Raw genomic sequence first — 204143 nt, 5'->3', positions numbered from 1 at the left:
GCCGAAAGGCGTAGTCGAAGGACAACAGGTTGATATTCCTGTACCACCGTAAGCCGTTACGAGCAATGGGGTGACGCAGAAGGATAGTGACGCGGGCTGATGGATGCCCGTCCAAGCAGTGAGGCTGGTGCGTAGGCAAATCCGCGCATCGTAAGGCTGGGCTGTGATGGGGAGCGAAAATTGCAGTAGCGAAGGTCATGCGTTCAGGCTGCCAAGAAAAGCCTCTAGCCAGGCGAAGGTGCCCGTACCGCAAACCGACACAGGTAGGCGAGCAGAGTATGCTAAGGCGCTCGGAAGAACTCTCGTTAAGGAACTCGGCAAAATGACCCCGTAACTTCGGGAGAAGGGGTGCCTCGGTAGGGTGAATAGCCCGAGGGGGCCGCAGTGAAAAGGCCCAAGCGACTGTTTAGCAAAAACACAGGTCTGTGCGAAGCCGTAAGGCGAAGTATACGGGCTGACGCCTGCCCGGTGCTGGAAGGTTAAGGGGAGTGGTTAGGGGCAACCCGAAGCTATGAACCGAAGCCCCAGTAAACGGCGGCCGTAACTATAACGGTCCTAAGGTAGCGAAATTCCTTGTCAGGTAAATTCTGACCCGCACGAATGGCGTAACGACTTGGGCGCTGTCTCAACGAGAGATCCGGTGAAATTTTAATACCTGTGAAGATGCAGGTTACCCGCGACAAGACGGAAAGACCCCATGGAGCTTTACTGCAGCTTGATATTGGACTTTGGTACGATCTGTACAGGATAGGTGGGAGCCTAGGAAGCCGGAGCGCCAGCTTCGGTGGAGGCATCGTTGGGATACCACCCTGATCGTATCGGAGTTCTAACCTGGTACCGTGATCCGGTACAGGGACCGTGTCAGGTGGGCAGTTTGACTGGGGCGGTCGCCTCCTAAAATGTAACGGAGGCGCCCAAAGGTTCCCTCAGAATGGTTGGAAATCATTCGTAGCGTGCAAAGGCATAAGGGAGCTTGACTGCGAGACCTACAAGTCGAGCAGGGACGAAAGTCGGGCTTAGTGATCCGGTGGTACCGCATGGAAGGGCCATCGCTCAACGGATAAAAGCTACCCTGGGGATAACAGGCTTATCTCCCCCAAGAGTCCACATCGACGGGGAGGTTTGGCACCTCGATGTCGGCTCATCGCATCCTGGGGCTGAAGTAGGTCCCAAGGGTTGGGCTGTTCGCCCATTAAAGCGGTACGCGAGCTGGGTTCAGAACGTCGTGAGACAGTTCGGTCCCTATCTGTCGTGGGCGTAGGAAATTTGAGAGGAGCTGTCCTTAGTACGAGAGGACCGGGATGGACGCACCGCTGGTGTACCAGTTGTTCCGCCAGGAGCACCGCTGGGTAGCCAAGTGCGGACGGGATAAGCGCTGAAAGCATCTAAGCGTGAAGCCCCCCTCAAGATGAGATTTCCCAGTACGTAAGACCCCTTGAAGACGACGAGGTTGATAGGTTCGAGGTGGAAGCGCAGCAATGCGTGGAGCTGACGAATACTAATCGGTCGAGGGCTTATCCAACATGCATGCTCTTTAGCTAATGAATACCTTTCGCAAAGGTTCGTATCCAGTTTTCAGGGTGTAAATTGCCTGAATTGAATATTGTTCCCTGATAGCTCAGTTGGTAGAGCACTCGACTGTTAATCGAGTTGTCACAGGTTCGAGTCCTGTTCGGGGAGCCATTTATGGAGAGCTGTCCGAGTGGTCGAAGGAGCACGATTGGAAATCGTGTATACGTTAACCGCGTATCGAGGGTTCGAATCCCTCGCTCTCCGCCATTTTCACCCCAAAAAGTGAAGTGGCGAGTTGGAGGTTATTCCGATTACTTTTCGGGGGCCCCATACGAATAAGGCCCGTTGGTCAAGTGGTTAAGACACCTCCCTTTCACGGAGGTAACAGGGGTTCGAGTCCCCTACGGGTCACCATTTTCTTCAAAAGTCTTCAAAAAAAGACTTGCATTGAGCAGCATGAATGAGTTATAGTATTACTTGTCGCTCAAATATGGAGGCTTAGCTCAGCTGGGAGAGCATCTGCCTTACAAGCAGAGGGTCGGGGGTTCGATCCCCTCAGCCTCCACCATGAATCATTTCATACTATCGCGGGGTGGAGCAGCTCGGTAGCTCGTCGGGCTCATAACCCGAAGGCCGCAGGTTCAAATCCTGCCCCCGCAACCAATTACCTTCGGTGTCATACCGAGAACTATAATGTGGAGCCGTGGTGTAGAGGCCTAACATGCCTGCCTGTCACGCAGGAGACCGCGGGTTCGAATCCCGTCGGCTCCGCCATTATAACCATGCTTGGCTCGGTAGCTCAGTCGGTAGAGCAGAGGACTGAAAATCCTCGTGTCGGCGGTTCGATTCCGTCCCGAGCCACCATTTCAGACAAGCAATGAATCATATGCCGGTGTAGCTCAGTTGGTAGAGCAACTGACTTGTAATCAGTAGGTCGTGGGTTCGACTCCTATCGCCGGCACCAGTTTTTTATGGAGGATTAGCGAAGTGGCCAAACGCGGGAGACTGTAAATCTCTTCCTTCGGGTTCGGTGGTTCAAATCCATCATCCTCCACCATTTACATCTTAGGGGCATAGTTTAAAGGTAGAACAGCGGTCTCCAAAACCGTTAGTGTGGGTTCAATTCCTGCTGCCCCTGCCAAATGAATTCAATCGTTGCATGGCGATCGTGGCGAAGTGGTTAACGCACCGGTTTGTGGATCCGGCATTCGTGGGTTCAATTCCCATCGGTCGCCCCATTCAACTCGAGAATTCAAACGTCATACAGTGTTGGGGATTAGCCAAGCGGTAAGGCAACGGACTTTGACTCCGTCATTCCCTAGGTTCGAATCCTAGATCCCCAGCCATTGTGCGGAAGTGGCTCAGCGGTAGAGCATCGCCTTGCCAAGGCGAGGGTCGCGGGTTCGATTCCCGTCTTCCGCTCCATTTTTAATCTGGCGCCATAGCCAAGTGGTAAGGCAGAGCTCTGCAAAAGCTTTACCCCCAGTTCGAGTCTGGGTGGCGCCTCCACAATTTTTTACAACATGTGCCCTTAGCTCAGCTGGATAGAGCGTTTGACTACGAATCAAAAGGTCAGGAGTTCGAATCTCTTAGGGCACGCCATAAAGTAAGCCGGTGTGGCGGAATGGCAGACGCGCGCGACTCAAAATCGTGAGGGAAACCGTGGAGGTTCGAGTCCTCTCACCGGCACCAACTTTACTTTAAATTGTGAGAACTATAGACGCTGATTGGATCTAGTCCAATCGGCGTTTTTTCATTTTACTTGATAACCGCGGCGGCTGGCGTTGAATGAACGTATTCAGATCATCGTGATTCGGATGAATCGCGTCCAACTGGCTTTCAAGCTGTAAGCGGTTTCGGAGCAGGGAGTTGTCAGGCCTCTGAGACATTTGATCTTTGCAGGCCTTCTACTGTGATGAGGAGTGTCCGAAGGGCGGCAGCGGCGGGCGTTGGTGGGTTGTTCCGTCTAAGGGTCTGCAGGCTCCCCGCCTGAGGTCTAGGGTGAAATACCGTCGCGGGTCCGTTTTGAAGCGCGGCAAAACAACCTACAATAAGGACATAAGCAAGAAACGAATCAAAAGCAAGGCAGGGCTCGTAAGAGTTACTAACGTTGAACGAATGGAAAGGCGGTGAAATGACATGAACGGAAGAAATGCACTTGGCGCAATATTGGTTGTATTCGGCGGATTGATGGTCATGAAGTTTCTAGGTATTCATCTGGGTTGGATCGTTGGACTTCTGATGCCCTTCATCCTGATTGGTCTGGGCGTAGTCGGGATTCGCAACGAAAGCAAAATTATCGGCTCGATTCTGATCGTCGTAGGCGGTCTGATGCTTCTCCCGAAACTGTTCGGCCTGCTCTCGCTTCTGATCGCGGTCGTGTTGATCGTAGGCGGCATAACGTTGTTCAAGAATCAAGGGAAGCGCATCTAATCGAAACCGTCCTGACACGGTGCTAACGATCGTAAGAAAACGACCGGCTTGGCTGCAATAATCGTTAACGTTCGGAACGAAGGAGGATCAAGCAATGAGCATTATGCGAAGAGTGAGGGATATGACGGTCGCGACGCTGAATGAGCGGCTGGAGAAGGCCGAGGATCCCGTCAAGCTGATCGATCAGTTTCTATGGTCGACGCGGGAAGAAATCATTCAAGCCGAGAAGCTGTATCAGCAGTGCGCCGGACACGGCAATCATCTGAAGGCGCAGTGGCAGCAAGCGGAACAGTTGAAAGAAAAACGCGAGCAGCAAGCGATTATCGCCTTGAAAGCAGGCGAGGATCACGTCGCCAGAATCGCCTTGATGGAGAAAGCGTCCAGCGAGGAGCGCGCCGAACAATACCGCGGGCTGTACGAGCAAGCCGCGCACAGCATCAGAGAGCTTGAAGAGCAGCTTCGTGAGCTGCGCAGCGAGTATCAGAGCGTTTACGATAAACGGGAATATTTCGCGGCACGGATGGAATCGCTTCGGCTGCAGCAGCGCTTGAACGAGCGCTATGCGCAGAACGGCGTGTTCAACTCCGCGCCGGGTCAACAGTCATCCGGCATATTTCGCCGGCTTGATGAGAAAATCAGCGATATGGAGCTTGAAGCCCGCAGTCTCCGCGACTTGCGCAAGGCCGGCCAGGAATGGATCACGAACACCGGCCAGACCGTACAAAATACGATTGAGCGCGAGATGGAGCAATTGAAGCGCAAGCTGCAGCAGGAAGGATGGAAATCGCAATGAAGAAGCTGTATCGATCGCGACGCGATAAGAAGTTGTTCGGCCTTTGCGGCGGACTTGCCGAGATGCTGAATGTCGATGCGACGCTGGTGCGGATTCTGCTGATCGTCGTCACGGTCTTTACGAGCGGCGCATTGATCCTGGTATATATTTTGGCCGGCTTGGTCGTTCCGAAGAATCCGTATGAATTCGACGGCGGCTACGGACACGGTCCAAGCGGATACGGCGGCGGTTGGAACAGCCATAACCATGGACCGTACAACGGCGGCAGCAATTACGGCAACGGCCAAGGTCAAGGCAATGGATTCGGCGGAAGCTCCTACGGAAGCTCTTACGGATCACCGTCCCAACCCGGGCCGACATGGCAGAAGCCGCCCGCGCAAACGCAGGCGCATGCTTCTACGAACATCGATGCGATGATGGAAGATTTGGAGAAACGCGCGCTGAAGAAGGAAATTGAAGAGCTTCGCTCAAAACTGGCCAAACACGAGAAGGGAGATGTGTAACAATGAGTATTTTCAAACGTATGAAAGATATGACGAAAGCTTCGATTCACGAGCTGTTGGATAAAATGGAAGATCCGGTTGTCATGCTGAACCAATATTTGCGCGACATGGAGGCCGAGATTCATGCGGCGGAACTGACGGTCGCGAAGCAAATGGCGAACGAACGCCGGATGCTGCAGCGTCTGGAGGAGGCGGTAAGAAGCGGCGCCGACCGCGAGTCGAAAGCCGAGACGGCGCTTCGCGCCGGTCAGGAAGAGCTGGCACGCAAGCTGCTGGAAGAGAAGATTTTCTTCGACCAGAAGACGGCCGAATTCACGGAGCTGCACGTAAGCGCCAAGGCGCAAGCCGAAGAGCTGATGAACCAGCTGCATGGCATGAAGGACGAATACTACCAGCTTCGCAACAAGCGCAATGAGCTTGCGGCCCGCGCTCAAATGGCGAAGGCGAAGAAGCAAATGGCGCAAGTAACCGCGGTGCACACGATCGAAAGCGGCAATGCGTCGCGCGGCTTCGGCCGGATGGAAGAGAAGATCATGCAATTGGAAGCGGAAGCAGACGTCATGCGCGTACCGTTCGGCTCCTACAACGGACCTTCGGCGGCGGCACGTCCGGTCGATCCTTCCAAGCAGCTGCAAGTCGAAGAACAGCTGCAAGCGCTCAAGAATCGCCTGAACCCGCCCACAGCCGAATAACGTAGGATGGAATAAAGGAACACGATGCCTCGAAATATAAGAACTAACCGTACGCACGATGCTTCAAAGCTTATATTTCATCGGAATGGAACCCGCTGCGCCGTCTAAGGACGGCGACAGCCGTTTCACTCGCGTTGGTCGATGCGCTTCGCCGGCATCGGCCTACGGCATGTTTTGGCGCGTTCATACATAGGAAGGAGGAGGGCCTTGAGCGATTCATCATCTTACCGCCGCGAAGAACCGAAGGTTCCGGCCGAAAGCCCGGAGATGCTTCCCGATCAGGCCGGTCCGCCGGTTACTTATCCCGGCAATCCGCCGGCGGCGCTCGTCCAGGCTGCCGATAAACGGCGCAATGTAGCGGAGACCGTGCTGTGGCTGTTCGTGATTCTGGGACTGAGCGTGCTCGTGCTGCAGGGGACCGGTTACTTGAAGCTGTTTGCCCTGCAAAGCAAGGCGGCGTTGATCGGATTGACGGTCATCGCGACGGCGCTCGTTTTTGCCGCGGTGTATAGTTATTTGCAAGGCGTGAAGCTGCGCGAAGCGCTCAAGCGGCTCTCGGATCAACAGCGGCGCAAACGGCAGCGCGTTACCATTCCGGGAGATGCCGGCGCCAGCGATGGGCAGGATGAACTGTCCGAAGAGGATGAGGCATGGACGGAGCAGGTGCGGTTCACGGCGGTCATCGAGGAACGCCAACGTCTGGCGCGCGAGCTGCATGACGCGGTCAGCCAGCAGCTGTTCGCCATCTCCATGACGGCTACGGCGGTCAGCCGGACGCTGGAGAAGGATTGGGAGCGCGCGAAACGTCAGGTGCAGCTTATCGAGGAGATGGCATCCGTGGCGCAATCGGAAATGCGCGCGCTGCTGCTGCATCTTCGGCCGGTGCATCTGGACGGGAAGCATCTGAGCCAGGCGCTTCACAGTCTCGTCGACGAGCTGAAGCAGAAGGTGCCGATGACGATTACGCTGGAAGCTGACGTCGCCGTGAAGCTTGGCGGAGAAGCGGAGGATCATCTGTTCCGGATCGCCCAGGAGGCGCTATCCAATTCGCTGCGGCATTCCAAGGCGGACCAGCTGAACATTTATTTGCAGCAGGCAGGCAATTTCGTGCGATTGACGGTTCAAGACAACGGCGTCGGCTTCCATGCGGAGGAGAAGAAGCAAACGTCGTACGGCTTGCTGACCATGGAAGAGCGCGTGAATGAATTGGGCGGCTCCATGAAGCTGATTACATCGCCGGGCAATGGCGTTATCATCGATATACGGGTGCCGTCGGCATCCCATGACGGAGGAGGACTATCACCGAATGGAAGCGATCGAACAAATGGACAGCATCGAACAGCCTATTAAAGTACTGCTGGTCGACGATCATGAAATGGTGCGTATCGGTCTGGCGGCCGTGCTGAACACCGAGGATGGCATTGAAGTCGTAGGCGAGGCAAGCAACGGCCAGGAAGGCATCCGTCTGGCGCAGGCATACCTGCCCGACGTCGTTCTGATGGATCTCGTGATGGACGGCATGGACGGCGTGGAGACGACCCGGCGATTGATGGAGCTGTATCCGGATTGCAAGGTCATCGTGCTGACGAGTTACCTGGACGACAGCAAAATGTATCCGGTCATCGAGGCGGGCGCGTTCAGCTATCTGCTGAAAACGTCGCGCGCGAACGAAATCGCCGAAGCGATCCGCGCCGCGGCGCGCGGTCAATCCGTGCTGGAATCGCAAGTCGCCGCCAAAATGATGAACCGTTTCCGCCAGCCGAAGACGGAAGCGGCAAAGCCGCTGCACGAACAGCTGACGGATCGGGAAATGGACGTGCTCAAATGCGTCGGCAAAGGCCTGTCGAATCAGGAAATCGCGGAAGAGCTGTTCATCGGCATCAAGACGGTTAAATTCCATGTGACGAATATTTTTGCGAAGCTGGGCGTGGAAGACCGGACGCAGGCGGCGATTTATGCGCATAAACAAGGACTTGTCGATTAATTATTGCATGTGAATGACGTGAATGACCGGCGTCATGGGTTCGCGCGAGACGTTTGGAATTGGCGACGAAGCCGGGATTTCGGCCGTGCTTCATCGACAGAGGCAGAGAGAAGACGCTTATTGGGAGCGTCTTTTTTTGTGTTGGGCATGCAATCGACGGGGATCGGTAAGAGCCGGTTATCGCGGTCGCGGTGTCAGCCGCTTGCGAATTTCCGATGCGATATGCGCGTCGTCGTCGATCGTGAAGGCAGGGCAAGTCAGCTCCGCGCGAAGCGGCTCCGCTTCTGGCCACAGCATGGCTATCCATGGTTCGCTAAGACCGAGCAGCTCGCGATCGTTCGTCTCGCGCAGCAGGATGATTTTGGGATGATGCTCTTGCTTGAAGCCTTCGACAAGCACGACATCCGCATGCCGCATATGCGCAAGCAAGCCCGAGAGCGGTTCTGGCCGATTGCTGATGATCGCGCTGCGGGAGGCGGAGCTGATCGCGGTCATGTCCGCGCCGGCTTCCTGGTGCTTCCACGTATCCGTGCCGGGCTTGTCCATGTCGAACTCGTGGGCGTCGTGCTTGACGGTGCCGACGATCAAGCCCGCTTGCTTCAGGCGCCGGACGAGCTTGGCGATCAGCGTGGTTTTGCCGCTGTTCTTGTAGCCGACGATTTGGATCACGAACGGCACGCGTTCCGGCTGCGCCGGGTTGTTCGCGGTTTGCGAGAAGTCCAAGGAGTTCAAGGCCTCATTGCTCCTTTCGAATCGGTCAGTCGATAGGGTCGATTATACCATATGGCGTATCCACGCCTTCGCCGTATTCTGATACAATGGAAAGAAAATACCGAAGCATCGTTAGCGGAGGAAGCATGAGCGAAGGGCATCTGCAAGGAGAGGCGCGGTTTCGCAGGCGCGCCATTAAAGTCGACGAGGCGATGCGCCTCGTCATCGAGGCGGCCGAGCCGGGGCGGCGGGAATCCGTGGCGCTGTGGGAGGCCGGCGGCCGGCGGCTGTCGGAGGCGGTCTGCGCGACGACGGACTGGCCGCCTTTCGCGCGGGCCGGACTGGACGGATTCGCCGTCCGCAGCGCGGATACGGCGCAGGCGTCGCCGGGCTCGCCGGCGACGCTGCGCGTAGCGGCCACGGTCGCCGCCGGCGGGCTCGCCCCGGCGGACGTGGCACCGGGCACCGCCGTTCGCATTATGACGGGCGGCGCCGTGCCCCCGGGGGCGGACGCCGTCGTCATGCTGGAGCAGACGGCGGACGCCCGGGTTGGCGGGCAGCCGGCGGTGCAGGTGCGGAGCGCCGCCGTGCCCGGGCAGAACATCGCGCCGCGGGGCGAGGAGTTCCGCTGCGGCAGCGCGTTCGCGCGGCCCGGCGAGCTGCTGCGGCCGGGCCATCTGGCTCTGCTCGGCACATTCGGCTATGCCCATGTGCCGGTGTTCGTGCGGCCGCGCGTCGCGGTGCTCGCGACCGGCGCCGAGCTGCTGCCGGTCGAGGCGCCGCTTGCGCCCGGCCGCATCCGCGACAGCAACAGCGCGATGGTGGCCGCGCTCGTTGCGCAGCACGGCGGCGTGCCGGTCCAGCTCGGCCGCGTGCCGGACGAGCCCGGCGCGGCGGCCGAAGCGATCGCGGGCGCGCTGCTGCATTGCGACCTGATCGTTACGACCGGCGGCGTGTCGGTCGGCGATTATGATGTGATGGCGAGCCTGCTCCGGTCCATCGAGCGCTCGTCTGCGGCGGCGGAAGGCGGAGCTGCCTCGGAGGAAGCGGGGTGGCAAGCAACCGCGCCGCCCCAGGCGGACCTGCTCCCGCAGGACAGCCGGCTGCTGTTCAACAAGGCAGCGATGCGGCCGGGGGCGCCGACGTCCGCGGCGATCGTGTCCGGCAAGCTGCTGCTCGCGCTGTCGGGCAACCCCGGGGCTTGCTTCGTCGGCTTCGAGCTGTTCGCGCGGGCCGCGCTGCTGCGCTTGCAGGGCGTAACCGAAGCGGCGGCAAGGCCGAAGCAGGCGACGGCCAGGCTGGCCGGCAGCATCGACAAAGGAAGCCCGCATGAACGATTCGTCCGGGCGCGACTTTATACCGGGAACGGCACGCTCTATGCGGAGCCGCTCGCTTGGGGCAAATCGAGCATGATGGCGTCCATTCCCGCCGCGGACGGTTTGATTCGCCTTCAAGCGGGCCCGCAAGGCGCCGCCGCCGGCGAGATTGTGGAGGTTATTGTACTCTAGGGAGGAACGGGTTCCCGGGCTTGTACCGCAGTCAGTTTCTGGAGCTTGAATCGGTCCGTAGCCCCATTCTGTATCCGAGCTTCTACTGCGGTTAGTGGATTCGCCTCGTAATCCGATCTTGTAACCTGATCATAGATCAAGACCAGCGGCCCGGTTCCGCATTTCGATCTCTTAACCAGAACTTCTATCATGGACAGTGGCTCCGTACTGAATTCGTTCCAGTAATCCGGTCTTGTATCGCGGTCTGCAGCTCGGTTCCATAGCCTGTCCAGCATCCGGCCCAATATCTCGGTTCCGCATCTCGTTCCGTAATCCAGAGACTCGACGATACCATCCCGCAGCCTACAAAACGCCATTCACATGAAACCCGCTCAGCCGCACCTGCAAGTAAAGCTCGGAGGATGCGCCGTAACGCGCAAACGGTCGAAACGCGCTCGCCTTGACGTTGATCAGCGCCTCAGTCGGCAGGCTTGTCATGCGCCGCAGCTCCTCTGCAAATGCGGCGGCGAATCCGCTGCGTCCCGTGAGCTGCAGCTGCAGCTCCTCGAATTGCGTGCTTGCCGCAGCCAGCAGCTGTCCTTCATCCAGCTGCCAGGAGCCGTCCGCGATCCGCCGCAGCCCGGCTGTCAGTGCGCCGCCATGCGCTATCGCCGCTTCGATGCTGCGCATGAACGACGGCTCAAGGCCGCCCCGGGCCTGGCCATGGACGGCACGCAGCGTATTGACGCCCTCGACTAAGGCGCGCAGCTGTTCCGAAGCGAAGGAGAGATCGGGCACCACGCGGACGGCGATGGCGGCGGCGCGGTCCGCAAAGGTCAAATCAAGCATGATCTGATTGTTAAGGAGCGTTATTTCATTCGTGGAAGCGCTCTCGAAGGCTTCTTGGTCCACGGCATATACGGCATTGGAAGCGGCGGACGCCACGCGTCCGATGCCGCTGCTGCCGACAAGGCTGCTCCCGCCGGCATCCTCGAGATTGAACGCATGCTCCGTTCCGGGATGCTCCGCGCGCAGCTCCAGACGCACGATGCCTGACTGCGGCTCCGTCTCCAGCCCGGCGATAACTCCGAGCTCGCCGGCATTCACTGCATCGCGCAGCTTTCGCAGGACGGCGATATTGGAGGCCCCGTGCTGTACGGGAATGGTCAGCAGCCGTTCGCCGAAGCTGCCCGAGAAGTTCACGCGATGTATGCCCGGCGGAATAACGGACGGTGCGAAGGGCATGACGTCAAAGCCGATATTGCGCTGGGGGCGCGCGACCGACGCGACATGAAGAGTGAATGGTCCGATCGGAGCCTCGTTCCCGGCGCGGCCGATAACTTCCCCGTCCGCGATTACGCTGCGCTTCGCAAAGACGGAGGAACGGCGCAGCAAGAGCGCGGACAACGTTTCTTCGATCGCGTGGCATTGCGCAAGCCAGGCGTCCGCGGCTTCCAATGCGGCCAGCAGCGATGCGCGCGCTGCTGCGGGCATGGAAGCGGGAAGGTCGGCGTATGCCGGTCTGGACATCCGCGCCTTCTTCGCCTTGCCGGCGCCATTGTTCAGGTAACCGTAAAGATCGTCATAGACATACGGATACATCGCGTATCTCTCAACAGGGATAACGGGCTCGTTCGAGCGCCGAACGGTTCCGAAGACAGCCGGTACCGAGTACGGCATTACCATAGCAATCGCCTCCGACAACGGATTGTGTTATTCTAAACATACCAGATAAATGCGGCGTTGTACCAAACAGGCAGGAATAATGTTGCAGAACGTGATCCGATTCGTTTCAAGCAGGCCGTTTTCCAATCCTCCCTCGACCTTGTTTACAGCCGAACCGTTCGTGCCGCACGGCCTGAGGTTGACTGCCGTCGATGCGCCGTCGCACTTCGTGCAGAAAAGCTGCAAGAAATCATGACGCTCGGCATTCGAAGGCTTTCGAAGCCATTCGAAGGCAATCGAAGGCATTCGATGGCAATCGAGCGGACAAGCCCCGGCACAACCAGAGCCCGAGTCCCGCTCAGGGAGCGTAAGGCCCGGGCGTTCGAGAAGCGCTTAAATGAGCAGGAACAGGAAAGCGATCGAGGCCAGCTCGAAAGCAGCCGCCTCGCCGAACCAGCCGCCGTATCCATAATAGTCGCTATAATACGGATCGTAGGGATAATAGGCTTGCGTTTGCGCGGTTTCCTTCGGCTTGCTTTCTGCCGTCGATTTGCCTTTCTTCTGCTTCTTGCTCTTCTGATTCGTTAATTTGCCTTGTTGTTGAACGCCGACGGTCGCATTGGCAGCCGCTTCCGCGCGTTCGTTCAGCATGATCCGTCCTTCATGACAGCGGCTCAAGACGCCGAAATGTCGTTTACCCTCCGTCGTGACAACGCAAACCGCCATGCCGCAAAACTGCTTGATATGATCTTCTTGCAACGGATAAATTTGTTCCATCTAGGCTGTTGACACCTCCTCTGGCTGTTTATGAAATCCAGGGCTCTGCATGGACTTCTCCGGAATGAAACGCGCGCCCCCAGAGGGAAGACCCTGAGTCGTTTCACCTTGTGACAGTGTATTCACCCAGCGGCGGATGCGTATGGATAGATACCCAATTCGCCCTGCAATAGAAGCTGAGCGAGGAGTGGATGTGCATGGATGAAAAGTCTCCGAAATTGATTCCGATTCGGTCGATGAAACGCAAGCGGTTTCCGCAAGCCGGCGTTTTCGCGGCGCTGCTCATACTTGCCGGAGCGATCGTCTGGGCCGTTGCGAACGGCAGGGGCGGACAAGGCGCGGAACCGTACCATCCGCTGCGCGCCGACCTCGAAGCCGTCTGGACGTGGAGCGATCCGGAGTTCGCCGGCGGCGCGCAGCTCGCGCAATGGACGTTCCGCTGGGACGGGTCCGCCCGCTTGGAGGAGGCGAAACGTCTCGCGTCCGGTCTCGGCATTCCGCTAAGCGGTCCATTGTCCGAAGGGAGCGGCTCGATCGACGTGGTCGCCTCGGATTCGACCTATAAACTGACGCTGTGGATCCATTCGCAGCAAGCTGCGGAGCAAGCGGCCGATACGGATGCCGACGGCAAAACCGGCGAGGTTGCTGGCAAGGACACGAACAAGGTAGCGGACAAGGACACGAACCTGTCTTCCGCGCAAGCCGAGAATGCGCTTTACGACGTCGTCCTGCTGCTGGACGCGCCGGATCATGCGGACAAGCAGGCGATTCTGAGCGAGGTCGGCAGCGTGGAGAAGGCGATCGAGCACGAGGAGATCGAGCTTCGGGGCGGCTTCACCGTCAAAGGAACCGCGGCCGGGGACGGAGCGGGCGCACAGATCGCGAAGATTGCTTCCGCCAAGGAAGCGGAAGCTTACAAGGACGGCAGCACGAGCAGCTTGACGTATTTCAGCGACAAGCTGGGAAGCAAGGTGCAGAGCGGGGAGCAGCCGGTGAATTTGCAGATCGCCGAGTCGGTTCCGAAGGCTGGCGAAGCGCCGGAATTGGTTATCGGGGTGCCGCTTATAACCGGCGATTATGCACGGCAGCAGGAGTGAAAGTTTTGGTTTGGCACCGCGTTTTTTTATGTTCCGATGAATAGCATCTAACCGCTTGTTATGCTAAACTACATTAAAAGCTTCTTGTCAACCGATGCATAAAAATACATATGAGAGAATGAGGGAATGACCGAAGTGAACAAACACGAAACCATAGCCGCAGAAGGTGCGGTTTACTATTTGTTTGGGGCGACCGGCGATTTGGCTCGCCGCAAACTTTTCCCTGCGCTTTTCAGCTTATATAAGGAAGGCAAGCTGGCCGAGGATTTCGCCGTTGTCGGCCTTGCGCGCAGACCGCGCACGAACGAACAATTCCGCGCCGACGTTCACGAATCGATCGCCGAATTTTGCCGGTATAAGGTGGAGGACGCCGAGAAGTGGGAACGCTTCGCATCCCATTTCGTCTATATGTCGCTCGACATCAACAACGTTGACGGATTCCGCGAGCTGGACCGCCTGTCGAAGGAACTGGACGCGCAGTTCGGCATTCCGGGCAATCGGCTGTTCTATCTGGCGCTTGCGCCCGAGCTGTTCGGACCGGTATCGTTCAATCTGCGCGACGGCGGCATGCTGGACTCGCATGGCTGGAACCGCCTCGTCATCGAGAAGCCGTTCGGCTACGACCTGGAATCGGCCCGCAAGCTGAACGCGCAGCTGAGCCAAGTGTTCAAGGAAGAGGAGATCTATCGGATCGACCACTACTTGGGCAAGGAAATGGTGCAAAATATCGAAGTGCTCCGGTTCTCCAATGCATTTTTCGAGCCGCTGTGGAACAATAAGCATATCGCCAACGTGCAAATCACGCTGTCGGAGACGGTCGGCGTCGAAGAGCGCGGCGGTTATTACGATAAGTCCGGCGCGCTGCGGGACATGGTTCAGAACCATATGATGCAGATGCTGTCGATGATCGCCATGGAACCGCCAAGCCGTCTGCATCCCGAAGACATTCGCGACGAGAAGGTGAAGGCGCTTCGCTCGCTGCGTCCGTTCGAATCGGGCGAAGCGGTGGCGGCGAACGTGATCCGCGGCCAATACAGCGAAGGCGAGAGCAAAGGCAAGCCGCTGACGGGCTATCGCCAGGAGGATTCCGTCAATCCGCAGTCGGCGACGGAAACGTATTTCGCGGCGCGCGTATTCGTGGACAATTTCCGCTGGGCGGGCGTTCCGTTCTATATCCGCACGGGCAAGCGGCTGCCGGTGAAGACGACGGAAGTCGTCATTGAATTCAAGAACGTGCCGGACAACATCCTGTTCGCGAACCGCCACGATTTGGCGCCGAACCTGCTCGTCATCCGGGTGAACCCGATGGAAGGCATCTATATTAAAATCAATGCGAAGAAGCCTGGCGTCGACAACGTCGTGCAGCCGGTATCGATGGAATTCTGCCAAAGCTGCCAGGTCGGCATCAATACGCCGGAAGCGTACGAGCGTTTGATCTACGACGCGGCCCGCGGCGAGTCGACCTACTTCACCCGCTGGGACGAAGTCGCGCAGGCGTGGTCGTTCGTGGACCGCATCGCCGACGCTTGGCGCGAAGACGGCGGCGCGAGCTTGCAGCTCTATCCCGCGGGATCGTGGGGGCCGGAGCGCACCGACAAGCTGCTCGCCCAGGACGGTTTCCATTGGTGGCCGGTCAACGGGCAGGCGGAAGACAATGTGATCTGGATTTCGGGCGGTCCGAAATAGCGAAACGATTGGCGAAGCGCAGGGGCTGAGCGGGCCGGTTATGTATCTGCATCATCGATTGACGATAGCGGTGCGCAGCGATGATAGCGAAGAGGCTTGGCCGCTTGGGCCGTATACAACCAAGCCCCGGCTTGCCGCATCGGCTGCGGCACGCACGCAGGCGCACCGCTGCATATGCTGAAGGATCGCGGAACAATCGAGACCATCGTTCGGGGACAATTGGCGGCTGCGGCCGCCGCGCTCATTTAATCGCAACAACGTCATTATCTTGGAAGGGCTGCGATCGATGGATATCGCGCCAGGCAGTTATTGCAGGGTCATTGCGCCGCTTAAGCTTGCGGGAATCGATGCGGCTTTCAGCCTGCACGCTCCCGACCGGCGGCATGTAAAAGGGACGAAGGGAACTATCATGAGCAAAACAATTGCGGATGAAATCAAGCAAGAAGTCGAGAAGCGGCGCACGTTCGCCATTATTTCTCACCCCGATGCGGGGAAAACGACGCTGACGGAGAAGCTGCTCCTGTTCGGAGGCGCGATCCGCGAAGCGGGATCGGTCAAGGCGCGCAAAGCGAGCCGTCATGCGACGAGCGACTGGATGGAAATCGAGAAGCAGCGGGGGATTTCGGTTACGTCTTCCGTCATGCAGTTCGATTACAGCGGCCACCGCGTCAATATTTTGGATACGCCCGGTCACCAGGACTTCAGCGAAGACACGTACCGGACGCTGACGGCCGCGGACAGCGCGGTCATGCTGATCGACGTCGCGAAAGGCGTCGAGGCGCAGACGATCAAGCTGTTCCAGGTCTGCAGCCGGCGCGGCATTCCGATCTTCACGTTCATTAACAAGCTGGACCGCGAAGGCCAAAACCCGTTCGATCTGATGGAAGAGCTTGAGCGCGTGCTCGGCATCCGGGCCGTTCCGATGAACTGGCCGATCGGCATGGGCCGCGAGCTGTGCGGCGTCTACGACCGCATGAAGAACCAGGTAGAGCTCTTCCGGGGCAACGACCATTCGACGATCGAAGTGCAGAAGGTCGCGGATTACAACGATCCGCATATCCGCGAGATGGCCGGCGACTATCTGACCGATCAGCTGATCGCGGATTTGGAGCTGCTGGACGTCGCGGGCGATCAGTTCGATTATGACAAGGTCCGCGCGGGCGAGCTGACGCCGCTCTTCTTCGGGAGCGCCGTGAACAACTTCGGCGTGCAGACGTTCCTTGAGAATTTCCTGCAGCTTGCGCCGGCGCCGACGTCGCGCCAAAGCACAAGCGGTCCGGTGGAACCGACGAACGAGAAGTTCTCGGGCTACGTGTTCAAAATCCAGGCGAATATGAATCCGGCCCACCGCGACCGGATCGCGTTCCTGCGCATCTGCTCCGGCCGGTTCGAGCGCGGCATGACGGTTCGCCACGTACGCAACGGCAAGGACATCAAGCTGTCGCAGCCGCAGCAATTCCTGGCGCAGGACCGCGATATCGTCGAGAACGCGTATCCGGGCGACATTATCGGCTTGTTCGATCCCGGCATCTTCCGGATCGGCGATTCGTTATCCCAGGGCAGCGAGATCGTCTTCGACGAGCTGCCGACGTTCTCGCCGGAGCTGTTCGCGAAGGTGACCGTCAAGAATGCCTTGAAGCATAAGCAGTACCAGAAGGGCATCGACCAGCTGACGGAGGAAGGCACCATTCAGGTGTTCCATTCCACGGGCAGCTTCGACGAGACGATTCTCGGCGTTGTCGGCCAGCTGCAATTCGAGGTGTTCGAGCATCGGATGCGCGCTGAGTACGGCGTAGACATTATGCTGCACCGGATGCCGTTCCAATTCGCGCGCTGGATCGTCGACGACAAGATCGATCCGTCCAAATACCGGATCAACTCGACGCTCGTGAAGGATAAGAAGGACAACTACGTGGCGCTGTTCGAGAACGAATACGCCATGCGCACGGCCATGGATAAGAATCCGACCTCCAGGTTTCTGGAGATGGCGCCTTAAGACGACGAAGAAGACCTCGCTTCCGTAGATGTACGGGCGCGAGGTCTTTTTTTGGGCTTAGTATCGTGTATCGTCGTATCGTGTATCGTCCTGCCGGATCCATCGCCGCGCCTCGTCGGGCTAACCGCTGCGATGGAGCGCGACAACCGCGCGGCATTGATCGGCATGGAATAGCGGCTCATCGCATTTACAAAGGTTTACAAAAATAATTGGAACCATCGCCTATATAGTTACATCAATAGACAAGATTCTTCGTTGACAAGACTTGACGGTCATGAGAAAATGTACGCGTGTACATGACAATCTTTAGGAAGAACGGGAGGAAGGACTTATCCGTAAAAAGGTCGCTGAGCTTGCCGGCGTGTCGGAGGCGACGGTTTCGCGCGTGCTTAGCGGCGGAGGGGCTGTAAAGGAAGAAACGGCGAGACGCGTTCTCGAGGCGGCGCAGCAGTTGAATTACGTGCCGAGCGCGCTTGCGCAGCGGTTCGCGCTGCGAAAGAGCGGCAATCTGGGCGTTATCCTGCCGATGCTGCCGAAAGTGAATTTGTTCTCGACGTATTATTTTTCCGAAGTGCTGAGCGGAATCGGCATGACGGCCAAACAGCGCGGATATGACCTGTTGCTGCTTTTTCGCGAACCTCACGAGCCTAGAGACTACGCCAATTTATTTCGCACCCAGAAAATCGACGGCTGCATCATCGTCGGTGCGCAGGATACGCCGTCCGAACGTGAAGCCTTAGCTGAATTGAAACAAGGCCATTACCCGTTCTGTCTCGTCAACCAGCGTTTTGAAGGCGAAGCCTACAACTCGGTGGATGCCGATCAACGGACGGGCAGCATCGATGCGGTTCGGCATTTGGTATCGCAAGGCTGTACCCGGATCTGCTTCTTGAACGGACCATCGGAATACTCCAACAGCGAGGATCGGCTGCTCGGTTACCGTCAAGCGCTGGAGGAGGCCGGGCTGTCGTTCCTGCCGGAGCGCGTGCTGCTGGGCAACTACAGCCGCAAGAGCGGCTACTTGCAAGCGAAAGCGGTTGCAGCGCTCGTGCGCGAAGGACGCATCGACGCCGTCATTGCCGCGAACGACCGGATGGCGATCGGATTGCTGCAAGGCTTGAAGGAGCTGGGCATCCGCGTCGGCGAAGAAATCGCGCTTATCGGCTGCGACGATTCCGACATCGTGCGCATGACGGATCCGCCGCTGACGTCGATTCGCGTGCCGTTCTTCGAGATTGGCTGCGAAGCCGCTTCGAAGCTGCTGGACATCGTGACGAATACCGAGGACGCGGAAGCCTTCGCGGTGAAACTGCCGGTCAAACTGATTGAACGCGCTTCTTCTTCGGCGGAAGACGCGAAGAAAGCCTGACGCGCATTCGGACTTGCTTGCCAACAAATCTGATGAGAGGTGGAATTGTACGATGAGCAATATTCGCATAGGGATGATCGGTTATAAATTTATGGGGAAAGCGCACAGCAACGCCTACCGCGCCATGCCGATGTTCTTCCCGAACGTCACGCGCCCGCAGATGACGGCGATTTGCGGCCGCGACGCCGCAGGCCTGGAGCAGGCACGCTCGCAATTCGGCTGGGAGAGCGCCGAGACCGACTGGCGCAAGCTTGTCGAACGCGACGATATCGATGTCGTGGACATTAATGCGCCGAGCGACGCGCACAAGGAAATCGCCATTGCCGCCGCGAAGGCAGGCAAACATATTTTCTGCGAGAAGCCGCTTGCGCTGAATCTGGCGGACTCGATCGAAATGCTGAATGCGGCCGAGAAAGCGGGCGTCAAGCATATGGTCGGCTTCAACTACCGTTTCGCTCCGGCTGTCCAGCTGGCGAAGAAGTTGATCCAAGAAGGCCGCCTCGGCAAAATCTATCATTTCCGCGGCTTCTTCCTGCAGGATTGGATCGTCGATCCGGAATTCCCGCTCGTCTGGCGTCTGCAGAAGGACATTGCCGGCTCCGGCGCCCATGGCGACCTTGGCGCGCATGTCATCGACATGGCCCGTTTCCTCGTCGGCGAATTCAACGAAGTGATCGGCATGAGCGAAACGTTCGTCAAGGAGCGTCCGCTGCTGACGGCGACGACCGGCGGACTCACCGCGAAAGCCGATAAGGAAGCGCCGAAGGGCGAAGTGACCGTCGACGACGCGACGCTGTTCCTCGCTCGCTTCGCGAACGGCGCTCTCGGCAGCATAGAAGCGACGCGCTTCGCGCAGGGCCATCGCTGCACGAACTCGTTCGAGATCAACGGCAGCAAAGGCAGCATCAAATTCGACTTCGAGCGGGTGAACGAGCTGCAGGTATTCTTCGCCGACGACGAGGGCGACGTGCAGGGCTTCCGCCGCGTGCTGGCGACGGATGCCGCGCACGCGTACAGCCAGAACTGGTGGCCGCCGGGTCATACAATCGGTTACGAGCATACGTTCACGCATGAAATGGTCGAGTTCATGAATGCGATCGCGGAAGACCGCCAGCCGGTTCCGAACTTCGCGGACGGCGTGGAATGCCAAGCGGTGCTCGAAGCGGTCGACAAGTCCATCGAGGAGCGCCGTTGGGTCGCGATCTCGGAGCTGCGTTAATCGAACTTATTTCAACTAATCATAGAGGATGGTTTTGACATGAGAAAAGCATTGATCGTATGGGGCGGATGGGACGGCCATCAGCCGAAGGAAGTCGGGGAGATCTTCACGGGCTTGCTGCGCGAGGAAGGCTTCGACGTAACGGTATCGGATACGCTGGAGTCGTTCGAGAATGCGGAGCTGATGGCGAGCCTTGACCTGATCGTGCCGGTATGGACGATGGGCCAAATCAAGCAAGAACAGCTTCGTCCTTTGCTGGATACGGTCAACGCGGGCTGCGGCATCGCGGGCTGCCATGGCGGCATGGGCGACGCCTTCCGCAACGAGACGGACTTCCAATTCATGGTCGGCGGCCAATGGGTCGCGCATCCGGGTAATGACGGCGTTCGCTACGACGTCAACCTGGTTGACGAGAACGAGCCGTTGACGAGCGGCATCGGCGATTTCGAAGTGATCTCCGAGCAGTACTACATGCATGTCGATCCGGCGGTTAAGGTTCACGCGACGACGAACTTCGGCGACGTGAAAATGCCGGTCGTCTGGACGAAAACATGGGGCCAAGGCCGCGTGTACTACAACTCGCTGGGACACCAGGCGAATATCGTCGCCATGCCGCAGACGCTCGAACTGATGCGCCGCGGCTTCCTCTGGGCCGCCCGTTAATCCGGTCCTCATCCATTCGAACCATTCTAGGAGGATTCCATCATGAAGCCAGTTAAAGCAGGCATTATCGGCTGCGGCAATATCAGCCATATCTATTTTACGAACTTGAAAACCTATCCCGAGATCGAGCTTGTCGCTGCGGCCGATATCGATATCGAGCGCGCGAAAGCCCGCGCTGCCGAGTTTAACTTGGAAAAAGCGTACACCGTCGAGCAGCTGCTGGCGGATCCCGAGATCGAAATCGTCGTCAACTTGACGATTCCGAAAGCGCACGCGTCGGTATGCTTGCAGGCGCTTGAAGCGGGCAAGCATGTCTACGTCGAGAAGCCGATCGTCGTTACGCGCGAGGAAGGCAAGCAGGTGCTGGAGCTGGCCGCAGCCAAAGGGCTGCGCGTGGCAAGCGCGCCGGAGACGTTCCTCGGCGCCGGCATCCAAACCTGCCGCAAGCTGATCGACGACGGCGCGATCGGCACGCCGGTATCGGCGACGGGCTTCATGATCGGCGGCGGCCACGAGAGCTGGCATCCGGATCCGGAGTTCTACTATCAGATCGGCGGCGGCCCGATGTTCGATATGGGGCCGTACTACTTGACGGCGTTCGTTACGTTGTTCGGCCCGATCAACCGCGTAACGGGCTCCGCGCGCATCTCGTATCCGGAGCGGACGATCACGAGCGAGAAGAAGCGCGGCCAGACAATCGTCGTCGAAACGCCGACGAACATTACCGGCGTGCTCGATTTCGAGAACGGCCTGATCGCCACGCTGATTACGAGCTTCGACGCGAAAGCGGGCACTACCCTTCCGAACATCGAAGTGCACGGCAGCGCGGGCACGCTGCTCGTACCGGATCCGAACGGCTTCGGCGGCACCGTCAAGCTGCGCCGCGCCGGCGGCGACTGGGAAGAAATCGCGCTCACGCACGGTTACGAGAACAACAACCGCGGCATCGGCGTGGCTGACATGGCGCGGGCGATCCGCGAGGGCGGCCAGCACCGCGCGAACGGCGAAATGGCGTATCACGTGCTGGAAGCGATGCACGGCATTCACGATGCATCCCGCGACGGCAAGCACTACAAGATGGAGAGCACATGCTCGCGTCCCGAGCCGATGCCGGAGCTGGAGACGCAGTCGAGCTAATTCTCGCGTGCGAGCGAAAAAATTTCGTACATTGACGTACGATAGCGTATACTGCAGGTAGGGCTGCAGCCTGCCCGTCATGGGCAGGCTGCTTGCATTTTATTATCGGAGCAGAGGAGATTACAGCATATGCAACCTGTAAAAGTCGGCGTTGTCGGATGCGGCAACATCAGCCAAATTTATTTCACGAACTTGAAGAAATATCCGGAGATCGACCTGGTGGCCGCGGCCGACATCGATCTGGAGCGCGCGAAGATGCGCGCCGAGGAATTCGGCCTGTCCAAAGCTTATACCGTGGAGCAGCTGATGGCGGATCCCGAAATCGAAATCGTCGTCAATCTGACGTTCCCGAAAGCGCATGCGAGCGTATGCCTGCAGGCGCTCGAAGCCGGCAAGCATGTCTATGTCGAGAAGCCGCTTGCCGTTACCCGCGAGGAAGGCCGTAAAGTGCTGGAGCTGGCAGCCGCGAAAGGGCTTCGCGTCGCAAGCGCGCCGGAGACGTTCCTCGGCGGCGGCATCCAAACCTGCCGCAAGCTGATCGACGACGGCGCGATCGGCCAACCGATTTCCGTGTCCGGCTTCATGATGGGCGGCGGTCCCGAAGGCTGGCATCCGGATCCGGAATTCTTCTACGAAGTCGGCGGCGGCCCGATGTTCGATATGGGGCCGTACTATCTGACGGCGTTCATTACGCTGCTCGGTCCGATTCGCCGAGTGACGGGCTCGGCGGTCATCTCCTATCCGGAGCGGACGATCACGAGCGAGAAGAAGAACGGCAAGGTGATGAAGGTCGAGACGCCGACGCATATCGCGGGCGTCCTCGATTTCGAGAGCGGCGCCGTCGGCACGCTCATCACGAGCTTCGATACGAAGGCCGGCACGTCGCTGCCGAACATCGAGGTTCATGGGAGCGCCGGCTCCTTGCTCGTGCCGGATCCGAACACGTTCGGCGGAACGGTGAAGCTTCGCCGTCTGGGCGGCGAATGGGAAGAGGTACCGCTGACGCATGCCAACACCGACAATAACCGCGGCATCGGCGTAGCCGACATGGCGCGCGCGATCCGCGAGGGCGGCCAGCACCGCGCGAACGGGGCGATGGCCTATCACGTGCTGGAAGCGATGCATGGCTTCCATGACGCGTCGCAGGGCGGCAAGCACTACATCATGGAGAGCACGTGCGAGCGCCCTGAGCCGATGCCGGCGCTGTAAGGCTAGAGTACGGTTTCTTAATCGAAGAGCTGCATCACGCATACAGAACGAACGGCAGCCTGTCCATTACCGATGGACAGGCTGTTTGCGCTGCATGAAGCGATTGGCGTTGCAACGAAGCGCGTGGTCGGTTTACATGAGAAAGCGAAGCGCGAGGAAGAATAAGCCTAGCTGTATTCGTACCTGAATCGCGGGCGTCGGATTGAAGAATCGGGCGTCGTTGTCGGACTGTACGGAACGCGAGGAGCGAGTTGTTGCCGGAGACAGCGGGAAACGCAGGCATGCGCAGAAGCGCCGAACGGGATGTTGGCGCTTGCTGCTGCGTATTAAGCGCATGCCGCGAGCGCGGCTGCATGCGGGAAATGCTGCTTATCGGGAATCGCTATAAGTTTAGCTGGGACTTGGAGGCGCGGACGCGGCATCTTGATGCAGATGGTTGTATAAGAGCTCGACCATCCGGTTTCGCTCGGGCGTCTTGCTGTCCTGCCAGATCATTTCGAACAGGACGCCAAGACCGGGCAGTGCCCGTTCATCGGCGCCGATGGAGCCGTCGATGACGTCGGTCAATTCCTCGCCGGATTTATTTTGGACTCGACGGACGATTGCTTGCCGCAAATCAAGATTGTTCAAACCTATCCCTCCATCACCTGATTTCCCGATTAATATCTCCCATCGGAGGGGATTTCATAAGCGGCGCGATTCGGTTATCCCCGGAAGTTATGCTATAATAAGCTAACTTGATTATCGTTGCGGGAGGGTCATGGGTTGGCGAAAACGAAGAAGCAGTACGCCGTGATCGGCATGGGGCGGTTCGGATCCAGCGTAGCGCAAGAGCTGTCCAAGCTGGGTTTCGATGTCCTGGCCATCGATGCGAGCGAGCAGAGGATACAAGAGGTATCCAACTGGGTCACCCATGCGGTGGCGGCGGATTCCACCGACGAGGAAGCGATGCGCTCGCTTGGCTTGCGTAATTTCGACGTCGTGATCGTGGCGATCGGCGAAGACATTCAAGCCAGCATTCTGACGTCGCTTATTCTGAAGGAGCTGGGCGTGCCGGAGCTGATCGTGAAGGCGCAGAATGCGCTGCACGGCAAAGTGCTGGACAAGATCGGCGCGAACAAGGTCGTGTTCCCCGAGCGGGACATGGGGCTGCGGGTCGCGCATCATCTGATCTCGCCGAACATTCTGGAATACATCGAGCTCTCCGACGATTACGGCATCGTCGAGATGAAGGCGCCGCGCTTTACGATCGGACGGAACCTCATGCAGCTCGAAATCCGGCCCAAGTTCAGATGCAATGTGCTTGCGATCAAACACGGTACGGACAATGTCACGATCTCGCCGAACGCCGAGGACGTCATCCGGGACGGCGACGTGCTCGTCATCGTCGGCAAGACCGAAGATTTATCCGAATTAGAACTTTCGTATGCGGAAGGCTGAATAGAGACGTGAGGAACCAGAATAATCGAACGGCAAGCATTACTTCGCTGCAAAATGAAAAAGTGAAAGCGATGGCGGCGCTCCTGGAGAAGAAGCACCGGGACCGTGGAGGACGCTTCCTGATCGAAGGCGTACACCTGGTTCAGGAGGCGCTGCTTGCGGGCGCGGACGTCGAGACGATCGTCATCGATGCCGAGCGCGGCGTACCGGCCGAGCTGAGAACGCTGCTTGGACAAACCGACTGCGAGCTGATCGAAGCGACGCCCGCCATTATGGCGAAATGCACGGGCACGGATTCGCCGCCGCCCGTATTCGGCGTCGTCGCCAAACCGAAGGCGGGCGATGCGTCCCTGTATAAGCCCGATTCGCTCGTCGTCGTGCTGGACGGGGTGCGCGATCCGGGCAACGTTGGCACCATTATCCGAAGCGCGGATGCCGTCGGCGCGGATGCCGTCATTCTCGGCCGCGGCTGCGTCGATCTGTACAATCCGAAGACGGTGCGCTCGACGATGGGCTCGCTGTTCCATCTGCCCGTGATCGAGGGCGACCTGGCAGAGCTGCTGCCGGAAGCGAAGAAGCGCGGCATTCATCTCGTCGGGACGAGCCTGCAGGCGACGGCGACATGCTACAGCTACGACTGGAGCGGGCCGACCTGGCTGCTGCTCGGCAGCGAATCCCACGGCCTGTCGGAAGCGGCGCTCGCACAGGTCGATACGCGGATGATCATCCCGATGCACGGCCGCTCGGAATCGCTCAACGTGGCGATGGCTTCGACGGTGCTGTTGTATGAGGCGATGCGGCAGCGGCGATATTCAACGTAAATAAACTCATCACAGAGCAAGCAATGCATTCGTATTATCAGGTTAACCAGTCTTTTCTGGTTGGCCTTTTTTTTATGGTCGTTTTACGATAACGATAGCCGGGAGAAAGAGGTGGCTGTAGGGGGGCGGACCCCGTAATAACACGGTTCTCCCACTATCCTAGTGACCATGTTTGAGCTGGTTGAGGCTATGACCTCGCATCACAAGCGAAGCTATGGGTTTGGAACGATCGCGGGCGTGCCCGGCCTGGTTAACGAATTCGCTGATGTAAGAATATATTACGTAAAGTGCGATCGAATTTCCTCCTTTTTATCGAGAAACCTGACATGGGGGCCGCAATTAGAGACGTGAGTTGCTCGTATGCCGAATGCTATTCCTACAACACGACAAGAATGGAAAGAGTTCAAACAACGGCGCCTTGTTGCTTTTTCCGTGTAAAAACGAACGATAATAGTCCGCGTAGAATAAATGTTCGCCAACGGGATGATTACAGGGGCTGGAAACTATTTTCCGAAATAATCATTGTCAAAATAAACGTTCTGCGTTAAAGTATGAATATGGAATGTGAGGTAATATGACATATAAAACTGATTCTAACGTTGCGATTAAGTTATTTTCATAAACCTTACATTAATATGTTAGATAATAGATTGGAGTGGGTGTCATGAAGAAGAAACTTGTTTTGGTGGGAAACGGAATGGCCGGTGTGAATTGCATCGAGCAGCTGCTGAAGCTGGCCCCGAACCTTTATGACATTACGATCATCGGCAGTGAGCCGCACCCCAACTATAACCGGATCCTGCTGTCCTCCGTTCTGGCAGGGGACGCCGATATGAAGGACATCGTCATTAACGAATGGTCCTGGTATGAAGAGAACCGCCTTACGCTGCACGCGGGGCGGACGGTGACGTCGATCGATTCCGATCGTAAACAGATCGGTATAGATAACGGTCTTAAGCTTCCATACGACGAGCTGATCATTGCGACAGGCTCCAACGCGTTCATCCTTCCCGTTCCGGGCGCTGACAAACCGGGCGTTATCGCATTCCGGGATATCAAAGATTGCGAGACGATGATGGAGACGGCGAAGAAATTCCGCAAAGCAGTCGTTATCGGCGGGGGCTTGCTCGGACTGGAAGCGGCGCGCGGGCTGCTTAACCTGAACATGGAAGTAACGGTCGTGCACAAGCACTCTTACATCATGGAGCGCCAGCTGGATCTAACGGCATCGACGATGCTGCGCAGCGAGTTGGAGCAGCAGGGCATGAAGTTCTTGCTTAACAAAAATACGGAACGCATTTACGGGAAGAAGCGCGTATCGGGCCTGAGATTCACGGACGGCACGGAAGAAGAGGCGGATCTGATCGTCATGGCCGTCGGTATTCGGCCTAACGTTGCTTTGGCGCATCAAGCAGGCATTGCAATCAACCAAGGGATCGTCGTAAACGACTTCCTGGAGACGAATCTCCCGAACGTATATGCCGTCGGCGAATGTGTCGAACACCGAGGAGTCGGTTACGGCCTTGTCGCGCCGCTGTACGAGCAAGGTGCGGTTATCGCGAAGCGGCTGGCGGGACTCGAGACGGATGGCTATCACGGCTCGGTCGTCTCGACGAAGCTGAAAGTATCGGGCGTTGACGTATTCTCCGCCGGCGTGTACAACGATCGTCCGGGAACTCGTTCGGTACGCGTGCAGGATGATTTTGGCGGGGTATACAAGAAGGTCGTCATTAATGGCGGCAAAGTGATCGGTGCCGTCTTGTTCGGCGATATCTCGGACAGCTCGAGTCTGTTCAAAATGATCCGCACCGGTGAAGACGTTGCGGGACGCGAGAAAGAAGTGCTGCTCGGCTCATCCGGAGGCGGCGCTCGGAAATCCGGGGCGGCTCTGGCGGCAGAGATGCCGGACGACGAGATCGTCTGCGGCTGTAACGGGGTGTCCAAAGGCGCGATCGTGAATGCCGTCAACGAGAAAGGCTGCAGCAGCGTTAACGAAATTAAAGCATGCACCAAAGCGGGCGGCTCCTGCGGCGGCTGTAAACCTCTCGTGGGGGATGTTCTGACGTACGTGCTTGGCGCGGACGGCGTGAAGACGGTAAAGGAAGGGATTTGCGGTTGTACGACGCTTGGCCGCGACGAAGTGGTCGAAGCGATCAAGAATATGCATCTGACGACGTCGAAGGAAGTTATGAATGTCCTTGGCTGGTCGAATACGGAAGGCTGCTCGAAGTGCCGCCCGGCGCTCAATTATTACTTGGGCATGCTGTGGCCGGATGAGCATGAAGATGAGCGCGAATCTCGTTTCGTTAACGAACGCAACCACGCCAATATTCAAAAAGACGGCACGTATTCAGTCGTGCCTCGAATGTATGGCGGCGTGACGACGCCAGCGGATCTGCAGAAGATCGCTAACGTCGCGCTTAAATATGAAGTGCCGCTCGTGAAGATGACAGGCGGACAGCGGATAGACTTGCTTGGCGTGAAGAAGGAAGACTTGCCGAAGATGTGGGCCGATCTCGATATGCCTTCGGGTTATGCATACGGCAAGACGCTGCGCACGGTGAAGACTTGCGTCGGCGAAACCTTCTGCCGTTTCGGCACGCAGGATGCGATGGGCATGGGCATCAAGATGGAGAAGAAGTTCGAGCGTCTGGCAACGCCGGCTAAGTTCAAAATGGCCGTTTCGGGCTGCCCGCGCAACTGTGCGGAAGCAACGATCAAAGACTTCGGCGTCGTGGCGATCGACGGCGGCTGGGAACTGCATATTTCCGGTAACGGCGGAACGAAGCTGCGCGGCAGCGATCTGTTGACCAAAGTGAAGACGGAGGACGAGGTCATGGAATGGTGCGGCGCTTTCATCCAATATTACCGCGAGACGGGCAAATACAATGAACGGACCAGCGAATGGCTGGAACGCATCGGCCTTGATACAGTGAAGGACGCGCTCAAGAAGCAGGAAGATCGTCTGGCATTCGTATCGCGCGTCGAACACTCGCTCAGCTTGACGAAGGATCCATGGAAAGAAATTATCGAGCAGGATGAACTGAAGAAGACATTTTCGCCAATGAGCGAAGACATATCGGTGTCCGCGCGATAAGTCCATAGAGAAGGAGCCTGGGGAGATGAAGAGAATCCACATTGGCAAGGAAACCGATATTGCCGAGAAACGCGCGCGGGTCGTACGGATCGGCGAGCTGGAGATCGCCGTGTTCAAACTGACCAGCGGCGAGCTGAAAGCAATCGAGAACCGCTGCCCTCACAAAGGCGGCAAGCTCTCGGAAGGCATTGTTTGCGATCATCACGTATTTTGTCCGCTGCACGATTGGAAGATCAGTCTTCAGAACGGGCTCGTTCAGGCGCCGGATGAAGGTTGCGTAACGGCCTATCAGCTCGAGATCGACGGGCAGAGCGGCGATGTTTGGCTTCACCTCCCGAAAGGGCAGACGATCGCATCCTAGTTTGGATGGGGGCAGCAAGAAGGGGGGAGCCATGAGCATGCCTAAGAACAGACCTAAGAACAGACCGATTCAGGCATTACTGTTATCGACGATCGCCATGGCGGCGTCCTTCGTCATATGGAATCTGTTTTCTCCGCTCGCCATCACGTTCAAGGAACTGTACCGCCTGAACGGTTTCCAGGCGAGCTTACTGGTCGCAGCTCCGGTGCTCCTCGGTTCCGTCATGCGCATCCCGATGGGCATCTACGCCGACCGCTACGGCGGCAGGCGCGTATTCTCCGCAACGATGCTGTTCTTGATCGTGCCGCTCTTGGCAGCCAGCTTCGCTTCATCTTATTCGGTCCTGCTGCTCTGCGCCCTGTTCATAGGCATGGGCGGCTCGACCTTTGCGATCTCGCTGACCTACGTCTCCCGGTGGTTTCCTCCCCGGAAACAAGGTCTTGTGCTTGGCCTTGCCGGGCTTGGGAATCTCGGCTCGGCAGCGGCAAGCTATGGCGTTCCGGTCCTGCATGCGCAGATGGGATTGAGCGCTACGTTCCGCATGCTGGCGATTATGATCGGCGCGGCGGCAATCGGCTTTTGGCTGCTGGGGAAAGATCTGCCTAACCCGGCATCGGTCAAAAACTTCAAGCAGTCCATGGCGGTGCTCCGCAAGAAATCGACTTGGCTGCTCTCTTTATTCTACTTTCTGACGTTCGGCGGATTCGTTGCATTCAGCGTGTACCTGCCGACGCTTCTGAAAGAGCAATTCGCGCTTTCGGCGACGGAGGCGGGCTTTCGGACGGCGGTGTTCGTCCTGCTAGCGACCCTCATTCGTCCTCTCGGCGGCTTATGGGCGGACCGTATTGGCTCGCGCCGCGTGCTGGCCGTCGTATTCAGCGGTTTCGCAATCGCCGCATTCCTCATGACATTGTCGCTTGAACGGCTCTCGCTGTTCACGACGGGCTGTCTGATCGGCGCAATGTTCCTCGGCATCGGTAATGGTGCCGTGTTCAAAATGGTACCGGAGGTTTCGCCGCAAGATACGGGTGCCGTAACTGGCATCGTTGGCGCCGCGGGCGGCCTTGGCGGCTTCTTCCCGCCGATGCTGCTCGGATTCATTCACGACGCAAGCGGGTCGTACGTGAATGGCTTCGTCTTGCTGTCGGTTTTTACGGCCGTATGCTTTGGTTTCAATGCATGGACCATACGCCCTGCCATAGAGAAAGGGGCGACTCGCGCGGCATAGCGCCCTGCGTTTCCGAAAGCGAGAGAGCGAGAGGGGAATGCCGCGATAGGGTGAATGTTTTGGTGTGGACCGTGGAGGGGATCGATAATGAGGAAAACGAAACTCGTTGTCATAGGTAATGGTATGGCTGGTGTACGATGTGTCGAGGAAATCCTGAAGTTGGCACCGGACGAATTCTCGGTGACGATCTTCGGCAGCGAGCCGCATCCGAACTACAACCGGATTATGTTGTCGAAGGTACTGCAGGGAGATACGAAGCTGGCTGACATTACGATCAACGATTGGCAGTGGTATAAAGACAACGGCATTACGCTGCGTGCCGGCGATCCCGTTGTCCGGGTCGATACCGAGCGCAAGCAGGTGGTCAGCAGCAGCGGGGTTATCGCCCCGTACGATAAACTTCTTGTCGCCACGGGTTCCTTGCCGTTCATGCTTCCGCTGCCTGGCGCCAACTTGCCTGGCGTTACCGCATTCCGGGATATTAAAGACTGCAACACCATGCTGGAGGCTTCCAAAACGTATCGCCGCGCTGCCGTAATCGGCGGCGGCTTGCTTGGATTGGAGGCGGCGCGAGGCCTGCTCAATCTTGGCATGCAGGTCGACGTCATCCACATTAACGAGTATTTGATGGAGCGTCAGCTGGACCGCGAAGCGTCGAGCATGCTGCGCAGGGAGCTGGAGAAGCAGGGGATGAATTTCCTGTTGACCAAGCATACGGAGAAGATTCTCGGCAAGAAGCGGGTCGAAGGGCTGCTGTTCAAGGACGGCACGACGATAAGCGTGGATCTGGTCGTTATCGCGGTCGGCGTTCGCCCGAACGTCAGACTGGCCGCTGAAGCCGGACTTGAGATTGATAGAGCGATTCTCGTCAACGATTATATGCAGACGAACATCAAGGACGTGTATGCGGTTGGGGAGTGCGCAGAGCATCGCGGCATGGTTTACGGGATGGTATCTCCGCTATATGAGCAGGGGAAAGTGCTTGCCAGGCACATCTGCGGCAGGGAGACGGAAGGGTACGGGGGCTCTATCCTCGCTTCCCATCTGAAAGTATCGGGCGTAGATGTATTCTCGGCCGGCGAGATCCGCGACAGCGCGACAGATGCATCTTATAAATTGTCCAATGGAATCAAAGGAACGTATAAGCGGGTTTTCGTCAAAGACAGCAAAGTCGTCGGCGCGGTCCTGTTCGGGGACAGCGCAGAAGGCGGGAAGCTGCTCGGTTATATTAAGCAGCAAGCGGATGCGGTCCTATTAGAGCAGGATGCCGCGCAAGGTTCGGGTGGCGGAGCGGATATGGCGGCGATCGCCGCCATGTCCGACAAAGATACCGTTTGTTCCTGCAATGGCGTAAGCAAAGGCGAAATCGTATCGGCAATCCGCGAGAACGGTCTGGAGACGTTCGAGCAAGTGCGCGGCTGCACGAAAGCTTCCAGTTCATGCGGCGGCTGCAAACCGCGCGTGTGCTCGATTCTGGATTATGCGCTTGCGAACGAAGAACAGCCGGAGCCGCCGAAGGTAACGGTCTGCGGCTGTTCCAATCTAAGCCACAGCGAGCTTCGCGAGGCGATTGTCCGCAGCAGCGAGAAGGATGCGGCTGCGGTAAGACGTTCGCTCGGCTGGCAGACGGAGAACGGCTGCGGCGTATGTCAAGCAGCTGTATCTTATTATATGGGGGTTACGGCTTTCTTACGGAAGGCTGAGAATTCGTCCGGTACTGATTCGGAGCATAGCGGCGCAAGCCTTGCGTTCTCGCAGCTAGCTGACGGCACATACTCGATCATGCCGCGCATGTACGGCGGACTTACGACTGCAGATCAGCTGCGACGCATTGCCGAAGTCGTGGATCGTTTCAGCATCCCGCATGTGAAGCTGACGAGCGCGGGCGGCCTGGATTTGCAGGGAATTGCCGCCGGGCAGGTTGCCGCCGTCGGTGCGGCGCTGGCAATGCCGCTGGCGGTATCGCGTTACGGCAAGCCGCTTGGAACAGTCATTACCGGTGCAGTTCCGAAGTATGATTCGGGGGCATGGCGCGATTCGGTGGAGATGGGCGCACGGCTGGAATGGATGCTCGAAGGTTTTGCCTTCCCGGCTGAATTTACAGCGGCGGTGTCCGGCAGTCCGATGCATCGCGCAGGAACGCTGACAGCCGACCTCGGAATTGTTGGTACGCCGGCAGGCTGGGAGATTTACGCCGGCGGCAGCCGGGTCAAGGAGCTGCGGGCGCCGCAGCTGATCGGCGTATGCTGCGGCGACGAAGAGGCGATCGACATCGCGGCCGCTTTCGCGCTCTGGTACCGCGAAGAGGCGGAGTATGGCGAATATGCATGGCAGTGGATGGATCGGATAGGCCTTATTCCGCTCCGTGAAGGACTATTCAATGGCGATTTTCGAAATCGGCTGCTGGCGAATGTGCCTGTCGCGGAACATATGAGCCCTATAGCTGAAGCGTTAAGCGGATCAATCTAATGTTAATAACCGGCAGCTGCCTATTGAACGGGAGGAAATGGCAATGAACATGATGCAGCGGCAGAATCAGCTGAGTGGCGAGGCTCCTGTCTTGAAAGTAATGGATACACAGTGCCCGTTCTGCAGCGTTCAGTGCAAGGCGGTGGTAACGGAGCGCTGGGAGCCGGGAGCCGTAAGACCGGTCTATACCGTCGAGCCGAAGCCGAACAAGGCTTCCGAAGGGCGGCTCTGCATTAAAGGGATGAATGCTTATCAGCATTCCCTTCACCGGGAACGGCTGACAGTGCCGATGCGCAGAGAAGGAGAGCGCTTCGTTCCGATCTCCTGGGGGCATGCACTCGAGCTCATCGGCCGGCAGTTCACCATGCTGCAGGAGCAATTCGGCCGCGATACGGTCGGGGTGTACGGCGGCGGCTCGCTGACGAACGAATCGGCTTATTTGCTCGGCAAGTTCGCACGCGTTGCGCTGCGGAGCAAATATATCGATTATAACGGGCGGTTCTGCATGTCTGCCGCTGCTTCGGCCGGCAACAAGACGTTCGGCATCGATCGGGGGCTGACCAATCCGCTGTCCGATATTCCTTTGGCCAAATGCATCATTCTCGCCGGAACGAACATCGCGGAGTGTCAGCCGACGCTCATGCCTTATTTTACAAGAGCGAAAGAGAACGGCGCCTTCATTATCGCGATCGATCCGCGCGAGACGGGAACGACTCGGATCTCCGATTTGCATCTGAAGGTGAAGCCGGGCATGGATGCCGCGCTCGCGAATGGGTTACAGAAGGTGCTGCTTGAGGAAGGGCTGCTTGATGAAGCGTTCGTGCATGGGCGGACGAAAGGCTTCGCGGAACTGAAGGAGCACCTTGATGCGCTTGATCTGGAAGAGATTGCTCAGCTGACGGGGGTATCGGTTGCAAACATCCGCGCAGCCGCTATCGCGTACGGAAAGTCGAGTACGGCAATGGTATTCACCGCACGCGGCGTTGAACAGCAGACGGATGGTTACATGGCAGTGCGCAGCTTCCTCAATATGGTGCTCATGACCGGCCAGATCGGCAAACCTGGCTCCGGGTATGGCGCTGTGACCGGTCAGGGCAACGGGCAAGGCGGACGCGAACACGGGCAGAAAGCCGACCAGCTGCCGGGCTACCGATTGATCGAGAACCCGGCCGACCGCGCGCATATCGCGAAAGTATGGAATCTTGAGCCGGAGGAGCTGCCTGGGAAAGGCGTATCCGCGTATGAGATGATGGAGAAGGTGCATGCGCAGGAGATTCGGGGCATGCTCGTGATGGGTTCAAACCCGGTCGTATCGAATCCGAACGCCAACTTTGTCGAAGAAGGGCTGCGCAAGCTCGATTTCCTCGTTGTTGCAGATATGTTCATGTCAGAGACGGCTCGTCTGGCCGACCTCGTCATCCCCGTCACTTCCTATATGGAGAATACCGGGACCCTGACGAATCTGGAGGGACGTGTGCTGCTGCGCGAAGCGAGCCGTCCGGCGCTCGGCGAGTCGCGTGACGACTGGCGAATTCTGTGTGATATTGCAAACCGGCTGGGTCGCGGGCAGTATTTTGAATTTGACGATGCGGAAGCTGTTTTTGAAGAGCTGCGCGTCGCAAGCCAGGGCGGCATCGCCGATTACTACGGGATTACATATGAGCGGCTTCGCTTGGAAGAAGGGGTCTACTGGCCTTGTCCGTCCCCGGGCGAAGCGAATACTGGCCGGATGTTCGAACGGCAATTCGCCCATGCGGATGGCAAAGCGGAGCTTGTTCCGGTCGACAATCATATGCCGGCCGAGTTGACGGATGAGACGTACCCGCTGTATCTGACGACAGGCCGCGTGCTGTCGCAGTACTTGACCGGTGTACAGACGCGCCGCAGTCACTCCTTGGCGGCCCGTGATGTGGAATCGTTCGTGGAGATGCATCCGAAGACGGCTAGATCCTTCCGAATCTCGGATGGCGAGCTGGTGCGGATAACTTCGCGCCGCGGCAGCATTGTCGTTCGCGGCAAGGTGACGACAGATATCCGGCAGGATACCGTATTCGTACCGATGCATTGGGGCGATTCCCAATGCGTGAATAAAATTACGAATCAGGCGCTCGATCCGACCTGCCGGATGCCTGGCTTCAAGGTATGCGCAGTAAATATCGAGCCGCTTACGAGCGGCTGAATTACAACTTGCACTCGTGTTGGAGCGAAGAAAGGCGGAGAACATGCAGGAGCGGCAAGGGACGGCGGAGAATAGAAGGAGAAGACAGCGACGGATTGGAGCGCGGCTTGGTTTCAGGCGTGTATGATCACGGAAGTGATTCGCGATTCGGTTGAAATGAGGAAGGCGGCGAATATAATGGATGAGTCCGTTCTGAATTTTTATGATGATCTGGCTAAGGATTACCATCATATTTTCGTTGATTGGCATCATGCCGTATCTTGGCAAGGCGAGGCTTTGAGCAAGTTCATCCATTCGAAGCTCGCAAGCGTCGGCAAAGCGGATGTCTCGCTTCTAGACTGTTCCTGCGGTATCGGCACGCAAGCAATAGGGTTGGCTCAACACGGATTCATAGTAACGGGTACCGACCTGAGTCCGGAATCAATCAAGAGAGCAGCGAAAGAGGCCGAGTCTTTCGGGGTTCGAATAAACTTTGGGGTTGCTGATTTTCGTTCATTGGAAAAAGCTGTTCCCGGAACGTACGATGTCGTTCTTTCCGCGGACAATGCAGTCCCCCACCTGCTGACAGACGAAGATTTAAGTGCGGCTGTAAGCAGCATGTATGCAAAAGTTAACAATGATGGCATGCTTCTCGTTACGATCAGGGATTATGATGAGTTGTTGAAAGAAAAGCCTAGAGCTACGGAGCCTCGCGTTTTCGAGAAGGGCAAACGAATCGTATTTCAGGTGTGGGATTGGGCAGATGACGCGAAAACGTATCAGACAAACCATTTTATAGTACAAGAAGTGAATGGGCAATGGATAACAAAGCATAACAAAACGAGCTACCGGGCTTTAGTAAGGGATGAATTCAATCATATGTTGAGTACGGCGGGGTTTGTGGATATCGAATGGGCGATGCCATCGGAATCAGGCTATTACCAGCCCATTGTCACGGCTCGGAAAAAAGCGTAGTGTAGTCTCCCTCGGTGAATATGCGTTCAATCAACAGCGATCGTCTTCGAGGCTTGATCAAGTATAGCCGTGACCCGTACGATGGACACTTCGGAAAAAGTGACCCTCTTGCGGGTCATTTGCGTTATAATCGAACCTTGCAGAAAATTAAATAATGATATTTATAAAAATCATTTGTTTATAAATGATTTCTGTGGTACCATCCTTTTAGCAGGAAAATACATCCAAAGGCTGGTGGCGGGGAAGATGGATAAACTGGATTATATTTTGCGGCAGATTCGAAAAACAAACGGAAAAGCCTATGAGAATTATGTAGTTACGCGGATCTGGCACAGACTGAATAATGCGGGCGTGAAGTTTATCACGCAGCAATATGTTTCCAAGGGCGATGGCGGATATGCCCTGACGGATATGTATTTTCCCCAAATCGGTCTACATATTGAAGTCGATGAACCTCATCATCAGAAACAAGTCGAAGCCGATGAACTGCGAGAGCAGGACATCATCCATATTACCAATCATCAAATTGAGCGAGTAGATATCTCAAGCGGAATGGAAGGGATTAATGCAAGGGTAGAAGAGATTGTCGAGATTATTAAGAGCAAGATTACGCAGCTGGGCGATGATTTTGAATGCTGGGATTTGGCCAGGGAGTATGATCCTGCGACTTATATTGCGAAAGGCTATATACATCTCAAAGACAATGTTGCTTTTCAAAAAAGCGTGGATGCATGCAATTGTTTCGGGTATGAGTACAAGGCGCATTACAGGGGAGGAGCCCGGCATCCGATTGAAGCCAATACGTTGATCTGGTTCCCTAAACTCTATCCGAATGGGGAGTGGAATAATCAAATCTCGGCGGATGAATCGGTAATTACGGAGCAGCACGTGGATCCGGCTCGAGCAATCGAGCATATGGACGAGCATATCGAGAGCGGCGTGCATAGGAGAATTATTTTTGCTCGGGTGAAGGGGCCGCTCGGCGATGTTCTATATCGGTTTAAAGGCGCGTTTGAACTCGATGTGATGGAATCGCGACATAGACATTGCTTGGTTTGGCGAAAACAGTCGGACACGATCAACACGTACAAGCCCGTTCAGCACGCATTGTAGTTCGTATATTTTGGTAAAGCGGGAGGTGGCAGTATGCATTCTGAGTTTGAAATGAAAGTCTTATCATTGATCGGCTCGCTGAAAAACGAGATCGACCTCTTAAAAGAGGAGGTCGCAAATTTGAAAAACCGCATACAGCCTGTTCAACCTCCTGGCGATGTTGAACCTGACAAAATATCCATTAACGATGTACGCGATTATATCAAGCGCCAGCTGGTCAAACGGAATCCGCAGTTGCAATTTACCAACGGCAGCCGCTCGCTAGGGAAGCTAACGATTTCCGATGGAGCGAATACCATTGATCGGATATTGATTCGCACATCCAAATCCTTTCGGGAAAAAGAAGGCTACGCTTCAGGATGGTTCACCATCAATAGAAGTTTATTGGACAAATACGAGCTATACTTTTTTGTCGTAAAGGACTTTCACCATGAGCTGCATGTTCTGGTATTGAATAAAATCGATATTCAGGATTGGATCGGCCATAAAGCCCCCGATTCCAATGATAATTATCATTTCTACGTCAATCATATTCATGGGAAGTACATGGATGACCGGGAAGGCCTTTATGATTGCAGTCAATTTCATAACCATTGGGATGTCGTGGAACGGCTGCTGGAGTCGAAAGGGAGGGATTCGCACTAAATGATGACTGAAGAACAAGCAAGCAGGCTTAACCATTCCAACCGTCTAGGAGAAGAGGCAGCGTTCCGTATAAGCGATGTTCGTATACAAGCACAGACTGGGAGCGAATTGCGTTTAAGATTCAGGGTTGAACAGGTTGTTGAATCCTTGCGTCGTCAACAAGCGTTGGCAGAAGAGGAATTGAAGCAATTAACGCAAGGCGAAGCTGCGTATTTGAGCCGCAAAAACGAGTCCATGACGCTGCACGTGGCGATAACGGCGCTCCTAATTGCGTTAGAGGACAATACCCTTCAGGAAGAAAATGCGTGCCTATCATGAGCATATATTAATTGCTGCTGCTAGACGAAGGTTGTCCTGGTTCAGTACCCGGGGCAGCCTTATGATATGATCGGCTGCGGTTCAACGGGCAGGTTTGTGCAACATTCTTGCTTCGGCTCCGTAAACAATGAGGAGCCGGGTCGTTCTTCCTCTAAACACCGGGTTGCTTCACGCCTTAAAGTGACGAAAGGAGCTTCGCCATGGAACGCGATAAAGAGATCCAAGAGCTTAAGGAACGTTTGGCCAGCATCGAAAATCAACTCCATCGGAGACCTCATTCTTCTAGGATAATCAATTTCACAATCAGGTTTATTGTTGTTGTCGTACTTACGCTGATTGCGGTTGGAGTCGTTCAATTCATTGTTTCATCGAATGGTTAATCGCGGGTCGAGTGAATTTGCCGTATAATAAGGAATCATGTGAAGCCGCGGGGCGGCATCGTTGAACGGAGGATGAGGATGGGACTGTTTTCATTTATTAAAGGCCAGTTTATTGAAGTCATTGAATGGGTGGAGAATACGGATTCGCTGGTGTACCATTTCCCGGCATACGATCATGCGATTAAGATGGGCGCACAGCTGACGGTTCGTGAAGGGCAGGCGGCGGTCTTCTTGAACGAGGGCACGGTCGCGGATGTATTCGGGCCCGGCCGATATGAGCTTCACACGCAGAATATGCCGGTGCTGACGGCGCTGAAGTCATGGAAATTCGATTTCAATTCCCCGTTCAAAGCGGATGTCTACTTCATGAATACGACGATTCAGACGGATCAGAAATGGGGCACGAGCAATCCCGTCATGATGCGGGATCAAGAATTCGGCATCGTGCGCGCGCGGGGGTTCGGCAATTACTCCTTCAAGATTAAGGATCCGGCTTTGTTTATGCGGGAGATTCTGGGCTCTCAGGAGTCGTATAGTCCGGCGCAGCTGAACGGCTTCTTCAAGACGATGATCGTATCCGGCCTCAGCGATCTGCTCGCCGAATCGTCAATTCCCGTCATCGATCTCGCCATGCATTACGATGAACTGAGCGAGCAGGCCGCTGCCAAGCTTGAACCGAAGTTTGGCGCGATGGGGCTTGCGCTGGCCGGATTCGTCATTGAGAATATTTCCTTGCCGGAGGAAGTCGAGCGGGTCATCGACCGCAAATCTTCGATGAATATTACCGGCAATCTCGATCAATACCTGAAGTTTCAGACGGCCGAATCGATTCGCGAAGCGGCGAACAACCCCGGGGGCGGTCTGGCGGGCGCCGGAGCGGGGCTTGGAGCCGGTATGGCGATGGGGCAAATGGTGAATCAGATGATGTCTGCGCCTGGCGCCAAACCGCCGGAGCCTCCGGCGAAGGAAACGGAGCCGGCGAAAGCCGAAGCCGTATTATGCCAGCAATGCGGCCACGGCCTGAAGGCGGAGGATAAATTTTGCGTAGAGTGCGGGACAGCGCGCCCTGAGCGCCGTTTCTGTTCGGAATGCGGAAATCCGCTTGCTGCGGGAGCCAAGTTTTGCTCCAGCTGCGGCACGAAGGCGTAGGGGATGATTCGCAATGGGAGATAAGGAGCATCCGGAGCGGGAAGAACAAGCGGCCGTGTTCCCGTGCCAGGCCTGCGGCGGGCAAATGGAGTTCGATATCGCCAGCCAAATGCTGAAATGCCGCTATTGCGGCAACGAGAAGCCGATTGCGGAGGGGCCGGGGGAAACCCCGGTCGAGCATGAGCTGAATTGGGCCGATGAGAGCGACGCCGCTATGATGGATTGGGGCATGGAGCAGCAGGTCATCAAATGCGACAATTGCGGCGGCGAGATGCTGCTGCCTGCCCGTCAGACGGCGACGGTGTGCGGCTTCTGCGGTTCGCCCAAGGTGCTGTCGCAAGGCAGCCTGAACAGCATCCGGCCGGAATTCGTTATTCCGTTCCGCGTATCAAAGGAACAAGCCGGGCAGGCCTTCCAGACATGGCGTCGTAAAAAGTGGTTTATTCCAAACGAATTCAAAAAACAGTCGGTGGCGTCCAATCTGAACGGGATCTATGTGCCGTTCTGGACCTATGATGCCCAGACCGCCTCTTCGTACCGGGCTGAGGTTGGCGTGTATCATTACCGGCAGGAGATACGAACCCGCACCGTTAACGGTAAGACCGAGACGTACACGGAAAATGTCCGATATACGGTATGGCATTGGACCAGCGGCAACTACGAGCATTTCTTTGACGATCTGCTTATTCCGGCTTCCGGGCAATATGACAGCGAGCTGCTCCACAAGCTCCATGATTATCAGCTGGATCAGCTGACCGCCTATAAACCGGAATATTTGAGCGGATTCATGGCGGAACGTTATTCGGTCTCGTTGAAGGATGGATGGGAGCAGGCGGCGGCCCGTATAACCGCCCGGCTGCGAGGCGATATCAGGAGCCTGATCGGCGGAGATGAAATTCGCAACCTGGACATCGACACCAGCTATTCCGATCGGACATACAAGCATATTCTGCTGCCGGTGTGGAATGCGAGCTACAGGTACAAGGACAAAACGTACCGCTACATGGTGAACGGCGAAACCAAGCTTGTCACCGGCTATGTGCCAAGGAGCCCGTGGAAAATCGCAGGTTTTGTTCTATGCTGCTTAATCGTGGTCAGCGTGGTTGTTGTGTTATGTACGCAGCGGTCGTAATCAGCCGCAAATCAAATAAGGAAATGAAGGTTATGAGGCTATGCAAACATTCGTAGTGCTGGGCAGCATCTTGATGGTGCTGGCGGTGGCGATCGGCGCCTTCGGCGCGCATATCATGAAGAGCAAGCTGGCGCCCGACAAGCTGAAGATTTATGAGGTTGGCGTACAGTATCATATCACGCATGCATTAGGCATCATTCTGGTCGGCCTGCTTGCTGCCCATAATCCGGATGTCGGAATGATCAAGGCGGCGGGCTGGCTTCTGTTCGCGGGAATCGTGCTGTTCTCGGGCAGTCTGTATGTCCTGAGCGTGAAGAGAGCCAGATTTCTCGGCCCCGTAACTCCGCTCGGCGGGCTTTGTTTCATGGCCGGCTGGGTGCTCCTTGCGCTGGGCGTCATGCAGGCATAAGAGAATGATATACAGTGAGCAGGCTGCAGGACTATGACTATAAGCCGCCTGCTCCAAGATAGGCGAAACGGGGATATAAGGAGAGATGCGGCCCATGCGGCGTAACGCAGACAAACCGACATGCATGGACGAATTAAGGATTCAAAGCGTAAATGAACATACGCAAACACAAGCAAGAGAAGTGATTCTTCAAGGATTAAAGGAACATTTCGGTTTCCTGGATACCTCGCTTAATCCTGACCTGAACGATATCATGCAAAGCTACGTCAAGCAGGAAAATATTTTTCTGGTTGGTTTATTACGAGACGAGGTCGTATGTTGCGGGGCATTGAGAACCGTTAATGATAACACAGGTAGAATCGTACGTATGTCTGTCAAGCAAGCATACAGAAGAAATGGCTATGCAAGTCGAATGATCGATGCGTTGGAGGAGATTGCAAGCGCTCGAGGCTATACGAAAATCATGCTTAAAACGATGCACCACTGGTCTGATGCAGTTGGATTCTATATCTCTCGAGGGTATACAGAAGACGAACTGGAAGGACATAGTATCAGAATGATAAAAAGCTTATCATGAATGAACTTCTGCTTATTCGTAACTACCGTATTCCTTATCTTCTGCATGAAAGTATGCTATAATCCCGCTATGCGGAAGGGAGGTGTTACGATGAGAAAATGGATCTCTATCGCGCTCGCAGTCGCGGTCCTGCTCATGGCTTGCTTATGTCCGCTGCTGCATGCCGATTCCGCCTCCGATTACAAGTATGCGTCCGGGCCGGCGTTTACCGCGGGCGGCGACGATTATAGTTTGGGTGCGATCGAATTTGGCGCAGCCAAGAACGGCCAGCATGCGTCGCAGGTTTTATTATCGTTTATATTTCTTCTTCTGCTCTCGTCCTCCTATCCCCCCAAAGTCAGGCTGAAGTTCTACTTCCGTTCTCCCGTGCAAATCCTCAAAGTGCTCTATGTCCTCAACCCCGTTCGTTTTCAATCCCGCTATATGAGCTTGCTCCCTGTTCCTCTATGATTCTATAGAATGAAAGGGAGAATTCGAATTGTCCAAAACCATAAAAAGCGTGCTGCCGTTCATAGTGATGGTTCTTTTCGTGCTGGCGCTGATGACATCGACGCTGCCGCATATCGTCGGCAATTTGAAGCTGGGCCTCGATCTTAAGGGCGGCTTCGACATCCTCTATCAAGTGAAGCCGATCGATTCCGAACAGCAAGCGACGAAGCCTCTGCTGCTCGCGACCGAACGAATGATCGAGAAACGCGTCAACATGACGAAGGTGTCCGAGCCGGAGCTGACGATCGAAGGCGCCGACCGGATTCGCGTCCGGATTGCCGGCAACGCCGATCAGACGAAGCTGCGGAAGCTGATCAGCCAGTCGGCCTATCTCAGCATTATAGACGATCAGCATCACGTCGTGCTGGATGGCGGCGATCTGCTGCCGAACGGCGCGGATTCGGGGCTCGATGCACTGAATCGCCCCGAGGTCATTGTCAAATTCAAAGATCCGGCGAAGCTAAAGCGGGTCACGCAGGACAATCTGGGCAGGACGCTTACGTTCCTGCTGGATGACAACGTTGTATCGGAAGCCGTCGTGCAAGCTGTCGTCAGCGATGGCGTCTCCGCCATATCAAGCGGCGATCGGGATTCCGCGACCGAGCTCAAGGACCTGTTGAACGCCGGCTCGCTTCCCGCCCAACTCATCGAGCTGCAGGTCGATACGATTTCGCCCAGCCTCGGAGAGGAGGCGCTGCATCGCACGCTGCTTGCGGGCGGCATGGCGGCCGCGGCGATTCTCGTTTTTATGGCTGCGGTCTATCGGCTCGCGGGGCTGGTAGCGAATCTGACCATTGCCTGCTTCGCCTACATCGGCCTGCTCGCGCTGGATTGGATGGACGCGTCGCTGACGTTGTCCGGCATCGCCGGTTTCGTGCTCGCCATCGGCATGGCTGTCGATGCGAATATTATTACGTACGAGAAGATTAGAGAGGAGCTGCGGGAAGGGAAAAGCCTTCGCTCCGCCTGCCGCATCGGTGCGCGCGCCTCCATGGCCACGATTATCGACGCGCATGTGACGACGCTCATTGCCGCCCTTCTATTAACGATTTTCGGCGACGGCTCCGTCAAAGGCTTTGCGATCGTGCTGACCATGACAATCGTCGTCAGTCTGCTCACCAATGTATACGGTTCGAGGCTATTCCTATGGCTGCTGCTTCGCAGAAATGCGCTCCGCAGCGTCGGCTGGTTCGGCGTGCGCAATGGAGGCAAGTCCAGTAAACCTGTCCGGCATCCGAATCTCGTCAAGCACAGAAAGCGATTCTTGAGCCTCTCCGCGCTAATACTCGTCTTGGGATTGGCGGCGATACTATTCAGAGGACTGGAGCTCGGGGTGGATTTCAAGTCGGGGACAAGGCTGGAGCTGACCATTGGAGCGCGGTTCGAAGCCGCGGACATCGCGGCGGCAATTCAAGAAGTCGTACCGTCCGTTGACATGAAGCCCATCGTTAAGGCGGGTTCCGGCAGCGGTTCCTCCGCCGTTACGACGTTCGGCAGCGCGTTGTCTTCCTCACAGATCGACTCGATCGAGGACAAGCTGCGGCAGCTGTACGGGGAGCAGGTGACCGGGCAGGAATCGACGGTCAATCCCGTCATCGCCGACGAAACCGTGAAGAAGGCCGGTTACGCCGTTCTGATGGCCGCCGGTGCGATCGTGCTGTACACGGCACTTCGATTTCATTATTTGTTCGGCATTGCATGCATCATCGCGCTCGCTCATGATATTTTGATCCCGATCGCGCTATTCTCCCTATTCGGGCTTGAGGTCGATCTGACCTTCATCGCCGCGATCTTGACGATTATCGGGTATTCGCTTAACGATACGATCGTGATTTTCGACCGGATCCGCAGTCATATGCGGAAGGAACGGCCCGCAACCGCGGAGCAGCTGGAACGGCTCGTCAATACAAGTTTATGGCAGACGATGCGGCGTTCCGTGTTCACGGTGCTTACCGTCTTCTTCGCCGCCTTGGCTTTGTTCGTTATGGGCGGGGAGAGCATAAGGCTGTTCTCGCTTGCGCTGCTGTTCGGTCTTACGTGCGGCACGTATTCCTCGATCTTTATCGCCGCGCAGCTATGGATGATGCTGTACAAGCGTACCCGATTAGGGCCGCGTACGAAGAAGTGAATCTGGATCGTTCAAGCGCTCGCTTAATCTAATCCAGCTTGTTAGAGAACTATAGCTTGAGGGCTGCGGAACTCTTGTTTCAGCAGCCTTCTTTACACTACAAGGTCCGCACAAAGCGATGCTCCGTCATCCAATATGAAATCCCGAAAGAAGGATGAACAGGATGATTGTGGAACTCTCTCTAATACGGTTTTTTTAGGAGGCTAACATATGCGTTTCAACGAGTCGTTTCAAGAATTCCCTATGATGGAGACAGAACGATTAGTATTGCGAGAGCTTCAACCAGATGATGCGGAAGATTACTATACTTACTTTTCTGACCAGGAGGTAACAAGGTTTTGGGGGTATGATTGTCCCAAAGATATAAAAACGGTCGCAAGCACCTTTGTGCGCTTTCGGAATGCTTTTAAAAGAAAAGAAATGATTGTGTGGGGCATAGCCTTCAAGGAAACCAATCAGATTTGCGGCACGTGCATACTAGGGAGCTTTGTTAGAGGATCGATGGCAAATGTCAGTTATAACCTGTCTGCAGAACAATGGAACAAGGGGATCATGATTGAGGCTTTAGGAGCTATACTCCCTTTCGGGTTTCATCAATTAGGATTGCATCGGATTCAAGCTATGGCGATGCCTGAAAATAAAGCGTCGATAAGACTATTGGAAAAATTGGATTTTAAGAAAGAGGGCCTGTTAAGGGCATACGCTTTTGGCAGCTTATTTACCGATACCCTCATCTATGCTCTCCTGGCTGAAGAGTGTAATTAAATTGATTTTCATATTTGCGCACATTTCAAGCGAATGGAGTGACGTAGCATGAAATCGCCAGGCGGCTCGATTTTTCCATATTACTACAAAGGCGGGGAAATCCATTGTCTTAAATATGGCAATCATTACTCTGACGAAGCGAAACTATTTGAATTAATGAAACTTGAGGAAGCATTCATTATGGAAACGAACAAGAAATTAAAAATATGGATTGATATGTACAAAACTTCAATTACGGATCGAGTACTTCATGAGATTATCAATAATCTTACGAATATAAATGATTATATCGAGAAATTATCGTTCGTGGGCTTATCCAGGTGGGATGAATGGAGAATCAAAAGGAGAATAAGGAAAGCGGGATTCAAGCATCTCATATCCTTTTATTCCGATCCTGAAGAGGCCAAGACTTGGTTGGTTAGCGAGAGGAATCGATCGTGATTCAAGAAGGCCCGGCAACAGGTAACATCCTACTCCACGCGGCGGGTCGACGTCCTTGGTCTGCAGGGGCGCAAAGGCATTTTATATCCGTATACACCCGCCTCTTTTAGTGATATATTTCCCTATATATGGAATCGCTTGAATCGTATAGGGGGGCTAATATGGAAGAAGATCCGCAACAGACCAATTATAGCTTCAGAATTGTTTATGCCTGGTGTTTATCCTATATGAAGCCGTATAGGGGGCTGTTCATCGGGTACTTGATGCTAGGCATCCTCGGCAGTTTGATCTTAGTCGCCGTTCCCAAATGCATTCAGGTATTCATTGATACGGTGCTGCCGGAACGAAATCTCGCTTTATTTTATTCCGTGCTTGCCGTCCTGCTTGTCCTGCTTGCCGCGATGATCATCGCGAATAACCGAAAAAACACGCTCGGGCTAATCATCCAGGAGAAAACCTCAAGAGACCTTCAGCAGGCGGTATTTGCACAGCTACGCCAGCTTGGCTTTCCTTACTACGAACGACACTCGGTCGGAGAGACGTTAACGTTCTTCAACACGGAAATCCCCGCTATTCATGAAATCTACAGACGCTATTTCCCTTCTATTGTACAGAACGTGATGATGCTGGTCATTACCGTGGGCTACTTGATGACCATTAGCCCGCGGTTATCCCTGCTCTTCGTGCCTTGTATTCTGCTTTATTATTTCTCCGCGCCCTATTTCGAGAAGAAGGCCGTTCTCTACATACGATCCAGTATGGATGAATTTAAGGAGCTCGGCAAAAAACAATATGACAGTTTGTCGGCATCGCTTGAGCTTCGTGTCCATGCGGCGGAGAACTGGGATATCCGTCGAAGCCTGGAAACGAACGAAAGAGCTTCCCATCATCTGTTCATGCATTTTATTTACATTAATATCAGAGCCATCTTAAGACGTATCTCCGTCTACGGAGGCGCAATTCTGTTGTTTGTGTACGGCTTCCAGCTCATTCAAGGAAACATGGTCAGCGTAGGCGAGTTCATCGCCTTCCTGCTCCTGTATTTCCGCTCGATGTTCACCATGACGACGGTCGTCACGCTGCTGTCCGAGCAGAAAGTGCTCGTTCATAAGGCGGAGGCGCTATACCGTTTCATGAAACTGAAGCCGGAAGTTATCGAATTACTTAAGCCCGCAGCATTGTCTGCGATCCAAGGCGGACTCGAGTTCCGAAACGTACATTTTGGATATGGCAGAGAGGAAAACATCCTTCGCGGTTTCGATCTGGCTCTGTCGCCTGGGCAACGCGTGGCCATCGTAGGGACAAGCGGTAACGGAAAGTCTACCTTGACCAAACTGGTGAGTCGATTCTACGATCCTCGAGCGGGTGAAATCTTATTGGATGATACGCCGATTCAGCGTTTATCGATAGGCCAACTGAGAGAGGCAGTCGGTTTCGTTTTTCAAGAAACGTACTTGTTCGGAGCATCCATTAGCGACAATATCCGGTTTGGAAACCCGGAAGCAACGGATGACGAGGTCGAGGCGGCAGCGCGGGCAGCCAGCGCCCATGATTTCATTATGGAGCTGCCTAACGGCTACGATACGTTAGTAGGAGAGCGAGGAAACAAGCTTTCCGGCGGTCAGAAGCAGCGAATCGCGATTGCAAGAATGTTAATTAAGAACCCTGCAATTGTCGTGCTCGACGAAGCGACCTCCGCGCTTGATAGTCAGACCGAATCCGATGTCATGCAAGCCTTGGACAGACTTCTGCTCGGTAGAACAACGTTAACGGTCGCTCATCGCATCTCGACGATCCGTCACTACGACCTCATTGTCGTGATGGACCAAGGAAGGATTGCCGAGATGGGGACATACGATGAGCTTATGCGGGCGAATGGATTGTTCGGTCTGCTGGTGCTTGGAGAGGAGGAGCGGGAGCATGAAAGGCGTGAAATGGATCAGAACGTTTCTTAAACCGTTTCGGAACATGTACATGCTTGCCCTTCTTCTACTACTAATCTCGATTGTCACGAACTTACTGATGACCGGCATTCAAAAGTTTCTCGTGGATAATGTGTTCGTCAAAGGGGAGTATGATCAATTCGGTCGCTTTCTGCTGCTATTCGGCATCATTGCAGCTGCGTATCTCGCTTCATGGGTCGCGAAGGACATGTTGTTCGAGCGAGTGGACTCGAAGTTGAAGATCTCGCTCCGCAAGCATGCCATGGAGCATATTCACCGCATACCCGCCAAGGTGTACCATAAAGAGCGGGTCGGCAAGCTCTCGTCCGACTTGGACGCATTCGTTAACTCTTCGCAGATTCTTACCTATAAACTGCCGGACGGTATTGAGAACTCGCTCAATCTCGTCCTTCTGGCAGCGTTGGTCGGTTACGCCAATTGGATAATATTAGCGGCAGTTTCGGTTTTTGGCGTGGCCTATGTATGGCTTGGCAAGCGCTTCTTGCCCCGGACCAAGCAGGCGGCACATGCCCTCCAAGAACAGCGTTCGGAAATGAACGTCGATCTGGAAGAAGGCATTTCTTCCACGAGGGAGGTCATTGCATTCCATCGAGAAGCATGGGAGCGGCGGAAGATGGAGACGGCATTTAGCAAGTTCTTTGAGAAAGCGCTATATGAGAACAAGATCAAGAACCTGCAGCTCCTCTGGACGGATCCGTTAAAGTGGGGCGCGACGCTGATCGTTCTAGGTCTTGGCGGATACGGGGTTATGCATGGGGACTTGTCCCTCGGCATGTTTGTCATCGTGTATCAATTCACTGCCCAGCTGCTTGATTCTTTCAATGGGGTTTACCAAACGATACAGGGACTAGGCGAATCCGTCGTGTCCGTCGAGAGAGCGGGGCGATGGTTGAACGAGGGCTCCTACGTGGCGTCGGGAAGTCGTAAAATGGACGGTCCGGTCGAGAGCCTGTTCTTCCAAGACGTTCACTTCGGCTATTCCGAAGATCGGGAACAAGTGTTGAATGGCTTGGATGCGAATATGCCGATCGGCGGTAAAATAGCTTTTGTCGGGGAGAGCGGAGGGGGGAAGTCGACAATTGCTCAATTATTGATTCGCTTCTACGACCCCGACCGCGGCCGGCTCTTCGTTAATGGTATGCCGCTTGATGAAATTCACAGACAGGATTGGATGGCACGCATCTCGATCGTATTCCAAGAGCCTTACTTATTTCCGGATTCCATTCGTACCAATTTACTGCTCGGGAGAAGCTTTACGGATGCTGAAATGCTTGCGGCATGCAAGACAGCACAGATCCACGAGACGATCATGGCCATGCCTCGCGGTTATGATACCGTACTTGGCGAACGAGGGATAACCTTGTCCGGGGGCCAGCGCCAGAGGCTCGCGATCGCCAGATCCATTCTGGGAGATCCGGAAATCTTGATCCTGGATGAAGCGACGTCCGCTTTGGATCTGGAAACAGAGCGGAAATTGATGGCCGACCTTGATGCCGCCCGGGCAGGCCGCACCACGATCGTGATCGCGCACAGGCTGTCGACCGTAGAGAATGCCGACATGATCTTCGTCATGGACAACGGACGCGTCGCAGAATATGGCTCTCATGATCGTTTAATACAGAAGGATGGAACCTACCGCAGGTTGGTCATGGGAGCGAATCCGGTGTTCAGTTGAAATATACATTGAAAATAGAATTGAGCTTCGGGAATTACATTTGCGATATATAAAGACGAGAAGATGGTCGGGTTTATAATGATGTACTACGACGATGGAAACGGGAAATTCGAATACAGCAGCTATGGGATTTTCAAAATCATGATCGATAGGCGCTACCAAGGCAATGGGTATGGCAAGGAAGCGACGATTAAAGCGATAGCATACTCCAAAGCATCAACGCATGGAAAAGCCAGGGTCGTTGAACTTACCTATAATCCGGACAACGCGATCGCGAGAAAGCTGTATCTATCCCTAGGCTTTGTTGAGACAGGGAAGATCCACCCTTCCGGTGAGGTATACGCGGAGTATGTCTTGTAGTCCTTTGCGCAGGCAAGGAGCGGGAGTATGAATGCCGGGTTGCTTATAATCATTCATTACCAGACGAAGGATTAATAAGATGTTAAAATAATTCTGTTGCGCTTTTGGAATAATTTATAAAAAACGGTGGTGTTTGTGATTTGAGCGAAATTGAAATCCGTAGATTTACAAAGGACGATTTTCAGCAAACGGGTGAGTTGTACCACGCCGTTACCGCTAAGGGCAGCGCCGTTTTCTGGTGGGTTGGAGAAGAAGAAAACTGGGAGAATGTGTTCATTGCGACGGAGGGAGATCAAATTATAGCCAAGGGGCAAGTTAGTGTTATTTCCATAATACCGCTAGGCAGCCCCATAGAACGCAAGCATCATATTTACTTTAATTTAAAGACCCTTCCGGACAGAGAAGACGACTACCACATCTATGATCTCCTCTACGAGCAATTGTTAATTAGGGCATATCAGTTGAAGGAAAGATTACCTAATGAATATCGAACGATGATCTGCATTGGGAATCAGTCGACTGAAGAACATAACAACAACTATTTTAAATCGAAGGGGTTCGAATACGGGAAGAGCTTATATACGATGCGTAGAAACTTATCCGAGCCGAGCGAACACTCCGTTCTAACTGCACCCTACCGTTGCATGCAATGGGACTTGGCTTCGGAGGAAAGCATAAATGAATATTTGAAAATCGATATGGAAATTTGGCCGGATGCACCAATTGGGATCAAGCGGTTAAAAGAGAATCAGAAACATTCGGCGTGGACCGCTTTTGTTGCAAGAGAGAATGCTGCCCTAGTAGGAAGCGTAATGACGTGGATAGATGAAGATGGAGATGGAATCATTGAAGATGTACTTGTCAGAGCGCCTTGGCGAAAACAAGGGATTGCAAAGCATCTACTTACTCAGGCGCTCATCTATCTCCAAGATCATGGGTGCATGTTCGCAGAACTGCAAGTTGAGACGGCTAACAAATCCGCGTTATCCTTATATCACTCCGTTGGCTTCAAAGAGGTATCAGAAGAAGTGCGTTATCTTCGAGAGCTATAAGTCGTTGAATTAACGGGGGAAACGATAGCTGAGTAGAGCAGATCACTAACAATGGTCTGCTTTTTCATTGAAGTAACGGGCAGGGTATTAGAATTGCATGTGGAATTATTTAACTTACGCCATTATTGAGGGACCAGCGGTGGAAGGAACGGTTGTTAATCTAGATGGAAATCGGAGAATGTACTATATCCTAACACAAGGTGAATTTCGGAGGTGTGTTCATCTTTTAAAAAAGGGATTCAGTGAAGTGGCATACACATCGCGTAAAAAGGTGGTACCTTCCTCAGTAACATTGACATCCCTCTGGTTATTGAACCAGTTAATGAGCACAATCGCCGAATGTATCTTGAAGGACTTATAAATTCTTATGGATCTGAAGATGCCATCCCGGAGATTTATTGGTCCACGGCCTTTCTTCAGTTAGACTCAAACGCGAAGCCTGTAGTTATGTCCCCGCAAGATGTGAAAAAACGCCATGCATATAGTTTAATAAAGACATGACAGCAGCCAGTATGAAATCGGCTGCTATTTTTCATTGAATTATCAGGCAGATTAGTACAGTAATGATCTTTTTAATCAGGAGGAAAACTGAAATAACTACAGAAATAAAGAAATTTCGAAAAGGGTGAGAAAATGTCTAATTGCTACTTCCCTGCTTCGGAGACAAAAGGTGGATGGAGAGCTCTTAAGCATAAAGATGACATTGCAAGTCTAGGCATAGATTTGGAAGCAACACGGGAGTTCGTCGAATGGAATATGGGGATCCAATCAATGCCGCCTGCAAGCCAATCGTCCATATCGGTATTAGTAATCAAAGATGGTTGGATCGTTAGCGAAGGATATGATCGTCCCGAAACAAAATATTCATCAACCTGGACAGCCTCTATAGGTAAGACTATGACGGCGTGTATGTTTGGTAAATGGATTGAGGATTCAAGCAGCGGGCGTATACCGATCAAGATAGATCTTGAAAGTCCCGTTTATGATAATAGATATTTACCCGAGGGCTTCCCTTTGTCTGATTCCCGGAAAAGCCTTATTACATTTACTCAGATATTAAATCACACTTCGGGTTTGAAGCCATCACCTGAGGTATACCAGGGCGAAAATTTTTTATTCGTACCGTATACGGTAGGACAATGCGAGATCTACCCCGATTCAATGCAGCTTTATTCTGAACCAGGAACAAGATTTGGGTATAGCAATATAGGATATAACCATTTCGCAGTTATTTCTCCACATCTTACAGGTGTTCAACTTCATACAAGTATGGAGAAACAGTTATTTTCCCCTATTGGAATAGAGAAAACTTCTTGGTACTCAGGTGGAGATAGTTATGTATGGGGCGAAAAAGTTTATCAGCCTTCATGCGCAGGCCCCGATATGACGTCTCGAGATCTTGCAAGGTTTGCCTATTTACTGCTTAGGAACGGCAATTGGGGAGAGCAACAGATTGTTCCTTCGTGGTATCTAGATGAAATGAAAAAGGTCAGTTGGGTTCAACCTGATTATGGACTTGGTTTACGTTCAAACGCGAACGGAAGTTTCTCGGACTCATTGCCTAAAGACGCTTTTGTTCTTTCAGGAGCTGGATTAAATGTAGCATTGGTAGTTCCTACTTGGGATTTAATAGTGATACGAACGAGTCAGGTGGACAGCTTCAATAGCAAGAAGTTTCTGGGGGAGTTTCTTGAGAAAAGTAAATTAATATTAAGAGGGCGCAACTAACGGGAAACATTGGTTCAGCATCATTGAGGAGCAGCTTGCCAATGTGAGTCGCTCCTTCAGTCATTAAGCTATAGAGAATTTGTGTTAATCCATTCTCTCCCTTGAGGCCCGGAACACCGATTCCTTATACTGGAGACAGCCGAATTCAGGATTGGAGTGAGCATGATGAACGTGCAAAGCACAATTTCGAATATTGTTGACCGCTTAAAACCAATCAGCGGAATACGGGCTCTCGTTCTCGGCGGCTCAAGAGCAAGGGGGACGGCCAGCCCGAACTCCGATATTGATTTCGGCATCTATTACGATCCCTCTATCGGGCTGGACATTACCGAGCTTCGCCGGGTTGCGTCTGCCATCGATGACGAGCATCGCGACAACCTCGTAACGGAAATAGGCGGCTGGGGACCGTGGATTAACGGCGGCGGCTGGTTGAAGATCGATGACATGCCGGTCGACTTCTTATATCGGGATCTCGATAAAGTGTCCCAAGTCATAGAAGACTGCGTCAATGGAACGATCACGATCGATTATCAGCCGGGCCATCCTCATGGCTTCGTCAACTCGATCTATATGGCGGAAATCGCGTTGTGCAGCGTGTTATGGGATCCGTCGGGCGTAATCGGAGAGTTGAAAAGCAGAACCAGCCCATACCCGCCTGCGCTTCAAGAAGCAACGATTCGCAAGTTTTTCTGGGAAGCAGCCTTTGCGATCGAGAACGGCTATAAAGCGATCTACAAAAATGATTTAGCCTACGTCGCCGGATCCTGTTTCAGAGCGGTTGCCTCCTTGAATCAGGCTTTGTTTGCCATGAACGAATCCTTCTTGATGAATGAAAAGGGTGCTTCGGCCATTGCCGATTCCTTCCGCATCGCGCCTGACCGATACTTCCCAAGAATCAATGCGATCTTCGCAAGCATCACGGAGGATCAGGAAAATGTAAAGACTGCGATTCATAAGCTGCGCGAGCTGATTCAAGAAACAGAGGATCTCATGCAATCCAAATCGTTATTGAACTAACCGGGGAATGCTAGATTAGCCGAATGAAGATACGACGGCAGCCGATCGTGATCGGCTGCCGTTGTCCATTGAAATAACGGGAGATTGGTTCAATATCAGAGCGAGGCAGGTAAACAGAGCTTCCAGCGAATGGAACGTAAACGGGCTCAGCCCACTAGAACAGCTTGCCGGGCTTTGATTCCGTGCTTAGGGTTGACTGGCTCCTTCCTTCGTTCGGTACGCTACGTTCGCTCGACAATCGTTCCCTCCCGCGTGAATTCCTGGATGAAGGTGCCGAAATTATAACGCGGTTCATACCCGAGTTCCGCGCGTTCCCGCGACAAGTCCATCGTCTCGAGCCGGACAGGCAGCTCCAGGCGATAGGCTTCAATGAGCCGCTTCGCGCCGGGGTACAGCCGTTCCCACGCGTCGGCGGGAGAGGCCGCGTAGGCAAGCTTGTCCGCTTCGGTGAACGCGTCATCCCGTACGATATGATACGTGCCGTACGTCTGCGGGCATACGACGGCTGACGCTACGGCTTGAATCACGTCCCGGCGGTCGACGCCGCCGTGAAGCAGCCTTTCGCCATAGTGGCGTGCGTCTGTATAAGGCGTAAAATCCGCAGGACGCAGCAGGATAACCTCGATGCCGTGCTGCTCGTGGTAGTAGCGGCACAGCTGCTCGCCGATTTTCTTCGTGTACGCATAGAAATCCGAACCGTAGAACGACATGCTCGACAGCCACACCACGCGGCGCACCCGATTGTTGACCGCGGATTGGAACATGTTGAAGGTCCCCGTAATATTAAGTTCGTAAAAATCGCGCTCGGAGCGCTGTCCCATGTGGATGCCGTGCCACGCCGGCGTATGGACGATGACATCCGCGCCTTCGGCCGCTTGATCCAAAGCGCGGGGCTCGCGGACATCCGCCGGGTAGAACGGCAGCGTCGTATCCATCGCGGCGATATCCGACAAACGGACCTCGTGCTGCGCGCGCAGCGCTTCGGCCGCGCCGGAGCCCACGCTACCGGTCGCGCCGGTAATCAATAGCTTCATCTGCTTGTCCCCTCCATGACGGTCTCGTCTTCATTATAGCAGCGCGCGCCGGAGCCTGATAAGAACTGAAAAAATGATTACTCAGTAACCTTGAAGTAAGTAAGGCGTCCGCCATCGGTCTGGCTATTCGTTGGTCCGCCATCGAAATCGGGTCAAGAAGTGGCAGGCTTCTCGTTCTAAAGTGAAGCGATTACGCGTTTGATGATCGCTTTTACGAATTGGCCGTCGATCGGCTCTCGCGAGAACCAACGGCGGTAGAAGAGAGGCCCCAGCAACGCTGCAACGGCCGTGGACACGTCGGCGTGTGCCGACAGCTCGCCCCTATCTATGGCGCGCTGCAGGACCTCTCGCAGGGGGGCGGCGTGTCCGCGCTGAATCCGACTATGGATTTCCGCGAACTCCGGATTGCGCTCGGCGGCGTCGACGATTGACGGTAAGACAAAGGACCAATTCGCCGTCGGCAGCAGTTTCGCGATTTCCGCCAGGATAGCCGTGATATCATCTTCGAGTGAGCCGGTGTCGGGCGTTTCTTGCTCAGCAATCATCCGAGAACAGGCGTCGATCACCAGTGCTTCCCGCGTTGGCCAGTGCCGATAGATGGTCGTCTTCGCGACCCCGGAACGACGCGCCACCTCGTCGACGGTGAAGCTCGTCACACCGCCTTCGCTAAGCAGTTCAAACGCGGTGGTCAGGATTGTTTGTCTCGAACGCTCGGCGCGTCTATTCAAATGGGCCGACGGCACACTTTCGGATTTCTTAGAAGTCACCATCATTCCTCCAAAATAAGCGTATTTAAACGGGGGCTCATTGCCTATAATAAGTCCTTCACATTATACCATGGAAGCATCCTTGGCGCCGGGGCAGCCACCTCGCTTGTGTTAACAAGGCTAATATGATACGTTACGGTATCGTATCGTTTAATTCATTATTGAAAGGCGGAGGTTTCATGAATTTGGCTTCTGTACGCATTATTACTGACGACTTGGATAGACTCGTTGTGTTCTATGAGAAAGTCACGGGTGTTTCGGCGAAGCGTCCCGCGCCTGTGTTCGCAGAATTCGTTTTGCCGTCGTGTACCTTGGCGATCGGCCATTCCCAAACGGTGCATCTGTTCGGCGCTGGTTCCGCGCGTGCGGCCGACAACCACACCGTCATCATCGAATTTCGCGTTCATGACGTCGATGCTGAATACGCGCGCTTGAAGCCGCTTGTAGACGAGTGGGTGCAAGAACCGGCCACGATGCCATGGGGGAACCGCTCTATACTGTTCCGCGACCCCGACGGCAACCTCGTCAACCTCTTCGCGCCAGTTACCGAAGAAGCGCTCGAGCGGTTCAGCGGGAGGCTGTGAGCCGTACAATCTCCTCTAGGAATTTTACGGCGATAGTCGGATGCATAAGCATCCGGCTATGCGCTGCTCTTGAATACCAATTGACCTAGCGACAAGACCTTCCATTGTCCCTGTTTATTACGCTCCCTCAGTAACGATAGCATTGTATCTCCAAATAAATCGAAGGCAAACGCTCTGTCCGCAGTCTTTGAGGTGCTTCCTTTCCTTTCCGTACATTCGACATAGGGGGCGTCGAACTTTCTCGACAGCCTGAAGCGCAGCCGAGTAGGCTGCGCTTTTATCTGCTGGACTGCATATTAATTCAGCGGGAACGGATAACGCAACTTCCATCTACTGGAAACGTATAAAAAATATGCGATTAAAAGGAGAGAACGTTGAACCCGATTGTAGCTTGTCGAGGAGTACGAAAATCTCTATCAAGGGAGGAACGATTATGAATATTTCCAGTAGCGGTGTTTCTTTATTTTCAGTTTATGCCCAAATCATGTTCGTCGTTTATGGCTTATTTATCTTGCTTGGTCTATATTGCCTTTACCTGCTAATTAAATGTCTAATTCGCGGAATTAAAGCCTTAGATATTTATATCGAAAAGAACACCAGAGGCCCGCTTTGATTGGATGATGCGATGAGGTGTGGACTCTCCTGGTAATGAAAGGGAAAGGGAATTGAAAAAAAATAGTTTAATCGTACTCCTTGGCGTTCTTTTCATAATCGCCATTATTGTTTATTTTAAAACCAGCCGAATCCATGACGAAATGTCCCGAAAAGTAACGTTTTCCTTGGAATCGGAAGAGAATGTAACGGATTGGAAAGTCGACTTAGATCCTTATCTGAATAAGACTACGAATAAGTGGAATTATGATTTGTTCATACAGTATGTCGGCACCAAGCCTATTACCAATATTACATATAATTACGGTAGCGTTAAGGGGACGGCCACGCTAACAGAACCAGGAAGCTCGTCATTTGGTTCAACTGCAAATCTCGTACCCAAGCATGAGAAGGAGATTGTGGTGAATATCGAGTGGGATGAACCACAAGAGAAAAATAATCGCGGGACGGTTGCTTACAGCATTGTAAGAAAGTAAATCTGAGGAAGGCAAGGCACCAGGGTTCCTACCGGATGAGAACTAATTATCGCTAATGAATTAACTCTAAAGGAGAAGGTATTCATGAACGATTCCGCATCGGCAGTCCGGTTAATCCCGAGAGAGGTCCTTTTCGGCAATCCGGACAAAACGCAAACCGAGCTATCTCCGGACGGCGTGTACATTTCGTATCTGGCTCCGGATGAAGGCGTTCAAAACATCTGGATCGGGCATATCGGGGGGCATACGCGAGAGCCCGTTACCCACGACCGTGACCGAGGCATTCGTTGGTATTTCTGGGGTTATGACAGCAAGCATATCCTCTACCTGCAAGATGCCGGAGGCAATGAGAATTGGCGGCTCTATTCCGTCAATCTGGCCAGCAGAGAAATAGTGGATCTGACGCCGTTCGAGAACGTGCAGGCGCATGTCCTTCATACCAGCAAGAAGCATCCCGACGAGCTCATCGTCGCGCTAAATAAGGAAAACGAAGCCGCGCACGACGTCTATCGTCTTACGATCTCAACTGGAGAATTATCGCTTGTCGCCAAGAACCCCGGCAACATCCTCGGCTGGGTGGTAGACGCCGATCTGAACGTGCGGGGGGCAGGTGCCGCCACGCCCGAAGGCGGAATGGATCTGTTGGTCCGTGATGACGAGAGCTCCGAGTGGAGAACAATCGTGACTTGGGACAGCGAGGACGTGCTGTCAAGCGGACCCATTGGCTTCGCCAAAGACGGCACAGAGCTGTTCGTCATCGACTCGAGAAATACGAACTCGGGCCGTTTGGTACGCATGAACACGCAAGATGGTTCATATCGCGTACTAGCGGAGGACTCGCACTATGACGTTGGAGAAGTAATGCTCGATCTCGATACATACGAAGTTCTGGCGGTTGCGTTTTTCAGGGAGCGCAAACAATGGACCGTGCTGGATGCGGAGGTTGAAGCGGATTTTGCAGCGATTCGCAGCCTGCATGATGGAGATTTCCAGATCAGCAGCCGGGATCTTGAAGACCGGAAATGGCTCATCACATTTCAGTCCGACAAGGAGTCGTCCATCTGCTACATCTACGACAGGCAGTCCCGTACAGGATCGTTCCTGTTTCATACCGATCCGGTCCTGGCGGAATTCGAACTGGCGCCAATGGAGCCGCTATCCTTTACATCGCGCGACGGACTAACGATTCACGGCTACATCACGTTCCCGCCGAGACAGCGCGAGGGCGTGCCGATGGTCCTGAACGTGCACGGCGGACCGTGGGGGAGGGATCGCTGGGGTTTCCATTCGGAGCATCAGTGGCTGGCCAACCGAGGCTACGCTTGCCTTTCGGTCAATTTCAGGGGCTCGACGGGATACGGTAAAGACTTTCTCAACGCAGGTAATTAGGAATGGGCAGGCGCCATGCATAATGATCTCGTCGATGCCGTCGAATGGGCCGTACAGATGGGATATGCGAATCCAGATCGCGTGGCCATCTACGGGGCTTCTTATGGCGGATACGCGGCGCTGGTTGGCGCGACCTTCACGCCGGAACTTTTCTGCTGCGCAGTGGACGTGGTCGGTCCAAGCAACTTGGTCACGTTTATCCGCTCCATTCCGCCGTACTGGGCGCCGATGCTTGCTATTCTTCACAAAAGGGTGGGAAACCCCGATCTAGAGGAAGCGTTTCTCCAATCCCGGTCTCCGTTGTATCTAATCGATAAGATCCAAATTCCGCTGCTGATCGCCCAAGGCGCCAATGACCCGCGAGTGAAGCAAAGCGAATCCGAGCAGATCGTCGACGCGCTCAGAACGAGGGGATTGGAGCATGAGTATTTGCTCTTCCCGGACGAAGGCCACGGTTTCGCCAAACCCGAGAACCGACTGAGGTTCTATGAAGCGGCCGAGCGATTTCTCGCAAGGCACTTGGGCGGAGCTAGCGCATAATTTAGTTGTAGAGCGAAGAGTTTCAATAGACGGGAACGATAGTTCCTAAAATGTAACACGAATGAAATCCGATCTTTATCTCAACTTAATGTAGCGCGTTTATAATTAAACATGACCCCCTTTATTAAATATATCTTAGACCTACAGCGAGCTGCTGTAGGTCTCTTTTTATTAGAAACGGGGTAAGTACGGGAGGGATTAAATGACCGCTTCCATCGAAATCGTGAGGAAATCTCAATGGGTGAATCGGATCCGGGAGTATAGGATTCTATTGAACGATGCTAGGGCAGGGGCAATCAAAGACGGAGAGAGGGTGCGGATCGAACTAGAACCAGGCGAATACGAGCTGGAGCTGAACATCGACTGGTGCGGGAGCAACCGGTTATCTTTTACGATCGCCGATGGGGAGAAGCTTCTGTTTCAATCCGGCTGCCGGCTCGGAGGGCTCGATTACTTTCATCCATTCACGATGCTTTACTACGTTTTCTTCAAGAAGAATCGATACTTGTATGTGAAGCAGGAACCGATCCGGCCGGCTGGGGCTATTGATATTTACGTTGGGGGGCAGCCTTATGAGCCTTGAGAGGCGCAGCATAAACTTTCCTGATGGCGATTGTAAGAAGAGCAATAGTCGCCTAAAAAATGGTTGACGCCTAGCGACTCGTATGTTAGTATCAATCTCATATTAACCAAGTAAATAAATCGGAATAATAAACTATCTACCGGACAACCGGAGACCAGTGCCCCCAGCGGTGCTGCGTCTCCTTTTTTGTATAGGTAACCGCCTGGTCTACCAGAGGTTCTAGCTAAGGCTGCGGGGGAAGCCCGGCGAGTATGAGATGAACTGAATATATCGTCGACTGGTAATCCGGAGACACAACATGACCCCCTTATGTTGTGTCTTTTTATTTTATAGGAAGGGAGTCTGCTAGATGTCATACGTTGAAAGCGAGACCGCGCGAATCGAGGCTGGCCTTCGGACTCGGAAGCGCCTGCGCAGCAAATCAAATCTTCTCCGGTACATCTGGTTCAATCGCTATCTCTATCTCATGCTGACGCCGGCGCTGGTTTACTATCTGATTTTCCACTACATTCCGATGTACGGTGCGATCGTGGCCTTCAAGGATTTCAGCATTACGAAAGGCATTCTGGGCAGCGATTGGGCAGGCTTTAAGCAGTTTGATTACTTGTTCTCGCAGGATAAATTTTGGCAGGTCATCAAGAATACCGTCATTATCTCGTTGTACCGGCTTACGTTCGGGTTTCCGGCCCCGATCATTGCTGCCCTGCTCCTAAATGAAGTGAGATCCAGGGCGTTTAAGAAGTCGGTCCAAACGGTGATATACCTGCCGCATTTTATCTCCTGGGTCATTCTGGGAGGCATTCTGATCAATTTACTCTCGACCGACAGCGGTGTAGTGAACAATATCATCAAGCTGTTTGGAGGCACGCCGATCGGATTTCTGAGCAATGAAACGTATTTCCGCAGCACGCTCGTCTTCTCGATGATCTGGAAGGAGTTTGGCTGGAACACCATCATCTACATGGCGGCTTTGGCCGGAATAAGCCCGCATCTCTACGAAGCGGCTGTCCTTGATGGAGCCAACCGTTTTCAACGGCTGCTGTATTTAACGCTCCCGCTCATTCGGAGCACGATCATGCTCGTACTTATTCTTCGGCTGGGCGGGATCATGGAAGCGGGCTTCGAGCAAATCTTCGTGCTCTATAATCCGGCCGTATACCGGGTATCGGATATTATCGACACGTATGTGTATCGGATCGGCTTGACGGATGGGAGGTTCAGCCTCGCGGCGGCGGTGGGATTATTTAAATCCCTGATCAATTTCGGGCTGCTTGTCATCGCGAATTGGCTTTCCCGGAAGATGGGAGAGAACGGCGTCTACTGAAGCAGGTAAAACTTAAGCATATGCTTCCGAAGTAGTTTTACTATACTTGCCGGTACAAACGGCTGCGGGCTTCGCTCGTAAAACTTAAGCATATGCTTCCGAAGTAGTTTTACTATACTTGCCGGTACAATCCGGCTGCGGGTTTCGCTCGTAAAACTTAAGCATATGCTTCCGAAGTAGTTTTACTATACTTGCCGGTACAATCCGGCTGCGAGCTTCGCTCGTAAAACTTTAGGAGGGAGACAATGCACTACACTAGCAGGGCAGGGAAGCTGTTCGACTCGTTCAATGTCATCTTCCTGGCGGTCGTCGCTATCGTTACGGTTTATCCATTCTGGGATACGCTCGTTGTCTCGATCATTCCGCTTGACGAGTATCTAGGTTCGAGCATCCATCTGTTCCCCAAAGCGATCACCTTCAGCGCCTATAACTACTTGTTCTCGATGAAAGAGCTTTGGCGCTCCTACGGCGTGACGCTGTTCGTCACCGTCGTGGGCACGGCGCTGAGTATGCTGCTCACGATCATGGCTGCCTACGTGCTTTCCAGACCGGGACTGAAGGGAAATCGCGTGTTTATGTTTCTCTTCGTATTCACGATGATGTTCAGCGGAGGGATTATCCCGACGTATCTCATTGTGAAAAGCCTCGGTCTGATGAACTCGGTATGGGCGCTGATCATCCCGAGCGCGCTCAATACGTATAACCTGATCATTATGCGAAACTTCTTCTTTGCATTGCCGGAAGGGTTGGTCGAAGCGGCACGGATCGACGGCTGCAATGACGTGGGCATCCTGTACAGAATCGCGATCCCTTTGTCCATGCCGGCCATTTCCACCATCACGCTCTTTTATGCCGTTACCCGGTGGAACGATTTCTTCAACGCGATTTTCTTCATCAGCGACAAAGAGCATTGGCCCTTGCAGCTGTTCTTGCGAAGCATGCTGTTCGAGAACGAGTCCACGTACTCGGGAGGCGGCGGCAGTCTGTTTCTTCTGGGACCGTCCATCAAGATGGCGACGGTGATGGCGGCTACCATTCCGATCATGATTATTTATCCGTTTTTCCAGAAGTATTTTCACAATGGGGTATTGATCGGCGGGGTCAAGGAGTAATTCCTTAACTATAAATAAAAATCAGGAGGAAGAGAACATGGAACATAGGAAAGGGAAGAAGCTGCAAAAATGGGTGATTGGCGCAGCGGCGGCAGCCTTGATCGTAACGGGAGGCTGCTCGAATAAAGAGAATGCAGCCGATAGCAGCAGCGCATCTGGTTCAAGCGCATCCGATACAAGCTCCGAAAAACCGACGGAGATCGTATATTTGACCACGGGAGACGTAGGCGCGAAGCCGTTGGTGCCCAATGACCGCATTATCGCCGAGATCGACAAGCGGCTGAACATCAAGCTGACGGTCAAGATCGCGCCGGAATCTTCGTACGACAAGATTAACGTGGCTATTGCAAGCGGCGATATTCCTGACGTCGTGACGACGCAGTATCCTTCCTCATCGGTTTCTCAGTGGATTAAGGATGGCATTCTGGTTCCGCTCAACGATTATTTCGACAAGCTCCCTACGATTAAAGCCAAGCTCGATAACGGTCTGCAGTGGACGGCGGTAGACGGCAACTATTACGGCTACCCGTTCGTGAGCGGCGCAGAACGGTCGAATTACACCGTTCAATTCCGCCAAGATTGGCTGGATAAGCTGGGTCTCCAGCATCCGAAAACATTGGATGAATTCGAAGCTGCGCTGAAAGCCGTCGTGGAGAAGGATCCGGACGGCAACGGCAAGGCTGACACCTTCGGCTATGTCACGAACAAGCCGGGTGACGGCGATCTCCTGACAGGATTCGATTTTGTACTGTATGCTTACGGTCTTCCTTACTCGGATTATGAACTCAATGACAAAGGCGAGGTTATCCCTCGTTTCGAGCATCCGGCCTTTAAGAAAGGCATCGAGGAGCTGCGCAAATGGTATGCCGAGAAGCTGATCGATCCTGAATTTGTCGTGTACGACCGTCCGGCGAAGGAGCAAAAGTTTTTCCAAGGCAAAGCGGGTTTCATGGATGGTCCATTATTCCGCCACGTCAGCCGTATTGAAGGCAGTCTGCAGCAGGTCAATCCGGATGGCGTGCTCGGATATGCGCCGCCGCCAGCTGGACCGGACGGCAAGCAAGGGATGGCTACCGTTCCGAAAACGGCGTTGTTTACGGCAGTCACCAATAAGGCGAAAAATCCCGAAAAAGCGGCGGAGTTCATCGAATTCATGCTGTCCAAGGAAGGCCGCGACCTGCTGGAGCTCGGCATCGAAGGCATTCACTACACGAAACAGGGAGATAAAATTACTTACAACGAGGCTGAGCGCGCGAAAGACGGATTTGCGGATAACGGTTGGGCTCATCCGCTTGCATGGGGGAACGTGTCTTGGCCGATCGACGAGAACTATTTGCCGCAAACGGAGCCCAATATAGATCGCGCCAGGGATTCAGTTAAAGTCGCTTCCCAATACTTCGTGCCGAGTCTCATTACCCGTAGGACCGATGTAGAGATCGAACAGGGCAAAAACGTCAATGAAGTGTATAACCAATATTTCGTGGATCTGATCAGCGGCAAGATTGACGTCGACAAGGGCATCGAGGAGCTTGGCAAAAAGTGGCGAAAAGCAGGCGGCGATGAAATATTGAAGTCGGTCAACGAAGAGTACCAGAAACAAAACGCGAGCAAGTAACATCTATTCAATATTGATTAGCGAGGAGAATGCCTAATGGCTAATACGATTGCATCCGAAGAACGTCCCCGTCAAATTCCCGACCGCGGCATTAAAGGCGGTCCTCGCATTATCCGCCGTCTGCCTGAAGAAGCGGGCGAACAGCCGTACACGCTGTTCCGCGTTAAGCCTTACGGCCCTCTGATCGGCGCGGAAATCGAAGGCGTCGACCTGCGCAATCCCGTAACGCCGGAGCTTCAGCTGGAGTTGAACCGCGCGCTGCTTGAGTGGAAGGTGATTTTCTTCCGCGATCAGGACATTACGAGCGAGCAGCAGCAGGCGTTCGCCCGACTCTGGGGAGAGCTGGAGACCCATCCTTTCCTGCCTCAAGGAGCATCGGATGAAGTCGTTCGTTTCGCCAAGGACGATAAGAAAGCCGGATACGAGAACAACTGGCACTCGGACGTCAGCTGGCGGTTGACGCCTGCGCTCGGAGCGATCCTGCGCGTTACGGAGGCGCCGCTTCTAGGCGGGGATACATTATGGTCGGATCAGGCGGCGGCTTACGACAACCTGCCCGAGGAGATCAGGGAGAGAATCGACGGACTGACGGCGATTCACGATTTTACCCATGTTTTCGGCGTGCGGCTTTCGCCCGAGGAATTACGGATTCGCCAGGAGGAGTTTCCGGCGGCCGAGCATCCGGTCGTGCGCACCCACCCGGAAACCGGGCGAAAAACGCTGTACGTCAACCCGAACTTTACTATCCGGATCGTCGGTCTGGAGCAAGAGGAAAGCGAAACGCTGCTCTCGTATCTGTTCCGCCATTCGCAGCTGCCCGAGTTCCAGGTCCGCTTCCGCTGGGAAGCGAACTCCATCGCCTTCTGGGATAATCGCGCCACGCAGCATTACGCGAATTCGGACTATTATCCGAACCGCCGCGTTGCGGAGCGAGTGGCTATCGTGGGTGAACGGCCTTATTAAGAAAGGGAGGAGCCCGCGGCGTACGCGGGCTTTCTTCACGATGATGGATCGAAGGAGGAGGTGGAACAGGTGAGTCATGCGAAGAAGAAACCGAATGTACTGTTCATATTAATCGACGATTTAGGCTGGAAGGACTTGGGCTGCTATGGCAGCACCTTTTACGAAACCCCTCATCTGGACCGGCTTGCCGCGGAGGGGATGCGGTTTACGGATGCTTATGCCGCCGCTCCGGTCTGCTCGCCGACCCGGGCCAGCCTCATGAGCGGTAAATATCCGGCGAACGTCGGGGTAACCAACTATATCGGCGGCCAGACAGAGGGCAGGCTGATCGATGCGCCGTACATCCGCCACCTGCCGCTTCAGGAGAAGAGCGTGGCGTCTGCATTGCAGGAACATGGCTACAAGACGTGGCATGTGGGCAAATGGCACCTTGGCGGCCGAGATCATTATCCGGACAGACACGGTTTCGACGTCAATATCGGCGGCTGCAGCTGGGGGATGCCGATGCATGGCTTTTTTAGCCCGTATGGCATCGAGACGCTCGAGGAAGGGCCGGACGGAGAATACTTGACCGACAGGCTGACGGACGAGGCGATCCGGCTGATCCGGCAGCATGACGCGGACGAGCCGTTCTTCTTGAATTTGTGGCATTATGCCGTACACATTCCGATCGAGGTCAGCGAGGCGCTTGTCGAGCGTTTTGCGGCCAAGGCCCAAGCCCTTGGACTGGACCGGCTGGAAGCCTTTGCCGAGGGAGAGCCCTTTCCGTGCGAACATAAGAAACATCTGCGCGTGCAAAGACGCATCCTGCAGTCCGATCCTGCGTACGCGGCGATGATTTATAATCTCGATTGGAATATCGGGCGATTGATAGACGCCTTGAGAGAGACGAACCGGCTGGACGACACCGTGATCGTGTTCACGTCCGACAACGGCGGCCTGGCAACGGCGGAAGGTTCGCCGACCTGCAACAGTCCGCTTCAGGAAGGCAAGGGCTGGATGTACGAGGGCGGCGTGCGGGAGCCCCTTATCGTCCGTTGGCCCGGCGTTGTCGAACCGGGCAGCGTCTGCGAGATTCCGGTAACGAGTCCCGATTTCTATCCAACCTTGCTGGAAATCGCGCGAGTGAACCTTCTGCCGGAACAGCATGAGGATGGCATCAGCTTCGTGCCTTTGCTGAAGGGGGAGGATAGCCCGGGCCGCGATGCGTTGTTCTGGCACTACCCGCATTACGGCAATCAGGGAGGAACGCCGGGCTCTTCGGTGAGGGAGGGGGATTACAAGCTCATCGAATTTTTCGAGGACGGTCGTCTGGAGCTGTACAACTTGAGAGAGGATCTCTCGGAAGCGTTCAATATCGCGGAGCAGCAGCCTGAACGGACCGAGCAGCTGCATAGGAAGCTATGCGAGTGGCGCGAGCGGATCGAGGCCAAAATTCCGGAGGTCAATGAACGTTCAACCGTTGAGCGTCCATCGTCTTTCTAGCAGGCAGGAGAGTCGTCGCTGAATGAATGGATGAATGAATAGATTCGCACCGCGGTATACCGATCAATAGGTGCACTAGAGAACCTTCCAAGCGCATGCTGGAAGGTTTTTTATTCGAACGCAGTTTGCGCAACCTATTAAGTTCCCTATTGCTTGCGAAATAAGCATTTGGTAAAATCATACAGATTCCCCGCTGCCGGAAGGAGCAGAGTTGAAAGGATGAGCGAACAATTGGAGCGGATTCTGACGGATTATGAACAAGAGAACTTCTTGTGCGGCAATATCCTGATTACACAAGAAGGTAAGGAAGTCATTCATCGCTCTTTCGGGCATGCGAGTATTCAGCAAAACGTTCCCAATACGGTGGATACCAAATTCCATATTGCCTCTGTTACGAAAATGTTCATTGCCTCCGCAGCCCTTATGCTGGTCGAGCAAGGGCTTCTTGATCTGGATGAGCATCCTGGAACCTATTACGAACGTTTCAAGGTTCTCCATCCGGATATTCGAATCCGTCATTTGTTGAATCATTCGTCCGGTCTGCATGATATCTATGCGGTCTCGGCTTTGCGCTTCGAGATGAGTCGATTAGTGGTTGAGAAAAGAGATTTTATCGATTACCTGGTTCAGCTGCCGCAAGATTTTCAACCTGGCGAACGATGGAGCTATAGCAGTACGGGATTTATTATGATGGGATATATTTTGGAAACCGTAACAGGGAAATCATTCGAGGAAGTGTTTCATGCATTCTTCTTCTCTCCATTAGGGATGCGGGCAACAGGCGTCGATTACCCCAGGAAGGTAAATCCCGGGCGCGCATATGGGCACACGACGGAGAACGGCAAGCTGATCAATGCCGATAATGACCGATTGAGCGAAATCGTAGATGCGCCAGGCGAATTGTATTCCACGACCCGCGATTTGGACAAGTGGTGCGATGCACTGTTCCATGGCAAACTGCTTTTGCAGGCATCATTGCGCCAGATGTTCACGCCCTACTACATCACGACGTTTGATCCGAAGCTGCACTATGGTCTCGGCTGGTTTCTGGGGTCGGATGTTCAACTGATTATCGGAGGGACACCTGGATTTCGATCTGAAATCAGGTACTATCCTGCTTCGGATATACGGGTCATCATGTTCTGGAATTATGAAAAGGTGAATACGCGTCAGTTGTTTCTTAAGCTGGAGCCTGCCCTGACAAGTGTGAAGTGAAGGCGGTAAGTTGGGCCGGCTTAGCTTTATAACCCCCTCCGCTGTCGGGAACAATGAGGGAGACGACAACAACCCCGTATTCGGAGGATGATATGATGATAAGTGTTCGGACAATGACAGGGGCATTTCTTCTTAATCATGATGATGTGTTAATGATGAAACGATCGAATAGCAAAAAGATTGCCCCTGGGCTATGGTCATGTGTCGGAGGTCATGTGGAACCCCACGAGCATGGCTCGCCCGAAAGCTCTTGTTTGCGTGAAATAGCGGAAGAGACGGGGATTTTGCAAAATGAAATCAAAAGTCTGCATTTGCGGTACATTTTACTTCGACAAAAAGAGGATGAGTTAAATCAACATTATATTTTCTTTGGTGACTCGAGCACTAGAAATGTGATCAATTGTGATGAAGGGGATTTGCATTGGGTACAAGCTTCTAAAATATCCAATTTACAAATGTCTTTGAGTTTAAGCCTAATGTGGGAGCATTATCAACAAAATCCGAATTCAGGTAACATATGGACAGGGACGTACAGTGATGGAAAGATGATATGGGGGCGGTTGTTGAAGTAGCGGGGAATGATAGTGGAATAAGGATACCGCGGCAGCCGAGCAGTAAATCGGTTGCCGTTTTCATCGGACTAACAGATAGTTACATAAAAAGGAAAACGTCGTTTTATAGCGAATTACTGTTTGGTCAGCAATCAATGGAAAAAAGGGGTGGGGATGCCGACCTGTATAATAATGGTAGAGGAGACGCGAGATCGAAATGGAATCGATAGCAACAGGGTTGAAATTATTTATATGGATCATAGCCATTTCATTATTCTTTACGTTGATCGGGTTTCTGGCTAACAAATATCTGAGTGATTGCTATCAAGGTTTGTCTAGAATAATAATAAAAATTTGCAGTTCAGCTAAAAAATTCTTAAGAAGAACATACTGACTATATAACGAGTAGGAGGACATTGGATGGCTGAACAAGGGCGGCTGGGTGAACTTGACTCTCTTCGTGGAATCGCTTCCATGAGCGTGGTGCTCTATCATTCCGCCTCGCTTCTTGGAATCATGGCCGCATTGCCATGGCTGTATCATACGCCGCTTCAGTTCTTGCTGGCCGGCCATCAGGCCGTGATTTTCTTCTTTCTCCTCAGTGGATTCGTATTGGCTTTGCCGTTCGCCGAAGGGAAATCACGCGGTTACGGCAGCTTCATGCTTCGGCGTCTGATCCGGCTGTACCCGCCTTATATCGTCTCTCTCGCATTCGGGCTCGTCCTGCGTCTGCTATTCTATCGCGTGCCGATCAACGATTTGTGGTCCAGGCCGATCGGCTGGATTCCGATCGTGCAGCACATCGTCATGATCGATCAATTTCATCAGCAGTATTTCAATCCGGTCATCTGGTCGCTTGTCATGGAGATGCGCATAGCGCTTATATTTCCGTTCATCATCTGGTTCGTGATGAGGGCGAACTGGATGTGGAGCGCCTTGATCGGTTTCGTTCTATCCGTCTGCGGGATTCTGCTGCATGTGCAGTATGAGGATCACATCGACTTCTTCACGAATTATTACGATACCGCGCATTACGTGCTCATGTTCGTCGTCGGCGCGTTGATGGCGAAGCACCGCCATCGTCTGGTGAATGCTTTCAACGGCCTCCGGATCGCCACGCGACTTGTGCTCGGTGTCGTTGCTTTCATCGTGTATACATGGGGAAACAATCTGGGCTGGGATCACTGGGGGCTTCTCGGAAACCTGGTGTCGGACTGGTTTACGACGGTATCTTCGGGCTGCTTTATCATCGCGGCGTTAGCGTCGATACGGTTTAAAGCCATGCTCCATTGGCGGCCGATGGCGTTTGTCGGACGTGTCTCGTACAGCTTCTATCTCGTCCATCTTGTCGTACTGCTTGCCTTGATGAATTTGTTCACGAATCCATCATCCATCCTATACCCGGACGAAGTGGAGAAATACTATCTATCGCCTTATTGGCTGCTCGTCGGTACCGTTGGCATCAGCCTGGCACTCGCCGCACTGTCTTACCGCTATGTCGAGCTGCCATCCATACGCCTTGGTCGTTACCTGATGGGCGGCCGAATACCCCGTCGCAACTACCAAGATGAACGGACAGCAGAAGGCAGGCATCTCTAATAGAAGCCGGTACAACAATTTCGATCGGAATTGGATCTTTTGATTGTCCGCTTTCTTGCGTATGATGGGGTTACGAGAAGGAGATGAGCCAATGTATATACCAGCGCATTTTGAGATTAAGGACACCTCCATTGCATACGAGATCATGAGAGAGAATAGTTTTGCTACATTGTTCTCTCACCATGACGGGGCGCCCTATGCTACCCATTTGCCATTAATTCTTGATCATAATCATGCATATTTATATGGTCACTTTGCTCGCCCCAATCCGCAATGGAAGGACATTGGCAATCAGACGGCGTTAGCTGTATTTCATGGTCCTCACTGTTATATCTCCCCTTCCTGGTATGAGACGAACAAAGCAGTTCCGACATGGAACTATGTGACTGTTCATGTCTACGGAGAAGTGGAGCTTATCGATGACGAGAAGGAGTTGATGGATTCCTTGAAGGAGATGGTAGTGAAATACGAATCTCCTGCCAGCACCTACAGGTTACAGGACATAGACCCCGACTTTCTTAGTGGCATGAAAAAAGGGGTTCAAGGCTTCAAACTGAAAATAAACCGGATAGAAGGAAAGGCAAAACTGAGCCAAAACCATTCGATCCAACGCCGTGAATGGGTTATACAGCAGCTTGATAAGAGCCCCGATCATGACGAGCGTAGAATCGCCGATCTAATGAAACAAACGCTTGCGTCATCAAGCTGACATGGACGAGGCGCTCCATGCCTGTCGCATGGAGCGCCTCGATTTCCGGCTTGCTTCGTAAGATAATCACGTCGGGTGCGGGACTCCAGCGGAATCGCTTGGCAATGCGAGACGGTGCAGGGTGCTTACATACGGCCGGGCGCCGGGAGCCCAAGCACCGTTAGCGCATCGCCGAGCGTTTCTTTGAACCGTAAGGTCAGCCAGAGCCGCAGCGCTTTTCTAGCGCCCTCTGCTTTCAGAATCGGACAAGACGCATAGAAGTTGTTGAACAAGATGGCCAATTCATGCGCGTAATTGCAGATCACGTTTGGCGACAGCTCGCCGCATGCGACGGATAAAGTATCTTGCCAGCTCGCTAAGTGCCTCAGCAAGGCGTGCTCTGCTTTCGCCAATTGATCGATTTCATGAGGTGCCTGCGGGCGTTCATTCCCGGCCTTGCCTAGTATGCTGGCTGCGCGAGCATGCGAATACATGAGATAGACCCCGGTATTCCCGGTGATCTCGGTTGCCTGCTGGATATCGAATACGACCTCGGTCAACAGACTATAGCGGAGCAGGTAATAACGGATCGCCGCCGACGCAATGTCCCGGCTCGCCAGCCCTTCATGATCGGAGCGTTTGCTTTCAATAACGCCTTCCATGAGATCGAGCAGCTCGGAAACCTTAATCCCGATTCCTAGTCTTCCGGACATGGCGTAGGACGCCTTACCGGATGACGTATCGATGCCCAGTTCTTCGGCGGCGGCCGGACTTAATGAGACGACGCCGTAGCTGACATGCCGCAGCTTCTCGGCCTGCGCTGTGAAGCCCAGTATCTCTAGAGATTGTTTCACCATGGCTTGCGGATATTGCTGCCGATGGTCGATGACATTAATGACCATATCCGCTCTCCCGTAAGCGGCACCGGTTCCGGTGTCGGAGGTTGACCACAGATCGTCGGCGAAGCGCGTATACCGGAAATCCTTATCCAGCAATCCGAATTTCCACAGATGGTACGCGATATCTTTGGCGGTATATGTCAAAATTCCGTTCGAACGGACCAATACCTTGTCGATGCTATGTTCGGAATCACTCTCGCCATGTTCAGCCGAAGCTTGTTTCAGCACCCAGCATCCTTCGAGCTTGCCTGACGTTTCCTGATAGAATTGCGGTGTCTCCTTCAGTAAGCCGAACGCCGAATCCCAGAAACCCTCTCTAACAATATTGCTCTCCCATACCAACAAATCATAGTTGATATTAAAAGCTTTCATCTCATCAAGATGTTCACGGACGATTCGCTCCGCGACAAGCAATCCGACCCAAGATAAATTCTCATTGCCCTCCTCCAGCGAATGAAGGACGGTTGTCCGCTGCTCCTTGAGCCGAGGATTCTGTTCGTACTCCCTATTCACTTGCGAATAAATATCCCAGCAGAAATCGCCGAAGCGCGAGTGCGCTTGCTTATGGGCGACATGCAATAGACCGACCACCGTATCCGCCAGCTGGTTGCCCAGATCGTCGATGTAATTGTGCACTTCGACCTCGTATCCGACTCGCTTCAAGAGGCGTACAAGCGCATCGCCGATACAGGAGTTTCTTAAATGCCCGATATGGGCCGATTTATTCGGATTGATGGACGTATGTTCGACGACGACCTTATCCCCGGCATTCGCGGGTAATTCATACGTCTGCCGAGCCCATTGGCTCCAGTTCAAGTACATGTTCAGAAAACCCGGGGGAGCCACTTCGATTTTACCGATCAGCCGGCCGATGCTGCCCTCCGCTTCTAAGTGGGTTTTCAACATTTCAGCAATTTGCATGGGGGCTTTCCGCAATACCTTCGCCAGCTGCATCGCAATATTCGTCGAGTAATCGCCATGCTCCAGATGAGCAGGCTGTTCTACAACAATCTTGAGGTCATCCGCATAGTCGAGACCCAGTTCTTCAAACAAACGTTTGGTAGACCTTGCTATTCCGCTGATTATCGCTTGGCTTATCATCGCAGCGCCTCCTTCGACATAATAAAAGCCCTCATCTCTAAAAAAGAGACGAAGGCTTGTGCATTCGCGGTACCACTCTTGTTGTTAAACGCTCGTTTAACCACTCGGCAGGATAACGGTCATGGCCGTGACTTCCTACGATAACGTTCAGAAGTCATTCTCGTGGGTGCGCTTCACGCATTGACGCCGTACCGGCTCTCACCATCCCGGCTCGCTTGAACTTCTGTCAACCGTTACTTTCCCAGTCTTTGAATTTGCAGTATTTTCTAAATAGTATATCCAATTCAGGCGGAAAAGCAACAGCAATTTACGATAGGCGTTCAACGGTTACCGATAGAAAGAGCCTTACGGCGTCCGATAGACTCGCTTAATGTATTGCGAGGGGGACTCTCCCATGACTTTCCGGAATACCCGGCTGAAATAGTACAAGCTATCGAAGCCTGCTTGCCTGCCGACTTCGGAGACGTTCAGCGTAGTGGAAGTTAACAGTTCCGCCGCGCGATGGATTCTTAGTTGTTCATGATACTGGGATATGCTTGTGCCGATCAGCTGTTTGAACAAGGTGGCGAGATAATGATAGTTGTACGGAAATTGCTTGCGGATTTCTTGCGTGTCGAGGGCGCGATCGCTATGTTGTTCAAGGAAATGCACGAGGTTCTGGATGAGCGCTTCCGATTTGCCCGTGTGGGGCCTCTCGGACGATTGCTGCACCAAGGACAGGAACAGCTCCATCGTTTTCACGCTAAGCTGCACGTGCCGAAGCGGACTCTTGCTTTCGTACAGGCTTACGATTTCGTGTAACATTTTTTCGATCGGGACAGGGGACAGGCTTGTCATGTGTTTGGGCAGCGGAAGATCAATCCGGTAATCCTCGGTCGTGAACAAGGGGTCCGGATGCCTGCCTTGCAGCGCCGAGACGATGCTGCTCTCGTCCGATTGCCTGGTGGTGCCGCCCAGAAAATGAATCCATATCGAACGCGTGCCTGCCACCGTGCGATTCGCCGTCCCCCAGTGGTGGAGTCCCTTGCAGAGAAACAGCATGTCCCCTTCCTTCAGCACGTATTCGACGTCTTCTTCGATGACCTGCATCCGTCCCTGCACAATATAGATGAACACATGATAGTCCGTCGTCCGGTCCGGGTGGATCCATTCGTCGTGCGTCGTCGTGGCGCCGATCTTCTGAACAAGCGGCAGTTTATTGGCTTCAAGATGAACCTGGTACATCTCCGTCCATTCCCTTCGCTGTTTTCCTGTGTCCATATCATCTCAAACACCTGAATATAATGCAATAAATCGAACATCCGATGTATTTCCGAACCGCTGCGAACGCGAGATAATGGACCCATCTCAGATTGAACGGGCTGCGGTTCGGAGAGAATTTTCCTATGATTTATCGCGATCATCCGGATGTAGAGGACGTAGGCATCTGCGATCTGGACGAGAAGCTGCTGAACGGCTACGGACAGCTATTCGGATTCGAACGCAGGCATGCCTCGCTGAACGAAGTGCTGGAATGCGGGTATTATGATGCCGTTCATCTGGTTACCCCGATCCATTCGCATGCCTCGATGTCCGTAGACGTCTTGAATGCGGGGCTGCACTGCGCTTGCACGGTACCGGCGGCGACGACGATCGACGAGCTGCATGCGATCGTCAAGGCCCAGCGAACAAGCGGCAAAAATTACATGATGATGGAGACGGCGGTCTATACCCGGCAATTCTTGTACGTCCAGGAGCGCTATGCACGAGGGGAGTTCGGGCGAATCCAGTTTCTCGAGGGATCGCACTATCAGGATATGGAGAACTGGCCCGCCTACTGGATGGGGCTGCCGCCGATGCACTATGCCACGCATGCGATCGCTCCGCTGCTGGCGCTGACGGGTACTCGCGCCGTTAAAGTTCACTGTTTCGGATCGGGCGTCATGCGAGAAGAGCTGCAGCAGCAATACGGCAATCCGTTCCCGGTCGAGACGGCGATCTTCCAATTGGACAAGGACGAATTAAGCGCCGAAGTGACGCGTTCCTTATTCCATGTGGCAAGAAGCTACATCGAGAATTTCCAGGTATACGGCGAGCAGCGTTCCTTCGAATGGCATATGGAGGAGGACGCGCCGGTTATTTTCGCGGTAGAGGGCGAGGGCCGCGGAAGGGGAAGAAACATTCGGCACGATGTCATTCATGCGCAGGACAGGCAGGATCTGCTGCCGGCGGCCATCGCGGGCTACACGAACGAGCATACCGGATTCGATCCCGCGAATCCGCATCAATCGGTCAAGCAGGGCGGCGGCCATCACGGATCGCATCCGCATATGGTTCACGAGTTCATCGGCAGCATTCGGGACAACCGCAAGCCCTGGATCGATGCGGTGACGGCTGCCAACTGGACCGCGCCGGGAATTTGCGCGCATGAATCGGCATTGCGCGGCGGAGCCGAAATTATCGTTCCGTTGTTCGGATAGAAACGGTATGATAGAGGTACATCCCTGGAGCGGATAGAATCTTAAGCAAGGGGGCGGCGAATCGATTGAGCGACGCGAGATCGAATCTTCATCATCACGGCATCGATATCTACGAGAGCAAGCATTCGGACGGCGATCGGGTCAACGAACATTGTCATCGATTCTATCAAGTGCTGTATGCCTTGGACGGCGAAGGGAAGATCAAGCTTGACGGAACGGTCTATCCGATCAGGCAAGATCACGGGGTCGTCATCGCGCCTTTCTCCGACCATGCCGTGTTCTCCGATTCTAAATTGACGCTGCTCGTGCTGGCCTTCCGCAGAGACGGACTGGATTCAAGGCTGCTGCCCGAACGGTCCAGGCTCCTGGATCCCAGCGGGTTCAGCCGCAGCGAGCTGAGGCAGCTGCTCCGTAAATTGATCTTCGAACAGTCGCTTGGGCAGCCGCTAAGCTTCTTGGCGATGAAAATCTGCCTTGCCGAGGTGCTGCTGCTGTTTGCCCGCGCCGGTCAGGCTTCCCCGTCGCCGAACGCCAACAGTCTGCGCGCGGAGAAGCTGCGCGCCTATATAGACACGCACTATTACGAGATTATAGACTCCAAGGATCTGTCCGCCAGACTCGGGTTAAGCACGCGCCATATCGATCATATATTCAAGGAACGGTACCAAGTGACGCCGGTCCAGTACCTGGCCCAGGTGCGCATCGAGCTGGCGCAGAAGATGCTTTCCGAGGCGGATAAGGATATCGCTTCGATCTGCTTCGAAGTCGGTTACGAAAGCTTGTCCGCCTTCTACCGCACGTTCAAGAAAATCACGGGCATTTCCCCGAATACGTATCGCAAAACCCATGCCCTCGCGGCAGCGCCGGCAGATTGAAAGGTTGCTTCTAGAATCGGGAATCGGCTTCCGGAATTCATTAGACGCTTCGCGCCCCCCTCCCTTATGATGATGCAGTAATCATCATAAGGGAGGGGTTTTTGCATGACGATTCATCACATAGGCATTATCATGAACGGCGTCACCGGACGCATGGGCACGAACCAGCATTTGATTCGTTCGATCGCCGCGATTCGCAAGCAAGGCGGATTGCCGCTGCCGAACGGCGACGTCATCCTGCCGGATCCGATATTGGTCGGACGCAGTGCAAGCAAATTGGCTGCGCTCGCCGAAGCGAACGGCATCTCGCGCTGGAGCACGGATCTTGCCGCTTGCCTGGCGAACCCGGCGGATACCGTCTATTTCGACGCGCAGATCACGTCTTCCCGCGCCGAGAGCGTCAAGCAAGCGATTGCGGCAGGCAAGCATATTTACTGCGAGAAGCCGACGGGCAGCTCCCTGGCGCAATCCCTGGAGCTTGCGCGTCTGGCCAGAGAAGCGGGCGTGAAGAACGGCGTCGTGCAAGACAAGCTGTTCCTTCCGGGGCTGATCAAATTGAAGCGGCTCGTCGATTCGGGATTTTTCGGCAAAATCCTGTCCGTGCGCATGGAGTTCGGCTATTGGGTGTTCGAAGGCGACTGGCAAGCGGCCCAGCGTCCTTCCTGGAATTATCGCAAGGAAGACGGCGGCGGCATTATCGTGGACATGTTCGCCCATTGGCGGTATGTGCTGGACAATCTGTTCGGAGAGGTCCGTGCGGTGTCCTGCCTGGGCGTTACGCATATCGACGAGCGCGTCGACGAGAACGGGAAGCCGTACGCGTGCACGGCGGACGATGCGGCCTACGCCACGTTCCTGCTTGAAGGCGGCGTTGTCGTTCAAGCGAACTCCTCCTGGACGGTGCGCGTCAACCGCGAAGATCTGCTGACGATTCAAGTAGACGGCACGGAAGGCAGCGCGGTGGCGGGATTGCGCGATTGCAAGACGCAGCATCGGGTCAATACGTGCAAGCCGGTGTGGAATCCGGATATTCCCAATCCCTTCTCGTTCCGCGATCAATGGCAGGAGGTGCCGGACAACCAGATCTTCGATAACGGGTTCAAAGCGCAGTGGGAACTGTTCCTGAAGCATATTGTCTTGGATACGCCGTTCCCGTGGGATCTGCTTGAGGGAGCCAAGGGTACGCAATTATCCGATCTGGGCTTGCGTTCCTGGCAGGAAAGACGCTGGATAGACGTCCCGGAATTAACGATCTAGGAGGGAAGGACGATGGCGCAGCATATACAATTACCGAGAGCCGGGGGCGCTCGATACGCGTACGTTGCGGGACGGACGACGCCTCTTCCCATGCCGTCCGGCAAACCGTTGGAGAGCAGGATCGCTTTCTCGGCGGCGCATGTCGTATGCGATCCTTACGCGGATACGGATCCGCAGCTGAACGCCCAGATCGATTGGGAGGCGACCCTGGCGTACCGCCGTCATCTGTGGTCGCTCGGTCTTGCCGTCGCCGAAGCGATGGACACCGCGCAGCGCGGAATGGGGCTGGATTGGAACCGTTCCAAGGAGCTGATCGGCCGTTCGATCGCGGAAGCGCGGGTGGTCGGCGGACGCGTCGCTTGCGGGACCGGAACGGATCATCTGGCGCCGGCTTCGGCGGTTACGCTTGAAGACGTCGAGGCTGCTTATGCGGAGCAGTGCGAGTTCGTGGAAGGGCAGGGCGGCCGGATCATTCTGATGGCGAGCAGGGCGCTCGCCGCCTGTGCCAAGGGGCCGGAAGATTATGAACGCGTGTACGGCGCAATTCTGAGCCAGGTGGCGCAGCCGGTTATCCTGCACTGGCTGGGCGATATGTTCGACCCGGCACTCCGCGGTTATTGGGGAAGCCCGGATTTGGACGAGGCGATGGACGTGTGCCTGCGTATCATTGAAGCCCATAAGGATAAAGTGGACGGCATTAAGATTTCTCTGCTCGATGCGGACAAGGAGATCGCGATGCGCCGCCGGCTGCCCGAAGGGGTCAAGATGTACACGGGCGACGACTTCAACTACCCGTCGCTCATTCAGGGCGACGAGCAGGGCTACAGCCATGCGCTGCTGGGCATCTTCGACGCGATCGCGCCGGCGGCCGCTGCGGCCATCCATGCCCTGGATCAAGGCGATTCGGATACGTTCAACCGGATTTTGGCGCCGACGGTGCCGCTGTCGCGCCATATTTTCCAGAAGCCGACGTATTCGTACAAGACGGGAATCGTGTTTCTCGCCTATCTGAACGGCTATCAGTCGCATTTCCGCATGATCGGCGGGGCGGAGAGCGCCCGTTCCGCGGTTCATCTATCCGATCTATTCGTTCTGGCAGACCAAGCGGGGCTATTGCTCGATCCCGAGCTGGCCGCGAACCGGATGAGACTAACGCTGGCCATGGCCGGCATGGAAGGAGGACGGTAGCGTGCAGGAGCTGACGGATTTCAAGCGGCTGAGCTTGAACCAAATTACGACAGACCTTTGGAATTTGCGGGAAGCATTGGACGGGTGCGCGCGGGCAGGGATCCCGCAGATCGCAATCTGGCGACATAAAGTGGCCGAAGGCGGACTTGCGGAAGCGAAGCGGCTGGTACGGGACGCCGGTATCCGCGTATCCAGCTTATGCCGCGGCGGCATGTTCCCCGCGGCGACGGCAAGCGAGCGGCAAGCTCGGCTGGACGATAACCGCCGAGCCGTGGAGGAAGCGGCGGAACTGGGGACGGACACGCTGGTGCTGGTCTGCGGGCCGGCTCCCGATCGCGACATCGCGACCGCGCGCCGCTGGGTGGCCGAAGGCATCGAGCAGCTGCTCCCTTTCGCGAAGTCGCGGGGGGTCAAGCTGGCGATCGAGCCGCTGCATCCCATGTATGCTGCGGAACGGTCCGTTGTCGTGACGCTGGATCAGGCCAATACGATGGCCGAGGCATACGCCACGGACGAAGTCGGCGTCATCGTCGACGTCTTCCACGTCTGGTGGGACCCCGAGCTGTATAAGCAGATTCAACGGGCGAGCGGACGAATCTTGGGCTTCCACGTATCCGACTGGATCGTGCCGACGCCGCATATGCTGATGGGAAGAGGCATGATGGGAGACGGCGTCATCGAGATCCGCCGCATTCGGGAGGCGGTAGAAGCGGCAGGCTACGCGGGACCGATCGAGGTGGAGATCTTTAACCAGGCGATCTGGGATCGGCCGGGCGACGATGTGCTCGCGCAAATCAAGGCGCGTTATATGGAGCATGTATAAGCGGGCAACGACCGATAGACCGACCGATAGACCGACCGATAGACCGACCGATAGACCGACCGTGCCGTTGGTCTAGGCAGAACTGCCGGAATATGCAACCGTATACAGCCCGCAGCCAGGCTGCCCTGGAAAGCTCGATGCCATAGGCGTCGAAAGGATCGCCCTCCTCAGGGTCTTCGCGGACAGGGGTTCCGTTATTTGGACGAAAGCAGGCTATTGGGGTAGCGAAACGGACACAGGAACCGTTAATATGCCCGGATGGCATCGAAAACAGGTGAATCGGCCGCTATAACGGATCTCTTGTTCGCCAACACACGATAACATGCGATCATGAAGGGAATAGCGGATCTCCTGTCCGCTTCCTTGATTCGATGGACGTACCGCGACCCAGCCGTCATGCAGACGGCTGGGTCGCAATGGTTTAGGCAGTCCATGGTAGTCCAAGTCAGTCCACGCCTGTCCACGCCGGTGAAGCTGCCCGGACAAGCGCCGGCATCCCGGACAAGCGCCGGCAGCCGGGACAAGCGCCGGCATCCCGGACAAGCGCCGGTGCCTGCAGTCCGCCGACTTAACGTCAAGTGCTCTTCAAGTAGCGGTCCATCTCCATGATGTATTTCACCGGCTCGCCGTTGGCGAACCGGGTGACGTTCTCGAGCGCGCGTTCGTGCATGGCGCCGTGATACGTGTCTGCTTCGCGCCCCCAGGAATCGTTCGAGACGCTGTGCGCCGTGAACAGACAATTCTCCCATTGCCGCGCGGGATGCTCGGTCGGCAGCCGGTCGTTCCGCTCCTCGTCGAGCACATCGAGTCCCGCGCGCAGCCGTCCCGACTCCAGCTCGGCGAACAGCGCATCCTGATCGAAGATGCCGCCGCGGGCCGTATTGACGATCACGGCGTTGTCGGGCAGCTTGGCGAGCAGCGGCGCGGTAATCGAACGGTAGGTTTCGTCGCTTAATCCGGCATGCACGGACAGCGCCTGGGATACGGTGAATAACGCTTCCAGGCTGTCTACGCGAATGCAGCCTTCCGGAAGCTCTTTCACGTAGGGGTCGTAAATATAGATTTTCGGCCGGAACGGCTGGCACATCTCGATGAAACGCCGGCCGATGACGCCCATGCCGTACATCCCGAGCCGCAGGCCGTTCAAGGAGCCGAGCTTGCGGGCCTGGTCTTCGTTCGGTTCCCAGCCCCCGCGCTGCACCCGGCGGACGTAAGCGGGCAGGGACTTCAGCATGGCGAGCAGGAGCGCGAACGCGCCTTCCGCCACGCAGTTCGCCGGGAGATCGCCCCAGTTCGTGACGACGATCTTGTCCGAAGCGATAATTTCCGGCGGGATCCATGCTTTCAGCGAGCCGGTAATGTTGCAGATGTACTTGAGCCGTCCGTTATCCGCAGCGAGCTCCGCCGGGATGGCAATGTTCCCCCACATCGTGAGCAGGACGTCATATTCCCGAATGATGGCGGCCAATTCCGCAGGATCGATGTCACCCTTCACGGGTATGTCCGCATATTCCCCAAGCTTCTTCAATGCTTCGATAAAGGCGCCTTCCGCTGGCATGCGATGCGCTTCCGGACCTCTGACGAACGCGATTTTCATGACATTTCCCCCTGAACTTGTCTAATCGAATTTCGAGAATCGTTCGGCGTCATGCCGCTTCGATCCAGGATCGGAGCAGCATGTTCAATTTCCATTATACACCGGAATCCGAAGCGTTCGAGAGGAAGATGACATTGTGCGCGGACTGCGGATGCAGGTCAGAGAACTTGCTGTCGAACCTAGCGGCTTCAGCCAGGAGCGCCGAACAAATAGCCGATGATATCAAAATGATCTGCCTTGCTGTACTTGGCATAGAACCGCTCATCCATCTCGAGCGCATCCTCGAAATCGACCACGATCGGCTCGCCCCCGGCGGCGAGCGCCGCGTTGTGGCGGTATTCGTCCCGGCTGTCCAGCTGACGCGCCGCCTCGAATTGCTTCCTGGCCTCTTCCGTTTTGCCCAGCTTCCATTGGATGACCCCGAGCGTGTTGCGCGCGAGCGCCCAATCCGGCTTCAACCGAACGGCTTCCTGTGCGTCCGCTTCCCGCTGCGGCAAGTAGAATCCGCCCAGACGCAGCGAGCATAGGGCGACGTCGAGATGGGACTGCGCGGCATGATCCGGATTGCTGTAATCGAACCCGCCCTCATGGTCGATGACGTCGTACTTGATGCGGCTCTCCCAATAATATTGCACGTTGCTTAAGTTTTTGAATTCCCAGTGGGCGAGCGCCTGCATCTCGATCGAGGACGGAACCGCGCTGAGGGACAGGTGACGGAGCGGGTGGCGGATAAACATGCGGCGTTCGAACACAAGGGTGTCCTGCCGCAGGGTGACGAACCAATTATGCGACGGATTGGGGCCGAGCAGGAGCTCGTATATTTTTTGCGGGGTTTCGATGAACCCGCGCTTGCCGACCCGCATCATTTCTTCGCAAGCGTCTCGGGGCGACTCGGTATGCTCGAACACTTGCCGGGAGATGACGAAATCGAAGCTTTGATCGGCGAAAGGCAAACATTCCGCGAAGCATTCCACGTATTGGAACGACTTATTGACGCCGAGGCCGGAGCGATGGGCATTGTGCGCCAAGAACGGCTCGGTCACGACGTTCGCTCTGCGAAAAGGATTCGCGCCTCCGCCGATATCGAGCACTTGCTCGTTGTCCTGAATGCGGAACAAGCCGCATAGCAGGCGGTCATCCAACACGGGGTAGACGTTCCCGAACGTGTTGGTCAGCGGAAATTGACGCGTGTAACTTCCCATATTTAATGTTAACATTTGGTTGAAGTCCATTTATACACCTCTGTAAGCGGTCTCATAACCGATAATGGCCTTCTATTAATTATGCGGTTGCAGTTCATTTATTACAGGGAAGAGGCGAGCGAAGCATGCAGCAGCACTATCGGCCAACCTATCATTTTATGCCGGAACGCAATTGGATGAACGATCCGAACGGGACCATTTTCTATGAAGGACACTATCATCTGTTCTATCAGTACAATCCTTACGGGGACCAGTGGGGCACGATCCATTGGGGGCATGCCCGCAGCGCGGATCTCGTCCATTGGGAGCATCTGCCGATCGCGCTATACCCCTCCAACGAGCTCGGCGAGGTGCACTGCTTCTCCGGCTGCGCCGTGTACGACGGAGCAGAGCCGAGAATCTTCTATACGAGCATCGGCGACGGCGAGCGGAACGCGGCGACGGGCGCCGAGCAGTGGACGGCCACAAGCGCGGACGGCCTGCTGACCTGGACGAAGCATCCGGACAATCCCGTGCTGACGTCCGACCTGCACGGAGGGCTGGATATCCGCGAATGGCGCGATCCGTTCGTATGGCGGCAGGGCCAAGAGTGGCTCATGGTCACCGGCGGCGCCTACGAGGGCAAAGGATGCGTGACGATCTACAAGTCGGCCGATCTCCTACGGTGGACGTTCCTCAATTTCCTGCACATCGATCCCGAGGTCGCGCTCTGCGAATGCCCGCTCGTCTATCGGCAGGATGACCGGTACGCGCTTATCTATTCCCCGGGCGGCATCGTGAAGTACTTGACGGGAACGATGTCGGCGGATTATCGATTGGTTCCCGACGCGCAAGGGATTGTCGACCATGCGGGCTGGGACGGCTACTACGCGCCCAATCTGCTGATCGATGACCGAAACAGATGCATTCTGTTCGGCTGGATGCCCGACGCCGCGCGGGGAGAATTCCAGGATGCCGCCGGCTGGTCGGGCGTGCAGGCGCTTCCGCGGGAGATGGCCATAACGGCTTCGGGCAAGCTGGCGATGAGGCCGGTGCCCGAGCTGCGGGAGCTGCGCGGACGGCATTCCGGGCAGGACGAGCTGGTCCGGGAAGGCGGGCAACGGATCGCAGGCGCGCAAAGCAAAGCGGTGGAGCTGATCGCGGAGTTCGATCTTGCCGGGGCCGCGGCGCCGTTCGGCATCGGCGTGCTGCGCTCCGAAGACGGCCGGGAGCAGACCCGCATCGTCGTCGACCCGGCCGCTGGTGGGATCACGATCGACCGCAGCGAATCCAGCCTGTCGCCGCTGCCGCACAAGACGCCGATCGCCGGGGGGTTCGAGGCGGAGAACGGACGGCTGAAGCTGCATATTTTCGTCGACCGGACGACGGTCGAAGTGTTCGCCAACGAGACGGCGTGCTTGTCAGCCAGAGTCTATCCCATGCTGGAGCAGGACGCGGGCGTATCGCTGTTCGGAGAAGCCGGACGTGGCGCGCTGATCGGATTTGATAGCTGGGAGCTGAACGGAGTGCAGTTCAAGCAAGCGGCTCAATAGCCGGAAGGGCATCAGATAATCGGCTCGGCGGACATGATGCTTTTACCATACAAATTAGAGGATTACCTTATGTAAGTGCTTTCACCTTTTCTTTATAATTATGGGGGACAAGGGCAAGAACTGTCATAATTCAGCTGTGAAGGGGGATAAATTCGGTCAAGCATCCAGGGATGAGCACGAGGCGCCAAGCGCCGAACGTCTGACGCCGACAGCCAGGCCAACGCTGCAAGAAGGCAATGAAGGGCGTTTATCGTAAGCGAAGACAACGATGGAAATCAGGGAGGTAACCAAATGAGGATTACGCGCGGATGGCGACGACTCGATCGTTCCATGGCGTTATTGTTGACGTTCTCCTTGCTTGTGTCGGCCTTCGTCGGGCTCGGCAAGCCGGCGACGGTACAGGCCGCGGCAAGCGACGGAGATCGCATCACGTCTGTCATTTCACCTGCATATCGTTCAGACATTACGAGCAACACCGTCACCATTGAATTCTACAACAAGCTCGGCACGACAGCGAAAGTGTATTCTCAGAAGCAACCGGCCGATTTGAACCCGAACAGCAACGGCACGAAGGATCTGATCGGCGACGTAACGCTCGAAGACGGGCACGGGAGCATCGATTTCCCGGCTTCCGAATATCCGTACGGTCCGATTTCCGTACGCATTCAAGTGTTCCAGGGCGGCAGCGAAATCGACAATGCCTACCTGCAGCTGAACAACAAGGTCGGCGTGCAGTGGCGCAGCGGACTGGAGAACGCCCCGGCCAATCCGGTCACGAACGGCATGCAAACCGTCTATACGGACGATTTCAAGACGATGCCGTCGATCAATAAGACAGGCATAGGCGCTACATACGCTTCGGCGAAGGTCGACGAAGCGCGCGGCGGCATGTTCGGCTGGGCGGCGTTCGAGGATTACGACGGCGCATACAATCCGTTCTCGATCGCCGATAACGAGTTCATGCAGCTGACGACGACCTACCACCCGACAGGGTACGTCCGCAGCGACTATTGGAACCAGAAAGTAAGCACCGGCTACCTGTCCTCCATGAACCAGGCGGGCACCGGCTTCCATACGGACGGCGGACGCAACCAATACTTCGAGGCGCGGATGTTCTTCGGTCCGAACCCGGGCATGTGGCCGGCGTTCTGGACGCTGACGGCGAACGGCTACGCGCAGAACCCGGACGCGGCGAATCAGCCGAGCGACGAGCTCGACATTCTCGAAGGATACATGGGCACACCATCCGGCTATCAAATCGCATGGCATCCATGGGGCTACGACAAGCCTGCGGCAGCGGGCTACGACGCAAGCAAGCTCGGCGGCGGCTACCAAGTCAATCTGGATACGCCGGCGTTCAATAACATCAACCTGGCCATGGGCTTCCATACGCTGGGCGTATACATCACGAAGGATTGGACGTACTACTACTGCGACAATGTGGAAGTGACCCGTCACAAAACATTGCCGTTCAGCTGGCAATACGGCAATTATTTCATTCTTAACGCAGCGCTGTCCGATCACTACGGCATCAACGGCAACGCGCAGGCCGGACAGGATCCGTTCGCGAACTTCGAAGTGCCGGACGGCTTTACGCGCTACGGCAACGAGAGCGACACGTACATCGACTGGGTTCGCGTCTACCAGGACGCGCCGGGCACGGCCCGCTTCGAAGGCGATTCGTCGGTCAAGGCGCTCTCGGGCGACGTCGTAAGCGTAAACGTAAGCCGCAACGACGAAGCCGCAGCGCTGTCCGGCAGCTATCACGTCGACGCGCCGGCGGGCTGGAAGATCATGAGCGACGGCCAATTCGTCGATATGAACGGCACGTACAACGCGCCGTTCGCGGCCGGATCGGGCAGCGACAAGCTGACGTTCCTCGTGCCGAACGACTACGACACGACGTCGAACATTACGATCACGCCGGTGGCAAGTGACAATACGTCGTACGCCCCGATCGTCGTCACGGCGACCGCGACGGGAGCGGAAGGCGAGCTGATCCGCGTCGACGCCAGCACGTATCCGTACCGCAATACGAGCGGTGGCGGAGAAGGATCTTGGGCGTCGTATGACCCGAGCACGAACCTCGAATCGTACTTCAACTTCATCGACGGCGGCTGGTGGCGCGACGGCTGGAGCTGGATGTACGTGAACGAGAACGCCTCGACCGCCATGGAGTTCAACTTCAACGGCACCTCGATCGGGCTTGATATGACGAAGTGTGCCGAGTGCGGCGAAGGCGACATTTATTTGGACGGCGAGCTGCAGACGCATATCGATACGAACGCGACGTCCGATCAGACGGTGCGCATCTTCGAGAAGAGCGGGCTTGCGGACGGCGACCATGTCCTCAAGATCATGGGCGCGAACAGCCCGACTACGCGTTACCTACGTATCGCGGGCTTCGAATTCCGCCATTTCGAAGATCCGAGCATACCGAAATTCTGGACGGAAGATACGTTCATTAAAGCGGGCAAGAATGAAGAGTTCAGCATCGACATTAACCGTAACGGAGCCGCAGGCACGCGCTTCGGCACGTACAATCTGACCTTCCCGACAACGGGATGGCAGGTGAAGGCAGGCGATGATTGGCAATCGGCCACGACCCAATCGTTCACGACCAACCGTTACACGGATACGATTCAATTGAAGGTTCCATCGAATTACACGAGCAAGAACGGCCAGATCACGATTACGCCGACGAGCAGCGACGGGACCTATGCGACGATGAAGGTGACCGTGCAGGCGCCCGACGATCCGGAAGCGCCGGCCATTACGGGCATCGGGGAGAAGCGCACCGTCGATTCGTCCACGTACCCGTACGTGAACGCCACGGGCGGAACGGACGGCGCATGGACCTCCTTCGACCACAGCTCGCAGCCGAACGATTATTTCGCGTTCAACGGCAACTGGTGGAAGGACAGCTGGAGCTGGATGTACATCACGGCCGATCCGACTCAATGGCTGACGTTCTCGTTCGAAGGCGACGCCGTGGGGCTGTACGCGCGTTATATCGACGGCGGCGGCGCGTTCGACGTCTATCTCGACGGCGTGAAGCAGGCTTCGGTCGACACGAACGGCAGCAGCGGCAAGCGCCGCGTATTCAGCAAGAGCGATCTGCCTGTGGGGCAGCACGTGCTCAAGCTGCAAGTGACGCGGGCCGGCGGATCGATCGCGCTCGAGGGCTTCGAGTACGATTACGTGAAGTCGAACGAAGTGCAGACGATCCGCGTCGATGCGTCGACGTATCCGTATAAGAACACGTCGGGCGGAGACGGCGGCCCATGGTCGACCTTCGATACGTCGACCCAAGGCAAGACGTACTTCGAAACGACCGGCGGCTGGTGGCATGACAGCTGGGGCTACATGTACGACAACGCCAACAACAACGGCGACGTAGCCGCGTTCAATTTCGAAGGCACGGCGGTTTCCGTATTCATGCGCACGTATGATAAAGGCGGTCTGCTGGACGTCTATCTGGACGGCGTATTCCAGAATACGATCGATTCCAGAACCGACGATACCGTCTCGAACGCCAAAGTATTCGAGAAAACCGGCCTGCGCGGCGGCCAGCATAAGCTGGAGCTGAAGGTCAAGGCCGAGAGCGGCAGCGGCCGGGATACCTCCGTTATCGAAGGCTTCGAGTACGTGTACGACCCGAACGCGGTCGTTCCCGGCTTCACGGCGCCGGCTTCGCTGAACGTCGTGCAGGGCGAGGAAGCCAGCATCACGATTGCGCGCGACGAGAACGCGCAAGCGATGGCCGGCACGTACGAAGTGACGTTCCCGGACACGAACTGGTCCGTCGTCTCGGGCGGCACGTTCTCGGCCGGCAGCGCGAGCGACACGATCGTCGTGAGCGTACCGGCGGCCTATGCGCTGCCGAACGGAACGATCAAAATCGCGCCGATCGTGAATGGCGTGAAGTATGCGACCCAGACGGTAGCCATCGTGGCGCCGAAGATCGCGCTGCCCGACCTGGTGACGCTGCAGTCGCCGGCATACCGCGCCGATATCACAGGCGAGACGACGCTGAACTTCACCGCGAAGGGCGGTTACACGACCGCCAAAGGCTATATGCTGCATCAGCCTGACGCCGGGCATACGGACGCATCCGGCTATATCGTCAAGCTGGCCGACGTCACGCTGGACGGCGACGGCAAAGGCTCGATCACGTTCGACGCCGATCAATTCCCGCACGGTCCGGTCGCCGTGAAAGTAACGGCAACGAAGGCGAACGGCACGACGACGATCGAGGATTACTTCCAGTTCTACAACACGGGCGGCGTGGATTGGAACATGGGCCTGGAGAGCGCGCCGATGCCGTCGCAGCTGAACGGCCTGGGCATGGAAGTGACGTTCCAGGACGATTACAAGACGATGCCGACGATCTCGAAGACGGGCATCGACGGCCAAGGCCAGCGCACGACGTACGCTTCCCATAAGCCGGACTACGGCGATTACGGCAACGCCTTGTTCGCGAGCAAGGGAACGGCATACGATCCGTTCGACCAAGTCGAAGATTACTTGAAGATCAAGACCAAATATTACGAGGATCCGCTGCCTGCCAGCGTGGACGGCTACCAACGTCACTACACGACGGGCTTCCTCAGCTCCGTCGGCGATGACGGCGTAGGCTTCAAGACGAAGGGCTACACGGATCAATACTTGGAAGCTCGCTTCTTCGTCGGCGCCAACCCGGGCCAATGGCCGGCTTTCTGGACGTTGACCGGCGTGCACGACGACGCGACCGACGAGCTCGACGTCATCGAGGCATACCCGCCGAACGTTTCGGGTTACTCGATCGCGACCCATCCATGGGGCTACGAGAACCTTGACGGCGGCGGCAAGGGAGTCAACACGGTCGATCTGATCGGCAGCGACGCCGGCAATATCTCGATGGGCTTCCATACGTACGGCGTGCTGGTCCAGGAAGATTACACGACGTACTACTTCGACAACAAGGAAGTTTACAAGCAGAAAACATTGCCGCTGTCGTGGCGCAAAGGCAGCTACTTCCTGATCAACAACGCCATGACGCAAACCGACGCGTTCCCGCCGGGCTACGGATTCGACCGCTACGGCGATCAATCCGACATGTACATCGACTGGGTGCGCGTATACGAACAACCGCAAAACCAATCGAACCCGATTTTCGACACGGCGGCGTTCGCTCCGGTCGACGTTACGCCGGGCCAAGACTTGAGCCTTGATATCAACCGCGTAACCGACGGCGCCAAAGCGCTGGAAGGCACGTACCAGGTTCAAATGCCGGAAGGCTGGTCGATCGTTTCCGGCGGCTCGTTCAGCGCCGGCCAGTCGAAAGACACGCTCGTGCTGCACGTGCCGGATAATTATGCGAAGTACACATACGACCTGAAGATTACGCCCGTTGCAGGCGGCACGAGCTACAAGACGCTGACCGTGCAGACGAAGAACACGGACGATTCGATCGGCGTCGAGATCTATCCGGTGCAGAACGCGGCGAAGGACGGCTGGAACGTCAAAGTCGCGCTCACGAACAAACATGACTCGGGCACCGTTGCCGGAGGCACCGTACAGGTGGAGGCGCCTGCAGCCGCGGCGGGCGATTACAGCTTCGGCGACATCGCCGGCGGAACAACGCAATACGTGACGATTCCGGCCGCGATGCTGTCGGCCGACAGCCGCACGCATTTCACGTTCCATGTCACGAACGCGGACGGCTACGACCGTTCGTTCGACAAGGACATCAGCGACCTGACGGCGACGCGGGTCGATCCGGAACATCCGATCCTCGTCGAGGGCGCCCTTAACGGCACGATCGATGCGGATGCATGGTCAGGCTCGCAAGTCATCCATCTGGGCGAGCAGCAGTCCACTTCGACGGAAGGCAAACCGTACAGCGCAAGCGACCGGTCGGCCGATCAATACGTGAAGTGGGACGACAACTATCTCTACCTGGCCGTTAAAGTGACCGACGACGTGCACAGCATGGACGCGGCCGACGTATACGGCTCCTGGGGCTCGGACAGCCTGCAGGTCTCGTTCGACCCTGAACGTCCGGGCAGAACGGCATCGAGCGACAACCATCCGCGCTTCATCGCGTCGCTGAACGCGACGACCGGCGCATCCGCGCTGGGCAACGAAACCTGGGGACCGGTCACGACCGGCAACCTGAACGACATCAAGTATAAATTCACCCGCGACGAAGCGAATCACTTGACGAATTACGTGGTCGCCTTCCCGTGGAGCAGCATTCTGACCGACGCCCGCAAGCCGGCGGCGGCGGATTTGACCGACCTCGGCATCTCCGTGCTCGTCAACGACAACGACGGCGCGGGCCGCGAAGGCTGGCTGGCCTACATGGACGGCATCTCGAGCGGCAAGGATCCGCTCAAGTTCGGCGATTTGATCCTGTCGTCCGCGCAATCGCTGCAGCCGCAAGAGCCTGCGGGTTCGCTGCACGCCACGATTGCCGGGCCGGCATCGGCCTTCGTCGGACAGCCGATCGATCTGCAAGTCGGCATTGCCGGCGTAAGCGATCCGTTCTCGCTAGCCGACTTGATCGTGCATTACGATCCGGCTAAAGTGACGTTCGCGACCGAAAGCGACGAGAACGGCAAGCTCAGCTTGGCCGACAGCGCCATCGCTTCCTTGAAGGAACGGTTCCACGTGCTGGGAACGGCCGTTAAACCGGAGCTTGGCCAGATCCGCATCCTGATGGCGAGCGAAGGCGCGAACGGCAGCGTCCAGGCCGACGGCGACCTGCTGGTGCTTCACGGCTCCGTCAAGGGGGATGCAACGGTCGGCGCGACCTCCGTTGGGCTGACGGATTTCTCGGTCGTCAACGGCGGTAATCCGATCCCTGTAGACACGGCTTCCGCTTCGGCGAGCATCGCGATCGGCAACACCGACAAGAGCGCGCTCAGCCAAGCGATCGCCGACGCCCAAAGCCTGCACGACAACGCGGTCGAAGGCACGGCGAACGGCAACTACCAAGCCGGCGCCAAAGCGGAGCTGCAAACGGCCATCGACAGCGCGGCGGCAGTGAGAGACAATGCTGCAGCTACGCAGGACGACGTGAACGCGGCCGCTACGGCGCTCGCGAACGCGGTAACGGCATTCAACGCGAAGAAGATCGTGATCAGCAACGCCGACAAGACTGCCCTGATCGCTGCCATCGCAGCGGCGCAAAGCAAGCTCGACGCCGCCGTGGAGGGCACGAAGCTCGGCAAGTACGCGGTCGGTTCGAAGGCTGCGCTGCAGACGGCCATCGGCACTGCAACGGCCGTCAAGAATAGCGGTTCGGCAACGCAAGGCCAAGTGAATCAGGCCGTCACCGACCTGAACGGCGCGGTACAGACGTTCCTGACCTCGCTGATCACGCTGGTGCCGGGCGAAACGAGCATTACCGTCAAGGATTTGTCGCTTGTCGTGAAATACTTCGGCAAGACTTCCGCGGACGAAGGCTGGTCGGCGATTGCCGCTGCCGACATCTTCGACGACGGCGAAATTACGATCCGTTCGCTGGCCGCGGTCGCCCGCATGATTCTCGACGGCTGGCTCGAAGAATAACGCTTCTTTATTCGGATTAACGCATCTTATTGGCATGAACACGGAGGAAGGCTCTCGGGCCTTCCTTTCCGTCTTGTCTCTCATCGTCCAAGCCGTATGTACGTCGGATGACGGTCTGCTTGCTTTCAATCGGCAGCGCTCGGCAAGAAGTTACGGATCAAGGAAGGAAGTGCGATCGGATGTCGCGTAAATTGTTGTTCGGATTTCTAATTGGCTTGCTGCTCGCCGCTCAGGGACTGGTGCCGGCCCGCGCGGCCGCGGTTCAGACCTTCACGCTGGAGCCGGCCGCCGCGTCGACGGCGTCAGGCAGCGAGCTCAAGGTCGTGCTGAAAGGGAAAAATCTTGCCGATGTCTACGCCTTCGACGTGACGCTCGGCTACGATGCCGGCAAGCTTCGCTTCAAGGGAGCGGAGAGCAGCATCGCCGGCATGTCGACCGAACCGATCTTGACGGACGGCGCGGTGCGCTTCGCCCATACCCAGATCGGCAAGAATGCCGGCGTCAGCGGCAGCGCGGTGCTGGCTTCGTTCACCTTCACGGCGATCGGCAGCGGCGCGGCCAAGATTGCCGTCAAGGATTTGAAGCTGGTCGATTCGAAACTGGCCATGACAACGCTGCATCCCGTCGTCTCGGTAACGGTACAGGCGGCGGCCGGATTCAGCGATATCGGAACCAAGTGGTCCTGGGCGGCGGAAGCGATCCGCTACCTGGCCGACCGCGGCATCGTCGCCGGAACGGGCAACGGCAAATTCGAGCCCGCCCTCCCGGTGAAACGGGGCGACTTCATGCTGATGCTCGTGCGGGCGTTCGGTCTTAAGCCGCAGAAGGACGCGGGCAGCTTCGCCGACGTCCCGAAAGGCAAATACTACGCGGATGCGATCGCCACGGCGAAATCGCTCGGCATCGCCACCGGCGACGGGACGGGCTTCAAGCCTGAGGCGGCCATATCGCGGCAGGACTTGATGGTGCTGATCGACCGCACGCTGCGCGCGGTCGGCAAGGCGCTGCCGGAGCCGACGGGCAAAGAGCTGGGCGGCTTCGCCGACCAAGGCCGCATCGCCGATTATGCCAGACACGCCATTGCTTCGCTGGCGAAGGCGGGCCTCGTGAAGGGCGGATCCGCCGGCATCGAGCCGGGCAATTCGACGAACCGCGCGGAAGCGGCGGTTTTCCTGTATCGCATGCTCGCGCTGCGGTCTTCCTGATACACGCGATAAGCGATACGTCTACAAGCGCGCTCACAGGGCCGCTCCTGTCCGACCGGACAGGGGCGGCCTTTGTCGTATCGGGCAGGGAAGGCTTGATTGATGATAGTCGGGTCGAATTTTGCCAATTTTTGGGCGAAATTGCTCGTATTCTGTTTCTTGCCCTCGTAATTGTGGTAGAATAGTAGACCTAAATAGGTTAACGGAGTGAACCGCAAGAGAGGGTAAGAGGAGAGATTCAGAGCATGGAAACGAACGTCCAGACACAGGCGCACCGTTCGGCTGAACGAGCGGCTCGCAAATCGAAGCCGTCCGTCCCGTTGTTTCTTGCCGTGTGGGTGATCTTGATCGGCTGCGGCGTGATCGCTGCCGTATGGTATACCGGCCAGGTGAAAGAGAAGCTGACCCAGGACATCGGCGCGCAGACGGCGTCGCAGATTACCGCGATGCAGCAAAGTTACGATGCGCAGCTGAAGCAGATGCAGAGTCAATTCACGGACGAGCTGAACAAGGTGCAGGGCAAGGTTGACGCGCTCAACGAGCTGCTGCAATTTACGAAGGATAATGCCAATTCCAAGACGGACAACAGCAATAAGCTATTCTCGCAGCTGAGCGAGGTCAAGAAGAAGCTGGCCGAGCTGCAGCAAAGTTTGGACGTGCTGAAATGACGCTGACCGTTAAGCGAATCAACCGGCTCTGTCTGTTGACATGCGCGCCGTTCATCGGGCTGGCCATATGGCTGCTGGCCGCGAATATGTCGCTGACGCTGCCGGACAGCGCGTTCCCGCAGCTCGCCCTGACGCAGGCGAACGTGCCGGAGGGGGCGATGAAGCTGACCGAGGGCCTGGATCAGGCGAAGCAGACGGCGCTCGGCACGACCAAGACGCTCAAGAAGTCGATAGCGCTCTACCAGGAGACGGCCAGCAGCATGGACGCCATCGAGACGATCGCCGCCGCGCAGGCCGGCAAGCCTTACCGGATCTATGATCGCCGCATCACGCTGAAGCTCGGCGCGCCGGCGCAGCAGATCGAATCCGGCAACATCCGGGCGCAGCTGTTCGCGATTCATGCGGAGCACTTCAACGGGTACGCGCTCAAGGTCAAGCTCAAGACGCCCGATGCCATGAAGATGGTGCTCGGGCAGGACAAGAACGGCGGGGCGGAGACGACGCTGTCGGCCGCCAGACGCTATGGCGCGATCGCCGGGGTCAACGCGGGCGGCTTCGCCGATCAGGGAGGCAAACGGTATCCGCTCAGCACGACGGTGATGAACGGCAGCTACTTGAACGGCTTCGAACCGTCGTTCAAGGACTTGTTCTTCGTCGGGCTGAACGACAAGCTGGAGCTGATCGGAGGCAAGTACGCGAGCAAGGCGCAGCTCGACAGCGAGAAGCCGCGGTTCGGCGCGTCCTTCGTGCCGGTACTGCTGCAAGGCGGCCGGCTGCAGCCGATTCCCTTGAAGTGGCAGACGAGCCCGCTGCGCGCCCCGCGGACGGTCATCGCCAACTACAAGGACGATCAGCTGCTCTTTCTCGTCGCCGACGGGTATTCGGAGAAGGGCGGCTCCGGCGCGACGCTTCAGGAGATGCAGCTGCTCTTGCAGCGGTACGGCGCGATCGACGGTTATAATCTGGACGGCGGGGGCTCTTCGACGCTCGTCTTCGGCGGGCGTATCGTGAATCATCCGTCGGACGGCCAGGCGCGGGCGGTGCCGACGCATTTTCTCTTTTTTGAGTAAGCGAGGTTGACAGGCTACGGCAGGACGGGTATGATTCAACACATATGGCATAACCAAGTGAATTTGTTGGAATTATTCATTCCAATTCATTCCCATCGAAGCCGTTTGTCGACAGAACGCTGGAGACATGCTCAGGGATTCAACCGTCTCTGGCATGTCTCTTTTTGGCGTTCTCGGCAGACGGCATGCAATGAAAGGAGATTCGATACGATGAGTGAACAGGGAGCATCCGGGCATGCGCCGTCCTGCTGCTGTTCGGCGTCCAGGACGGCGCCGGGCGCAGCGGCGCAAGGAGCCGGCGAGACGGCGCGGGGGGCGTCGCTTGAGATCGGCGCCAGCGGCAAGCGGCAGCCCTTAAGCGGCATGGTTTATTTGGCAGGCGGGGAGTTTCTGATGGGGACGGACGACGAGGAGGGGTTCCCCAAAGACGGCGAAGGCCCGGTTCGTCCGGTCGTGCTGTCGCCCTTCTATATGGACGCCTGCGCCGTGACGAATGCCGAATTCGCCGCTTTCGCGGAAGCAACCGGGTACGTTACCGAAGCGGAACGGTTCGGCTGGTCGTTCGTGTTTCACCTGTTCGTACCCGAAGCGGCGAGAGCCGGCGCCAGACCGGCCCCCGGCGTGCCTTGGTGGCTGGCCATCGACGGCGCGAGCTGGCGCAAGCCGGAAGGCGAGGGAACCGGCATCGACGATCGGCTCGATCATCCCGTCGTCCACGTCTCGTGGCACGACGCCGAAGTCTATGCGAAGTGGGCGGGCAAACGGCTGCCGACGGAAGCGGAGTGGGAGTACGCCGCGCGGGGCGGCCTCATCCAGAAACGCTATCCGTGGGGCGATCTGCTGAAGCCGGGCGGGGAGTACCGCTGCAACATCTGGCAGGGCAAGTTCCCGGAGAAGAACAACGCGTCCGATGGCTATGCCGGTACCGCGCCGGTGGATGCGTTCCTTCCGAACGGCTATGGTATGTACAACATGGTAGGGAACGTGTGGGAGTGGTGCGGCGACTGGTTCACGCCCCGGCCCGCCCAGGCGCCCGGCAGCGGGACGAACCCGCAAGGCCCCGCCCGAGGCACGAACCGGGTCATGCGCGGCGGATCCTATCTCTGCCACAAGTCGTACTGCAACCGGTACCGGGTGGCGGCGCGCAGTTCGAATACGCCGGACAGCTCCTCGGGCAACATCGGTTTCCGCTGTGCGGCGGATGCGCAGTAGGCGCCGGCCGAACGCTAGCGGGAGGGACTTAGTCACTAGCAGGAAGCACACGGCCGAAGCGTCCAGGTCATTATGCGGACAAGAAGCATAGGAATACCCGTATGTTTTGGAGGTTTGTCATATTTAGCCGGCCATTCGGCCTTGCTACAATAGGAATGGACTGATGATTTGGAGGGATTCCATGCTTGCCGTTGATTATGTAAATCCGCTGATCGGTACGATCGGCCACCTGCTTACTTCGACTTCGCCCACCGTTACATTGCCGCACGGCATGATCAAGCTGGCGCCGATTACGACGCCGGGAATTAAGGATACCTATTTGGCCGACCGGATATTCGGCTTCCCGGCCGGCTGCGGCTTCCTGATGCCGACGCAGGATACCGCGCCGGCCGACCCGGCTTCGCTCTCGTCGCAGTACGATCACGACCTGGAGCAGGCGACGCCTTACGCCTACGGCGTGCTGCTGGAGGACGAGGGCATCGAAGCGGAAATGACGGCGGCCCGCCGATCCGCGCATTACCGTTTCCGCTATCCGAATCCGTCGGCGGCCTGCCTGTCGGTCGGGTTTCCGGCGAACGGCAGCCTGACGCTCCTATCCGAGCGCTCGGCGCTGATCCAGGCCACGCTGCACGACGTTCCGCACTTCACGTATCTCGTCTTCTCGCAGCCGGTCGAACGGATCGGCGATTGGCGGTCGGAACGCGATGCCGGCTGCATGCTCCGGGCGGCCGCGAAGGAAGGCTTGCTCGAGGTTCGCGCGGGCATCTCGTACATCGACGGGGTTCAGGCGCAGGCCAATCTGAGCGGCGAGCTGGAAGGACGCTCGTTCGAGCAGACGAAGCAGGCGGCCCGCGACATATGGCAGGACGCGCTCAGCCGGATCGAGGTGACCGGCGGCTCGGAGGAGCAGCGCGCCATTTTCTACACCTCGCTGTACCGGTCGCTGATCAATATGAGCGATATCGCCGAGGACGGCCGGTATTACAGCGGCTACGACCGTCAGATCCACGAGAGCGGCGAACGCGGCTTCTACGTGACGGACAACATCTGGGATACATACCGCTGCCTGCACCCGCTGCAGCAGCTGCTCGACCCGGAACGGAAGCAGGACATGATCCAATCGTACGTCCGCATGTACGAGCAATCCGGCTGGCTGCCGCAGTTCCCGTTCGTGCAGGGCGATCTGCCGGTCATGACGGGCAACCACAGCGCCGCGCTCATCTACGATGCGTATGTCAAAGGCTATCGGAATTTCGACGTGGCCAAAGCGTACGAGGCGATGAAGGTCAACGCGACGGAAATCACGATGCTCCCTTGGGTGCACGGTCCGTTGACGGAGCTGGACCGCCATTATTTGGAGCATGGCTACGTTCCGGCGCTGCGTCCGGGCGAGACGGAATGGGTGGCGGAAGTGGACGGCTTCGAGCGCCGGCAATCCGTGGCCGTGACGCTGGAGCACGCGTACGACGACTGGTGCATCGCGCAGCTGGCGCGCGAGCTTGGCCATATGGACGACTATGCGTACTTCATGCGCCGCTCGCAGAATTACCGCAAGCTGTACAACGAGGCGAACGGATTCATGTCGCCGAGATCGGCCGACGGCGAATGGGTCGAATCGTTCGATCCGAAGTACGGCGGCGGGCTGGGCGGACGGGATTATTTCTCCGAATGCAACGCCTGGATCTACAGCTTCCACGTGCAGCACGACATCGAGGGGCTGATCGAGCTGATGGGCGGACCGGCGAAGTTCGAGGAGCGGCTGGACGCGCTCTTCACGGAGCAGTACGGCGACTCGAAATACCGTTTCCTCGGGCAATTCCCGGATGCGACCGGCCTGATCGGCCAATACTGCCAAGGCAACGAGCCGGCCTTCCATATTCCGTACCTGTACAATTACACCGCATCGCCTTGGAAAACCCAGCGCCGTCTGCGCGAGATCATGAAGCTCTGGTACCAGGCGACGCCGACCGGCATTTGCGGCGACGAGGATAACGGCGCGATGTCGTCGTGGTATGTGTTCAGCGCGATGGGCTTCTATCCGGTTTGCCCGGGCAAGGCGAGCTACGAGATCGGCAGCCCGCTGTTCGAGCGGACGGAAATCGCCCTTGGCGGCGGCAGGACGTTCACGATCGTCGCGGAAGGCGTGTCCGAGCGCAACAAGTACGTGCAGGCCGCGGCCATGAACGGCGTGCCGCTGACCGAGCCGCGCATCCGCCACGAGGATGCGGCCGCCGGAGGCGTGCTGACGCTGAAGATGGGCGATCGTCCGAACAAGGCATGGGGAGCGGCCGGCGAAGCCGGACCGTACGCAAGTATGGACAACGCTTGAAATCCCGCTTTATCATAAAGAAGACAAGCGGCGACGGCGACGTCGCCGTTTTGTTCACATCAGAATAGGATAAGTTTCACTATCCGCTCGGGGGGACGATCTGGCATGTATCAGCTATTGATTGTTGACGACGAGAAAGTGATACGCGACGGGCTTGCCGGTTGGAAATGGGGGGAGCTGGGGATCGAGGTCGCCGGTTGCTGCATCCATGGTTTGGAAGCGCTTCAATTCCTGTCGGCCCATCCGGTCGATATCGTCATGACGGACATCCGAATGCCGTTCATGGACGGGATTGCATTAATGGAGTCGCTGCACCGCAATTATCCTTATATGAAAATCATTGTCTTATCGGGCCACAGCGATTTCGGTTATGCGCAGAAAGCGACGCAGAACGGCGTGGTCGATTATTTGCTCAAGCCCGTCTCCTTCTTGGAGCTGGCCGGTACGATGAAGCGCCTGACGGCCCGGCTGGACGAGCAGAAGCTGCACCGGCACCGGCTGGAAGTATTGACGCGCAAGGCGAGCCAGCTGACGAAAGTGCTGCGGGACAATTTCCTCGGCCGGCTGTTCGAGTACCCGCTGCAGGGCGAGGGGCTGGAGCAGGACAGCGCGGAGAGCGAAGTGCTGCTGGAGTCGGGAACTTATACGGCGGCGGTCATCCGGCTGGACCGGCTGGCCATTCACGGGCAGCGCATTCCGGAGCGGGAACGCAATTTGCTCACCTTCTCGCTGGACAATATCATGACGGACCTCTGGGACTCGCAGCAATACGGCTATCATCTGGTCGATAAAGCGGATTTGGAGGTCTATTTGCTGTCCACCGGCGGCGACCGGCAGCATTTCCGGGCGATTGTCTGCCAGCTGCACCGGTACGTCGGCCTGTTCAAGTCGACGTTCTCCGTCGGCATCGGGACGACGGTCGCGAGCCCGTCCGCCGTCTGCCGGTCGATGCAAGCCGCGAAGTCGGCGCTGGCCGGCAACACGGAGGAAGGCGCCGTGTATACCGCGTCCCCGCGCATGGTGGAGGACGATCCGGTATGGGAGCCGGACACCGGGGAAGCGGCGGGCGAGGAAGACGCCGGCGCGGAGCCGGATGCCGCCTCCCGGGACAGCATTATTCTCGTGGAAGCGAAGCGGTACATGCGGGCCAACTACGGCCGGAGCTTGACGTTGAAGGAAGTGGCGGACCACGTGTTTATTTCGACCGGGCATTTGTCCTTGCTGTTCAAGAACGCGGGCGAGCGGTTCCTGAGATATTTAACGGCCGTTCGCATGAACAAAGCGAAGGAGCTGATGCTCGACAACAGCTACAAAGTGTACGAGATCGTGGAGATGGTCGGGTATTCCGATCCGGCTTACTTCTCCGAAGTGTTCAAGAAGCATACCGGCAAAACGCCGAACGAGTATAGGGGGAAATTGAAGCAATCTCGCAATGGCTAACGAGAGAGTTCTACTTCGCGCATCGACAATGGCGCATCGACAAGGATGCACCGACAATGATGCACCGACATTGGCGCATCGACAGCAGCGTATCGCTTGCGGCCAAGCGGCGCCGGCGGAATCCGCCATGCGTCCTTCGCAAAATGCTGCTTCTGCCATAGAAATCGGATTTCTGTCCCGTATCCGCAGCACCATGCCAGTGATACGATCTTCTCGACATTGGGGCATTCGTCCCGCTGCCGAAAGGAGGAGATATCGTATCGGGGTTGTGCCGCCGTCCGTTATCAGCGGCCTTGCCATGCGCAAGGCAATGGCGGACGGGCGTGAAGCGAAATCGATTTCAATGCGGAGTAGGAGGATGGGATGAATAACAAACCGATAGCCAAATGGACGTCGCTGCTGCTTGCCGCCGTGCTTCTGATTGCCGGGCTTTTCCCCGGAACCGTCCGCACGGCCGCAGCCGACCCGCTGCCCGGCGAGATTCTGACGACCGTAGACGCGGCGGCCGTTCCGTATGCCGGCCAATGGACCGGCAATACGACCCAAACGGCGTTCACGTTCACCGGCTCGATGTGGTGGAGCGACGCGTGGTCATGGATGTACGACAACGTCGCGAACGCGAACGAGGCGGTCACGTTTCATTTCACGGGCGATTACGTGGCGCTGAACATGACCAAGCACGATCATGGCGGCATCGTGAACATTTATGTGGACGACGCGTTGAAGACGACCGTCGACACGGTCAATCCGACCTGGGTCGAATCGGCCAATGTCTTCGAGCAGACGGGACTGTCGATGGGCGCCCATACGCTGAAGGTCGAAGTGGCGGGCAAGTCCGTCGCGACGGATGCGTACGTGCTGATCAAGTCGTTCGTGTACGGCACGCCGCCGTCCGCCGACTTGACGCCGCCGCCGGCAGCCGCGGCGAACCATACGCTCGTGGATGCGGCGGCGGTGCCGAACGGCGGCCAATGGACGGGCAACGCGGCGCAGACGGCTTTCCAGTTCACCGGCACGGGCTGGTGGAGCGATGCCTGGTCGTGGATGTACGACAACGTCGCGAATACGAACGACGCGGTGAAGTTCGCTTTCACCGGCAATTCCATCAAGCTGTACATGACGAAGCATAACTTGGGCGGCAAGGCGAACATCTACGTCGACGACGTGCTGCAGACGACGGTCGACACGGCGTCGGCGGGCTGGGTGGAATCGGCGATGGTGTTCGAGAAGGACCTGACGCAGGGAACCCATTCCATCACGGTCGAGGTGACCGGCAAGTCGATCGCAACCGATGCTTACGTGCTGATCAAGGCATTCGATTACGGCACGCAGCCGCCGGATAATTACGACCCGCCGCCGGCGCCGGCAGCCGGCCATACGGTGGTCGACAAGAACGCGGTGCCAGGCAGCGGGCAATGGAGCGCCAACGCGGCGCAGACCGCATTCGCGTTCACCGGCACGGGCTGGTGGAGCGACGGCTGGTCGTGGATGTACGACAACGCGGCGAATGCGAACGACGCGGTGCAGTTCAACTTCACGGGCAATTCCATCCGGCTGTATATGACGAAGCACACGCAGGGCGGCAAAGCGAACATCTATGTCGACGGCGCGCTGAAGACGACGGTGGATACGGTCAATCCGTATTGGATCGAATCGGCGAACGTCTACGAGCTGACGGGGCTGACGCAGGGCGCCCATTCGATTACAGTCGAAGTCGCGGGCAAGTCGATCGCGGGCGACGCGTATATTCTGGTCAAGGCGTTCGATTACGGCACGGCGTCGACGGATCCCGGCACCGATCCAGGAACTGATCCGGGTACCGATCCGAACAAGGTCGTCGTGAACGCGGACAGCAATCCGCATGCCGGCGCATGGACCACCAGCGCGGCAGAGCCCGAGTTCGCGTTCAACGGCGCGGGCTGGTGGAGCGACAACTGGTCGTGGATGTACGACAACGCGGATAATGCGAACGAATCGATGGATTTCCGCTTCACGGGCACGTCCATCGCGCTCTACATGACGAAGCAGCAGCAGGGCGGCATCGTGAAGCTCTACCTGGACGGCTTGCTGGAAGATACGATCGACACGTACGGCGCGACCTGGCAGGATTCGGTCAAGGTGTACGAGGAAGCTTCGCTTCCGGCGGGTTCCCATACCCTCTCGGTGAAAGTAGCCGGCAAATCGGTCTCCGGCAGCGCGTATGCGCTGATCAAGGCGTTCGAGTACACGCCGAGCGCGGGCGGCGGCACAAGCCCTTATAAATTCAAGCTGATCAACGTGACGAGTCCGGCTTACTACTCGGACGTCAACGGCAGCTCCGTCAACGTGACGTTCTACGCGCCGGGCTTCACGAGCGCAAGCGCCGAATCGCTGCATGCGCCGGACGCGGCGCATACGAACGCTTACGGCTACATGAAATCGCTCACGTCGCCCAACATCGCGCTCGACCAGAACGACAGCGGCAAAGGCACTTTCACGTTCAACGCCGCGGACTTCCCGAAAGGACCGGTCGCGATCCATATCCGGGCCTGGAACGCCGCGGGCGAATCCGACGACAGCTACCTGCAGCTGATGAATAACGCGGGCTCGACGGCATGGGACGGCGGGCCGGGCAATACGCGCGGCACGGTTCCCGCGGCGATCGCCGCCCACGGATTGACCATGCAGCAAGTGTACCTGGACGACTTTACGGCGCTGCCGACGATTTCGTATACCGGGGCAGGCGCGGCGCAGTACGCGGCAGCCAAGCCGGATCCCAGCGGCTGGCCGGAATACGGCGACGCGAAGTTCACGCCGCCGAACTACTCGTACGGCAGCGCGGTGAGCAATTACAGCCCGTTCTCCATCGTCGGCTCGGACTACATGAAGATCGAGACGAAGGATTGGGGTACCCAGATCGAGCCGAACTGGGGCCAGAAGTACACGACCGGCTTCCTTGCCTCGATGGGCACCGACGGTTCGGGCTTCGTCACGCAGCCGGGCTCCGCGCAATATTTCGAAACACGGCTGTTCCTGCCTCCGAATCCGGGCCTGTGGCCGGCATTCTGGACGCTGACGCCGAACGATCCGAACGGACGTCCCGGCAACGACGAGCTTGACGTGCTCGAAGCATACATGGGCGGCAATCCGACGACGTCGACGTTCAACCACCATACGTGGGGCGACGGGTACGGCGGCATCCATACCGGCGGCTCCGTAAGCACGGACAGCCTGGGCAGCGGCATCAACCTGGCCGAGGGCTGGCACACGTACGGCATGCTGATCACGCAAGACACGACTTACTACTATCTGGATGACCAATACATTCCGAATTCGTCGCATCCGACGCTGGATCGCAGCTGGACGGTCGGCAACTACTTCATGATCAACAATGCGTTCCGGCAGAGCGACGCCGACTCCTACCGCGGCGGCTTCGACCGCTACGGCAGCACGGCGGAAATGTACGTCGACTGGGTGCGGGTGTTCCAGGTGCAGAACACCGGCTTCACGCCGCTGTTCGACGATGTGAGCGCGCCGATCGGCGGCACGGTCGCGATCGATATCCAGCGCGATGCCGCGGCGCAGGCGCTGTCCGGCACGTATAACCTGACCTTGCCGACGGGCTGGACGGTCGCTTCGGGCGGTTCGTTCGCTTCGGGCCATGCCAAGGACACGATCGTCCTGAACGTGCCGTCGAGCTTCCAGCAGTTCCAGGGCACGATCGGCATAACGCCGGTATCGGGCGGCACGGCGTATCCGACGAAGAACGTATCGTTCACGACGAAGGGGCTTTACAGCACGGCCATCTCCCCTTCGCTCAACGCTTCGGGGGGTTACAATCTGAACTTCAAGTACAACAACCTGTCTTCCGCGCCGCTCTCGAATATCGTCGTGACGGCCACGGGGCCAAGCGGCTGGACGCAGACGCAGACGATCGCCTCGGTCAGCGGCAGCGGCTCGGGCACGGCCGTCTTCACCGTGCCGGCGCTCGACAGCTACGCGACGGCATCGTATGCGTTCCATGCGGCGCTGCCGGACGGGTTCTCGTTCGACATTGCACGGCCGATCAGCGGCCTGTCGGCGCCGAAAGCGGCATCCGCGATCACGATCGACGGCACGATCCATGCGAGCGAATGGACGGGAGCGGCGGATATCGCGCTCGATCAAGCGTCGCAGGCATCCGGCACATGGGGCGGCGTCAACGATCAGAGCGCGACGGCCAAAGTGAAGTGGGACGACGACTACCTCTATCTTGCCGTGCAAGTGAAGGACGATACCCATTCCATGACGTCCGCCAACATCGTCGACGCTTGGGCGGGCGACAGCCTGCAAGTGTCGATCGACCCTGCCCGCGCGTCCGGTATCGTCTCCGGCGGCCCGCATCTCAGCTTCACGGCGGCGCTTAACTCGTCGACCGGCGCGTACGGCATCGCGGTCGACCGGACGGATTATCCGGCGCTCGGATTGTCCTACGGCCAGCTGCTGACGCGCAGCCACGGCTTCGTGAAGCGGGACGAACCGAACAAGACGACGACGTATACGCTTGCGTTCGCGTGGGCCGACATTATGCCTTCGGCGTACGCCGGAACGAAGGACATCGGCCTGTCGTTCGTCGTGAACGACAGCGACGGCAGCGGCCGCAAAGGCTGGCTGTCCTATATGGGCGGCATTGCCAGCGGCAAAGATCCGGCGCAGTTCGGGGATCTGATTATAACGAATTAAGGGGCTGTACGGAACAGGCAGTTCAGGCGGGGGGCCTTGCGATATGCAGGGCCCTTCTTGCTATCCGCGTGCCAGGAAGCCATCGCTGGGAGCATGAAGGCACATAACGCGAAATCAAAGTGATCATCGCGCCTGTCCGCGTCATAGATTAAATTATCGTTCATGATGCATGGGAGGTCGTTTGGGTTTGAAACGGTATCGTTTGCACGTCATCTGCCTGTTTGCCGCGTTTGCCCTGTTGTGGAACGGACCGTTCCTGCCGAGCGCGAGCGCCATGGCGAGCTCGAACGAGCTCATTATCGTTAACAAGAAGACGAACCAGCTGGCGTTCTTCAAGGACGGGGAGCTGATCAAGACCTTCTCCGTCGCGACCGGCAAGACGAGCGACTTGACGCCCGAAGGAAGCTTCAAGATCGTCAATAAGATTAAGAACAGACCGTATTACAAGGAGCATATCCCCGGAGGCGATCCCCGCAATCCGCTGGGCGACCGGTGGCTGGGACTGGAAGTGAACGGGACGGAAGGGACGACGTACGCCATTCATGGCAACAACAACGTCAAATCCATCGGCAAATATGTCAGCGCGGGCTGCATTCGGATGAAGAACGACGAGATTCACTGGCTGTTCCCGCAGATCGAGCTCGGCACGAGCGTCATCATTACGACGTCGAAGCTCTCGTTCGAAGACATTGCGGCGCAGCACGGGTATTCGGTCTCACGGCAGTATGCGGGGAAATTGCTGTTGAACGGCCGGACGGTGGCCTTGGCACAGCCGCTCCTGCTCGCGGACGCGCATGTGTTCATTCCGATGCGGGAAGTGTTCGAATTGCTGGGCGCGCAGGTGACGTGGGATGACGCCAGCAAGACCGCAGCGGCCGTGATCGGGAAGAGAACGATGATCGTGAAGCCGTTCGAAGGCATCGTCGAAGTGAACGGCTCCGTCCAGACGATGACGGCGGCCAAGCTGATCGGGCCGACCGTCATGCTGCCGTTGCGAAGCCTGTCGGAGGTCAGCGGCTTCGGCGTGGAGTGGGACGGCCAGGCGAAGGAAATTCGGCTCGGCTCGCCAGAAGGTGTATAGCTAGCCTCCCAAATGTGCGAAGGTCGACGCCGCCTAGCCTATGTCGCATGTACGGAAAGGAAAGGAAAGGAAAGGAAAGGATCCCCCTTCTAAGTCTAACGGACAGAGGATCCGTTATTGTGGCGAAATCGGGCTTTTGGAGGAGCGCACGGACACAGGATCCGTTAATGTCTCCGAATGACATCGAAAATAGGCTAGTCAGCCGATATAACGGATCCCCTGTCCGCGAGCACGCGAAAACACGTGATAAAGAAGCGAATAGCGGATCTCCTGTCCGCCTCCTTGCATCATTGAACGCACCGTGAACCAGCTGTCATGAAGCCGGCTGGTTCGTCGAAACGGTCACAGCAATCCATGACACGCCGGCGAAGCGCCACCGGCTCAGCCAATCCGGTAAACGGCTGTACCGCGAACGAAAAGAGACCATAGAGCGAAGCTTCATTTCTTTGCGACGCACGAGCGCAGTCCCATTTCACGCATGTAGATGCCCACTGTGCGTTCTGTGATGACCAAGCCTTCCGCATGCAGTATTTTGGTGATTCTCGGGCTGCCGTAACGTCGGGAGTTCTCTTCGAAATGATAACGAATTCGTTCCATCACCCGCTCTTTACGCAGTTGTCGCGGACTCGGTACTGCATGCTTCCATTTGTAGAAGCCGCTCCGCGATACGTCTAACACCTTGCACATCTTCTCCACTCGAAACTCGGAGCGATGATCTTCGATGAATCGGAACCTTAATTCCGTTCCTTGCCGAAGATGTGCAGCGCCTTTTTTAGGATCGCCAGCTCTTCTTTTAAATCTTCGTTTTCTTTTTCTTTTTGGCGGGCTTCCTGTTCTTTATCTTTGAGGAGCTTTTCGAGCTGACGAACCTTCTCAGCAGCTTCCGACGACTCATGCTCAAACGGTCTATACTGAGCGATCCATCATTATCTCCTGCCCGTTAATGCTGTGTCCGCTTTTTATTCGGGATGCACGGCGTCCGCCGTTAAGCTTAAATTGGCCGCAGCGACGGCAAACCTATCATTGCCTGAATCGCAGCATTACCCGTATACTGGACAAAATGCGCATTGGGAGATAGGAGAGGTACATATGCCGCCAGCAGTAATTTTCGATATGGATGGAACGCTGTTTCAAACCAATATGATCCTGGAGATGTCGCTCGACGAAACGTTCGCCTATTTGACGTCCCGCCAGGAATGGTCGGGCATCACGCCGATAGAGCAATATCGGAGAATTATGGGGGCTACGCTGTCCGTCGTATGGGAGACGCTGATGCCGGATCATACGGACGACATCAGGCGCGACGCCAACGACTATTTCCACGACAAGCTGATCGCCAACATTCATGGCGGCCGGGGCGCGCTATACCCGCATGTCTATGAAATGCTCGAAGCATTGAAACAGGCGGGCTGCCCGCTCTTCATCGCCAGCAACGGGCAGCGCGAATATTTGCAAGCGATCGTCAGCCAGTACGAGCTGGACCGTTGGGTGACGGAGACGTTCAGCATCCAGCAGATTCAATCGGAGGATAAGACCGACCTAATCGCTCATATCCTGCGCAAATACGCCATCGGTCAAGCCGCCGTCGTCGGCGACAGGCTCACCGATATTCGGGCCGCCAAGGGCAACGGGCTGCTCGCGATCGGCTGCCGCTTCGATTTCGCGCAGGAGGACGAGCTTGCGCAGGCCGACGCGGTCGTCGAAGATTTGCTGGACGTACCGGCGCTGGTGCAAGGCAGAACATAACGACAAGGATTTCGCCCATAGAGACGTGCAAGGCTTGCCGCGACCAAGCCTCGCACGTCTTTTTGCTGTGCGCAATACGTTTACGGGACGTTTACGAGCAGTTAATATATGGTTTCATTGCGGTTATTTGGATAGAGGGGGGTTGTTCATCATCGATTGCAAAAAAAACGTGAAAACGGAGGGATATTTTGATTGAGATGCCATCGCTTTACACCGCGGTCGTTAACCACCCGTCCGGCTGGAAGATGGGGATGCACCAGCATCCGCATTTCGAGATCGTCGTCGTGATGCTGGGGTGCGGCGCGGTTTACACGGAGGACCGGTACTATTCGATCCAGCAGGGGGACGCCATTCTGATTCATCCCGGGGTGCCTCACGATTTCAGCTCCAATACGCCGATCCGCTTCGCCGTCCTGCAGGTCGACCCGTTGTCGATCGAGCTTCGGCAGCTCTTCATGCAGCTCACCAACGAACAATCGCTTTGCTTGTTTCCGCTGGCGTACTATGCGCTGGAACGCTATGAGAAGCTGTTCGGCATCTGGGTGCATTTCTCGTCCGTCCGCCCGACGAAGCTATTTAACCAGTTCGTGCGGACATGGGTTCAGCTGTTCCTGCTGTTCCTCTTGGAATGCGTAGAGAACCGGGACAACCGGGTCACGCTCGATACGATCGCGGCGTATATTCGTTCCAACATCGACAAGGAAATACGGATTTCCGAGCTGGCGCGGATGATGAATATGTCCGAGAGCGGATTGCGCATCGCGTTCAAGAAGGCCTATGGCCTGTCGCCCAAGCAATATTTGCAGCAGTACCGCATGTCGGAGGCGAAGACGATGCTCGAGCTGTCGGATCACCATATTCAGCATATCGCCCAGCAAGTCGGGTTTCCCAGCATCCACGCCTTTTCGGCCTGGTTTCAGAAGGAGACGGGCTCCTCGCCGTCCGTATGGCGGCAAGACCATAGATACGGCGACGGAGATTGAAGTGCTTTTTTTTACAAAGACTGTCCGTTTATTTATAAATACGCATCAACCGGATGCTGGGTAAAATAACCATGCCAGTGAAATTCAGGACAGGAATGGGGGCGATCGATTAAGAAGATGACGTCCGTCGTGCCGTAATGTAACCGCTTAAACGAGTGATTCCCGGGAGGTGACCGCTTGACAAGCGCAAGGACAGAGATCGGAGAGGCCGTGCACGTCCGCTCGACCGCCGGCAAGATGAGCAGCATGACGAGGAGAAACTTGAGGAACGGCTTGCTCTTCGTGTCGCCGTGGCTGATTGGATTTGCCGTGTTCTCATTGCTTCCTTTTCTCCTATCGTTGTATTACAGTTTCACGAACTACGATGCGGTAAGCTCGCCTGACTGGGTAGGCGTCGGCAATTTCTCGCAGTTGTTTCAGGACGTTTTGTTTTGGAAATCGATTGTCAACACGATCTACTATACCGCCTTCGCGGTTCCGCTCGGCATCGTCTGCGGCGTTGCCCTGGCGCTGCTGCTGAATATCAAGATCAAAGGGATGGTCGTCTACAGAACGATCTTCTATTTGCCCAGCATCGTTCCGGTGGTGGCGTCCTCCGTCCTCTGGCTGTGGCTGTTCGATCCGCAGTTCGGACTGATCAACAGCATGCTGAACGCCGTCGGCTTGGCCGGCCCGGGATGGCTTGTCGATCCGTCATGGTCCAAGCCCGCCCTGATCGTCATGGGACTGTGGGGCGTCGGCGGCTCGATGATCATCTACCTGGCCGGTCTGCAGGATATCCCGCAGGAGATGTACGAGTCCGCGCAAATCGACGGGGCCGTCTGGTGGCACAAGATCGTCTATATCACGCTGCCGATGATCAGCCCGGTCATTTTCTTCAACCTCATCATGGGGCTGATCGGATCGTTCCAGTATTTCACGCAGGCGTATATCATTACGTCCGGCGGCCCGAACGACTCTACCTTGTTCTACTCGCTGTATCTGTACAAGAACGCTTTCTCGTACTTCCACATGGGGCTTGCCTCGGCCATGGCCTGGATCTTATTCCTGCTCATTATGGCCGTCACCCTGCTCGTATTCAGAAGTTCCGCCCGCTGGGTGTTCTACGGGGGAGAAAGATAGACGATACCGGAGGTGTAGATCGATGATTATGAAACGTAAAGGCTTGATCGTGACTTCTATCATTACCACCATGTCCGTCGGTTTAATCGCCTGTTCGTCGTCCGGCACGAACGCGAAGACGGAAGACGCGCAGAACGCCGCCAACGCCGCCAATGCCGCGAACGCCGCCGACGCGGCGAACGCTGCCGACGCCGGGAACAAAGGGGACGGGAAGGTTGTCGAAGTTACATACTGGCATATGTGGACGAGCGATTGGAAGAAGCTGATCGATAGTCTCGTCGACGAATTCAACAAGTCGCATCCGGGCATCCACGTGACGGCGCTCTCCATTACCGGGGATGCCAACGCCAAGTTTCTCACCGCGCAGGCCGGAGGCGATCCGCCGGATGTCATGACCCAGTGGAACCAGATTATTCCGTCGTGGGCGAAGAAGGGGGCCATCGCCTCGCTCGACCCGTACATCCAGACGGACGCGCCGGATATCGAGAATTGGATGTATCCGACCGTGCGGGATATCGGCAAATATAACGGGCATATGTATGCGATTCCATTCTCGATGAATACGTTCGCCATGTACTACAACAAGGATGTTTTGACGGAAGAAGGATTCGATGCGGAGAACCCGCCTCAGACGATCGAAGCGCTTGACGCCATGCAGGATAAATTATGGAAGACGGACAGCCGCGGATTCATTGAGCGTATCGGCTATATGCCCGGCGGCCTGACGATGTGGTCCCCGTCGTTCGGCGGGAAGTGGGCGGATGAGGAAGGAAATCCGACGGCGAACGATCCGAATAACTTGAAGACGCTGGAATGGTTCCAGTCGTACGCCAAGAAGTTCGATCCGAAGAAAGTAGCCGCCTTCAACAAGAGCATGTCGTCCAACGTGAATTCGGCGTGGCCGTTCCTCAGCGGCAAACAAGTCTTCGCCATGGACGGCATGTGGCGGCTCGAGGATCTGAAGAACTACGCGCCGGATTTGAAGTACGGCATTATGCCGCTCCCTTACCCCGAAGACTCGGGCAAACAGAACGCAACCTGGGTGAACGGCAACTTCAATATCATCCCCGAGAAGGCCAAGCATCCGAAGGAAGCGTGGGAATTCATCCTGTGGCTGACCGGCTACCACAACGAGGATTGGGCTGCTCAAATGCTGACCAAGGGCGGCTGGATTCCGCCTTCGCCGACCATTACGGAGAAACCGGCTTACCAGGATTTCATCAATGAAATTCCGGCCAGGAAAACGTTCGTCGAACTGCTCGGAAGCCCGAATGCGCAGATCACGCCCGTTATTCCGGTTCAGCAGTATTATTGGGACCGGGCTGCGAAGGCCGAGGAATCGGTCATGACCGCGAACAAGGATCCGAAGGCGGCGCTGGACGCCTTGCAGAAGGAAGTCGAGGCCGAAATCGCCAAAGATAACTAGCGTTCCGATGCAGGGCGGAAGGAAGCGGCTTCCTCCCGCCCGCTTGCGGATGCCGCGAAAGGAGAGATCGAAATGCCGGCGGTTAAAGCGGTTGGTTCGACAAGTTTAAGCAGGCAGAGCAGGGGGGCCGTCAAGCAAGCCGTCACGCATCTTTGCTTGATCGTTCTGGGCCTGTCGTTTCTATTTCCGTTCGTATGGATGCTGTCTACCGCGTTGAAGCCGGAAGCGCAGATCTTCGTCTGGCCGCCGGAATGGATTCCGGATAAATTCTTATGGTCCAACTTTCCGGAGGCACTGACGTTCGTTCCGTTCGGCAGGTACGTCACCAACACGCTCACGATCTGCATTTGGGCGATGGCCGGCACATGCGTTTCTTCCGCGCTTGTCGCTTACGGGTTCGCCAGAATTCAATGGCCGGGGCGGAACGTGCTGTTCATCGTCATGCTCAGCACGATGATGCTGCCGTCCCAGGTGACGATGATTCCCATCTTCGTTATTTTCCAGACCATCGGCTGGGTCGGCACCTTCAAGCCGCTCATCGTACCGGCTTTTTTCGGCGGGGCGTTCTTCATCTTCTTGCTGCGGCAGTTCTTCCTTACGATCCCGCATGAACTGTCCGAGGCGGCCAAGATCGACGGCTGTTCGGAATTCCGGACGTTCTGGCAAATCATTCTTCCCCTCGCCAAGCCCGCGCTCGCTACGGTGGCGTTATTCACGTTCATCAATCACTGGAACGATTTTATGGGCCCGTTGATTTATTTGAGCAACGAGAAGAAGTTTACGGTATCGCTCGGCCTGCAGCAATTCATCGGTCAGTACGGCACCAGGTGGGGGATGCTGATGGCGGCTTCGACCGTCGCGACATTGCCGATCATCGTTCTGTTCTTCTTCGCCCAGCGTACATTTATTCAAGGGATATCAACGACGGGCATCAAGGGCTGACTTGACACTTCGGGAACCGTTGCGTTGTTAGGCTCATAAGGGAGGATGCATATGAAGAAAATCGTGTTTATCGGCGCAGGCAGTCTCGTATTTACCAAGAACCTCGTTCGCGACCTGCTGACGTTTCCCGCCTTCGCGGCGTGCACGATCTCGCTGGTCGATATCGACGAGGAGCGTCTCGGCTACGCGAAGAAGACGGTGGAGAAGATCATCGCCGCCGGTCAGTATCCCGCCAACGTGGAAGCGCATACGGACCGGAAAGCGGCGCTGCCCGGAGCGGACGGGGTCGTGTGCACCATCCTGGCCGGCGGCTTGAACGTATGGCGGAAGGATATCGAAATCCCCAAGAAGTACGGCGTCGATATTAACGTGGGCGATACGCGGGGACCTTCGGGCATCTTCCGGGCGCTGCGGACGATCCCGGTGATGCTGGACATCTGCCGCGATATCGAACGGTATTGCCCGCAAGCGATCGTGCTGAACTACACGAATCCGATGGCGATGCTGTGCAGGGCGATGCAAAGCGAGACGAGCATCACCGTCACCGGCTTGTGCCATAGCGTCCAAGGAACGGCCGCCATGCTGGCCAGATGGATCGGCGCGCCGATGGACGAAATCACCTATCTGTGCGCGGGCATTAACCACCAGGCATTCTATCTGGATTATCGCTGGAACGGCAAGGACGCCTATCCGCTCATCCGGGAGGCGATGAACGATCCCCGGATTTACAACGAGGAACAAGTGCGCAACGAAATGTTCCTTCATCTCGACTATTACGTGACCGAATCCAGCGGCCATAATTCGGAGTACAACGCCTGGTTTCGCAAGCGGCCCGACCTGATCGAGAAGTACTGCACGCACGGCACGGGCTGGAACCCCGGCGAATACGCGTATATCGTCAAAGGGTACGAGAAGCGGCAGAGCGACTGGAGAGCGCAGATGCAGCGATGGACGGACGAACCGATCGATTTAAAGCGGGGCGAGGAATACGCGGCTTCCATCTTCAACGCCACGATCGGGGACGGGACCTTGTTCAAGTTCAACGGCAATGTCCGGAACACGAATCTGATCGATAATTTGCCCGACGGCTGCTGCGTCGAAGTGCCCGTACTGGCGTCCAAGAGAGGTCTCGAGCCGATCCGCGCGGGCGCGCTGCCCAGCCAGCTGGCAGCCTTGACGAATATAAGCGCGAGGTGCGAGGAGATGGCGGTCGAAGGCGCGCTGACAGGGGATCCGCGGCGAATCTTCCATGCCGTATGCTTCGATCCGCTGACATCGGCCGTGCTCAGCCTGAGCGAAATCAAGTCCATGGTAGACGAGATGTTCGAAGCGAACCGGGACTATCTGCCGCAGTTCAAGCATTTTAACTAGGCGTTCAGGCGGCGCTAGCCGTCGTTAAGCTGATGGACTTCGCGCGCGTGCTGCCGTTTCAGCGACCAAGCCGCATTCGATAACATGTTGCGGTCCGCTCCGTTGCCAATAGTTCCGTTAACGCAAGCACGGCTCTGGGAGTAAACCGTTGATTGCCCAGCATATGGGCCGCTAAAGCTTCGATTCTAATCGAATAAATCGAAGAAGAAGGGACTGTCCCAAAAGTCATCGAAGATGACCAAGGGATAGCTCCCTCTTCTTTTAGTTTCCGCATTGCACAGCCCACTCTGTCGTTCGATTTGGGGAATTTTCTGTTCAAACGCGTGCTGGAGTGGTCAACCGGCAGCGTTACCGTTGTAAATCCTGTTTACAGACGTATAACGACTTAACAAATACGCCTCTTCAGCGCACGCGTAGACCTCATCTTTGGGTTCGTTATGTCACCTTGTTTTATCGGCGGCATGAGCAACGACCAGGTTTGTGTCCTCGTGGCCCGTGACCGCCAGAAAATGACCTACTTCGGTGTTCTTGGACGTGGGCGCATTAAGACAACAAAATTGGATGAAGCGATTGGCTGGTCAAATCGTGCCTGGTTACTGTGAACGACACGAATAAAAAGCTTCGGTTGTCTGCTTATGCTTGTTAAGCTATCGGAGGTTAGCTTGATGATTAAATCGAATATTGATATTGATTCTTTAAGTCTGTCCCGTTTCAAGTTCATGTATATTCATGTTACCGCACTTACAGATAGGGCATTAAATTGTTCAAGATGACGGCATATCCGTTTGCGTATATGTGAATTCCGTCGCTGCTGAATTCCGATTTCAGATTTCCTTCCTCGTCCGTCAGCCCTTCGTTCACATCAATGAAGGTATGGTTGTGCTTGGCCGCAAGCCGCTCGATCGCCCGGTTCGCTTCCCGAATCGCCTTGTTCGTCCTGCGCTGGAACACTTCTTCCATGGAAGCTTTGGGCACGAAGGGAAACTCCACCTTGGCGTTCACGGGGTAATAGGCCATGACATACACCCGGCAGTCGGGAAGCCGCCTGGCAAGTTGGGTCAGAATCTCATCGTAATTCGCCAGCAGATGCCCCAGCTGATAGCCGGGTGCGCTGATATCGTTGGTTCCGATGTTGATAAAAAGCTTGGAGGGCTCCAGCTCGAAGATGCACGCCTCCATGGACGCGAGTAAATCTACCGTCACATAGCCGGCAATGCCGCGATTATAGATGCAATATCGGGTCTCCAGCTTCATCTGCATTTCATTGATCGGGAAAAACTCCATCAGTGAAGAACCGGCAAGCACCGTTTGTCCCTTCAAAGCGAGCTGGTTGAGGATGTGGTATTTCCGTATCTTTTCCTTCTTCTCGTCATGTACTTCCGGCAGAGCCGGTTCCTTCGAAGTATTTGTCATCGTCATGCCTCCTTCTCGTAGCTCACTTCCATTTTACCTATTCGCGGCATTCCAGCAAGCCTCCCTGGTCCCCGCCAATACCCCAATTGAAGGTATACTTTTGCCGAAAATGTTCGTAGAAGGAGCACACCCGCCGTACCGGATTGGTCGGATCAGACGCTGCCTTTCCGTTTAACTACCCCGAAAATTACTCATAGCAGAGACCCAAAAATGGCAGCACGAAACTAAGCCAAAAACTGTGCTTGCTTGGTTGTATGGGAATTAGAACGTTAAGAGGCCTGTGTGGCAGAGAGCGCAACCTGAAAACAAAGATTCTCGAGTTTTCGTATGGCTTGTCTTACGATCGCTTCTTGCTGCCGTTGCTCAAAGTAATGGCTGCCTAAATCTTTGTAACCTTCTCGCCGTGTGAGAAGATGGTAAACAATGGCCATGATGGAGTGGGCGACAGCTACGGCAGCCGGTGTCTGCCTTTTCGTGCGGCGATGCGTCGGTACTGGACTCCCAGGTAATTATCGGATCTACCATACGAAGGGGCGACTTCAATCAGCGCCGCTCGGTGATATTTGTTGCCTTTGCGCGTTTTCGAGGATTTGCGTTTGCCGGCACTTTCATTTTGGCCGGGGACCAGGCCGGCCCACGAACAGAGGTGAGCGGCGGAAGGGAAGCGCGAAGCGACATCCGTCCCCACTTCGGCCAGAATTTGTTCTGCGGTACGCCGGCCGATGCCGGGAATCGTATCCAGCCGATCAATGTCTTGCTGAAAAGGGTCGAGCCGTTTGGCTACCTCCGTATCCAGTTCGAGAATTTGCTCATTCAGAAAATCGACGTGCGTGAGCATGGTTTTCAGCATGATCCGCTGGTGGGCGCTCATGTTTCCGCGCAAGGCTAATTCGGGTTCTTCTTTCTTTTTCTTCAAGGTCCGCCTGGCGAAGGCGGCCAGCTTTTCCGGATCTTCTTCACCCTCGATCATGGCGCCCATCATATCGCGGCTGCTTACGCCCATAGTGTCGGAGACCACAGCAGCGAGCTTAATATTGGCGCCTTCCAGGACCTTTTGGACCCGGTTATGTTCACGGGACCGTTCCTGAATCAGGCTTCTACGGTAGCGGACCAACTCACGAAGTTCGCGTTGGTTGCGATCTGGAATATAGCTGGGCTTCAGCAGCCCATGCCGCAGCAGATTGCAAATCCACTCCGCATCCTTCACGTCCGTTTTCCTGCCGGGAACCGCTTTGATGTGCTGGGCATTCACGACCAGGAACTGAATCTCTTCGGCTTCAAGCAGGTTGACGATGGGTTTCCAGAAAACGCCGGTACTCTCCATGGCCACATGCGTACAGCGATGCTGCTTGATCCAGTCGATCAGATCGAGCAGGAACGCGTGTGTGTGCGAAACGTCTTAATCTCCTTTCCTTCGGGAGTCATGACGCAAGCAGTGATGGACTTCTTGTGAACATCCAAACCGCAAGCACGTTCGATCAGGATATCCATAACATTCACCTTTCTACGGCAGTTGAAATTGAGGACTGGGCAACAACCAGAAAAGGATTACTCTACCCCGCGTGCTTCCAAAAAGGAGCGACATACCGTGGTGCACCGTGGCCGTCGTAGTCAGACTAACGGATGGGTTCGCGACACCATAGCTTAACGACCTTCCTCACCAGCCGTAAGAATAGTATAAAACGCCGCATCAAAATTTTCATTACGCTGTGGTGCCCCGAGAGGGGCATGGATGGCTAACGGGAAACTATTGTTCAATGATCCAGGAGCAGTTTGCCTTCACGGTAGCTGCTCCTTTTCGAAGCAAGGAAGCGGACAAGAGATGCGTTATTGGCCGGCTTTCCTTGTCTTTCCGTGTGCTTGCGGACAGGAGATGCGCTATTTCACCCCACATGCAGACATTCGGTGCTATCCGGAGGCAATAACGAATCCTGTGTCCGAATGCCAGCCCAAAACACCGATTTCCATACAAATAGCGGATCCTGTGTCCGTTGCATAGGGGGGGTCTCGTTCAGGCGATGCGGCTTCGTCTATTTTCTCGGCAGCCAGAATTGCACATTTGCTTCCATGAAGCGGATGTGCAATTCTTTCTTAGTTAGGAAAATATGGGTTATTATGATGCGCTCGGGCATCTCGATAACCGGTTGAAGCACGTCGTCGCCAACGGACACAGGCTGGAGAAGCCGCCACCCGAGTAAGATAAGCCTGCGCCGGAGCAGGAGCAGCTGGCGGGAGAGCCTGGCCGAACGGAACGGCCCGAACCAATCAAACAGCACCTCAAGGATCAACCAAGATCCCTGAGGTGCTGTTTTTGCGCAGCGCCTGTTGCCGCGCGTTCATATGCTAGAAGAAACGAACCAGCTGATCCGCCACCGCTTCGTTCGTGCCCGCGACGCGGGTTTGGAACTGCGGCTTGTCGGCGAGCGCCTGGATTTGGGCTGGCGCCGTCTGCTTGATGTCGAGCAGGCGAATGGCTTCGTCGAACTTGGCCGGATGCGCCGTCGACAAGGCGACGGTCACTTCGTCGTCCGCCGTGAAGCGATGCGCTGCCGCTACGCCGCATGCCGTATGCGGATCGAGCAGGTAGCTGTATGCCTTGAAGCAAGCGTCGATTTCGCGCAGGCACTCCTCGTTCCGCACGCCGTATGCCGCGAAATCGGCTTGCGCCTGCTTCAGGGCGTCGCCCGTGATGACAACGCGGCCGTCGCGTTTGAAGTCGTCCATGATCGCGGAGACGATACCCGCGTCTTCGCCGTTCAGATAGTACAGGTAGCGCTCGAAGTTGCTCGCCACTTGAATGTCCATGGAGGGGCTGTGGGTGCCGCGGAACTCGCCAGGCTGGTACACGCCCTCCTTGATGAAGCGCTCCAGAATGTTGTTCTCGTTCGTCGCCAGGATGAGCTTGTTGATCGGCAAGCCCATGCGCTTGGCCATGTAGCCCGCGAAGATGTCGCCGAAGTTGCCCGTCGGCACGCTGAAGTTGACCTTCTCGCCTTGGCCCTGCTTCGCCAGCTGGAAGTAGGCGTAGAAGTAATAGACCGTCTGCGCGAGAATCCGGGCGATGTTAATGGAATTGATCGCCCGCAGATGGTAGCGCTGCTTGAATGCGACGTCGGCGAACAGCTCCTTGATGATGCGCTGGCAGTCGTCGAAATTGCCGTCCACGGCCAGGTTCAGCACGTTGGCGTCGTCGACCGTCGTCATTTGCAGCTCCTGCACCTTGCTCACTTTGCCGTGCGGATGGAGGATGCAGATACGGATGCCTTCCTTGCCGCGCACGCCTTCGATCGCGGAAGCGCCGGTATCGCCGGACGTCGCGCCGAGGATATGGATGGTCGAGTTCCGCTTCTTGGAGATATATCCGTACAGGTTGCCGAGAAATTGCAGCGCGATGTCCTTGAACGCGAACGTCGGGCCGTGGAACAGCTCCAGAATATGCAATCCGTTGTTCACGCGGCGTACCGGCGTCACTTCGTCGTCGCGGAAATTGCCGTAGCTTTCGTCGACGAGCTGCTTCAGCTCCTCGCGCGGAATTTCGCCGTCGATGTACAGCGAGAACAGCTCCAGCGCCAGCTCCGGGTACGAGAGGTTCTGCCAGGCGCGCAGCGTTGCTTCGGATAATTGCGGAATATGCTTCGGAACGAGAAGTCCGCCGTCATCGGCCAGACCCATTAGGACGCCGTCGATAAAGCCGACCGGTGCGATTTTGCCACGTGTGCTGATGTAGTCCATAACGATCCCCTTCAACAAATTTTCAATTATTGTATCAAAAATCGCGCTTAATTCCCAATAGAATTTGCGCGCCGCGCGATTTGACACGCATCCCCGGCGTGCGGGATACTGAGTCCATGGAAGTATTCGCCAGCGCGAACGATAACGAATGGTGAGAAGGAGCGATGCGACATGGAATACCGTCGTCTTGGCGGAAGCGGGCTCGCCGTATCGGCGCTCGGGCTAGGCACGAACGCGTTCGGCAAGCGCTGCGACCGCGCGGCGTCGACCGCCATCATCGATTATGCCCTTGACCGGGGCGTCAATTTCATCGATACGGCCAATATTTACGCGGGAACGGAATCCGAAACGATCATCGGACACGCGCTGAAGGGCAAGCGCGACCGGGCCGTGCTGGCGACGAAAGCCGGACTGCCCCGCAGGGAGGGACCGAACGGCGGCGGCTCGTCCCGCCAGCATCTGCAGCGCGAGCTGGAGGAGAGCCTGAACCGTCTCCGGACCGACTACGTGGATCTCTATCAGATCCATACGTTCGATCCGCATACGCCGCTGGAGGAGACGCTCCGCGCGCTCGACGACTTCATCCGCGCAGGCAAAGTGCGCTACATCGGCGCCTCCAACTACGCGGCATGGGAGCTGACCAAGGCGCTCGGTATCAGCGAGCTGCGCGGCTTCAGCCGGTACGTGTCCGTGCAGGCGAGCTACTCGCTGGCCGACCGCACGCCGGAGCGCGAGCTCGTGCCGGCCTGCCGGGATCAGCAGGTGGGCATCATTCCGTACTTCCCGCTCGCAGGGGGCATCCTGAGCGGCAAGTATGCGGCGGCTTCGTCGGACGCCGCGCCGAAGGGCTCCAGGGCGGACACCGACAAAGGCTTCAACCGGTTCATGAACGACCGCGAGCTAGCGCTTGGCCAAGCTGTCCGGACGATCGCTGAAGCGAACGGATGCCGGCCGGGCGCGCTGTCGCTGGCCTGGCTGATGGCTCGGCCGGCCGTGGCCACGGTTATCGCGGGCGCGACGCGGGTCGAGCAGCTGGAGGATAACCTGAGCAGCCTCGAGATCCAAGTGACGGCAGCGTTGGAAGCGGAGCTGGACGCCGCCAGCGAGCCGTTCCGGCACGGCGATCCGTTCGCGGTGTACCGGCTGCCGTAACCCGCGCCATAGGCGAGCGAAGTACGCGCCATACGCGCAGCGAAGCACGCGCAAGAGCATGCATGAAGCCGCATTCAACCGAAATGATTTCGGGGGATGCGGCTTTTTTGCGGTTGTTCCGCGCTCTGCAGCAGCGCAAGGCCTGTCGAAACATGGTAGGCCCTTGGCCGGTCCGAGCGTTTACGAAAGGCGAATTATGGAAAAAAAGATGAATGAAACCCGGGAAGGAGAACGCCTATGAACGCCAACGCCACTGCCGCCTCGCATCCCGTCTCTCCCGTGCTGGCCGACAATTACAACGTTTTGAGCGCGATGTATGCGAATTGCAATGATGTTATCTTTCGCCGGTTGAAGATCGGCGAGTCGACGGAAGCGCTGCTGGTGTTCATCGAAGGCTTGATTAACTTGGAGCTGCTGGACCAGCACGTTATTCGCGCGCTCCAGCGGGAAATGACGACGCTGGACGACGACAATGCGATGCTCGCGCTGCAAGCGACGCTCTCCATCTCGGGCATGGCCGCCGTCGGGACGATCGAGGAAGCGGCCTTGAATATCGGCAGCGGCCAGGCCCTGCTGTTCGCGGCGGGACTTACGCAGAGCTTCTCCTTGGGACTGGCCAAATGGGAGAAGCGCGGCATCGAGGAGCCGTCCGCGGAGAATGTCGTCCGCGGCCCGCGCGAAGGGTTCACGGAGACGATCAGCGTCAACCGCTCCATGCTGCGGCGCAAGATCAGGACGCCCGCGCTCAAAATGATCGCGTACCGGCTCGGGCGGCAGACCCAGACGGAAGTCGACCTCGTCTACATCGAGGGCACGGCCAACGGGTCGCTGGTCGCCGAAGCGCAGGAACGGATTTCCGGCATCGATATCGACGGCATCCTCGAAAGCGGATACGTGGAAGGCTTGATCGAGGACAGCCCCTTCTCGCCTTTCCCGCAAATGCAGGTAACGGAGCGGCCCGACGTCGTCGCCGCCGGCCTGCTGGAGGGCAGGATCGCGATCCTCGTGGACGGGACGCCGTTCGCCCTGATCGCGCCGGTGACGCTGTTCTCCATGCTGCAGTCCCCGGAGGATTATTATCAGCGCTTCTATATCGGCACGCTCATTCGCTGGCTTCGGTACTTGTTCTTCGTCATGACGCTCGTGCTGCCTTCTTTGTACGTCTCGATCCTGACGTTTCATCAAGAAATGGTGCCGACGTCGCTGCTGCTCAGCATCGCGAAATCGCGGGAAGACATTCCGTTCCCCGCGCTCGTGGAGGCGCTGCTGATGGAGGTCTCCTTCGAGGCGCTTCGCGAGGCCGGCGTCCGTCTGCCCAAGCAGGTCGGCGCGGCCGTCAGCATCGTCGGCGCGCTCGTCATTGGCCAGGCCGCCACGTCAGCGGGCCTGGTGTCCGCGCCGATGGTCATGGTCGTCGCCATTACGGGGATCGCCTCCTTCATGATCCCGCAGTACAGCAGCGGCATCGCCATCCGGATGCTGCGATTTCCCATTATGTTCCTCTCCGGCATGCTGGGCCTGCTCGGACTGATGCTGGGCATTATCGTGATCGTCGTTCACCTGTGCTCGCTGCGCTCCTTCGGCGTGCCGTACCTGCAGCCGGTAGCGCCGATGAAGGGATCCGAGCTGAAGGACGTGCTGTCCCGTCCGCCGATTTGGATGCAGCGCCGACGGCCGAGCCTGACCGGCAAGCCGTCCAATCCCGTGCGCCAAGCGCCGAATTTGAAACCAGAACCGCCGCAAGGGAATGAGTCCTCATGATCGAAAAAGGCCGTATATCGGCGTTGCAGCTGGCGATCTTCATGCACCCGACCATACTTGCCACGGCGGCCCTTTCCGTGCCGTCCATCACGATCGGCACGGCGGGACGCGACATGTGGGCGGTACCGATCGTGTCCAGCGTCACCGGGTTTCTTGCGATCTTCGTCGTCTTCAAGCTGCATGCGTATTATCGGGGCAAAACGTTCATCGAATACTGCGAGCTCGTCTTCGGGAGCCTGATCGGCCGCTTGACGGCGTTCTTCTACCTGGTGTCGTTCCTGTATACCAACGGTATCGTGATCCGGGAGTACGGCGAATTCATCGCTACGGCGTTCCTGCTGCGCACGCCGATGGTATTCGTCGTTTGCAGCTTGATGATCGTATGCGCCTATGCGCTGCATCAAGGCGTCGAAGCGTGGGTCAGAGCGGCGCAGCTGCTCATACCGGGAGCGTTCGGCATCATCCTGTTCATGCTGGTCATCATGGTGCCGGAGATGCATCCGAAGGAGATGTTTCCGATCCTGGAATACGGGCCGATGCCGCTCCTGCGGTCCGCGATCGTGCCGTCCGCCTGGTATTCGCAATTTTTTATCGTGTCGATCTTCCTGCCTTACCTGTCGAAGAAGGGCATGTCCCCGCTCAAATGGCTGCTGATCAGCCTGACGGTCGTCATGGCGACGATGCTATGCATCAACCTGGGCGTCCTGTACGTCTTCGGCATTGCGAACAAGGGGTACCATTATCCGTTTCTCATCGCGGTGCGCTACATCTCCTTGTCCGATTTCTTGGAGCACTTGGAGTCGCTGCTGATGGCAGCCTGGCTCGTGGCGATCTTCATCAAAATCATGGCCGTCTATTATGCGGCCGCCCTCGGCACCGCGCAGCTGCTGCGGCTCGCGGACTATCGCGTGCTCATCGCGCCGATCGGCCTGCTGATGGTGCTGTTCAGCATTTGGTGCGCGTCGGACTACGAGGAGCTCCGCGAGTTGCTGGGCACGAGCGTTCCGTTCCTCTCGCTCGTATATCAAGTGCTCGTTCCGCTCCTGATGCTCGGCATCGCGATGGCAAGGGGGGCGCGCGCTTCATGAGCTTGCGGAAGATCGGGCGCTTCGGCGCGTTCGCGTGCGCGCTCGCCTGCGCCTCCCTGCTGCAGGGCTGCTGGGACCGGACGGAAGTCAACGATCTGGGCTTGATCACGGGAGCGGCCATCGACCGCCAGGACGAGAACCATATTCGGCTGGCGGTGCAAATCTTCGTTCCGCGCGCGTCGGGCGGCGGGGGAGGCGGCATGGAGATGGGATCCAAGGGCGGCGTCGGCACGTCCAGCACGTTCGTCCATTCCGCTGTCGGGGAGAACATCGCCGACGCGCTGTCGCATCTGCAGGAACGGATGCCGCGCAGGCTGTTCTGGGGACACGCCGAAGTCATTCTGTTCGGCGAGGCCGAAGCCAGGCACGGCATTCGCGACGATATCGATTACCTCATGCGGGCGCCGCAGCCCAGGGAGCGAGCGTACATTTACGTCTGCTCGGGCCAGGCCAGGCAGGTGCTCGAGATGCAGGCCACGCTGGAGCGGGATTCGTCCGAAGCGCTCCGGGAGATCGCCAAGAGCGGCGAGTCCATGAGCGTCACGATGACGCAGCTGGCCAAGATGCTGGCGGACGAGTCGGGAGCCGCGGCACTGCCTTGGCTCAAGCGGAATGCGCCGCGGACGAAGACGAATCCCGACGGCTCGGCCAATTACAGCAACGGGACGGCTGTGTTCAAGGACGACCGGATGGTCGGCGTCGTCGACGAAGCGACGACGCGAGGCATCCTGTGGCTGCGCAACGAGATCAAGAACGGCGTCATCACGGTGCGGCCCGAAGGCGGGCAAGGGAGCGTCTCCGCCAAGGTGCTGCGGGGCAAGACGACGCTGAAGCCGCGTATCGCCGGCGGCAAGTGGAGCATGACCGTTCGGATCAAGACCGATACCGACGCGCTGCAGAACGCGTCGTCGGTGAATTTGATGACCAGTCAGGCAGCCGTCCGAAGCGTCGAGAAGGCGTTGGAACAAGATCTGACCGCGCGCGTCGATATGGCGCTGCAGAAGGTGCAGAAGAACTTGAAGGCAGACGTGTTCGATTTTGCCGGCGCCTTTCATCGGGCCTATCCGAAGGCATGGCATCGGTACGGATCCCGATGGGACGAGAATTTCCCCGAAGTCGAGGTCAAGGTCATCCCGCAGGTCCGGATGCTGCGCCCCGGCTTGTCGAACGCGCAGAATCGAGAGAAGAACGGAAAGGATGAGGACGCGGGATGACGACATGGTATGCATTGCCCAGTCTGTTGACGATCAGTCTTCTCGTGACTGCGTTTCAATGGCATTGGATGCGGCAGGCGCGGCGGAAGGAGAAGCTCGTCTACCTGACGCTGCTGGCCGCCGGCTGGATTTTGGCGGTGCTGCTGCTGATCGATCCTCGACTGCCGGGGCCGACCCAGCTCGTCAATGCTCTGTTCGAGAACCTCGGCCGGCAGGTCATTCACGGCGGCAAGGCCGGCTCATGAGAGAGATGCGCATCGGCGGCAAACAGCTATTCTGGCTCATGGCGGTCATGCAGTCGGGCATGACGATCCTGCTCACCGTCAATCCCGCCGTCATGGCCGCCGGACGGGATGCCTGGCTATCGACGGCGGCCGCCGGCTTGCTCGGCGTGCTCTCCGCCTTCGTGCACGCGAGGGTCAACCGCCGGTTTCCGCGGCAGACGCTGGTCGACTTCGCCGGACGAATCGTCGGCAAGGGGGTTGCGCAAGCGATCATCCTGCTCTACCTGCTGTTCTGGTACGTCGTATTGGCAATGATTCTCCGGCAATATACGGAGTTTATTCTATCGACGATCCTGCCGAGCACGCCCCTGCTGGTCCCGCTCGTTCTCCTGCTGCTCGTCGGCGTCTACGTCACGGTCATGGGCATCGAGGCGCTGGCCCGATGCGCGGAGCTGTTCGGTCCTTTCATTCTGCTGGGCATCTTCGTCCCGCTGCTGCTGACGGCCGACGATATGGATATGGGCAACGTGCTTCCGGTCTATGCGGATTCGGGCTGGATGACGATCATGCAAGGCTCGCTTCCGACCCTGTCGTTTCTGGGCGACTGCGTCATTATGTGGATGCTGTACGCCTTCGTGCCGGAAGGTCACAAAGGGCCGAAGTACGTCATGCTCGGCGTCGGCATTTCCGGTTTTCTGACCTGCGCCGCTGCGTTTCTGGCGATCGGGGTCATGGGCGAGGGACAGAGCGCGAACATCACGTATCCCTACTTCAATCTGATCCGCAATACCTCCTATTTCGATTTCGTTCAAAATCTCGATTCGCTCGTCATCGCCATCTGGATCGTGAGCGTCTTCGTCAAGGTCTCGCTGTATCTCTTCGCGTGCGCGTACGGCACCGCCCAATGGCTGAAGGTGCGCAGATGGCGCCGGACGCTCTGGTTCGTCGCGCCTGCCGTATTCGTCATTTCCCTCATTCCGCGGGATTTCGTGGAAAGCTCCGTCTTGTTCCCGCAGAAAATCGCGATTCCGTACATTCTGCCGATCCACGTATTCGGAATCCCGCTGCTGCTCTGGGCGATTGCCGCGAAGCGAGGTGCCAGCGAACGGGCAAGCCGGGAGCCGGCGGGGAAAAATTAACCCTTGCGCCAGGATACGGATTATTGCGATACTGAAAGGACAGAAAACGGCGGATCGACCTGCATCCCTCTCCAAGCCGGAGAGGGATGTTTGCGTCTCCGCAAGCGGAAGGCAGATGGGTATGGCGGGATCGGGCAACGATTTTTTCGCGCGCAAGCACGCAGAGCTTGGCGTCGCTTTAAACGAAGTACAGAAGAAAGCCGTGCTGCAGACGGAGGGGGCGCTGCTGCTGCTCGCATCGCCGGGCTCCGGCAAGACGACGACCGTTATCATGCGCATCGGCTACCTGATCGAGGTGAAGGGCGTTCACCCTTCGCGGATCAAGGCGGTGACGTTCAGCAGGGCGTCGGCGCAGGATATGAAAGACCGGTACACCCGGTTTTTCCCGGATCATCCGGACGGCGGCGTACAGTTCTCCACGATCCATAGCTTCGCGTTCGAGGTGATGCGGGAGCATCTGCGCCGGTCGCGGCTGACGTTCCAGATCATCGAGGGCGAGGTGGAGCAGCGGGAAGACGAGGAGCTGCCGCTGCATAAGAAGCTGATCCTGCGCGATCTCTATCGCAAGCTGAAGGGCGAGAACCTGACCGAGGAGCAGATGGAGGAGCTGACGACGTACATCAGCTTCGTCAAGAACAAGCTGCTGCCGGAGCGGGAATGGGAATCGGTGAAGTGCGACGTTCCCGAGGCGGCGCAGGTCGCGAAAGCGTACGAAGCGTTCAAGCGTTCGTTCGAGGGCAGGCTGCTGGTCGATTACGACGATATGCTCGTGCTGGCGAACGGCGCGCTGGAGGACGACGGCGGGCTGCTGTGGAAATACCAGAACCGCTACGATTATGTCCTGACCGACGAAAGCCAGGATACGTCGCTCGTTCAGCATGCGATCATCGAGAAGCTGGCGCGCAGGCACGGCTGCCTGTGCGTCGTGGCCGACGACGATCAGAGCATCTATACGTGGCGGGCCGCGGAGCCGCAGTATTTGCTCGATTTCAGGAACGTCTTCCCCGAGGCGGCCGTGCTGAAGATGGAGCAGAATTACCGTTCGTCCCGCAACATCGTAGACATCGCGAACCGTTTCATCAAGCGCAACGAGCAGCGCTACGACAAGAACATGTTCACCCGCAATCCGGGCAGCCGGCCGATCTATATCAAGCAGCTCGACGATTACAAGGGGCAGGCGAAATACGTGGCCGCGGCGGTCGAAGGTTCGGTCGCTCCGCTGCCGCAGAACGGCCAACCCATGCATCCGGAGCATGCCGCTCCGCCCACGCAGAACGGCCGGCCCGCGCAGCCGGGGACGGAAGCGCTTGGCGAGACGGCCGTGCTGTACCGCAACAATGCGTCGTCGATCATGCTGATGAACGAATTCGATCGGCGCGGCATTCCGTTCTACATGAAGGACGGCGACAACCGCTTCTTCTCCCACTGGGTGCTGGAGGACGTGCTCGGCTTCATGCGCATGGCGTATACGGACAAGCGCCCCGATCTATTGGAGAAGATTCATACGAAAATGGCCGGCTACGTCTCCAAGGTTCAGATGGCCGCCTTGACCGCGATCGACAACGGGGAATCCGTCTTCGACAACCTGGTCAATCACGTGCCACTGAAAGACTATCAGTCGAAGCAGCTGCTGGAATGCAAGGAGCTGTTCCAGGCGATGCGGAGCATGGAGCCGCGCGCGGCCATCCGTCTGATCCGGTTCAAGCTCGGCTACGAGCGGGCGATCGACCGGATGTGCGAGCGGCTCGGCTTCCGCAAGGAGAATCTGACCGGCATCCTGAACACGCTCGAGGACATTGCGGATGGCCTTGCGACGCTGGAGGATTTCGCGAACCGGCTGAAGTACCTGGAGGCGGTCATGAAGGCGTCCAAGAAGAACAAGAACGCGAACGCGGTCACGTTCTCGACGCTGCACAGCGCGAAGGGGCTCGAATTCGAGCGGGTGTTCATGATCGATCTGATCGACGGCATCATTCCGTCGAACGAAGACATGAAGAAGACGGAAGGCGAGGTATCGCCGCTGATGGAGGAGTCCGTCCGGCTGTTCTATGTCGGCATGACGCGGGCGAAGCGCGAGCTGACGCTGCTCAGCTATGCGAAGCGCGACGGCGAAGAGGCGACGGAGTCGCAGTTCGTGAAGGCGGTGCGGGAGCTGCAGTCGCCGCGGCAAGCGGCGGCTTCGGCACCCGGACGCAGGCCGGAAGCGGCGTGGAACGCGGATGCGCCGGGCCGTCGTCCCGGCGCCGCGAAGCCCACGGCGTCTGCGTCCGCGGCAGCGGCGGATGCCGCGGCGAAGACGAAACGGGGCGCTGCCGGACGCGGCGCCGCCGCGAGCCGTTCCGGCCGCACAGCGGGCGCGAGCTCCGGCGTCACCGTCACCGAAGGCCGGCCCGGCGAAGAGCCGTCCGCGCGCAATCCGCGCGCGCTGAAGAGCTTCGACGGGCTGAAGCCCGGCGACCCGCTCGTGCATGCCGCGTTCGGCCCGGGCGCATTCGTCTCGGCCAGCCGCGACATGATCGAAATCGACTTCGCCGGCGGCAGACGCAAGCTGTCCGCCGCCGCCTGCATCGGCATGGGTCTCGTGTCGCGCCCGTAGCCCTTCTATTGCGTCCAAGTTCCGCATAAGCTTGGAAGGGGAATGCGGACAAAGGGACGGAGGGGGCCGCCATATGCGCAGGTGGGGCAGACGAGGCTGGCAGAGCAGAGGCATCCGGCGCCGCTCCGGCGGCAAAAGCGCCGGAAGGAAACCGAATCGGCGGCGGCTGATCGCTTTTCTGCTGCTGCTGTTCCTGCTGTTCGTCTTCCAGACGTTTATTTTCGTGGAACGCAATCTCCAGAAGCCGCTCATGACCGTCGCGCAGGTACGCGTGAAGCAGGTCGCGACGCAGGCGATCAACAAGTCGCTTACGGAACAGGTGGCCGCGCAGACGGACGCCGACAAGCTGATCGAATGGAAAACGAACAACAGCGGCAAAATCTCCGGATTCATGCTGAATTACGCGGAGCATATGCGCATCACGTCGGAGACGATCGACACGGTGCAGTCGACGCTTAACCGGATGGGCGACATTCCGGAGAAAATTCCGCTCGGCCAGGCGCTCGGCAGCGCGATTATCGCATCGTTCGGCCCGCGCATTCCGGTCAAGTTCGAGCCGATCGGCGCCGTGAAGGTGGATTTGAATACGAGGCAGAAGAATGCCGGCATCAATATGATTCTCGTCGAAGTGTACATGCACATCGTCGCGGAGGTATCCATCATCATTCCGTTCGATACGAAGCCGGAGCTGGTGGAGACGGAGCTTCCGATCTCGTACTTGCTCGTCGTGGGCGACGTGCCGACGTATTATTACGACAGCCAAGGCAATCCCGTCGGCGATTCGGCGCCGAACGCGCCGAGCATCGCGATTCCCGCGCAGCCGAACGGCGGCGCCGGTTCCGATGCGGCGAACGGATCGGGCAGCGGCGCGGCGAACGGCACGGCCGCGGACAAACCGGACAACGCGGCCGACCCTGAATAACAAGAAGAAGAGCGCTTATCGGCCAGACCCGAGTAAGCGCTCTTCGTTCATGAATTTCGTTTGCGGGGGCCGCGCCGTTCCTCCAGCTCCCATTGTCTCAGGCTCGGGTACGGATCGAAGGACCATTCCACGAGCCCGCGGTCGCGATAAATGCCGTAATGCAGATGCGGCGGGAATTTGCCCTGCGTGCCCGGCTTGCCGTAGCCGGAGCTGCCGACCCAGCCGATCACTTGGCCCGGCTTGACGATGGAGCCGACGCCGATTGTCTTGTCATAGCCGCTCAAGTGCGCATAATAATGATAATAGTTATTCAGGTCGCGGATGCCGATGCGCCAGCCGCCGTAAGGGTTCCAGCCCTTGACCTCGATAACGCCGAAGCAGGTGCTCCGCACGGGAACGCCGTGGTTGGCGAATATATCGGTGCCCTCGTGGATGCGGTAGCCGCCCCAGCTTCTCCTCGTGCCCCATGTTCCTTTGTACGAATAGTTGTTGCCGACCGGCAAGGGGAACGCATGCTGGAACAGATCCAGCCTGCCGTAAGCTTCGTACAGCCGGGAGAACTGTCGGATACGCTGGACGGCCCTTGTGTTGTGGTAGTGCTGCCACAGCCCGATCGCGAAATCGTCCTCCTCCGTACCGAACTGCAGCAAATGGTTCGCCATGGCGTACATCAGGTCGATGTCGTTCGTCCGGCTCGCAAGTCCGTCGCCGTCGCCGTCCTCGCCGATGCCCCTGAACCAATGGATGGATAGCGGGAATTGGTCCTCGCTGTCGGGGTTCAGCTCGCCGGCCCATTCCGCGTCCGTCACGAACACGCTGACATACTGTCCCAGCTGGGAACGGGTTTTGGGGCGCGCCTTCGTGATGGTCCGCTCGTATTGGTCGATAGCGGCCAGCCGATACCACGGAATGCCGGTGATGACGCTGATTTCGTCATAGAGAACTTTTCGTTTGGCATACAGTTCTTCTTGGGTCGCTTTGCTGGTTGGTTCCGCTGCGTTCGCCCGCTCCGGCAACGGCTGCAGGAGCAGCGAGAAAGCGAGCGGCAGGACCGCCATGAGGCGGAAAGCATATGATTTCACATGGTTCAGCCTCCTTATCGAACCGGTTCATCCGCCCGAAATGGATATTGTTTCAGCGGCGCTGCTCTGCTGTTATGGTTTGCAAATCATTGGTTTTTATCCGAAACATGCTATAATAAGACGCAGAGTGAACAGGAAAGCCGAGGTACCGCATAAATGAAGACACAACCCAAACAACCGAAGCCGGATTGGCTGCGAATAAAATTAACGACAGGCGGCAATTACGCCGAACTGAAAGATATGATGCGTTCCAAGACGCTCCATACGGTGTGCGAGGAAGCGCGCTGCCCGAACATTTACGAATGCTGGGCGAACCGTACGGCGACGTTCATGATTCTCGGCGATATTTGCACGCGGGCCTGCCGGTTCTGCGCGGTGAAGACCGGGCTGCCGACGGAGCTTGACCTGCAGGAGCCGGAGCGCGTGGCGGAAGCCGCCGAACAGATGGGGCTTCGCCACTGCGTCGTGACGTCGGTGGCGCGCGATGATTTGAGCGACGGCGGGGCGAGCATCTTCGTGGAGACGATCAAAGCCGTCCGCCGCAAGCTGCCGCTGTGCAGCGTGGAAGTGCTGATTCCCGATTTCATGGGCAATTGGGACGCGCTTCAGGCCGTGATGGACGCCAAACCCGATATTCTGAACCATAATATAGAGACCGTGGCACGGCTGTCGAACCGGGTGCGCGCGAAGGCGAAGTATCCGCGTTCCATGGAGCTGCTGAAACGGGCGAAAGAAATGCAGCCGAACATCCCGACGAAGTCCAGCATCATGCTCGGCGTCGGCGAGGAATGGGATGAGATTTTGCAAGCGATGGACGATTTGCGCGCCGTGGACTGCAACATCCTGACGCTCGGTCAGTATTTGCAGCCGACGCCGAATCATATGCCGATCGCGCGCTACGTGCATCCCGACGAGTTCGCGAAGCTGAAGGAAGAGGGCTTGAAGCGCGGCTTCAGCCATGTGGAGTCCGCGCCGCTCGTTCGCAGCTCCTACCATGCGCATGAGCAGGTGAAATCCGCGGAGGAAGCTCAAAGCGCATCCCTGTGAGCTTAGGCTTACGAAGTAGTTTTGCTCATTATTGCCGGATACGCGGCAGCAAACCGTGATTGCAAAACTTTTAAGGAGTGAGAAGCTGTCTTGATCCATATTAGCGGCAGAGCCTACGCATTGATTCACGAAAACAGAAACGGCTGGAATTTGGAAGCGTTCCGCGAACGGTACAGCGAAGTGCTGGAACGCTACGATTACGTCGTCGGAGACTGGGGCTACAATCAGCTGCGGCTGAAGGGCTTCTTCCGCGACAACCATCCGAAGGCGACCAGGGAGACCGTGATTTCGTCGATCGCGGATTACATCAACGAATATTGCAATTTCGGCTGCGCCTACTTCGTGCTGGAGAAGCAGCCGGGCAGCGTGAAGCAGGGCGAGGACGGCGAGCCTAACGAGGGCGGCGAAATCGAAGTGATCGAGGTGCCGGACAGCGCGGAGGACGCGTACTTGACGGCTACCCGCACGATCGCCGCCGCGAAAGCGGCCGACGCGCCGGCTCCCGAGAATCAGGCCGTGAAGTTCATGCCTCGGCACGAGCGGGATTTGCGCCGCGAGCAGCAGCGCAACAGCCGCAAGGAAACGGCGAGGGAATCGGACCGGGAGCGCGGCGACCGCGACAACCAGCGCAAGCCGTCCGCCAAGGACCGCGGCGAGCAGCATGGCGCGCGTCAGGGACAGCAGTCCGGACGCAGCGGGCAGCACGAGCGAGGGGAACGTGGCGAGCATGCGAAGAGCGAGCGTCAGGAGCGGCAGCATCGCGGCGAACGCAACGATCGCGGCGAACGCCCGGACCGCGGCGAGCGCAACGACCGCGGCGAACGTCCGGACCGCGGCGAGCGCAACGACCGCGGCGAACGTCCGGACCGCGGCGAGCGTCCGGATCGCGGCGAACGCTCGGAGCGCGGCCGAAGCAAGCAGCGGCATTACAACCAGAAGGCGCCTGTCGCGGCGGCTTCCGAGTCGAACCACCAGCAGCAACAGCAACAGCAGAACAGAAACAAAGACGCTGCGCCGAAACAAGGCTAACGCAGATAACGCCGGTTCCTCCCTTCGGGGAAGAACCGGCGTTTTTGATGGTGCAGGATACAGCCTAAGACATGAAGTTGGCCGACCGATTGCGCTGCGTATCGCTGTAGGTCGCCGGCTTCGTGAAGACGGGTATGGGAGCGGAGGCGAGTCCTTGTCTGCAATCCGTCCCGTTCATGCGGGCACCGGCTACAGATACTGCACGTTATACAGCCGTGCGTAAGCGCCATTCTTCGCCATCAGCTCGTCGTGCGTGCCCTGCTCCGCGATTTCCCCATGCTCGATCACGACGATCGGGTCGGCGTGGGTGATCGTCGAGAGGCGGTGGGCGACGACGAGCGTCGTCCGGTTGCGCGCCAGCTCCGCCAGCGACTCCTGAATGGCGCGCTCCGACTCCAGATCGAGCGCCGACGTCGCTTCGTCCAGCACGAGAATGGCAGGATCCTTCAGGAATACGCGGGCGATGGCGATGCGCTGCTTCTGCCCGCCGGACAGCTTGACGCCCCGTTCGCCGATTTCAGTGTCGTAGCCATGGGGTAATGAAAGAATGAAGTCATGGGCGTTGGCTTTCTTGGCGGATTCCTCCACGGCTTCTTCGGGCGCTTCGGGATTGCCGAGCATGATATTCTCGCGGACGGAGCCGCTGAACAGAATATTGTCCTGCAGCACCATGCCGATATGAGAGCGCAGGCTCTGCTGCGTCATCCGGTCGATCGGATGGCCGTCGATCAGAATGCGGCCTTCCTGCACGTCGTAGAACCGCGCGAGCAGGCTGACCATCGACGATTTGCCGCCGCCGCTCATGCCGACGAGCGCCGCGGTATGGCCGTGTGGGATCGTCAGATCGATGTGCCGAAGCACCCATTCCGTCTCGTCGCGGTAGCGGAAGGAGACGTTCTCGAACACGATATCGCCCCGAACGGAAGGAAGCGCGGCGGCGTTCGGCGCATCCTTGATTTCCGGCTGTTCGTCCATCAGCTCCATGACGCGCTCCAGGGAAGCCGAGGCTTGCGTCAGCTCGGTCGACGAATTGACGAGCCGGCGCAGCGGCGCGTATAGCCGGTCCAAGTAGCCGTAGAACGCGACGAACTCGCCGAGGGTGAGCGTCTTCTGCACGACCAGGTAGCCGCCGCAGGCCAGGACGAGAAGGGGGGCGATCTCCGTCAGCGTATTAATGATGGATTGCGTGAGCGCATTCCAGCGCGTGAGGGCGAAAGCGCGGGTAAGGAACGTCCGGTTGCGGCTGTCGAACTGTTCTTCCTCGTGACGCTCGAGCGTGAAGCTTTTGACGACGGGAATGCCGTTCACATGCTCGTTCAAGTAGCCCTGCATGTCCGCGAGCGCCTGGGAACGCGATCGGGAGTAGCCGCGCAGCCGCTTGTACAGCTTCTTGACCGCATAGCCGTAGAACGGCAGGATCGCGATCGCGACGACGGTCAGCGTCACGTTCATGCTGAACATGATGACGAGCGCGACGATGAGCGTGAACATGTCCAGCCACACGTTCATCAGGCCGGTCTCCACGAGCGCCTTCGTCTGCTCGACGTCGTTCATCATCCGCGAAATGATCTCGCCGGACTTGCGGTTCTGGTAGAAGCGCAGCGACAGCTGCTGCAGATGGGCGTAGAGCCTGTTCCTAAGGTCGTAAAGCACCCGGCTCGTCGTGAACTGGGCGAAATATTGGCGATAATATTCGATCGGATAGCGCAGCACGACGAAGATCAGGAAGGCCAGGCCGATCGCTTTGAACAGCTTGGCGGTTTTGTCGGCGGCCGGCAGGCTGGAGAGCAGCACGTCGTCCACGACGTATCGGATAAAGAGCGGCAGCGTCAGCGGAATCGCGAACTTGACGGCTCCGATCAACAGGGTCAAGGCGACGAGCCAGCGATAGGGCTTGACGATGCGGTAGAAAGCGCGGTAACGGTTCATGCTACTTCACGTCGTATCCGAGGAACGCCTCGCGCACCCGGTTCCAGAACGGGAAGGGACGGTAGCGGGCAAAGCTGATTTTGCGCGTTGAGACGCTGCACCGGATGGCGCGGATATCGGACCGCGTAATGTTCAGATGGTCGAACGTCAATTGCAGCCGCTGGTCCTTGCGGGAAATGATGTCGCAGTGGTGGTGCTGCGGCAGGACGACCGAAGAACCAAGGGTACGGTAGACGCGGTTGTTGATGGAGGCGATCTCCGCGATCTGCAGGCATTCGATGGACGGATGGATGACGGCGCCGCCCAAGCTCTTGTTGTAGGCGGTGCTGCCCGACGGCGTCGATACGACGATGCCGTCGCCCCGGAACATCTCGAAGAGCTCGTCGTTAATGTCGATCTGGGCGACGAGCGTGTTGTCCACGCCTTTGAGCGTGAATTCGTTCACCGCGATATGGGTCGAAAGCCCTTCTGACGTATCGAGCACGATTTCCGCGAGCGGATAGCGCACGATCTTGGGCTCTTCCTCCGCCATCATGCGGACGAGCTCCTCCAGCTCGTCGATTTTCCAGTCCGCGAAGAAACCGAGATGGCCGGTGTGAATGCCGACGAACGCGACTTCGTCGATCCGGTCCGCATAGGTATGGAAGGCTTGCAGCAGCGTCCCGTCGCCGCCGATGGAGATGACGATCTCGGGATGCCCCTCGTTGCGGGTAAAGCCGCGAGCGGCCGCAAGCGTATGGAAATCGACGGCAAGCTTCTTCGACAGCTCGTCGCCTCGGTCAATCACTACGTAATTCAAGGTTGTAGCCCCTTCCGCACAGCCGATGTAATTCAATGAGGACAGACTTCAGCTGCCAATCGGCTTGTATCTCCTTGCATCATAGCGGAAAACCGGGGCGAATACAACGTTATCCGGCAGGTCCGAGCCATCCCCAGAGCGCATAGACGAGCGCGGCGGCGATGAAGCCGTGCAGCAGGCGCGCGACGAGAAAAGGCTTATAGCGCAGGTCGGTGCGGCTGAGCAGGCTGGCTACTTGGGCGTGGACGGAGAGTCCTGCCCAGGACAGCACGAACGCGGCGATCGCGGCTTGATGGATAAGGCCGCTTCCCCCGGCGGAGCCCGCGGCGCGCGCGCCGAGCGTGACCTCGAAGGTGCCGCTGACGACGGCGTCCGACAGCGCGGCGGGCATGCCGACGAGTCCGAGCGCCAGCCGGACGGCCCGGCCGAGCATCTCGATGCCGCCCGTCTGCCGGAGCAGCTCCATGATGACGGAGAAGACGACGACGAGCCCGCCGACGACGATCATGAGGCGCAGCGCGGCTTGGACGGCGTCCTGCAGCAGCTTGCCGAGCGCGCGGCCGTCCATCATGCGGGCGACGTGCATCGCCTCCAGCGCTTCGGCCAGCCGGCTCTTGCGCCGGAAGCCGGGCGCCCGGCGTTCCTTCTGCTCGCTGGTGGCGGGGGCGCCGCGGTCATGGAAGCGCATGAGCAGGCCGATGATCACCCCGCCGAAGTAATGGGCGGCGGCTAGGACGGGGGCCAGGGCGGCGTTGTGGAAGAAGCCGACCGACACCGCCCCGATCAGGAAGATCGGATCCGACGTCGTCGTGAACGCGACGAGCCGTTCGCCTTCGGCGCGGTTGATCAGCTTCTGCTCCCACAGCTGCGCCGTCAGCCGCGCGCCGACGGGATAGCCGGAGGCGTAGCCCATCGTGACGACGAAGCCGCCGATGCCGGGAATGCGGAACAGCGGCCGCATGAGCGGATCCAGCATTTTGCCGAAGAAATGGACGATGCCGAAGCCGAGCAGCAGCTCGGAGATCACGAAGAAGGGGAACAGCGCCGGGAACAGCACTTCCCACCAGATGGACAGGCCGCGCAGCGAAGCCTCCAGCGCCTGGGCGGGAAAAGCCGCGAGCAGCAGCACGAGCACGGCCGACGTCCAGGCGGGGACGACCGACGGACGCAGCAGGAAACGGACGATATGCAAGGGGAGCTCCCTCCTAGCGGCAATTGAGAATCGTACTATTACTGCTATATGTCGCGGAGCGGACAATCATCACTTGTCCCGGCAGAATCTTGTCCCGATGTTGGATAAACAGTCCTGAAAATGGAAATATATTTATTTAGAAAACGCTTGCAAAAATGAGTGAATTTTAATTTTCGATATGGTACAATTGAATTAAGTCAAACGCTTGAGGTGATGACGATGAGTTTTATTGTAGGCATTATCGTCTGTGCTTTCGTTTACGTCATTCGCGAATCGCTCGTAGCTCCCGGAGAAGAGGATTATGAGAGTTAACCCCGGTTGCTTTGAGCCGCAACATTATACTTCCGCAATGCCCTCCTGCGCGAGGGCATTTTTTTGATGTTTGCGGTTCATGGGCACGCTGACAAGAGAGGGCTTGCTTCCCGGCGCAGACGGGTGCCGCAAGTCGGATACAGCGTCCAATGTCCCGGAAAAAAATTTTTAAAACTAATTCCTAAGACCTAAAAAATGGAGATGAATATGACGATGAATAACTATAGTACTATTTATGACGCGGTTGGCGGCGTCGAAGGGATCAAACGAATCGTGCAGGCCTTTTATCCTAAGGTGCAGAAGCACCCGCTGCTCGGGCCGCTGTTCCCGGCGGACATCGACCCTGTCATGGAGAAGCAAACGTTGTTTTTATCGCAATTTTTCGGAGGACCTTCGCTGTACTCCGATTTATACGGCCATCCGATGATGCGCGCGCGGCATTTGCCGTTCCCGATTACGCCGGAGCGCGCCGAAGCCTGGCTTGGCTGCATGCGCGCGGCGCTGGCCGAGACCGATCTGCCGAACGAGCTTCGGGAGCTGATGCTGGAGCGGCTTTCGGGGCCGGCGCATCATTTTATTAATCAACCTTGACGACCTGGAGACGTGATGATGATGACGATGACGATGGAGCCTTTGTACGAAACGACGAAAACCTGTCTTTGCTGCGAGCGTTCCTACCCATCATCGCGCGTACGGCCGAGCTTCAAAAAATCGATTCATCGGGATACCGATTTCTGCGCGACGTATAAAACAGACATCAATCCCGACTATTATGTCGTCTTCGTCTGTCCGGACTGCGGCTTCGCGACTTCGGAGAACGGCGCCGCGTCAATGACGGACGCCCAGCGGAAGACCTATTACGAGCAGATCGGCTCGCGCTGGACGCGGCGCGACTACGGGGGCAGCCGGACGCGCGAAGAAGCGCTGGCATGCTACAAGCTCGCCTTGCTCTGCGCGGGCATTATCGGGGAGAAGGAGCGGGTGGTCGCCGGCATTCTGCATCATATCGCCTGGATCTACCGTTCCGAGGGCAATGAAGAGCAGGAGCAGCGGTTCCTGCGGTATGCGCTTCAATCGTACATTGCCGTGTTCGAGACAGAGGGCGTATCGCTGAACAATGCGAAGCTGATGTATTTGATCGGGGAGCTGCACCGCCGCGTCGGCGAGCAGCGCCTCGCCGTCCGCTGGTTCTCCCGCGTCGTGAACGACAAGAAGATTACGGATGCCGCGATGATCCGCGCAAGCCGGGAGCAGTGGCAGCTGATCCGCGAAGTGCAGACAGGGCTCGACGAGGAGACCGCTGCCGGAATCGCATAGACGACAAGACGAAGAACCGCCCGCGCATGAAGCACGGGCGGTTCTTCGTCTTGCGCGGATGCATTGCGCACAGGCGATTGCGAGCGGGCGCATTATGCGCGACGCATTACGCACAGGCAATTACGCGCGGCGTAGCACGGTGTCGGTCAGCAGGTAGTCCTGGTCCGCGTCCACGACGGTGATCCGGTTGCGGCAGCAAGGGAAGACGAGCAGCTTCTTCTTGCCGGTGCGGATGTCGGACAGCTCTCTCGGCCGAAGCGGCAGCAGGACGTTGTCCTTGCCGCAGAACGGGCAGGAGGAGACATAGACATCCTTCATGATGATGTCGTACGGCAGCGTGCGTTCGAATGGAATCACGGGCTGCCGTCTCCCTTGCCGTCGGGCTTGCTCCCCGCATCCGAATCCGGATTCGGAGCCGCTTTCGCGAGCTCGGCGATTTTCTGCAACAAAATATGCTTCGGCATATGCATCAGATGCTCCAGCGGAACGTTCAGCTCCTTGGCCAGCTTCACGGCTGTCTCGGCGGAAAGCTGCAGGGGTTGGGACATCGGGTTCAGCTCCTTATTGGTCACGGTCCTTGTTTGATGATTGTCGACGAACGGAACAAGCAGCCGCATAGGATTGGTAAAAGGGACAACATTACCGTTATAATCAGTTATACACCGATGCCGGCGGTTGCGCAACGTGCGCTCGGCAAGGGCTGACGCGGACGGGCGGCGCGAACGGGCCGGTTTTGAACGATTCTCGATTCCTTTAGGAGGGACTTTATGACGACGAATTATCCGATGACTTGGGATTTGGACGCCATTTACGCGGGCGGATCAAGCTCCGCGGCATTCCTGGCCGAACTGTCCGGCATGGAGCGCGACATTGAAGCGTTGTCCGGCGAGCTGGCGGCGCTGCCGCAGGGAGCTGCGCCTTCCGCGGAACAACTGGCCGGCTGGACCGCGACGGTGCAGTCGATTCTGCTGCGGCTGCGCCAATCCGATTCATTCGTGGCCTGCCTGCAAGCGCAGCAAATGAAGGATGCCGCCGCCAACGGCTTGAACGACCGCGTGAAGACGATGGCGGCGAAGTTCAACGCGGCGCTGACGAGCTACGACGAGAAGCTGCTCCGCACCGACGAGGCCGCATGGCAGTCTTGGCTGCAATCGGCCGCTGCCGCGCCCGTTGCGTTCGTGTTGAACGAGCGCCGCGAAGCGGCCAAGGAGAAGCTGCCGCCGGAGCAGGAAGCGCTGGCCGGCGAGCTGGCGGTCGACGGCTATCACGGCTGGGGAGATTTCTATAACACGATCGTGTCGCGGATTCGATTCGACGCGGAAGAGGCGGACGGCACGACGAAGCAGCTGTCGGCCGGGCAGATGTTCAACCGGCTCTCGAACAGCAACCGCGCCGTGCGCGAGACGGCTTTCCGGGAATGGGAGCGCGTCTGGGGCGAGCAGGCCGATCTATGCGCGGATACGCTGAACCGGATCGCCGGGTTCCGCTTGAAGCTGTACGGCAAACGCGGCTGGACTGCTCGTTCCGCTGAAGCGGGGCGGCCCGCCCATGCATCCGGGAACGCGGTGCTGAAAGAGCCGCTCGAGATGAACCGGATGAGCGAAGCGACGCTGAACGCGATGTGGTCGGCCGTTAGCGAGGGCAAGCCGAAGCTGGTCCGCTATCTGGCGCGCAAAGCGAAGCTGCTCGGCCTTGAACGGCTCGATTGGCATGACGTCGCCGCGCCGCTCGGCCAGACGGAGAAGAAGGTGGCGTACGACGAGGCGGCCGCGTTCATCAAGGAACAATTCAACGCGTTCAGCCCCGATCTGGCGGACTTCACGGAGATGGCGTTCAAGGATGCCTGGATCGAGGCGGAGGATCGTCCCGGCAAGCGCCCCGGCGGCTTCTGCACGTCGTTCCCGAAGAGCGGGCAGACGCGGATTTTCATGACGTATTCGGGCACGCCGGACAACGTGTCGACGCTCGCGCACGAGCTGGGGCACGCGTATCACCAGCATGTCATGAACGACCTGCCGCCGCTGGCGCAGGAATACGCGATGAACGTCGCGGAGACGGCCTCTACGTTCGCCGAGATGATCGTCGCCGACTCCGCGCTGGAAGCCGCGACCGGGCGCGACGAGAAGCTGGCGCTCCTGGACGAGAAGCTGCAGAACGCCGTCGCGTTCTTCATGAACATTCATGCCCGCTTCCTGTTCGAGACGCGGTTCTACGCGAAGCGCGCCGAAGGCATGGTGAGCCAGGAAGAGCTGAGCGCGCTTATGGAAGAGGCGCAGCGCGAAGCGTTCAGCGGCGCCCTCGGCGAGCTCCACCCGCATTTCTGGGCGTCGAAGCTGCACTTCTATCTGACGGACGTGCCGTTCTACAATTTCCCGTATACGTTCGGGTATTTGTTCAGCGGCGGCATCTACGCGATCGCGAAGAAGGCTGGTCGTTCCGCTGACGCGGACCTGCTCGCCCATGCAACCGGAGAAGGGTCGACGTTCGCGGCGCGCTACGTCGCTTTGCTGCGGGATACGGGTCTGATGACGGTCGAGGAGCTGGCCGAGAAGCATCTCGGCGTGCGGCTCGATCAGCCGGACTTCTGGCGTCAAGCCGTGTCGCTGCTGCTCGAAGACGTGGATGCGTTCCTGGCGATTACGGAGGAATAGGCGGGGACGGCGGATGCTGCATAAGAAGCTTGCGCGGCGAACGGGTTCCGATCCCGCTTAAGAGGAATCCGTTCGCCTCTCATGAATGAAAACGCCTCTGTCGTGGAATACTGAGGATTAGAAGGAACGGTGCGGCCTGCGAAGGCGTCTGCGCCGTTTTTCTGTCCGCCAAACGAAACGCGCATCGCCGCCCGTAGAAGGCGAGAGCCGTTTCGGCTTGGGCAGAACGTTTTGATTCAGTTAGCGCGGAAAGGGGCTTGGCAATGCAGCAGGAACAAACATTCGTCATGGTAAAACCGGACGGGGTACGCAGAGGGTTAATCGGATCCATCGTCGCGAGGTTCGAGCAGAAAGGCTTCGCGCTCGCGGCGATCGAGCTGCTGCAGATCGATCGCGAGCTGGCGGAGCAGCATTACGGCGAATTGCGCCAGAAGCCGTTCTTCGGCGAGCTGGTCGACTATCTCACGTCGGGTCCCGTCTGCGCCATGGTGTGGCAGGGCGAACATGCGGTAGAGAATGCGCGCGCGCTGATCGGGAAGACGAACCCCGTCGAGGCGGCACCAGGCACGATTCGCGGCGATTACGCGATGGACATCGCGGGGAATATCGTGCATGGCTCGGATTCCGCGGCTAGCGCCGCCCGCGAAATCGGCCTGTTCTTCGGCAAGCACGCCGCTGCGCAGCGCATGGATCCGTACGCCGGCGAGTTCGGTCATGGCGGTGAGCATACGGTGCACTGACATTTGCTTTTGCGTGAACGAAGCGGAAGCGAGTGCAAGGGGAAAATGCGCCGGGAAAACGGAAAGCCCTCCGTCTCTGCACGAGAACGGAGGGCTTTCGCTATATTAAGGGGTTGGGGCAGCGGAATTAGAACGATTCGTTGATGACCAGCTTGCTGAGCGGCAGGCGGCCGGATGGACGAGCAGGCGATGCCGCTTCCCCAAGGGCGATCATCATAACCGGAATGTAGCGGGACGGGATGTTCAGCGCTTCAACCAGCTTCTCTTTGTCGAAGCCGCCCATCGGCACGGTGTCGTAGCCTTTCGCTTTGGCTGCAAGCATCAGCTGCATGGACGCAAGGCCGGCATTCTTGTTCGCTTCGTCGCGCGCGACTTGCTCGAACGCATATGCGCCTTCGATTTGCTTGATCATGTTATCGGCAACCTCTTGCGGCATTTGGCCGGCTGCCGCGGCGCCTTCGAAAATCTCGCGGCCCGTGATATGGGCTTGCAGGTCGCCCAGAACGATGATAACGGCGGCTGCATCGGAAACTTGCTTCTGACCGTAGGCGATCGGAAGGACTTTATCCTTCTGCGCTTGATCCTGGATCACCAGGAAACGCCATTGCTGCAGGTTCCAGGAGGATGGCGCCGCTGCCGCCAGTTCCAGAATTTCGTTCAATGTTTCTTGGGGAATGACGACGTCTCTTTTATATTGGCGGACGGATTGGCGCGTGCGCATGACTTCTTCTGCCGTTACGGCAGCCGTTGTTTGGGTTTGGCTCATTATGAAAACTCCCTTTCTCCTATGGAAAATCTGTAATTATAAGTAACTTATTTTTTATGACGTTGCTAACGCAAGTATATATCACTTACAAAAGATAAGCAACTTATAATTTCAGTTGAAGGCGCTGCCCGCGACAAATAAAGGAGTTGACTGCCGTCCTAGCCTGTGGTAAATTATGGGCAATTGAATGTGAAGAGCTACGGAAGCACCGTAACTGCGCAGATCGCTGCGTCGTTATGGTGCTTTTTTTGCGTTCTTTTCATCCTTGGAGGAGTGTGGCATTCACCTATGACCAAACGCAATTTGATTGTGGCCGTCAACGAAAGCGACTATATCGAGCGTCTCGCCGAGTATATCCGGCATACTTCCTTCGGCGGCAGCTGGCAGCTGACGGCGTTTACGAACGCTGCCGCGCTGCGCAGCTTTATCCGCAGCGGTTATCCCGTGGATATGCTTGTCGCGCAGCCGGCCATGCTGGACGAGCTTGGGGATTTGCCGGGACATCCGCCGACGGCTGCAATTGTCGAGCATTACGGCCAATCCCGGGAGGAGCGCGAGCTGCTGCAATACCAGCCGCTGCCGCAGCTGCTTCAAGCAATGACTTCTCTCTATGCGGCCGGGGGGAAGCAGCTTATGAAGCCGGCGGTTCACGGCAAAGGCCCGGCGGTCGTGGCCGTTTATTCCGCTTCCGGCGGCACGGGCAAGACGACGTTGTCCATGCATCTGGCCAAGCATGCCGGAATTGCCGGGCTCCATTCGTTCTATCTCAATCTGGAGCAGTGGAATGTTTCGCTGCTGGCGGACGGAATGCCGGGCGACGAAGACTTCGCCAGGCTGCTCTACGCGATGCAGTCCGGCGCCGATAATGGAGCCGCCGCCGTGCTCGCTAACCGCAAACGTTATCCGTCATATAGTCTCGATGCGCTCGCGCCATCCAATAATCCGGACGAGCGCCTGTCGCTCGGAGCCGATCTGGCGAAGAAGCTGATCGGCGCGATTACGGCCGCCGGCGAATACGGTCTCGTCATCGTCGATCTGGACACGAGGATGGACGACATGCACGTTGGCGCATTCGAAGCATGCGATGCCGTTCTCTGGCTGACGACGCCGAATGCGGCCAGCAGGCGCAAGAATAAGCTTGCGGCCGGATACGCGGAGCGGAAGTTCGGCGCCGCGTTTACCGGGCAGCAGCGGAAGTTCAGGTTCGTGCAGATTGGCGGCACGATGAACGAAAGCGCGTTTGCGGACGGAGGGGGACGTTCGGATGGCAGTCCGGGATTCGGTGGCGGCGGAGAGATCGATGAAAGGGCGGTACGCCCGGACGCGGTTCTTCCGTTCGTGGCGGAATGGGCGTGCGGCGATTCCACGAGCGGAACCGGTGCTATGGCACCTCATTACCGGGGCGCCGTGGATGCGCTGATGCGCAAACTCGGCATTCTGTAAGAGCGGGAGGCGGAATCATGAATGAAGAAACGATTCAGCTCTTGAAGGAGCGGATCCGCGGACAGCTGGAGCTGGACAGCGCCGTCTCCGACGCCGACTTGACGGCCAAGATCGAGCGCGTCGTCTTCGCGTGGTGCCTGGAGCATCCGCTGCCGGCCGGCGGGAAGGTGCAGCTGGTCCGGCGCTTGTTTCATGCCTTCCGCGGACTCGACCTGATCCAGCCCTTGATGGACGATCCTTCCGTAACGGAGATCATGATCAACAGCCATGACGAGATGTTCGTCGAGCGCGGCGGGCAGTTAATGCGGCTGCCGTTCGCGTTCGAGAGCAAGGAACGGCTGGAGGACTTAATCCAGTCGGTCGTAGCCGGCGTCAACCGCGTCGTCAATGAATCGTCGCCGATCGTGGACGCCCGTCTGAAGGACGGCTCCCGGGTTCATATCGTGCTCCCTCCGGTTGCGCTGAAGGGGCCGACGATGACGATCCGGAAGTTTCCGGACAAGCCGCTCTTGATGCGGGATTTGATCGCGCTCGGCGCGCTGCCGGAAGAGGCGGCCGCTTTCCTGGAGCGGCTCGTCAAAGCCAAATACAACCTGTTCATCAGCGGGGGCACGGGATCCGGCAAGACGACGTTTCTGAACGCGCTGTCCCAATTCATTCCCGAGGATGAACGTCTGGTGACGATCGAGGACGCCGCGGAGCTGCAAATCGTCTCCGTTCCCAATCTCGTCACGCTGGAAACCCGCAACGCCAATACGGAAGGGAAAGGGGCGATATCGATGCGCGAGCTGATCCGCGCTTCGCTGCGGATGCGGCCGAATCGCATTATCGTCGGGGAGGTGCGCGGCGGCGAGGCGATCGATATGCTGCAGGCGATGAACACTGGACACGACGGGTCGTTGAGTACGGGCCATGCGAACAGCGCCCGCGATATGATTGCCCGTCTGGAGACGATGGCGCTCGCCGGGGCCGAATTGCCCGTTGCCGTCATCCGGCAGCAGATCGCATCGGCCATCGACATCATCATTCACTTGTCCAGGCTTCGCGACCGTTCGCGCCGCGTCACGGAAATATGCGCCGTGACCGGATTCGAGAACGGGGAAGTCGTTATGCAGCCGCTGTACCGCTTCGAGGAAGAGGGAGAGAGGAACGGGCGCTTGCTCGGCGGGCTGAAGCGGACGGGCCATGACCTGCAGCGAAGCTGGAAACTGAAGATGGCGGGCATAACCGATGCTTGGGGAGGCGAAGGCGCATGAAGAAACGGGAGAGTCCGAAGGAGAGGCAGCGCCCGAAGAGAGATTGGCTGGAATGGCTCGCCTGGCCCGACGCTGCGGCGGCCAGGGCGAGATTTCAAGCAGCCGGAGGGCTTGTCCACTACGCGGATTACCGGTTGAGCCGGCGGCAGTTCGCCGTGGCGGGAGCGATCGGCGGCGGTATCGCATTCGTCGCGGCGTACTTGTTCTACCGGTCGGTTCCCGCGGCGTTCGTAGTGTCGGCTGCCGGCATCATGGCGCCGAGGATGCTTCGCAAGTTTCTGCTGGAACAGCGCAAGCTGCGGCTGGCGCAGCAGTTCAAGGAGGCGCTCTACTCCATCGCTTCGTCGCTGGCGGCCGGGAGATCCGTCGAGAACGCGTTCATGGCGGCGCATGAAGACTTGAAGCTGATGTACCCGAGCGAAGAGACGGAGATCGTCAGGGAGTTCGATATTATCGCTGCCCGCCTTGGCTTCGGCGAACCGCTCGAACAGGCGCTGGCCGATTTCGGCAGGCGGGCGAGCGTCGAGGACATCACGCAGTTCAACGACGTGTTCACGACATGCAAGCGCTCGGGCGGGGATATGGTGGACGTCATCCGCCGCACGTCCCAGACGATCGGCGAGAAGCTGGAGGTACAGCAGGAGATCGCGGTCATGATCGCTCAGAAGCGGTTCGAATCGCGCATCATGATGGCGGTCCCGTTCGTTTTCCTGGCCTTCCTCAGCCTATCCGCGCCGGACTATATGGCTCCGCTGTACAGCGGGACGGGCTATCTGCTGCTGACCGGCGCGCTGCTCGCTCTTGGCGGCTGCTATTTCCTGATGTCGAAAATCATGCGCATTCGATTATAGGGAGCAAACGGCGATGATAGGAGCTTGGGTGGTTGGGATTGCGTTGACGGCGGGCTGGTGCATCGGGGCGGCGATAAGCGAACGTGCCGGGCAGCGCGGAAGGGAAGCGAAGGAGCGGTGGCTGACGGCGCCGTTCCGGCAATTGCTGGTTCGAAGCGGATTGCTGGACCGGTTTCAGACGCAAGCAGCCGGGCTGCACGGCAGGCTGCTGCTGCTGAATGGCCGGTCATGGTCCGCTGAAGCGAGCCGGGGGTTCGTAGCCGAGACGGTCGGTCTTGGCTACTTGACGGCATGGGGAGGCGCATGGCTTGGCGTCTTGAGCAGGGAGCCGGCGATGCTGGCCATTGGGCTGCTGCTCGGCATCGTCGTTCCCGCCGCCAAATGGCGGGATGTCGAAGGCAAAGTGAGACGCCGAAAACAGGATATTGTATTGCTGCTGCCGGAGCTGCTCAATAAGCTGATGCTGCTGCTCGGCGCAGGGGAAACGCTTCAGCGCGCCTTGGTACGCTGCGCGGAGCGCGGCGACGGGCACGATCAGCATCCGCTGCTGCTGGAATTGCGGCGGGTGAACGAGGCCGTCCGCAACGGGGAATCGTTCGCGGCGGCAATGGAGCAGTTCAGCCGGCGGTGCGGCGTACAAGAGGTGTCGGTTTTCACGACGACGCTGCTGCTGAATTACCGGCGCGGCGGAGACAGGCTGGTGCTGTCGCTCAAGGAGCTGTCTTACTCGATGTGGGAGAAGCGCAAGGCGGTCGTACGCGCTCGCGGCGAAGAAGCATCCTCGAAGCTGGTTTTCCCGCTTGTCGGCATCTTCTTCGTGCTGATGGTGCTTGTCGCCGCTCCCGCCATTCTGTTGATGCGCGGGTAACGAACGTAGGACACAAATAGCTTTATAGGGGGAGAGGATTCGAATGAAGAAATGGAAACAGGCGCTGCGGTCGTTTTGGAAGGACGAGGAAGGCTTGGGAACGTTGGAAATCGTGCTCATTATTGCGGTTGTTATAATTTTGGCGCTGTTGTTCAAGGACTGGATTATCGATTTGATCAAAAATCTGATGGGCAGCGCGGACGAGAAGGCCAACTCGATCTTCGATGAAGGCTGATCGCTGGCTTGTCTCTCTGGCGAGACGGGAGGACGGGAATTTCACGCTTGAAGCCAGCATGGTGTTCCCGGTGCTGTTCATCGCGCTGATCGGGCTGCTTATGCTCAGCATGTACACGTACCAGAAGGTCGTCTTGTATCATTCCGCCTCGCTGGCTTCGGAACGGACGGCCTTCCGCTGGGATAACAGCGCGCGCGACCCGTTGAGCGGAATCGCCCCGACGGGGCAATACGACGGTTTGTATTGGCGGTTGACCGATAACGGGGCGCTCAAAGCTCTGTTCGATTTCGGTTCGGATCCGAGCGGCGAGCAAGGAATCGAGCTTGCGATCGGTTCATCCATGAGCAGGGACGCCGGGAATGGAGCCGGGGATGACGTAAGCGATACGACGCTTCCCATGCGCAAAATGAAGGCGGAAGCCGCGCGGGTCGCCAATGCGTTCAGCGGCTCGATGCGGTATGGCGGGCTGGTGGAGAAGAAGCTCGAGGTCAAGCTGCGCCAGCCGATTCGCATCCCTCCGCTCGAATGGTTTCTAGGCCATTCCGAACCGGCAACGGCGGGCTCGGCTTCCATCGTCGATCCCGTCGAACTGATACGCAACGTCGATCTGGCGCGCTATTATACCGGTAAATTCAAGGGCGGACTGAGTGGCGATAAACGGGAGCAGGCGCAGCAAATTTTAGCCGGACGGCAGGCGCCGCATTCATGATCGGCCACTGGAGGAAGGGATGGCATGCGGATGGGGGACATGTCTGCCGTCGGGCGAGGTTATCGATCTGGCGGCGCGAAGACGGGGCGGTATCGCTCTATCTGATCGTTGCCACGGCGGCCATGCTGCTGTTCACGTCGCTGCTGATCGATTATGCGAGAATCGCCGCCTTCAACCGGCAGAGCGAGCTGGCTGCGCAATCGGGCATTCGTTCGGCGCTCTCCGCCTACGACGAAAAGCTGTATGAACAATACGGATTGTTCGGCGCGGGAGGAACGGATCGAAGCGAGCTGTTCGCGGAGGCGGCGGAGAACAATTGGCCGGACGAATCGGGAAACGGTTTCCGGCTGCTGCGCATCAAGCGCGAAGCTTCCCATGTGGATATTCAAGAGGTGCTCGGCAATCAAACGGTGTTTACCCGCCAGGTGCTGGAGGAGATGAAGTATAAGGCGCCGATCGATTTTACGATGGAAATCGCCTCGCGCTTCGCGCCGATCGGCACGGCGATGAAGGAGGCGTCCGCGACGATTGGCGTCCTGGAAGATGTTCGGAAGCTGTACGAGGAGCGCGAGCGGCATTTGGAGCGAATCGCCGGGCTTCAGAGCAAGAGCGCTGCGAGCGCTTCCAAGCTCGATGGCGCGCTCCAGAACGTCTCGAGCATCGTCAGCGGTTACGGCGCATATGCGAGCTGGCGCCAAGCGGACGCTTCGCGCGGCGAAGACGAAGAGCCGAAGCACGCGGGCGAAATCGCCGCTTACGCAAGCCGGGCCTCAAGCGATGCCGCTTCTGCCAAGGCTGACGCCGAAGCCGGGATGGAGAATCACAGCAGCAACACGCAGGAGGCGTTAGCCGAGCTTCAAGCGGCGGAAGCGTGCAACGCGTCGATTGCTTCCGCGGTCGAGCGCATGCGGGCGTCGCAGGATCTTAGCGGTTTCGATCAATTGGCCGACGCGAATATTGCCGGACGGGAGAGCTCGTCCATGACCGGGAACGAGCTTTCCGATTACGAAGCAACGAGAAGCTCCGTCGACGAGCTTGTTCTGGACGAGGGCTGGTTTAACGCGTATCGCGCGGAATTGAACGAGCAGTTGACCTTATTCGGGCAGGTCGATACGGCGGCGGCTTCATTCCAGGCGGCGGTGCTATCGGCACTGGGATCGAACGGAGGAGGGGCTGCGCTTGACGGAGCGCTATCGGGCCTGAGCACAAGCGTCGGCAACTATTCGTCCAGGTATTTGAATCCGGGCACGGTCATTCAGGACAGGCAGGTCGAATTGGAGCGCCGGCATGCCCATGACGGCGAGCGAAGAGCGAAAGAGGCTGCGGCGAAATCCAAATGGGACGAAGTCAAATCGATGCTTGGCGGCATGACATCCGCTCCGGGCCAGGATGAATGGAAGCAGGCTTTCGACGATGTGAGGCGGCTGGCCGACGATAATTTGCGGTTTAATCAAGCTGCGGCCGAAACGGAAGCAGGCGAGAACGAAGCCGGCGAGAACGAAGAGGGCGGTGCGGATAATCCGGGCAATGAAGCGGCGTCTGCCATGACTTCCATGGGCGCGATGTTCGGCGGCATGTCCGACCTGCTTGAAGGCATTCGCGATCCGCTCTATGTCAATGAATACGTCGTTCATCGGTTCGGCAGCTTCGACCTCAAACGGCTCCAGGGCGTCATATCCGGCAGCGGCGATAATTCGTCGTTCTCGGAATCGCTGGCGCTCGAGAATCAGGAAGTTGAATACATTCTCTACGGGTTCGGCGAACCGGCCGCGAATATTGCGGCCGCAGTCGGCGAGATTTTCGCGGCTCGGCTGGCCATCCGCACGATGGAAGGGTTCGTCGAATGCCGGGCGCTCGGCCATCCTTTGCTTGTTTTGGCGGCGGCAGTGTTGTACGGGCTTGAGAAAGCGGTCGCGGATCTGGTCACGCTGTCGGAGACGGGCAAGGTGCAGCTGTCGAAGTACGTTCCCGCCGAGCTGACGTATGCGGATTATTTGCGCGTGTTCTTGATTATGCACGGCAGCGGCGGCCAGGCAAGAACGGCCCGCATGATTGCCGTCATCGAACATGATACGGGAGCGGACTTGTCGCTGGCGGCGACGGGCTTGTCCGGCGAGATGACATCCTCGGTCAATTTATGGTTTTTGCCGGGACTGATGAGGAGCTTCACGGCAGCAGGCATATTGAATGGAAAGGTAAAGGACGGCCGCTATGAGAGAACGCAGACGATCGGCAGTTCATACGGATAGAAGGCGAAGAGAAGCGGGCAGCATTGCGCTTGAAGCGAGCCTCGTGCTGCCTGTCGCGCTCATGACGGTGATGTTCTTCATCTGCCTGATTCGAATGAACGAGGCGCAGATGGCGCTGCATAGCGCCGTCTCGCAAACGGTTCGGCAGGCAGCCGCGAACATTCGTCCGATCGATCTCGCCGTACAGGCAGCGGGGAACGGAAGCGATGGCGGCGCAATATCCGGCGGGAACAGCGAGGATGGTTCTTCCGCCGCGAGCTCTGCAGGAACATCGGGAGCGTCGCCGGGGACATCGCCGCTAACGTCGGCCGCAGGCGGCGAACGAACGTCCGCTTCCCGCGAGCCGCTGCCTGCGGTCAGATTTCTGGCGGATAAGCTGGAGAGCTGGCTGCCCTCGCCGTCCGGGCCGCTGCTCGCCGCGGCGTTGAAGGGCGATTGGAAAACCATACAGGACACCGCCTTGGCGACGGTAGGCCGTCCGATAATCGAACCGATGCTTCGCCATGAAGCGGATGCTTCCGTCCTTGACCCTGAGCGGCTGCATGTATCCAAGCTCTCGCTGCCCGACTTGAAGGACCAACGGGAATTGTCGGTCGCCATCGAAGCCGAATATGCGTTCAAGCTGGGCTTCCCGTTCACGCGCAAAACCGTCATCCTCACCGAGCGGGCGCAGGAACGCGTCTGGGTGCCGGACACGCTGCCGGCTCTCGGCGGCGGCTCGGATGATTCCGAGCATGCGCCGATTCAAATCGTGCTGATCGAGCCCTCTCCCGTAAGGCCGGGGAACAAAGCGAGAGTAGTCGTGGAGTCGAGTCCGGGAAGGAGCTTGAGCATTCAAGTGCTCTACAAGAGCGGACGGAGCGTTGCCAAGCACTTGGGCGATACCGTGACGAACGGCGAAGGCGTCGCGGAATGGTCGTGGCTGGTGTCGGGCAACACGACGCCGGGCACGTGGGAGATCGTCGTAACGGCAAGCGACGGGACGACGGCGGCCAGACATTTTGTCGTACAGAAGAAACAAGGAGGGGCGGGGTAACGGATGGAGGATTGGTTGATTTGGGGGATGGCTGCCTTGTTCGTCGGCGCAGCGTTTGTGAGCGATATTCGGACGATGACCATTCCGAACCGCTTGAACGTCGTCTTCCTCTCGCTAGGTATCGGATATCACGCTGCTACCGGCGGCGTTAACGGAGGACTTGCGTCCATTGCCGGCGCGGCGGTGGGCTTGGCGCCGCTGCTTGTGCTCTATGCGTTGAAAGGCATCGGCGCGGGCGACGTTAAATTTTTCGCCGCATTAGGGGCAATGGTCGGCATGGGGGACGTCTTGCACATCTTCATGTACGCCGTGCTGTACGGAGGCTTGATAGGTCTGATTATGCTGTGCATCAGCCGTTCATTCGGGAAGCGGCTGCTGCTCGGAGCGGCGTCCGTGTTGGTCGCCGGCTCCCGGCTGCAAGCGTGGAAAGACAGCTTCGCGCACTCGGGCAGCTTACGCTTTCCGTTTATGATCGCGGTCGTTCCGGGCGCCGCAACCGCGTGGTATATGATGGCTTTTTAACGGGAGAAGGAGGGAACGAAGATGATTTTGGACGAGCTTCGGGTAGACTTCGCGATGAAACGCGGCCACGAAATGATCGTAGACCTGCAATCCGGCTTGACCAGGGATCAGCTGGACGGCATCGAAATTCAAATGCTGCAAGGGCAGCGGATTCCGAAGCTCCTGCCAGTGGAATGGATCGATATCGACGGCAGCATTACGTTTCGCTACCCGCTTCAGGGCAAACGCATGTTAATGCACCGTCTGCAGACGCAGCGCATGACGATGCTTGATTTCTATTCGCTGCTGCTGTCCGTTGCCGAGGCATTGGACGATTGCCGGCATTATATGCTTCGCCCGGACTGTTTTCTCTTGCACGAGCAGTACGTGTTCATCGGCGATAATTGGGACGATGCCGCGCTGGCTTACGTGCCGCTCCGCAATAAGGGGGTAGTCGCTTCCGCCGGAGAAGCGGTGCTGGCCATGGCCATCCGCTGGGTCGGGGATATCGACGAGCCCGACGGGATCGGCTTGCAGCAGGTATTCCAGCATTTGCGAGGCGAGCATGTCTCCTGGGAGCAGCTTCGCGTGACGCTGCTCGCATTGCTCGGAGCAAGCCAATCGGCGGCTGCGGAAGGAGTCGCGCCAATCGGCGACATGGCTATGGGGGAGACAGCCGTCTCTCGTCCGCCGCTTCAAGCTCGCCAACCTCTTCAAACTGACCAACCGCTCCAGCAGCCGGGCCGGGCACCGATTCAGCGCGGGCAAATGCAAGCGGAACGGTCTGCGATTATTCATGAATACATGCCTGCGGAGCCGGCTTGGAACCGTTCGAACCCGACTGTCGAAGAGCGAGAGCGAGCGGAGCCCGCGGAAGCCGTCGATCTTCCGCTAACCGAGATTTCGGAACAAGCCGGCCCGTCGAGGGCGGGGTGGATGATCGGCGCTGGCTGGGTGCTCGCTGCGGCAGTCCTTTGGCGTTTTCTCTATCTCGCGGCGCCAACCCGGCAGAACATGCTGCTCTCCGCCGCGGGGACGCTGATGATCGGAGCGATCGGATGGATCGTATTCCGCCGAATCAAGGATAGAGATTGGGAGAGCGAAGAGGAGGAGGAAGTTCAAGATGAAGCGATAGATAGATGGAAAGGGGGAAAGGCGTGGGCCATAGACGACGACTTTGTACCCAATTCGGATGCTCTAGGGAGAAGAGCAGCCGTGCCGGCGGCTGGAATGGCCGATGGATCGGCATCAGCCAAATGGAGTCAGCATCGGCAGCGTTCCCTACAGGAAGAGGAACCTGGGGGTACGGATTCGGGGGAGATGCTGTTCAAACCGCTCGTGAGCAAGGCGGCCACGTCCAACGATGCGACGGTGCTGCTCGGCCAAGAAGCCCAAGCGTCAGCGGAAAACAAGCGGCCGCTCCCCTGGCTTGAGCGGAATACAGACGGACAGACCGAGAAAATCCGCTTGGAACGGCAGCATTTTGTCATCGGACGTTCCAATGAAGGCGTTCATTACATCGATGCCTCGTCCGGGATTTCCAGGGCGCATCTGGAGCTGGCAGGCCAGAACGGGCACTGGTCCGCCAAAGACATGGGCTCGCGGAACGGCAGCACGTTGAACGGCAACGCGATGGTGCCGTATAAGGCGTATACGCTTGCCGATACCGACAAGCTTCAATTAGCGGGCGACGAGGGACCGGTTTATATTTTTCGGGCGTCTGCCGCAGGCAGGTAGTTGTTTCTTAGGAAGCATGGGGAGATTTCACTGTTCATCACGAACAGAGAAATCTCTTTTTCAGTTAGGAAGAAAATCTTATTTTGCATATAGATATTTCCAGTATTTATAACAATTGTTACAATGAGAGAGGCGGCGATGATGAAGTTTTATTAGACAAGTATGATGAGGGTCAGTCAAGCGAGTGAGGGGCGCGAATACAAGAACGTTATCTAAGTAGAGGGGTGAGGATGATGAGAACAAATTCGGTTTTTACCATATTAACTGGATTATCTTTTATTGTTCCTTCAATTCTAAGGTTAACTCCTCTAATCAATGTTACTGGAAAGCATGTGAGACAGGAATGGATTCGAAGACTGGAATGGACGTTGAATACTATTTTTTTGCGTGGTGAATAAATGACTGCATTTACGCTATGGATGATTGTCTCTAACACGGCCTTTTGGCTGATTGTATGTTTCGGGTCGGCGTATGCGGTTAGATACTTGCCCGATTCATGGTATAAAGCCTCGTATTTCGAAGAGAAGCCGCTCGAAAGGCGATTGTATCGAACGCTCCGAATAAACAGCTGGAAAGACAGGCTCCCCGAATGGGGAAGCGTCTTTCATTTCGAGAAGAAGAACTTGCGGGAGGACCTCGATCTCGTATATTTGCGTCGTTTCATCATGGAAACCTATTATTCGGAATCGGGGCATTCCATGATGGCCGTGCTCGGTTTCGGTTGCCTGCTGCTTAACCCGGCGTCCTACTCCGGCATGGCACTGATGCTGGCTTGCATCAATGTTGTTGTTCAGATCCCTTTCATCGTCATCCAGCGCTATAATCGACCTAGATTAATGCGGTTGAAAATCCGGCTGGAGCGGGCAAGCAGGCAGGAAAAGGCGGACAGGAAGGAGCATGCCAATTATGACACGGCGCGTCATCATAACCGTCGGCAAGACGCATAGCGGCAAATCGACGTTTGCCGCGGAACTGGAGCGGCATCTGCCCCATTCGGCCGTCATCGATCAGGATAATCACGCGGAATTCATTAATACGTACTATCGGGCGTTGCGGCCCGCCCAAGGTCCGAATACGATCAAATATGCCATAACCCATACAATCGTTGATTACGCGGTTCGCCATACCGACAGGCATCTCATCCTTTGCAATTCGAACCGCAGCCGCGATGGCCGGACCAAGCTGCTTGATTATTTTAGACAGCACGGCTTCGAGAGCATAATCGTGTTTTTTGACCTCCCTGAGCAGGTGCTGCGCGAACGCGTTGCCGGCAGTCAGCGTACGAAAGCTATTTTTCGAACAGCCGCTAGCTTTAACGAAGTGCTCGACAGGCAAATCGCTGCATCTCAAGACGGCCAAGCAGCGGATCCCGCGGCAGGGGAAGCCGACTACTTGTTCGTCGTTACGGATTCGAATCAAGTGCAGTCGGTTCTGCATGCCATAGCAGCTTTATGCCGTTAGGGAAGTAAATCCAATGGAATAGCGAGGGATTCATATGGTATCGAAACAAGTGGGTCAGACCGTGTCATCCGGCTTCCAGGTCGGCGTGAGGAGAACGCTGCCGATCGCGCTCGAAGAAGCCTGGGCATTCATTACGTCATCGAAGGGAATCGCGATGTGGCTGGGGGACGTTGAGGCAATAGCCGTCGAGAAGGGGCGGCACTACCAGAGCAAGGAGGGGATTAGCGGCGAAATCACGACCGTCAATCCGCGCGAGAATATCCGATTAACGTGGAAGAAGGCGGACTGGGACAAGCCTTCCATCGTGCAAATCCGGACGATCCCGAGCGGAGCGAAAACGACGATCAGCTTCCATCAGGAGAAGCTGGCGCACGCGGAAATCCGCGACGAAATGAAAGCGCATTGGGAGACGGTCCTGGATCGGGTGAAGGCGTCGATTTAATGATTTATAGCGGGAACGGCGATAGCGAAAATCATTCAGGCAACGGCTATTCCATTCAGGACGACGAGACCAGGATCTATGCGTATTCGATTTCGTTGACCTAAGCGCTAACGTACAATATGGAGAGGATGAGGCTGCGTGGAACAATGGGAGTACAGAACGGTGAAATATAAAATCGGCGGGTTTCTGGGAGGCAAGCTCGATCCGGGGGAATTCGAAGCGATGCTGAACGAATACGGCATCGAAGGCTGGGAACTCGTTTCCTGTTTCGATACGAGCAAGTACCAAGGGGAATCGAAGGAGGTTATTTCGATTTTCAAACGCAGAAGGTAACTGACTATCCTGGCAAACGGACTTAAGAAATACGGGCAGAGCGGGGCGGAACCATGACCATTCACCATACGATAATGTCCATCGACCGGGAGCTGTCGCAGCTAACCAAGGAGTATGAATCGTGGTTTCGAAGCGATGCGGAATTGCTCCGCTTCAAGCCGCGCGCAGGCTGGAGCATCGAACAAATCCTGGAGCATGTGACGCTGACGAATCATTATCTGTTGATCCTGATTCGCAAAGGCAAGAAGCGGGCTGTCGAATTGGCGGCCAAAGCCGACCTGAATCAGGCGCTTGCCGGCTATCGCGGCAACCTTGGCGTTCTCGATGACATTGCCAACCATGCATCGTTCAAATGGGTAAGACCCGAGCATATGGAGCCGCGAGGCGACAGGACGTTAAGCGAAGTCCGGTTACGGTGGGAAGAGCAGATCGTCGCGTGCCAAGAAATCCTTCGCGACATGCCGAACGGCGAAGGGGTTTTATACAAAACCACCATGTCCGTCCATAATCTCGGCAAGATCGACGTGTACCAGTATCTTTATTTTCTATGTCTGCATGCCAGGCGCCATGTTGCTCAAATGAAGCGCGTGAAGGCCGAATATAACCAGGCCGAGCATAATCAATCGGAGGCTGCTATGATCGATAAATCCGAAATCGTAAGAGGGACAGGCGAGGATGCGAATGTTGTCAGGAATAAACTGATCGCCTTCAACGCCGCGCATGTACCGAACGGCAGGTACGAGGAAATCAATCTGCATATCAAGAATGAAGCAGGCGAAATCATAGCCGGCCTCAACAGCGCCGTGTGCTGGAACTGGATGGAAGTCGACATCTTATGGGTAGCCGACACGCATCGCGGTCAAGGGCTCGGCAAGAGGCTGCTGGAGGAAGCGGAACGAATCGCGCGAGCCAATGATTGCGCGTTCGTCAAGTTGAATACGTTCAGCTTCCAAGCGCCGCGGTTCTACCAGAAGCACGGGTATCAAGTCATGTTCATGATCGATGAAGCGCCGGCAGGACAACAGCACTATTACTTGAAGAAGGATCTGGAGTAAGGGAGCTCAGTGACGGTAAGCGGTAAGCGTAAGCGAAGGCGTAAGCGAAGGCGTAAGCGGTAAATGGACCGGATTTACGCAACGGAGAGGAGCATAGCCGGGCGCCACGGGGGCACTGTTCCGGACTGGATGAGCCCGGCAGCCGCCTCTTCGCTCTATTCTACGTTTATCCGAGCAATTGCCTTAAGGCGTCTCGAAGCGTCGCGTAGCGAAACTGGAATCCGTACTCCAAGGCTTTGCCCGGAACGGCTCTCGACCCTTCCAGCAGCAGAAAAGAAAGCTCGCCAAGCGCCGCCTTGAGCAGAAACGCCGGCAGCGGCAGCCAATGCGGCCTCCCGGCAGCCTTGCCGACCGCACGCCCGAAGGCATCGTTGGTCGCGGGCTCCGGCGCGCAGGCGTTGACGGGACCCGCGATCTGCGGATTATCGATGCAGAACAAGAGCAGGCGAACCATATCGTCCTCGTGAATCCACGGTATCCATTGCTTGCCGCTGCCGATCCGGCCGCCCGCGAATAAGCGGTAGGGCATCAGCATCGCGGGAAAGGCGCCGCCCTTCCTCCCGAGCACGAGTCCGATGCGGACTTTCACGAGGCGCTGTACGGGGATGCGGTCCGCGGCGGCTTCCCATTGTTCGACGACGGAAGCGAGATAGTCCGTGCCCCGCACGAGACTCCGTTCGTCATGGGCGACGGCGGCGTCGGTGCCGTAAATCGAAATGCCCGAAGCATTCACGACTATTGGCGGCTTATTCGCCAAAGCGGCGACGGCCGTCGCGATCGCATCGGCGGCGTCCAGCCGCGATTGCAGGATGGCCTGCTTGCCGGCCGCGTTCCAACGCTGGTTAATCGTCGCGCCGGCCAGGTTCACGATCGCGTCGTAACCGTCCAGCAGCGCCGGCGTCACGGCAAGCTGCTTCCATGTGATGCCGGAGAGCTTGGGCTTCTTCTCCTTCGGCCGCTCGGAACGCGACAGGATCGCGACTTCATCCCCGCGCTTCAGCAGCGCGTCGACCAGCAAGCTCCCGATGTAACCGGTTCCTCCCGTTACCGCTACTTTCATGCGTCTCGCCTCCTCTTATCCATACTGTTCCTTGTCCATTCTACTTCCATGGTACAACAAAAGCCGCCCGGGCAGGCGGCTTTTTTATTCAACGTATTCTATTCAGCTTATTGATTCGTCTTATTGATTCGCCTTATTTATTCAACAAGTGCGCGTACGGCCGATAATCGATCTGTTCCCGCTCCAGGAAAGTGACCAGGCTGCGGTAATCGCGTTTCGGCGTCGCCCGGATATAGCCTTCGATGCAGTGGCTGCGCGACACTTCGGCAGCTCCGCCTTCAACCGCCACTTGCGCGATTTTGGCTGCGATCGAATGTCTGGCGATATCGCGGAACGCGCTGGGCACCGGAGCGACGAGCTTCTCGAGAAACTGCTTGGAATCCTCGGGCCACATGCCGCGGCTGCGCTCGACCCAGTAGTTCTGCCAGTCCAGCTTGGACTTGCCGTCCCGCATCGGGAGCACCTTCAAGAATTTGCGGAACATGAAGTAGCCGCCGATCGACATGAAGACGATCATGACAACCGCCCAAAACATAATAAAATACATGAACCAATTCGGAGCCATCGTGAACATCACCTCTTGCCGTACAGGATACAAATTCTTCACATTCGGATAAATCTTACTTATTATAAGCCAAGCACATCGTTGACCGCAACAGAAGGTCGATTCCGGGTTCAGTAATCCGTCCGATGAACGCGAGAGAAGACACGCCGCGTGCAAACCGGAGGCACGCCAAAGGCACATCGAAGGCATACCGAGGCATACCGATGCGCGATGCCTGGCGGCATGAGGAGAAAACGCCATAAAATACAGGCTCATAAAAAGCAACTCCTTTGGACGGATTCCTAGATTTATTTCGCCGTTCCTTGTAGAATGAAAGGACAAGCGTTTGCCCGGACATGCCCCGCGCAAAGTCCGGCGCATAAACGAAAGGAGCGAAATTCGTCCCATGTTGAAAATCGGTTCCCATGTTTCATTTTCCGATAAAGGGCTGCTTACCGCTACGAACGAAGCCGTGTCTTACGGCTCCAGCACGTTCATGATCTATACCGGCGCGCCGCAGAACACGCGCCGCAAGCCGATGGAAGACCTGTATATTCCCGAAGGCAGGGCCGCAATGGGCGAAGCGGGCATCGACGAAATCGTCGTGCATGCGCCATATATCATCAACCTCGGTTCCTATAAAGACGACACGTACGAGCTGGCCGTCCGGTTCCTGCAGGAGGAAATCCGCCGCACGGACGCGATCGGCGTCCGCAACATCGTGCTGCATCCCGGCGCGTTCACGGACAAAGACGCGGAGTACGGCATTGCCCGCATCGCCGAAGGACTGAATGAAGTACTGAACGGCACGAAAGAAACGAACGTCAACATCGCGCTCGAAACGATGGCGGGCAAAGGAACGGAGATCGGCCGCAGCTTCGAGGAACTCGCCTCCATCATCGATAAGGTCGGCGCCAACGATCGCCTGACCGTCTGCATGGATACGTGCCACATGCACGATGCCGGCTATGACATCGTCAACGACCCGGACGGCGTGCTGACCGCGTTCGACAAGACGGTCGGCCTGGATCGCGTCGCGGTCGTGCATATCAACGACAGCAAGAACCCGCGCGGCGCGGGCAAGGACCGCCATGCCCCGATCGGCGCGGGCTGGATCGGCCACGACGCCATCCGCAATTTCGTCCATCACGAGGCGCTCAAAGGCCGTCCGTTCATCCTCGAGACGCCGTGGATCGGCCAGGAGGACAAGACGCAGCGCCCGATGTACGAGGCGGAAATCGCCTTGCTGCGCGGCGATGCTTCCAATCGCTTCGGCAGCCGGTTCCTGGAGGATGTCGAGCGTCTGCACCATTTCTTCGGCAAGCAGGAAATCGATCACCGCGCGTTCGTGCTGAACGTATGGGACGTGCTGAAGAACGACGCGAAGGCGAAGAAAGCCGATCCGCGCGAGCCGATGGACCGCCTGTTCGATCTCGTGGCCGAGCACCGCGTGCTTCCCGAGCTGTCGGAAGAAGCGGTCAACCAGCGCATCACCGCCTGGTTCGCGGGCAAGACGCTGCTCGTGAACGCCTAATTGTCCCGAAGCCGGCAGCGGCCGGCGCAAGAACCATCTTATGTTGACGGAAGGAAGACAAGTTTCTTATGCAAAACATTCATCCAACTCCGCAGCCGCCGCAGCGGGCGAACACCGCCAACCGCGCGCGGATGCTGATTTCCTGCCCGGACCGCAACGGCATCGTTGCGGCCGTGTCGCAGTTCCTGTACGAGCACGGCGCGAACATCGTGCAATCCGATCAATACACGCTGAACCCCGGCGGCGGCATGTTCTTCATCCGCTTCGAATTCGACCTGAGCGACCTGGAGCGGGAGCTGCCGGTGCTGCAGGAAGATTTCGCCCGCGTGGCGGACCGCTTCGAGATGAAATGGTTGACGTTCCGCGCGAGCCGCAAGAAGCGGCTGGCGATCTTCGTCTCCAAGGAAGACCATTGCCTGCTGGAACTGCTCTGGCAGTGGCAGGCGGGAGACCTGGACGCGGAAATCGCGATGGTCGTAAGCAATCATCCGGACATGAAAGGGCTCGTCGAGTCGTTCGGCATCCCGTTCCATCATATCCCGGTCACGCCGGACACGAAGGCCGAAGCCGAGAAGCGGCAGCTTGAAGCCGTCAAAGGCAAAGCGGATATCATCGTGCTGGCACGGTACATGCAGATCATCTCGCCGAAATTCATCGAGCAGTTCCCGAACCGGATTATTAACATCCATCATTCCTTCTTGCCCGCGTTCGTCGGCGGCAAGCCGTACGCGCAAGCGTATCAGCGCGGCGTCAAGATCATCGGCGCAACGGCGCATTACGTCACCGAGGAGCTCGACGGCGGTCCGATCATCGAGCAGGACGTGCAGCGCGTCACCCATCGCGACGACGTCGACAATTTGAAGCGGATCGGCCGCACCATCGAGCGCGTGGTGCTTGCGCGCGCCGTGAAGTGGCATGTGGAAGACCGGATTCTCGTTCACCAGAACAAGACGGTCGTGTTTAATTAGCGGTCTGACGTCCCGGCGGACAGCGAGCAATCGCGTCCCGAAGGGCGTTGACCGGAAAGCGCGTCAGCCTGATTGAAGGGGGCTGGCGCGCTTTTTGTTTCGTTGTCGAATTTTAGGGAAGGCTTGCAATTAAGATGGAAATGGCCGAGAGGTAATGGTACAATATTTCAAAGCCAGTGCGGGACAACCGCCTATAGAACCATACAGAGAACTTTGTTTCACCTATTGCGATTTAGGAGGAGTTTACGTAATGACAGTCACTCAGAAATCCATCGATCAGCTCTCCATCGACACGATTCGTACGCTAGCGATCGATGCCATCGAGAAAGCCAATTCGGGCCACCCGGGCATGCCAATGGGTTCCGCTCCGATGGGCTATCAATTGTTCGCCAAAACAATGAACCACAATCCGTCCAATCCGACATGGATCAACCGCGACCGCTTCGTGCTTTCCGCCGGCCATGGTTCCATGCTGCTGTACAGCCTGCTTCACCTGTCGGGCTACGATCTTCCGATCGAAGAGCTGCAGAACTTCCGTCAATGGGGTTCCTTGACGCCGGGTCACCCGGAGTTCGGCCACACGGCGGGCGTAGACGCAACGACGGGTCCGCTCGGACAAGGCGTAGCGATGGCAGTCGGCATGGCAATGGCGGAAGCGCATCTCGGCGCGACTTACAATAAACAAGACCTGAACATTATCGACCACTATACATTCGCGATTTGCGGCGATGGCGACCTGATGGAAGGCGTGGCAAGCGAAGCGGCTTCGCTCGCGGCTCACCTGAAGCTCGGCAAACTCGTCGTGCTGTACGATTCCAACGACATCTCCCTTGACGGCGAGCTGAACCTGTCGTTCTCCGAGAACGTGCAGGGACGCTTCGAAGCTTACGGCTGGCAGGTGCTGCGCGTCGAAGACGGCAACGACCTGAACGCGCTGGCGCAAGCGGTAGCTGCGGCGCAAGCGGAGTCCGGCAAACCGACGCTGATCGAAGTGAAAACGACGATCGGCTACGGCTCCCCGAACAAAGGCGGCAAAGGCGGCCACCTCGGTACGCACGGCAGCCCGCTCGGCGCCGACGAGACCGTGCTGACGAAGCAATTCTACGGCTGGGAGCACGAAGCGTTCTACGTGCCGGCCGAAGTGCGCGCGCACTTCGCGGACGTCAAGACGAACGGCGAGAAAGCGAACGCGGCTTGGGATGCGCTCTTCGCTTCGTACAAAGCGGCTTACCCAGAACTGGCGGCCCAATTCGAGACGGCGATCAGCGGCAAGCTGCCCGAGGGCTGGGATAAGGACCTGCCGGCGTACACGCCTGCGGACAAAGCGCTGTCGACGCGCGTCGCTTCCGGCAACGCGCTGAACGGCTTGGCGAAGAACGTTCCGAACCTGATCGGCGGTTCCGCCGACCTGGAGAGCTCCACGATGACGCATCTGAAGGGCTTGCCTGTCTTCAAGCCGGGCAGCTACGAAGGCCGCAACGTATACTTCGGCGTTCGTGAATTCGCGATGGCCGCGGCCGTCAACGGCATGAGCCTGCACGGCGGCGTGAAGCCGTACGGCGCAACGTTCTTCGTGTTCACGGACTACCTGCGTCCGGCAGTACGTCTGTCCGCGCTGATGAAGCAGCCGGTCGTCTACGTCTTGACGCATGACAGCATCGCGGTCGGCGAAGACGGCCCTACGCACGAGCCGATCGAGCAATTGGCTTCCCTGCGCATCATTCCGCAGCTGACGGTCATCCGTCCGGCGGACGCGAACGAAACGTCGGCGGCATGGGCGTATGCCTTGTCCGACGCCGATCAGCCGGTAGCGCTCGTGCTGACGCGCCAGAACCTGCCGGTGCTGGAAGGCACGAACGAGAACGCGCGCGAAGGCCTTGCCAAAGGCGCGTACGTCGTTGCGGACGCAGCGAACGGCAAGCCGCAAGCGCAGCTGATCGCGACGGGCTCCGAGGTGCAGCTGGCGGTTGCCGCGCAGAAGGCGCTTGCTGCCGAAGGCATCGACGTGCGCGTTATCAGCATGCCAAGCTTCGATCTGTTCGAGCGCCAACCGAAGGCGTACAAAGACTCCGTGCTGCTGCCGGACGTCAAAGCGCGCCTCGCGATCGAAATGGCTTCGCCGTTCGGCTGGGAGCGTTATGTCGGCGATCAAGGCGACGTACTCGGCATCAACACGTTCGGCGCATCCGCGAAGGGCGACCGCGTCATCGCGGAATACGGCTTCACGGTCGAGAACGTCGTCAGCAAAGTCAAGGCGCTGCTGTAATCCGTTTTCCGGCGCGTTAACGCATCAATCGGTTCAGTCCAATGCGGGGCTTACTCCGCTTGTCACATGAGCGGCCGTAGGCCCCCTTTGCATAGCAATCATTACATTCACAGAGGAGCATGCCCGTATGTCCCAGTACGATAACGTCACCGTAATCAAGAAAGCCAACCTGTACTTCGACGGCAAAGTATCGAGCCGCACCGTTCTGTTCGCGGACGGCACGAAGAAGACGCTCGGCATCATGCTGCCGGGCGACTACGAATTCGGCACGGATGCCAAAGAAATCATGGAAATCCTCGCCGGCGAGCTGAAAGTGCTGCTTCCGGGCGAGACCGAGTGGATCTCGATTTCCGGCGAAGGCGAGTTCACCGTTCCGGCAAACTCGAAGTTCAAGCTGCAAGTTGCGTCCATCACGGACTACGCTTGCTCGTACATCCAGGAATAATCGACCGGCTCTTCCAAAAAAGGCTGCTCCACGACGCGCCGCGCATGCGGTCGGTGGAACAGCCTTTTTGTTATCCAGTTGCCTGTTAGCCGCGCCGGTACCGGTGACGGTCCCGGATGCAGCCCGGCGAGGTCCCGGGGTTAGTCGGCCGTGACGGTCCGGCTATTGATATAGGCTTCCAGCTGCAGGCGCTGGTACGGCGCAAGGCCTGCGAGCATGCAGCCGTAACGGAACGAGCCTTCGTGCTGCTCGATGCGGATGATCCGCCCCGTTACCGGCGGCAGCTCGGCATCCTGCGGGAAATAGATGACGACGAACATATCGAGCTCGAGCGGAGCGCTCGAAACGATCTGCAGGCCGCTGTCGGACAGATCGCGCAGCGTGCAGTCGAGCAGCTGGCCGGTGAAGCTGCCTTCGCGTTCCCACTGGTACACGGCCATCTTCAGCGGCACGTTGATCGACAGGCGCTCGCTGCGTCTGCGGTCGGCGATCCGCGCGTTCGCAGACGCATCCGCCTCGGCCGGCGCAGTCGCGGCCGCCGTGAATTCATCCGCATCGCTGTGGTTCGTGATGCGCTTATTGATCCACTGCTCGTAGCCGTGGGCCAATGCCGACAAGTCGTAGTCGCCGAAGCCCATGGCATCGCCGATCTGGTACAGGCTCTTGACCGTCTCCAGAATCGGCGTCGGCGTCTTCAGCGCGTCCGAGAGCTGCGAAGCGAGGCGCAGATCCTTGAGCATCAGCGCGAGCGAGAACTGGACGCTGAAGTCGCGGGCCAGGAACTTCGGCGTCTTCAGCTCGGCCATCTTGCTCGCGGCGCCGCCGGACTGCACGAGCTCGAGGAACGACTTGGCGTCGATGCCGCCGCTCGCGGCGATCGCCATGCCTTCCACGAGTCCGGCGACGTTGATGCCGACGATCGTGTTATGGGCCAGCTTCGCGGTCGAGCCGCTGCCGCCCGGGCCCATCGGGATGATCTTGCGGCCCATCGCCTCGAGGACGTCCTTCACCTTGCGCAGCGCCTCGACGTCGCCGCCGACCATGAACGTCAGCGAGCCGCTCTCCGCCGCAGGCTTGCTGCCCGTTACCGGCGCGTCGAGGAAGTCGGCGGATTTGCCGGCGATGTCCCGGTGCAGCTGGCGGGACAGCTCTGGCGAGATGGTGCTGCTGTCGATGACGATCGTGCCCGGCAAGAGCGTGCCGAGCAGGCCGTTCTCCCCGTAATAGACCTCGCGGATCGAGTCGTCGTTGCTGATCATCGTGATGATGACTTCGGAGGCGCCTGCGATCGCCGCGGGCGTCTGCGCTTCTTCGGCGCCAAGCTCGATCAGCTTGGCCGCTTTGCCCGGCGTGCGGTTGTATACCGTGACCGGAAAGCCCTTGCGCAACAGGTTGGCGGCCATAGGTTCACCCATGACGCCCAAACCGATAAAGCCGATTTTGAACATGATCTGGTCATCTCCTTGGTTTCCGTTATGTAACTGCTATCATTTTATCATAATTTTCGGACAAGCTGTAATCGCCTCCCCATTCTCTTGTATTTGCCTATGAAATCCATTATCCTTATCGTGATCAAAGTGAATCGGCCGCCGGCACCCTCGGGCGGCAGCGATGCGCAAAAACGGAGCGTATGCTTAACTTTTAGGAGGTTCAATCAATGAGTAAAGCGGTAAAATTCGACTACAGCAAAGCGCTCGGCTTCATCGGCCAGCACGAAATCGATAATTTGGCGGAACAGGTTCGCACGGCGCACGACCAGCTTCGGAACGGTACGGGCGCAGGCTCCGATTACCTCGGCTGGATCGACCTGCCGACGAACTACGATAAAGAAGAATTCGCGCGCATCCAGAAAGCGGCGGAGAAGATCAAATCCGATTCCGAAGTGCTCGTCGTAATCGGCATCGGCGGCTCCTACCTCGGCGCGCGCGCGGCGATCGAGATGCTGTCGAACTCGTTCTACAACCTGCAGCCGAAGGAGCAGCGCAAGACGCCGCAAATTCTGTTCGCGGGCAACAATATCAGCTCTACATACGTCACGCACCTGCTGCAGCTGCTCGAAGGCCGCGACTGGTCGATCAACGTCATCTCCAAATCCGGCACGACGACCGAGCCGGCGATCGCGTTCCGCGTATTCCGCTCGGCGCTGGAAGCCAAGTACGGCAAAGCCGAAGCGCGCAAACGGATCTACGCGACGACGGACCGCGCGAAGGGCGCGCTGAAGAAGCTGGCGAACGAAGAAGGATATGAATCGTTCATCATTCCGGACGACGTCGGCGGACGCTACTCCGTACTGACGGCTGTCGGTCTGCTCCCGATCGCGGCAGCGGGCATCAACATCGAAGAAATGATGCAAGGCGCGGCCGACGCGTCGAAGGCGTACAACAATCCGGTGCTCGCCGAGAACGAAGCGTACCAATACGCGGCGGCGCGCAACGCGCTGTACCGCAAAGGGAAAGCAACGGAAATCCTCGTCAACTACGAGCCTTCCCTGCACTTCGTGTCGGAATGGTGGAAGCAGCTGTACGGCGAGAGCGAAGGCAAGGACTACAAAGGCATCTTCCCGGCGGCCGTCGACTTCTCGACCGACCTGCACTCCATGGGCCAATTCATTCAGGAGGGCAACCGGAATATTTTCGAAACGGTCATTCAAGTCGAGAGCGTGTCGGAGCAGATTACGATCGAGCATGACGACAGCGACCTCGACGGACTGAACTTCCTGACGGGCAAGACGATGGATTTCGTCAACAAGAAAGCGTTCGAAGGCACGCTGCTCGCGCACACGGACGGCCAAGTGCCGAACTTCGTCGTGAACATCGCGGACATGAAGCCGTACACGTTCGGCTACCTGGTCTACTTCTTCGAAATCGCCTGCGGCATCAGCGGCTATCTGCTCGGCGTCAACCCGTTCGATCAGCCGGGCGTCGAGGCGTATAAGAAGAACATGTTCGCGCTGCTCGGCAAACCGGGCTACGAGAAGGAGAAAGCCGAGCTGGAAGCTCGCCTGTAAGCAGGGGACATGCTGGAGAGCTACCGGACGCTGCGGCATCAGGGCAGCCAAGAGATCGTCATCAAGAAGTCGCGGTTCATCGGTTACGGCAAGCCCGTCGCCTCCGAAGAGGAGGCGATCGCCTACATCGACGAGCTGAAGAAGCTGCACTGGAACGCGACGCACAACTGCTCGGCCTATGTCATCGGCGAGCGCGACGAAATCCAGAAGCAGTCGGATGACGGGGAGCCGAGCGGCACGGCGGGCAAGCCGATCCTGGAAGTGATCAAGCACAGGGGCCTCAAGAACGTCGTCATCGTCGTGACCCGTTACTTCGGAGGCATCATGCTCGGGGCCGGCGGACTGATCCGCGCGTACACCGACGGCGCCGTCGCGGCGATCGAGGCGGCCGATGAGATCGCGATGGTGCTGTACCGGGAGATCGTCGTCGACGTCGATTACACCTGGTACGGCAAGCTTGAGAACGAGTTCCACGCGCGCGGCGTCCGTCTTGGCGGAACCGAATTTACGGACCGCGTCGTCATAACCTGCCTGCCTCCGGCGCGGGAGGCGGAACGGTTCGCGGCGTGGATCACCGATCTGACGCAGGGACAGGCGGTCCTGACGATCGGCGAAGACAAGTATTATATCGACGGCTAGTAACGGGGCCGTCGCGGACGATAAGCTTCCCAGCGGCTGCATGACGGCCGCGGGGGAGCTTTTTATTCCATTTGCGGCATGTATAATATTTACTTATTCATACAATAAGGATTGACTAGACATCCTGTCGTCTGCTACATTGTTAATACCAAGTAAATTAATGGGGATTAACTAAATTCCACGCCGCAATTCCTCAAGGAAAGCGTCAGGAGGTCATCCAGCTTGAATTTCATAATGCGCGGCCGCTTGTGGAGCTTCGGGTTTCGCAGCACGATTATGCTTTATTTCATTTTACTCGTCGTCTTGCCGATTGTCGGCGTCTACTCCCAGTCCCTCAAGCTGGGCTGGTCGCCGTTCTGGGAGAGCGTGACGGACCAGCTGGCCTGGGAAGCCGTTCTTCTTACCATTAAGCTCTCGCTCGTCTCCACGGTCATTAACGTGCTGCTCGGCACGATGATCGGCTGGGTGCTGATCCGGTACCGGTTCCCGGGCCGGCGGCTGCTGAACAGTCTGGTCGATTTGCCATTTGCGCTGCCGACGGCGGTCGGCGGCTTAATGATATTGCTGCTTCTCGGGCCGAACAGCCTCGTCGGCGGCCTGGCGGATAAGCTCGGGTTTGAAATCGTCTTTCACGAACCGGCGATCGTGATCGCGATGATCTTCGTGACGTTTCCGTTCGTGATCCGCGGCGTGCAGCCGCTGCTGGAAGAGCTGGACAAATCCGAGGAGGAAGCTTCCTATACGCTCGGGGCGTCCAAAACAAGGACGTTCCTCCAGGTGATTTTCCCGTCGATGCTTCCGGGCATCATCAGCGGGGCAATGCTGGCGTTCTCCCGCGCCTTGGCGGAATTCGGCGCCGTCGTCCTCGTGGCGGGCAATATTCCGGGCAAAACGCTGATCGCGTCGGTGTATATTTTCGGCGAGATCGAAAGCGACAACACGCAAGGAGCCGCCGCGGTGTCCGTGCTGCTGCTGACGCTGTCGTTCCTCATTCTCGGCGCCGTCAACCTCGTGCAGGCGAGGAGGCAGGGCAAATGAGAAGACTGTGGATCGCGCTCACCTATGTTGTTTTTCTGATTCTGCTGATCGCGCCGCTGGCGAAGATCTTCATCGGCTCATGGGGCGAAGGCTGGAGCGGCTTCACGGAATCGCTTACGCGCGCGCAATCGATGCACGCGCTCATGATGACGGGCATCCTCGTCGTGATCGTAACGGCGCTTAACACGCTGTTCGGCGTCATGCTGGCGATCTACCTCGTGCGGGCGTCCTGGCTGTCGCGCCGGATCAAAGGACTGCTTAACAGCGTCGTCGATCTGCCGTTCGCGGTATCGCCGGTCATCGGCGGCTTGATGATCGTGCTCGTGCTCGGGCCGAACTCGGCGCTCGGAGCGTTCTTCGAGGACGTCGGCATCAAAATCGTATACGCCCTGCCGGGCATGATCCTGGCCACCCTGTTCGTGACGTTCCCGCTGATGGTGCGGGAGGTCATGCCGGTCCTGCAGGAGATCGGAACGCAGCAGGAAGAAGCGGCTTCGACGCTCGGGGCGTATTCGTGGTATACCTTCTGGAAGGTCACCTGGCCGTCCATTCGCTGGGGCGTCATCTACGGCGTCGTCTTGACGGTCGCCAGAACGCTCGGCGAATTCGGGGCCGTGCTCGTCGTATCCGGCAATATTATGAACAAGACGCAGACGGCGACGACGCTCGTCTACCAGGATGTCGAGAATTTCAACGTGACGGAAGCGAGCAGCGTGGCGCTTGTGCTGGCCGCTTTCTCCGTCGGACTGCTGCTGCTCATGGAATGGGCCAAGAAGAGAAAGGAAGTGCATTGAGCGATGCATATCGAGGTGCGCGGGTTAAATAAACAGTTCGGCGACTTCCATGCCGTGCGCGATGTCGATTTCGATATCGCGAAAGGCCAGCTGATCGGCCTGCTCGGACCGAGCGGCGGCGGTAAAACGTCGATTCTTCGCATGCTGGCGGGGCTGGAGACGCCGTCGGCGGGCGATATTCTGTTCCATGGCAAGCGGGTCAACGATCTGCCGCCGCAAGAGCGGGGCATCGGATTCGTGTTCCAGAACTATGCGCTGTTCAAGCACATGACCGTCTACGATAACGTGGCGTTCGGGTTGAAAGTGAAGAAGGAAGCGAAGGACGTCATCCGCGAGCGCGTCATGTCGCTGATCGAGCTGACGGGGCTGAAGGGCTTCGAGCACCGCTATCCGCATCAGCTCTCCGGCGGCCAGCGCCAGCGCGTGGCGTTCGCCCGGGCGCTCGCGCCGCAGCCGCAGCTGCTGCTGCTCGACGAGCCGTTCGCGGCGATCGACGCCAAGATTCGCACCGAGCTTCGCACCTGGCTCAAGGACATGATCGAGCGCCTCGGCATTACGTCGATCTTCGTCACGCATGACCAGGACGAGGCGATCGAAGTGGCGGACGAAATCATGATCATTAACAAAGGGCGCCTGGAGCAGAAGGGGACGCCGTGGGATATTTACAAGAGCCCGCAGACGCAGTTCGTGGCGAGCTTCATCGGCGAATCGACGATCGTCGACAGCGTGGAGCAGTTGAAGGGCTTCGAGGAAGCGGCCAATTGGCCGGGCACCAAAGCGCTGATCCGTCCCGAATATATCGAGATCGGCAGACGAAGCGATTTCCGCATTCCGTCCGCGACCGTCGAAGGCATCGTGCGTCACTTGCATTTCCGCGGCAGCGAGTGGATGGTCGAAGTGGATGTCGGCGGCATCAAGCTCATCACCTACCGTTCGCTGGAGAAGGAAGTGCTGACGCCGGGCGAACCGATCCATGTGCTTATCCATCGCGCGTATTTATTCAACGACAACGACACCTGGATCATGGAGAACAAGACGAAGGAAGATCCGATGCCGGTTTACATTTAACGGACCTTGCCTATAACGGACCCTCATAGAAAGTGTTGTGTGCATAATGAAACCTACCTTACGAAAAGGATGGCGATTTGCAGGCGCGGCGCTGCTTGCCGGGCTGCTGCTGCTGACTGCGGCATGCGGAAATAACGGCGCGTCCGGCACGAAAGGCTCGGCGTCCGGCAACGGCAATGGCGGCGGCGGGCACCCCGCCGCGGCGAAAGGGAGCGTCACGCTCGTCATCGGCGCCTACTCGGTAGCGAAGGATTCCTTTGCCGAGCTGCTGCCGGCGTTCGCGAAGCAGTGGAAGGCGAAGACGGGGCAGACCGTCGTGTTCCAAGAGTCGTACGAAGCTTCCGGCACGCAGGCGCGGGCCATTGTCGGCGGCTTCGAGGCGGATGTGGCCGTCATGGCGATGGAGAGCGATATCGAGAAGATCCGGCAGGCCGGGTTCATCACGAGCGACTGGCGCAAGCAATTCGGGGACGGGGGCATGATTACCCGCTCGATCGCGGTGATGGGCACGCGCAAAGGCAATCCGAAGGGAATACGCGACTGGGACGACTTGACCCGCAAAGACGTCAAGGTGCTCTACCCGAATCCGAAGACGTCCGGCGGCGCGCAATGGGACATCAATGCGATGTACGGCGCGGGCTTGAAGGAATCCGAGGCGAAGACCGGCAAGAAGGATCCCGCGTACGCGAAAGACTTTCTGAAGCGCATCCATCGCAACGTGGAATCGCTCGACAAGAGCGGACGCGCCTCAATGGCCGCGTTCGAATACGGCTTCGGCGACGTCATCATCACGTACGAGAATGAGCTGCTGTCGCGGATCAAGCAGGGCGTGGCGTATGAGGAAGTCGTGCCTTCGTCGACGATTCTGATCGAGAATCCGGCCGCGGTCGTCGACAAGAACGTCGACAAGCATGGCACGCGCAAGGTCGCGGAAGCGTTCATGGCGTATTTGCACACCGAGGACGCGCAGCGCGTCCTGGCGAAATACGGCTTTCGTCCCGTGAACGCGAACGTGATGGAGGAAGCGAAAGGCAATTTCATCACGCCGCCGGAGCTGTTCGATATCTCGTATCTGGGCGGCTGGGACGAAGTGCGCAGCACGCTCTACTCGCCCAAAGGCATCTGGTATCAGGTGCTGGCAGGCAATTAGATTCACATAGAAACGGCCTTGTCCGCATGATGCGGCAAGGCCGTTTTCTTAAGGTTTCAAGTTCATCCGCCGTGGCGAGTCTTACTTCGAGATCGAGATCGCCTGTTTCGTGTAGGAGACGTCGGCGCCCAGAACCGTCGTGAAGAAGTCGATCGGCACGTACTGCGTACCGCCTTGGACGGCAGGCGCGGCGCCGAGCGCGAACGAAGCCTGTCCGCCGGAGGAAGCATGGTTGTTCCCTTTGGCCGAGGCGTAGCGGTTGCTCCCGTTGACGATGAAGGCGGATTCGCCGGGACGGCTCACGAACGTTTTGTGCGTGCTGGCCACGTACGAGAGCTTATAGCCGAGCGCTTCGGCGATCGGACGCAGCGGCACCATGAGGACCCCTCCCCGGGCCGTGTAAGGATGCGCGCCCGCGACGGTCTTGCCGCCTGCCGCGATCGGCAGCTTGTCGGCGCCTGCGGGAACGGCTGCGCCGAAGCCGGGAACGGCCAGGGCGAATTCCGGCATGCCGGCAGCATACGGCGCAATCTCGTACTGCTGGAAGATCACGTAGGCGACGCCGTCTTGAATGACGAACGATTGATCGTCGGCAATGGATTTGAACGGCGTGCTCAGGAAGAAGTCGTCCGGGCGTTTGGCAATCTCCGCTTTGACGGCGCGGTTGATGACGTTCTTGTAGTCCGAACCGAACAAGTCCTTCAGCTTGATCGGGGACGCGTGTTCCGCGTTGCGGATGTTGTACGTCGTGACGATCGTGCCGCCGTGAGCGCCGCCGGTATATATGTACGTATATACGCGGAACGACAGGATGCCGCCAGCGGAGGCACTGCCGTCCGAGAGCAGTTCGCTGCGCACGGTAATGCCGTACGCCCGGAATGGATAAGAACCGTTGTCCGCGTCATAATCCGTCTTGGCCTGCTTCGCGATATCGTCGGCCGCCGCTTGGGCGCGCGCCGCCAGATTGGCGTTCAGCGTGTTCTGGTAGGCCTTGTCCTTCATGCCGGAGATGACCGGGATTTGCATATCGGTCTCGAGCTGATCCGTCGTCTGCTGAACGCTGCGGAACGCGAGCTGCGCGGCGCCCGCATGCGGCTGGACGGAGGCTGCGACGGCGATCGGTACGGCTGTCGGGGCATCTCCTTCCGCGGCGAAGGCGAACGGGGCGGCGGCGCCGAAGAGGAGCGCGGTGCCCATCAGGGCGGCGGCTGCGGTTTTGACGGTATGTTTGCGAGAGCGGGTATACGTAAGGTTGCGGTTGTTCATCATCGATATCCCTCCATGATTGGTCTAGTACCACTATATACACTTCCGAGGCCTGGATCGTAACAAAACGGTAACGAGAAAGTTACAGTGCCGGATACGGCAGCTAGAAGCGTATCGTCTGGACGCGCAGCTAGAGGGTCTATTTTGCATAACGATTCGTTATTCATTCCATCATAAGGATTGATTTCTCTTATCGGATGGCCGGCGGTATAATGGGAACCATTCTAGTTCCGTTCAAATCAGAGCATGCGGAGGCAGCCATGTGAAGGCCAATCATGCGAAATCAAGCCGCGAAGACAGACCATGAGAGACAGACCACTCGAAAACAGACCATGAGAAGACAGACCATGAGAAGACAAACCAAGCGAAACCAAGCCATGCACCTTGGCATTCTTTTCGATCGGAGGAGGCAACCCTTATGACGATTCCCTACACGATGAAACCGCTCGGTTATCCGGCGCTGCTGTTCCGCGGCTGCAAGCAGCGGGCCGGCGGCATCGCCTTCACGCTGCTCATCGCCGCGGCAGGCTATGGACTGTCCATGCTGCCCGGCTTCCGTTATGCGGGACAGATGGCGTGCGCGATCCTGCTCGCGGTCGCTTACCGGCATGCGTTCGGCTACCCGCTGCCGCTTCAGTCCGGCATCCAGTTCGTCAGCAGACATCTGCTTCGCTTCGCGATCATCCTGTACGGCGTCAAGCTGAACATCGCTGCCATCTACCGCGACGGACTCGGATTGCTCGCCAGGGATGCCGTCGTCGTGCTGTTCGCGATCGGCTGCACGATGCTGCTCGCGAAGTGGCTGCGCGCCGATCTCAAGCTCTCGCTCCTGCTCGGCATCGGTACGGGCATCTGCGGAGCGGCGGCCATCGCGGCCGTGTCGCCGATCCTGCGCTCGAAGGACGAGGACACGGCGGTGGGCGCCGGCTTGATCGCGCTTGTCGGCACGCTGTTCGCCGTCGCGTACACGCTGCTTCGCCCGCTGCTCGGCTTGACGGACCTGCAGTACGGCATCTGATCCGGCACGAGCCTGCATGAAATCGCGCATGCCGCGCTGGCCGCGTCCCCGGCCGGGCAGGATGCGCTCGCGCTCGCGCTGCTGGCCAAGCTGGGACGCGTCTTCCTGCTCGTCCCCGTATGTCTGGCGCTCGTCTATATTCAGCGCCTGATCCGCCGCAGACGCAGCGCCACTCCCGGCGCAAGCGGCGAGCATGAAGCGGCGCCGCTGCAGTTCCCGTGGTTCTTGCTCGGCTTCGCGGCGATGAGCCTGCTGGGCAGCAGTGCCGCCGGGCATGATTTCATAGCGGCCCGGCCGGCGTTCATGAGCGCGCTGACGTTCGCGACGACGTTCCTGCTCACCATGGCGATGGTGGGGCTCGGGCTGAACGTGAATCTCCGCAGCCTGAACGGCGGCGTGCTGCGGGCGCTAGCGGCGATGCTTGCAACGTCGGTGCTCCTGTCGCTGTGGACATACTTGTCCGTATAGCGAGAACAACAGAAAAGAGCCGCGCTTCCGTCCGGTCCGGACGGAAGATGCAGCTCTTTTTTTAAGAACTTATGACATTCTACACCGTATGCAGAATGAACTTGTCGATGACGTGCTTGACGCCTTCTTCGTTGTTCGATTTCGTCACGAATTGCGCGATTTCCTTCAGCTTCGGCAGCGCGTTGCCCATCGCGACGCCGAGTCCCGCGGCTTCGATCATCTCGTGGTCGTTCCAGGAATCGCCGATGGCGATGACTTCGTCCAGCGTGCAGCCGATGTGCTCCGCCATGAAGGCGATCGCGTGGCCTTTCGTGCCTTCCTTGTGCGTTACCTCGAGGTAATGCGCCTTCGACTTCGTAATATGGACGCGGTCGCCGATCAGCGGCGCCAGCTTCTCCGCCATTTCGTCGAGGCGGGCCGGATCGTCGATCATGAGCATCTTGGCCGACGGCTGATCGATCAGCTTCTCGAAGTCAGGCTCCACGACGAACGGGATCTTCGACAGATTGGAGTAATCGCGCGCCTTCTCGTTGTCTTCGCGCACGTACAGGATATCGTTGATATACAGCTGCAGATGCAGATCGTTCGCTTCGCAGAACGCCATCAGCTCCTTGGCCGCGTCTTGCGGCACGTAGCGTTCATAGAGCACCTGCTCGTCGAGCAGCGTCTTGACCATCGAGCCCTGGTACGTAATAATCGGCACGTTCAGCTCGATTTGCTTGGCGATCTTCTTGGCCGACGGGAACATCCGTCCCGTCGCCAGCGTAACGAATATGCCGCGCTCGATCGCCGCGGCCAAAGCCGCCTTCGTACCCGGCGTGACGATAATGTCGTCGGTCAGCAGCGTGTCGTCGATGTCGATCGCAATCAGTTTGTAGTCCATTCTCTCCGCTCCTTCTCTCTATCGCTTGCGCATTTCCATTGATTGTAGCGGAAAAAGGAGACCGGAACAAGCGTTATATTCGGAAAACGCGCGTGCCCGCGAACCGCTGTCTGTAGGCGGTTGGCGTCATGTTCTCGCTTTCCTGGAACCTCTTATTGAAGTAGCTCGCCGTCTCGTAGCCGGACCGGCGGGCGATTTCGCCGATGCCGAGCTCCGGCCGCTCCACGAGCAGCGCCTTCGCCCGCTGGATGCGGCACATGGTCAGGAAAGCGAGCGGCGTCTGTCCGACGGCGCGGCGGAACAAGCGGCAGAACGCGTAGCGGTTCGTTCCGGCGCGCGCGGCCCAGACGTCCAGCTCGAACGGCTCGGCGGCGGACGCCTGCAGCTCGGGGAGCAGGGCAAGCATGCGCTCGACGTTCGTCGCCGGGCCGGCGCCGGCCCCGTTCATCGGCGCGGCCTGTTCGATGAATTCCGCGAGGACGCCGTAGGTCAGCATGGAGACGCGGCTCGGATGCAGCAGCTTATGACGCCCGATTTCGCCCAGCAGTTCGTCGATGCGCGCCTCCAGCCCGGCGGACGTGCGCAGCCGCCGCGCGACGGAGCGGTGAAAGCCGCGCTCCTTCAAGTCGGCGGCCACGGCGCTGCCGTAGAAATGAATCCATTTGATCTCCCACGGATGCTCCGGATGGGCGCCGTACGCCTGCTTGTCCCCCGGGAAATAGAGAAAGCAGTCGCCGGGCCCAAGCTCCTGGCGCTTGCCGTCGCGTTCGATATAGCCTTGCCCGGACACGACGAAATGAAAATTGAATTCCTGCATCGCGCCGGCCGGACGGCGAACCTCATGCTCGCGCGTCGTAATATAATGGCCCGCCGATTCCGGGAAACAGTAGAAGCGGCCGCGGTTCAGCAGCGGAAGCGTAAGGTGATTTTGAAACATCGGGTATCGCTCCTTGATGGATGAAAGTCAATATCGTTCTAAACTAGCAATATATTTCGATGTTGCGCAGCGGAATCCTTTATTAAACTAGAAGGAAGCGTAAGCGTTCTATTCGCAGGCTGACTGATGGCCGATGCGGGAGTAAGGCATTATCAATATCGAATCATGAACGACGAAGGAGAGCTGAACCAATGAAACGAATCGAGGTCGCGGGCGTAGCCCAAGGCATCGCGAAATTAATCCAAGGCTCGATGATGCTGCGGGTCGAGGATATGGACTATTCCGGCGGGCTGCTTGACGCGTATGCGGCAGCCGGAGGCAATGCGATCGACACCGGCCATATTTATGGCGCGAGCTCCGCGCAGGCGATCGGCAAGTGGATGGAAGCGCGCGGCAACCGCGGCGATATCGTCATCATCGGCAAGGGCGCGCATCCGTACGAGCAGTCGCGCATGACGAAGACGTGCATACAGAGCGACCTGGCGGAATCGCTGGAACGCCTGGCGACGGATTATATGGACGTGTACTTGCTGCATCGCGACGATCCGAACGTGCATGTGGGCTACATATTGGAAGGCTTGAACGATCAGCTGGCTTCCGGCCGCTGCCGGGCGATCGGCGCTTCCAACTGGAACGTCGCGCGCATCCGCGAAGCGAACGAATACGCGGCGAAGCACGGCATGACCGGCTTCAGCTGCAGCAGCCCGAACCTGGCCCTTGCCCGTCCGAACGAAGCGCGCTGGGCGGGCTGCGTAACGACGACGGCGGAGGACGAGGCTTGGCATGCGCAATCCCGGCTGCCGATCCTGTCGTGGTCGTCGCAATCCGGCGGCTTCTTCACGAGCCGCTATTCGCCGGATAACCGGGAAGACGCGGAGATGGTCCGCGTCAACTACAGCGACGAGAACTGGGAACGCAAACGCAGGGCAACGGCGCTGGCGGAGAAATACGGCGTGACGGCGAACCAGATCGCGCTGGCATACGTATTGAACCAGCCGTTCCCGGTCGCGGCGATCATCGGACCGCAGAAGCCTTCCGAGCTGGAGGACAGCGTGAAGGCGCTCCAGGTCGCGCTGTCCGCGGAAGAGAGAGAGTGGCTCAACTTGTCGTCGGAGACAGCGCCGTCGTAAAGTACCGTCGTAAGCCGTAATTGGGAAGTACCGTCGTGATTGTATCTTGAGGCATATCCTTACATGCTATAGCCCCCTCCGGAAGGACGGGCAGCCCGACCATCGGCTGCCGGCATACTTCCGCGAGGGGGTTGTTTTGTTTTTTCACGAAACGTATTACGAAACGTACTGCGCAACGGACTGTGCCGCCCGAAGGAGGGCAGCTGCGTTTCCGCTCGTTCCGGGCAAGCTTGCGACCGTCCGTCGAATGCGATAGAGTGAGGAAACAGGTTGATTGTGGAAGAGGTGTCGGAATGAATAGGTATGGCGAGAAAGCAATGCGGCAGCGGCGGATAACGGTCGTTGTCGTCATGGTCCTTCTCTTGGCGGCCGGGTTTGCCGGCGGACGGTTCAGCGTATGGCTGCAGTATCCCATCGTCAAGGATAAGGCATTCGGCAATTTATCTTATGCGTACAATGAAATCCGGGCCAATTACTTGAACGGCGCCGATTCCAAGGCGCTCGTCGACGGCGCTGCCGAAGGCATGGTGGGCTCCCTGCAGGACCCGTATTCGGTGTATTTGCCGGAAGACAAAGGCGAAGCGTACGTGCAGTCGTACCAGGATCATTTCGTCGGCATCGGCGTGGAGATCCGTCAGGAAGACGGCGCGTTCATCGTCGACAGCGTCATTAAAGGAGCGCCTGCCGAGAAGGCGAAGGTGCGGAAGGAAGACGAACTTACGGCCATCGACGGCAAGAGCGTGAAAGGGCTGTCCTTCGACGAGCTGAAAGCCAAGCTGCAGGGCGAAACGGGCTCGACGGTGATGCTGGACGTCAGCCGGTCCGGCAAGCCGCTGACGGTCAAGGTCGTCCGGGGCGACGTGCCGGTGCTGACGGTGGCATCCGAGATGAAGCCGGGCGGGATCGGCGTGATCACGATCAGCCGTTTCGCGGAGAAGACGGCGAAGGAGTTCGACGCGGCGATCCAAAGCTTGCAGAAGCAGGGCATGAAGGCGCTGCTGCTCGATCTTCGCGGCAATCCCGGCGGATTGCTTAACCCGACGATCGAGATCGCGAACCGGTTCGTGCCGAAGGGCAAGACGATCGTGCAAGTCGTCTATAAGGATGAGAAGCGGGTGCTGACGCACAAATCCAGCCAGAAAACGCCGTGGAAGCTGCCGATCGCCATTCTCGTGGACGCACATACGGCAAGCTCCGCCGAGGTGCTGACCGCCGCGCTCAAGGATACGGCCGGCGCGCAGGTGGTCGGCGAGAAGACGTTCGGCAAAGGCATCGTGCAGAATTTTAATCAATTGAAGGACGGCTCGGTGCTGAAGCTGACCGAAGCGCAATGGCGGACGCCGAACGGCCAATGGATCCATAAGAAGGGCATCGATCCGAACGTCGTCGTCGCGGCGCCGGATTATGCGCTGCTTCCGAGACTGGACGCCGGACTGAAGCTCGCGGTCGGCGATTACGGCGATAGGGTCGTCACCGTGCAGAAGATGCTCCAGACGATCGGCTACGATACCGGCAAGGGTACGGGGATTTACGACGAAGCGACGGCCGCGGCGGTGCGCACGTTCCAGCAGCAGGAGTCGCTGCCGGTAACCGGCGATATGAACGACAAGACCGCGTACCGCATCTTGACGAAGCTGATGGCCAAGTACCAGGCCGAGGATCCGCAGCGGAACAAAGCGATGGAGCTGTTGAACGCAGCGGTAACCAGCGCGCCGCCGGCCCAATAATTCGGCGCGTGCAGCTGTGCGGGGCAAGGCTGAACGCCGCCGTATGCGTCTGCTTCCAAACCTGGCGAATACCGGATATTTTGCCGCATGCAGAAATTACGCCTGCCATTGCGCGTTTCAGGGCGGTGTGATATGCTTGTAAAAATTTATCCGGAATTCACCTTACAGGAGGCGACATTGCTTGGCACACTTTTACATGGAACCGTCCCGCACCTTCAGCGAATTTCTGCTGGTGCCGAACTTGACGACCAAAGCTTGCAACCCGGCGAACGTCTCGCTTAAGACGCCGATCGTGAAGTACAAGAGGGGCGAAGCGCCGAAGTACGCGCTCAATATTCCGTTCTCTTCCGCCGTCATGCAGGCGGTATCGGATGATCGGATGGCCGTCGCGCTGGCGCGCTGCGGCGGCATCTCGTTCATCTTCGGCTCGCAGTCCGTCGAGAGCCAGGCGGAGATGGTCCGCAAGGCGAAGAGCTACAAGGCCGGCTTCGTCGTCAGCCGTTCCAACCTGACGCCGGACCATACGCTGAAGGACGTGCTGGAGCTGAAGGAACGGACGGGCCATTCCACCGTCGCCATCACGCATGACGGATCGCCCAAAGGCAAGCTGCTCGGCATCGTAACGGGCCGCGACTACCGTGTCAGCCGCGATGCGCAGACCAAATCGGTCGGCGATTTCATGACGCCGTTCTCCAAGCTGATCTACGGCAAATCCGGGATTACGCTGTCGGAAGCGAATGATCTCATCTGGGATCACAAGCTGAACTGCCTGCCCGTCGTCAGCGACGAGGGCAACCTGGAATACCTGGTCTTCCGCAAAGACTACGACGAGCATAAAACGAACCCGACCGAGCTGCTCGACGCGAACAAGAGCTACATCGTCGGCGCGGGCATCAATACGAAGGATTACACGGAACGCGTTCCGGCGCTGATCGAAGCGGGGGTAGACGTGCTCGTGATCGACTCCTCGGACGGCTATTCCGAATGGCAGAAGGACACCATCGAATACGTGAAATCGAATTTCGACGACGTCAAGATCGGCGCGGGCAACGTGGTCGACCGAGAAGGCTTCCTGTACCTGGTCGAAGCCGGCGCGGACTTCATCAAGATCGGCATCGGCGGCGGTTCGATCTGCATTACGCGCGAACAGAAGGGCATCGGCCGCGGCCAAGCGTCCGCGTTGATCGAAGTGGCGGCGGCGCGCGACGAATATTTCGAACAGACCGGCATTTACGTTCCGATCTGCTCGGACGGCGGCATCGTGCACGACTATCATATTACGCTGGCGCTGGCGATGGGCGCGGATTTCGTCATGATGGGCCGCTACTTTGCCCGCTTCGACGAGAGCCCGACGCGCAAGCTGAAGGTCGGCAACAATTTCGTGAAAGAGTTCTGGGGCGAAGGCTCGAACCGTGCCCGCAACTGGGAGCGGTACGACACCGGCGGCAAGGCCGGCCTTATGTTCGAGGAGGGCGTCGATTCGTACGTGCCTTACGCGGGCAGCCTGCAGGAGAACCTTGGCAAGACGCTGCACAAGATCAAGTCGACGATGTGCAACTGCGGTTCCATTACGATTCCGGAGCTGCAGCGCAACGCGCGCATCACGCTCGTATCGGCGACAAGCATCGTCGAAGGCGGGGCGCATGATGTCATCCTGAAGGAAAACAACATTACCGGCGAGTAAGAAACCCGCCGCGAGACAAGAAGCGAAGGCTGCCGGATCCGTTGCGGGTCGGCAGCCTTCTTCATATCGTTATTGGTATATGCGGCATTGAAGGAGTCGGATTCGACGCGATTATCGGCTGATGCGGAAGGAACCCGGCAAGGCAGCCGAGAATAGGTTCTGTATACCGACGTTGAAGGTGGGATTCGAGATGACAATTGACATTCGTCCAATCCGCGCTGAGGATTACGCCGCGGCGCATGCGTTTCAATGCGAGTACCTGGACAGGGAGTCTTACGAAGAATTCGAGGCGCGCGCGAAGGCTAATCCCGATCTGTATTTGGCGGCGTTCGCGGGCGGCGAGCTGATCGGCATCGTCTATGGGCACCCTTCGCGGAGAGAAGCGGGCGCCGCAGCCCTGCAGGGCATTGCGGTCACGCTCGACGAGACGAAGCGGCTGGCGAGAACGGGCATCGGTTCGCGTCTGATCGCGTCGTTCGAAGAGGCCGTGCGGCGAAGAGGCTTGCGCGAGATCTCTCTCGGCGCGGCCGACGATTTGAAAGTCGAGCTGTTCTATGTGAAGAACGGCTACCTAACCAATGAACTGGTCGCCATGAATGCCGATTATGAGCAATTGGAGCGCGCCCCGATCGCGGATTACGCTTCCGGCAAGGAAAGGCAGGAGCAGCTTCGAAGCAAGCATCAAGCGCATCAGGTCATCTTCATTTTCGGTAAAATCGTAGGCTGATCGCGGCTTGCCGCGAAAGACGCCCGTGCGGGCTGCCGGCCCGCCGGGCCGGCTTACGCCAGCGTCTCCCAGCGCTCCCACATTGCCTTCGGATTGCGCTCGTACACTTCCGATTCCCGGTACATGTACGCGTGCATGATGAATTCCCGCCGAATCGTGGCGAAGTCGGGATGAAATTGCTTGATGTATTCGTTCAATTCTTTCTCCGTGTACGCGCGGCCTTCGTCCAACCGCTCCGCAAGATGCTCCAGCACGATCCGCTTCTTCTTCAATTGCGCCGGAATATGCTTCAGCTTGCCGTCCGCCGTGAAGAAATTGCGCAGCACGGACTGCTTCAGCCGTTCGTTCTTCTCGTCCATCGGTTCCGCCTCCTTGATCTCGGCATTGGCGGACTTCGAGAGCAAGATGCTCAAGGAGCCCTCGTATTGCTTCAGAAAATAATGATCCAGCGAGAAATAGATCGCGTTCTTGTCGCGGCGCTCATGGATCAGGCTGACCGCGCGCAGCTTGGCGGCATGGTGCGTAATGGTGGCGGGGGAGAGGCATAGCTTCTCGGCCAGCGATTGTCCGGTCAGCTCGCCTTCGGCAAGCAGGATGAGCATCCGAATGCGGGTGGGATCGGCCAGCGCTTTGTGATAATTGACGATTTTGTCCAGCTGCATCATGGCGGTACCGCCTTTCTTGAATGCGATTGTCATTGATTTAATGGATGTCTAATTAGATATTAATCGAATTTAATGGCCGCAGTCAAGCGGCAATCGCCTGCCGGGCAAGCCTACCCGAGCGAGCCTGCCAAGCAAGCCTTCGCTAATGGCAGCTGCCGATCGCCATTATCCGGGCAACGCTAATAGGGATTCCGCTTGTCCGCTGACAACCGAAATCCCTATCCGTTCCATAACCTATTCAATTGACCTTTGCACTCCGTTCCAAATGCTTCAATCACATTTTCAGATTTTCAATGCCGCCCGATTTCATCCCGATCATCATTCCATACCGGATCCCGCATGCTCCGCTTCGCAACCCGAGCTGCTTTTTTCCAGGGCCTGATCGGATCATGCTTCGCTGACCTTCTCCAATGGACTATCCCCTCTCCGTATGAAAGTGGACTGCCGATCAATCGGTTTCGAATGCGCCTCCTTCAGGAGCTTCGGCGAGGAGCGGCGTTCGTCTTGATTGATCTGACTTCAGTGTACAATCTTATTATAATATTGTAAATATTCAGAAAATTATAAAAACAACCGAATTTACAATAAAACAGCGCTTTTTCTGCCGGTTGCTCGCCTATCTTTACAATTGCTTCATTTGACGAACGCTGTCGCAATCCTGTCGATTGGGCCGGAGCCGGGCCGGTCTTTCAGGAAACCGTACATGAACGGATTGACAGCGAGGGCTGTCATCCGTTATAGTATAACCAGCGGTTAGTAACCAGTGGTTACGGGAGGCGGAAAATAATGAAAGCAGAACGGATATCTGAGCATGTATGGAGCTTGAGCACGTGGATGATTATTCCGATTCATGTATGGGCGGTCGTGGAGCAAGACGGGATTACGCTGGTGGATGCGGGTATATCCATGATGACGAAAGGGATCGCGTCGTTCGCCGAGCGGACGCTCGGACTTCCCGTTCGCCGGATTGCGCTGACGCACGGCCATTCCGACCACACGGGCGCCATCCAAGGGCTGCTTGCCAAGTATCCGGGCGCGGACGTGCTTGCCCACGAGATCGAAATTCCGTACATGGAAGGACGGACGATCTATCCGCGCCGCAAGAGAGCGCAGCAGTCCGTCGAGCGGGGGCTTGCTCAGCCGCTGCCGAAGACCGAGAGCGGAGAGCTGGCGATGGTCGGCGGGCTGTCCGTGCATCTGACGCCGGGCCATTCGCCCGGTCATGTCGTGTACTATCACGAGGCGGACGGCGTGCTGCTGACGGGGGATTTGTTCACGTCGAAGCGGGGGAAGCTGAAGAAGCCGATGCCGATGTTCACGGGGGATATGGCGGAAGCGATCAGGAGCAGCGAAATCGTCCGGAAGCTTCGCCCGCGGCGGCTGGAGGTATGCCATGGGAACTCGGTGTTCCGTCCGGCGGAACAATTGGACGCGTACCAGAGCAGCTGGCGGTCGGAAGCGGCTAACGGCGGCATTACTTTAACGAAATAAGCTTGCAAATCGCAAATAAGCGCATCGGCCGACTGCTGTGGCCGATGCGCTTGTTTGCTTGGAACGCGTTGTCGTCGAAATGCGCGCTGCGGTTCGATTGTTACCCTACCTGGGACTAAAGCCTTCTTTGAACGGATTCAGGAACGCTTTCGGAATATCGGTTTCGAACCGGACGAGCGCTCCCGTCGACGGATGCTTGAACGCCAGCACGCGGGCATGCAGGCCAAGACGGCCGATCGCCCTGGAGCGGGAGCCGTACTTCTTGTCGCCGACGATCGGATGGCCGATATCTTCCATATGCGCGCGGATCTGGTTCTTCCGTCCGGTCTCGAGCGACACCTCCAGCAGGGAGAAGTTCGCGTTGCTTTGCAGCACTTTGTAATGTGTCACGGCATGCTGCGCGTCGGTCGGGTTGCTCGTCGCGTACATCTTCAGCGTCTTGCTCTCCTTCAAGTAGGTGGAGATCGTTCCCTCCGTCTTCTTCACTTTGCCCTCGACAAGCGCGATGTACGTGCGCTCTTCCACGCTGTCCTGCCATGTCGTCTGCAGCTGCTGCTGCACATGCTCGCTCTTCGCGAACATCATGACGCCGGACGTATCGCGGTCCAGCCGGTGGACGACGAAGATCCGGCTGCGCGGATCGGCCGTGCGGACATGTGCCGTAAGCTGGCGGTAGGCGGTCAGCTCGTTCTCCTGCTCGGAAGCGATGGAGAGGAGGCCCGCATCCTTGAGCACGACGATCACGTCATCGTCCTCATGCAGGATGGTCAGCCCGATCAGCGGCGGTTTCTCGGCGATGCGCTCCTTGGATACGGTAACGGTCTGGCCGGGCTGAAGCAGATGGTTGTACATCTTCGACGGCGTGCCGTCGACGGCGATTTGCCCGCGGCTCAGCATGGCTTTCAAGGCGTTGCGGCCTTCGCCGGTCACATGCCCGAGCAGGAAGGCGAGCAGCTCCGCCGGTTCTTTCACCGCGAAGCTGCGTGCGGCGGGCTTGGCGTGCGGCTTCGCGGCCGGAGCCGGCCGGGCCGCCGGCCGGCTTGTTCCGGGCTTGGCATGCGAGCGCGCGCGGCCGCCGGCTGGCGCGGATTTGCCGCGCGCGGACGACGTGCCGCCCGCCGCAGTCTTGCCTGGCGCTTTGCCGGGCGCGGCGCCGGATTCATATGGACGTTTCTTGTTCATGGTTCCTATACGCTCCTAAACGTTCGATCTGCTTCTTACTATACCGAAAGCGGGGTGACGTATCAAACCATCGCCGAAAAAGCGAGGAACGCCTCTTCGGCGATGCTTCGCGATCAAACAGTTCGCGCTAACCGCTATGAGGTCTTCTGACCGATGGCTAAAAGCTTGCTTCCCGCAATATAAACGGTGCCGTCGTTCCCGATAACTGCGGGGGTGGTTATCGATTGATCGATCGGCAGCTGCCAATTATACTTCTTGGATCGATAGTTATAAGAAACGACGGACAGCTCGTTGGCCGTGAAATCCTCTCGCGGATAGATGAGGTTGCTGCCGCTATCGATCGTAATGTCGTTGACAGGGATCAAATTGTTCGGACTCCTGTACAGCTTGCTTCCATTCGAATGGAATACTTCTTGTCCTGCGACGAGATCGCCTTTCTTGCTTATTGACAGATTCCAGTTCGCGACACCGCTTATTCGAATCGTCGTCATTAATTTGCCCTCGAGATTAAGGACATAGACATGATCCTTGCTCAGCAGATACATGCGATTATTATAATAAACCGGCTCAGCATGGTGATAATTCCCTTGGTACGCAAAGAATTTCGTCACCGTTCCTTGCTTGCTTATTTTCAATACCTCTCCTGAAGCCGTCGCCCCGATCGAAGTCGTTTTACTGATTTTCTTCCAATACCCCTTGCTCTTCGTGACATACAATTGCCCTTTGATGAAAACCGGCGAAGAGAGAAAAAGGGGATTGTTTTTGGTCGATTCGATCGATGTTCTAACCAGCAGCTTGCCTGACGAAGATAGGAGGAAGACCTGCAGATCCTTCTTGAAATCAATCGGTTCGCTAATTTTATGCACGGTTGGCAGTACGGAGGTGTATTCGCCCGAGAACGCGATCATGCCATCGGTGTCTACGGCGACATTGTTGGTCGTCGGATGAATGAATGTATCTTCGAATTGTCTCTCCCATAGCAGCGTTCCGTCGGTTGCGTATTTCGATAGCACGGCTGCGTAGCCATCGTAATCATCTTTCCCGTTATCGTCGGTATGGAAGTTCCCCCCTGTGCCCAATGAACCGAGCACGATCAAATATTTATCCTGCGCCAGCGCTAGCCCTACGCCCCAATTGCCCGTTATCGGCTTGGTCCAGCTTACTTTGCCCGATGGCAGGACGGCCGTCAGTTGCATGACCGAGAACCGGTCCGATGAAAGTACGTAGAGCGTGCCTTTGGAATCGATCACGAAGCGGTCGGCATCCCCCTTCAAAGGAAGCGTCCACTTCATGGATGGTTTCGTTGTCGCTGCATAACCGGATTGCCGCGACCATTGGTCGGTGGCATGAATGGAAGCCGCCGATTCCGCCTGAATCGGCATGCATAAGCCGAGTAAGCAGATTGCCGCAATAAATGCGCTTACTACTTTCTTCATCGCATATTTCCCCTCGCTGTAATTCGGTTGGATTTCTTCCGTTATCTCTTATATATATCGGAATATCTTTCCAAAAGATAATCCCGATAGGATGGCATCGATAGGGTCGCATTCAAGTCGAACGCTTAACGCGTACCTCCTCCACGAACAGACATAGGCGGGCGGACAGAGGATCCGCTATGTGATCGCAATCGGCGTTTTGGAGGCAGCGATCGGACAGAGGATGCGTGAATAGCTCCGGAAAGCAGCCAAAAAACGCCTTTCGGCAGAAATAGCGAATCTCCTGTCCGGCAGCGAGCGAGAAATCGATGGATACGAGCAATTAAAGGATCTCATGTCCGTCTCCCTCGGCCGTTCATGACAGGTTAGAATAGGAGCTTCGGTATGCAAGCAAGGAGCAGAGAAAAAGACCCAAGAGGATGCAGAGCTAGCTCTGCCCATCTTGGGTCTTGGCGGTTTTGCTTTTTAGAGCTGTCCCCCGACTTGCTTACGGGACCGGGACATCCCCGGTTTTACGGCCAAACTTAAATTTGCACCTTCGCCTTGTTGAACACTTCAGGGAAATGGTCGCCGACCAGCAGCTCGCCCGGCTTGACGTTGACGTACGAGAGCATGACGTGCTCGCCGACCGGCTCGTAGCGCGTATGGCCGGGCATGTAGTGAACGGCGATGGCGCGGCGCTTCATCTCGGAACGGTTGTGCGGGCTGCCGTGCCATGTCAGGCAGTGGTGGTAGCCGACTTGGCCCTTCTTGATCTCGAACGGCACCGCTTCGACGACGGCGTTGTTCGGCAGCATTTCCGGCTGCTTATGGAACGGCTTGAAGTCCTTCGTGCTGGACAAGTAACGCTGATGATTGCCCCACTTGTGGCTGCCGGGCACCATCCACATGCAGCCGTTCTCGATCACGGCGTCGTCCAGCGCCACCCATGCGCTGACCAGATCGGCCGGCTGGATGATCGGCCAGAGCGGGTGATCCTGGTGCCATGCCGTAGGTCCGCCCGTTACCGGCGGCTTGTATTGAATCTGATCGTGCCATATCCGCAGCGAGTTCGTGTGGGAGAGCTGCGCGACTTCTTCGCAAATTTGCGGATGGGCGGCGTGCTTCAGGAAGCGGTCGCTGGCCATCCAGATATTGACGATTTGCACGACGCGCTCGCTAGCGATCATTTTCATGTTATCGTAAGGAGAATCGGATTCCAGCATGTTGCGGTTCAGTACCGGACGCGCCACCGTCTCTCCGTTCATGACCTTATCCAGCTCTTCGCGAAGCGCCTCCACTTCATCGTCGCCCAGTACGACGTCGCCTTTAAGAAAGCCGTTCTTTTCAAATTCGTCCAATTGTGCTTGACTTAACATAGTATGAATTCCTCCCTGAGTCATCGTCATTGGCTTGCCGTGCTATGAGGTAATCATATCGCATGATGTAAGCGGTGTATTTACACAGACAAAACAGGGCTTTGCACTTTTCTAATATCCTGCGTACCGCTTCAAAAACCCGATCCGTGGAATGAAAGGAGTCATGACTGATGAACCAGGGCGAAGGCGGCATCCTTATCGGAGCGCTCGAAGAGCTGCAGCCCGCGGTCAACTTTGCGAGCCATGCCCTGACCGAGGCCGGGAACGTATACGGTCCCCGGACCAATCCCGATTATCAATTGTTCTACCTGCTGTCCGGCCGGGCGAGAATCGTCATCGGCGGCGAAGCCTGCACGATCGGACCGGGCGAGTCGGCGCTGTACGGTCCGGATTGTCCGCACTCCATTACGATTCTGGAGGACGCCGTATTCATCGGCATTCACTTCCTGTTCCGCCACGCTTCCCCCGTTCCGGTGCATCCGGCCTTTACGATCCGGAACTGCAGCGAGGAGGCGCTTGCCGAAGGACGAAGATCCGCCTATAAGCTGGCGCTCGGCGAAGGCGAAGAGCTGGAGCTTCCGCCGTTCATGACGATCGCCGGCATCGAGCCGATCCTGATGCGGATCGTCAAGGAATATATGAACGAACAGCCCGGGTACGCCATGCTTCTCCGTTCGCTCATGACGGAGCTGCTGCTGTCCATGGTCCGCCACCGGCTGGCCGACAGGCCGAAATCGGCGGAGCACGGCAAGATCGAGCCGGCGCTGCAGGCGATCCACCGCGAGCCGGAGAAGAACTGGACCGTGGCCGAGCTGGCGGCGATGTGCGGCTATCACGCGATCTATTTCTCGTCCCTGTTCCGGAAATGCACGGGCGAGAACCCGAAGCAGTACCTGATTTCGCAGCGCATCCGCAAAGCCAAATTCTATCTCTTGAGCGGCGAGAAAATGGAAGCGATCGCGGAGCGGCTCGGCTATACGAGCGTTCATTATTTCTCGCGCAATTTCAAGGAAGAGACGGGACTGACGCCCACGGAGTTCAAGCAGCAGTAGGGCGGAGGTCTATGAAACCGGAATCCTAGCATTTCCAAATAGTTTCACGCCGAATTCATAGACAAACAAATCTCGCAATGGTACCATGAATCAATGCTACTTTTTAGGAGATTATTGGAGGAAATGCCCACGTGAATGTAATAGTCGGTTTCAAGAAGAAAATGCTCTCGTCCGTCCTTGCAGCCGGTCTCGTTCTGACCCCGCTGTCCGTGCTCGGCATGCCGCACTCCGCGTCGGCGGCCGCTTCGACCGCCGCGCAGACGGCCGCGATATCCGTAACGATCGATGGCGCTAAGCTGGCGCTTAACCCATCCCCCGTCATGATGAACGGAACGACGTTCGTGCCGATGCGCGCCATCTTCCAGGCGCTGCATGCCAGCGTATCCTGGGAAGCCGGCACGAAGACGATTTTCGCGGTCAAGGACGGAACGACGATTTCGCTTCAGCTCGGGTCGAAGCAAGCCGTCATCAACGGCCGCGCGTCCGCGCTGTCGGCGGCGCCGCAGCAGATCAAAGGGTCGACGATGGTGCCGCTTCGTTTCGTAGCCGAAGCGCTGAAAGCCGACGTGCAGTACGATTCGAAGAAGCATGTCATCAGCATCCTGTCCGCCGAAGCGATCTCGAAGAAGCTGGACGAGCAGTGGGAGAAGGAGCAGGAGGCGTCCAAGCCGAGCCTGCTTACGGCCAAGCAGATCGTCGCCCAGAACGACAGCAAAGTCGTCATGGTGTCCACGGATATGGGTCTCGGCAGCGGCGTCGTCATCGATACGGACGAAATCGTGACGAACTTCCACGTCGTCGCGGATGCGAAGGAAGCGACCGCGACGCTTCTGAACGGCAAGGAAGTGCAAATCGCAGGCATCGTCGGCTACGACAAGGACTATGACCTGGCGATCTTGAAGACGAAGACGCCGCTCAATATCGCGCCTGTCGATATCGGGCTCGGCGTCTCCAAGGGCGATCACGTCGTGGCGATCGGCAGCCCGCAGGGCATTCAGAATACGGTATCCGAAGGGCTCGTCAGCAATGTCTCCGCGTCGTACGGCAACCCTTACGAATACCAGATCAGCGTGCCGATCGACCACGGCAGCTCGGGCGGCGGTCTATTCAACGATTACGGGCAACTGATCGGCCTCACTTCGGCCGGCATCGACGATTCCACGGCGGACCTGAATTTCGCCGTCAGCTCGATGCATATCCTGTCGCTGATGTACGACCTCGCGGAGAATCCGCCGAAGAAGATCGAGTTCCTGCCGAGCGATCTGCCGGATACGCTGAAGGGCGCTTCGCTCGATACGATCCAGGAGCTGATGGAGGATCATTTCGCCGAAATCCAATCGTCGCAAGGAACGACGGAGCTGCAGCAGTTCAAAGTAACGCGCGACGCGGACGGCTGGCTCGTCATCGAGGCGCTGATCGATCCGAGCTTCTACATGCTGTACGGGCATGCGGCAAGCGAAGATCTCCGCTATTGGGCGATCAATACGGGCTACAAGCTGCGCCAGCTGCTGCCTGACGACAACATCCAGCTGACGGTGTACTACGAGCAGACGTTCAGCTTCAAGCCGCGGGGCTTCGACGCCGACGAAGTGACGGATCTCGGCGACGGCAAGTGGCGCGTCCGCTTCCCGGTCATCGACTACCAAGGCAAGGATCACGCGATCGTTCGCGTGGATGCTTGACCAATCGAATAGGTATCGTGAGCGAAAGGCGGCTCCGGCGGAGCGCGGCATGCAGGGCATGCCGCGCTTCCTCGGGCCGCTCTTCTTTTTTGGCGGCGATTTCGCTACAATAGAAGCTAGCTCATGAACAAGCTAGTTCAAATTGCGATGATGAAGGAAGGACGAACGGATGAAAGTCGTACTGGCGACCTTGAACGCCAAATATATACATACTTCGCTTGCGCTTCGCTGTTTGAAGGCGTACAGCGAAAAAGATTTCGATATCGCTATCGCCGAATATACGATCAAGGACCCCGCGATGAACATCGTTGCGGATTTGTTCGCGCACGGGCCCGACGTGATCGGCTTCTCCTGCTATATTTGGAACATCGAAGAGACGATCACGGTCATCGACATGCTCCGCAAAATCAAACCGGAGCTGCACATCGTGCTCGGCGGCCCCGAGGTCAGCTACGATACGGCGCATTGGCTGGAGCGGCTGCCGCAGGTCGATACGATCGTCGTCGGCGAAGGCGAGGAGACGTTCCACCATCTGCTGACGGAGCTGTCCGGCTCCCGCAAGTTCCATCTGGTGTTCGGGCTCGCTTACCGCAAGGCGCACGAGGATGGACGGATCGAGCACATCGTCAACCCGCCGCGCCCGAAGCTCGATCTGGCGACGCTGCCGTCGCCGCACCGTTTTCCCGAGGACGTCTCCCGGCTCGCCAGCCGCGTCGTCTACTTCGAGACGAGCCGCGGCTGCCCGTTCAGCTGTCAGTTCTGCCTGTCGAGCATCGAGGTCGGCGTGCGGTACTTCGATATGGAACGGACGAAATCGGACATTCTGTACCTGATCGATTCCGGCGCGAAGCTAATCAAGTTCGTGGACCGGACGTTCAATATCAAGCGCGACTATGCGCTCGAGATCTTCAAGTTCCTGATCGAGAACCATCGGGGCTGCGTGTTCCAGTTCGAGATTACGGCGGACATCATGCGTCCGGAGGTGCTCGATTACTTGGCGGAGAACGCCCCGCCGGGCGTCTTCCGCTTCGAGATCGGGGTGCAGTCGACGAACGACCTGACGAACGAAGCCGTGCAGCGGCGCCAGAACTTCGCGAAGCTGTCGCGGACGGTCAACAAGGTCAAGGCCAGCGGCAAAATCGACCAGCATCTCGATCTGATCGCCGGCTTGCCGCATGAGAATTACGATTCGTTCCGCAATACGTTCAACGACGTGTTCGCCCTTCGTCCGGAGGAGCTGCAGCTCGGCTTCCTGAAGATGCTGCGCGGCACCGGCATGCGGATCGACGCGGAGAAGCACGGCTACATCTACATGGACCGCGCGCCTTACGAAATTCTCGGCAACGATATTTTGCCGTTCTCGGACATCGTGCGCATCAAGCGGGTGGAGGACGTGCTGGAGAAGTATTGGAACGCGCACCGGATGGACCATGCGCTGCTCTATCTGATCGAGCGCGCGTTCCCGTCGGCCTTCGACTTCTTCCAGTTCTTCGGCGACTTCTGGGAAGGCCGGGGCTGGCAGAAGATCGGCCATCAGCTGGAGGATCTGTTCGCGCGGCTGTGGGCGTTTCTGTCGGAAGACTATACGAAGCGCGCGGAAACCGCGGAGCGGGACTGGTCGCTTGATGTCGCGCTCGGCTTGATGAAGCTCGATTACTTCCTCGGCCATAACTACAAGCCGCGCAAAGTCTGGTGGGACTTCAGCATGGAGAAGGACGATTGGAGCGGCTGGATGAGACGGCTGGCGGAGCGTCCGTCGGGCGTATCCGAGGCGTTCGCCGGGCTCGGCTTGAACGAGAAGGAGCTGCATAAGCATGCCGTCATCGAGCGGCTGCCGTTCGATCTGCGCCGTTATTTGGCCGAGGGCGTCGTATCCAAGGACGAGGAGACGCTGCTCATCGTGATCTACGGCGGGGGCGGCAAGACCGAACAGCGGACGGCGAATTTCTATACGCTGGCGCTGCAGCCGCAGCCGGCGGCTCAAGCATAAGCGGGCTGACAAGCCGGAGCAACTGAGGTAAGATGGAGTAGTCTTCATCCATTCCAATACGTACCAAGAAGGAGCGATCATGGTGGTATACGCAGCAAATCAAGAACGCTACGCATCGATGACTTACAATCGCGTCGGCAAATCGGGACTGAAGCTCCCTGCGATTTCCCTGGGACTTTGGCATAACTTCGGCGGCGTGGACACATACGAGAACGGCCGCGCGATGCTTCGCCGGGCGTTCGACCTCGGCATTACGCATTTCGACCTGGCGAACAACTACGGACCTCCGGCAGGATCGGCGGAAGAAATGTTCGGCCGCATGATGACGTCGGACTTGCAGCCGTACCGCGACGAGCTCGTTATTTCGTCCAAAGCCGGTTATTATATGTGGCCGGGCCCTTACGGCGAGTGGGGCTCCCGCAAATATTTGATTTCGAGCCTGGATCAAAGCTTGAAGCGGATGAACCTGGACTATGTCGATATCTTCTACTCCCACCGCTTCGACCCGGAAACGCCGCTGGAAGAAACGATCGGCGCGCTCGATCACATCGTCCGCTCCGGCAAGGCGCTCTATGTCGGCATCTCCAGCTACAACGCGGAGCAGACGGCGGAAGCGATTGCGATCGCGAACAAGCTCGGCACGCGCTTGCTTATCCATCAGCCAAGCTATAACATGTTCGATCGCTGGATCGAGAACGGCCTGCAGGACGTGCTCCAGGAGAACGGCGTCGGCAGCATCGCGTTCTGCCCGCTGGCGCAGGGCTTGCTGACGAACAAGTACTTGGGCGGCAGCATTCCGGCCGATTCGCGCGCGGCCAGCAAGACGGGCTTCCTGCAGGAATCGGCGGTGTCGCCGCAAACGGTGGCCAAGCTGCAGAAGCTGAACGCGATCGCGCAGGAGCGCGGCCAATCGCTGGCGCAAATGTCGCTCGCGTGGGTGCTTCGCGGCGGACGCGTGACGTCGGCGCTGATCGGCGCAAGCCGCGTCAGCCAGATCGAAGACAACGTCGCGGCGCTGAACAATCTCTCGTTCACGGACGAGGAGCTGGCAAGCATCGAGACGATCCTGCGCGGCTAACGCGCGGCATGCTATGCACGAAGACCGCTTCCCGGAATTGTCGGGAAGCGGTCTTTTTTTGACGGGGGGCTCGTTCATGTTAATTCCTGGCGAACCCTGCCATAGGCGAAGGCGAAATCTCAGTGCAGCAATTACAATTCAAATGTAACGCCCGTCATTTCCTCGCTCAATTTCCATAAACGTTCCGCTTGAAGCTTATCGATAGCCCAAGGCCGCACGCCGAAACGGGATTTCGAATCGGCTGCCACGGCAATGGCAATGTTGTTATCTTCAAGAAAAACGCCTCCAGTCCCGTCTAATTCCGCGGTTGTGGCTGCCCAGGTCTGGGTTGAGGCTCCTTGACCGATGGTTTTATAGTAGTCGTATGCTGTTCGGTTGAATCCGGCTTTCATAGCCGCAATCAAGTTGCGCAATCGGATCAGGCCGAGTTTATTGATCATATTCATAGCCATTCCGCCGCCATTTCCGGAGAAGCGGCCAATGCCTGTCGTAGGCACTAAGCCTGGATGAACGGCAAAGGCTCGTATGCTGTACTTTTTAGCCAAGCCGTCAAGCTCTACGGCAAATAAACTATTCGCCGTTTTTGATTGCGCGTACGCAAGACGCGGTGTGTATTCGGAGCGTTCAAAATGGATATCCCCCCAAATAATCCCTCCCTCACGTTGGGCGCGGCTGGAGACGGCTATCACGCGGGCGCCGTTAGCCTGCTTCAAGGCCGGGAGCAATCGGGCCGTTAATTGGAAATGTCCCAAATGATTGGTCGAGAACTGGGACTCGTAGCCCCGTTTGTCACGTTGCAACGGCGGATACATGATGCCAGCGCTGTTGATGAGCATATGGAGCGGTCGGTTCGACTTCAGGAAATTGCCGGCAAAAGCATCGATTGAAGCGGGATCCATTAAATCAAGCGTGCCGAGTTCTACGTTGGGCAGTTTCCCTATTGCCGTTCGTGCAGCTTCAATGCGTCGGGCAGGTACGAGTACAGTTGCTCCGGCAGCAGATAAAGCCTTGACGGTCTCTAATCCAATTCCGCCGTACCCTCCCGTTACTATCGCGACTCGTCCCGACAAATCGATGCCTTTAACTACCTGCATGGCTGAGCTTTTATAAGTGAATGCACTTCTAATCGGTTGTTGAACGGTCACAAGCATCCCCTCCGCTTTCCCTATTGTGTTACACTTGTAACGTTACGTTGAATATCATAGGGTCAAGGCAGCCAAAAATCAATGTTAGGCGGATCATCCGTGACACAAGGAGCAAAGTGTAATGCCTCAGACGTATGCCGAGAGTCAGAAACAACTAACGAAGGAAAGCATTACCGAAAGTTTATTCTTGCTTCTTAAAGAAAAAGATTACGCGACTATCACGGTCACCGACATCGCTCAAAAAGCGGGCGTTTCTCGCATGGCTTTTTACCGTCATTACCGTGATAAAAGTCAGGTTATCGAAGAATATACCAATAAACTATACGAAGCGTTCTTTCGAAAAGCCCAAAACCTGTCGGTACGCACCCCGGAAACGGTTTCGCATGAGCTGGTCGGATACTTCGACAGACACTCGGGCCTGTTTCTCGAGTCTCTGGAACGAGGCTACAATCAGATTTTGTTTCGTTTGTTTTCGGAAGCGCTTGGCGAGTTCTACAACGCTACGGTGACATGGGAGAATTATAAAGGCATGAGGGCTTATTACTGGAACACCTTCATGGCTGCTGGCTTGTTCTTTGTCCTCATGGATTGGATTCGTCGAGGTAAAGCGGAGTCAATCGAGGAAATGGCGCAGCTTGTGACCGAGATGAATACTTGATGCTTGATTCGTCCAGAGCATCGTTCGTCGATGCTCTGGACGATTTTCTTGAGGATGCCGGATTGAGCGGCAGGTTATTTCGCACGATGCTGACAGCGTATCGGTAAATCAAGGATTCTCTTTGCGATAGGCTCCATCTACGTATTTATACGTATCCGATAATCCCTGTGAGCCGTAAGCACATCGATCTCGCCGTCTTGCACGATCACATGCGACTGGCCGGTAACGGCAAGCTCCCGTTTCATGGGATTCTCCGAATCGATGTTGCTTCTATCGTCGAACGAATAGACCCAAATTACCGTATCGTCGAGCTGCGATATCTTCCTTACCGATGCGCGATTGACGAATTTGAGCACACCGTACATGAGGATATCGCATTTACGAAAGCTCAACGATGCGAACTGTGGCGTGATATTGAACTGAAATATATGCCATGGCGTGCCAAGAGCAGTCAGGAGTCCGTTAAGCGCGGGACCTCTTGGCAGAACCAACCGCATCTCTTCAACTATCCTTTTTCCTATATCGACTATAACAATCCATTTTCCGTCGGTGCCGTAGCCAATATATGTGCGCCGATTCTGGATGAAGTATCCTCATTGTTGTAACTGAGAACAAGAGGATATCGAGCAAAACTTATTCATTACAATACGGGTGAAGGCGGTGTCTGGCCATGGAACATACAACATCGGAAATAAGATTATGCGTAAGAAAATATAATGCCGACTCTGATTTGCAAATTAATATCGTTCCGGAAAGAACCGCGTTTCTTTTAGTTGATTGTGATGAATCTTCCGCTGAAAAACATGTTATTGAGAACGGGATTTGCTCGGCACTCAGCATCGCGAGGGAGTCTGGCATGAAGATCGTTTATTTATTCAACGCTATATATGGCGTTGGGGGACCAAACGATGTCACAACAAAAATTCATGGACTAGACGCTCTTGAAAACAGTTGGAAACCGCTGATCCCTAAATTTAATCCGTCCATACAACCGCTCGATGACGAGGCAGTTATTCCAAAATCGCATAAAGACGGATTCAACGGAACTGTGCTGGATTATTATCTAAAAACCTGGAACATTGATACGTTAATTACGGTTGGCTTCCATTTGAAATCGTGTCTATTCCATACTTGCATAGGTGCCCGCCATCATAATTATCGGGTTGTGATGTTGAGAGATTGTACAAATTCAAGTGAATTTCCAGACACCATTGACGATCACAATCCCGAGGGCGGTTGGTTAAGGTTTATTTTTCTAAGAATTTATGAAACCGATATTGGTTATACCTCGACCTCATACGATTTGAAGAGGGCTTTGCTCAACGACGAGGGACGATAGAACGCCTGAACCAGCGGCAGCCGAGGCCTTTATTTCCGGCCCTTTGGCTTGTCGCTGTTTCATTGCCGAGGTCAGCCTATCACTTGGCTGACCTATTCAGGCCGCGGAGCGACGCCGTTACGAGCGGGCAAGCTCGGACTCCGTCAGCGTCAGAAAATCGAACGTGACCGCGCATCCCGTCCCTTGGGGGGACTGCGCGACGACGCCGGCATGCACGTTGACGGGCAGCTGCATCCCGAAGTAGCGGACCTGTTCCCACGCCTCGCCATCTTCCGAATAATGAAAGGCGATGCATGCATTCGTTCGCGTAATGCGCAGGTACGGCTTCTCGACGTCGACCCGCATCGAATTGCAGTCATCGGAGACGCCGTTCTGCGTGACGACGGAGACGATCGTCGGATAGCGGCCGTTGTGCTCGAAGCACAGCTTCGCCCAGTTCCGGTCGTCGGCCAGCAGCATGAGGCAGCCGGAATCGTATTGGTCCTTCATCGCCGCGCCGAGCCTGGTCGTCAGCTCGAAGGCAACGCCGGCCTGCAGCCGCAGGAACGGGGCCGAGCTGACGATATGCTTGCCCGCCGGGTCTTGATAATAGTCGGCTTTCGCCGGCGCTTCGACGTAGAGTCCGCCATCCGCTGTGTACGACCAGCGCTCGGGCTCGTTCGCCCAGGTGAAGCCGTTTCTCGCAGCTACATCGTGGAATAGATTCGTGCTCATGATCAAGTCCCCTTCTCCGCATGGAATGACAGCTTGCTATGGAAGTACATTCTCGCTGCGAACGGCTACTCCTGCTTGCTGCCCGCTCGTAAGCCGATCTATTCGACCTGCCGGGGAGTTGGCGGTATAATACAGTCAAGCATGCAAAGCCAGGAAGACGAAGGCTTATTCTGATCATGGAGAGTGTCAGCATGAAAGTGGAAGTATGGTCCGACATCGCCTGCCCGTTCTGCTATATCGGCAAGCGCAGATTCGAAGCGGGACTTGCGAAGTTCGCGCACAAGGACGAAATCGAAGTCGTGTATCGGAGTTTTCAATTGGATCCGAACGCGGACAAGGAGCCGGCGCTGGATGCGTACGGGCTCGTTGCGAAGAAATACGGCATCAGCCGGGAGCAGTCCATCGCCATGCACGAGAATCTCGTCAACCAAGCGGCGGAGCTCGGGCTCGCGTACAATTTCGAGCATGCCTACCCGGCGAACTCGCTCGACGCGCATCGCCTGATTCATTTCGCCGGCCGTTACGGCAAGCGGACGGAGGCGGCGGAGCAGCTGTTCAAGGCGTATTTTACCGATTCCAAGCATGTGGGCCGGCTGGAGACGCTGATTGCGATCGCGGAAGAAATCGGACTCGATCCGAAAGAAGCGGAAGCGGTGCTGCGCAGCGACGAATTCAAGGCGGAAGTGGAGGCGGAGTGCCGCGAAGCGTCGCAGCTCGGCGCGAACGGCGTGCCGTTCTACGTCATCAACCGCAAATATGCGGTAGCGGGCGCGCAGCCGAGCGAAGTGTTCCTGGACGTGCTCGAGAAATGCTGGGAAGAGGAGAAGCCGCTCATCATGCTCGACCCTTCCTCGACGAACAGCAACACGGGACAGGTATGCACGGATGACGGCTGCGGCATCGGCGATCCGAATGCGGAGAAGCAGCAATAGCGCATAACCCGTAAAGAGTCGTACTGGGATCATGCATACGCCTTAAAGACAACAAGCACGAGCCGACTTGGGCGTCCGTTCCGCATATCGCGGATTCGGAGGGCCTTCGCCTGCGTCGTGCTTTTTGATTGGAGTCTTACATTATGCCGCGTACTTCGCGGACAGGCCGATGCACGCGACGCCGGCGAGAATGAGCAGGCATCCGGCGATCTTCAGCCCGTTCAGCGATTCGTCGAACAGGTAGTAGGCGCCGATGATGGAGATGATGTACGCCAAGCTCTGAATCGGGTACGCGAGACCGAGATCGACTTTGGACACGATGAACAGCCATAGCACGGTCGCGCAGCCATAAATGAACAAGCCGCCGAGGATATAAGGCGAGAACACCAGCTCCAGGATGGTGCGCAGCGATTCGAACGGCTTGTCCCGCTGCATCAGCCCGTATTTCCATAGAAACTGCCCTGCGACGAGCATGAGCGTGTTCGCTAGTATGAGCAGGAATTGGACGAAATTCATGTCCTTGGTTCACCTCGGTCCGCCAGTTGATGAAGTTCCAGCAGCTTCTTCTCCATGACGGCGAACTCCTGCGTCAAGGTCTTGATCTGATCGGACTGCTTGGACAAGCTGATCGTCTGGCGGACGAGCAGCGCAAGCATGTAGATGATCGTCACGAGGAAGACGAACGTCGGCATGTAGTAGATGCCGAGCCATTCCGAGAACCGGTTGAGGAGCGGAATGCATGCGGCCGCCAGCACGCCCAGAGCGGCGGTGACGAGCCACAGGAAGGCGTAGCGGTCCTTCAGCTTGTGCGTAACCGTGAAGGAGACGATCAGCCCGAGGAAGAACAACGTGATCAGGATGGCGACAAACTGATTCATGGCTTCAAATCCTTTTCGAGCGGACGGGAGGTCCGTTATTTCTGCCTACGAGAAGCTTTTGCGAATCACCGAGAACAGCGTTACTTTCAACATGTAATAGATCGATTTCGACCAGTTGATGGACGAGGTGCCGCCTTGGCGGCCGCGCATCTCCACGCTGATCTCCTTGATTTTGAACCCGCGCTTGGACAAGCTCACCAGCACCTCGACCTCGGGATAATCCGTCGGATAATGGCGGGCGAATTGCTCGATGGCGGCTCTTCCGACGATGCGGAAGCCCGATGTGGGATCGTAGACCGGAATGCCCGTCAGCACCCGGATCAAATGGTGGAAATAGAAAATGCCGATACGGCGGGACAAGCTGCCCCGATAGCCGCTCTTCTCGACGAACCGCGAGCCGATGACCATATCGCAGCCGCTCGTTTCGATTTCGCGGACGAGCTTCGCGATGTCTTCCGGCCGGTGCTGGCCGTCCGCGTCCAACTGAATGGCGTACCGGTAGCCGCCGCGGTGCGCGTACTTGTAGCCGCTCTGCATGGAGCCGCCGATGCCGAGATTGACGGCGTGCCGCAGCGCGGGAAGGCCTTCCTCGCGAATAATATCGGGCGTGCTGTCCTTGGAGCCGTCGTCGATGACGATAAAGTCGTACGGCGTATGCCGTTTCAACTCGGATACCGTTCTGGCGAGCGTCGCTTCTTCGTTGTACGCCGGAATAATAATCAGAATATCGCTGTTGCGCTGATGCTGCATCATGCGTGTAACCTTCTTTCTCATCTTCGATGCCGGGGGTTGCTCCTATCCAAATCCAATATAGTATAATAGAAAACGTTATTGAAAAGAATACCAATCATTGGAAGGAGTTGTCGAATTGTTCTCACTACGATCGGAAAGCCCCCGCATGCGGACGTTTCTATGGGTACTCATGTCGGCCGTGCTTCTGATACATATGGCTATCGTGCTCTGGCTGGGCGATCACTTCCTGCTGGGCTCGTACGAGCTGCGCAATAACGACGATGTGAAATACGTCTACTCCGCGCAGGTGCTGCTGGAGCATGGAACGCTTGTCTACAACAGCGGCATGCAGCCGACGAATTTCATCATGCCGGCCATTCCCGTCCTGTTAAGCGGGTTCTTGTCCTTCCTGGACCGCGATGCGGCGGTCATGGGATTCCGGATTCTGCAATGCTTCATGCAGGCCGCTTCGATCTACTTGGTCTTCATTCTGGCGCGCGAAACGCTCGGCAGGCGGGTCGCGGTGGCGGCTGCGTTGCTCGACGCGCTGTACATCCCGAACCTGTTCGCCTCCGGCGCGATTCTAACGGAATCGACGTTCAAACTGCTCTTTTTGTTGCTCATCTGCAGTTTTCTCTATGCGGTCAGGAAAAGAACGGCGGGCGCTTACGTCTTCGCGGGCATCATGCTCGGTCTGGCCTGCTACGTGAAGCCGCAGTGCGCGCTCATTCCGGCGTGCCTGCTCGTCATGTGGCTGATCCGCCGGTACAGCCGGGCTGAAATCGTCAAGTATACGGCGATCGTCGGAGCGTGCAGCATGCTGCTGCTGTCGCCTTGGTGGGTCCGCAATTACGCGGACTTCCACGAATTCATTCCGTTTACGAAGTCGACGGGCAATCCGATGCTGCTCGGCGCGCTGATCGATCGCGCCGCGCCGCCGAAGGGCTTCTTCGAGCAATATCCGGAATACAAGAACGACAGCAAGAACCTGTTCGCGGGCTACGACACGGAGCAGAAACGGACGGCAAAAAGGCTCATCGCCTACGGTTTCAAGCACCAGACGCTGCCCTATACGTACTGGTTCACGGTCGGCAAGTCGCTGGAGCTGTTCGAGAATCCGTTCTACTCCCGTCCGGTTCCGGGCCTGCCGAGGCCGCTGATCAACGTCCTGCAGGTCATCTTCGTGCTGGCCGGGTTTGCGGGCATCGCGCTGGCGCTCTTCCGGAGCGGGTTCAAACGGGTGATGCCGATTCTGCTGCCGTTTCTCTATTATTGGTTCATCCATCTACCGTTTATAACCTTCGGGCGCTACGGTTATCCGCTTATGTGCCTGTTGGCGATCTTCGCGGCCTATCTGGCCGTTGCCGTGCTGGAAGAAACCGACGTGTTGAAGAGCCGAGCGAAGGCGCCGGAGGCTTGATCCGCCCGCTTGATTCTCTTCCTCGAGACGACGGAGACGGCTTGACCTGGCATGACCCGACATGACCCGGCTCGGCTCGGCATACCGATCTATCGAATCATAAGGAGACCGCTTAAGTCTACCGGGTTTTGTCCAGCCGATTTGCCAATAAAGACCGTTAACGGCCTTGGATCCGCTTCTGTCGGATCGGGGCCGTTTTGTTGCGCAAGGCCCGCATGATCGCCTGCCGGGAACGATCGGCGGCGATTGTATAAATGCGCGAACGGGATGTACAAAATAGCGACTAGAACTAGGCATCCGGCTGCACTAATCTATAAAGAACGATCGATGGAACGAAAGAATGGAATAAGGTTATACGCCGAAAGGGGCGATGATAGGCCATGCAAGGTTCATTCCGCCGGCATCTGCCCGCGTTTTCGATTTATCCGAAACTGGTGCTCTGCTTCCTGCTCGTGATCGTGCCGATCTATGCGATCAGCTTCATGATGAACCAGTCGAGCAAGCAGCTCGTCGAGAAGCAGCTCTCGCAGGCGGTGCAGTCCCAGGTGCATTTCTATCGCAGCTCGCTCGATACCGAGATTTCGCGGTTGAACCAGCTGAAGGCGGAGTATGCGAACGACAGCGACTTTCAGCGGCTTGCGACCGCCGCTAATTTAATGAACGATTTCGAACGCGTCCAGGCGATCCTGAGCGTCAAAAATAAGCTTCATCTGCTGAAGAGCTCGACGCCGTTCGTGGAGAACGTGAAGGTGTACATTCCGCTGCTCGACCGCAGCATTATCGCCAATGATCTCAACGACCGGATCCCGGCCGACGAGATGCAGGCGCTCCTCAATCCGGCGTCGATGCAGACGCTGATTTTCAGGTTCGACAACCGGCTGTTGATCAGCCAGCTCTACCCCGGGGTCGTCCGCCCTGGCCAGCAGCCGATTCTCGCGCTCGAAATCGAGCTTTCCCGAAGCAAGCTGAAGGAGATGCTCTCCGGCATCGTCCAATCGAACGACGGCCACGCCGTCATCTGGAACCCCGATTCGGATTGGTATGTGGCGGACGGCCCGCTCGGCCCGCTCGAATCCGAACTGCGGCAGCTCGCGGCGAGAAACGCGAACCTCGGAACCGACGTCCGCGAACGTCCCGGCAGCGGCAGCGTGAACGTGAATGGCAAGAACTATTTCGCGTCGTACGAATATTCGCCGGTCACCAATACCTACCTTGCCGTGTACATGCCGACGGAGCAGGTGCTGTCGCCGATCACCCGCTATAGCCGCTGGCTGCTTCTGCTGTCCGTCATATCGCTTGCGCTCGTCGCATTATTCTCGTTCTCGATTCACCGCGTTATTCACCGGCCGCTCGGCCTGCTTGTCGACGCGTTCCGGAAGGTGGAGAGAGGCGATCTCGGTGTCGCCGTGAAGCATCGCTGGCGTGACGAGTTCCACTATTTGTACGGCCAGTTCAATCAGATGGTCGCGCGCATCCGCGTGCTGATCCAAGAAGTGTACGAGCAGCAGATCTTGTCGCAGCGCTCCGAGCTGAAGCAGCTGCAGTCGCAGATCAACCCCCATTTCTTGTTCAACAGCTTCTTCATTCTGAAGGGGCTCGTGCGCCGCGGAGAACAGGAACTGTCGCTGCGCATGCTCGACAGCCTCGGCGAATACTTCCGGTTCATTACCCGGACCGGGCAGGAGGAAGTGACGCTGGAATCGGAGCTGGCCCACGTCAAGTCCTACCTGGATATTCAGAATATGCGCTTCTCCGGCTCGATCGAGACGCACTGCGAACCGCTCCCGGGCGGATGGAAGGACGTTCTCGTGCCCCGGCTTATTCTGCAGCCGCTCGTCGAGAACGCATACAAGCACGGCCTGGAAGACAAAGTGTCGGGCGGCAAGCTCGCGATCCGTTTCGAGACGGAGGCCGGCGGGCTGGCGATCGTCGTGGAGGACAACGGCGACAGTCTGAGCGATGAACGGCTGCAGGCGCTGGCGCGCAGTCTCCGGGACGTGGGCCGGGCCAAGGAGACGACGGGCATCCTGAACGTGCATCGGCGAATGATGCTGACGAGCGGCGGCGAGTGCGGCATTGAAGCGGCACGCAGTCCGCTGGGCGGATTGCGGATCAGGCTGACGATTCCGAAGCGAAGGGAGAATGAACATGTATCGTCTACTGATCGTGGATAACGAACGGCTGATCGTCGACAATCTGGTCGACTTGTTTCAGAAATCGGAGACGCTCGCGCTGGAGGTGTTCGGCGTCTATACGGCCGCGGCCGCGCTGGAGCTGATGGCGCGGATGAAGATCGACATCGTCCTGTCCGATATCCGGATGCCGGGCATGAACGGGCTGGAGCTGCAGCAGGAAATCAACCTGCAGTGGCCGCTGTGCAAAGTCATCTTCCTGTCCGGCTACGATGATTTCGAATATATCCAGCAAGCGATGCGCAACAGCGGCGTCGATTATTTGCTGAAGACGGAAGGCGAGCGCAAGATCGAGGAGACGGTGGCCAAAGCCGTCCGTCAGCTGGACGATGCCGTGGAGAAGGAGCAGTTGATCGCGCAGGCCCGGGAGCGCATGTCCGTGACCAAGCCGCTGCTGCACAAGGAATTTCTGTGGGCGGTGCTGCTCGGCGAACCGCAGCCGCTCCGTCACCTGGCGGAACAATTCGCGGGGCTCGACATTCCGCTCGATGCCAACGCGCCCGTGCTGCTTGCCGTCGGGCGCGTCGACGACTGGAAGGACGGCTTCACGCTATCGGACCGGGAACTGCTCGTGTACGCCATCCGCAACATCGCGGAAGAATACTGGCACGGCGGAGCCAAGAGCGTATCCGTGGCGTTCGACAAGAACAAGATCGTCTGGATGATCCAGCCGAACGAACCTGTCCCGGACGGCAAGCAGGGCGAGCAGATCCGCGCGCGGACGGTCCGTTTCGCGCAGGGCATGGCCGAGAGTATCCAGCAAACTTCCGACCAGCTGCTGAAGCTCAGCCTCTCGCTCGCGGTTGCGTCCGACTTCCGGCCATGGCCGCAGGCAGCCGAGCAGTTCGAGAACTTGAAGCTGCTGCTCAATTTCGGCGCCGGACTCGGACGGGGAGCGCTGATCCTCGGGCAGCAGCGGCGCGGCGAGCCGCTCCCGGCAGGCGGCCATGATCATGCCGTGCGCTCCGGATTGAAGGCGCTGGAATCGCTCGCGGCTTTCCTGGAGAACGGCCAGCGGCACCAGTTCTTCATCGATTACGCCCAGCTGATGGCGATCGGCGGGGGTGAGGGAACCGAGCTGCTGCGCATGGAAATCGACATCAACCTGGCGGCGATCTTCTTGTCGTACATCAACCGCTGGGGCCTGCATGCCGAGCTGGCCGAGCGGCATGATTTGACGCGGCTTCTTCATTTCAACGACCGGGGTGCTTGGACGGAGACGACCGCTTATTACACGGCGCTTGCCGAGGAGCTGTTCGAGATCAAGCGTGCCGGACAGACGTTCCAAGAGAACGACATCGTCAAGCACGTCCAATGGTACGTCGATCAGAACCTGGCCGGCGACCTGTCGCTCACGCGCATCGGGGAAGTGGTCGGACATAACCCGTATTATTTGTCGCGCTTGTACAAGCAAATCACGAACGAGGGATTGTCCGAATTCATCGCGCGTTCCCGCATGCGAAAGGCCAAGGAGCTGCTCGGACAGCAGGGATTGCGCATCAGCGACATCGCGAAATCCGTCGGTTTCTCCACCGACCAATCGTTCTACAGGCTCTTCAAGAAGGCAGCGGGCGTGACGCCGCAGGAGTATCGCGAGCATGCAGCAAAAGTCGAAAAGTGATAGTGCAATGTCGAAATCGGCGAGTAGATGGCCATCCGGATCGGCACCTATAATAAACAAGGGACGAACGCACTCAATAAGATCTGGGGGGACAACATGATGTGGGACAAGATGCGCAAACCGGCGGCAGGCGTCTTGCTGACGGCGACAATGCTGCTTGCGGCATGCGGTAGCACGGGGAATAACGCAGATAACGGACAAGAAGCGGCGAACGGGAACGCCGGCGCGGAGAACGCGTCGCAGGGCGCGATCGATCCGATGGGGAAATACGAGACGCCGGTCGAAATCAAATTCGCGCGGCCGTCGAGTCAGAACTGGAAGTATCCGGACGGCGACAGCCTCGACGATAATATATGGAGCCGCGAATATTCGGACAAGCTCGGCATCAAGGTCGTGACGGATTGGACGGCGGAGGAAGGCGAGACCTACGATCAGAAGATGAACGTCGCTATCGCTTCGGGCAATTTGCCGGATATGTTCGTCGTGAACGCGACGCAGCTGCAGCAGCTTGCGAACGCGGGAGAGCTCGCCGATTTGGCGGGCGTGTTCGATCAATACGGCAGCGAGCTGACGAAGAAGCTGGTGAACAGCGACGGCGGCCTCGGCCTGCAGTCCGCCACGTTCGACGGTAAGCTGCTCGCGCTGCCGGGCGTAAGCGCCAACCTGTACAATCCGAGCCTCCTCTGGATTCGAACCGATTGGCTCAAGAAGCTGAACCTGCCCGAACCGAAGACGATGCAGGACGTGTTCGCGATCTCCGACGCTTTCGTCAATCAGGATCCGGACGGCGACGGCAAGAAGAATACGATCGGGCTCGGCCTGACCAAGGACCTGTATACCGGCGGCATCGGCCTCATCTCCGGATTCGCTAACGGCTATCACGCCTATCCATGGATTTGGGTGAAGAATGCGGACGGCACCGTGCAGTACGGCAGCACGAAGCCGGAAATGAAAGCGGCGCTCGGCAAGCTGCAGGAGCTGTACAAGAACGGCCAAATCGATAAGGAGTTCGGGGTCAAGGACGGCGCCAAGATCGGCGAGAGCATCGCTTCGAACAAGCTCGGCATCATGTACGGCGAGAACTGGATGCCTTACTTCCCGATCATCGACGGCAAGAAGCAGAACCCGGGGATGGAATGGAAGCCGTACGCGCTGCCGTCCATCGACGATCAGCCGGCGAAGGGAGGAGTTGCGTTCGCGACGACGACGTATTTTGCCGTGAACAAGAACTTCAAGCATCCTGAGGCGATCGTCAAGCTGCTGAACATGCAGCAGGAGAAAATGTACCAAGCGCCGGTCGATCCGAACTCGCCGTTCAACATCGTGCAGGACGGGGATACCCGGATCGAGACGTACAAGTACGCCGTCGTCTCCTCCACGCTCGGCAACGATATGATCGCCGATTCGATCACGAAGCTGAAGGATGCGCTCGAGAAGGACGACCCGGAGATCACCAAGGGAATGCTTGCGGAGACGGATAAATTCGAACCGATCCGCGCCTTCAACAAGGACCGCAACATGGATTATTGGCCGCAGGCCCGCCAGTTCGACGCGTTCCAGCAATTGTTGAACATGTACAACAATGACGGTCTCGTCACGAGCGTACTGGCCGGACAGACGAAGACCATGGGCGAGAACTGGGCCGCGCTCGTGAAGCTGGAGAAGGAGACGTTCACCAAGATCATTATGGGCGCCGCTCCGATCGACGAGTTCGACAAGTTCGTCGACACGTGGAACGCGCTAGGCGGCAAGGAGATTACGCAAGAAGTAACGGACATGGTCAACAAGTAAGCTTCGGCATTCGCCGGAGAACGCGTAACGCGATAGCGGAATCGGCAGGAGGGAGTGCGTCTTACGGAGCCTCCCTCTTGTCATTCGCGGACGAAGACGCGCAAGGAAGAAAGAGCAACGCAAGAAAGCAAGAACAACGCAACGCAAGGAAGCAAGCAGGAAGAAAACAAGGTGGTGGAACACTCATGCGATTTGCGAAGTTAAGAAGAGAGATCCCCTTGCACGCGATGCTCGTGCCGGGCCTGGTCCTCATCATCATGTTCAGTTACATCCCGATGGCGGGCCTCGTGTTCGCCTTCCAGAAATTCACCCCTTTCCACGGCTGGTTCGGCTCCGATTGGGCCGGCTTCGATAACTTTCGTAAAGTTTTCCTGCTGCCGGATACCAAACAGGTCATTTGGAACACGATTTATATCGCCGTGCTGAAAATCATCGCGGGCCTGATCTTTCCGATCATCGTCGCGCTGCTGCTGAACGAAGTGAACCGCATGTTCGTCAAGCGCGGCATCCAGACGCTCATCTATTTGCCTCATTTCATGTCCTGGGTCATTCTCGGCGGCATTCTGGTCGACGTCCTGTCGCCGACCGACGGCATCGTCAATTCATTCCTCGGCCATTTCGGCATCGAGCCGATCTATTTCTTGGGCGATAACGGCTGGTTCCCGAAGGTGCTCGTCGCCTCGGACGTGTGGAAGGAATTCGGCTTCAACACGATCGTGTATCTCGCCGCCATCACGGGCATCAATCCGACGCTGTACGAAGCCGCCGTCGTCGACGGCGCGAACCGTTGGAAACAGACGCTGCACATTACGCTGCCCGGCGTGCTGCCCATTATCGTTTTGCTGGCGACGCTAAGTCTCGGAAACGTACTGAATGCCGGATTCGAGCAGGTATTCGTTTTATATAGCCCATCCGTCTATGAACGCGGCGACATCCTGGATACGATGATTTACCGGATGGGGCTGCAAAACTTCCAATACAGCCTCGCCACGGCCATCGGCTTGTT

General features: G+C 57.3%; 165 protein-coding genes, 16 tRNA genes, 1 rRNA gene, 5 pseudogenes and 1 other annotated feature (2 of these 188 cut by a window edge). Of the genes and pseudogenes, 151 read left to right on the top strand and 36 right to left on the bottom strand.

Annotated elements, in window-relative coordinates:
• The 23 genes from GXP70_RS24960 to GXP70_RS24850 all read left to right on the top strand — a co-directional run.
• Positions 1–1522, top strand: a 23S ribosomal RNA gene (locus GXP70_RS24960) (it extends 1404 nt beyond the left edge of the window).
• An 85-nt stretch (positions 1523–1607) separates the two neighbouring features.
• Positions 1608–1683, top strand: a tRNA-Asn gene (locus GXP70_RS24955).
• 5 nt (positions 1684–1688) lie between these two features.
• Positions 1689–1779, top strand: a tRNA-Ser gene (locus GXP70_RS24950).
• 72 nt (positions 1780–1851) lie between these two features.
• Positions 1852–1926 (top strand) — tRNA-Glu (locus tag GXP70_RS24945).
• Between the two features lie 78 nt (positions 1927–2004).
• A tRNA-Val gene (locus tag GXP70_RS24940) sits at positions 2005–2080 on the top strand.
• An 18-nt stretch (positions 2081–2098) separates the two neighbouring features.
• Positions 2099–2175, top strand: a tRNA-Met gene (locus GXP70_RS24935).
• 34 nt (positions 2176–2209) lie between these two features.
• Positions 2210–2286: transfer RNA gene (locus tag GXP70_RS24930), tRNA-Asp, on the top strand.
• Between the two features lie 14 nt (positions 2287–2300).
• A tRNA-Phe gene (locus tag GXP70_RS24925) sits at positions 2301–2376 on the top strand.
• A 24-nt stretch (positions 2377–2400) separates the two neighbouring features.
• Positions 2401–2476: transfer RNA gene (locus tag GXP70_RS24920), tRNA-Thr, on the top strand.
• A gap of 9 nt (positions 2477–2485) precedes the next feature.
• Positions 2486–2569: transfer RNA gene (locus GXP70_RS24915), tRNA-Tyr, on the top strand.
• Between the two features lie 10 nt (positions 2570–2579).
• Positions 2580–2653 (top strand) — tRNA-Trp (locus GXP70_RS24910).
• Positions 2654–2674: 21 nt separating this feature from the next.
• Positions 2675–2750 (top strand) — tRNA-His (locus GXP70_RS24905).
• Between the two features lie 32 nt (positions 2751–2782).
• Positions 2783–2858 (top strand) — tRNA-Gln (locus GXP70_RS24900).
• Between the two features lie 4 nt (positions 2859–2862).
• Positions 2863–2937: transfer RNA gene (locus tag GXP70_RS24895), tRNA-Gly, on the top strand.
• A gap of 10 nt (positions 2938–2947) precedes the next feature.
• Positions 2948–3021 (top strand) — tRNA-Cys (locus GXP70_RS24890).
• Positions 3022–3037: 16 nt separating this feature from the next.
• A tRNA-Arg gene (locus tag GXP70_RS24885) sits at positions 3038–3114 on the top strand.
• 8 nt (positions 3115–3122) lie between these two features.
• A tRNA-Leu gene (locus tag GXP70_RS24880) sits at positions 3123–3204 on the top strand.
• 447 nt (positions 3205–3651) lie between these two features.
• Positions 3652–3945: a LiaF transmembrane domain-containing protein gene (locus GXP70_RS24875; protein ID WP_162359313.1), complete on the top strand. Its 294-nt coding sequence runs from the start codon at positions 3652–3654 to the stop codon at positions 3943–3945.
• Between the two features lie 94 nt (positions 3946–4039).
• The gene (locus GXP70_RS24870) at positions 4040–4738 is read left to right on the top strand and encodes a PspA/IM30 family protein (RefSeq protein WP_162359312.1); all 699 of its coding nucleotides are present in this window, start codon (positions 4040–4042) and stop codon (positions 4736–4738) included.
• Complete coding sequence (locus tag GXP70_RS24865) at positions 4735–5241, top strand: PspC domain-containing protein (RefSeq protein WP_162359311.1); 507 nt, start codon at positions 4735–4737, stop codon at positions 5239–5241. Before GXP70_RS24870 ends, GXP70_RS24865 begins: the two co-directional genes overlap by 4 nt.
• A gap of 2 nt (positions 5242–5243) precedes the next feature.
• Positions 5244–5933 carry a PspA/IM30 family protein gene (locus tag GXP70_RS24860; RefSeq protein WP_162359310.1) on the top strand — a complete coding sequence of 230 codons (690 nt, stop codon included), beginning with the start codon at positions 5244–5246 and terminating at the stop codon, positions 5931–5933.
• Positions 5934–6140: 207 nt separating this feature from the next.
• Entirely contained in the window at positions 6141–7283 is a 1143-nt protein-coding gene (locus tag GXP70_RS24855) for a sensor histidine kinase (RefSeq protein ID WP_225442547.1), read from the top strand.
• Positions 7240–7917, top strand: a complete 678-nt coding sequence (locus GXP70_RS24850; protein WP_162359309.1) for a response regulator transcription factor — start codon at positions 7240–7242, stop codon at positions 7915–7917. The genes GXP70_RS24855 and GXP70_RS24850 overlap by 44 nt, the downstream gene beginning before the upstream one ends.
• Before the next feature lie 177 nt (positions 7918–8094).
• Here the strand turns inward: GXP70_RS24850 and mobB are convergent, their stop codons facing one another.
• Entirely contained in the window at positions 8095–8649 is a 555-nt protein-coding gene (mobB, locus tag GXP70_RS24845) for a molybdopterin-guanine dinucleotide biosynthesis protein B (protein ID WP_162359308.1), read from the bottom strand.
• 125 nt (positions 8650–8774) lie between these two features.
• Between mobB and GXP70_RS24840 the strand changes: the two genes are divergently transcribed.
• A complete protein-coding gene (locus tag GXP70_RS24840) occupies positions 8775–10136 on the top strand; it encodes a molybdopterin molybdotransferase MoeA (protein ID WP_192043391.1) in 1362 nt (453 codons plus the stop codon).
• Positions 10137–10478: 342 nt separating this feature from the next.
• On the opposite strand, the gene GXP70_RS24835 is transcribed toward GXP70_RS24840, so the two are convergent.
• Positions 10479–11801, bottom strand: coding sequence for a hypothetical protein (locus tag GXP70_RS24835; protein WP_162359307.1), 1323 nt, complete (start codon positions 11799–11801; stop codon positions 10479–10481).
• Positions 11802–12173: 372 nt separating this feature from the next.
• The gene (locus GXP70_RS24830; RefSeq protein WP_162359306.1) at positions 12174–12557 is read right to left on the bottom strand and encodes a hypothetical protein; all 384 of its coding nucleotides are present in this window, start codon (positions 12555–12557) and stop codon (positions 12174–12176) included.
• Positions 12558–12754: 197 nt separating this feature from the next.
• On the opposite strand from GXP70_RS24830, the gene GXP70_RS24825 reads away from it, so the two are divergent.
• From GXP70_RS24825 to GXP70_RS24790, 9 genes are all read left to right on the top strand, one after another.
• Entirely contained in the window at positions 12755–13654 is a 900-nt protein-coding gene (locus tag GXP70_RS24825) for a YwmB family TATA-box binding protein (protein WP_162359305.1), read from the top strand.
• Positions 13655–13780: 126 nt separating this feature from the next.
• Complete coding sequence (gene zwf / locus GXP70_RS24820; RefSeq protein WP_162359304.1) at positions 13781–15340, top strand: glucose-6-phosphate dehydrogenase; 1560 nt, start codon at positions 13781–13783, stop codon at positions 15338–15340.
• 409 nt (positions 15341–15749) lie between these two features.
• Complete coding sequence (locus GXP70_RS24815; protein ID WP_162359303.1) at positions 15750–17336, top strand: peptide chain release factor 3; 1587 nt, start codon at positions 15750–15752, stop codon at positions 17334–17336.
• Between the two features lie 51 nt (positions 17337–17387).
• Positions 17388–17510, top strand: coding sequence for a hypothetical protein (locus tag GXP70_RS30105; protein ID WP_263864044.1), 123 nt, complete (start codon positions 17388–17390; stop codon positions 17508–17510).
• Between the two features lie 187 nt (positions 17511–17697).
• Positions 17698–18705, top strand: a complete 1008-nt coding sequence (locus GXP70_RS24810) for a LacI family DNA-binding transcriptional regulator (protein WP_263864043.1) — start codon at positions 17698–17700, stop codon at positions 18703–18705.
• Positions 18706–18757: 52 nt separating this feature from the next.
• Positions 18758–19924, top strand: coding sequence for a Gfo/Idh/MocA family protein (locus GXP70_RS24805; RefSeq protein ID WP_162359302.1), 1167 nt, complete (start codon positions 18758–18760; stop codon positions 19922–19924).
• A 39-nt stretch (positions 19925–19963) separates the two neighbouring features.
• Positions 19964–20587 carry a ThuA domain-containing protein gene (locus GXP70_RS24800; protein WP_162359301.1) on the top strand — a complete coding sequence of 208 codons (624 nt, stop codon included), beginning with the start codon at positions 19964–19966 and terminating at the stop codon, positions 20585–20587.
• Between the two features lie 42 nt (positions 20588–20629).
• Positions 20630–21724: a Gfo/Idh/MocA family protein gene (locus GXP70_RS24795; RefSeq protein ID WP_192043390.1), complete on the top strand. Its 1095-nt coding sequence runs from the start codon at positions 20630–20632 to the stop codon at positions 21722–21724.
• A gap of 129 nt (positions 21725–21853) precedes the next feature.
• Positions 21854–22933 carry a Gfo/Idh/MocA family protein gene (locus GXP70_RS24790; RefSeq protein WP_162359300.1) on the top strand — a complete coding sequence of 360 codons (1080 nt, stop codon included), beginning with the start codon at positions 21854–21856 and terminating at the stop codon, positions 22931–22933.
• 390 nt (positions 22934–23323) lie between these two features.
• On the opposite strand, the gene GXP70_RS24785 is transcribed toward GXP70_RS24790, so the two are convergent.
• Positions 23324–23563 (bottom strand): small acid-soluble spore protein SspI, encoded by a 240-nt coding sequence (locus GXP70_RS24785; RefSeq protein ID WP_162359299.1) that lies wholly within the window; start codon positions 23561–23563, stop codon positions 23324–23326.
• Positions 23564–23698: 135 nt separating this feature from the next.
• On the opposite strand from GXP70_RS24785, the gene GXP70_RS24780 reads away from it, so the two are divergent.
• The 24 genes from GXP70_RS24780 to GXP70_RS24665 all read left to right on the top strand — a co-directional run bounded on the left by GXP70_RS24780 (position 23699) and on the right by GXP70_RS24665 (position 52824).
• On the top strand, positions 23699–24373 hold the full coding sequence (locus GXP70_RS24780; protein WP_263864042.1) for a potassium channel family protein: 675 nt from the start codon (positions 23699–23701) through the stop codon (positions 24371–24373).
• Positions 24374–24444: 71 nt separating this feature from the next.
• Positions 24445–25194, top strand: a complete 750-nt coding sequence (locus GXP70_RS24775) for a TrmH family RNA methyltransferase (protein WP_162360668.1) — start codon at positions 24445–24447, stop codon at positions 25192–25194.
• 664 nt (positions 25195–25858) lie between these two features.
• The gene (nirB, locus tag GXP70_RS24770) at positions 25859–28291 is read left to right on the top strand and encodes a nitrite reductase large subunit NirB (RefSeq protein WP_162359298.1); all 2433 of its coding nucleotides are present in this window, start codon (positions 25859–25861) and stop codon (positions 28289–28291) included.
• A 25-nt stretch (positions 28292–28316) separates the two neighbouring features.
• Positions 28317–28652 (top strand): nitrite reductase small subunit NirD, encoded by a 336-nt coding sequence (gene nirD, locus GXP70_RS24765; protein ID WP_162359297.1) that lies wholly within the window; start codon positions 28317–28319, stop codon positions 28650–28652.
• Between the two features lie 37 nt (positions 28653–28689).
• A complete protein-coding gene (locus tag GXP70_RS24760) occupies positions 28690–29880 on the top strand; it encodes a nitrate/nitrite transporter (RefSeq protein ID WP_162359296.1) in 1191 nt (396 codons plus the stop codon).
• A 159-nt stretch (positions 29881–30039) separates the two neighbouring features.
• A complete protein-coding gene (nirB, locus tag GXP70_RS24755) occupies positions 30040–32349 on the top strand; it encodes a nitrite reductase large subunit NirB (RefSeq protein ID WP_263864041.1) in 2310 nt (769 codons plus the stop codon).
• Positions 32350–32398: 49 nt separating this feature from the next.
• Positions 32399–34528 carry an assimilatory nitrate reductase catalytic subunit NasC gene (gene nasC, locus GXP70_RS24750; protein WP_162360667.1) on the top strand — a complete coding sequence of 710 codons (2130 nt, stop codon included), beginning with the start codon at positions 32399–32401 and terminating at the stop codon, positions 34526–34528.
• Between the two features lie 177 nt (positions 34529–34705).
• Positions 34706–35482, top strand: a complete 777-nt coding sequence (locus GXP70_RS24745; RefSeq protein ID WP_162359294.1) for a class I SAM-dependent methyltransferase — start codon at positions 34706–34708, stop codon at positions 35480–35482.
• 81 nt (positions 35483–35563) lie between these two features.
• Positions 35564–36595, top strand: a complete 1032-nt coding sequence (locus GXP70_RS24740) for an AbaSI family restriction endonuclease (RefSeq protein WP_225442545.1) — start codon at positions 35564–35566, stop codon at positions 36593–36595.
• 33 nt (positions 36596–36628) lie between these two features.
• Complete coding sequence (locus GXP70_RS24735) at positions 36629–37240, top strand: hypothetical protein (protein WP_162359293.1); 612 nt, start codon at positions 36629–36631, stop codon at positions 37238–37240.
• Positions 37241–37558 carry a hypothetical protein gene (locus GXP70_RS24730; protein ID WP_162359292.1) on the top strand — a complete coding sequence of 106 codons (318 nt, stop codon included), beginning with the start codon at positions 37241–37243 and terminating at the stop codon, positions 37556–37558.
• 458 nt (positions 37559–38016) lie between these two features.
• The gene (locus tag GXP70_RS24725; protein ID WP_162359291.1) at positions 38017–39087 is read left to right on the top strand and encodes an SPFH domain-containing protein; all 1071 of its coding nucleotides are present in this window, start codon (positions 38017–38019) and stop codon (positions 39085–39087) included.
• Positions 39088–39100: 13 nt separating this feature from the next.
• The gene (locus tag GXP70_RS24720) at positions 39101–40219 is read left to right on the top strand and encodes a TFIIB-type zinc ribbon-containing protein (protein WP_162359290.1); all 1119 of its coding nucleotides are present in this window, start codon (positions 39101–39103) and stop codon (positions 40217–40219) included.
• A 40-nt stretch (positions 40220–40259) separates the two neighbouring features.
• A complete protein-coding gene (locus tag GXP70_RS24715) occupies positions 40260–40628 on the top strand; it encodes a DUF423 domain-containing protein (RefSeq protein ID WP_162359289.1) in 369 nt (122 codons plus the stop codon).
• A 94-nt stretch (positions 40629–40722) separates the two neighbouring features.
• Entirely contained in the window at positions 40723–41205 is a 483-nt protein-coding gene (locus GXP70_RS24710) for a GNAT family N-acetyltransferase (RefSeq protein WP_225442544.1), read from the top strand.
• A gap of 90 nt (positions 41206–41295) precedes the next feature.
• Entirely contained in the window at positions 41296–41655 is a 360-nt protein-coding gene (locus GXP70_RS24705; protein ID WP_162359288.1) for a hypothetical protein, read from the top strand.
• A gap of 28 nt (positions 41656–41683) precedes the next feature.
• A complete protein-coding gene (gene secF, locus GXP70_RS24700) occupies positions 41684–43822 on the top strand; it encodes a protein translocase subunit SecF (protein WP_162359287.1) in 2139 nt (712 codons plus the stop codon).
• 210 nt (positions 43823–44032) lie between these two features.
• Complete coding sequence (locus GXP70_RS24695) at positions 44033–44587, top strand: GNAT family N-acetyltransferase (protein ID WP_162359286.1); 555 nt, start codon at positions 44033–44035, stop codon at positions 44585–44587.
• 602 nt (positions 44588–45189) lie between these two features.
• The gene (locus GXP70_RS24690) at positions 45190–46983 is read left to right on the top strand and encodes an ABC transporter ATP-binding protein (protein ID WP_162359285.1); all 1794 of its coding nucleotides are present in this window, start codon (positions 45190–45192) and stop codon (positions 46981–46983) included.
• Complete coding sequence (locus GXP70_RS24685) at positions 46949–48667, top strand: ABC transporter ATP-binding protein (protein WP_162359284.1); 1719 nt, start codon at positions 46949–46951, stop codon at positions 48665–48667. Before GXP70_RS24690 ends, GXP70_RS24685 begins: the two co-directional genes overlap by 35 nt.
• 33 nt (positions 48668–48700) lie before the next feature.
• Positions 48701–49027: a GNAT family N-acetyltransferase gene (locus GXP70_RS24680; RefSeq protein ID WP_225442903.1), complete on the top strand. Its 327-nt coding sequence runs from the start codon at positions 48701–48703 to the stop codon at positions 49025–49027.
• Positions 49028–49167: 140 nt separating this feature from the next.
• Positions 49168–50079 carry a GNAT family N-acetyltransferase gene (locus GXP70_RS24675; protein WP_162359282.1) on the top strand — a complete coding sequence of 304 codons (912 nt, stop codon included), beginning with the start codon at positions 49168–49170 and terminating at the stop codon, positions 50077–50079.
• Between the two features lie 633 nt (positions 50080–50712).
• Positions 50713–51807 (top strand): serine hydrolase domain-containing protein, encoded by a 1095-nt coding sequence (locus GXP70_RS24670; protein WP_162359281.1) that lies wholly within the window; start codon positions 50713–50715, stop codon positions 51805–51807.
• Positions 51808–51969: 162 nt separating this feature from the next.
• Positions 51970–52824: a nucleotidyltransferase domain-containing protein gene (locus GXP70_RS24665; protein WP_225442543.1), complete on the top strand. Its 855-nt coding sequence runs from the start codon at positions 51970–51972 to the stop codon at positions 52822–52824.
• Between the two features lie 221 nt (positions 52825–53045).
• On the opposite strand, the gene GXP70_RS24660 is transcribed toward GXP70_RS24665, so the two are convergent.
• Both GXP70_RS24660 and GXP70_RS24655 read right to left on the bottom strand, forming a co-directional pair.
• Positions 53046–53858, bottom strand: coding sequence for an NAD-dependent epimerase/dehydratase family protein (locus GXP70_RS24660; protein WP_162359280.1), 813 nt, complete (start codon positions 53856–53858; stop codon positions 53046–53048).
• 176 nt (positions 53859–54034) lie between these two features.
• On the bottom strand, positions 54035–54628 hold the full coding sequence (locus GXP70_RS24655; protein ID WP_225442902.1) for a TetR/AcrR family transcriptional regulator: 594 nt from the start codon (positions 54626–54628) through the stop codon (positions 54035–54037).
• Between the two features lie 176 nt (positions 54629–54804).
• Here GXP70_RS24655 and GXP70_RS24650 point away from each other — a divergent pair, with 176 nt between their 5' ends.
• The 13 genes and pseudogenes from GXP70_RS24650 to GXP70_RS24590 all read left to right on the top strand — a co-directional run bounded on the left by GXP70_RS24650 (position 54805) and on the right by GXP70_RS24590 (position 69382).
• On the top strand, positions 54805–55209 hold the full coding sequence (locus GXP70_RS24650) for a VOC family protein (RefSeq protein ID WP_162359278.1): 405 nt from the start codon (positions 54805–54807) through the stop codon (positions 55207–55209).
• A gap of 665 nt (positions 55210–55874) precedes the next feature.
• The gene (locus tag GXP70_RS24645; RefSeq protein ID WP_162359277.1) at positions 55875–56297 is read left to right on the top strand and encodes a hypothetical protein; all 423 of its coding nucleotides are present in this window, start codon (positions 55875–55877) and stop codon (positions 56295–56297) included.
• A gap of 84 nt (positions 56298–56381) precedes the next feature.
• Positions 56382–58226 (top strand): annotated as a pseudogene (locus tag GXP70_RS30195) (S9 family peptidase).
• 271 nt (positions 58227–58497) lie between these two features.
• The gene (locus GXP70_RS24635) at positions 58498–58809 is read left to right on the top strand and encodes a hypothetical protein (protein ID WP_162359276.1); all 312 of its coding nucleotides are present in this window, start codon (positions 58498–58500) and stop codon (positions 58807–58809) included.
• 349 nt (positions 58810–59158) lie between these two features.
• Complete coding sequence (locus tag GXP70_RS24630; protein ID WP_162359275.1) at positions 59159–60133, top strand: ABC transporter permease; 975 nt, start codon at positions 59159–59161, stop codon at positions 60131–60133.
• 245 nt (positions 60134–60378) lie between these two features.
• Positions 60379–61245 (top strand): carbohydrate ABC transporter permease, encoded by an 867-nt coding sequence (locus GXP70_RS24625; RefSeq protein WP_162359274.1) that lies wholly within the window; start codon positions 60379–60381, stop codon positions 61243–61245.
• Positions 61246–61282: 37 nt separating this feature from the next.
• The gene (locus tag GXP70_RS24620) at positions 61283–62860 is read left to right on the top strand and encodes an extracellular solute-binding protein (RefSeq protein WP_162359273.1); all 1578 of its coding nucleotides are present in this window, start codon (positions 61283–61285) and stop codon (positions 62858–62860) included.
• A gap of 36 nt (positions 62861–62896) precedes the next feature.
• Positions 62897–63823, top strand: coding sequence for a TauD/TfdA dioxygenase family protein (locus GXP70_RS24615; protein WP_162359272.1), 927 nt, complete (start codon positions 62897–62899; stop codon positions 63821–63823).
• 69 nt (positions 63824–63892) lie between these two features.
• Positions 63893–65308, top strand: coding sequence for a sulfatase (locus tag GXP70_RS24610; RefSeq protein WP_162359271.1), 1416 nt, complete (start codon positions 63893–63895; stop codon positions 65306–65308).
• Positions 65309–65527: 219 nt separating this feature from the next.
• On the top strand, positions 65528–66523 hold the full coding sequence (locus GXP70_RS24605) for a serine hydrolase domain-containing protein (RefSeq protein ID WP_162359270.1): 996 nt from the start codon (positions 65528–65530) through the stop codon (positions 66521–66523).
• Between the two features lie 92 nt (positions 66524–66615).
• On the top strand, positions 66616–67095 hold the full coding sequence (locus tag GXP70_RS24600) for an NUDIX domain-containing protein (RefSeq protein ID WP_162359269.1): 480 nt from the start codon (positions 66616–66618) through the stop codon (positions 67093–67095).
• 399 nt (positions 67096–67494) lie between these two features.
• Positions 67495–68673, top strand: a complete 1179-nt coding sequence (locus GXP70_RS24595) for an acyltransferase family protein (RefSeq protein WP_162359268.1) — start codon at positions 67495–67497, stop codon at positions 68671–68673.
• A gap of 91 nt (positions 68674–68764) precedes the next feature.
• Positions 68765–69382, top strand: coding sequence for an FMN-binding negative transcriptional regulator (locus GXP70_RS24590; protein ID WP_162359267.1), 618 nt, complete (start codon positions 68765–68767; stop codon positions 69380–69382).
• A gap of 125 nt (positions 69383–69507) precedes the next feature.
• Here the strand turns inward: GXP70_RS24590 and GXP70_RS24585 are convergent, their stop codons facing one another.
• Positions 69508–71361, bottom strand: a complete 1854-nt coding sequence (locus GXP70_RS24585) for an arginine--tRNA ligase (protein ID WP_162359266.1) — start codon at positions 71359–71361, stop codon at positions 69508–69510.
• A 41-nt stretch (positions 71362–71402) separates the two neighbouring features.
• Positions 71403–71619, bottom strand: a binding site (T-box leader).
• Positions 71620–71706: 87 nt separating this feature from the next.
• Positions 71707–72621 carry a helix-turn-helix domain-containing protein gene (locus tag GXP70_RS24580; protein WP_162359265.1) on the bottom strand — a complete coding sequence of 305 codons (915 nt, stop codon included), beginning with the start codon at positions 72619–72621 and terminating at the stop codon, positions 71707–71709.
• A 125-nt stretch (positions 72622–72746) separates the two neighbouring features.
• Here GXP70_RS24580 and GXP70_RS24575 point away from each other — a divergent pair, with 125 nt between their 5' ends.
• The 5 genes from GXP70_RS24575 to GXP70_RS24555 all read left to right on the top strand — a co-directional run bounded on the left by GXP70_RS24575 (position 72747) and on the right by GXP70_RS24555 (position 77963).
• Positions 72747–73820 (top strand): Gfo/Idh/MocA family protein, encoded by a 1074-nt coding sequence (locus GXP70_RS24575; protein WP_162359264.1) that lies wholly within the window; start codon positions 72747–72749, stop codon positions 73818–73820.
• A 65-nt stretch (positions 73821–73885) separates the two neighbouring features.
• Positions 73886–74695, top strand: coding sequence for an AraC family transcriptional regulator (locus GXP70_RS24570; protein WP_162359263.1), 810 nt, complete (start codon positions 73886–73888; stop codon positions 74693–74695).
• A gap of 105 nt (positions 74696–74800) precedes the next feature.
• Positions 74801–75952 (top strand): Gfo/Idh/MocA family protein, encoded by a 1152-nt coding sequence (locus GXP70_RS24565; protein ID WP_162359262.1) that lies wholly within the window; start codon positions 74801–74803, stop codon positions 75950–75952.
• A 12-nt stretch (positions 75953–75964) separates the two neighbouring features.
• Positions 75965–77140 (top strand): dihydrodipicolinate synthase family protein, encoded by a 1176-nt coding sequence (locus tag GXP70_RS24560; RefSeq protein WP_162359261.1) that lies wholly within the window; start codon positions 75965–75967, stop codon positions 77138–77140.
• Between the two features lies 1 nt (position 77141).
• On the top strand, positions 77142–77963 hold the full coding sequence (locus GXP70_RS24555) for a sugar phosphate isomerase/epimerase family protein (protein WP_404822286.1): 822 nt from the start codon (positions 77142–77144) through the stop codon (positions 77961–77963).
• Positions 77964–78537: 574 nt separating this feature from the next.
• Here the strand turns inward: GXP70_RS24555 and GXP70_RS24550 are convergent.
• Positions 78538–79560 carry an NAD(P)-dependent oxidoreductase gene (locus GXP70_RS24550; RefSeq protein WP_162359260.1) on the bottom strand — a complete coding sequence of 341 codons (1023 nt, stop codon included), beginning with the start codon at positions 79558–79560 and terminating at the stop codon, positions 78538–78540.
• Positions 79561–79748: 188 nt separating this feature from the next.
• On the bottom strand, positions 79749–80792 hold the full coding sequence (locus tag GXP70_RS24545) for a class I SAM-dependent methyltransferase (RefSeq protein WP_162359259.1): 1044 nt from the start codon (positions 80790–80792) through the stop codon (positions 79749–79751).
• Between the two features lie 95 nt (positions 80793–80887).
• On the opposite strand from GXP70_RS24545, the gene GXP70_RS24540 reads away from it, so the two are divergent.
• From GXP70_RS24540 to GXP70_RS24495, 10 genes are all read left to right on the top strand, one after another.
• Positions 80888–82294, top strand: coding sequence for a glycoside hydrolase family 32 protein (locus GXP70_RS24540; RefSeq protein ID WP_162359258.1), 1407 nt, complete (start codon positions 80888–80890; stop codon positions 82292–82294).
• 291 nt (positions 82295–82585) lie between these two features.
• On the top strand, positions 82586–89851 hold the full coding sequence (locus GXP70_RS24535; RefSeq protein ID WP_162359257.1) for a sugar-binding protein: 7266 nt from the start codon (positions 82586–82588) through the stop codon (positions 89849–89851).
• Positions 89852–90030: 179 nt separating this feature from the next.
• Positions 90031–91056: an S-layer homology domain-containing protein gene (locus GXP70_RS24530; protein ID WP_162359256.1), complete on the top strand. Its 1026-nt coding sequence runs from the start codon at positions 90031–90033 to the stop codon at positions 91054–91056.
• Between the two features lie 245 nt (positions 91057–91301).
• Entirely contained in the window at positions 91302–91724 is a 423-nt protein-coding gene (locus GXP70_RS24525; RefSeq protein WP_192043389.1) for a hypothetical protein, read from the top strand.
• Positions 91721–92794: a phosphodiester glycosidase family protein gene (locus GXP70_RS24520; protein ID WP_162359255.1), complete on the top strand. Its 1074-nt coding sequence runs from the start codon at positions 91721–91723 to the stop codon at positions 92792–92794. The genes GXP70_RS24525 and GXP70_RS24520 overlap by 4 nt, the downstream gene beginning before the upstream one ends.
• 210 nt (positions 92795–93004) lie before the next feature.
• On the top strand, positions 93005–94006 hold the full coding sequence (locus GXP70_RS24515; protein ID WP_162359254.1) for a formylglycine-generating enzyme family protein: 1002 nt from the start codon (positions 93005–93007) through the stop codon (positions 94004–94006).
• A 181-nt stretch (positions 94007–94187) separates the two neighbouring features.
• On the top strand, positions 94188–96335 hold the full coding sequence (locus tag GXP70_RS24510) for a GH92 family glycosyl hydrolase (protein ID WP_162359253.1): 2148 nt from the start codon (positions 94188–94190) through the stop codon (positions 96333–96335).
• A gap of 105 nt (positions 96336–96440) precedes the next feature.
• A complete protein-coding gene (locus GXP70_RS24505; protein WP_162359252.1) occupies positions 96441–97775 on the top strand; it encodes a response regulator in 1335 nt (444 codons plus the stop codon).
• Positions 97776–98138: 363 nt separating this feature from the next.
• Positions 98139–102476, top strand: a complete 4338-nt coding sequence (locus GXP70_RS24500) for a sugar-binding protein (protein ID WP_162359251.1) — start codon at positions 98139–98141, stop codon at positions 102474–102476.
• A gap of 187 nt (positions 102477–102663) precedes the next feature.
• On the top strand, positions 102664–103557 hold the full coding sequence (locus GXP70_RS24495) for a L,D-transpeptidase family protein (RefSeq protein ID WP_225442542.1): 894 nt from the start codon (positions 102664–102666) through the stop codon (positions 103555–103557).
• Between the two features lie 438 nt (positions 103558–103995).
• Here the strand turns inward: GXP70_RS24495 and GXP70_RS30370 are convergent, their stop codons facing one another.
• A complete protein-coding gene (locus GXP70_RS30370; RefSeq protein ID WP_225442901.1) occupies positions 103996–104154 on the bottom strand; it encodes an IS3 family transposase in 159 nt (52 codons plus the stop codon).
• Positions 104155–104646: 492 nt separating this feature from the next.
• On the opposite strand from GXP70_RS30370, the gene GXP70_RS24485 reads away from it, so the two are divergent.
• The 7 genes and pseudogenes from GXP70_RS24485 to GXP70_RS24455 all read left to right on the top strand — a co-directional run.
• Positions 104647–105303 (top strand): HAD family hydrolase, encoded by a 657-nt coding sequence (locus GXP70_RS24485; RefSeq protein WP_162359248.1) that lies wholly within the window; start codon positions 104647–104649, stop codon positions 105301–105303.
• A gap of 197 nt (positions 105304–105500) precedes the next feature.
• The gene (locus GXP70_RS24480) at positions 105501–106286 is read left to right on the top strand and encodes a helix-turn-helix domain-containing protein (protein ID WP_225442900.1); all 786 of its coding nucleotides are present in this window, start codon (positions 105501–105503) and stop codon (positions 106284–106286) included.
• A gap of 177 nt (positions 106287–106463) precedes the next feature.
• Positions 106464–107408, top strand: a complete 945-nt coding sequence (locus tag GXP70_RS24475) for a carbohydrate ABC transporter permease (RefSeq protein WP_225442541.1) — start codon at positions 106464–106466, stop codon at positions 107406–107408.
• Between the two features lie 22 nt (positions 107409–107430).
• Positions 107431–108834, top strand: a complete 1404-nt coding sequence (locus GXP70_RS24470; RefSeq protein WP_162359246.1) for an ABC transporter substrate-binding protein — start codon at positions 107431–107433, stop codon at positions 108832–108834.
• A gap of 72 nt (positions 108835–108906) precedes the next feature.
• Positions 108907–109776, top strand: coding sequence for a carbohydrate ABC transporter permease (locus GXP70_RS24465; protein ID WP_162359245.1), 870 nt, complete (start codon positions 108907–108909; stop codon positions 109774–109776).
• Positions 109777–109827: 51 nt separating this feature from the next.
• Entirely contained in the window at positions 109828–111147 is a 1320-nt protein-coding gene (melA, locus tag GXP70_RS24460) for an alpha-galactosidase (RefSeq protein WP_162359244.1), read from the top strand.
• Positions 111148–111415: 268 nt separating this feature from the next.
• Positions 111416–111722: pseudogene (locus tag GXP70_RS24455) on the top strand (IS1595 family transposase); the annotation flags it as partial.
• 166 nt (positions 111723–111888) lie between these two features.
• On the opposite strand, the gene GXP70_RS24450 reads toward GXP70_RS24455, so the two are convergent.
• The 3 genes and pseudogenes from GXP70_RS24450 to thrC all read right to left on the bottom strand — a co-directional run bounded on the left by GXP70_RS24450 (position 111889) and on the right by thrC (position 116292).
• A complete protein-coding gene (locus GXP70_RS24450; RefSeq protein ID WP_162359243.1) occupies positions 111889–112560 on the bottom strand; it encodes a GDSL-type esterase/lipase family protein in 672 nt (223 codons plus the stop codon).
• Between the two features lie 269 nt (positions 112561–112829).
• A pseudogene (locus GXP70_RS24445) lies at positions 112830–114051 on the bottom strand (IS110 family transposase).
• Positions 114052–114903: 852 nt separating this feature from the next.
• Positions 114904–116292, bottom strand: coding sequence for a threonine synthase (gene thrC / locus GXP70_RS24440; RefSeq protein WP_162359242.1), 1389 nt, complete (start codon positions 116290–116292; stop codon positions 114904–114906).
• A 171-nt stretch (positions 116293–116463) separates the two neighbouring features.
• Here thrC and GXP70_RS24435 point away from each other — a divergent pair, with 171 nt between their 5' ends.
• The 8 genes from GXP70_RS24435 to yunB all read left to right on the top strand — a co-directional run bounded on the left by GXP70_RS24435 (position 116464) and on the right by yunB (position 126388).
• Entirely contained in the window at positions 116464–117444 is a 981-nt protein-coding gene (locus GXP70_RS24435) for an aldo/keto reductase (protein WP_162359241.1), read from the top strand.
• A 237-nt stretch (positions 117445–117681) separates the two neighbouring features.
• On the top strand, positions 117682–119205 hold the full coding sequence (locus tag GXP70_RS24430) for a spore germination protein (protein ID WP_162359240.1): 1524 nt from the start codon (positions 117682–117684) through the stop codon (positions 119203–119205).
• Entirely contained in the window at positions 119202–120293 is a 1092-nt protein-coding gene (locus GXP70_RS24425) for a GerAB/ArcD/ProY family transporter (protein ID WP_162359239.1), read from the top strand. Before GXP70_RS24430 ends, GXP70_RS24425 begins: the two co-directional genes overlap by 4 nt.
• Positions 120290–121507: a Ger(x)C family spore germination protein gene (locus GXP70_RS24420; RefSeq protein ID WP_162359238.1), complete on the top strand. Its 1218-nt coding sequence runs from the start codon at positions 120290–120292 to the stop codon at positions 121505–121507. The genes GXP70_RS24425 and GXP70_RS24420 overlap by 4 nt, the downstream gene beginning before the upstream one ends.
• Complete coding sequence (locus tag GXP70_RS24415; RefSeq protein ID WP_162359237.1) at positions 121504–121752, top strand: hypothetical protein; 249 nt, start codon at positions 121504–121506, stop codon at positions 121750–121752. The genes GXP70_RS24420 and GXP70_RS24415 overlap by 4 nt, the downstream gene beginning before the upstream one ends.
• The gene (locus GXP70_RS24410) at positions 121749–122870 is read left to right on the top strand and encodes a GerAB/ArcD/ProY family transporter (protein ID WP_162359236.1); all 1122 of its coding nucleotides are present in this window, start codon (positions 121749–121751) and stop codon (positions 122868–122870) included. Before GXP70_RS24415 ends, GXP70_RS24410 begins: the two co-directional genes overlap by 4 nt.
• 121 nt (positions 122871–122991) lie before the next feature.
• Complete coding sequence (locus tag GXP70_RS24405; RefSeq protein ID WP_162359235.1) at positions 122992–125466, top strand: ATP-dependent helicase; 2475 nt, start codon at positions 122992–122994, stop codon at positions 125464–125466.
• A 73-nt stretch (positions 125467–125539) separates the two neighbouring features.
• A complete protein-coding gene (gene yunB / locus GXP70_RS24400) occupies positions 125540–126388 on the top strand; it encodes a sporulation protein YunB (protein ID WP_162359234.1) in 849 nt (282 codons plus the stop codon).
• 47 nt (positions 126389–126435) lie between these two features.
• On the opposite strand, the gene GXP70_RS24395 is transcribed toward yunB, so the two are convergent.
• Complete coding sequence (locus GXP70_RS24395; RefSeq protein ID WP_162360660.1) at positions 126436–127446, bottom strand: M23 family metallopeptidase; 1011 nt, start codon at positions 127444–127446, stop codon at positions 126436–126438.
• Between the two features lie 180 nt (positions 127447–127626).
• Between GXP70_RS24395 and lipA the strand changes: the two genes are divergently transcribed.
• On the top strand, positions 127627–128517 hold the full coding sequence (gene lipA, locus GXP70_RS24390) for a lipoyl synthase (protein WP_162359233.1): 891 nt from the start codon (positions 127627–127629) through the stop codon (positions 128515–128517).
• A 90-nt stretch (positions 128518–128607) separates the two neighbouring features.
• Positions 128608–129546 carry a YutD family protein gene (locus GXP70_RS29930; protein WP_225442540.1) on the top strand — a complete coding sequence of 313 codons (939 nt, stop codon included), beginning with the start codon at positions 128608–128610 and terminating at the stop codon, positions 129544–129546.
• A gap of 189 nt (positions 129547–129735) precedes the next feature.
• Here GXP70_RS29930 and GXP70_RS24380 read toward each other — a convergent pair whose 3' ends face one another.
• The 3 genes from GXP70_RS24380 to ylbJ all read right to left on the bottom strand — a co-directional run bounded on the left by GXP70_RS24380 (position 129736) and on the right by ylbJ (position 133460).
• Entirely contained in the window at positions 129736–131475 is a 1740-nt protein-coding gene (locus GXP70_RS24380) for an ABC transporter ATP-binding protein (RefSeq protein ID WP_162359232.1), read from the bottom strand.
• Between the two features lies 1 nt (position 131476).
• Positions 131477–132274: an NAD kinase gene (locus GXP70_RS24375; protein WP_162359231.1), complete on the bottom strand. Its 798-nt coding sequence runs from the start codon at positions 132272–132274 to the stop codon at positions 131477–131479.
• 109 nt (positions 132275–132383) lie between these two features.
• Positions 132384–133460: a sporulation integral membrane protein YlbJ gene (ylbJ, locus tag GXP70_RS24370; RefSeq protein ID WP_162360659.1), complete on the bottom strand. Its 1077-nt coding sequence runs from the start codon at positions 133458–133460 to the stop codon at positions 132384–132386.
• A gap of 531 nt (positions 133461–133991) precedes the next feature.
• On the opposite strand from ylbJ, the gene GXP70_RS24365 reads away from it, so the two are divergent.
• Both GXP70_RS24365 and GXP70_RS24360 read left to right on the top strand, forming a co-directional pair.
• Positions 133992–134369, top strand: a complete 378-nt coding sequence (locus tag GXP70_RS24365; RefSeq protein ID WP_162359230.1) for a globin domain-containing protein — start codon at positions 133992–133994, stop codon at positions 134367–134369.
• Between the two features lie 27 nt (positions 134370–134396).
• Complete coding sequence (locus GXP70_RS24360) at positions 134397–135095, top strand: DUF2225 domain-containing protein (protein WP_162360658.1); 699 nt, start codon at positions 134397–134399, stop codon at positions 135093–135095.
• A gap of 120 nt (positions 135096–135215) precedes the next feature.
• Here GXP70_RS24360 and GXP70_RS24355 read toward each other — a convergent pair whose 3' ends face one another.
• Both GXP70_RS24355 and GXP70_RS24350 read right to left on the bottom strand, forming a co-directional pair.
• Positions 135216–135452: a hypothetical protein gene (locus GXP70_RS24355; protein ID WP_162359229.1), complete on the bottom strand. Its 237-nt coding sequence runs from the start codon at positions 135450–135452 to the stop codon at positions 135216–135218.
• Positions 135449–135643 (bottom strand): YycC family protein, encoded by a 195-nt coding sequence (locus GXP70_RS24350; protein WP_162359228.1) that lies wholly within the window; start codon positions 135641–135643, stop codon positions 135449–135451. The genes GXP70_RS24355 and GXP70_RS24350 overlap by 4 nt, the downstream gene beginning before the upstream one ends.
• A gap of 219 nt (positions 135644–135862) precedes the next feature.
• Between GXP70_RS24350 and GXP70_RS24345 the strand changes: the two genes are divergently transcribed.
• Both GXP70_RS24345 and ndk read left to right on the top strand, forming a co-directional pair.
• A complete protein-coding gene (locus GXP70_RS24345) occupies positions 135863–137746 on the top strand; it encodes a M3 family oligoendopeptidase (RefSeq protein ID WP_162359227.1) in 1884 nt (627 codons plus the stop codon).
• A gap of 263 nt (positions 137747–138009) precedes the next feature.
• A complete protein-coding gene (ndk, locus tag GXP70_RS24340) occupies positions 138010–138486 on the top strand; it encodes a nucleoside-diphosphate kinase (protein WP_162359226.1) in 477 nt (158 codons plus the stop codon).
• A 127-nt stretch (positions 138487–138613) separates the two neighbouring features.
• Here ndk and GXP70_RS24335 read toward each other — a convergent pair whose 3' ends face one another.
• Positions 138614–139252 carry a nitroreductase family protein gene (locus tag GXP70_RS24335; RefSeq protein WP_162359225.1) on the bottom strand — a complete coding sequence of 213 codons (639 nt, stop codon included), beginning with the start codon at positions 139250–139252 and terminating at the stop codon, positions 138614–138616.
• A 288-nt stretch (positions 139253–139540) separates the two neighbouring features.
• Between GXP70_RS24335 and GXP70_RS24330 the strand changes: the two genes are divergently transcribed.
• The 16 genes and pseudogenes from GXP70_RS24330 (at position 139541) to GXP70_RS24255 (ending at position 153428) form a co-directional block, all read left to right on the top strand.
• Positions 139541–140695 (top strand): CpaE/TadZ family protein, encoded by a 1155-nt coding sequence (locus tag GXP70_RS24330; RefSeq protein WP_162359224.1) that lies wholly within the window; start codon positions 139541–139543, stop codon positions 140693–140695.
• A gap of 17 nt (positions 140696–140712) precedes the next feature.
• Positions 140713–141951, top strand: a complete 1239-nt coding sequence (locus GXP70_RS24325; protein ID WP_162359223.1) for a TadA family conjugal transfer-associated ATPase — start codon at positions 140713–140715, stop codon at positions 141949–141951.
• Positions 141948–142802: a type II secretion system F family protein gene (locus GXP70_RS24320; RefSeq protein WP_162359222.1), complete on the top strand. Its 855-nt coding sequence runs from the start codon at positions 141948–141950 to the stop codon at positions 142800–142802. The genes GXP70_RS24325 and GXP70_RS24320 overlap by 4 nt, the downstream gene beginning before the upstream one ends.
• A gap of 13 nt (positions 142803–142815) precedes the next feature.
• Positions 142816–143670, top strand: coding sequence for a type II secretion system F family protein (locus GXP70_RS24315; protein WP_162359221.1), 855 nt, complete (start codon positions 142816–142818; stop codon positions 143668–143670).
• A gap of 43 nt (positions 143671–143713) precedes the next feature.
• Positions 143714–143905 carry a Flp1 family type IVb pilin gene (locus GXP70_RS24310; RefSeq protein ID WP_162359220.1) on the top strand — a complete coding sequence of 64 codons (192 nt, stop codon included), beginning with the start codon at positions 143714–143716 and terminating at the stop codon, positions 143903–143905.
• Positions 143895–144614: a TadE/TadG family type IV pilus assembly protein gene (locus GXP70_RS24305; protein ID WP_162359219.1), complete on the top strand. Its 720-nt coding sequence runs from the start codon at positions 143895–143897 to the stop codon at positions 144612–144614. Before GXP70_RS24310 ends, GXP70_RS24305 begins: the two co-directional genes overlap by 11 nt.
• Positions 144611–146863, top strand: a complete 2253-nt coding sequence (locus GXP70_RS24300; RefSeq protein WP_162359218.1) for a hypothetical protein — start codon at positions 144611–144613, stop codon at positions 146861–146863. Before GXP70_RS24305 ends, GXP70_RS24300 begins: the two co-directional genes overlap by 4 nt.
• A complete protein-coding gene (locus GXP70_RS24295; RefSeq protein ID WP_162359217.1) occupies positions 146826–147899 on the top strand; it encodes a TadE/TadG family type IV pilus assembly protein in 1074 nt (357 codons plus the stop codon). The genes GXP70_RS24300 and GXP70_RS24295 overlap by 38 nt, the downstream gene beginning before the upstream one ends.
• 3 nt (positions 147900–147902) lie before the next feature.
• Positions 147903–148421, top strand: a complete 519-nt coding sequence (locus tag GXP70_RS24290) for an A24 family peptidase (RefSeq protein WP_162359216.1) — start codon at positions 147903–147905, stop codon at positions 148419–148421.
• A 21-nt stretch (positions 148422–148442) separates the two neighbouring features.
• Positions 148443–150137, top strand: coding sequence for a DUF6382 domain-containing protein (locus GXP70_RS24285; RefSeq protein ID WP_162359215.1), 1695 nt, complete (start codon positions 148443–148445; stop codon positions 150135–150137).
• Between the two features lie 398 nt (positions 150138–150535).
• On the top strand, positions 150536–151084 hold the full coding sequence (locus tag GXP70_RS24280) for a glycosyl-4,4'-diaponeurosporenoate acyltransferase CrtO family protein (protein ID WP_192043388.1): 549 nt from the start codon (positions 150536–150538) through the stop codon (positions 151082–151084).
• Positions 151044–151598 carry an ATP-binding protein gene (locus tag GXP70_RS24275; RefSeq protein ID WP_162359214.1) on the top strand — a complete coding sequence of 185 codons (555 nt, stop codon included), beginning with the start codon at positions 151044–151046 and terminating at the stop codon, positions 151596–151598. The genes GXP70_RS24280 and GXP70_RS24275 overlap by 41 nt, the downstream gene beginning before the upstream one ends.
• Before the next feature lie 34 nt (positions 151599–151632).
• Positions 151633–152040 (top strand): SRPBCC family protein, encoded by a 408-nt coding sequence (locus GXP70_RS24270; RefSeq protein WP_162359213.1) that lies wholly within the window; start codon positions 151633–151635, stop codon positions 152038–152040.
• 138 nt (positions 152041–152178) lie between these two features.
• Complete coding sequence (locus tag GXP70_RS24265) at positions 152179–152373, top strand: DUF4177 domain-containing protein (protein WP_162359212.1); 195 nt, start codon at positions 152179–152181, stop codon at positions 152371–152373.
• Positions 152374–152426: 53 nt separating this feature from the next.
• Positions 152427–152894, top strand: a pseudogene (locus tag GXP70_RS24260) (DinB family protein); the annotation flags it as partial.
• Positions 152895–153008: 114 nt separating this feature from the next.
• Positions 153009–153428 carry a GNAT family N-acetyltransferase gene (locus tag GXP70_RS24255; protein WP_162360657.1) on the top strand — a complete coding sequence of 140 codons (420 nt, stop codon included), beginning with the start codon at positions 153009–153011 and terminating at the stop codon, positions 153426–153428.
• 166 nt (positions 153429–153594) lie between these two features.
• Here GXP70_RS24255 and GXP70_RS24250 read toward each other — a convergent pair whose 3' ends face one another.
• Together GXP70_RS24250 and GXP70_RS24245 are read right to left on the bottom strand one after the other, a co-directional pair.
• A complete protein-coding gene (locus GXP70_RS24250) occupies positions 153595–154488 on the bottom strand; it encodes a TIGR01777 family oxidoreductase (protein WP_162359211.1) in 894 nt (297 codons plus the stop codon).
• A gap of 133 nt (positions 154489–154621) precedes the next feature.
• Positions 154622–155053 (bottom strand): DUF2621 family protein, encoded by a 432-nt coding sequence (locus GXP70_RS24245; RefSeq protein ID WP_162359210.1) that lies wholly within the window; start codon positions 155051–155053, stop codon positions 154622–154624.
• 385 nt (positions 155054–155438) lie between these two features.
• Between GXP70_RS24245 and GXP70_RS24240 the strand changes: the two genes are divergently transcribed.
• From GXP70_RS24240 to ppnP, 4 genes are all read left to right on the top strand, one after another.
• On the top strand, positions 155439–156566 hold the full coding sequence (locus GXP70_RS24240) for a deoxyribonuclease IV (protein WP_162359209.1): 1128 nt from the start codon (positions 155439–155441) through the stop codon (positions 156564–156566).
• 68 nt (positions 156567–156634) lie between these two features.
• Positions 156635–157534: a formyltetrahydrofolate deformylase gene (gene purU, locus GXP70_RS24235; RefSeq protein ID WP_162359208.1), complete on the top strand. Its 900-nt coding sequence runs from the start codon at positions 156635–156637 to the stop codon at positions 157532–157534.
• A 250-nt stretch (positions 157535–157784) separates the two neighbouring features.
• On the top strand, positions 157785–159800 hold the full coding sequence (tkt, locus tag GXP70_RS24230; RefSeq protein ID WP_162359207.1) for a transketolase: 2016 nt from the start codon (positions 157785–157787) through the stop codon (positions 159798–159800).
• 127 nt (positions 159801–159927) lie between these two features.
• Positions 159928–160245: a pyrimidine/purine nucleoside phosphorylase gene (gene ppnP, locus GXP70_RS24225; protein WP_162359206.1), complete on the top strand. Its 318-nt coding sequence runs from the start codon at positions 159928–159930 to the stop codon at positions 160243–160245.
• 140 nt (positions 160246–160385) lie between these two features.
• On the opposite strand, the gene GXP70_RS24220 is transcribed toward ppnP, so the two are convergent.
• Complete coding sequence (locus tag GXP70_RS24220; RefSeq protein WP_162359205.1) at positions 160386–161693, bottom strand: NAD(P)-binding domain-containing protein; 1308 nt, start codon at positions 161691–161693, stop codon at positions 160386–160388.
• 209 nt (positions 161694–161902) lie between these two features.
• Here GXP70_RS24220 and GXP70_RS24215 point away from each other — a divergent pair, with 209 nt between their 5' ends.
• The 6 genes from GXP70_RS24215 (at position 161903) to GXP70_RS24190 (ending at position 167941) form a co-directional block, all read left to right on the top strand.
• A complete protein-coding gene (locus GXP70_RS24215) occupies positions 161903–163252 on the top strand; it encodes a glucose-6-phosphate isomerase (protein ID WP_162359204.1) in 1350 nt (449 codons plus the stop codon).
• A gap of 9 nt (positions 163253–163261) precedes the next feature.
• A complete protein-coding gene (locus tag GXP70_RS24210) occupies positions 163262–163891 on the top strand; it encodes a YigZ family protein (RefSeq protein WP_162359203.1) in 630 nt (209 codons plus the stop codon).
• Between the two features lie 234 nt (positions 163892–164125).
• A complete protein-coding gene (gene cysT, locus GXP70_RS24205; RefSeq protein ID WP_404822369.1) occupies positions 164126–164929 on the top strand; it encodes a sulfate ABC transporter permease subunit CysT in 804 nt (267 codons plus the stop codon).
• The gene (locus GXP70_RS24200; protein ID WP_162359201.1) at positions 164926–165723 is read left to right on the top strand and encodes a sulfate ABC transporter permease subunit; all 798 of its coding nucleotides are present in this window, start codon (positions 164926–164928) and stop codon (positions 165721–165723) included. The genes cysT and GXP70_RS24200 overlap by 4 nt, the downstream gene beginning before the upstream one ends.
• A gap of 3 nt (positions 165724–165726) precedes the next feature.
• Entirely contained in the window at positions 165727–166791 is a 1065-nt protein-coding gene (locus GXP70_RS24195; RefSeq protein ID WP_162359200.1) for a sulfate/molybdate ABC transporter ATP-binding protein, read from the top strand.
• A 46-nt stretch (positions 166792–166837) separates the two neighbouring features.
• On the top strand, positions 166838–167941 hold the full coding sequence (locus tag GXP70_RS24190) for a sulfate ABC transporter substrate-binding protein (RefSeq protein ID WP_162359199.1): 1104 nt from the start codon (positions 166838–166840) through the stop codon (positions 167939–167941).
• 81 nt (positions 167942–168022) lie between these two features.
• Here the strand turns inward: GXP70_RS24190 and GXP70_RS24185 are convergent, their stop codons facing one another.
• On the bottom strand, positions 168023–169210 hold the full coding sequence (locus GXP70_RS24185) for a PdaC/SigV domain-containing protein (RefSeq protein ID WP_162359198.1): 1188 nt from the start codon (positions 169208–169210) through the stop codon (positions 168023–168025).
• A gap of 415 nt (positions 169211–169625) precedes the next feature.
• On the opposite strand from GXP70_RS24185, the pseudogene GXP70_RS24175 reads away from it, so the two are divergent.
• Positions 169626–170693, top strand: a pseudogene (locus GXP70_RS24175) (YeiH family protein).
• A gap of 79 nt (positions 170694–170772) precedes the next feature.
• Here the strand turns inward: GXP70_RS24175 and GXP70_RS24170 are convergent.
• Together GXP70_RS24170 and GXP70_RS24165 are read right to left on the bottom strand one after the other, a co-directional pair.
• Positions 170773–171576, bottom strand: coding sequence for a Cof-type HAD-IIB family hydrolase (locus tag GXP70_RS24170; protein WP_162359196.1), 804 nt, complete (start codon positions 171574–171576; stop codon positions 170773–170775).
• Between the two features lie 73 nt (positions 171577–171649).
• Positions 171650–172513, bottom strand: coding sequence for an AraC family transcriptional regulator (locus tag GXP70_RS24165; RefSeq protein WP_162359195.1), 864 nt, complete (start codon positions 172511–172513; stop codon positions 171650–171652).
• Between the two features lie 191 nt (positions 172514–172704).
• Here GXP70_RS24165 and GXP70_RS24160 point away from each other — a divergent pair, with 191 nt between their 5' ends.
• The 4 genes from GXP70_RS24160 to GXP70_RS24145 all read left to right on the top strand — a co-directional run bounded on the left by GXP70_RS24160 (position 172705) and on the right by GXP70_RS24145 (position 177781).
• On the top strand, positions 172705–173643 hold the full coding sequence (locus tag GXP70_RS24160) for an aldo/keto reductase (RefSeq protein ID WP_162359194.1): 939 nt from the start codon (positions 172705–172707) through the stop codon (positions 173641–173643).
• Positions 173644–173936: 293 nt separating this feature from the next.
• Positions 173937–175370: a S41 family peptidase gene (locus GXP70_RS24155; protein WP_162359193.1), complete on the top strand. Its 1434-nt coding sequence runs from the start codon at positions 173937–173939 to the stop codon at positions 175368–175370.
• 181 nt (positions 175371–175551) lie between these two features.
• A complete protein-coding gene (locus GXP70_RS24150) occupies positions 175552–177054 on the top strand; it encodes an IMP dehydrogenase (RefSeq protein ID WP_162359192.1) in 1503 nt (500 codons plus the stop codon).
• A gap of 190 nt (positions 177055–177244) precedes the next feature.
• Entirely contained in the window at positions 177245–177781 is a 537-nt protein-coding gene (locus GXP70_RS24145) for a GNAT family N-acetyltransferase (RefSeq protein WP_162359191.1), read from the top strand.
• 53 nt (positions 177782–177834) lie between these two features.
• Here the strand turns inward: GXP70_RS24145 and GXP70_RS24140 are convergent, their stop codons facing one another.
• Positions 177835–178443 carry a DUF2087 domain-containing protein gene (locus GXP70_RS24140; protein ID WP_162360656.1) on the bottom strand — a complete coding sequence of 203 codons (609 nt, stop codon included), beginning with the start codon at positions 178441–178443 and terminating at the stop codon, positions 177835–177837.
• A 789-nt stretch (positions 178444–179232) separates the two neighbouring features.
• On the opposite strand from GXP70_RS24140, the gene GXP70_RS24135 reads away from it, so the two are divergent.
• Positions 179233–179937, top strand: a complete 705-nt coding sequence (locus tag GXP70_RS24135) for an MBL fold metallo-hydrolase (protein ID WP_162359190.1) — start codon at positions 179233–179235, stop codon at positions 179935–179937.
• A gap of 105 nt (positions 179938–180042) precedes the next feature.
• Here GXP70_RS24135 and GXP70_RS24130 read toward each other — a convergent pair whose 3' ends face one another.
• The 3 genes from GXP70_RS24130 to GXP70_RS24120 form a co-directional block, all read right to left on the bottom strand.
• Entirely contained in the window at positions 180043–181119 is a 1077-nt protein-coding gene (locus GXP70_RS24130; RefSeq protein WP_162359189.1) for an RluA family pseudouridine synthase, read from the bottom strand.
• 134 nt (positions 181120–181253) lie between these two features.
• Positions 181254–182555, bottom strand: coding sequence for a hypothetical protein (locus GXP70_RS24125; RefSeq protein WP_162359188.1), 1302 nt, complete (start codon positions 182553–182555; stop codon positions 181254–181256).
• A 524-nt stretch (positions 182556–183079) separates the two neighbouring features.
• Positions 183080–183913 (bottom strand): phytanoyl-CoA dioxygenase family protein, encoded by an 834-nt coding sequence (locus GXP70_RS24120; RefSeq protein WP_162359187.1) that lies wholly within the window; start codon positions 183911–183913, stop codon positions 183080–183082.
• A gap of 170 nt (positions 183914–184083) precedes the next feature.
• On the opposite strand from GXP70_RS24120, the gene GXP70_RS24115 reads away from it, so the two are divergent.
• From GXP70_RS24115 to mgrA, 4 genes are all read left to right on the top strand, one after another.
• The gene (locus GXP70_RS24115; protein WP_162359186.1) at positions 184084–184965 is read left to right on the top strand and encodes a helix-turn-helix transcriptional regulator; all 882 of its coding nucleotides are present in this window, start codon (positions 184084–184086) and stop codon (positions 184963–184965) included.
• A 131-nt stretch (positions 184966–185096) separates the two neighbouring features.
• Positions 185097–186647 carry a stalk domain-containing protein gene (locus tag GXP70_RS24110; protein WP_162359185.1) on the top strand — a complete coding sequence of 517 codons (1551 nt, stop codon included), beginning with the start codon at positions 185097–185099 and terminating at the stop codon, positions 186645–186647.
• Positions 186648–186816: 169 nt separating this feature from the next.
• Positions 186817–188637 carry a B12-binding domain-containing radical SAM protein gene (locus tag GXP70_RS24105; protein ID WP_162359184.1) on the top strand — a complete coding sequence of 607 codons (1821 nt, stop codon included), beginning with the start codon at positions 186817–186819 and terminating at the stop codon, positions 188635–188637.
• A gap of 82 nt (positions 188638–188719) precedes the next feature.
• Positions 188720–189715: an L-glyceraldehyde 3-phosphate reductase gene (gene mgrA / locus GXP70_RS24100; RefSeq protein WP_162359183.1), complete on the top strand. Its 996-nt coding sequence runs from the start codon at positions 188720–188722 to the stop codon at positions 189713–189715.
• 131 nt (positions 189716–189846) lie between these two features.
• Here mgrA and GXP70_RS24095 read toward each other — a convergent pair whose 3' ends face one another.
• On the bottom strand, positions 189847–190866 hold the full coding sequence (locus tag GXP70_RS24095; protein WP_162359182.1) for an SDR family NAD(P)-dependent oxidoreductase: 1020 nt from the start codon (positions 190864–190866) through the stop codon (positions 189847–189849).
• Between the two features lie 115 nt (positions 190867–190981).
• Here GXP70_RS24095 and GXP70_RS24090 point away from each other — a divergent pair, with 115 nt between their 5' ends.
• The 3 genes from GXP70_RS24090 (at position 190982) to GXP70_RS24080 (ending at position 192857) form a co-directional block, all read left to right on the top strand.
• Positions 190982–191518: a TetR/AcrR family transcriptional regulator gene (locus tag GXP70_RS24090; protein WP_162359181.1), complete on the top strand. Its 537-nt coding sequence runs from the start codon at positions 190982–190984 to the stop codon at positions 191516–191518.
• A gap of 167 nt (positions 191519–191685) precedes the next feature.
• The gene (locus GXP70_RS24085; RefSeq protein ID WP_162359180.1) at positions 191686–192123 is read left to right on the top strand and encodes a M3 family oligoendopeptidase; all 438 of its coding nucleotides are present in this window, start codon (positions 191686–191688) and stop codon (positions 192121–192123) included.
• Between the two features lie 65 nt (positions 192124–192188).
• Entirely contained in the window at positions 192189–192857 is a 669-nt protein-coding gene (locus tag GXP70_RS24080) for a cysteine hydrolase family protein (RefSeq protein WP_162359179.1), read from the top strand.
• A gap of 117 nt (positions 192858–192974) precedes the next feature.
• On the opposite strand, the gene GXP70_RS24075 is transcribed toward GXP70_RS24080, so the two are convergent.
• Positions 192975–193571, bottom strand: a complete 597-nt coding sequence (locus tag GXP70_RS24075) for a DUF1349 domain-containing protein (protein ID WP_162359178.1) — start codon at positions 193569–193571, stop codon at positions 192975–192977.
• Positions 193572–193762: 191 nt separating this feature from the next.
• On the opposite strand from GXP70_RS24075, the gene GXP70_RS24070 reads away from it, so the two are divergent.
• Positions 193763–194503 carry a DsbA family oxidoreductase gene (locus GXP70_RS24070; protein WP_162359177.1) on the top strand — a complete coding sequence of 247 codons (741 nt, stop codon included), beginning with the start codon at positions 193763–193765 and terminating at the stop codon, positions 194501–194503.
• A gap of 141 nt (positions 194504–194644) precedes the next feature.
• Here GXP70_RS24070 and GXP70_RS24065 read toward each other — a convergent pair whose 3' ends face one another.
• From GXP70_RS24065 to GXP70_RS24055, 3 genes are read right to left on the bottom strand one after another with little or no spacing between them, the layout of a single operon-like run.
• Positions 194645–195019 (bottom strand): EamA family transporter, encoded by a 375-nt coding sequence (locus GXP70_RS24065; RefSeq protein ID WP_162359176.1) that lies wholly within the window; start codon positions 195017–195019, stop codon positions 194645–194647.
• Positions 195016–195381 (bottom strand): DUF2304 domain-containing protein, encoded by a 366-nt coding sequence (locus tag GXP70_RS24060; protein WP_162359175.1) that lies wholly within the window; start codon positions 195379–195381, stop codon positions 195016–195018. Before GXP70_RS24060 ends, GXP70_RS24065 begins: the two co-directional genes overlap by 4 nt.
• A gap of 45 nt (positions 195382–195426) precedes the next feature.
• Positions 195427–196134: a glycosyltransferase family 2 protein gene (locus GXP70_RS24055; protein WP_192043387.1), complete on the bottom strand. Its 708-nt coding sequence runs from the start codon at positions 196132–196134 to the stop codon at positions 195427–195429.
• Positions 196135–196249: 115 nt separating this feature from the next.
• Between GXP70_RS24055 and GXP70_RS24050 the strand changes: the two genes are divergently transcribed.
• The 5 genes from GXP70_RS24050 to GXP70_RS24030 form a co-directional block, all read left to right on the top strand.
• Positions 196250–197533 carry an ArnT family glycosyltransferase gene (locus tag GXP70_RS24050; RefSeq protein WP_225442539.1) on the top strand — a complete coding sequence of 428 codons (1284 nt, stop codon included), beginning with the start codon at positions 196250–196252 and terminating at the stop codon, positions 197531–197533.
• A 380-nt stretch (positions 197534–197913) separates the two neighbouring features.
• Positions 197914–199707 carry a cache domain-containing sensor histidine kinase gene (locus GXP70_RS24045; protein ID WP_162359173.1) on the top strand — a complete coding sequence of 598 codons (1794 nt, stop codon included), beginning with the start codon at positions 197914–197916 and terminating at the stop codon, positions 199705–199707.
• The gene (locus tag GXP70_RS24040) at positions 199682–201346 is read left to right on the top strand and encodes a response regulator (RefSeq protein WP_162359172.1); all 1665 of its coding nucleotides are present in this window, start codon (positions 199682–199684) and stop codon (positions 201344–201346) included. The genes GXP70_RS24045 and GXP70_RS24040 overlap by 26 nt, the downstream gene beginning before the upstream one ends.
• Before the next feature lie 96 nt (positions 201347–201442).
• Positions 201443–203137 (top strand): extracellular solute-binding protein, encoded by a 1695-nt coding sequence (locus GXP70_RS24035; protein ID WP_225442538.1) that lies wholly within the window; start codon positions 201443–201445, stop codon positions 203135–203137.
• Positions 203138–203322: 185 nt separating this feature from the next.
• On the top strand, positions 203323–204143 hold the 5' portion of the coding sequence (locus GXP70_RS24030; RefSeq protein ID WP_162359170.1) for an ABC transporter permease. The gene runs 79 nt beyond the window's last position; 821 of the gene's 900 nt are visible here — the first part of the coding sequence; the start codon lies at positions 203323–203325; its stop codon lies beyond the right edge, outside the window.

It is taken from the genome of Paenibacillus lycopersici, assembly GCF_010119935.1.
GTDB classification, from domain to species: Bacteria; Bacillota; Bacilli; order Paenibacillales; family Paenibacillaceae; genus Paenibacillus_Z; species Paenibacillus_Z lycopersici.
Note: the sequence above shows the minus strand (reverse complement) of the source record. Positions and strands in the feature narration are given on the sequence as shown.

Excerpts from the sequence above, each read along its gene's own strand:
- GXP70_RS24485 (WP_162359248.1), top strand. The coding sequence starts at position 104,647 with ATGCCGCCAGCAGTAATTTTCGATATGGATGGAACGCTGTTTCAAACC.
- GXP70_RS24350 (WP_162359228.1), bottom strand. The coding sequence starts at position 135,643 with ATGTCCCAACCCCTGCAGCTTTCCGCCGAGACAGCCGTGAAGCTGGCC.
- GXP70_RS24195 (WP_162359200.1), top strand. The coding sequence starts at position 165,727 with ATGCATATCGAGGTGCGCGGGTTAAATAAACAGTTCGGCGACTTCCAT.
- GXP70_RS24560 (WP_162359261.1), top strand. The coding sequence starts at position 75,965 with ATGGCGCAGCATATACAATTACCGAGAGCCGGGGGCGCTCGATACGCG.
- GXP70_RS24365 (WP_162359230.1), top strand. The coding sequence starts at position 133,992 with ATGAATAACTATAGTACTATTTATGACGCGGTTGGCGGCGTCGAAGGG.
- nirD (WP_162359297.1), top strand. The coding sequence starts at position 28,317 with ATGAAGAGAATCCACATTGGCAAGGAAACCGATATTGCCGAGAAACGC.
- GXP70_RS24815 (WP_162359303.1), top strand. The coding sequence starts at position 15,750 with ATGAGCAAAACAATTGCGGATGAAATCAAGCAAGAAGTCGAGAAGCGG.
- GXP70_RS24790 (WP_162359300.1), top strand. The coding sequence starts at position 21,854 with ATGCAACCTGTAAAAGTCGGCGTTGTCGGATGCGGCAACATCAGCCAA.
- tkt (WP_162359207.1), top strand. The coding sequence starts at position 157,785 with ATGACAGTCACTCAGAAATCCATCGATCAGCTCTCCATCGACACGATT.
- GXP70_RS24840 (WP_192043391.1), top strand. The coding sequence starts at position 8,775 with ATGAGCGAAGGGCATCTGCAAGGAGAGGCGCGGTTTCGCAGGCGCGCC.
- GXP70_RS24345 (WP_162359227.1), top strand. The coding sequence starts at position 135,863 with ATGACGACGAATTATCCGATGACTTGGGATTTGGACGCCATTTACGCG.
- nirB (WP_162359298.1), top strand. The coding sequence starts at position 25,859 with ATGAAGAAGAAACTTGTTTTGGTGGGAAACGGAATGGCCGGTGTGAAT.
- GXP70_RS24330 (WP_162359224.1), top strand. The coding sequence starts at position 139,541 with ATGACCAAACGCAATTTGATTGTGGCCGTCAACGAAAGCGACTATATC.
- GXP70_RS24515 (WP_162359254.1), top strand. The coding sequence starts at position 93,005 with ATGAGTGAACAGGGAGCATCCGGGCATGCGCCGTCCTGCTGCTGTTCG.
- GXP70_RS24300 (WP_162359218.1), top strand. The coding sequence starts at position 144,611 with ATGATCGGCCACTGGAGGAAGGGATGGCATGCGGATGGGGGACATGTC.
- GXP70_RS24425 (WP_162359239.1), top strand. The coding sequence starts at position 119,202 with ATGATCGAAAAAGGCCGTATATCGGCGTTGCAGCTGGCGATCTTCATG.
- GXP70_RS24690 (WP_162359285.1), top strand. The coding sequence starts at position 45,190 with ATGGAAGAAGATCCGCAACAGACCAATTATAGCTTCAGAATTGTTTAT.
- GXP70_RS24450 (WP_162359243.1), bottom strand. The coding sequence starts at position 112,560 with ATGACAAATACTTCGAAGGAACCGGCTCTGCCGGAAGTACATGACGAG.
- GXP70_RS24190 (WP_162359199.1), top strand. The coding sequence starts at position 166,838 with ATGAAACCTACCTTACGAAAAGGATGGCGATTTGCAGGCGCGGCGCTG.
- GXP70_RS24035 (WP_225442538.1), top strand. The coding sequence starts at position 201,443 with ATGATGTGGGACAAGATGCGCAAACCGGCGGCAGGCGTCTTGCTGACG.
- nasC (WP_162360667.1), top strand. The coding sequence starts at position 32,399 with ATGATGCAGCGGCAGAATCAGCTGAGTGGCGAGGCTCCTGTCTTGAAA.
- GXP70_RS24730 (WP_162359292.1), top strand. The coding sequence starts at position 37,241 with ATGATGACTGAAGAACAAGCAAGCAGGCTTAACCATTCCAACCGTCTA.
- GXP70_RS24585 (WP_162359266.1), bottom strand. The coding sequence starts at position 71,361 with ATGATAAGCCAAGCGATAATCAGCGGAATAGCAAGGTCTACCAAACGT.
- GXP70_RS24530 (WP_162359256.1), top strand. The coding sequence starts at position 90,031 with ATGTCGCGTAAATTGTTGTTCGGATTTCTAATTGGCTTGCTGCTCGCC.
- GXP70_RS24170 (WP_162359196.1), bottom strand. The coding sequence starts at position 171,576 with ATGGACTACAAACTGATTGCGATCGACATCGACGACACGCTGCTGACC.
- GXP70_RS24705 (WP_162359288.1), top strand. The coding sequence starts at position 41,296 with ATGAGAAAATGGATCTCTATCGCGCTCGCAGTCGCGGTCCTGCTCATG.
- GXP70_RS24595 (WP_162359268.1), top strand. The coding sequence starts at position 67,495 with ATGGCTGAACAAGGGCGGCTGGGTGAACTTGACTCTCTTCGTGGAATC.
- GXP70_RS24630 (WP_162359275.1), top strand. The coding sequence starts at position 59,159 with ATGTCATACGTTGAAAGCGAGACCGCGCGAATCGAGGCTGGCCTTCGG.
- GXP70_RS24360 (WP_162360658.1), top strand. The coding sequence starts at position 134,397 with ATGACGATGGAGCCTTTGTACGAAACGACGAAAACCTGTCTTTGCTGC.
- GXP70_RS30370 (WP_225442901.1), bottom strand. The coding sequence starts at position 104,154 with ATGGAACGAATTCGTTATCATTTCGAAGAGAACTCCCGACGTTACGGC.
- GXP70_RS24510 (WP_162359253.1), top strand. The coding sequence starts at position 94,188 with ATGCTTGCCGTTGATTATGTAAATCCGCTGATCGGTACGATCGGCCAC.
- cysT (WP_404822369.1), top strand. The coding sequence starts at position 164,126 with ATGCGCGGCCGCTTGTGGAGCTTCGGGTTTCGCAGCACGATTATGCTT.
- GXP70_RS24575 (WP_162359264.1), top strand. The coding sequence starts at position 72,747 with ATGATTTATCGCGATCATCCGGATGTAGAGGACGTAGGCATCTGCGAT.
- GXP70_RS24590 (WP_162359267.1), top strand. The coding sequence starts at position 68,765 with ATGTATATACCAGCGCATTTTGAGATTAAGGACACCTCCATTGCATAC.
- GXP70_RS24625 (WP_162359274.1), top strand. The coding sequence starts at position 60,379 with ATGCACTACACTAGCAGGGCAGGGAAGCTGTTCGACTCGTTCAATGTC.
- GXP70_RS24505 (WP_162359252.1), top strand. The coding sequence starts at position 96,441 with ATGTATCAGCTATTGATTGTTGACGACGAGAAAGTGATACGCGACGGG.
- GXP70_RS24215 (WP_162359204.1), top strand. The coding sequence starts at position 161,903 with ATGAGTAAAGCGGTAAAATTCGACTACAGCAAAGCGCTCGGCTTCATC.
- GXP70_RS24055 (WP_192043387.1), bottom strand. The coding sequence starts at position 196,134 with ATGATGCAGCATCAGCGCAACAGCGATATTCTGATTATTATTCCGGCG.
- GXP70_RS24320 (WP_162359222.1), top strand. The coding sequence starts at position 141,948 with ATGAAGAAACGGGAGAGTCCGAAGGAGAGGCAGCGCCCGAAGAGAGAT.
- GXP70_RS24420 (WP_162359238.1), top strand. The coding sequence starts at position 120,290 with ATGAGCTTGCGGAAGATCGGGCGCTTCGGCGCGTTCGCGTGCGCGCTC.
- GXP70_RS24410 (WP_162359236.1), top strand. The coding sequence starts at position 121,749 with ATGAGAGAGATGCGCATCGGCGGCAAACAGCTATTCTGGCTCATGGCG.
- GXP70_RS24550 (WP_162359260.1), bottom strand. The coding sequence starts at position 79,560 with ATGAAAATCGCGTTCGTCAGAGGTCCGGAAGCGCATCGCATGCCAGCG.
- GXP70_RS24315 (WP_162359221.1), top strand. The coding sequence starts at position 142,816 with ATGATAGGAGCTTGGGTGGTTGGGATTGCGTTGACGGCGGGCTGGTGC.
- GXP70_RS24080 (WP_162359179.1), top strand. The coding sequence starts at position 192,189 with ATGGAACATACAACATCGGAAATAAGATTATGCGTAAGAAAATATAAT.
- purU (WP_162359208.1), top strand. The coding sequence starts at position 156,635 with ATGCAAAACATTCATCCAACTCCGCAGCCGCCGCAGCGGGCGAACACC.
- GXP70_RS24520 (WP_162359255.1), top strand. The coding sequence starts at position 91,721 with ATGACGCTGACCGTTAAGCGAATCAACCGGCTCTGTCTGTTGACATGC.
- GXP70_RS24500 (WP_162359251.1), top strand. The coding sequence starts at position 98,139 with ATGAATAACAAACCGATAGCCAAATGGACGTCGCTGCTGCTTGCCGCC.
- GXP70_RS24095 (WP_162359182.1), bottom strand. The coding sequence starts at position 190,866 with ATGCTTGTGACCGTTCAACAACCGATTAGAAGTGCATTCACTTATAAA.
- GXP70_RS24070 (WP_162359177.1), top strand. The coding sequence starts at position 193,763 with ATGAAAGTGGAAGTATGGTCCGACATCGCCTGCCCGTTCTGCTATATC.
- GXP70_RS24875 (WP_162359313.1), top strand. The coding sequence starts at position 3,652 with ATGAACGGAAGAAATGCACTTGGCGCAATATTGGTTGTATTCGGCGGA.
- GXP70_RS24850 (WP_162359309.1), top strand. The coding sequence starts at position 7,240 with ATGGAAGCGATCGAACAAATGGACAGCATCGAACAGCCTATTAAAGTA.
- GXP70_RS24715 (WP_162359289.1), top strand. The coding sequence starts at position 40,260 with ATGCAAACATTCGTAGTGCTGGGCAGCATCTTGATGGTGCTGGCGGTG.
- GXP70_RS24620 (WP_162359273.1), top strand. The coding sequence starts at position 61,283 with ATGGAACATAGGAAAGGGAAGAAGCTGCAAAAATGGGTGATTGGCGCA.
- GXP70_RS24155 (WP_162359193.1), top strand. The coding sequence starts at position 173,937 with ATGAATAGGTATGGCGAGAAAGCAATGCGGCAGCGGCGGATAACGGTC.
- GXP70_RS24830 (WP_162359306.1), bottom strand. The coding sequence starts at position 12,557 with ATGGAACAAATTTATCCGTTGCAAGAAGATCATATCAAGCAGTTTTGC.
- GXP70_RS24465 (WP_162359245.1), top strand. The coding sequence starts at position 108,907 with ATGCCGGCGGTTAAAGCGGTTGGTTCGACAAGTTTAAGCAGGCAGAGC.
- melA (WP_162359244.1), top strand. The coding sequence starts at position 109,828 with ATGAAGAAAATCGTGTTTATCGGCGCAGGCAGTCTCGTATTTACCAAG.
- GXP70_RS24285 (WP_162359215.1), top strand. The coding sequence starts at position 148,443 with ATGATTTTGGACGAGCTTCGGGTAGACTTCGCGATGAAACGCGGCCAC.
- GXP70_RS24525 (WP_192043389.1), top strand. The coding sequence starts at position 91,302 with ATGGAAACGAACGTCCAGACACAGGCGCACCGTTCGGCTGAACGAGCG.
- GXP70_RS24325 (WP_162359223.1), top strand. The coding sequence starts at position 140,713 with ATGAATGAAGAAACGATTCAGCTCTTGAAGGAGCGGATCCGCGGACAG.
- GXP70_RS24105 (WP_162359184.1), top strand. The coding sequence starts at position 186,817 with ATGAAAGTCGTACTGGCGACCTTGAACGCCAAATATATACATACTTCG.
- GXP70_RS24120 (WP_162359187.1), bottom strand. The coding sequence starts at position 183,913 with ATGTTAAGTCAAGCACAATTGGACGAATTTGAAAAGAACGGCTTTCTT.
- GXP70_RS24090 (WP_162359181.1), top strand. The coding sequence starts at position 190,982 with ATGCCTCAGACGTATGCCGAGAGTCAGAAACAACTAACGAAGGAAAGC.
- GXP70_RS24760 (WP_162359296.1), top strand. The coding sequence starts at position 28,690 with ATGCCTAAGAACAGACCTAAGAACAGACCGATTCAGGCATTACTGTTA.
- GXP70_RS24600 (WP_162359269.1), top strand. The coding sequence starts at position 66,616 with ATGATGATAAGTGTTCGGACAATGACAGGGGCATTTCTTCTTAATCAT.
- GXP70_RS24870 (WP_162359312.1), top strand. The coding sequence starts at position 4,040 with ATGAGCATTATGCGAAGAGTGAGGGATATGACGGTCGCGACGCTGAAT.
- GXP70_RS24310 (WP_162359220.1), top strand. The coding sequence starts at position 143,714 with ATGAAGAAATGGAAACAGGCGCTGCGGTCGTTTTGGAAGGACGAGGAA.
- GXP70_RS24395 (WP_162360660.1), bottom strand. The coding sequence starts at position 127,446 with ATGGCGGTCCTGCCGCTCGCTTTCTCGCTGCTCCTGCAGCCGTTGCCG.
- GXP70_RS24380 (WP_162359232.1), bottom strand. The coding sequence starts at position 131,475 with ATGAACCGTTACCGCGCTTTCTACCGCATCGTCAAGCCCTATCGCTGG.
- GXP70_RS24655 (WP_225442902.1), bottom strand. The coding sequence starts at position 54,628 with ATGGTGACTTCTAAGAAATCCGAAAGTGTGCCGTCGGCCCATTTGAAT.
- GXP70_RS24040 (WP_162359172.1), top strand. The coding sequence starts at position 199,682 with ATGTATCGTCTACTGATCGTGGATAACGAACGGCTGATCGTCGACAAT.
- GXP70_RS24825 (WP_162359305.1), top strand. The coding sequence starts at position 12,755 with ATGGATGAAAAGTCTCCGAAATTGATTCCGATTCGGTCGATGAAACGC.
- GXP70_RS24200 (WP_162359201.1), top strand. The coding sequence starts at position 164,926 with ATGAGAAGACTGTGGATCGCGCTCACCTATGTTGTTTTTCTGATTCTG.
- GXP70_RS24135 (WP_162359190.1), top strand. The coding sequence starts at position 179,233 with ATGAAAGCAGAACGGATATCTGAGCATGTATGGAGCTTGAGCACGTGG.
- GXP70_RS24710 (WP_225442544.1), top strand. The coding sequence starts at position 40,723 with ATGCGGCGTAACGCAGACAAACCGACATGCATGGACGAATTAAGGATT.
- GXP70_RS24435 (WP_162359241.1), top strand. The coding sequence starts at position 116,464 with ATGGAATACCGTCGTCTTGGCGGAAGCGGGCTCGCCGTATCGGCGCTC.
- GXP70_RS24125 (WP_162359188.1), bottom strand. The coding sequence starts at position 182,555 with ATGAAGAAAGTAGTAAGCGCATTTATTGCGGCAATCTGCTTACTCGGC.
- ppnP (WP_162359206.1), top strand. The coding sequence starts at position 159,928 with ATGTCCCAGTACGATAACGTCACCGTAATCAAGAAAGCCAACCTGTAC.
- GXP70_RS24140 (WP_162360656.1), bottom strand. The coding sequence starts at position 178,443 with ATGCAGCTGGACAAAATCGTCAATTATCACAAAGCGCTGGCCGATCCC.
- GXP70_RS24145 (WP_162359191.1), top strand. The coding sequence starts at position 177,245 with ATGACAATTGACATTCGTCCAATCCGCGCTGAGGATTACGCCGCGGCG.
- GXP70_RS24185 (WP_162359198.1), bottom strand. The coding sequence starts at position 169,210 with ATGATGAACAACCGCAACCTTACGTATACCCGCTCTCGCAAACATACC.
- GXP70_RS24795 (WP_192043390.1), top strand. The coding sequence starts at position 20,630 with ATGAAGCCAGTTAAAGCAGGCATTATCGGCTGCGGCAATATCAGCCAT.
- GXP70_RS24250 (WP_162359211.1), bottom strand. The coding sequence starts at position 154,488 with ATGAAAGTAGCGGTAACGGGAGGAACCGGTTACATCGGGAGCTTGCTG.
- GXP70_RS24615 (WP_162359272.1), top strand. The coding sequence starts at position 62,897 with ATGGCTAATACGATTGCATCCGAAGAACGTCCCCGTCAAATTCCCGAC.
- GXP70_RS24695 (WP_162359286.1), top strand. The coding sequence starts at position 44,033 with ATGCGTTTCAACGAGTCGTTTCAAGAATTCCCTATGATGGAGACAGAA.
- GXP70_RS24580 (WP_162359265.1), bottom strand. The coding sequence starts at position 72,621 with ATGGACACAGGAAAACAGCGAAGGGAATGGACGGAGATGTACCAGGTT.
- GXP70_RS24720 (WP_162359290.1), top strand. The coding sequence starts at position 39,101 with ATGGGAGATAAGGAGCATCCGGAGCGGGAAGAACAAGCGGCCGTGTTC.
- GXP70_RS24220 (WP_162359205.1), bottom strand. The coding sequence starts at position 161,693 with ATGTTCAAAATCGGCTTTATCGGTTTGGGCGTCATGGGTGAACCTATG.
- GXP70_RS24115 (WP_162359186.1), top strand. The coding sequence starts at position 184,084 with ATGAACCAGGGCGAAGGCGGCATCCTTATCGGAGCGCTCGAAGAGCTG.
- GXP70_RS24130 (WP_162359189.1), bottom strand. The coding sequence starts at position 181,119 with ATGAACAAGAAACGTCCATATGAATCCGGCGCCGCGCCCGGCAAAGCG.
- GXP70_RS24305 (WP_162359219.1), top strand. The coding sequence starts at position 143,895 with ATGAAGGCTGATCGCTGGCTTGTCTCTCTGGCGAGACGGGAGGACGGG.
- GXP70_RS24565 (WP_162359262.1), top strand. The coding sequence starts at position 74,801 with ATGACGATTCATCACATAGGCATTATCATGAACGGCGTCACCGGACGC.
- GXP70_RS24335 (WP_162359225.1), bottom strand. The coding sequence starts at position 139,252 with ATGAGCCAAACCCAAACAACGGCTGCCGTAACGGCAGAAGAAGTCATG.
- GXP70_RS24290 (WP_162359216.1), top strand. The coding sequence starts at position 147,903 with ATGGAGGATTGGTTGATTTGGGGGATGGCTGCCTTGTTCGTCGGCGCA.
- GXP70_RS24270 (WP_162359213.1), top strand. The coding sequence starts at position 151,633 with ATGGTATCGAAACAAGTGGGTCAGACCGTGTCATCCGGCTTCCAGGTC.
- GXP70_RS24605 (WP_162359270.1), top strand. The coding sequence starts at position 65,528 with ATGAGCGAACAATTGGAGCGGATTCTGACGGATTATGAACAAGAGAAC.
- GXP70_RS24650 (WP_162359278.1), top strand. The coding sequence starts at position 54,805 with ATGAATTTGGCTTCTGTACGCATTATTACTGACGACTTGGATAGACTC.
- ndk (WP_162359226.1), top strand. The coding sequence starts at position 138,010 with ATGCAGCAGGAACAAACATTCGTCATGGTAAAACCGGACGGGGTACGC.
- GXP70_RS24685 (WP_162359284.1), top strand. The coding sequence starts at position 46,949 with ATGAAAGGCGTGAAATGGATCAGAACGTTTCTTAAACCGTTTCGGAAC.
- thrC (WP_162359242.1), bottom strand. The coding sequence starts at position 116,292 with ATGGACTACATCAGCACACGTGGCAAAATCGCACCGGTCGGCTTTATC.
- GXP70_RS24280 (WP_192043388.1), top strand. The coding sequence starts at position 150,536 with ATGACTGCATTTACGCTATGGATGATTGTCTCTAACACGGCCTTTTGG.
- GXP70_RS24535 (WP_162359257.1), top strand. The coding sequence starts at position 82,586 with ATGAGGATTACGCGCGGATGGCGACGACTCGATCGTTCCATGGCGTTA.
- GXP70_RS24060 (WP_162359175.1), bottom strand. The coding sequence starts at position 195,381 with ATGAATCAGTTTGTCGCCATCCTGATCACGTTGTTCTTCCTCGGGCTG.
- GXP70_RS24540 (WP_162359258.1), top strand. The coding sequence starts at position 80,888 with ATGCAGCAGCACTATCGGCCAACCTATCATTTTATGCCGGAACGCAAT.
- GXP70_RS24405 (WP_162359235.1), top strand. The coding sequence starts at position 122,992 with ATGGCGGGATCGGGCAACGATTTTTTCGCGCGCAAGCACGCAGAGCTT.
- GXP70_RS24740 (WP_225442545.1), top strand. The coding sequence starts at position 35,564 with ATGGACACTTCGGAAAAAGTGACCCTCTTGCGGGTCATTTGCGTTATA.
- GXP70_RS24165 (WP_162359195.1), bottom strand. The coding sequence starts at position 172,513 with ATGTTTCAAAATCACCTTACGCTTCCGCTGCTGAACCGCGGCCGCTTC.
- GXP70_RS24045 (WP_162359173.1), top strand. The coding sequence starts at position 197,914 with ATGCAAGGTTCATTCCGCCGGCATCTGCCCGCGTTTTCGATTTATCCG.
- GXP70_RS24275 (WP_162359214.1), top strand. The coding sequence starts at position 151,044 with ATGACACGGCGCGTCATCATAACCGTCGGCAAGACGCATAGCGGCAAA.
- GXP70_RS24670 (WP_162359281.1), top strand. The coding sequence starts at position 50,713 with ATGTCTAATTGCTACTTCCCTGCTTCGGAGACAAAAGGTGGATGGAGA.
- GXP70_RS24255 (WP_162360657.1), top strand. The coding sequence starts at position 153,009 with ATGATCGATAAATCCGAAATCGTAAGAGGGACAGGCGAGGATGCGAAT.
- GXP70_RS24725 (WP_162359291.1), top strand. The coding sequence starts at position 38,017 with ATGGGACTGTTTTCATTTATTAAAGGCCAGTTTATTGAAGTCATTGAA.
- GXP70_RS24665 (WP_225442543.1), top strand. The coding sequence starts at position 51,970 with ATGATGAACGTGCAAAGCACAATTTCGAATATTGTTGACCGCTTAAAA.
- GXP70_RS24415 (WP_162359237.1), top strand. The coding sequence starts at position 121,504 with ATGACGACATGGTATGCATTGCCCAGTCTGTTGACGATCAGTCTTCTC.
- GXP70_RS24735 (WP_162359293.1), top strand. The coding sequence starts at position 36,629 with ATGCATTCTGAGTTTGAAATGAAAGTCTTATCATTGATCGGCTCGCTG.
- yunB (WP_162359234.1), top strand. The coding sequence starts at position 125,540 with ATGCGCAGGTGGGGCAGACGAGGCTGGCAGAGCAGAGGCATCCGGCGC.
- GXP70_RS24065 (WP_162359176.1), bottom strand. The coding sequence starts at position 195,019 with ATGAATTTCGTCCAATTCCTGCTCATACTAGCGAACACGCTCATGCTC.
- GXP70_RS24210 (WP_162359203.1), top strand. The coding sequence starts at position 163,262 with ATGCTGGAGAGCTACCGGACGCTGCGGCATCAGGGCAGCCAAGAGATC.
- GXP70_RS24160 (WP_162359194.1), top strand. The coding sequence starts at position 172,705 with ATGAAACGAATCGAGGTCGCGGGCGTAGCCCAAGGCATCGCGAAATTA.
- zwf (WP_162359304.1), top strand. The coding sequence starts at position 13,781 with ATGACCGAAGTGAACAAACACGAAACCATAGCCGCAGAAGGTGCGGTT.
- GXP70_RS24295 (WP_162359217.1), top strand. The coding sequence starts at position 146,826 with ATGAGAGAACGCAGACGATCGGCAGTTCATACGGATAGAAGGCGAAGA.
- GXP70_RS24835 (WP_162359307.1), bottom strand. The coding sequence starts at position 11,801 with ATGGTAATGCCGTACTCGGTACCGGCTGTCTTCGGAACCGTTCGGCGC.
- lipA (WP_162359233.1), top strand. The coding sequence starts at position 127,627 with ATGAAGACACAACCCAAACAACCGAAGCCGGATTGGCTGCGAATAAAA.
- GXP70_RS24245 (WP_162359210.1), bottom strand. The coding sequence starts at position 155,053 with ATGGCTCCGAATTGGTTCATGTATTTTATTATGTTTTGGGCGGTTGTC.
- GXP70_RS24660 (WP_162359280.1), bottom strand. The coding sequence starts at position 53,858 with ATGAAGCTATTGATTACCGGCGCGACCGGTAGCGTGGGCTCCGGCGCG.
- GXP70_RS24075 (WP_162359178.1), bottom strand. The coding sequence starts at position 193,571 with ATGAGCACGAATCTATTCCACGATGTAGCTGCGAGAAACGGCTTCACC.
- GXP70_RS24240 (WP_162359209.1), top strand. The coding sequence starts at position 155,439 with ATGTTGAAAATCGGTTCCCATGTTTCATTTTCCGATAAAGGGCTGCTT.
- GXP70_RS24805 (WP_162359302.1), top strand. The coding sequence starts at position 18,758 with ATGAGCAATATTCGCATAGGGATGATCGGTTATAAATTTATGGGGAAA.
- GXP70_RS24470 (WP_162359246.1), top strand. The coding sequence starts at position 107,431 with ATGATTATGAAACGTAAAGGCTTGATCGTGACTTCTATCATTACCACC.
- GXP70_RS24775 (WP_162360668.1), top strand. The coding sequence starts at position 24,445 with ATGGCGGCGCTCCTGGAGAAGAAGCACCGGGACCGTGGAGGACGCTTC.
- GXP70_RS24800 (WP_162359301.1), top strand. The coding sequence starts at position 19,964 with ATGAGAAAAGCATTGATCGTATGGGGCGGATGGGACGGCCATCAGCCG.
- GXP70_RS24545 (WP_162359259.1), bottom strand. The coding sequence starts at position 80,792 with ATGGACTTCAACCAAATGTTAACATTAAATATGGGAAGTTACACGCGT.
- GXP70_RS24430 (WP_162359240.1), top strand. The coding sequence starts at position 117,682 with ATGAACGCCAACGCCACTGCCGCCTCGCATCCCGTCTCTCCCGTGCTG.
- GXP70_RS24745 (WP_162359294.1), top strand. The coding sequence starts at position 34,706 with ATGGATGAGTCCGTTCTGAATTTTTATGATGATCTGGCTAAGGATTAC.
- GXP70_RS24860 (WP_162359310.1), top strand. The coding sequence starts at position 5,244 with ATGAGTATTTTCAAACGTATGAAAGATATGACGAAAGCTTCGATTCAC.
- GXP70_RS24480 (WP_225442900.1), top strand. The coding sequence starts at position 105,501 with ATGCCATCGCTTTACACCGCGGTCGTTAACCACCCGTCCGGCTGGAAG.
- GXP70_RS24865 (WP_162359311.1), top strand. The coding sequence starts at position 4,735 with ATGAAGAAGCTGTATCGATCGCGACGCGATAAGAAGTTGTTCGGCCTT.